General features: G+C 47.1%; 202 protein-coding genes (2 of these 202 only partly in view). 67 read left to right on the forward strand and 135 right to left on the reverse strand.

Translation table 11 applies throughout. The features are described 5' to 3' along the window. The 10 genes from MHI14_RS24665 to MHI14_RS24710 all read right to left on the reverse strand — a co-directional run. A protein-coding gene (locus tag MHI14_RS24665; protein ID WP_341131436.1) for a methyl-accepting chemotaxis protein crosses the window boundary here: on the reverse strand, positions 1–858 show its 5' portion. It extends 855 nt beyond the left edge of the window; 858 of the gene's 1,713 nt are visible here — the first part of the coding sequence; its start codon is at positions 856–858; its stop codon lies off the left edge, out of view. Between the two features lie 285 nt (positions 859–1,143). Next, positions 1,144–2,169 carry an MsnO8 family LLM class oxidoreductase gene (locus MHI14_RS24670; protein ID WP_445670353.1) on the reverse strand — a complete coding sequence of 342 codons (1,026 nt, stop codon included), beginning with the start codon at positions 2,167–2,169 and terminating at the stop codon, positions 1,144–1,146. 21 nt (positions 2,170–2,190) lie between these two features. Then, a complete protein-coding gene (locus tag MHI14_RS24675; RefSeq protein ID WP_249911553.1) occupies positions 2,191–3,606 on the reverse strand; it encodes a deoxyguanosinetriphosphate triphosphohydrolase family protein in 1,416 nt (471 codons plus the stop codon). A 749-nt stretch (positions 3,607–4,355) separates the two neighbouring features. Then, entirely contained in the window at positions 4,356–6,236 is a 1,881-nt protein-coding gene (gene htpG / locus MHI14_RS24680; RefSeq protein ID WP_341131437.1) for a molecular chaperone HtpG, read from the reverse strand. 1,346 nt (positions 6,237–7,582) lie between these two features. Continuing rightward, positions 7,583–8,482 (reverse strand): nickel transporter permease, encoded by a 900-nt coding sequence (gene nikC, locus MHI14_RS24685; RefSeq protein WP_253431493.1) that lies wholly within the window; start codon positions 8,480–8,482, stop codon positions 7,583–7,585. A 230-nt stretch (positions 8,483–8,712) separates the two neighbouring features. Then, entirely contained in the window at positions 8,713–9,717 is a 1,005-nt protein-coding gene (locus MHI14_RS24690; RefSeq protein WP_341131438.1) for an ABC transporter permease, read from the reverse strand. A gap of 176 nt (positions 9,718–9,893) precedes the next feature. Continuing rightward, positions 9,894–11,543, reverse strand: a complete 1,650-nt coding sequence (locus tag MHI14_RS24695) for an ABC transporter substrate-binding protein (RefSeq protein ID WP_341131439.1) — start codon at positions 11,541–11,543, stop codon at positions 9,894–9,896. Positions 11,544–12,466: 923 nt separating this feature from the next. After that, complete coding sequence (locus MHI14_RS24700; RefSeq protein WP_341131440.1) at positions 12,467–13,414, reverse strand: glycoside hydrolase family 25 protein; 948 nt, start codon at positions 13,412–13,414, stop codon at positions 12,467–12,469. A gap of 479 nt (positions 13,415–13,893) precedes the next feature. Further along, the gene (locus MHI14_RS24705; RefSeq protein WP_341131441.1) at positions 13,894–14,394 is read right to left on the reverse strand and encodes a phage holin family protein; all 501 of its coding nucleotides are present in this window, start codon (positions 14,392–14,394) and stop codon (positions 13,894–13,896) included. A 165-nt stretch (positions 14,395–14,559) separates the two neighbouring features. Further along, on the reverse strand, positions 14,560–14,754 hold the full coding sequence (locus MHI14_RS24710) for a hypothetical protein (RefSeq protein WP_341131442.1): 195 nt from the start codon (positions 14,752–14,754) through the stop codon (positions 14,560–14,562). Between the two features lie 166 nt (positions 14,755–14,920). Here MHI14_RS24710 and MHI14_RS24715 point away from each other — a divergent pair, with 166 nt between their 5' ends. Further along, on the forward strand, positions 14,921–15,625 hold the full coding sequence (locus MHI14_RS24715) for a stalk domain-containing protein (RefSeq protein WP_341131443.1): 705 nt from the start codon (positions 14,921–14,923) through the stop codon (positions 15,623–15,625). Between the two features lie 277 nt (positions 15,626–15,902). Here the strand turns inward: MHI14_RS24715 and MHI14_RS24720 are convergent, their stop codons facing one another. From MHI14_RS24720 to MHI14_RS24860, 29 genes are all read right to left on the reverse strand, one after another. Beyond that, the gene (locus MHI14_RS24720) at positions 15,903–16,364 is read right to left on the reverse strand and encodes a hypothetical protein (RefSeq protein ID WP_341131444.1); all 462 of its coding nucleotides are present in this window, start codon (positions 16,362–16,364) and stop codon (positions 15,903–15,905) included. Beyond that, positions 16,365–17,006 (reverse strand): hypothetical protein, encoded by a 642-nt coding sequence (locus MHI14_RS24725; protein ID WP_341131445.1) that lies wholly within the window; start codon positions 17,004–17,006, stop codon positions 16,365–16,367. It abuts the gene before it with no gap. After that, a complete protein-coding gene (locus tag MHI14_RS24730; RefSeq protein WP_105600700.1) occupies positions 17,007–17,645 on the reverse strand; it encodes a pyocin knob domain-containing protein in 639 nt (212 codons plus the stop codon). Further along, positions 17,646–18,191 carry a putative phage tail protein gene (locus MHI14_RS24735; RefSeq protein WP_341131446.1) on the reverse strand — a complete coding sequence of 182 codons (546 nt, stop codon included), beginning with the start codon at positions 18,189–18,191 and terminating at the stop codon, positions 17,646–17,648. It abuts the gene before it with no gap. Further along, positions 18,188–19,246 carry a baseplate J/gp47 family protein gene (locus tag MHI14_RS24740; protein WP_341131447.1) on the reverse strand — a complete coding sequence of 353 codons (1,059 nt, stop codon included), beginning with the start codon at positions 19,244–19,246 and terminating at the stop codon, positions 18,188–18,190. The genes MHI14_RS24735 and MHI14_RS24740 overlap by 4 nt, the downstream gene beginning before the upstream one ends. After that, positions 19,239–19,652 carry a DUF2634 domain-containing protein gene (locus tag MHI14_RS24745; RefSeq protein WP_341131448.1) on the reverse strand — a complete coding sequence of 138 codons (414 nt, stop codon included), beginning with the start codon at positions 19,650–19,652 and terminating at the stop codon, positions 19,239–19,241. Before MHI14_RS24745 ends, MHI14_RS24740 begins: the two co-directional genes overlap by 8 nt. Next, a complete protein-coding gene (locus tag MHI14_RS24750; RefSeq protein ID WP_341131449.1) occupies positions 19,649–19,906 on the reverse strand; it encodes a DUF2577 family protein in 258 nt (85 codons plus the stop codon). The genes MHI14_RS24745 and MHI14_RS24750 overlap by 4 nt, the downstream gene beginning before the upstream one ends. Positions 19,907–19,912: 6 nt before the next feature. Continuing rightward, positions 19,913–20,923, reverse strand: a complete 1,011-nt coding sequence (locus tag MHI14_RS24755; RefSeq protein ID WP_341131450.1) for an XkdQ/YqbQ family protein — start codon at positions 20,921–20,923, stop codon at positions 19,913–19,915. Positions 20,924–20,936: 13 nt separating this feature from the next. Further along, the gene (locus tag MHI14_RS24760) at positions 20,937–21,632 is read right to left on the reverse strand and encodes a LysM peptidoglycan-binding domain-containing protein (RefSeq protein WP_341131451.1); all 696 of its coding nucleotides are present in this window, start codon (positions 21,630–21,632) and stop codon (positions 20,937–20,939) included. Continuing rightward, on the reverse strand, positions 21,633–23,612 hold the full coding sequence (locus MHI14_RS24765) for a hypothetical protein (RefSeq protein ID WP_341131452.1): 1,980 nt from the start codon (positions 23,610–23,612) through the stop codon (positions 21,633–21,635). A gap of 210 nt (positions 23,613–23,822) precedes the next feature. Then, positions 23,823–24,245, reverse strand: a complete 423-nt coding sequence (locus MHI14_RS24770) for a phage tail assembly chaperone (protein ID WP_307414629.1) — start codon at positions 24,243–24,245, stop codon at positions 23,823–23,825. Positions 24,246–24,414: 169 nt separating this feature from the next. After that, complete coding sequence (locus MHI14_RS24775; RefSeq protein WP_017690162.1) at positions 24,415–24,873, reverse strand: phage tail tube protein; 459 nt, start codon at positions 24,871–24,873, stop codon at positions 24,415–24,417. A 1-nt stretch (position 24,874) separates the two neighbouring features. Then, the gene (locus tag MHI14_RS24780) at positions 24,875–26,191 is read right to left on the reverse strand and encodes a phage tail sheath family protein (protein WP_341131453.1); all 1,317 of its coding nucleotides are present in this window, start codon (positions 26,189–26,191) and stop codon (positions 24,875–24,877) included. After that, a complete protein-coding gene (locus MHI14_RS24785; RefSeq protein WP_341131454.1) occupies positions 26,191–26,400 on the reverse strand; it encodes a hypothetical protein in 210 nt (69 codons plus the stop codon). The genes MHI14_RS24780 and MHI14_RS24785 overlap by 1 nt, the downstream gene beginning before the upstream one ends. Before the next feature lie 123 nt (positions 26,401–26,523). Beyond that, positions 26,524–26,955 (reverse strand): phage tail terminator family protein, encoded by a 432-nt coding sequence (locus MHI14_RS24790; protein WP_341131455.1) that lies wholly within the window; start codon positions 26,953–26,955, stop codon positions 26,524–26,526. Between the two features lie 19 nt (positions 26,956–26,974). Continuing rightward, on the reverse strand, positions 26,975–28,276 hold the full coding sequence (locus MHI14_RS24795) for a tail fiber protein (protein WP_341131456.1): 1,302 nt from the start codon (positions 28,274–28,276) through the stop codon (positions 26,975–26,977). Then, entirely contained in the window at positions 28,276–28,866 is a 591-nt protein-coding gene (locus MHI14_RS24800; RefSeq protein WP_133386698.1) for a YmfQ family protein, read from the reverse strand. The genes MHI14_RS24795 and MHI14_RS24800 overlap by 1 nt, the downstream gene beginning before the upstream one ends. A 137-nt stretch (positions 28,867–29,003) precedes the next feature. Continuing rightward, positions 29,004–30,143, reverse strand: a complete 1,140-nt coding sequence (locus tag MHI14_RS24805) for a baseplate J/gp47 family protein (protein ID WP_341131457.1) — start codon at positions 30,141–30,143, stop codon at positions 29,004–29,006. Between the two features lie 4 nt (positions 30,144–30,147). Beyond that, positions 30,148–30,603, reverse strand: coding sequence for a DUF2634 domain-containing protein (locus MHI14_RS24810; protein ID WP_133386696.1), 456 nt, complete (start codon positions 30,601–30,603; stop codon positions 30,148–30,150). Beyond that, positions 30,596–31,006 (reverse strand): hypothetical protein, encoded by a 411-nt coding sequence (locus tag MHI14_RS24815; RefSeq protein ID WP_076331924.1) that lies wholly within the window; start codon positions 31,004–31,006, stop codon positions 30,596–30,598. The genes MHI14_RS24810 and MHI14_RS24815 overlap by 8 nt, the downstream gene beginning before the upstream one ends. Continuing rightward, the gene (locus MHI14_RS24820) at positions 30,999–31,985 is read right to left on the reverse strand and encodes an XkdQ/YqbQ family protein (RefSeq protein WP_133386695.1); all 987 of its coding nucleotides are present in this window, start codon (positions 31,983–31,985) and stop codon (positions 30,999–31,001) included. The genes MHI14_RS24815 and MHI14_RS24820 overlap by 8 nt, the downstream gene beginning before the upstream one ends. Next, positions 31,982–32,614 carry a LysM peptidoglycan-binding domain-containing protein gene (locus MHI14_RS24825; protein WP_091035116.1) on the reverse strand — a complete coding sequence of 211 codons (633 nt, stop codon included), beginning with the start codon at positions 32,612–32,614 and terminating at the stop codon, positions 31,982–31,984. Before MHI14_RS24825 ends, MHI14_RS24820 begins: the two co-directional genes overlap by 4 nt. Before the next feature lie 56 nt (positions 32,615–32,670). Then, positions 32,671–34,422, reverse strand: coding sequence for a hypothetical protein (locus tag MHI14_RS24830; RefSeq protein WP_133386694.1), 1,752 nt, complete (start codon positions 34,420–34,422; stop codon positions 32,671–32,673). A gap of 24 nt (positions 34,423–34,446) precedes the next feature. Further along, the gene (locus MHI14_RS24835) at positions 34,447–34,590 is read right to left on the reverse strand and encodes a hypothetical protein (protein WP_162842432.1); all 144 of its coding nucleotides are present in this window, start codon (positions 34,588–34,590) and stop codon (positions 34,447–34,449) included. 14 nt (positions 34,591–34,604) lie between these two features. Further along, positions 34,605–35,039, reverse strand: a complete 435-nt coding sequence (locus MHI14_RS24840; protein ID WP_017690174.1) for a phage tail assembly chaperone — start codon at positions 35,037–35,039, stop codon at positions 34,605–34,607. Positions 35,040–35,212: 173 nt separating this feature from the next. Continuing rightward, a complete protein-coding gene (locus tag MHI14_RS24845; protein WP_105600731.1) occupies positions 35,213–35,620 on the reverse strand; it encodes a phage tail tube protein in 408 nt (135 codons plus the stop codon). Positions 35,621–35,842: 222 nt separating this feature from the next. Then, positions 35,843–37,306, reverse strand: coding sequence for a phage tail sheath subtilisin-like domain-containing protein (locus MHI14_RS24850; RefSeq protein WP_341131458.1), 1,464 nt, complete (start codon positions 37,304–37,306; stop codon positions 35,843–35,845). After that, positions 37,306–37,506: a hypothetical protein gene (locus MHI14_RS24855; protein ID WP_017690177.1), complete on the reverse strand. Its 201-nt coding sequence runs from the start codon at positions 37,504–37,506 to the stop codon at positions 37,306–37,308. The genes MHI14_RS24850 and MHI14_RS24855 overlap by 1 nt, the downstream gene beginning before the upstream one ends. 391 nt (positions 37,507–37,897) lie before the next feature. Continuing rightward, positions 37,898–38,821, reverse strand: a complete 924-nt coding sequence (locus MHI14_RS24860) for a hypothetical protein (protein WP_341131459.1) — start codon at positions 38,819–38,821, stop codon at positions 37,898–37,900. Between the two features lie 437 nt (positions 38,822–39,258). Here MHI14_RS24860 and MHI14_RS24865 point away from each other — a divergent pair, with 437 nt between their 5' ends. Continuing rightward, positions 39,259–39,603 carry a YfjL-like protein gene (locus tag MHI14_RS24865; RefSeq protein WP_341131460.1) on the forward strand — a complete coding sequence of 115 codons (345 nt, stop codon included), beginning with the start codon at positions 39,259–39,261 and terminating at the stop codon, positions 39,601–39,603. Between the two features lie 4 nt (positions 39,604–39,607). On the opposite strand, the gene MHI14_RS24870 is transcribed toward MHI14_RS24865, so the two are convergent. Beyond that, positions 39,608–41,458 carry a DUF4127 family protein gene (locus MHI14_RS24870; protein ID WP_341131461.1) on the reverse strand — a complete coding sequence of 617 codons (1,851 nt, stop codon included), beginning with the start codon at positions 41,456–41,458 and terminating at the stop codon, positions 39,608–39,610. 537 nt (positions 41,459–41,995) lie between these two features. Here MHI14_RS24870 and MHI14_RS24875 point away from each other — a divergent pair. Beyond that, positions 41,996–42,478, forward strand: coding sequence for a hypothetical protein (locus tag MHI14_RS24875; protein ID WP_341131462.1), 483 nt, complete (start codon positions 41,996–41,998; stop codon positions 42,476–42,478). Between the two features lie 95 nt (positions 42,479–42,573). On the opposite strand, the gene MHI14_RS24880 is transcribed toward MHI14_RS24875, so the two are convergent. The 7 genes from MHI14_RS24880 to MHI14_RS24910 form a co-directional block, all read right to left on the reverse strand. Further along, positions 42,574–43,533 carry a hypothetical protein gene (locus tag MHI14_RS24880; protein ID WP_347399599.1) on the reverse strand — a complete coding sequence of 320 codons (960 nt, stop codon included), beginning with the start codon at positions 43,531–43,533 and terminating at the stop codon, positions 42,574–42,576. Between the two features lie 179 nt (positions 43,534–43,712). Then, positions 43,713–44,384 carry a VOC family protein gene (locus MHI14_RS24885; RefSeq protein ID WP_341131464.1) on the reverse strand — a complete coding sequence of 224 codons (672 nt, stop codon included), beginning with the start codon at positions 44,382–44,384 and terminating at the stop codon, positions 43,713–43,715. Beyond that, entirely contained in the window at positions 44,345–44,803 is a 459-nt protein-coding gene (locus MHI14_RS24890) for a VOC family protein (protein WP_249911575.1), read from the reverse strand. The genes MHI14_RS24885 and MHI14_RS24890 overlap by 40 nt, the downstream gene beginning before the upstream one ends. Positions 44,804–44,849: 46 nt before the next feature. Further along, on the reverse strand, positions 44,850–45,425 hold the full coding sequence (locus MHI14_RS24895) for an NADPH-dependent FMN reductase (protein ID WP_341131465.1): 576 nt from the start codon (positions 45,423–45,425) through the stop codon (positions 44,850–44,852). A 188-nt stretch (positions 45,426–45,613) separates the two neighbouring features. Beyond that, positions 45,614–46,348, reverse strand: a complete 735-nt coding sequence (locus MHI14_RS24900; RefSeq protein WP_133386684.1) for a response regulator — start codon at positions 46,346–46,348, stop codon at positions 45,614–45,616. A gap of 18 nt (positions 46,349–46,366) precedes the next feature. Beyond that, positions 46,367–48,091 (reverse strand): GAF domain-containing sensor histidine kinase, encoded by a 1,725-nt coding sequence (locus MHI14_RS24905; RefSeq protein WP_341131466.1) that lies wholly within the window; start codon positions 48,089–48,091, stop codon positions 46,367–46,369. Positions 48,092–48,133: 42 nt separating this feature from the next. Further along, positions 48,134–48,616 (reverse strand): ArpU family phage packaging/lysis transcriptional regulator, encoded by a 483-nt coding sequence (locus MHI14_RS24910; RefSeq protein WP_017690187.1) that lies wholly within the window; start codon positions 48,614–48,616, stop codon positions 48,134–48,136. A gap of 692 nt (positions 48,617–49,308) precedes the next feature. Between MHI14_RS24910 and MHI14_RS24915 the strand changes: the two genes are divergently transcribed. The 3 genes from MHI14_RS24915 to MHI14_RS24925 all read left to right on the forward strand — a co-directional run bounded on the left by MHI14_RS24915 (position 49,309) and on the right by MHI14_RS24925 (position 52,183). Beyond that, complete coding sequence (locus MHI14_RS24915; RefSeq protein ID WP_082219000.1) at positions 49,309–49,752, forward strand: helix-turn-helix domain-containing protein; 444 nt, start codon at positions 49,309–49,311, stop codon at positions 49,750–49,752. 42 nt (positions 49,753–49,794) lie between these two features. Beyond that, positions 49,795–50,211 (forward strand): ImmA/IrrE family metallo-endopeptidase, encoded by a 417-nt coding sequence (locus MHI14_RS24920; RefSeq protein ID WP_017690190.1) that lies wholly within the window; start codon positions 49,795–49,797, stop codon positions 50,209–50,211. A gap of 172 nt (positions 50,212–50,383) precedes the next feature. Then, the gene (locus tag MHI14_RS24925; protein ID WP_341131467.1) at positions 50,384–52,183 is read left to right on the forward strand and encodes a 5'-nucleotidase C-terminal domain-containing protein; all 1,800 of its coding nucleotides are present in this window, start codon (positions 50,384–50,386) and stop codon (positions 52,181–52,183) included. 597 nt (positions 52,184–52,780) lie between these two features. Here MHI14_RS24925 and MHI14_RS24930 read toward each other — a convergent pair. Both MHI14_RS24930 and MHI14_RS24935 read right to left on the reverse strand, forming a co-directional pair. Then, on the reverse strand, positions 52,781–54,562 hold the full coding sequence (locus MHI14_RS24930; RefSeq protein ID WP_341131468.1) for a proline--tRNA ligase: 1,782 nt from the start codon (positions 54,560–54,562) through the stop codon (positions 52,781–52,783). 368 nt (positions 54,563–54,930) lie between these two features. Beyond that, positions 54,931–56,877, reverse strand: a complete 1,947-nt coding sequence (locus MHI14_RS24935; protein ID WP_341131469.1) for an FAD-dependent oxidoreductase — start codon at positions 56,875–56,877, stop codon at positions 54,931–54,933. Positions 56,878–57,312: 435 nt separating this feature from the next. On the opposite strand from MHI14_RS24935, the gene MHI14_RS24940 reads away from it, so the two are divergent. Beyond that, on the forward strand, positions 57,313–57,984 hold the full coding sequence (locus tag MHI14_RS24940) for a 3'-5' exonuclease (protein ID WP_017690193.1): 672 nt from the start codon (positions 57,313–57,315) through the stop codon (positions 57,982–57,984). Between the two features lie 57 nt (positions 57,985–58,041). Here the strand turns inward: MHI14_RS24940 and MHI14_RS24945 are convergent, their stop codons facing one another. From MHI14_RS24945 to MHI14_RS24955, 3 genes are all read right to left on the reverse strand, one after another. Next, positions 58,042–59,043 (reverse strand): helix-turn-helix transcriptional regulator, encoded by a 1,002-nt coding sequence (locus MHI14_RS24945; RefSeq protein ID WP_341131470.1) that lies wholly within the window; start codon positions 59,041–59,043, stop codon positions 58,042–58,044. A gap of 121 nt (positions 59,044–59,164) precedes the next feature. Beyond that, complete coding sequence (locus MHI14_RS24950; RefSeq protein ID WP_091033957.1) at positions 59,165–59,869, reverse strand: hypothetical protein; 705 nt, start codon at positions 59,867–59,869, stop codon at positions 59,165–59,167. A 207-nt stretch (positions 59,870–60,076) separates the two neighbouring features. Further along, positions 60,077–60,244, reverse strand: a complete 168-nt coding sequence (locus tag MHI14_RS24955) for a hypothetical protein (RefSeq protein ID WP_017690196.1) — start codon at positions 60,242–60,244, stop codon at positions 60,077–60,079. 330 nt (positions 60,245–60,574) lie between these two features. Between MHI14_RS24955 and MHI14_RS24960 the strand changes: the two genes are divergently transcribed. From MHI14_RS24960 to queF, 6 genes are all read left to right on the forward strand, one after another. Further along, positions 60,575–61,030 (forward strand): hypothetical protein, encoded by a 456-nt coding sequence (locus MHI14_RS24960; protein WP_036611459.1) that lies wholly within the window; start codon positions 60,575–60,577, stop codon positions 61,028–61,030. Positions 61,031–61,048: 18 nt separating this feature from the next. Next, positions 61,049–61,753, forward strand: a complete 705-nt coding sequence (locus MHI14_RS24965) for an AIM24 family protein (protein WP_036668803.1) — start codon at positions 61,049–61,051, stop codon at positions 61,751–61,753. A 373-nt stretch (positions 61,754–62,126) separates the two neighbouring features. Continuing rightward, entirely contained in the window at positions 62,127–62,807 is a 681-nt protein-coding gene (queC, locus tag MHI14_RS24970) for a 7-cyano-7-deazaguanine synthase QueC (RefSeq protein WP_341131755.1), read from the forward strand. Then, entirely contained in the window at positions 62,804–63,295 is a 492-nt protein-coding gene (gene queD / locus MHI14_RS24975; protein ID WP_036611465.1) for a 6-carboxytetrahydropterin synthase QueD, read from the forward strand. The genes queC and queD overlap by 4 nt, the downstream gene beginning before the upstream one ends. Then, positions 63,288–64,061: a 7-carboxy-7-deazaguanine synthase QueE gene (queE, locus tag MHI14_RS24980; protein WP_341131471.1), complete on the forward strand. Its 774-nt coding sequence runs from the start codon at positions 63,288–63,290 to the stop codon at positions 64,059–64,061. Before queD ends, queE begins: the two co-directional genes overlap by 8 nt. 148 nt (positions 64,062–64,209) lie before the next feature. Next, the gene (gene queF, locus MHI14_RS24985) at positions 64,210–64,701 is read left to right on the forward strand and encodes a preQ(1) synthase (RefSeq protein ID WP_076209554.1); all 492 of its coding nucleotides are present in this window, start codon (positions 64,210–64,212) and stop codon (positions 64,699–64,701) included. A gap of 128 nt (positions 64,702–64,829) precedes the next feature. On the opposite strand, the gene MHI14_RS24990 is transcribed toward queF, so the two are convergent. Next, positions 64,830–65,042 carry a hypothetical protein gene (locus tag MHI14_RS24990; RefSeq protein ID WP_341131472.1) on the reverse strand — a complete coding sequence of 71 codons (213 nt, stop codon included), beginning with the start codon at positions 65,040–65,042 and terminating at the stop codon, positions 64,830–64,832. Between the two features lie 253 nt (positions 65,043–65,295). Here MHI14_RS24990 and MHI14_RS24995 point away from each other — a divergent pair, with 253 nt between their 5' ends. After that, a complete protein-coding gene (locus MHI14_RS24995; protein ID WP_176872761.1) occupies positions 65,296–66,570 on the forward strand; it encodes an MFS transporter in 1,275 nt (424 codons plus the stop codon). Positions 66,571–66,997: 427 nt separating this feature from the next. Here MHI14_RS24995 and MHI14_RS25000 read toward each other — a convergent pair whose 3' ends face one another. From MHI14_RS25000 to MHI14_RS25035, 8 genes are all read right to left on the reverse strand, one after another. Then, complete coding sequence (locus tag MHI14_RS25000) at positions 66,998–67,486, reverse strand: prolyl-tRNA synthetase associated domain-containing protein (RefSeq protein WP_341131473.1); 489 nt, start codon at positions 67,484–67,486, stop codon at positions 66,998–67,000. 58 nt (positions 67,487–67,544) lie between these two features. Then, entirely contained in the window at positions 67,545–68,390 is an 846-nt protein-coding gene (locus tag MHI14_RS25005; protein WP_091033971.1) for an EcsC family protein, read from the reverse strand. Between the two features lie 196 nt (positions 68,391–68,586). Then, positions 68,587–69,567 (reverse strand): glycoside hydrolase family 43 protein, encoded by a 981-nt coding sequence (locus MHI14_RS25010; protein WP_341131474.1) that lies wholly within the window; start codon positions 69,565–69,567, stop codon positions 68,587–68,589. A 1,326-nt stretch (positions 69,568–70,893) separates the two neighbouring features. After that, positions 70,894–72,309, reverse strand: coding sequence for an arabinan endo-1,5-alpha-L-arabinosidase (locus tag MHI14_RS25015; RefSeq protein WP_341131756.1), 1,416 nt, complete (start codon positions 72,307–72,309; stop codon positions 70,894–70,896). A 56-nt stretch (positions 72,310–72,365) separates the two neighbouring features. Beyond that, positions 72,366–73,208, reverse strand: a complete 843-nt coding sequence (locus MHI14_RS25020; RefSeq protein ID WP_036611483.1) for a carbohydrate ABC transporter permease — start codon at positions 73,206–73,208, stop codon at positions 72,366–72,368. Between the two features lie 26 nt (positions 73,209–73,234). Next, entirely contained in the window at positions 73,235–74,125 is an 891-nt protein-coding gene (locus MHI14_RS25025; RefSeq protein WP_036611613.1) for a carbohydrate ABC transporter permease, read from the reverse strand. A gap of 157 nt (positions 74,126–74,282) precedes the next feature. Beyond that, positions 74,283–75,623: an ABC transporter substrate-binding protein gene (locus MHI14_RS25030; protein WP_341131475.1), complete on the reverse strand. Its 1,341-nt coding sequence runs from the start codon at positions 75,621–75,623 to the stop codon at positions 74,283–74,285. Between the two features lie 132 nt (positions 75,624–75,755). Next, the gene (locus tag MHI14_RS25035) at positions 75,756–76,667 is read right to left on the reverse strand and encodes a glycoside hydrolase family 43 protein (RefSeq protein WP_053061664.1); all 912 of its coding nucleotides are present in this window, start codon (positions 76,665–76,667) and stop codon (positions 75,756–75,758) included. 397 nt (positions 76,668–77,064) lie between these two features. On the opposite strand from MHI14_RS25035, the gene MHI14_RS25040 reads away from it, so the two are divergent. The 4 genes from MHI14_RS25040 (at position 77,065) to MHI14_RS25055 (ending at position 80,341) form a co-directional block, all read left to right on the forward strand. After that, positions 77,065–77,982, forward strand: coding sequence for an ArsR/SmtB family transcription factor (locus MHI14_RS25040; RefSeq protein ID WP_091033990.1), 918 nt, complete (start codon positions 77,065–77,067; stop codon positions 77,980–77,982). Between the two features lie 267 nt (positions 77,983–78,249). After that, the gene (locus MHI14_RS25045) at positions 78,250–79,167 is read left to right on the forward strand and encodes a helix-turn-helix transcriptional regulator (protein ID WP_133386672.1); all 918 of its coding nucleotides are present in this window, start codon (positions 78,250–78,252) and stop codon (positions 79,165–79,167) included. 83 nt (positions 79,168–79,250) lie between these two features. Further along, positions 79,251–79,760 (forward strand): DinB family protein, encoded by a 510-nt coding sequence (locus MHI14_RS25050; protein ID WP_133386671.1) that lies wholly within the window; start codon positions 79,251–79,253, stop codon positions 79,758–79,760. An 11-nt stretch (positions 79,761–79,771) separates the two neighbouring features. Beyond that, complete coding sequence (locus MHI14_RS25055; protein ID WP_133386670.1) at positions 79,772–80,341, forward strand: YdeI/OmpD-associated family protein; 570 nt, start codon at positions 79,772–79,774, stop codon at positions 80,339–80,341. A 73-nt stretch (positions 80,342–80,414) separates the two neighbouring features. On the opposite strand, the gene MHI14_RS25060 is transcribed toward MHI14_RS25055, so the two are convergent. Continuing rightward, positions 80,415–81,278, reverse strand: a complete 864-nt coding sequence (locus MHI14_RS25060; protein WP_133386669.1) for a helix-turn-helix domain-containing protein — start codon at positions 81,276–81,278, stop codon at positions 80,415–80,417. 177 nt (positions 81,279–81,455) lie between these two features. Here MHI14_RS25060 and MHI14_RS25065 point away from each other — a divergent pair, with 177 nt between their 5' ends. Both MHI14_RS25065 and MHI14_RS25070 read left to right on the forward strand, forming a co-directional pair. Then, a complete protein-coding gene (locus MHI14_RS25065; RefSeq protein ID WP_341131476.1) occupies positions 81,456–82,970 on the forward strand; it encodes a glycoside hydrolase family 43 protein in 1,515 nt (504 codons plus the stop codon). 316 nt (positions 82,971–83,286) lie between these two features. After that, on the forward strand, positions 83,287–85,587 hold the full coding sequence (locus MHI14_RS25070) for a helix-turn-helix domain-containing protein (protein WP_249911592.1): 2,301 nt from the start codon (positions 83,287–83,289) through the stop codon (positions 85,585–85,587). A 204-nt stretch (positions 85,588–85,791) separates the two neighbouring features. Here the strand turns inward: MHI14_RS25070 and MHI14_RS25075 are convergent, their stop codons facing one another. The 8 genes from MHI14_RS25075 to MHI14_RS25110 form a co-directional block, all read right to left on the reverse strand. Then, positions 85,792–86,838: a glycoside hydrolase family 18 protein gene (locus MHI14_RS25075; protein ID WP_249911593.1), complete on the reverse strand. Its 1,047-nt coding sequence runs from the start codon at positions 86,836–86,838 to the stop codon at positions 85,792–85,794. 5 nt (positions 86,839–86,843) lie between these two features. After that, positions 86,844–89,477, reverse strand: a complete 2,634-nt coding sequence (locus MHI14_RS25080; protein WP_341131477.1) for a transglutaminase domain-containing protein — start codon at positions 89,475–89,477, stop codon at positions 86,844–86,846. 7 nt (positions 89,478–89,484) lie between these two features. After that, positions 89,485–90,507 (reverse strand): carbohydrate-binding family 9-like protein, encoded by a 1,023-nt coding sequence (locus MHI14_RS25085; protein WP_339312544.1) that lies wholly within the window; start codon positions 90,505–90,507, stop codon positions 89,485–89,487. Between the two features lie 63 nt (positions 90,508–90,570). Then, positions 90,571–91,857, reverse strand: coding sequence for an alpha-L-fucosidase (locus MHI14_RS25090; RefSeq protein ID WP_339312542.1), 1,287 nt, complete (start codon positions 91,855–91,857; stop codon positions 90,571–90,573). Positions 91,858–91,964: 107 nt separating this feature from the next. Continuing rightward, positions 91,965–93,560: an extracellular solute-binding protein gene (locus MHI14_RS25095; protein WP_091034022.1), complete on the reverse strand. Its 1,596-nt coding sequence runs from the start codon at positions 93,558–93,560 to the stop codon at positions 91,965–91,967. A 41-nt stretch (positions 93,561–93,601) separates the two neighbouring features. Beyond that, complete coding sequence (locus tag MHI14_RS25100; protein WP_036668765.1) at positions 93,602–94,510, reverse strand: carbohydrate ABC transporter permease; 909 nt, start codon at positions 94,508–94,510, stop codon at positions 93,602–93,604. Between the two features lie 15 nt (positions 94,511–94,525). Beyond that, the gene (locus tag MHI14_RS25105; RefSeq protein ID WP_133386662.1) at positions 94,526–95,497 is read right to left on the reverse strand and encodes an ABC transporter permease; all 972 of its coding nucleotides are present in this window, start codon (positions 95,495–95,497) and stop codon (positions 94,526–94,528) included. 784 nt (positions 95,498–96,281) lie between these two features. Then, positions 96,282–97,205, reverse strand: coding sequence for an S-layer homology domain-containing protein (locus MHI14_RS25110; RefSeq protein ID WP_133386661.1), 924 nt, complete (start codon positions 97,203–97,205; stop codon positions 96,282–96,284). A 361-nt stretch (positions 97,206–97,566) separates the two neighbouring features. On the opposite strand from MHI14_RS25110, the gene MHI14_RS25115 reads away from it, so the two are divergent. From MHI14_RS25115 to MHI14_RS25125, 3 genes are all read left to right on the forward strand, one after another. Continuing rightward, the gene (locus MHI14_RS25115) at positions 97,567–99,309 is read left to right on the forward strand and encodes an ABC transporter ATP-binding protein (protein WP_341131478.1); all 1,743 of its coding nucleotides are present in this window, start codon (positions 97,567–97,569) and stop codon (positions 99,307–99,309) included. Next, positions 99,302–101,119 (forward strand): ABC transporter ATP-binding protein, encoded by a 1,818-nt coding sequence (locus MHI14_RS25120; protein ID WP_341131479.1) that lies wholly within the window; start codon positions 99,302–99,304, stop codon positions 101,117–101,119. The genes MHI14_RS25115 and MHI14_RS25120 overlap by 8 nt, the downstream gene beginning before the upstream one ends. Positions 101,120–101,223: 104 nt before the next feature. Next, positions 101,224–101,724: a hypothetical protein gene (locus MHI14_RS25125; protein WP_341131480.1), complete on the forward strand. Its 501-nt coding sequence runs from the start codon at positions 101,224–101,226 to the stop codon at positions 101,722–101,724. Between the two features lie 34 nt (positions 101,725–101,758). Here MHI14_RS25125 and MHI14_RS25130 read toward each other — a convergent pair whose 3' ends face one another. Then, the gene (locus MHI14_RS25130) at positions 101,759–102,190 is read right to left on the reverse strand and encodes an Lrp/AsnC family transcriptional regulator (RefSeq protein ID WP_133386657.1); all 432 of its coding nucleotides are present in this window, start codon (positions 102,188–102,190) and stop codon (positions 101,759–101,761) included. 131 nt (positions 102,191–102,321) lie between these two features. Between MHI14_RS25130 and MHI14_RS25135 the strand changes: the two genes are divergently transcribed. Beyond that, complete coding sequence (locus MHI14_RS25135; RefSeq protein ID WP_341131481.1) at positions 102,322–103,074, forward strand: MBL fold metallo-hydrolase; 753 nt, start codon at positions 102,322–102,324, stop codon at positions 103,072–103,074. 517 nt (positions 103,075–103,591) lie between these two features. Here the strand turns inward: MHI14_RS25135 and arfA are convergent. Then, positions 103,592–105,097 (reverse strand): arabinosylfuranosidase ArfA, encoded by a 1,506-nt coding sequence (gene arfA, locus MHI14_RS25140; RefSeq protein ID WP_341131482.1) that lies wholly within the window; start codon positions 105,095–105,097, stop codon positions 103,592–103,594. Positions 105,098–105,279: 182 nt separating this feature from the next. On the opposite strand from arfA, the gene MHI14_RS25145 reads away from it, so the two are divergent. Then, entirely contained in the window at positions 105,280–106,185 is a 906-nt protein-coding gene (locus MHI14_RS25145) for an ArsR/SmtB family transcription factor (protein ID WP_036611621.1), read from the forward strand. 119 nt (positions 106,186–106,304) lie between these two features. Here MHI14_RS25145 and MHI14_RS25150 read toward each other — a convergent pair whose 3' ends face one another. From MHI14_RS25150 to MHI14_RS25170, 5 genes are all read right to left on the reverse strand, one after another. Beyond that, positions 106,305–107,099 (reverse strand): C40 family peptidase, encoded by a 795-nt coding sequence (locus tag MHI14_RS25150; RefSeq protein ID WP_133386655.1) that lies wholly within the window; start codon positions 107,097–107,099, stop codon positions 106,305–106,307. A 526-nt stretch (positions 107,100–107,625) separates the two neighbouring features. Next, the gene (locus tag MHI14_RS25155; RefSeq protein WP_341131483.1) at positions 107,626–110,901 is read right to left on the reverse strand and encodes a glycoside hydrolase family 48 protein; all 3,276 of its coding nucleotides are present in this window, start codon (positions 110,899–110,901) and stop codon (positions 107,626–107,628) included. A gap of 88 nt (positions 110,902–110,989) precedes the next feature. Next, on the reverse strand, positions 110,990–113,983 hold the full coding sequence (locus tag MHI14_RS25160) for a glycoside hydrolase family 9 protein (protein WP_445670378.1): 2,994 nt from the start codon (positions 113,981–113,983) through the stop codon (positions 110,990–110,992). 341 nt (positions 113,984–114,324) lie between these two features. Then, complete coding sequence (locus MHI14_RS25165; RefSeq protein WP_133386653.1) at positions 114,325–116,064, reverse strand: methyl-accepting chemotaxis protein; 1,740 nt, start codon at positions 116,062–116,064, stop codon at positions 114,325–114,327. 205 nt (positions 116,065–116,269) lie between these two features. Further along, positions 116,270–116,821: an undecaprenyl-diphosphatase gene (locus MHI14_RS25170; protein ID WP_341131484.1), complete on the reverse strand. Its 552-nt coding sequence runs from the start codon at positions 116,819–116,821 to the stop codon at positions 116,270–116,272. A gap of 185 nt (positions 116,822–117,006) precedes the next feature. Here MHI14_RS25170 and MHI14_RS25175 point away from each other — a divergent pair, with 185 nt between their 5' ends. After that, a complete protein-coding gene (locus MHI14_RS25175) occupies positions 117,007–117,999 on the forward strand; it encodes an LCP family protein (RefSeq protein ID WP_249911604.1) in 993 nt (330 codons plus the stop codon). Positions 118,000–118,138: 139 nt separating this feature from the next. Continuing rightward, positions 118,139–119,392, forward strand: a complete 1,254-nt coding sequence (locus MHI14_RS25180; protein WP_289391407.1) for an acyltransferase — start codon at positions 118,139–118,141, stop codon at positions 119,390–119,392. Between the two features lie 37 nt (positions 119,393–119,429). Here the strand turns inward: MHI14_RS25180 and MHI14_RS25185 are convergent, their stop codons facing one another. Further along, a complete protein-coding gene (locus MHI14_RS25185) occupies positions 119,430–120,167 on the reverse strand; it encodes a hypothetical protein (RefSeq protein WP_091034061.1) in 738 nt (245 codons plus the stop codon). Between the two features lie 219 nt (positions 120,168–120,386). Between MHI14_RS25185 and MHI14_RS25190 the strand changes: the two genes are divergently transcribed. Further along, positions 120,387–121,334, forward strand: coding sequence for a hypothetical protein (locus MHI14_RS25190; protein ID WP_341131485.1), 948 nt, complete (start codon positions 120,387–120,389; stop codon positions 121,332–121,334). A 54-nt stretch (positions 121,335–121,388) separates the two neighbouring features. Continuing rightward, positions 121,389–121,631 (forward strand): NHLP leader peptide family RiPP precursor, encoded by a 243-nt coding sequence (locus MHI14_RS25195; RefSeq protein WP_091015589.1) that lies wholly within the window; start codon positions 121,389–121,391, stop codon positions 121,629–121,631. 75 nt (positions 121,632–121,706) lie between these two features. On the opposite strand, the gene MHI14_RS25200 is transcribed toward MHI14_RS25195, so the two are convergent. Both MHI14_RS25200 and MHI14_RS25205 read right to left on the reverse strand, forming a co-directional pair. After that, the gene (locus MHI14_RS25200; RefSeq protein WP_100526916.1) at positions 121,707–123,605 is read right to left on the reverse strand and encodes a sensor histidine kinase; all 1,899 of its coding nucleotides are present in this window, start codon (positions 123,603–123,605) and stop codon (positions 121,707–121,709) included. Between the two features lie 153 nt (positions 123,606–123,758). Further along, a complete protein-coding gene (locus MHI14_RS25205) occupies positions 123,759–124,040 on the reverse strand; it encodes a hypothetical protein (protein WP_017690238.1) in 282 nt (93 codons plus the stop codon). 145 nt (positions 124,041–124,185) lie between these two features. Between MHI14_RS25205 and MHI14_RS25210 the strand changes: the two genes are divergently transcribed. From MHI14_RS25210 to MHI14_RS25220, 3 genes are all read left to right on the forward strand, one after another. Next, a complete protein-coding gene (locus tag MHI14_RS25210; protein ID WP_017690239.1) occupies positions 124,186–124,347 on the forward strand; it encodes a hypothetical protein in 162 nt (53 codons plus the stop codon). Between the two features lie 122 nt (positions 124,348–124,469). Continuing rightward, positions 124,470–124,841, forward strand: coding sequence for a hypothetical protein (locus MHI14_RS25215; protein WP_036611534.1), 372 nt, complete (start codon positions 124,470–124,472; stop codon positions 124,839–124,841). Positions 124,842–124,880: 39 nt separating this feature from the next. Beyond that, complete coding sequence (locus MHI14_RS25220; RefSeq protein WP_133386647.1) at positions 124,881–125,072, forward strand: hypothetical protein; 192 nt, start codon at positions 124,881–124,883, stop codon at positions 125,070–125,072. Positions 125,073–125,174: 102 nt separating this feature from the next. On the opposite strand, the gene MHI14_RS25225 is transcribed toward MHI14_RS25220, so the two are convergent. After that, positions 125,175–126,389, reverse strand: a complete 1,215-nt coding sequence (locus MHI14_RS25225; RefSeq protein ID WP_341131486.1) for an MFS transporter — start codon at positions 126,387–126,389, stop codon at positions 125,175–125,177. 254 nt (positions 126,390–126,643) lie between these two features. On the opposite strand from MHI14_RS25225, the gene MHI14_RS25230 reads away from it, so the two are divergent. The 3 genes from MHI14_RS25230 (at position 126,644) to MHI14_RS25240 (ending at position 129,032) form a co-directional block, all read left to right on the forward strand. Further along, positions 126,644–127,291 carry a peptidylprolyl isomerase gene (locus tag MHI14_RS25230; protein WP_091034076.1) on the forward strand — a complete coding sequence of 216 codons (648 nt, stop codon included), beginning with the start codon at positions 126,644–126,646 and terminating at the stop codon, positions 127,289–127,291. Positions 127,292–127,766: 475 nt separating this feature from the next. Next, positions 127,767–128,030 carry a YqkE family protein gene (locus MHI14_RS25235; protein WP_091034080.1) on the forward strand — a complete coding sequence of 88 codons (264 nt, stop codon included), beginning with the start codon at positions 127,767–127,769 and terminating at the stop codon, positions 128,028–128,030. A gap of 207 nt (positions 128,031–128,237) precedes the next feature. Continuing rightward, positions 128,238–129,032, forward strand: a complete 795-nt coding sequence (locus MHI14_RS25240; protein ID WP_036612094.1) for an SDR family oxidoreductase — start codon at positions 128,238–128,240, stop codon at positions 129,030–129,032. A 139-nt stretch (positions 129,033–129,171) separates the two neighbouring features. Here the strand turns inward: MHI14_RS25240 and MHI14_RS25245 are convergent, their stop codons facing one another. Beyond that, positions 129,172–129,933 carry a YwaF family protein gene (locus MHI14_RS25245; protein WP_341131487.1) on the reverse strand — a complete coding sequence of 254 codons (762 nt, stop codon included), beginning with the start codon at positions 129,931–129,933 and terminating at the stop codon, positions 129,172–129,174. 457 nt (positions 129,934–130,390) lie between these two features. On the opposite strand from MHI14_RS25245, the gene MHI14_RS25250 reads away from it, so the two are divergent. Continuing rightward, complete coding sequence (locus MHI14_RS25250) at positions 130,391–131,365, forward strand: ring-cleaving dioxygenase (RefSeq protein ID WP_339312524.1); 975 nt, start codon at positions 130,391–130,393, stop codon at positions 131,363–131,365. Between the two features lie 140 nt (positions 131,366–131,505). Here MHI14_RS25250 and MHI14_RS25255 read toward each other — a convergent pair whose 3' ends face one another. From MHI14_RS25255 to MHI14_RS25265, 3 genes are all read right to left on the reverse strand, one after another. Beyond that, positions 131,506–132,213, reverse strand: a complete 708-nt coding sequence (locus MHI14_RS25255) for a stalk domain-containing protein (protein ID WP_341131488.1) — start codon at positions 132,211–132,213, stop codon at positions 131,506–131,508. Between the two features lie 272 nt (positions 132,214–132,485). Further along, positions 132,486–133,331: a hypothetical protein gene (locus tag MHI14_RS25260; RefSeq protein ID WP_341131489.1), complete on the reverse strand. Its 846-nt coding sequence runs from the start codon at positions 133,329–133,331 to the stop codon at positions 132,486–132,488. 198 nt (positions 133,332–133,529) lie between these two features. Further along, positions 133,530–134,807: a methyl-accepting chemotaxis protein gene (locus MHI14_RS25265; RefSeq protein ID WP_100526909.1), complete on the reverse strand. Its 1,278-nt coding sequence runs from the start codon at positions 134,805–134,807 to the stop codon at positions 133,530–133,532. A gap of 334 nt (positions 134,808–135,141) precedes the next feature. Here MHI14_RS25265 and MHI14_RS25270 point away from each other — a divergent pair, with 334 nt between their 5' ends. After that, complete coding sequence (locus MHI14_RS25270; protein ID WP_341131490.1) at positions 135,142–136,575, forward strand: aspartate ammonia-lyase; 1,434 nt, start codon at positions 135,142–135,144, stop codon at positions 136,573–136,575. Between the two features lie 120 nt (positions 136,576–136,695). On the opposite strand, the gene rpoN is transcribed toward MHI14_RS25270, so the two are convergent. Beyond that, a complete protein-coding gene (gene rpoN / locus MHI14_RS25275; protein WP_091034094.1) occupies positions 136,696–138,000 on the reverse strand; it encodes an RNA polymerase factor sigma-54 in 1,305 nt (434 codons plus the stop codon). A gap of 127 nt (positions 138,001–138,127) precedes the next feature. Continuing rightward, positions 138,128–139,675, reverse strand: coding sequence for an L-glutamate gamma-semialdehyde dehydrogenase (pruA, locus tag MHI14_RS25280; protein WP_076251309.1), 1,548 nt, complete (start codon positions 139,673–139,675; stop codon positions 138,128–138,130). 447 nt (positions 139,676–140,122) lie between these two features. Between pruA and MHI14_RS25285 the strand changes: the two genes are divergently transcribed. After that, positions 140,123–141,046, forward strand: a complete 924-nt coding sequence (locus MHI14_RS25285; RefSeq protein WP_253431201.1) for a proline dehydrogenase family protein — start codon at positions 140,123–140,125, stop codon at positions 141,044–141,046. A gap of 228 nt (positions 141,047–141,274) precedes the next feature. Here the strand turns inward: MHI14_RS25285 and MHI14_RS25290 are convergent, their stop codons facing one another. Continuing rightward, positions 141,275–142,846, reverse strand: a complete 1,572-nt coding sequence (locus MHI14_RS25290) for a collagen-like protein (protein WP_206105810.1) — start codon at positions 142,844–142,846, stop codon at positions 141,275–141,277. A 451-nt stretch (positions 142,847–143,297) separates the two neighbouring features. Here MHI14_RS25290 and MHI14_RS25295 point away from each other — a divergent pair, with 451 nt between their 5' ends. Continuing rightward, on the forward strand, positions 143,298–145,013 hold the full coding sequence (locus MHI14_RS25295) for a sigma 54-interacting transcriptional regulator (RefSeq protein ID WP_341131491.1): 1,716 nt from the start codon (positions 143,298–143,300) through the stop codon (positions 145,011–145,013). A gap of 47 nt (positions 145,014–145,060) precedes the next feature. Here the strand turns inward: MHI14_RS25295 and MHI14_RS25300 are convergent, their stop codons facing one another. Further along, complete coding sequence (locus tag MHI14_RS25300) at positions 145,061–147,130, reverse strand: nSTAND1 domain-containing NTPase (protein WP_341131492.1); 2,070 nt, start codon at positions 147,128–147,130, stop codon at positions 145,061–145,063. 315 nt (positions 147,131–147,445) lie between these two features. Between MHI14_RS25300 and MHI14_RS25305 the strand changes: the two genes are divergently transcribed. Continuing rightward, positions 147,446–147,736, forward strand: a complete 291-nt coding sequence (locus MHI14_RS25305) for a hypothetical protein (RefSeq protein WP_124117151.1) — start codon at positions 147,446–147,448, stop codon at positions 147,734–147,736. A gap of 59 nt (positions 147,737–147,795) precedes the next feature. Here the strand turns inward: MHI14_RS25305 and MHI14_RS25310 are convergent, their stop codons facing one another. Beyond that, complete coding sequence (locus tag MHI14_RS25310) at positions 147,796–149,466, reverse strand: PucR family transcriptional regulator (RefSeq protein ID WP_133386640.1); 1,671 nt, start codon at positions 149,464–149,466, stop codon at positions 147,796–147,798. Between the two features lie 189 nt (positions 149,467–149,655). On the opposite strand from MHI14_RS25310, the gene ald reads away from it, so the two are divergent. Further along, positions 149,656–150,789 carry an alanine dehydrogenase gene (gene ald, locus MHI14_RS25315; protein ID WP_133386639.1) on the forward strand — a complete coding sequence of 378 codons (1,134 nt, stop codon included), beginning with the start codon at positions 149,656–149,658 and terminating at the stop codon, positions 150,787–150,789. A 167-nt stretch (positions 150,790–150,956) separates the two neighbouring features. Here the strand turns inward: ald and MHI14_RS25320 are convergent, their stop codons facing one another. Continuing rightward, positions 150,957–151,874: a PD-(D/E)XK nuclease family protein gene (locus MHI14_RS25320; protein WP_091034120.1), complete on the reverse strand. Its 918-nt coding sequence runs from the start codon at positions 151,872–151,874 to the stop codon at positions 150,957–150,959. Between the two features lie 513 nt (positions 151,875–152,387). Here MHI14_RS25320 and MHI14_RS25325 point away from each other — a divergent pair. Then, a complete protein-coding gene (locus tag MHI14_RS25325) occupies positions 152,388–153,071 on the forward strand; it encodes a serine/threonine protein kinase (RefSeq protein WP_133386638.1) in 684 nt (227 codons plus the stop codon). Between the two features lie 264 nt (positions 153,072–153,335). Here MHI14_RS25325 and MHI14_RS25330 read toward each other — a convergent pair whose 3' ends face one another. Continuing rightward, positions 153,336–154,232 carry an AraC family transcriptional regulator gene (locus MHI14_RS25330; RefSeq protein WP_341131493.1) on the reverse strand — a complete coding sequence of 299 codons (897 nt, stop codon included), beginning with the start codon at positions 154,230–154,232 and terminating at the stop codon, positions 153,336–153,338. Positions 154,233–154,361: 129 nt separating this feature from the next. On the opposite strand from MHI14_RS25330, the gene MHI14_RS25335 reads away from it, so the two are divergent. Beyond that, a complete protein-coding gene (locus MHI14_RS25335) occupies positions 154,362–155,249 on the forward strand; it encodes a sugar phosphate isomerase/epimerase family protein (RefSeq protein ID WP_289391380.1) in 888 nt (295 codons plus the stop codon). A 48-nt stretch (positions 155,250–155,297) separates the two neighbouring features. After that, positions 155,298–156,353, forward strand: a complete 1,056-nt coding sequence (locus MHI14_RS25340; RefSeq protein WP_133386636.1) for a Gfo/Idh/MocA family protein — start codon at positions 155,298–155,300, stop codon at positions 156,351–156,353. 310 nt (positions 156,354–156,663) lie between these two features. Here MHI14_RS25340 and MHI14_RS25345 read toward each other — a convergent pair whose 3' ends face one another. Beyond that, positions 156,664–157,983, reverse strand: coding sequence for a glycoside hydrolase family 125 protein (locus MHI14_RS25345; protein WP_341131494.1), 1,320 nt, complete (start codon positions 157,981–157,983; stop codon positions 156,664–156,666). Between the two features lie 345 nt (positions 157,984–158,328). On the opposite strand from MHI14_RS25345, the gene MHI14_RS25350 reads away from it, so the two are divergent. After that, positions 158,329–159,387, forward strand: coding sequence for a LacI family DNA-binding transcriptional regulator (locus MHI14_RS25350; protein ID WP_339312501.1), 1,059 nt, complete (start codon positions 158,329–158,331; stop codon positions 159,385–159,387). A gap of 237 nt (positions 159,388–159,624) precedes the next feature. Here MHI14_RS25350 and MHI14_RS25355 read toward each other — a convergent pair whose 3' ends face one another. From MHI14_RS25355 to MHI14_RS25365, 3 genes are all read right to left on the reverse strand, one after another. After that, the gene (locus MHI14_RS25355; RefSeq protein WP_341131495.1) at positions 159,625–161,238 is read right to left on the reverse strand and encodes a hypothetical protein; all 1,614 of its coding nucleotides are present in this window, start codon (positions 161,236–161,238) and stop codon (positions 159,625–159,627) included. Beyond that, entirely contained in the window at positions 161,216–161,866 is a 651-nt protein-coding gene (locus MHI14_RS25360; RefSeq protein ID WP_341131758.1) for an RNA polymerase sigma factor, read from the reverse strand. The genes MHI14_RS25355 and MHI14_RS25360 overlap by 23 nt, the downstream gene beginning before the upstream one ends. A gap of 68 nt (positions 161,867–161,934) precedes the next feature. Continuing rightward, on the reverse strand, positions 161,935–162,450 hold the full coding sequence (locus tag MHI14_RS25365; protein WP_341131496.1) for a mismatch-specific DNA-glycosylase: 516 nt from the start codon (positions 162,448–162,450) through the stop codon (positions 161,935–161,937). Between the two features lie 121 nt (positions 162,451–162,571). Between MHI14_RS25365 and MHI14_RS25370 the strand changes: the two genes are divergently transcribed. The 4 genes from MHI14_RS25370 to MHI14_RS25385 all read left to right on the forward strand — a co-directional run bounded on the left by MHI14_RS25370 (position 162,572) and on the right by MHI14_RS25385 (position 166,236). Continuing rightward, the gene (locus MHI14_RS25370; RefSeq protein ID WP_047841870.1) at positions 162,572–163,492 is read left to right on the forward strand and encodes an AEC family transporter; all 921 of its coding nucleotides are present in this window, start codon (positions 162,572–162,574) and stop codon (positions 163,490–163,492) included. Between the two features lie 305 nt (positions 163,493–163,797). Continuing rightward, the gene (locus MHI14_RS25375; RefSeq protein ID WP_341131497.1) at positions 163,798–164,865 is read left to right on the forward strand and encodes a WXG100 family type VII secretion target; all 1,068 of its coding nucleotides are present in this window, start codon (positions 163,798–163,800) and stop codon (positions 164,863–164,865) included. Between the two features lie 16 nt (positions 164,866–164,881). Beyond that, on the forward strand, positions 164,882–165,340 hold the full coding sequence (locus MHI14_RS25380; protein WP_091034151.1) for a hypothetical protein: 459 nt from the start codon (positions 164,882–164,884) through the stop codon (positions 165,338–165,340). Positions 165,341–165,399: 59 nt separating this feature from the next. Then, entirely contained in the window at positions 165,400–166,236 is an 837-nt protein-coding gene (locus MHI14_RS25385; RefSeq protein WP_341131498.1) for a hypothetical protein, read from the forward strand. A 124-nt stretch (positions 166,237–166,360) separates the two neighbouring features. Here the strand turns inward: MHI14_RS25385 and MHI14_RS25390 are convergent, their stop codons facing one another. Continuing rightward, positions 166,361–166,612: a hypothetical protein gene (locus tag MHI14_RS25390; RefSeq protein ID WP_047841868.1), complete on the reverse strand. Its 252-nt coding sequence runs from the start codon at positions 166,610–166,612 to the stop codon at positions 166,361–166,363. Positions 166,613–166,888: 276 nt separating this feature from the next. On the opposite strand from MHI14_RS25390, the gene MHI14_RS25395 reads away from it, so the two are divergent. Beyond that, entirely contained in the window at positions 166,889–167,281 is a 393-nt protein-coding gene (locus tag MHI14_RS25395; RefSeq protein ID WP_133386628.1) for a RidA family protein, read from the forward strand. Between the two features lie 133 nt (positions 167,282–167,414). Here the strand turns inward: MHI14_RS25395 and MHI14_RS25400 are convergent, their stop codons facing one another. From MHI14_RS25400 to MHI14_RS25410, 3 genes are all read right to left on the reverse strand, one after another. Continuing rightward, entirely contained in the window at positions 167,415–168,047 is a 633-nt protein-coding gene (locus MHI14_RS25400; protein ID WP_133386627.1) for a copper amine oxidase N-terminal domain-containing protein, read from the reverse strand. Positions 168,048–168,208: 161 nt separating this feature from the next. Then, positions 168,209–169,012 (reverse strand): nucleotidyltransferase domain-containing protein, encoded by an 804-nt coding sequence (locus MHI14_RS25405; protein ID WP_341131499.1) that lies wholly within the window; start codon positions 169,010–169,012, stop codon positions 168,209–168,211. A gap of 26 nt (positions 169,013–169,038) precedes the next feature. Beyond that, positions 169,039–170,532 carry a TROVE domain-containing protein gene (locus tag MHI14_RS25410; RefSeq protein ID WP_341131500.1) on the reverse strand — a complete coding sequence of 498 codons (1,494 nt, stop codon included), beginning with the start codon at positions 170,530–170,532 and terminating at the stop codon, positions 169,039–169,041. 371 nt (positions 170,533–170,903) lie between these two features. Here MHI14_RS25410 and MHI14_RS25415 point away from each other — a divergent pair, with 371 nt between their 5' ends. Both MHI14_RS25415 and MHI14_RS25420 read left to right on the forward strand, forming a co-directional pair. Continuing rightward, positions 170,904–172,259 carry a helix-turn-helix transcriptional regulator gene (locus MHI14_RS25415; RefSeq protein WP_133386625.1) on the forward strand — a complete coding sequence of 452 codons (1,356 nt, stop codon included), beginning with the start codon at positions 170,904–170,906 and terminating at the stop codon, positions 172,257–172,259. After that, positions 172,207–173,091, forward strand: a complete 885-nt coding sequence (locus MHI14_RS25420) for a WYL domain-containing protein (RefSeq protein WP_133386624.1) — start codon at positions 172,207–172,209, stop codon at positions 173,089–173,091. The genes MHI14_RS25415 and MHI14_RS25420 overlap by 53 nt, the downstream gene beginning before the upstream one ends. A gap of 120 nt (positions 173,092–173,211) precedes the next feature. Here the strand turns inward: MHI14_RS25420 and MHI14_RS25425 are convergent, their stop codons facing one another. The 6 genes from MHI14_RS25425 to MHI14_RS25450 form a co-directional block, all read right to left on the reverse strand. Beyond that, positions 173,212–173,715, reverse strand: coding sequence for a hypothetical protein (locus MHI14_RS25425; RefSeq protein WP_091034173.1), 504 nt, complete (start codon positions 173,713–173,715; stop codon positions 173,212–173,214). 179 nt (positions 173,716–173,894) lie between these two features. Then, positions 173,895–174,635 carry a hypothetical protein gene (locus MHI14_RS25430; RefSeq protein WP_133386623.1) on the reverse strand — a complete coding sequence of 247 codons (741 nt, stop codon included), beginning with the start codon at positions 174,633–174,635 and terminating at the stop codon, positions 173,895–173,897. After that, complete coding sequence (locus MHI14_RS25435; RefSeq protein ID WP_091034178.1) at positions 174,632–175,330, reverse strand: ABC transporter ATP-binding protein; 699 nt, start codon at positions 175,328–175,330, stop codon at positions 174,632–174,634. The genes MHI14_RS25430 and MHI14_RS25435 overlap by 4 nt, the downstream gene beginning before the upstream one ends. Beyond that, positions 175,323–175,709, reverse strand: coding sequence for a GntR family transcriptional regulator (locus tag MHI14_RS25440; RefSeq protein WP_036606428.1), 387 nt, complete (start codon positions 175,707–175,709; stop codon positions 175,323–175,325). Before MHI14_RS25440 ends, MHI14_RS25435 begins: the two co-directional genes overlap by 8 nt. A gap of 224 nt (positions 175,710–175,933) precedes the next feature. Continuing rightward, positions 175,934–176,800 carry an aldo/keto reductase gene (locus tag MHI14_RS25445; protein ID WP_091034181.1) on the reverse strand — a complete coding sequence of 289 codons (867 nt, stop codon included), beginning with the start codon at positions 176,798–176,800 and terminating at the stop codon, positions 175,934–175,936. A 39-nt stretch (positions 176,801–176,839) separates the two neighbouring features. Next, a complete protein-coding gene (locus MHI14_RS25450; RefSeq protein ID WP_341131501.1) occupies positions 176,840–177,397 on the reverse strand; it encodes an STM3941 family protein in 558 nt (185 codons plus the stop codon). Between the two features lie 522 nt (positions 177,398–177,919). Here MHI14_RS25450 and MHI14_RS25455 point away from each other — a divergent pair. Beyond that, positions 177,920–179,929: a S9 family peptidase gene (locus MHI14_RS25455; RefSeq protein ID WP_341131502.1), complete on the forward strand. Its 2,010-nt coding sequence runs from the start codon at positions 177,920–177,922 to the stop codon at positions 179,927–179,929. Positions 179,930–180,059: 130 nt separating this feature from the next. Here the strand turns inward: MHI14_RS25455 and MHI14_RS25460 are convergent, their stop codons facing one another. Then, positions 180,060–180,749, reverse strand: coding sequence for a stalk domain-containing protein (locus MHI14_RS25460; RefSeq protein ID WP_341131503.1), 690 nt, complete (start codon positions 180,747–180,749; stop codon positions 180,060–180,062). Positions 180,750–181,160: 411 nt separating this feature from the next. On the opposite strand from MHI14_RS25460, the gene MHI14_RS25465 reads away from it, so the two are divergent. Then, a complete protein-coding gene (locus MHI14_RS25465) occupies positions 181,161–182,354 on the forward strand; it encodes a MalY/PatB family protein (protein ID WP_341131504.1) in 1,194 nt (397 codons plus the stop codon). A 185-nt stretch (positions 182,355–182,539) separates the two neighbouring features. On the opposite strand, the gene MHI14_RS25470 is transcribed toward MHI14_RS25465, so the two are convergent. The 11 genes from MHI14_RS25470 to MHI14_RS25520 all read right to left on the reverse strand — a co-directional run bounded on the left by MHI14_RS25470 (position 182,540) and on the right by MHI14_RS25520 (position 194,470). After that, entirely contained in the window at positions 182,540–183,151 is a 612-nt protein-coding gene (locus MHI14_RS25470; protein ID WP_341131505.1) for an ABC transporter ATP-binding protein, read from the reverse strand. Then, positions 183,141–184,097, reverse strand: coding sequence for an ABC transporter ATP-binding protein (locus tag MHI14_RS25475; RefSeq protein WP_249911638.1), 957 nt, complete (start codon positions 184,095–184,097; stop codon positions 183,141–183,143). Before MHI14_RS25475 ends, MHI14_RS25470 begins: the two co-directional genes overlap by 11 nt. A gap of 2 nt (positions 184,098–184,099) precedes the next feature. Beyond that, positions 184,100–185,107, reverse strand: coding sequence for an ABC transporter permease (locus MHI14_RS25480; protein WP_341131506.1), 1,008 nt, complete (start codon positions 185,105–185,107; stop codon positions 184,100–184,102). Then, positions 185,104–186,099, reverse strand: a complete 996-nt coding sequence (locus MHI14_RS25485; protein WP_341131507.1) for an ABC transporter permease — start codon at positions 186,097–186,099, stop codon at positions 185,104–185,106. The genes MHI14_RS25480 and MHI14_RS25485 overlap by 4 nt, the downstream gene beginning before the upstream one ends. Before the next feature lie 42 nt (positions 186,100–186,141). Further along, the gene (locus MHI14_RS25490; protein ID WP_341131508.1) at positions 186,142–187,806 is read right to left on the reverse strand and encodes an ABC transporter substrate-binding protein; all 1,665 of its coding nucleotides are present in this window, start codon (positions 187,804–187,806) and stop codon (positions 186,142–186,144) included. 283 nt (positions 187,807–188,089) lie between these two features. Further along, entirely contained in the window at positions 188,090–188,629 is a 540-nt protein-coding gene (nikR, locus tag MHI14_RS25495; RefSeq protein WP_341131509.1) for a nickel-responsive transcriptional regulator NikR, read from the reverse strand. Between the two features lie 52 nt (positions 188,630–188,681). After that, complete coding sequence (locus tag MHI14_RS25500) at positions 188,682–189,695, reverse strand: alpha/beta hydrolase (RefSeq protein ID WP_341131510.1); 1,014 nt, start codon at positions 189,693–189,695, stop codon at positions 188,682–188,684. A 92-nt stretch (positions 189,696–189,787) separates the two neighbouring features. Further along, the gene (locus tag MHI14_RS25505) at positions 189,788–190,894 is read right to left on the reverse strand and encodes a hypothetical protein (RefSeq protein ID WP_341131511.1); all 1,107 of its coding nucleotides are present in this window, start codon (positions 190,892–190,894) and stop codon (positions 189,788–189,790) included. A 289-nt stretch (positions 190,895–191,183) separates the two neighbouring features. Further along, a complete protein-coding gene (locus tag MHI14_RS25510; protein WP_341131512.1) occupies positions 191,184–193,211 on the reverse strand; it encodes a hypothetical protein in 2,028 nt (675 codons plus the stop codon). Beyond that, a complete protein-coding gene (locus MHI14_RS25515; RefSeq protein WP_091034215.1) occupies positions 193,186–194,088 on the reverse strand; it encodes an ABC transporter ATP-binding protein in 903 nt (300 codons plus the stop codon). Before MHI14_RS25515 ends, MHI14_RS25510 begins: the two co-directional genes overlap by 26 nt. Further along, complete coding sequence (locus tag MHI14_RS25520) at positions 194,081–194,470, reverse strand: GntR family transcriptional regulator (protein ID WP_091034217.1); 390 nt, start codon at positions 194,468–194,470, stop codon at positions 194,081–194,083. The genes MHI14_RS25515 and MHI14_RS25520 overlap by 8 nt, the downstream gene beginning before the upstream one ends. A gap of 1,209 nt (positions 194,471–195,679) precedes the next feature. Here MHI14_RS25520 and MHI14_RS25525 point away from each other — a divergent pair. Continuing rightward, a complete protein-coding gene (locus MHI14_RS25525) occupies positions 195,680–196,585 on the forward strand; it encodes a futalosine hydrolase (RefSeq protein WP_445670354.1) in 906 nt (301 codons plus the stop codon). Continuing rightward, positions 196,582–197,424, forward strand: a complete 843-nt coding sequence (locus MHI14_RS25530) for a 1,4-dihydroxy-6-naphthoate synthase (protein ID WP_341131513.1) — start codon at positions 196,582–196,584, stop codon at positions 197,422–197,424. Before MHI14_RS25525 ends, MHI14_RS25530 begins: the two co-directional genes overlap by 4 nt. 822 nt (positions 197,425–198,246) lie before the next feature. Here MHI14_RS25530 and MHI14_RS25535 read toward each other — a convergent pair. Then, positions 198,247–198,870 (reverse strand): pyroglutamyl-peptidase I, encoded by a 624-nt coding sequence (locus MHI14_RS25535; protein ID WP_339312446.1) that lies wholly within the window; start codon positions 198,868–198,870, stop codon positions 198,247–198,249. A 21-nt stretch (positions 198,871–198,891) separates the two neighbouring features. Next, positions 198,892–199,893, reverse strand: coding sequence for a Gfo/Idh/MocA family protein (locus tag MHI14_RS25540; RefSeq protein ID WP_341131514.1), 1,002 nt, complete (start codon positions 199,891–199,893; stop codon positions 198,892–198,894). 487 nt (positions 199,894–200,380) lie between these two features. Here MHI14_RS25540 and MHI14_RS25545 point away from each other — a divergent pair, with 487 nt between their 5' ends. From MHI14_RS25545 to MHI14_RS25560, 4 genes are all read left to right on the forward strand, one after another. Then, positions 200,381–202,111 carry an AraC family transcriptional regulator gene (locus MHI14_RS25545; RefSeq protein ID WP_341131515.1) on the forward strand — a complete coding sequence of 577 codons (1,731 nt, stop codon included), beginning with the start codon at positions 200,381–200,383 and terminating at the stop codon, positions 202,109–202,111. A 99-nt stretch (positions 202,112–202,210) separates the two neighbouring features. Continuing rightward, positions 202,211–203,284: a FecCD family ABC transporter permease gene (locus tag MHI14_RS25550; RefSeq protein WP_341131516.1), complete on the forward strand. Its 1,074-nt coding sequence runs from the start codon at positions 202,211–202,213 to the stop codon at positions 203,282–203,284. A 2-nt stretch (positions 203,285–203,286) separates the two neighbouring features. Next, positions 203,287–204,303, forward strand: coding sequence for a FecCD family ABC transporter permease (locus MHI14_RS25555; protein WP_091034232.1), 1,017 nt, complete (start codon positions 203,287–203,289; stop codon positions 204,301–204,303). Positions 204,304–204,364: 61 nt separating this feature from the next. Continuing rightward, positions 204,365–205,312 (forward strand): iron-hydroxamate ABC transporter substrate-binding protein, encoded by a 948-nt coding sequence (locus MHI14_RS25560; RefSeq protein ID WP_289391343.1) that lies wholly within the window; start codon positions 204,365–204,367, stop codon positions 205,310–205,312. A gap of 171 nt (positions 205,313–205,483) precedes the next feature. On the opposite strand, the gene MHI14_RS25565 is transcribed toward MHI14_RS25560, so the two are convergent. From MHI14_RS25565 to MHI14_RS25580, 4 genes are all read right to left on the reverse strand, one after another. Then, on the reverse strand, positions 205,484–205,942 hold the full coding sequence (locus MHI14_RS25565) for a macro domain-containing protein (protein WP_341131517.1): 459 nt from the start codon (positions 205,940–205,942) through the stop codon (positions 205,484–205,486). 23 nt (positions 205,943–205,965) lie between these two features. Beyond that, positions 205,966–206,940, reverse strand: a complete 975-nt coding sequence (locus MHI14_RS25570) for a TIGR02452 family protein (protein ID WP_341131518.1) — start codon at positions 206,938–206,940, stop codon at positions 205,966–205,968. Continuing rightward, a complete protein-coding gene (locus MHI14_RS25575; RefSeq protein ID WP_289391340.1) occupies positions 206,933–207,418 on the reverse strand; it encodes an NADAR family protein in 486 nt (161 codons plus the stop codon). The genes MHI14_RS25570 and MHI14_RS25575 overlap by 8 nt, the downstream gene beginning before the upstream one ends. A 92-nt stretch (positions 207,419–207,510) precedes the next feature. Beyond that, positions 207,511–208,449, reverse strand: coding sequence for an NUDIX hydrolase (locus tag MHI14_RS25580; RefSeq protein ID WP_249911651.1), 939 nt, complete (start codon positions 208,447–208,449; stop codon positions 207,511–207,513). Between the two features lie 240 nt (positions 208,450–208,689). On the opposite strand from MHI14_RS25580, the gene MHI14_RS25585 reads away from it, so the two are divergent. From MHI14_RS25585 to MHI14_RS25595, 3 genes are all read left to right on the forward strand, one after another. Then, positions 208,690–209,124, forward strand: a complete 435-nt coding sequence (locus MHI14_RS25585) for a MarR family winged helix-turn-helix transcriptional regulator (protein WP_249911652.1) — start codon at positions 208,690–208,692, stop codon at positions 209,122–209,124. Positions 209,125–209,193: 69 nt separating this feature from the next. Continuing rightward, complete coding sequence (locus MHI14_RS25590; RefSeq protein WP_341131519.1) at positions 209,194–210,978, forward strand: ABC transporter ATP-binding protein; 1,785 nt, start codon at positions 209,194–209,196, stop codon at positions 210,976–210,978. Then, positions 210,962–212,803 (forward strand): ABC transporter ATP-binding protein, encoded by a 1,842-nt coding sequence (locus tag MHI14_RS25595; protein ID WP_341131760.1) that lies wholly within the window; start codon positions 210,962–210,964, stop codon positions 212,801–212,803. The genes MHI14_RS25590 and MHI14_RS25595 overlap by 17 nt, the downstream gene beginning before the upstream one ends. Before the next feature lie 677 nt (positions 212,804–213,480). Here the strand turns inward: MHI14_RS25595 and MHI14_RS25600 are convergent. Continuing rightward, a complete protein-coding gene (locus tag MHI14_RS25600) occupies positions 213,481–215,037 on the reverse strand; it encodes an ATP-binding protein (RefSeq protein ID WP_240768252.1) in 1,557 nt (518 codons plus the stop codon). Between the two features lie 274 nt (positions 215,038–215,311). Between MHI14_RS25600 and MHI14_RS25605 the strand changes: the two genes are divergently transcribed. Beyond that, positions 215,312–215,647: a hypothetical protein gene (locus tag MHI14_RS25605; RefSeq protein WP_105600891.1), complete on the forward strand. Its 336-nt coding sequence runs from the start codon at positions 215,312–215,314 to the stop codon at positions 215,645–215,647. Positions 215,648–215,924: 277 nt separating this feature from the next. On the opposite strand, the gene mglC is transcribed toward MHI14_RS25605, so the two are convergent. The 7 genes from mglC to MHI14_RS25640 all read right to left on the reverse strand — a co-directional run bounded on the left by mglC (position 215,925) and on the right by MHI14_RS25640 (position 225,715). Beyond that, entirely contained in the window at positions 215,925–216,944 is a 1,020-nt protein-coding gene (gene mglC / locus MHI14_RS25610; RefSeq protein ID WP_017690326.1) for a galactose/methyl galactoside ABC transporter permease MglC, read from the reverse strand. Between the two features lie 15 nt (positions 216,945–216,959). Next, positions 216,960–218,465, reverse strand: coding sequence for a sugar ABC transporter ATP-binding protein (locus MHI14_RS25615; RefSeq protein ID WP_341131520.1), 1,506 nt, complete (start codon positions 218,463–218,465; stop codon positions 216,960–216,962). A 74-nt stretch (positions 218,466–218,539) separates the two neighbouring features. After that, entirely contained in the window at positions 218,540–219,601 is a 1,062-nt protein-coding gene (locus MHI14_RS25620; protein WP_036672480.1) for a galactose ABC transporter substrate-binding protein, read from the reverse strand. A 162-nt stretch (positions 219,602–219,763) separates the two neighbouring features. Then, positions 219,764–220,939, reverse strand: coding sequence for a substrate-binding domain-containing protein (locus MHI14_RS25625; RefSeq protein WP_341131521.1), 1,176 nt, complete (start codon positions 220,937–220,939; stop codon positions 219,764–219,766). Next, entirely contained in the window at positions 220,917–222,743 is a 1,827-nt protein-coding gene (locus MHI14_RS25630) for a sensor histidine kinase (protein WP_341131522.1), read from the reverse strand. The genes MHI14_RS25625 and MHI14_RS25630 overlap by 23 nt, the downstream gene beginning before the upstream one ends. Continuing rightward, positions 222,740–224,473, reverse strand: coding sequence for a response regulator (locus tag MHI14_RS25635; protein WP_341131523.1), 1,734 nt, complete (start codon positions 224,471–224,473; stop codon positions 222,740–222,742). Before MHI14_RS25635 ends, MHI14_RS25630 begins: the two co-directional genes overlap by 4 nt. A 339-nt stretch (positions 224,474–224,812) precedes the next feature. Then, positions 224,813–225,715, reverse strand: coding sequence for a tyrosine-type recombinase/integrase (locus tag MHI14_RS25640; RefSeq protein WP_341131524.1), 903 nt, complete (start codon positions 225,713–225,715; stop codon positions 224,813–224,815). A 168-nt stretch (positions 225,716–225,883) separates the two neighbouring features. Here MHI14_RS25640 and MHI14_RS25645 point away from each other — a divergent pair, with 168 nt between their 5' ends. Further along, entirely contained in the window at positions 225,884–226,084 is a 201-nt protein-coding gene (locus tag MHI14_RS25645; RefSeq protein WP_017690333.1) for a cold-shock protein, read from the forward strand. 99 nt (positions 226,085–226,183) lie between these two features. Then, positions 226,184–226,456, forward strand: a complete 273-nt coding sequence (locus MHI14_RS25650) for an HU family DNA-binding protein (protein WP_036606368.1) — start codon at positions 226,184–226,186, stop codon at positions 226,454–226,456. 331 nt (positions 226,457–226,787) lie between these two features. On the opposite strand, the gene MHI14_RS25655 is transcribed toward MHI14_RS25650, so the two are convergent. Together MHI14_RS25655 and MHI14_RS25660 are read right to left on the reverse strand one after the other, a co-directional pair. Continuing rightward, entirely contained in the window at positions 226,788–227,432 is a 645-nt protein-coding gene (locus MHI14_RS25655; protein ID WP_289391331.1) for a Vat family streptogramin A O-acetyltransferase, read from the reverse strand. 35 nt (positions 227,433–227,467) lie between these two features. Then, a complete protein-coding gene (locus tag MHI14_RS25660) occupies positions 227,468–229,156 on the reverse strand; it encodes a methyl-accepting chemotaxis protein (RefSeq protein WP_341131525.1) in 1,689 nt (562 codons plus the stop codon). A gap of 305 nt (positions 229,157–229,461) precedes the next feature. Between MHI14_RS25660 and MHI14_RS25665 the strand changes: the two genes are divergently transcribed. Next, complete coding sequence (locus MHI14_RS25665; RefSeq protein WP_105600904.1) at positions 229,462–229,719, forward strand: zinc-binding dehydrogenase; 258 nt, start codon at positions 229,462–229,464, stop codon at positions 229,717–229,719. A gap of 92 nt (positions 229,720–229,811) precedes the next feature. Here MHI14_RS25665 and MHI14_RS25670 read toward each other — a convergent pair whose 3' ends face one another. Then, positions 229,812–230,686: the final stretch of a CotH kinase family protein gene (locus MHI14_RS25670; RefSeq protein ID WP_341131526.1), read on the reverse strand. Its footprint extends 1,126 nt past the window's final position; only the last 875 of its 2,001 coding nucleotides appear in the window; its start codon lies beyond the right edge, outside the window; the stop codon is at positions 229,812–229,814.

The following is a 230,686-nucleotide window of genomic DNA, read 5'->3' on the forward strand; positions in this document are numbered from 1 at the left end:
TTCTGAGGATATTGCCAGTTCCCCACTTTGCAGATTGACAGCTTCCGCAATTCGTCTGACGCTCAGAACCATGGAAGTCAGGTTACCTTTCATGTCATTCACCGCTTTGGCCAGAACACCGACTTCATCCTCATGTTTGGTATGTATGTCCTGAACATTCAATTGGCCTTCTGCAATCAGTTTCACCGCACTAATGACACGTAGCAGTGGTTTCACGACCTGTGAACGGATAATCGGAATGCTGATCGCTGTAATGACAATCATGACAAGAACACCGATAATGATGATTAACCTACCATCCTGCACCGATCTGATCGTTTGGGCCGCCGCAAGATTGGACTGTTCCTGATTATATTCCACGAGATAATCTAGATCGACTTGCATGGTGTCGAAGGAATCAGCACCTTTATCAGATACTTCCTTCGCCAGTTGTGTCTGACCCTCATCACTCAGCTTGATCGATTGCGTATTAATCTTGAGATATGCTTCCCATTTGTTCTTGAACGCAGTCCAGTGTTCGAGCTCATCCGCAGACTTCTCTTGCTGATCATAGATTTTAATCGCCTGCGTCGTTTCACGAATATACTTGGTACGCTCTTCTGACAAAAATGCCTTGTCTGTTTCATCCGCGTCAAAGTGACGATAACTCAGTGACAGGACATGCTCTGTGGTATAATTTAACCGATTAATTTGCTGGATTGATGGCATCCAATTGTTCGTAATTTCGTTAGTATTGGTTTCAATTGAATTCATCCGGGTGACAATCGTGACACTCAAAATAATTAAACAGAGGATTAACAAGTAGAACGCGATGCTGATACGCAGACCGATACTCTTGATCTTGAATCTGCTGAACATATGATTTCCCCCTTGACCTCTTCGGTCATCCCGAATTCAGGTGCTTTTGTCATTGTTTTCCCCTTCTTTTGACCTCTTGTCAAAAGAACTTATCTATATTATATCGATAGGAAAATAGACGTAAAGTATTATAACATTATTTTGTCATTAAGATGCTTGGTTTTGTAAAAGATTGTTGAATCTTGACAAAGTCCAAACCGAAGAGCTGCAGCATACGGTAAAGTCCCGATCTGCAGCTCTTCGGTTTGTTCGGATTTCAACGGCTAACATCCTAAAGTGATCAGCCTAGTTCAGTATTGCTGTCTTATGCTCAGCCAGCAATCGATATGAATCCAACCTGCGCTCATAATCTGGTCCTGCCGTAACCAGAAGCAACCTCTCCGTATCCAGCCTGTTACTCACCTGTTGCAATCGCGCCCATACCTGCTCAGCTGTACCTGCATAGTGCCGCACCGATTCATTATGATCAATAACGGCTGCATCATTCGTCTTAGAGACCGCGATACCACTTGAATTCGACTCGGTTGAATGTTCTTTCCCATCCAGCTTGCGCCTCTCCGCCATGTCACGACTCCAGTCCAAAGCATCCATCTCTGACTCGGCACACAATACGCTGACTGCCACCATAACTTCAGGCTCCTTCATCGTTGCACTAGGAATAAACCCTTCTCGGTATCGCCTTACAGCCTCTGTACCATCGGCATCACTCATGAATTGACCAAATACATATCCCATGCCAAACCGTGCCGCAAATTCTGCACTCTTCACGTTAGTTCCCAACATCCAGAGCGATAACGGGAGCTGGGGAATCGGACGAGCTGTCACGGGATGATCCTCGTACATGTAGCGGTCCTCGAGCAGTTCTGTGAGTGCTGCGAGCGATTCAGGCAGCTTGGACACATGGTGCAAGTAATTGCCACTGAGTGCCATCGTGGCATGAGGTCCACCGCCAGGAGCACGTCCAAGCCCAAGCTCAATACGCCCCGGATAGAGCGCAGCCAGCAGGCGGAACGACTCCGCAACCTTGAGTGGGCTATAGTGCGGCAACAAGACCGCACCAGAGCCAAGTTGGATCGTTGTTGTCCTTGCTCCGATGTGCGATAACAGTACTTCGGGAGAGGCCGATGCCAGTTCAGCCATATCATGATGCTCTGATGTCCAGTATCGGGCGTATCCCCAAGCCTCGGCATGTTGCGCAAGTGTCAGCGATTGTTGAAGTGCCTGTTCCGCTGTGGCATCGTTTAACCTTGGCACAAGGTCAAGTACGCCCAGACTGAACATCTCACTCATTCGCTTAGCCACGCGTCTCATCTCCCTTTATATCGGTTAATTTTAATCCAGATCGTAGATCGAACCCACCTTCAGACCGTAGAGTTCATTATATATTTTCTCGGCAAATGCATCCGTCATTCCTGCGATATAATCGATCACCATGTGTTCCCAAGTCCAGATCGGCTGGGCTTTGGCTTGATCCTTCTCATACCGCTGCAGCCAGTCAGATGGAATAATCGATTTGGACGTTTCCGGATCGAGGAATGCATCCCATAATCGCTTAATCATCCACTCACTGCGCTTCTGTAGACGCTGTACACGTAGGTCACGAATCATGGTCACCCAGGCAAAACTCTTGAGCACACTCACCGTACGCAGCATATCAAGGTCTTCAGCCCCTTCACGGACAAAAGTTACCTTCTTCCAGTCGCCGTCGTCAATAACGCCCAGGCTGCCTACAAAAAAGCTCACCCAATAGGCTTTCACTTCACGACGGGTACGCGAGTAATCATGCTCGCAGAACGGCATCTTCTCATTCCAGATGCGCAGGAACGAAGCGAGGACCTCTTCTACCTTTTGCCCAATCGCTTCTCGGGTCCATCCGTTCCAGAACAGATCCTCCAGCGTTGTAATTTTATCCACAATCAGTCGATTCACATGCGGATCTTGCAGGAAATGCTCATGTACTTCAATCTTGCCTGCTTTGATGCCATCCTCGAGGTCATGTGAGGAGTACGCAATATCGTCGCAAAGGTCCATCAGCTGTGCTTCCAGCGTCTTCTTGCCTGCCGGCACGTTCCAGCGATCACGGATCTCCCGAATATATTGCCACTCATGATGATACATGCCTTTTTTGCTCTCTGTCCCAGGGTACGGATATTTGTTTATCCCTAGTAATACCGCATCAGACAGATTCAGCCCGTCGATATCTTCACGTTTCTCCAAGTGCATAATGAGACGGAAGTTGTGCGCATTGCCTTCAAAATGCTCGTATTTTCGTTTTAACTCGGCACGGACTTCAGACTCCACCTTGGGAACTTTGACGCTGCGGCTTTTCTTCATGATTTTCTTAGCCTCGGTGTTGATGAGGTCATCCAGAATACCATCTAATACTTCTTCACCTTTATGTCCAAACGGCGGGTGACCGAAATCATGTGCGATTGCAGCGCACTCCACCACTTCTGAATCAATAATAAGGCCGGGGTTGTCCGCACGGTCCCAGTCTACCTCAGGAAAACGGCGAATCAAACTTCGGGCAGCCTCTCGTGCAATCTGTGCCACCTCTAGGGAATGGGTCAAGCGAGTACGATAATAATCACCCGTTCCTGCGCCAAACACCTGCGATTTGCCCTGTAACCGACGGAAGGTCGGTGAATGAATGAGTCTCGAATAGTCCCGTTCATACGCTGCACGAGATCCATCCAATTTGGTTAATTCAGGATATTGTCTATGTTCTCTCAGATCGTTCCATTGCATGGGGATCACTCCTAGCCGACTGTCTCTATTTTGAGTGATTATACACAACATCTGTGGTTTCGAAAAGCAAAACCTGTCTGCGATTGTCATCTCTTCTTACATCAACTTGTAATGAACAGTCATCTTCTCTTATTATACCCTGCCAGACTATCATCCGTGCATCTAAATGACAATGATTCATATTGAACTAATTATTCACATATGCTCGCTCCCATAGCAGAACAAACATAAGTACTAACTGTGCCATCAGATGGCCGTTCCGGTTACGGATCGTTCTTCTGATCGCTGTTGTCTCCAGGTTTTCTGAATTCCCTTTAAAAAGGAAGAAATTCGGGAATAGCGTATGCTTCCGATGCAGCTTTCTTACAGAAAGCTTTCAGGCGAACGCTTCGCTTCTTCAGAATCGATTCCGTCCCCTTCACTACTTTTGCTGTACTTAAAATACATAATGGTATTCACCAGTTATCTCGCTAAAATTGGAGTGAAGATCAAGATCAAGTTCAACTTATAATAATATCATCATTTGCTTCAATGATAGTCTGTCTCCCCCGCGCCCTCCCCGTTGTGGGTAAAAACAAAAAAACCGACAGGACTGAAACGCCCTGTCGGGGTGGAGATGGTGGGTGCAACGGTATTTTGTAGTTTCCAAGCCATATAAGCACTGCGCCTTGGACCCGGAAACTGCATGGAACATTCCATCACTTTTGATTAAGTGCACCGTTATTCCATCACTGCGATATTGCGGAAGTTTACACCATCACCTTACAGATATCGTTGGTGAATTCTACTGGATCTTGAATTGGCAATCCTTCGATCAGCAATGCCTGATGGTACAACAGGCTTGTGTAGAGGTTCAGTTTTTCCTGATCCTGCGCGAAAGCGTCTTTCAACGATTTGAAGACATCGTGATTCACGTTGATTTCCAACACTTTGTCAGCTTGTACGTTTTCGCTGTTTGGCATAGCTTTCAGAATTTTCTCCATTTCAATCGTCAATTCACCTTCAGTGGACAAACATACCGGGTGGCTTCTTAGACGTTTGGAAGCTTTAACGGCTTTTACTTTACCTGCCAATTGAGCTTGCATCGCTTCAAACAACTCTTTGTTGTCGTTGTCCTGAGCATCCGTTTCTTCTTTGTCCGCGCCATCTTCGATACCCAAGTCACCACTGGAGATGGATTTGAATTCTTTCTCCTTGTAGTTCGTGATCATCTTGATGGCGAACTCATCGATGTCATCGGTAAAGTACAGTACTTCGTACCCTTTCTCAAGAACACCCTCGATCTGTGGCAACTTTTCAATACGGCTAATGGACTCACCGGATGCATAGTAGATGTACTTCTGATCTTCCGGCATTCTGGAAACGTACTCGTCCAGGCTCACGAGTTTGCTCTCTTTGGAAGACGTGAACAACAGCAGATCCTGCAATGTATCCTTGTTCACACCATAGTCGCTGTATACACCATATTTCAATTGACGACCAAACGCTTGGTAGAACTTCTCGTAGTTCTCACGCTCGTCCTTCAATAGGCTTTGCAGTTGGCTCTTGATTTTGTTCTTAATGTTCTTCGCGATCAGGCTAAGCTGACGGTCATGTTGCAACATCTCACGGGAGATGTTCAGGGACAAGTCTTCCGAATCCACCATACCTTTAACAAATCCAAAGTAGTCTGGCAACAGATCCCCGCATTTATCCATGATCAATACACCGTTGGAGTATAACTCAAGGCCTTTTTCATACTCTTTCGTATAGTAGTCAAACGGCGTATTCTCCGGAATAAACAGGATTGCATTGTATACCACTGCGCCATCTGCGCTGATGTGCAGGTGTTTGAGCGGTTTGTCAAAACCGTAGCGTTTTTCCATATAGAAGTTATTGTAATCTTCTTCGGTCAGTTCGCTTTTATTTTTACGCCAGATCGGCACCATGCTGTTCACGGTTTGTTCTTCTTGGTATTCCTCGAATTCGTTCTCCGTGCCCTCTTTCGGACGTTGACCCGTTACATCCATCTTGATTGGGTAGCGAATGAAGTCGGAGTATTTCTTGATGATGGATCTCAGGCGGTACTCTTCCAAAAATTCGTCATACGAATCTTCTTCGGTATTTCCTTTGATCGTCAGGACGATCTCTGTACCTACAGAATCTTTCTCAGCTGGTGTGATCGTGTAACCATCCGCGCCTTCGGACTCCCATTTCCAAGCCTCGTCGCTGCCCAGCGTTTTACTTGTTACGGTCAGCTTGTCCGCCACCATAAATGCCGAGTAGAAACCAACCCCGAATTGTCCAATGATGTTGTGACCGTCTTTTGCTTCATTTTCTTTCTTGAACGCCAGGGAGCCACTCTTCGCGATAACCCCCAGGTTGTTCTCCAGCTCTTCCTGCGTCATCCCAATTCCGGTATCTGTCAGTGTGAGGGTGCGGTTTTCTTTGTCGATCGTGAGCTTGATGAAGTAGTCCTCTTTGTTGAAAACGAGCGAATCGTCCGTCAGTGCTCTGTAATAAATTTTATCAATGGCGTCACTGGAGTTGGAGATCAATTCTCTTAAAAAGATTTCTCTTTGGGTGTAAATGGAGTTGATCATCATATCCAGCAAACGTTTGGATTCTGCCTGGAATTCTTTCTTAGCCATGAGTGGTTGGACTCCTTTCAAATTTGGATATCGAATGATTTGATTGAAAATAGAAAGTAAATCCTTGAGTTTTTCATACAAAACTTATGGATGCCAGAAAATCATTTGAAGCTTAAACGCTTGATCATCAGATCCAATAGATTGGCTAATCTTCAAAAATGCATGACGTTCTGCAATATAGCCGTTCCGGTTACGAATCGTTTTTCGGATCGCTGTTATCCCCGTATTTCTTTGATTCCCTTTTTAAAAGGGAGAAATTCGGTGATAAAGGCGAACGCTCTGCTTCCTCCAAATCGATTTCGTCCCCTGCACTACTTTTGCATCTGATCAGGAACTTGTTTGAGGATTAGATCCTTCTATTTAAATGGATTCTGTTGATTAAGCAAACATTTAGCTTCTTCCGGTTCTGTTGCGCACCTTGGCTTCGCATGTACTACTCAGGTTCAATATATTTCCAAAAACAGAATCATTCCATATGTAGGCGTATAGTAAAAATATCATTTGTTAGCACTCTAATGATCGGAGTGCTAAACCCTTCCTTTTATATAACATATGGGAAAATTGGGTGTCAATACGCAGGCGGTTATTTTAACAAAAAGATCGAATAACCCTTCTACTTTTGCACATCACCAATCATTTTAACGTAATCCCGCAGGTAAAACAAAAGCCGACTCGAACCAGAGTTCGAACCGGCATGGTGAAGGATTATAATGTGTCTGTTGATATAGTAGATAGCGTTAAAACATATTTCATCTAATGTACCTTGGAGTATCCTCGACCTTACTGTGTCGAGACTGATGTATGGGTACGTTGGGATATTAGTATGTTGGTACCTTAATATTGTGGTTGCTTGAATGTCCTGAACAGCATGGTAGTTACGCGCTAACGAACCTCAGAGGCGTAAAATAGCCTTTTTAGGATGAATTTATTATCTAACGAATTGTAGACACGCTATTGCTCGCCTTTAGCCAACCTTTCGAGAATTTCCTCAGGCTTTTCACATAATATCGTGTGTGAAGTTCGTTAGATTGGGAAATTGTCTGGAAATCGTAAAATAAGGGCTCCCGGGTTCTTTAGAGTTGAAGGAGAAGTTAGCGTAACAGCTACAAATAGGATTATGTCTAAAAATTAGCACATGCGATTAGTTTTAGAGTTAGCGATGGCGCGTATGCTGCGTTACAGAAAAAGTTAGGGTTGCAGAGCTAGGGTTTCAAATCAAAGTTACAGCTTGAGTTCGAGCTTGGGTTATAGGTTACGGTTACGGTTACGGTTACGGTTACGGTTACGGTTTGATTTTGATTTTGAGTTTGAGCAGAAGTTAGTGTTACGGTTAGAGTTTGAGAATTCTACTTTTTCGCCATTTTCGGATCAAGGGTATCGCGTAGTCCATCGCCCATGAGGTTGAAGCCGAGAACGGTTAACATAATTGAAACGCCGGGGAAAATCAGCGTCCACGGGGCTTTTTGTATAAACTGACGGGAGTCCGACAGCATTTTGCCCCATTCCGGGTCGGGTGGTTGTGCACCCATACCTAGAAATCCGAGTGCAGCGGCCTCAATGATCGCCGTTCCAATTCCAAGTGTACCTTGCACGATCAGAGGAGTAAGGCTGTTGGGCAAGATGTGGCGAAACAAGATTCGCCCGTTGCCCGCTCCGAGTGTCCGTGCCGACGTAATGAATTCCTCCTGTCTCAAGCTGAGTACCCGTGAACGCACCAATCTTCCGTAGGTCGGGATGTTCACGATGGCGATGGCGAGCAGTGCATTTTGCAAAGACGGGCCCAATATCGCCACAATGGCGATGGCTAGTAAAATCCCCGGAAAGGCGAGCAAGATATCAAATAGACGCGAGATAAGCATGTCCGCCCATTTTCCATAAAATCCTGCAATTAAACCAAGCAACGTGCCCGCGATAATAGATCCAATGACGGAGAAAAAGCCCACCCACAAGGAAATACGCGCCCCGTGCAGCACTCTGGAAAACACGTCACGCCCCAGATCATCGGTACCAAACCAATGCTCTGCCGAAGGAGCCTGAAGCCGATCCACCAGCACCTGTTCCTTGTAATCGTAAGGTGCGATGTAGGGCGCAAGGAAGGCCAACAGGATAAAAAATACGATAATAATCAAGCCCGCAAGCGCAAGTCGATTTTTCCGAAATGTTCTCCACGCTTCCCGCCATGGACCGGATGTGCTCGCTGTTGCAGCGTCAATGGATGGTCCGGTATTGGTCGATAATTTGGCCATGCGGTGTCTCCTTTCTTGGATATGAATATAACAATAGATCAACAAACTCTATTACACTCAAGCACTACGATTGCAGTATCATCTTCTGATCGCTGTTATCCCCAGATTATATTGATCCACCTATTTAAAGGTGAAAATCCGGTGATAAATGCGCAGCCTATGCTTCCGATGTAGCTTTCTTTTAGAAAGCTTTTAGCTTCGCTTCTGCAGATTGGTTCTTTATTGAGTCCCTATTTATAACTAATACGAGGATCAAACACGGCGTAGAGCAAATCTACAATTAAGTTGATCACCACGAAAAAGAACGCCACGATCAGAATGCCACTCTGGATCACCGGATAGTCCCGCGAACTAATCGCTTCATATATATAACGTCCCACGCCAGGCCAAGCAAAGATCGTCTCGGTCAATACCGCACCCCCGAGCAACGATCCGGTCTGGATGCCGATAACCGTAAGTACTGGAATAAAAGCATTTTTAAGTGCATGTCCATATACAACAAAAAACGGCCCCAGTCCCTTCGCCTTTGCAGTACGAATGTAATCGGAACTCATCACTTCCAACATGCTGGAACGTGTCATTCTAGCAATAACGGCCATCGGGATCGTACCAAGCGCAATACTCGGGAGTAACAAATGTTTGGTTACGGTCCACAACTGATCCCAGCGTCCGGCAATCATCGTATCCAGCACATACAAGCCCGTAATGGCTTCCACCGGATCACGTGCATTCATTCGTCCAATGGAAGGCAGCCACTGCAACTTGTTCGCAAACAGCCATTGTTCCATCAGACCGAGCCAGAAGATCGGCATGGATACACCCACCAAAGCAATGACCATACAGCAATAATCAAACCAGGAGTTGTGCTTCCATGCACTGACAATACCGGCATTCACCCCAATAATGACAGCAAATAACATACTCGCCATCGTTAATTCAAGGGTTGCTGTCAGATAAGGCACAATTTCCTGGGCAATAGGCACCTTGGTGCGGATAGACGTTCCCAGGTCACCTTTGAGCAAATCGCCCAAGTAGGCGAAATATTGCTGGAACCAGGGTTTATCCAGACCGAGCTGGTCCCGAAGGGCCTGCTTGGATTGTTCAGTTGCCTTTTGCCCAAGTATGGTCTCGGCCGGGTCACCCGGAATGGCGTGGATGATGGAAAAGATAATCAGAGTCATGCCCAGCAGTACGGGCAGCAACACAAGCACACGTTTGACAATATAGCTGTTCAATCCTGTTCACCTGCCTTCGACATATCGAGCAAAATAAAAAGCGCCGGCAGACACGCATGCTTTTTGGATAGTTACGTCCGGATGTAGGTTCTGCCAAGCATTGCGTCTCACCAGCGCTTTGATAGAAAGAATGGTTAATGCGTTAGATGCATATTCAGATTCAACTTCCCTCTACGCTATTCGAAGTAGGCCCCGGCATAGGATTCACTACCCAGCGGAGATGGTACAAAACCTTTCAGGTTTGATTTACCCGCCAGAATTGGGGTGGTATGCACAAGTGGAATCCACGGTGCGTCTTCCTTGATAATTGCCTGCGCTTGTTTGTAAAGCTCGGCACGTTTCTCCTGATCTGTTTCTTTCTGCGCATCGGTCAGCAACACATGCAACTCTTCGTTGACATAGAAGCTGCGGTTATTGCCCGGAATGGCGTCTTTGTCGAGCAAGGTGTAGAGGAAGTTATCCGGGTCCCCGTTGTCACCCGTCCAGCCGAGCATGTAGATATCATCTTTTTCCCCGGCTTTGGCATCATCCAGATACGTCGCCCACTCGGGAGATTCAATGTTCGTCGTAACACCAATTTTCTCAAAATCAGCCTGGATTGCTTCCGCTACCTTCTTGCCATCAGGCATATACGGGCGGGATACCGGCATTGCATAGAAGGTTACCGGATCAGGCAATCCGTCAGGGAAGCCAGCTTCGGCCAGTAGAGCTTTTGCCTTTTCCAGATCATATGGGTAATCCTCAATGGTATCGTTGTATCCCCACAGCGTTGGCGGCATCGGGTTCACGGCAGGCTCAGCTTGTCCAGCAAAAAACGCATCAATAAGAGCCTGCTTGTTCACGGCATGATTGAGAGCTTGTCTGACTTTCACATTATCAAATGGTTTCTTCTTGAAGTTAAAGCCGATATACGCCACGTTGAACGGTGGACGCTCGATCTTCTGTAGCTCACTGTTGCCTTCAAGGATGGACAGATCGTCCGGGTTCAGGTCTTCCATGACATCAATCTCGCCGTTTTGCAGGGCATTGAAGCGAGCGGTATTATCCGGAATGGAACGCACGATCACCTTGTTCAGCTTTGGCAGTCCTTCTTTCCAATAATCCGCATTTTTCTCCAGGGTGATGGAGTCGTTACGTTTCCATTCTTTTAATACAAATGGGCCGGTGCCCACAGGCTCGCTCTTGAAGTTTTCTTTTTTCTCCTGAATCGCGGTTGGGCTGGCAATGCCAAATGGCGTCATCGCAATATTTTGCAGGAAAGGCGCTTGTGGTTGGTTCAATGTGAACTCCACCGTAGTCTCGTCCGTCGCCTTCACTTCCTTGATCACACGCCCGTCCTCTGGACCAAACATGGAATCGTAATAATCGAAGGAATCTCCCTCGAATTTATATTCACTCGCCGGATCGCCCCAGCGGTTGAAGTTGAACACAACAGCCTCGGCATTAAAATCAGTTCCATCATGAAATTTCACACCGGACTTCAGCTTAAACACATACTTGAGCCCATCTGCCGAAATCTCCCAGCTCTCTGCTAGTCCAGGAATGACCTCTGTTCCGCCTTCCTTGTAGTCCAGCAACGAATCAAACACCTGATGTCCAATCTTCAGCGACTCTCCATCGGTCACAATCGCCGGGTCGAGTGCGACGGAATCCCCGCCACGCCCCATAATCATCGTATCTTGCGCTTCCGTCACTTCGGCTGGCGGCTCGCTGCCTTCCGCGGGAGCAGGCGAATTCCCAGCCCCCTCATTGCTTGAGCAGCCTGACAACACCAAGACGGTGCTCAAAGCCAGAGTCAAAAAACCGGACATCCATTTCTTTCTCATTCGCATACGTACAACACCCTTCCCTGTCTCATAATGTGTGTGATGCTGGCATGAAAGATCTCCAATGTTGGCAATCGGTTTGGTGCTATGTATCATATAAAAGGCTTTAGATGCCTGCGATACCTGAATTAAAGTTCTGAGAAAAGTACGGCATGTATATGAAATGTAAAACTAGTATGGGACACGTATGGAATACAGGTAAATTTTAGATCGTGCACATTGAGCGAGGACATGGATTGATTACTTTTATAGAAAAAGAAAAAGGTTCAACAACGTATCTTGTGAGATGAATCTATGAAATTGATAAGATTGTTGCGTTTTATTTGAACTAAGGTCAATAAGCAACAGCGAGTGGGTATGGACTGGTAAGAGCAAGTTTACGTTGGTAGATTAAAGATACTGATAGGCATATGGATACTACGCTGCTGGCTACGCAATAAAGCTGTTCCTTGAGCGTGTCGTCTTGAGCATGGAATGTGGGAACCGGACTAGGTAGCGTTCGTTTGCAATACGGATGAAAGAAACTCAACATAGGCTAAGTTGTTTAGATGTGTAAGTTGTTTATTAGAGTGGTTTTCTCTTGCAGATTGGATGTGTAAAATGTATGAACGAGTCATCTTGAGATGTTGGATTGTACAACAGGGAGACATTACAATAACTTCATATGTTATGGTTTTGTCATGATGAGGAGGATTGTGTAAATAAACTGTGGTGAAAAACAATTTCGTGTAACTTACTTTACATCACATTAATCAATTAGACAAGAGATTTACAGACATAAGTCTTCAACTTTATTATATGAGTTAATATTACTTACACAAAACACAAAAAAGGAACACAGTTCGACAAAAAGCGTCTCGTGTCCCTTCTCCGTTCAATCCACATTCAGATAAAATCAACATTTTAATTTGCTAAGAATCAGCTCACTTTTTAAATAAACCTCTGCGATGCATCACGGTAATAAAACGGTAAAAATCATAACTCGCTCCATTATCGATGCTGAACAATGGATTTTTGGTGTCATATGCCAGTGCTGCATCCACAGCTGCTTTTGCCCATACTGGAACTTCCATTTGCTGACGCGCCTGCAGTTTATCAACCTGGGATCTGAGCGCATCAAACGCTGCTTTCTCTTCGGCTGTCATCGGTTCGCCCCCTTTCGGTGGTACGGTTGGTGGATTCGGATTACTTGGATTCGTTGGATTGGATGGCTCCGGTGGTTTCGGAGTGGCTGCTGCGTATCTTGCTCTGAGCTGTGCCGCTGTTCCCTCGAATTCATTCATATCCACGTTGCCACTAATGCCATTCACCTTGCCTGAATCCGTATACTGCCAGAACGTCCAACGCTTCCATGCCGGCTGGTCGTCCGGTACACGAGTGTTGCTGTAACGCGCGATCCACAGATCGTATGAGCTGAGTGATGTGTCAAAATTCCCGGCAAAAGAATTGCCCGTGTATATAATCGGTTTTACACCTGTGAGGCGTTGTAGTTCGGTTAAAAAAGCTTTGGCAACCGTATTCATCTGCGCTTTGCTCAGGTTGCCGGGGTTGTTCTCGTAGTCCATGACGGGTGGCAGCTGTAACGCTTTGGCGCCTCCAACTTTGTTAAGTGTATTGGCATAATGTACCGCTTCTGCCTTGGCACCATCGGTCGATGTCGCACGGAAGAAGTGATAGGTTCCGACCAGCATGCCCGCTGCCAGTGCGCCTGTTACATTTTTCTGATAATTGGGATCGGTATATGTCTGTCCCTCGGTTGCCTTGATGAACACAAATGTCATGCCACTTGCCTTCACTTTCGCCCAGTCAATATTGCCCTGATACCGGGAGACGTCAATGCCCTGTGTGTTGCCCGAACTTCTCGTTTGCATGTTTCTCACACCCTTTATGCGGCAAATTGCCGTTTGTATCAGCATTTTACATCATTCGATTCAAGCGTTCCCAGGTACAAGTATAGACAGATTAGAGCATTCTGATCTATACATTGCTGATTGGATGTCACTCTCTGGATTGATGCAAAATGCTCCTATAGTTAATGCGGTTGGATCAGGGGTTGCTTGTGTGCGTGTCCCTGATGTGTTGGAAATGAACTGAGCCTTGTTCACACGGACACTCCGATGACAGAATAACCTTCCAATCGCTGTTATCCCCGGATTTTTTTGATTCTCTTTATAAAGGGGAAAATCCGGGGGATAAAGGCGACCGCTTCGCTTTTTCAGGTTTTTTCTGTCCTCTCCGTTATTGTGTGAAAATGTTAAGTTCAATCTGTATAGATGTATATAGTTCAAAAAACTACACTTGCGATGATTCAGCAACGGTATAGTATAGAAGACACTAAAAATATTTCAAACTATTTAACGTTATCTTGAGTTTCAGAAGGTTCAACATCCTCTGTTTCTGGATTGGAAAAAGAATCTTTGCCCTTCGGGGAGAAGTTACCGGGGAGTTCCCCGGTTCCCCCTTTGCCCTTGAGCACTTCAATGGCTTGCCGAATCACTGGCGGAATAGGTGCGCCCAACTTGCCCCCGTTTTCGATAATCGACAACAACTCATTAGCGATATAAAAAAAGGCGACCGCATCCCTGAACAAATGTCCGTCTCCCAGAACACCGTCCACCAGATGAGCCACCGATACCATTGCGAATATAAATACCTTCCGCGCAATGCCGAACATGCCGACATTACTCTCTAACTTGCCACTCATACCCGCCGCCGCGATTCCAGTTAGGTAATCGAGGATGACGAATACGAGCAATACGCCGAGTACCCCTGACCAACCTCCGAAGAAGTAGGTTACTGAACTGCTCATGAGTGCAATTCCCCATTTCCATAGGGTGTCCCATCGTTCCATGGTTTCACCTCCTTTGTGATTCGTATAATCGTATTAGAAACAAAATTAAAAAAATTAGTGGATTACTTGTAGTCCTTAATACAAGTTCGTTTATTCCCTGAACAAGGGTCTGTCCATGTTAAATTGTTTTCACTAATCATTAAGATTTAGATTTAGATTTAAATTTCAATTAATAATATCGCCTTCTAAAATAGTAAATGTGAAGCGGTCAATTGCCACATCCATAACCGCCGAACCCGTCATTTCCATCGTGCCGACCGCCGCCGCAGATCCGGAAACGTCTGCGACAGCACGACCAAACACGAATACGGATATTTGGCGGTTAAAGGCCATGCGGTTAAATCCCCCTCGATTAAACATGGCCTTCCCTCCTTCATTTTTATGCCCTCGACCCATCCGGGAAAATCGATGTGATTTCATTTAGGCAAACATATTAAGTACCGTCTTTTGGGGAGAGGTGCTATAAACTATTTCCAGTGTTTACCGAAATAAAGTGTATACCCCATTTATAAAGGAGACTCACACTTTGAAAAAATCATTATTTAAAACAGTGGCCACTCTCGGTATTGGCATGATGATCGGATCAGCAACCCTTGCTGCAGCCGCCCCCTCTACGGTTAATGCCATATTGACCAAATTTTCATTCGTTGTTGATGGCAAGGAACAAAATTTGCAATCTGACACGCTGGTTTATAACGGAAAAACATACTTGCCTATTCGTGAAGTTGCAGAAATGACTGGTTACAAATTAATTTATGACAAAGAGCAAAAGAAAATTGAGTTTGAAACTAAAGGAGAATCGTTTTTGAACAACAATTCCTCCACTCCCCCTAGCACTACAAGCCAAACACAAAGCAAGATTTACAATGTAGGCGATGTTGTCAAAACACCTTATTTTGACATTAAAGTTACAGGTGTTAGATATGATAGTAGTTTCAATGACTCACCTGCAGGAGAAGGTGCTACATACGCGATTGTTGAATTCGATGTGTTAGTTAAAAAAGAACCAACAACATTTCCAAAATGGGCTTCCATCCATTTTATTGATATCTATACTTTAGATACTGGAGTCGAGTATATGGGTGGAACAACCGCTTCGGGAAATATTACTGTAAACGAGTGGTCAAGTGTATCTGTTGGTAAGTTAATTAAGCCAGGCGTAAAAGTTTCTGATGTTAAAATTTCTGATCCAATACTTCGCGACAGAAACTACTACACTGTGAAGTTCTAATAATCTCAGCGCCTTTTACTTAGCAAAAAAAGTTTGTGCACATAGAAGAACAACACCCCAGCTATAATTGTGGGGTGTTTGTAATTTTTGAGTACTCTTTCTGACCACTACAGAGGGCATAAAAATAGCGTACCATGTAGGCACGCTACCATATAAGTACGCTGGTTATCTCTATGTGATCCCCACGCTATATATCTCTTCATGTAGTGAGTATGCGGTATAAGCTTTCCCGGTTCACAACGTCACACCCTTTCCCGCTTGTTACTATCTCTCTAAGTTACCCGTAAGCTTCCCAGTCAAGAATATCCCCTGCAATTGCACTGCCATTTATGGGCAACAAAAATGCGCTATCAGTCACCGCTGCGTTCTGGCCTGTAGAAACACTGTCTCCCGGAAGTTCGTACACCCTATGAATAAACATTGTGCCGTTGTCTATGTTATTCAAAACAGATAGGTTGTAACTGTCTGCGTTTGCAGATGGAGGGCTTTTTTTACTGTCAAAATCATAAAAAACACCTACATTAGTAACGCCGTTCCTTGGCCTAACTGCTATTTTTTTAGGGCGGAAGTTTAATCCTGAAATAAGAATGTATCTGTAAGCAGAAATACCCCCGTTATCCCTTATAAAGTTACGTGACGCTGAGGTGAGTGTATATGAACCGGATTTGTAATTTACCATACCGTTAGTCGGCCCATCCAAATCGTAATTTTCCAAATCATAAAAATCTAAATCCGGCATTTAATCTACCTCCTGATAAACAACGTGCCAAAAAACTCCGTTGCTAATGCTGTTATACACATTAAGACTGTCGCCGGGATTCAAAAGAATATTAGCATTCGGAATAATCAATGCGTTTGTTATTTTGATTTCCTTGTCATTCCATAAATGAATCAGCCCGTCGCTTGGCGTACTTATCCTTGCGGTTGTTTTTACGACAGATCCGGTCATATTCCAAGCCCATATACTTTTTATCAAACGTTTTGTATTTTTAGTGGGTATCAATTGATTCGTCCATGACATGTTTGCGTATTGCGCTCTATTCGAAAAAAGTCTCCTTTGCACCAAGGTTTGATCGCTTTGTTCCATTGAAACGGTAATTGAAACCCCTGCCTTATCAGCAATCGCTACTAAAGAATCCCAGGAATCCAAAACCAAATCAGGGGCGCCGATGATGTATGTTTTGCCGGGGTTCATTACCTTAGAGGATATCAAGTAGGCCCCGGTGACTGTTCCGTTAACCCACAAGTGTACGGTTACATTTGTTGTATCGTGGTTAGCTATAACAATTGACTTTATCACAGTCGATTTTCCAGCGCCCGGCGTATGCAAAATTGTCGATGATGTGTTGATATTTCCACGTACTGCTGAAATTGCCGCCATCTATAACGCCCCCCATACGTTTGGTTGTGGTGTCATCAATTGCCACGCCGTCCAAGTAGAAGGATTAGCGCTTGCGTTTTGCGTTTTCCTAATATATTTCATCACTTGGGTATCTGTTCCGGTCGTGTAAGAAGTGACTTCCTGGATAATAGAATCTAATGATACAGATCGAACAACCCTTATTTCCCATGCCCTACTCACCAAAGGTGCATTCACTGCATTTTGACAACCATAAACGCCAGTTGCTTTCAAAGTGTTTAGGTCGTAATTAGCGGCAATTAAGGTTGGTTCTCCATTATCCTGTGTAAGCTTGTACTTCTGCCATGTCTTATCATCTGTGTACTTTTGAGCAGCTAATCTTGCATCATTTAACGCCTTTTCAGTTGGTGCAAACTCTTCAGATATTCCGTTTGTTTTGCTTGATAACTGCACTTTACCTTTTTGAGTCAGCGATGCGTCTGGAATGTCCATCTCGTTTACCGATTGGCGAAGTTCCTCAACTTCATCTCGTGTTGCAACACCCTCATCAACCTTCTCCCAGTTCTGATCCAGATACTTATCCAGATCAAAATAGGTCGTCGACGGCGAGGAACGGTCAATCTTATTCAACCCCAAATTTGGTGTTTTTGGTTCATTCATTTAAGCTCCGCCTCCTGCAAATTTATCCTGCCGGGTCTGTTCAATCTCATCCAGCGTCATGCTTTCGACCTCCGCAATCGTCAAATACCGCAGACGGTATTCCACGGTCATATGTGCCGGTTTGATATCCTCAATTGCTGCCTTCAGATCATCCAGATTGGGTGGCAAGCCCCATGTGTCGATGAAGCGGATTCGGATCAAGTATTCCTCAGGCGAAACGGATACATCAATCCCGCCGCTTTCGTAGGCCTGCGCCACGTTCTTGAGCATGGAGCCAGAGACTTTGCCGCTGCCGCGCATTTTGGAAATGATTACGGATCTTCGCTGGTCGTCTGGCTTGGCTTGATTCGTTGGAATCTGTAAATCCCGCTCATAACGTTCTAATGCCCAGGTCGCAGACTCCGGGTAGAATTGATCCAGCACACTTTCCAAACCCACCGTAATCTTGTCCAGCTCAACACCTTCGGTCTCTGTAAGAAGTTGCATCTCCAGCACATTTTCATACAACGGGGGCAAAAGAGTCATTAATACCTCTGCTTTACTCATGTCACCTTCACCGTCCCAAGAACGGCTACTGCGCCGGGGGCGATCTCCAGATTGGACATACCACCATTCACCAGCAGATCGCTATAGTCGATCACGGGCGGAATATCCAGAATGACATTGGCAATACGTGTCCAACGAACTAACGGATCGGCAAAAGCCAGTTCTTTCAGATACTCTGTAACTCCCGTTTCAATAAGCGTCTTCACGCCCTCGTAAGTTGAACCAGAAGCAAGCGTGACCTGCACCTCCACATCAATGGGTACTTCTTCCGCCCCCACCACCGTAACCACAGGTCCGATTGGAGCAGCACCTTCGCCCATTCCATCCTGGGTTGGATCGATATATTCCTGCACTGCCTCAATGACTGCCTCAGCAGGTGTTTGCATTTCATTATTCAGCAATGCGACTTTGACTGTACCGGGACCGTCCCACAGTGGAAAAGCCTTTGCTTTGCCCACACCGGAGTTTTCCCGTGCCCATAACTCATACTGATATTTGTTGGCACTCGTAACCGGACGGGAAACTTTGTCCTGATAACGGTCATATAAGGCTTGGTCTGTTTCCTCATCTTCTCCAGGAACCAGCAACTGTGTCAATTCGGCTGTGGTAAGACCAGCAATATAATCGATGGGCAGCAGTGCCCCCGTATATTCATTACCTTCCGCTCCCGCGACCTCACATTCCAACACATATTGCCCTGCCGCGATGCGTTCCACAACAACATACACCCGATCGCCCGTGGAAAAACGACTCTCTAAAGGAACCTCAACAGGCTTACCTTCGTTATCCCGAAAACTCCCAACCCAACGTGCCTTCGTGGCCGCTTTCCGACTAATGCCAGACCAAGCCACCGCGCGATCCAGGTACTCCCCAGAAGCTGTATCTGCAAACTTCAGGTTGGCGTTCACATCCAGCTCGATATACATCTGAGCCATTTCCACAGCCGCAGGCGCAAGCGCATCATAGATAATGCTGCCCTCACGTTTATCCACACCATCCGGTACCCTGTCCAGCATTCGGTTTAAAATAACTTCAAACGTCTGCTCTTCATACATTCATGTTCACCTCCGTCTCTTCCCTGAAGCTGCCAAAATCTGTTTCCACGGTAAAAGAAACCCGTACCCCGTCAGCCTCGTGGACAAAATCGAACTCGGTTACATCCGAAATGCGATCATCCGGAAGCAATGCTTCGCGAATCCAGCGTTCCAGTTCCGATTCAACCATGGATCTCCCGGCCATTCCTTCCCAGGACCATTCCATACCGTAATCCGAGGAATAGATTAGATGCTCGTAGCGGCGTGTAGACAACGCTTTATACACCGCCTGTTTTACCGCATCTTTTCCATCCAATTGCAACCTTCCAATTCGTTGTCCCGAAGCTTGAAATACATACGTAAGACTTGGAAGCACAGCAGATTCTTCCTGATCTTCTGCGCTAATCTGCGCACCCTGTGGAATCATGGATTCACCAGCCGATCCAGCACGACAAAGCTGTCTCCACCTTGAACACGTAATAACAAGACATGGTCCCCCACGGTCCAAGTTTTGTTCACTACGGATTCTGGTAGTACCAGGAAAGGTTCAGCCAATGCCAGCCGTTGTTCAACGGTAATCTCCAGAGGCTGAGTGTTTGTCACGCTTCCGTACATTACCTGAACGAGAGACTTGGCATCTACAGCGGCCACCGCCGCCTTTTTAATCACGTCCAGCATCATTTATCGTTACACCACCTTCAAATCCAGCGACATCGTATGCACGCCCCCCTGTACCTTATGCGTACATTCGTCTACCAGAAAATATTGATTAATCTTGAGTTCATCGATCTGGATGTTGACAAAACTGCCTGCCCTCACCTTGAAATCACCAAGCGCATCCACTTTCAACGTCTGCGTCTCGCGGTTACGGAGGGTCATCAGGGTTTTCAGCATGTCATCAATCTGACCTTCGTTCAGGCCATCATCCGCTTTTTGGTACAAAAAAAGCAGCCCCCATTGACGGATGCTGCCTGAATCCTGATGAACAAACGTTTCTCTTTTTCCCGTATCCTTGTTATCCCGGTACAGCTTGATCTTGTTATATGTTTGGTCATCAATAGACCTTGTATAGCTATAATCCGTGAGCAGACTGTTATCCCCAATAACAAAGCCGTAAGGCATCTCTTCCACATCCCGAAGCACAAGTTTGCCAAAATCATCGTAGAAGATGTAGTTTTTGCCGCCATAGATCAACGTTCGGTCGAGCGCCTCACAGATCATGTCAATCAGCTTTTTGTTATCAAATAACATGCGCGGAATAACATATTTCGGTTGGATCAGCTCGCCCACCTTCAACTGAAAGTCGGTAGCAATTCGTTTGATCACATCCGTAGCGGTTGCGTTAACGAACTTGTACGTCTGATTCGCGGTCAGATAACGAGTCTGGTCGTAGGCTTTGATTTTGACACTTTCGTCCTTGCCACTATCCACCGAGAAGATATATCCGTAAAATATGCCTACCTCGTTGCTAATATATTTCACGATATATCCATTCTCATATGTGAATTTCTTATTCTGGTACAGGCTGCCCTTGATCAACGTGAATTCCAGAGAGGAAGGCTTGCCAATACGGGAGGTTTTGTACGTAATATCGCCAGCAATTTCGCTAATGTCCCAAATGTTGCCCTGTTTGTCATCCAGTAATAACCGTTCCTTCATGTTGGCCAGCTTATCATCCAGCCTGATCTGCTCTTGCATATTCCCTCTCCTTTCACGGAAGCTTGATCACAAGTCCAATCGGCAGCTTCTTCAGTTGTGCATCTTTGATGCTATTCAGTTTCTGCAGCTCTTTCCAGCGAGATCCATCTCCCAGATGGACTTTGGCTACAGACCACAGGGAGTCTCCTGCTTTGAGTGTGACGGTCTTGGGCTGGATTTTTTCATTGGGCCGGGAGGCTTTGGTTTTTGTTTTCGAAGCAGCAGTATCCTTGCTGTCCTTGAGTGGCACTACTTTTTTGGCGGCATAAAAAATGAACTGCTTCAGCTTGATATCATACTGGATATCCCCCACCGTACCCGCTGTCTCCTTCCAGTCGAAGCTCTCAATGGAAACCGCCATATTAATGGTGTACCTTGCACTAGAAAAGAACAGTCTGACGGGTCTACCCGTCTGCATCCAGCGGATGATCTTTTTCACATATTCATAGGGATCACGGTAAAACTGCTTCTGAATTGCCGGATGTCTTGCATCGTAGTTCAGATGATACGGGCGGTAGTCTGCCGGAAAAATCCCGCTGAAACTGACTTCACGCAGCTTCGGCGACTTGATCACGTTAATTTCACCCAAAGCGCTAACGTTAAACGTACTACCGTCTCCCGAATCCGAAAACTCAATGCTCTCTGGTGTGACCGGGAAAAACATGTATTCAGAGCGGTTATTGAAGCTTAGTTGAATATAATATTCCACTTATCCATACACCCCCTGGGCACTGGAGACGATCTGACTGTTCAGTCCATCGGTGATTTTGCTGATGATGCTGTCCACATCATGTCCGCTGTTGATATCACCCGTGGTGACCTGAACGGTTGGCGTCAGACTGACAAATCGCTGAATCGCCTGCATCTCTGCAAGCTCACGCATCAGTTTCAGATCCTCGCTCGTCACATCCACTGTGCCATCCACGTCACCGATCTTGTCCACCTGTCCGATATTGTTGATTTTGTTGATATTATTCATGTTGCTGTTGGGAACAACGGTGGGAGCAGGTGCAGTTGGCATCGATGGCATGGAAGGTGTTTTGGGAGTTTCGGGTGTGAAGTCTTTGCCAAAATTACCGCCTGGTAGACCTTTATCCTTGGAATCCGCATTTGAGGTTGAAGAGAAACCAGAAAGTAAATCCTCCGCAACCTGCTGACCATCTTCAAAAGCTTTAGGATTGTATTCTCCGTTCATTTTGAAAAATGTCTTCACATCTTTGTCACTCGTAGGCTCCCAGGATTCCAGGCCTTTCTTCCACTCCTTTATTTGCTTGCCACCTAAATTAATATCTGACTCTTGAAACAAACCTATATTAAAGCCAAAAGTTTTGTTAACAAGTTTGATCAGACTGTTAAGTCCACCATTAATTCGTTCCATGGCATCTTCAATTACAGTTACGACGTTATAGAATATATCAAGTATGAAAATACCCATGTTTTTAAATAAATTCTGTATGGCATATACCGGATCTCTGAAAAAGTTAAAAATCGCCTCCCCCAGCGAAGCAAACAGATTCCACACCGTGGCCACTACTACTCGTACGATTTCTCCAAGCATCATAAATGAACCTATGATGACTCCCAAAATCTCCGTACCTGACATTCCCATCATGTTCAAAATTCCAATAACTGCTGCAATTGCAGCAATGGCGAGCAGGATTGGCCAATTTAGCAATAACCAGGCCGCAACGAGACTATAGACTTGTGCGATAACCAATGCCAGTACAACAATCGCCAATGCCATCAGGATTGGCTGAATGATATCCCAGTTCTGCTGAATCACGGCTGCAAGGTATAAAATACCGTTTACCAGCATCGTCAGCGCGTTTGCCGCAACCGTAAATGCATTACTAATCCACTCAATAATGACCGTGAACTCCCCATTTGCAAAGGCTTCATTTAATCGATCCAGTAAAGGTGTTAAGGCAACTAGGGCTGACTGTCCAATCTGACCGAGAACCCCATTAAACTGATTCACCAATGCATTCCATTTCTGCAACGGTGAATCCAGCATGGTATCAAACGCCTGTTGGGTATAGCCTTGTTTTTGTAGAATGATATCAAGCTTTTGTATAAAAGCATCCAGATTGGATGAATCAATACTTTGTTGCAGACCTGCTCCATTCAAAATCTCTTCTGGAATATTAAAAGAACTTGCCAGTTCACCGTTATCACCATTCATTGCGGCCACCAAAGCACCTGATGCATCCGAGATACTTTTCCCGTCTGGAGAAAGCATGCTTAACCGTTTAGTCATGTCTCTCAGCTGATCAACCTGGTCCGTATTTTGCGCATACGGGATGAGAGATAGTGCACCTTTCAAAGCGTCTGTAACATTCTGTCCGCTCTTGAAAGCTTCCGCGCGGTAGCGATTAAAAATCGTCTCCCCCTGAGCATCATCACCAGTAACCGCCATATATCTATGCTTCAAGTCCTCTTCCTGCGCAGCTGGTACGAGTACAGCTTGTCCTGCTGACTTGATCACGCTGATCCAGGCTCGCACTCGCTGGGCACCTTCTGTAAAGGCAGCATTTACCTTAGCCTGTTCTTCTGATACACCTTGAAGTAAGTTGCCTGCCAACTGAATTCGGCTCAGATTTCCAGGGTTGAATACCGAATTAATTACGGTAGGCAGGTTTTGAAATTGCTGAACCATATTATTTGACATGATATACAGTCTTGCAAACATGGCATACATTCATTTCTCCCTCCTTTCCTTTTTATTTCTTCCGGGCGCGGCTCTTGGACCGTTCTTTCTTCTCTTCCTCTACCCGGATGGAGATCATCGCATAGATGGCCGCTCGTTCTCGCATGGAGAAGGCCATTAGCTCATGCGGCAAAATGTTAAGTTCATGGAGAGCGTAATAAGCCAGATTGGCTTCGGAATCGCCCTCTTTAATTAGTTTTTTACGTCATCCACCAGTTCGTTCATGTCCTGATTGAAGCCGTTCAGCTTCTGAACCTGTTCACCCAGCGAAGCAAATTCCCCAGGCAACAGCATTTTCCGCAAAAGTGATTCCGCCCCCATCACGCCATATGACCGCTGGAGTTCTGCGTTTTTTAAATCGGGGTAAACCACACTTGCACTCATCAGACGAGCCATGTAATCATTCGCATCGATGTCGGGTGTGTAGACACCGTTCTTGCCCTTAATTTTGCGGGTAGCTGCCTTGCGGCATTCCTGGTTTTCGTCCTCGGTCATGCTGCGCAGTTTCCAGGCAACCGGCTCGCCTTTCTCATCTTTAAATCGGGGGGATACGATAAACTCCTCCGTTGTATCCATTGCTGCATTTTGGGCAAAAAACATACTCAATCCACTCATGTATTGTTCCTCCTCTAAAGTTAGGCTCCCCGCCGCAACAAGCGGCGAAGAGCAGTATTTTGACACGCCAAATAGCCCGTAACACAGGCAAGTTGAACAGGTTTCTTTCACAAACCCGCTATTGATTTATTCTCTTTAAATCTTAGAATACTAAGCTTTCCACGCCACATTACTTCGGCAGATTAAACGATACTGGCATATCAACATCTTCAAAGGTAAAGCTCACTTCTTCCTCCAACGCCTCGGCCTCGGTATCCAGGGATGCCATGATCACACTGTCGAGGTTGACGCCTTTGAGGGTCACGGTTTGTTTACCAATCGTAGAAGAAGGATCTTCGTTGGTCACTTCAATGTCGAAGTACGTGTCCACACCATTCTGCATGTACTGGAGCATCAGCTCGCGGAAACGGGAAGTGGTATAAAAGATTGTCATGGAACCCGAACCGGACCAACCGGTTGCTTTGTGCTGTACGCCGCGGCGACCTAAGGTTTTGACCTCTGCTTTTTGTTTCTCCACTGTTGCTTCCAGCGTCTTCACATAGAACATTTCTTCCGTCTGTCCGTTAATCGTTGCATATGCGCGGCCTTCCTGACCGGAGATTGTGTCGCTTGCTTTCAAAAATGCCATCTTAAACCACCTTCACTTTCATATATACTTTTTCAACGGAATCCACAGGTTGGACCTGAATCTCGATCAGAATACTGTCGATTTCATTGCCCGGAGCAACAGTGATATCTGTTTTGGAATCAAAATTTTGAATGGCCCCAATATCCTGAAGTTGCTTCAGATAAGTGACACATTGGGAACGGAACAGGCTGCGCCCATCTTCGTTGTTGTTCACTTTGCCGATGTAATAGGACTCAAAAATACGTTTCATATCATTAGCGATGCCATCGAGTACACGGACAACACGGTTTTTGGCAAAATGACGTGCCTTATCCGGTGTCACCGAACGGAACGTATTTACATCCTGCTCCACCACCGCGCGGTTGCTGCTCGCTGTAAACACAAACTCGCCATTACGCAATGCTGCTTCTGTCTCGGTATGTGTCAGTCGTCCGTTCACATCCACGGCGTCGTCATACGCACGGAACGTCAGGGATTCATTCAGATTAGCTCCCGCTGTTGCGCCGGCAGTCCATGCTACGGTTTGTTTCGGCGTAAGTACGGTGCCATCTGCGAGTACAACACCATTTTTGACACTGATAATGCCTTCATGGTCTGCAGCCGGATAATCGGACAGAACCAGTTGCACTTTCTTGCCCTCGGTATCACGCAAACGTTTGATGTAGGCTGTGTAGACTGACTTAAGTGTGGCATCGTCTGAGATCAGACCAACCGTGTTAAAATCCAGTACTTCCAGCTTGGTCAGGAAATCGGCATGCTCCTGGTTCGTTGCTGTACCATCCAAACCACCTGTTAGTGGAAGTGACGCTGTAGCTGTGAGTGCCCCTTCACCAGTAAATGTAACGTATGCGTTGGATTCCAGAGCTTCGATGGTAGACGCGGTTTGTTTGTCCACTTCTTTACCCGCAAGCAAAGTGGAGACATCCAATTGTTCCGGGTCATTAATATTGGTGGAGATTACAACAGCCAAATCGTTACCACGCACACCGCCGTGTTGGGCTGTGACTGTCAGTTTATCCAAGGTTGCCTTGGCTTTGGTACCTGCATTGAGTCGATAAAGGAGCAAGGTTTGTGCCCGTTTCAATGCCTCTCGGATGAGCAGCAGTTGAGGTGCTGTCCAGTCATAGCCCAATTTGGCTTGTACATTTTCACCTGCTTGTACAGTCAGGATTGTGCCTGCTTGTCCCCATGACAATGGAAGGGCCAAAGCCACCGTTCCTCGCTCTCCTACCGTACCCGGCAATGAGCCCTCTGATGCAAAATTCATATATACGCCAGGGCGTACCTTGTTTTGTGTCGTCCATGTTCCTCCAGCCATTATTGTGCCTCCCCATTCATGAATTGTTGGATGTGTTGCTGTGCTTCTTGTAAGGTGTATGTTTCTTGTTCCAGCAGAACCGCTGCCAAAATATCTTTCTCCATCCGGCTAAGTTGCCGGGATTCGGCGAACTGTGCTTTGCTGTATTCTTGGTTGTTTTTCTGTTGAGCTTCCGGATTTTTAGGATCCTGTTCTTTTTTCGTAAACATCGCCAATGCGCCTCCTATTCCTTTCATACTGATCCCCTCATTCGGTTAGTTAAGTTCAATAAAAAAAAGCTATACTGACCACTCCAAGGACAGGATAACTATCGTTACATTGAACTCATATCGTTATTCTCTTGTAGCTTTAAGTGCGGTAGGTCGCTGTTCCAGTTGTTGCATGATAGCGGCGGACTCCGACACTTTGGTGGTTCGCATGGTATAGTACACCAGCATACGCGGAGTATCATTATCCGTCTCCCAACGCATTTCCGTTGCGCGATAGGGGGTACCCTCCACGTCGATGGTTTCCAATGCTTCGAACAACTCGTCCGGTAGGGTTACGGGGATGTTATCTGTTTCGAGCCAACGGATTTCAAAAGCGTGAGATTGCACGAAGCGATCGCTGCGTTCCCGGGTAAGTTGCGCGGATAGTAAGCGGTAGGTCATGCCTATAGTGTCCGGGACGGGGCTGGTGATGCTATTAGTAGGATGGATCTGGATGTTAGGGAAATGTTGTGTAAGCGTGTTTGCGATGGCTGTAGTCAGTTGGTTTGTGGTCATGATTCACCTCCATAACAGTTTAACTTATTGCTATCCATTCATGGACTGTTACTCCACCGTTGTAATAACTTCCTCTCCTTAAAATATTTGGACTAAGACTGAAACCTCCGTTGAAAAGTTGATTAGTGACATTAATTGATATGCCTAAATCAGAATAACTAATAGTACTTCCATTAGCGAACATCGCCATATTTCCTGTCCCAAATCCTGAACCTGAACCATCTGAATACTCAGATGTAGTAAGTGATATTCTTAAGATCACTATACTAGGCTTAAAAGAGAGATTATTTATTGTCATCTGACCACTATATGTTAAAGAGAAATTTGCAGAGCCACTCGCATACTTTTTACCTATCTCGATCCCCTTTATTTTTTCTGCAATTTGAACGAAAGTATCGCTGCCTGACGCTGCTACTCCCTTGCCAGTAATGGCGGCGGCGATTAAACTTTTCCCGCTACTGACAGATTGAAAAAGCGTATCGTAATCCGTTTGTGTAGGCATTCGAATCAAAGTAGGTGTAAACTCAGTATCTTTCACAGTAGAGATCGGACCTGTATCAAACGTATGCACCCCCGCTTGTCCCAATCTAAAAATAATACCTCTAGCTCCCATATTAGAATGCGTTTGTTTGAAATAATATTTATTGCTCGTAGGGTGAATATAGCAGTTATGGCCCATTAGGAAAAAGCCTGCAGTTCCTGAAGAGATAGTCCCCCATGAACTAACAGTAAGAGGTCCTGAAATATCCCCTCCTGTGCGCGGTAGACTAGCATTCTTCGCATTCGTCTCAGCCGCAACCCTCGCATCCCTAACTGCCTTCTCTGTAGCAGCCAGCTCTTCACGGCTGCCATCAACTGCGTTGGACAGTTGGACGATACCCTTATCTGTTAAGGATGCATCATTAATAACGATTTCTCCGAGTTTTTGATCGGTGTATACTTTTACCTCTTCAATATCATCCCTTGTAGGTACTTTATTCCACGGACCCCATCCGACATAGTAGTTCCTTTGAAAAACTTGTAGGTTACTCGGTTCAAAGGTTGTTAAAGTTTGGACCACACCAGCATGTTTTTCTATCGTCAAATGAAAGGCTACTCCTACTGGAGAATTAGCTAAAGTTCCTACTGTGGCATTCGTTGGGCAATAATATTCCCCTTCTGTAATATAGCTATTAAGATCAGATTCCGCAGGTATAAGGATGGATTCACGTGTTGCAACGCCTGCGTCAATCTTTTCAAAAATCCCGTTAATACTCTCCCGAGTCACATTCTCATTCCCCAAGGGGAGAGGTAATTTTAGTCGATCTGTTTCTTTTGGCATTACGCCCACACCTCCAGTTCATTCCACGTCAAGGACGCGGCGTCGAGTTCGTCCCATGTCATCTGTTTGTCGTCCAGATCATCCCAGACCAGATAACGATATTTATATTCCACGGTCATATGGGCCGGTTTCAATTCTTCAATTGCACGTTTGAGATCATCGATATTGGGCGGGATGCCCATCGTATCCACAAAGCTCACCGTAAAACTCCATGCTTCCGGCTGAAAAGTTACATCCACTTTGCCCCCTGCATACGCCTCAGCCACATTCGCAACCAGTCTTCCCGAAAATTTCCCGGCACCACGCAGCTTCGACTCCACCACCGCACGCCTTTGTTCCACAGGTTTGAGACGATCAGTCTCAATACCTAGCTCCTGCTCCCAGAAGTCCAGCCCCCACGTCGCTGTACGGACAAAAAACTGCTCCAATGTCTCATCCAGCGCCTGATACAGCAGATCCATCTCGGTGCCTTTAGCCTGCATATCGGCTTGCATGACACGCGAAGTCTCGTAATACCTTGGCAAATACGAGAACAACTCCCGCCCTTTCTCACTCGTCAGTCCAACATCTACAGTAGAAGGAGCACTCATGCCCTGTCCCCTCCCTTCCTTGCAAATCAATATGGAGTGTCTCGCTCACCAGTTCCAATCCGGATCCGCTTACTTCTCCCGATCTTCTTAAGTCTCCGCACTCCCCAATTACATCCTGATCAACCGTCTGCCCAACACTACTCATTCACATCCACCGCCCCCAGCACGGCCACCTGACTCGCGGTCATCTCGATATTCTGGTCGCTCACACCGTTCACGGTAAGCTCCGAATAGTCGATAATAGGCGGAATGTCCAGCAGGATCGCGGCAATGCGAGTGTAACGAACGAGTGGATCAGCAAAAGCCAACTGTTTCAGATACGCGGTCACCCCGCGTTCGATCAATGCTCGTACATCGGCCAACGTCGCATCACTTGCCAACGTCAGCTTCACCCGAATGTTCATCGGTACTTCCTCAGCTGGCATCACGGACACCACTGGCCCCGCCGGTGCCACGCCTTCACCCTGTCCATCTTGCGTTGGGTCAACGTACTTCTGCACCGCTGCCACCAGATCGGTACCCGCAGCACGTTTGTCTGTGTCTAACAGATACAATCCCACCGTGCCCGGCCCCTGCCATAACGGAATAACACGCGTTGCACCAACACCTGGCACTTCACTGGCCCACTGTACATATTGTGCTTTGTTGCCACTGGTTCCTTGGTTGCGCACTTTGGCATAAAAGCGTTCCAACAGCGCCGTATCGGCCTCAACATCCGCACCGCCTTTAATCACATTAACGTTCGTGACAGAGGTCACGCCACCTACAGGTGTAGACAACACAGTTACCGTGCCCGCAGGCACATTGCTCTCTTTTCCGGCAACAAGCGCTCGCACACCTACCACCCCGGAGCCCTCAGCATCCAGTTCCACACGTCCTACCGTCTCATATTCGAGCGAAGCTTCAGCAGATACTTCATCCGCGAGCGTAGCCACGACCGTTCCAGCAGGCACCACTTTCCCCGGCGTACCCATGAATCTCACAGCACCCTGCGCCGCCACCGCAGCCCGCCGCGTGATGCCGTGCTCTCCTGCCCGCAGATCCAGCTCTTCCGAACGAAAATTCGGATCACTGCTCGCAGCCGTACTCGCAAAGCCGCGCCGCAATAATTCCTGCGCCCACAAAGCCGCTTCAGACAGCATAAACGCAACCGGAGCCTCCGCATCCCACAGAAACGATCCTTCCGACTTATCCAGATCCGCGGGCAGACGATCCAGCATGCGCTGCATAATCTGTTCCTCCGTCTGGTCCTCCAAATAACGCGGAATTTCAGCCATCCCGTCAGATCACCTCACTTTCCAGAATAAACATCTCTTCCTGTACACTCGCCACCCGGCACGAGAACATGCACTGCTCCCGATTCCAATCAAACGTGAACTGGTCTACCGAATCCGTGCGTGGATCAGTCAGCAACGTCTCCGTTACCATCCGGGTAATCTCACTTTCCATCACACCCCGACTGTCACCCTGCCCCACCAGATCCTCCAGCTCCGAACCATAGTTTCGGGAGTAAATCACATGTCTGTACCGCGGCGTCTTCACGGCCTTAATGCACCACTGCACCCAGGCTTCATGCCCACCAGCGGAAGCTACTTTGCCACTTGGGGTCAGTACAAAATCTCCTGCATCGTAATCAAATCGCCAGCTCCGTCCAAAGCGTACCTCTTCCGAAGCCGCCCCCGACAGATCCTCCTCATCTCCCCATACCACCCCCGTTTCCGGGAACAAACTAGGCATGCGCACTCACCACCTTACACAACACCACAATGTCGTTGCCGCCATTCACCCGCATCGCCAGTACGCGATCTCCCGCTTTTAATCCTTTACCAAGAGACCACACCGCTTCTTCCACTTCCTCTTCTTGCAAAAGAAACCGTCCCGTGCCCGTCGTTCCGCCGTTTGCCACGTCAGAGATACCGGAAATCGCGCCAGCAGCCTCGCGCTCCGGCAGTCCAAGCGTGCCCGGCAGCTCGGCCACGAGATAATCTTGCACTTCGTGCTTGAAATCATCCAACTTCACGCCGGATGAGGTCATCGTACCCAGTACCGCGCCCAGCCCGCTCACGGCCTGACGAGAATGTGTACTCATCGCGCCCCGCATGACGTCGGCAAAATGCCCATACGGATCATCTTTATTCAAGGTAATACCTCCTTTTCACCATCTCAGCTGTACCCAGTTCCAACGTCATCGTTCCAGGCCCAGCGGACAGATCACGGCTGACCGACATGACGATTAGCTTCAGTCCTTTCAACAACACTGCGTCCCCGGCGCGAATCGTATTGATATCCGGTGCCGATATCGTAAAGGTCTCCTGAATACCCGTCAGATGACTTTTCGCCAGTTTTTTCGCCGCGGTTGTCGATTTCACCTGATCGTCCTCTACCAGCTTTTGCAATGTGCCCAGTTCTTCCACACCATTCTGCTCAATTGCAAGCACTTTGGAAGGAACTTCTTTGCCACTCGGTGACTCCGACGCTGCCATCACTTTAACTTTGGTAACCGCCCCTTCGAGCGTACGCATCTGGGTCAGATCAATTAGTCGATCAAGTTCATACACCTTTGCATTACTTCCGACCTTGAAGAGCTGCAGCCCACCAGGTGTCATCCGTGGATGGTACATGTCCCCGCCGGACTTCGCCGTTTCTTTCAGATCAGCAAACATCATCGAAAAGATCGTCTGTGAGCGATACACGGCTTTTCCCAGCTTTGTCTTGGTTTCCGGCAGCGTAGCATATGGAATCTTCCACTCTTTGGCGTAGGTTTTGAGTCGTTGCGTAGCGGTCTGATCCTTCGGCAACAGGAACTCGTCCTCTGATTTTTCCAGATAAATCATTCGGTCGTACACCGTGAGAGACAGCCGCTTGGTGCCGCTATTTGAACTCTCCACCTCCCAGATGACCGCAGGATGCAGCAAGTGAACCATGGATTTTTCGCCAAAAGGAACCCCGCTAATCCGCACTGCCATGCCCGGTGAGATCGAAGGCAGACCGGAAGATGCAGACACCGCCAGTCGGATGTTGGCCTGATAAGCAATCTGGTCGAGCGAGTCCTTCAGTGTAATCGTCTCCACCAGCTTGGTGATGTCATATTTGTCGTCGACAATGACCTTGTAGGTCATGGCATCACCAGCTTTTGTCCGGGCTTGATCCGGTTCGGATCACTCCCGATGATCTTTGCGTTAAGCTTGTAGATCTCGTTCCATTTGGAACTGCTGCCCAGCTCCAGCTTTGCTATTTTGGACAGGGAGTCACCAGATTTGACAGTGTAGGTCTTGCTAGTTTTTTTCAAATCGGTACGAGAACCTGACTTGCTCCCGGATGCCGCAGAGCCCACCTTTTCCACCTTGGAATCCCGCCATGTGCGTAGGGTCAGGTCGAAATAAATATCCCCTGTCTCCCCCCCACGAAAGCTCGAATTAAGCGAAACAATAAAAACAGGCACGTTCACGCCCGTCTCTGAAATGATGAGGCGCAGCGGCTTTTTGGAGATCAGAAAGGTGTTCAGCACATTCATCGCCACACGTGGATCTAGAAAAGATTTTTCATCCATGCAATAGGACGGATCAAATCTTTTGGGAAAAAAAGAAGAGAAGGTGATCTCCTTCACCTTCTCCCCTTGTGCAAAATCAAACTCGCCATGCTCCAACATATTGACCGTTTCATATCCCTTAGACCTGGAAATATTAACTTCTTCAGGGTTCACTGGGAATTGAAATGGAGTGTTGCCGTCCTTCAACGTAAATGACATTTTGTTAGGACCAACTTTATCTTCAAGTACTGACATATCTGTGGCCTCCTTTCTGCTTAGGCCATAATTGTTTTGCGGTTTTGCATCGCACGGCGGAACTCGTTAGAGATCCGTTGCCCCACCTGGTGAGAAACTGCGTCATAATCAATGGCGTTCTCACGCACCGTCACCTGTACTGTACCTGGCGCGATATTCACTGCAATCTGATTGGTAGTTTCGGTTTTGAAATCCTTCAAGTATCCGGACAGACTGCTCATCTGGTCTTCAGATATCTGTACCGTCATCGTGGACGATTTCCCATTCGTCTGCGCACCGTTACCAAGCGCCATCGCTTGGCTCTGCATCATGCTTGTTCCCATGAATCCAGCAGATGTAGGCTGACCGACTTTGCTGTTCATATAAGCCGTTGGGCCTGTCATGGTCAGTGCCGGTGGCATATAGGCAGGTGCCATCTGCGTGCCTGTTGCAACTGGAGAAGGTGCAGCCACCGTTGCTGCCGAGACCATCTTTTCTTCTTTTTTAGAACCAAATCCAAAGAAGCCGGATATGCCATCGGTGATTTTTTTTGTTTTCTCAGAGACATAATCGGCTGCACCCGACAAAGCATCCCCTACACCCTCGGTAGCACTAGACATAAAGTTTCCAATATCCTTCGCTTTGTCTCCAATCCAGCCGCCTGCTGCACTTCCGGCCCAACCACCTACTGCACCACCAACCCATGTTCCGATGCCAGGCAAAAGAACGCTACCGATGGCGCTACCAATCGCAGTACCTGCTGTGCCGCCAATCATGGAACCCACCGCTCGGCCGCGCTCTTCCGGGGGTGCTGTCGCTACATTCGCCACATCAGCAAGCATGCTGATGGGTCCAAGCAACCTTTTTGCCCCTTTGGCAAAGCCACTACTTAAATTATCAATCAATCCATTACCAGCCAGCATGTCGGTTAAAGATCCCAATCCACCATCCGCAAATCCTAATCTACCGCTTCCTCGTATTCTTCTACCGCCTCCCCTGTTACGGTTGCGATTGGCCGGAGGAGTTGGAGTATCAGGTACAGGATTGGGTACTGGTGATGGGCCCCGGTTCGAACGATTACTAGACCTTCTACCGCTACGGTAATTTCGTCTTCCACGATCTGATCCACCACCATCCGCATTCGGTGAACGAACCCTGCGGTTTTTGCCCATCTTTCCACCTGTGCAACAGCAGCATTTGGATGCTGGACTTCTGGTTGGATCTGGTGCAGGACTTTCTTCTTTTTTCTTTTTGAACAAATTTATAAATTTACCAACTTTATCAATGATGTTATCAATTGCATCGTTAATATTGTTAATGATTTCAGCTACACCAGAAACTTTTTCCCAAAAGCCTTTTGTTTCTTCTTCCTTCGTAGCATTAGTGATATTTTTATTGTTTTGAATCACGACAGCCATAGTCGGACCCGAAGCTCCTCCTTTACCCATCGCAACTTCGATCTTCTGCCGAACCTCAAGAGATACTGTTCCCGAAGCCGTAACCATCTGGTCCCTGAATCTATTCAGTTTAACCCATGCGCGATCCAGTGCCGGACTCAGCTTATCAATCAACCCAATCGTTGGTGTGATTCGCAGCCTGCTGATTCGCACAGCCATACTATAAATATGCTCTAACCTGCGTCCAGTCGTTCTCAGTTCATTATTCACCTTGATCAGACTCTGATAACGAACTCTACCCAGACGTTCCGTGGAACGCTGAATCTGATCCAGATAACGAAGGGTTGTCCGCATTTCCGCATTGGATTTGGATAAACCTACAATCATTTCTGCCATTTTTTCACCTCCTGCCCTATATTGTTATCGATTCATTTGCGAGGTTATTGCTGCCATCTCTTCTTCCGAGAACGCAATCAACAGCGAGCGCTCCCCGCGTGGCAAAGACCAGAACTCTCCGGGCCGGAGATGATGACGCACCCACATGTGATACAGGAACGTGGTCATCCCGCCGGAGTGAATCAGTTTTTTAGGTCTTCAATCTCCACACCAAAGCCGGACAGCTCCAGCACTTTATCACCTACGGCATCCAATTCACCAGCCAGCAACATACGACGTACTGCCTGTTCGCCACCGGACAACTTCATGCGGCCGGTAATGCGTGTGTCACCCCAGCCGGACAATTCAAGGCTGCGGACTTTCAATTTCACCGTTGCTTCGGAAATGAGCAGCGCGTTAAATGTTTCGGTATCCACCTTTTCCTCGGTGCGGCCTTTGGTCGTTTTTCGAATCGTACAGCGTTCGCGAATGTGATCCACTTTGGAAGACGTCAGTCCACGCAAGGTCAACAGCAGATCCAGACGCTGAATGCGCACATTCTCCTCTGGCAAACGTTCTGCAGCTTCAAACAACTGATCCAAAATCTGTTCTTCGGACATATTTTCATTCATACTCATTGGGCGTTATCTCCTTCTTGTTCACTAATGGGTTCATCTATGCCAAATTCCAAGCCTGTAGAGACAACAAAGAGACCGAGATCATCTCGGCCTGCATTGGTGTTCATACTATATGAAGTAACTATGCAATCACGCTTGAGCAAACTAGTCCAATCATGTGCCTATTTCAAAGCTTAGTTCGCCACAATCGGATTCAGCAACTCAAATCCTTCAAATGTAAAGCCCGTTTCCTCCGGTACTTCCTCACCCGCTGTCCAGTTGGCAAGCTGGATTTTGTCCACCATGCAACCTTTCAGCAGAACACTCTCGTGTCCATACGATTCAGGATCGTTCAGTTTCGAAATGATCTCGAATTTGGTGAAGCCGCGCAGGATCATATCGGAAGTGACTTTGTAGCCCGTCATCGTGCCTGTTCCTTTTTTCGCGCCATTTTTGTGTACTTTCCAGTCGTTACCAACCAGATTCAGCTCACGCTTTTCAATCTCCACACTCGCTTCCAACTTGTTAATGTTTGTCTGCCACACACCATCGATATGCAACTGACCATGGGTACCGAGAATTACTCTTGACGCATCCAACATATATTTTCCTCCTTGGGTTCGTTGAACTAATAAATATTACACGGTATAACTCCGCAGTCAGAACAATCTTCCGATCGCTGTTATCCCCAGATTTTTTTGATTCCTTTTCAAAAAGGGAAAATCCGGTGATAAAGGCGAGCGCTTCGCTTCTTCAGATTTTTTCTGCCCTCTCCGTTATCGTGTAAACCATCAGTTCAACATATAGTAATTATTCTAGAAACCTTATTGCACGTAAAATGTACCAAACAACTGCTCCATTACATCCGTCAGCTTCACATTCCATTGCAGGAATACCTGATCTGCTTCCGGTTTGAGAACTGGTGCCGAACCGTAATACGCCGGGTCAAGAATGACATCATAACCGTCAGCTTCAATAACATTACTCTGTGCGAGCAGCGCCAAATAGGCCTTCATGGCACTAATCAGTGCCTGACGACCCTCTTCGGTATTGTTCACTTTACCGATATACGTATCTTCCGCGGAACGTTGCAGATCCGTGTTAATCGCGTCCAGTACACGAATGGAACGGATTTTTTTCCACGCATTATTCTGTCCAGCGGCCGGAGTTACCAGTGTATTTACACCGCGAAGTGCTTTCACCTGACGACCATCATGGAAGAAAATAAATACGCCATTCTGTACCGCCTGCTCCTGCTCTGCACGCGTCCAGCGACGTGTCACATCATCGAACGGAGTAGCTGCATAGGTTGTGGATTGGTTCAGACGTTGTCCGGCGATCAATCCTGCAACATAGGCGGACGTTTCTGCCGAGCTGTAGAATGCATCTCCAAGGCGTACGCCTGTACCGACATTAATCACACCTTCATGGTTGAGCGCAAGCGAACGTGCTGCCGCTTTTTGTGCTGCTGTAGCAGAGGTATCGTCCGCTGCGGAACCGCCAAATACAGCCACCACCGGTTTACCTTCACTACGCACACGTTTCACCCATGCCGCAAAACTCGCAAGCAGAGGTGCATCTGCCGCCTGATCCAAAGCCAAGACGTCGAATTGCTCCCCTTCCAGCGCACCCTGTACTGCAATGTACTCCGCATTGGTCAGGTCATCGTTGCCACTTACGCCGCCTTTGAATGCCGCACCCGCAACGGTAGCAACCACGCCAGTACCATCGCCAATCGCCTGAGCCGTTACCCAGACATTTTGTTCATCCGCGTTAATCTCTTTTGCCAGAGAAGCTGCTGTAATATCCGCTGTCAGGAGCGCATACAACATCCGGTTGCCTTCGAAGAGACGCACTTCATGTTTCGTATTATCAATCACACCTGGCTGGATGGTGACGTAGAATCCATTTGCACGATCTCCCGGATACTTCGAATCCAGTTGCAGCACATTGGCATCACTGCTGTCCTTCAAAGTAAGCGTGGCTGCTTTGGCCGCAGCACTTGCTACCCGATAAGCGAGCAGCTTCTTCGGTCCACCCAACAGGGCAAGCTTCAAGGACGTATAAGCCGTACCGTTGTCCAGCACATTCGCCGCATAAATACGTTCAATCGCTGCTTCGCTCCCTACCTCAACAAAAGTTCCTACCGGTCCCCAGTTGGCCTTAATTGGCACAACGACCGTTCCCCGCGTACCTGCTTGAATGGCCGAAGATGCTGCCGCCTGAAAATTCATATATAATCCCGGAAGGACCGGACGATTCGTTTGCTCCCAAGTTCCACCTGCCATTATCCCTTCACCTTCGCTTTCATAAATTGGTTAATTCGTTCTTGCGTTTCTTCAATGGAAAACGTCTCTTGCGCCGCTTCGTACAGCGCACCGTACAGCACCTCTGCCTTAACGGCAAAGAGGGCTTCTGCATGATTCATCAGTTCTGCCCGTGTATACCGCGGGGCTGTCTGTTTGCTTTTTTTCACTGAGCTTGCCATTGCCATCTCACCTCATTTGTTGGACTTCTAATTCGTGAATCGATGATCTTTAAGCTTGATCTATTAATTTTTGATCCTATGAATATGAAGCTATAATATTGAAGCTACATCTATCATTTCAAAGCTATAATCTGGAACCACTCTTAAAAGTGCATGTTCAAAAAGATCCGTTTTCAGTACCGAGAAGATGGGATGAAGTTAGAAATGGAGTAGCAGAGCGTAGGGAAAACTACGTGAGCAACTACATGTTTCCGAAGGAAACAATCATCGTAAGCATATGCTTTTTCGGCTGAATTCCATATTCGATGCTGATGATGCCGTTAGGCATCCTTTGTAATCAAAAGCGGGCTTTTTGAACAACCTCTAATAGAAGGTTCCTCTCGACTAACGTTTACTCCATACCTTTACTATGGTGAATCTCACGAATCAAAGGTACATTCGTACCCGGACGACGAATCCGCTGTTGCAACGTCAGGCGAATCTGTCCGTTCAGATACGCATCGGTTTGCAGATCTGCCGTTACCTCATCCACCGTCACATACCGTGTATTATTTTTGTGCTCTTCCCCACCCGTTTCAGTTACGGCAAGACGAGCTTGGACCGCAAGTTGCTCTACCAACCGGGTAACAGTCTGGCGTGTTAGCACCGAATGATCGGTGAGCACATGTCCAATCCACTGTTGTCGAACCTCCAATGCTGAGGTGCCCGCCACAGACGTGCTGCATCCGGCCATTCGCCATAACACAGACGGCATCTCATATCCTCCGGGCCAGGCATCCCCATATACCGACCAGTTCGAGCCAAGCTCTTGCTTTGTCCAGTCTTGAAGCGCAGCTAACCACGCGTCGCCTGTTTCAGCGAGGACAGCTCCCAAGCCTTCGGGAACATACACCCCGAACCGCAGACTGCGTGTAAACTTTCCAGACCCGGCATCCACCCGATCACTATCTGAAGAACCCAGATAGATGCAAGTGAAGGCCTCATCTGCTTCATCCATCAGTCTTACCTGGTGCAACCCATCAATTAGAAGGGCTGACCAAGCTTCCACTTGTTCAGCGCCGCCATCTTCCGGACGAGCGTATGGTGAGATTTTGATGATCCGTCGATACCCCGCCCAAGCTGACTTCGGCACCTCTTCGGCAAACGCAACCACGGCACAAGGCCCGGCCAACACCTCGCCTGACGCAGGTGCATCCAGCACACGACCGTCCCACTCTGGTACAAGTACCGCGAGCTTCTGTTTCAGCGTTTTTTTAATGAGCGTACTCATTTTACTGATACTCACGGCAGTGCTAATTTCATTTCTCATAGACACATTCATTTCGCCCCCTTTGGCTGCAAGTTTGAGATCTGCCCACACCGTGCAGCGACAATGCAGCAGCTGCAGTAGACTCCCCCTTTTAACTCAGAGTCTGTGTTCCGACCGAACCAGTACCGGGACTACATTCACCGCATCAAAAAGACCGGCCACCTGGCCGGTCTGTACATTAGCGTATGTGCTTTCGGTGCGTCCCTTGTTATTGATCCGATAATACAATCTTACACCCTTTTATTCCTAGCGCGGATGGTGTTCCGTACGACTTCGGTGCGATTAAGGGAGTCGTTCGGGTGGAAAAAAGACGATTCTGCAATCATCATTTAAAAAAATAACTAACCGAGCGTTAAGTTCAATAAATTGATAAATTTATCCAAATATATTAATATTTTATTATCAAATTCATTGTCGCTTACGTAAAAGAAGGAGAAATACCTATGAGTAAAACATTCAAGATCACTTCACTTGTCATCTTAGCATTTATACTCGGAATATCCTGCTGGGCTTACTTCGGACTGCTTGGTAATCCGCTCAAGAAAAATGATGCTGAACAACAGGTAACCACTTACCTGATTGAACAGAAAGGTTATTCACCCGAACAGCTTATCGAAGTACAAGGTACTTACTCCTCAAAAAGTTCTGAAGCACCTTACGGTGCCTCAGTAACATTCGCGGATGAACTCGAAGCGAATTATCAATATATCATTTTTAACAATGGAGAGATTAAGCAGTACAGTCATACCAGTGATTATCCTAAACATGAGGAGCCCATGGTGAGATAACCGTTTAGTTCAGCGTAACTTGCGGATTCAACGTAATCTCAAATGCACGGCCCCAGATGAAATCAGGATTCGCATATTCCAGCAGCGCACTAGCATACGTCGCATAGGACAATTCGTCATTACAGATCTGTTTAATCGCCGCATTGCCTGTCTGGAAGGCTGTTTTATTCGCAAGTGCCGTGGTATAAGTCTGCATCAAATCACGGAGCAATGTTTGCAAATGGGCATAGTCTTCCTCTGAGTTGAACAGCAACATATTTTGATCCGAAAGGGTAGCCACGTTGGTATACAGCGCATGGGCTCGGGAATACGTACGGATGTCCGCAATCGCTACCGCTTTGTAATAATAATCCTTCAGGAAACGCTTAAACAACAGCGAGCCATGCGCATTCATTGCATCTCGCAACTTATGCTCAAGCTTCTCTGTTGTAATTAACGCGTACCTCGACTGTCCCATGCCTACGGCAATACCGATCTTGTTGCCCGGTGTATTCCAAGCACTGTATCCCAGAACCCGCCCGGTATACGGACTGTTTAGCAACGCTTCAGCAACATCAACATTGGCTGGTCCTTTACCCACAAAATCAATCAATACCGAAGGCAGACCTTGCTCACTATTTAGCGTCAATTGCTCCAACGCAGCTTGCACCTGATCCAGAGCGGTAATGGCAATAATCTCGATGTCGATGCCCGTGTTCTCTCCGGAATTACCCGGGTGACCCTTCGTCATACGATCCAGTTCGGAGGTCATGTCAAACGGGACAACTTGATCGGCTGCTACAGCCACTAGCTGTTCATTTTCCAAGCCAGCACCCACATCCGTCACCACCTCAGGTTCAGGATATGCCGAATCCGCTACAAGCACACCACCTACAATATCCACATGACGAACCACATTCTCGTGTACATCCATGTATTCATACGTGTTAATGATGGTATTGCCGTGAGGACCAAAATATTTCACTGCGTAACGTGTCCTCGCCCCACCTCGGAACAACTGGTTAGCCATGCGAGCGACCAAAGCGTGCCCCAGACCATCTGCATCCGGCAGGATGATCGCACGATCCGGATTTTGTCCATTGGTTCCACCCAGCCATTCATTGATCCGCGCTTCTACATAGTTGATTTCATTGATCTGAACACCCTGCGTGTTGGCATCGTCGACGCCAACCGCGAGGAAATCGATATAACCTGTGCGAGCCAGCTGATCCAGAATGTACAGATTTGTTTTGAATTTATGTTGTCTTGTGTTGTAATACTGTTCTTTATCAAAATAGGTCGTTGTCCCATATTCCGCCCCATCGGGGGACAGGTTATATCCTTGAATAATATCCTCAAACTCAGTGTATGTCTGACGAGGCTGCTGCATCAACGCACGGGACTCATTATATGCATCGAGCGCCAAGCCATCTGCAAACGAGGTTGTAGCCAAACGCATGATGGTGTCCATTACAAATACGGGTTTGCGTGGATATTTCTGCTTGATCACGCGGATCACATCCAGCAAACGCGTGGTTTCTTCATCGTATTCCGGATAGACGTCTCCACCATCTCCGCGGAGCTGACGACTGCCAATCAGACCGCCATAGGCGAGCATATCGGATGAGATAATGAATCCGTCGACCTTGGCAGCATGTTTCAGAATAAAGTCGTGAATCTTGGACGGTTTGCCATAAACCGGCGTGGAGGTGCCGAGCAGCGTTGTGCCATCTACGGTTTTCTCCGAGTCCAGACGATTCTTAATATCACTCAGGTTCGGTGTAACGATATGGATACCGGCTGCTTTCCCTTGCACAATCACATCATCCAGATTCGCTGGACGATCATCCAGTGGAACATACAATACTGTTTTCATATCACGTAGCCTCCTGTTATCTATATAAGTTGAACTACAGAATATTTACACTTGCCACTTCGATGACAGAACAACCTTCCGATCGCTGTTATCCCCGGATTTTCTTGATCCACTTATATAAAGGTAGAAATCCGTGGATAAAGGCGCACGCTCCACTTCTTCAGGTTATTTCTGTCCTCTTCGTTCTCGTGTAAATCGTTAGTTCAACTTATATATCTAGTCTTTAATACCCGATCAGGGCAAGGATGCAATCACCGAATTAAAAAACCGGCCCCATGGCCGGTCTGTACTTTAGCGTATGAGCTGTCAGTGTGTCTTCCTTGCTGCTGATCCGATAATACCATTTTACCGCCTTTCCCCACTTGCGCTGATGGTAATCGGGATGAATTACGCATGAATGTGGTCGTCTTTATGGCGGTTAAATGCCGATTTCTCGCGTGAAACTCCTATCGATAACCCAACCAAACCCATCCTGATGATGTTTATATGACATAAGTAGCTTTCAAATCCTACGAACAATAAAGGATGGATATGACCATGAAGAAAAGGTATTTCTTCTATCTTTGGATTGCTGTCACCAGTTATATGGCGGGCCCCGCTATGTATGCGTTGGGAATGTACATCTTATATCAGGAAACAGATGTTATAACAACATCTCTCATTGGATGGACTGGGGCAACATTCTTATCCGTTGGTATCCTGTTTATCCTGATCACAGTCATCATGCTACGAGTGTTCAACATCTATTATTTCTGGCTGCAAACCCTGCTCTTCGAGTTGTTTTTCCTTGTCCTCGTCTATATGACCACTGTTCTTCTTGGGGCTGGCAACAGGGGACTGCCCAAGCTGTCCTTTCTATTTACACCCGAAGGCATCTCCTTATGGATGTTCTGGGGGAGTATTGCACTTATGAGTTCCTGGGGAATATGGGCAGCGCGTCAGCCCGTACGAAAATCACCATACATGCTGGTGTCCAGAGTCATGCTGATCCTTTTTATCCTTGAAATTTGGCCCCGTTAAAAAGGTGCAGGCTGCCCACAATTCGGTAAACCCAGAATAATGCCTACAAGGGGTGTCCTTCATGACGGACACCCCTTTTGAAATGAATGTTTATCTCACGCGATGATATAACGAAAATTCTCCCATGTTTCCGGTACGGGCTCCCCGTTCTTGGCATGATGATAGAAGCTGAACGGGAATTTGAATATATGACCTCCGTTCCAGTCACGGGAACGTCTGTCGGTGAGCCAATATTCCAGCTCATGAGGGAGCGCCACTGATCGTTCCGCTCGTTCCAGTGGCAGCAGGTCTACGGGTGATTGCAATGTCGGCATCGCCTGTTCAATATCCACATCTCGGCTTAAGCGTAGTGCCTTCACCATGGTAAGGAAAGGCGGAATGCCTTTGTGGAATAATGCCGGATAACCCAATTCATATAATATATTAAGCGCATGTCCGTAGGTGAGCATATGACCAATCAGGTCATGATGCGCTTCCGCGTGATATATGGTCTGGAACGCACCAAGCTCATCCAGAATCAGGCGTGACAACTGAACTGGATCTTCAATCTCGGGGAAACCATCGCTTTTTTCTGGCTTCAGACTGCGAATTTCTTTCAGCGTTGTGTTCATCCAGGATCTTCCCGGGATAGTTTGATTGAATGAATCAATCAGTTCAACCAGCCGACCAATATCCTCCGCAGTGCCCCATCCATCCAGTTCGCGAATAGCTTTCAGACTGATTGCCCCGTAGATGGCCTGGTGTCCAACCCAGTGCAGCTCTCCAATCGTTCGATCCAATGCGTCCGTAATACGCGCTTCGGCATCTTCCCTAGGCATCATCTCACCAATCGGAGAGGTCTGACCAGGGCTGATTCCATGCTGGCGAAGCATGGCTTTTGCTTCGGCGGTAACACTGCCGGCGGCAAGGGCAGTGAGACGATTTTCCCGTACCCAAAAATATGCCGCAATTGCACCCGCCCCATAATGGGCGTGCCACAGATCTCCTGTACGTTCCCGACTGGAAACGATAATCGATAGTCCCTCTTCCAACAAACGTCGATCCAAGCTTGCCACCACCCTTCATCATATGTAAGTCCATCAGAGAAACTATATAAGTTGAACTAAGATCTGTCCTCTCCGTTATCGTGTAAATTTAGTTCAACTTATATATCCTAATTAATAAATAAAGCGTTTACTTCTATAACATGATGGAAATGCTCCACATATGCCCGTTTTGCCCCGGAATGCAAAGTTTAGCCAATTCGAAGCTTGCCCACGCCATGAATGGATACTTCCAGCGGATAGATCTCTGCTTTTTGCGTAGAGAAAAACCACGTCCGATCCTTCTTCACCACAATAAATAAACCATGTACATCTCCTACAGGAGCAAAGGTATCATTAACCTCACCCCAGCGCGTGAGTCCAATCTGCTGAAGCTCATTCACCGTAGACAGAACATCCTCCGTCACCAGTCCAACTTCACACACCTGTAATATATCTTGAGTCGAGAAGTCATGGTCACTCTCGTTCTGAATACGATGATGAGCAATCAGCTCGATAATATTGCCTGCCGGATCTTCAAAATAGAGAGAATGAGAGTCCCAATTATCAGAGTATGTCTCATCCCGATGTTCTTCCCTACTTAAAACAACACAAGATGCAGCCCACTGCTTTGCTTCCTTGAACCGATTCGTTGGAATCAACCAGGCCACATGATAAAAGGGCTCATGATCTGTTTCACACGGTTTGAAAATCATCTTTGTCCTTCCAACCTGCAGGTTGAAGGCCTGATCTGTCGCATTGGACACTTTCATTCCCAACGTATCGCGATAAAAATGCTTGAGGTCCTCCAGCCGTGTTGTATATAACTGTAATTCTTCGATCATCATACGGTCTTCTCCTGCATCTCCTCCCACTGACTCCACGGCACCATGCCTAGCTCAGGCTTCGCTTCATCCGGGAGCATGGCGATGAATTCAAGCGAATGACCATCCGGATCGGTAAAATACACAGATACCGCAGGCATCCAGCCGAAGACGTACAGTTCACCGATATCATCATCCAGGAAGTTGCTTGTCTTGATTCCTTTGTTCTCCAAGTGAGCCACTGCATGTTTCATATCCTCCAGAGATACATGAAAAGCAAAGTGCTGACGTTTCACCTCGGAAGGTTCCTTTTGCCACAATCCAAGCATGGCATTGCCTTTTCCACCAATCCAGTAGAAGGAGTTTCCACGTTCTTTCTGCCCGTAGGCATGAGGTAAACCCAGGACCGTTTCATAGAAATGATGGGATCTCTCCAGATCCGTCACGTTTAGATGTGTTTCAAATATGCCTGTAATCATAATGCTCAACCTCTTTTCCTTTTCCCAATTTCATCTTCGTTTGTCCTCAACTCATGATTGAATTTCGCGCATTCGTTAACGTCAAGGCCAGACTTAAAAACGATCCAATAACCCGCTGCACCCGTTCCTCTATATCCTGACTGCCTTCGTACTCTTCGTATCCGTCAAATGTTGCTTCGAATCGTCTACGCTGCGCACCACCAATGGAAATCCACTCTTGGGCATTGATACCATGCAGATTCCGGACAATCGCTTGCAGTTGTAAAAGGGAACTTACCCCCACCGCTCCGCCAGAGGAGCTGATGGACAGGACAGGCTTGCCGCTAAAATGAGCCTGGCTCAGGTGATCCAGTGCATTTTTGAGCACACCGCTAATACTGCCGTGATACTCTGGTGTAGACAGGATGATGGCATCTGCCGCGAGCATACGCGTGTTCAGGTCTGCCAGATGTTCGTGATCCGCCTGCTTTTCATCTGGTGCGTAGAATGGGAGCGGTGTTTGATACAGATCAAACAGGCTGGCTTGATGTCCCTGACCCCGAATAATCTCCACCGCATACTCTCCCAGACGTGTACTGGTTGCATTGTTCCGATTGCTGCCTGCCAAAATAACAATATTCATTCATGTCACTCTCCTTGGTTTTTTAATAATTTTAACTCTCATGTTTCAACCGATCTGTTATTTCTACTCTTATCTTACCTTTCTTTTGCATCCAAATCGTCAGCAGATAGACTTAACTTGAAATACCAAAAAACTCAACCTTTAGGTTGAGTTTATACGACTTAAGTATGAACACATGTCGGAATTGGTCAGACGACCCAGCCATTTCTTACAGCATGAAGAGCCGCTTGTGTCCGATCCGCCAGTCCGAGTTTGTCCAGCAGATGACTGACATGTGTTTTGACCGTTTTTTCGGTGATGACCAATTGAACTGCAATTTCCTTGTTGCTCAATCCTTGAGCAATCAGCCCCAATACCTCTTGTTCACGGCGAGTAAGCATATCCGGACCACCAAAGGATGTTTCATTTGATTTTCCAACCTGCTTCAGCTCTTGAATTTGACTGTCTGCTGACTGATCTGTCGGTATATGCTGTGGTTGCTGTTCATTTATAGACCAATCGGATGAAGCCATCACATGCATCAATTGACCTGCTGCGGCGGGATGCAATTCTACCTGACCTGCATGCACATTGCGAATGGCCACAGCCAGATCCTCCGGTTCAATATCCTTGAGTAGATATCCTTTCACCCCTGCGCGCACAGCAGGAACGACATGATCCTGATCCGAAAACGATGTGAGCACAATAATTCGCGTTCCTGGCATTAATGCACGCAGCCGTCTGGCTGTTTCGATTCCGTCCATGACCGGCATATGCAGATCCATTAATACCACGTCAGGTTTTAACAATTCCGCCTGCGCCAGAGCTTCCTGCCCGTTCGATGCTTCACCAACAACTTCCATGTCTTGCTGTGTGGTCAAAAAAACGTGCAACCCTCGTCTCACCATCGCATGATCATCTGCGAGCAATATCGTAATCGGCATCTCTTCTTCCCCCTGACTTTATACAGATTCGAACGGAAGTGGAATGACTGCCGTTACTGTTGTTCCCTTGCGAGGAGAACTCACTATTTCTAAGCTGCCCCCGAGCGATTGGGCCCGTTCCTTCATAATGGACAGGCCAAGCGAGCTTCCAGACGACACTTTTGGCCTGTTCGCACCACCTTTTCCCTGATCTGTGACGGTGAACACCACTTCATGATCACTTAACTTGAGGGTGACCTCAGCAGAAGAAACATCAGCGTGTTTCCGTACATTATTCAGCGCTTCCTGTCCGATTCGCCACAATGCTTCTTCTATATTACGCGGTAAAGACCGCGTTCCCGTGCGATTCATCACCACTTGAAGCCCCTGGCTGGTGCCGTATTCCTGTAGCGCATGGAGCAGCCCTGCTTCCAGTCCCGCGGGACGGAGCTGCATAATCAATGCGCGCATTTCCTTGAGAGCCTCCTGAGACAAAGCCCGAATATCCTTCATCGCTTCCGCTGCCGGGTGCAGCTGCTCGGAGCCGGATAACATACTTTCCGCGCCTTTAGCCGTTAACGACAGTGAAAATAAAATCTGATTAACCGAATCATGCAGATCGCGAGCCAACCGGTTCCTCTCTTCGAGTCGTGCCAGTTCGCGGCGATTCTCCGCCAGCTTCAGACTCTCCCATGAGGCAGCAATATGTTCAGCCACTGCCTCCAGCACTTCACGGTCCGCCTGCGCAGGACCTGATGTTCCTATTCCGATCACCAGAATCCCCGTTTCCCCTGGCGTATGGTATGGAAGGGGAGCAGCAATTCCCGAGGCAATGGAATTCATAGTCTCGTCAGGCTTGCACAAGGTAAATATCTCAGCGATCTCTGTCCCAGACAAAGATGTTACACGATGACTATTGATTATATGGTTAATGTGGCTCGTCACTTCTGAAGATAACGGAGTACTTGATAACGTTCGAACCTTATCATCTGCATAGGCTGCCTGCAAAACGAACATTCCGTTTTTCTGCTGAATAATTGTAGCAAAAGGCCAATCATAATGCTGCCCAAGCAGCTGTACAACTTTTAAAGAAAAAGTATCAGAATTGCTGCATTCGTTCACTGCAAGACCCAAGGCCGTGCTGAACTCCCCCAGCTTGGCATACAGATCAGCCCGTCGCTGCTCCGCACGATACAATCTCATCCGTTCTATCGCACTACCAATCTGGTATGCCACGCCCTGTAACAGTGCCAGTTCACTGTCGCTGAAATGTTCCTTGGCTGGCGCAGCCACGTTGAGCAGGCCGAGCATCTTCTCACCTGATCTTAACGGGACGGTTGCATGGTGGGTAATATCATGGGTATCTCCCCATTGGAATTCAACGGCATCCTCCAGCCGTTTACAGTTAATGATGTTGACCGCATGATTGAGTTGACCATCCTTAAAGCGGTTCACACACCAGCAGGTACCCGTTCGCATGGGCTCTTTATCTTTACGCAGTAATGCCGGGGGCAGATTGTAATCCGAAACACAGGTATAGTCTCCACGTTCATTAATCAGAAACATCCAGCCTGCCGTTAATCCGGTCAACTCCAGTAATTTGCCGACCACGGTATCCAGCATTAAGTTCAGATCATTGGACGTATTGAGCGTTTCCGCGATTGTCTTCAACGTGATCATTTCCTGCATTCCGACTTCTTCCGACATCGCAGACTTCTCTCCTTTGGCTGTGCCAACTGTGGTTTGTTCAACTATTGTAACCAATCCACCCTGGATATTAAAGGATCAACTTCTTCAATCGCTCACTCAGCCCAGCTTCTGTCGCTCTTTGCGGGACACAGACAAAGGCTCCATATTAATCAGACCTCGATCTGACAGAGCCAGCGCCATTTTGTAGAAAGCACGTGTACGAATCTTCGTATACGTATCCTTGCTGACAGGCGGATCAAACACATGGTTATACACTTTATAGTCAAACACATCATCGTCTTTCAGATATCGTTCACAGACGAGTACACGTTCCTTTTCACTCAGCCGGGATACAACAAAATCAATCGTATCGCAGTATGCCTGACGTGCGCGCTGCACGTCCACATTGTAGATCGCCGTTCTCGCCGTGGAATCACCCGTCACATTGGTTGCACCGTGGAAACGCTCGGCATAACTTGCCGTCACCATAACCTCTCGTTCTTCAAATGCTATGGTTTTATAGATTCGGTATTTTTCCAGTGCAGCTTCAACAGCTGTTTGCGTTTTGCGTCGGTCCAATTCAGGCAGCATCAATTCCATATTTATCTTCCTCCTTTAGTATTCTTCATATCACTCACTCTATCGTTCACGTCATGTTGTTTTGCAATCGTTCTTTGCACGATGGCAAAACGCTCTTATTCATAGAGTTGTCCAGTTTTCCAAAAAAGTAACGACATTTTTTTAATTTCCCCCTGTTGCCTTTTGGAATCACTCCAAACTGCTATAATCCGGGGAATTCAACTTTTTAAAGAGTCACTTCTAAAATCCAACCTGTGTCATTGTTACATTTTGTTCGTATAGTGTTCGTATTTCTATTTGAGGATACCACTTTCTGGAGATCGGAGTAAACCTTCATTTTGGTTCGTTTTGACGATAAAATAAAACCTTCGCTCTCATTTCCTATGCCTTTTGGCATAATTGTTTCATATCTCTTTACCTAATGGTATATATACGTTATAGTACTGTTTAATTAATGAACTTCCGTATAAGTCATTTGATTTTTATAAGTTAAGATGTGGATTAGATATGCACGTTAACGGAGAGGACAGAAAGAACCTGAAGAAGCGAAGCGTTCGCCTTTATCACCGAAATTCCACCTATGAAGATATACATTCAGGAAATTCGGGGATAACAGCGATCGGAAGGTTGTTCTGTCATCGGAGTGATCTGTGCAGCACGAGCTCTCTTAATTTATAACTCAAGCACTTGTACGAATCGAAGGAGTTGGCATAATTGTGGAGCACGCTTTTGGTCCTTATATGAAACAACTGCGCGAGCAACAGGGATACAGCATCAATCAGCTCGCCGAAGCAGCCGGAATAAGCAACTCACAGATTTCACGTATTGAGAATGGGGTCCGGGGTGTGCCGAAACCAGCGACCATCCGCAAGATTTCAGATGCACTCTCGGTGCCCTATACAGAGATGATGAAACAGGCAGGTTATATTGAACCAGGGAGTGCTGCTGAACTTCAGGACGTACCGGAGTGGGCTACATACAAAGACCGTCGTGATTTCAAAAAGATGCTGGAAGATGATGATGATCTGATGTTTGACGGCATTCCACTCGATGAAGAGGACAAGAAACGAATCAAGGATGTGCTGACAGGTCTGTTCTGGGAAGCCAAACAGATGAACAAACGCAAAAAGACAGACGAATCGGACAATCGCCCATGAGGCAAGACCCACTGAATTTAATGAGGCAGCAGGTGAGATCATATGGATGACATCGTAACAAAGCTGATTCGAAAACACCGGACCAACTGCCCTTTCAGCATTGCCCGCGCGGTTGGAATACAGATTCGTTTCACCAATTTGGGGAAGTCCACCAAGGGACTCTACTTTCGCAAGCTCCGGCGCAGGTTTATCGTCATACACAATGATTTGCCGCCGGAATGGCAACGGTTCGTGTGCGCCCATGAGCTTGGACACGACCGGCTTCATAAAGGGATTAATCGATTCTTTCTGGAGGAACATTCCTATTTTGCTCCAGGCAAGCTGGAAAGACAGGCCAATCGTTTCGCCATTCAATTGCTAACCTCAGGAGTGATGCCTGAACCGGATGAATCTTTGGAGAAATTTTGTTTACGTACCGGACTGCCGCGTGAAGCGCAGCATTTTTTTTACACACTTTAAGAACATACGTTCTTTCCGAAGATTATATTTTCCAACAGCAGATTTACATGTCACTTTCAGGTTACGTATTTTTACGTAATTCGCGAGATTTCCTAATAATAGTCTGTTAAAATACTACGTGAGCTATGTAAACGCTCAAGTAGATTATTATTTGGGGAGGTTTCGGATTCATATGAAAATCTGGAAGAATTACGTTTCACTTCTGCTAACGGTCTGTTTGCTGTTTGGCAGTGTAGGTATTGCCGCAGCTGCAACGGATACCACTCCGGGCACAGGTAAACACATTACCATTCTACATACGAATGATACGCATGCCCGTGCAGTTGAATCTTCACCTGCTATGGGTTTTGCCAAAGTAGCTGGAATCGCTGACAAATATCGTAGCGAAAACCCTAACACACTCTTGCTCGATGCTGGAGATGCTGTGCATGGTACAACATTTGCCACTCTTGTGAATGGTGAGAGCATCGTGAAAGTCATGAATGAAATGGGATACCAAGCCATCGTACCGGGTAACCACGAATTCAACTACGGTTCGGATCGTCTGATCGAACTGGCAGACATGATGAACTTCCCCATGCTGAGTGCCAATGTGAAGAAAAAAGACGGAACACGTCTCTTCGATCCTTACCTCATTAAAGAGGTGGATGGCGTGAAAATTGGTATCATCGCTTTGACTACACCGGAAACGTTGTACAAAACGAACCCAAAAAACGTAGAAGGTCTTGATATTACAGATCCATCTGCGGAAGCCAAAGTTCTGGTGAACGAAATCCGCAGCAAAGTAGATGTTGTTGTGGTATTGGGACACCTTGGTCAAGATGCGTCCAGCACGGATACTAGCTTTAAAGTTGTTAAAGAAGTTCCTGGCATCGATGTATTCATCGATGGTCACAGCCACACTGTACTGCAAGATGGCCTTGTATCCGATAATGGAACATTGATTGCAAGTGCAGGAGAATACACTAACTACGTAGGTGTCATCGATCTGTGGGTAGACGGTGGTAAAGTAACGAAAAAACAAGCAACATTAATTGATGAAACTGAAGCAAAAGACATCAAACCGAATGAGAAAGTCGCGACTCTCGTGAACTCCATTCAAAAAGAACAAGAACCTATTTTGAAAGAAGAAGTAGCCAATACAGCTATTCTGCTGGATGGTAAACGTGAACAGGTACGTGCAGGAGAAACTAACCTGGGTGACCTGCTTGCAGATGCCATTCGTGATGTCAGCAAAGCCGATATCGCATTGACTAACGGTGGTGGTATCCGTGCTTCCATCGAAAAAGGGATCGTAACCAAAGGTGATATCATCACAGTGCTTCCTTTTGGTAATCAAGTGGTAACCCTTGAAGTGAAAGGGTCCGATATTCTGGCAGCCCTTGAAGTCGGTGTAGCTTCCTACCCTGAACCAAGCGGTGGATTCCCGCAAGTATCTGGTATCAAGTTCAAAATTGACACTTCCGCTGCAGAAGGTAGCCGTGTACATTCCGTAACCGTGGGTGATAAAGCCCTTGATCCGGAAGCAACGTATACACTGGCAACCAATGATTTCACAGCTGTTGGTGGTGACGAATACACCATGTTTGCCAAATATCCAACTACGGGTATGTATGGCGCGCTGGACGAAGCATTGATCAATTACATGCAGAAGCTTGGCGCTGTAGACATCAAAACAGATGGTCGGATCAGTGAAGCGAAAAAACCTGCAGTAGAGCCGGAAACTCCGGTAACAGAAACACCAGCTCCAACCAAGCCAAAACCAGAAACACCAAAACCGGAAAAACCGTCTAAACCAACACCAAGTAAACCAGCTCCAGCCAAACTGCATGTTGTGAAATCCGGAGATTCCCTGTATTCTATCTCCAAACAATACGGTACAACTTGGCAGGCATTGCAAAAGCTGAACAATATCAAAAATCCACACTGGATTTATCCAGGTCAACAATTGAAATTGCCTGCAGCTTCTTAAGCTCAGCAAAGCAAAGTGCATATAGGAATGACCGCTTATAGTGCATCAGCATACGGATCTATCTTGTCACAACAAAAAGGGTGTCCCTCAGGCCAGATTACTGGTTAAGGGGACACCCTTTGTATCTCCGTTCTTAAACATCAATCCACATCAGATACTTGAACATTTCCTGTGGACATATCCTGCTAATCCTGACAATCATCTGAGGCAAAAATAAATCCCAGCCAGGCCTTTACGGACCTACTTTATCATGTGCCTTCGACACCGAACTATATAAAAACTCACCGGAATTACCGTGTTCATGCGGTTATTGTACATTTAATTTCGACATCTCTATCTTCTCAACATTGCATACTTGCACATAAATCCGCCTGCGTATGATCATCTTCAATTCCTTAATCATAAAATCATTTGTATACTAAATACATATGTCCAAATATAGTTATTTCGTATGATATCACTCATAAAATCCTGCCAAATTGCATGCCTATAGCCCTCTTTTTCATGCTCTCATTGGAATTTCAGCAATCAAAATCATCTACCGCATCATATTCGGTACTATTATATAAACTCATATAATTAGAAAATCCCCTGAATTTAGGAAGTGAGTTGTTCCTTCACATAAAGCACAGCCTCCTGTGCCGTCAACCCGATTCGTTTCGATTCACCTGATGCTGCAAGTGCGTGTGATCCCAGTTCGACCTGTCCTTCTGCTGCTCCTCGGCCAATAACGATCTGCACAGGCAATCCGATCAGCTCTGCATCCTTGAATTTCACACCCGGACGTTCATCCCGGTCATCAACCAATACGGTGAAACCGCCATCGATCAATTGTTTTTCCAGCTCGAGGGTGAGCTGACGCTGCTGCTCATCCTTCCAGCTTACTGTAATCAGATGCACATCATAAGGCGCAACAGCGGCAGGCCATCTTATGCCATCATCTCCTGCATACTGCTCAGCTATTGCGGCCATCAGGCGGGATACGCCAATGCCGTAACATCCCATGACTGGCGCACACTGCCGACCATTACGATCCAGGAATGAAGCGCCCATGGCATCACTATATTTTGTTCCCAATTTGAAAATGTGTCCAACCTCAATACCTTTGGTAAACACAAGCGGTGATCCACATGTTGGACAAGCATCCCCTTCAGCGGCAAAGCGAATTCGTTCTACTCGCTCCAATGCAAAATCAATGCCTGGGCGTACGCCGGAAACATGCACATCCACTTCATTGGCTCCTGTAATTGCACTCTTCATCACTGCCACGTCAGCGTCCACTACCATCGGCAGATTTAGTCCAATCGGACCCAGGAATCCTACCTTCAGATTTGGATGTGCCGCAATGGCTGCATCGTCTGCAAGGATGAGTTCCTCTGCCCCCAACACCTGCTTTAATGCGATGTCATTCAATTCATGATCTCCACGCACAAGCGCAGCGACGAGCTGACCATCCGCCACATAAAGCAGCGTTTTGATCATATGTTCAGCCCCTTCGCCCACAAAGGAACTTAACTCTGCGATCGTACGAACGCCAGGTGTGGAGATGCGTACTACATTTTCCGCTCCTGAATGTTCATCCGTTTGAATTGAGTCTGAACTCGCAAAGTCGGCTGGAACTTCCAAGCTTCCTTCTTTTTTCTCAATATATCCAGAAGTCTGATAACCCGCTTTCTCCAGATTTGCAGCATATCCACAATGTTTGCAGGTTACAATTGTGTCCTCACCCACATCAGCAAGAGCCATGAACTCGTGTGTTTCCCCTTGACCGCCAATCGTTCCAGCGTCCGCTTCAACACGGATATAGTCCAGACCACAACGCTCCAGAATGCGACTATACGCTGTGTTCATCGCCTGATAAGTACGATCAAGCTCTTCCCAGTCCGAAGCAAAAGAGTACGCATCCTTCATGATGAACTCACGTCCACGCAGCAATCCAAATCGAGGACGGCGTTCATCCCGGAACTTGGTTCCGATCTGGTACAGGGTGAATGGCAGCTTACGATACGAACTCACCTCGTCCCGCGCTAAAGCGGTTACGACTTCCTCATGTGTTGGTCCAAGAGCAAATTCCCGTGCATGACGATCCTTCAGACGCATCAATTCGGGACCATACTGTGTGTATCTTCCGGATTCTTCCCACAACTCCGCAGGCTGCATAATCGGCAGCAACACTTCCTGACATCCCGCACGATCCATCTCTTCACGAACGATCCGTTCAACATTTAACAATATACGCCGTCCAAGGGGCAGGTAACTGTAAATTCCCGCAGCCAGTTGGCGAATCATACCGGAACGCAGTAACCAGCGATGTCCCGCCGCATCTGCCTCCGCTGGCGCTTCACGTAAGGTTGGGACAAGCATTTCACTTTGACGCATCATAACACACTCCTAATCTTCCTTTTTGTTATCAAATACGGCGCATAAACAGCAAAAAGACACATCCGTCAAGGGACGAATGTGTCGTGGTACCACCCTTATTTAACTGCAAATTAATCCGTTCGCAACCTATGCGATCTGTAACATGCAGTCCTACGGGGCATAACGGGCCCTGCCGGCGGAGGTTGCAACCCTGTATGGGCATTCTCTTCCGCAGCTCGCGAGGTAGGAATTTATGAAGCAGCTACAGGAACCTTGCACCACACTGTTCCCTCTCTGTTGAAGCTGGCTTGCACAATCATGTCCTCGTTATAACGCTGTTATCATTTTTGACCACATTAGTTCATTTACAAGTAATTGTCAACCAATTAGTCGTATACAACTCCAGAATAATACTCCACTACATCACGAATGAGCATAAACGCATCCCCATTGGTAAGATTGTTCTTGTCAGCAATGCCAGCAAGCGTGTCGGCACTTATAAACTTTTGCGTTTGTAATTGAGCAAGTGCCTGTTCAAGTGAAGTTTCTGTTTCTGAAGATCCCATTGCCAGACATAACATATACGCAGCCTGATCCAACGTTAAAGGTGGGGTTACGGCATTCTCCATATTTGCTAGAGCTTGGTCGGCACTCCCTGTGTAGGCTTCTGGAAACATCGCTTGCATTCTTTTCAATTTACTTAAAAATCGTTCTGGATTCATTCCTTTATCCAGTTCCCAACCATCGTTATTATAATTGCCTGAAGTCATATACATACTCGCTGCAGCCAATAATCCCTTGTAATCCTTATGCTCCATGTAATCAGGCTGCTCGAAACGATGTACTTTCAGATCCATACCCTGATTCTCCAGCATCTTACGTAGTTCAGATGCTCGCTCTTCTGAAGTTGAGAGTTCGCGGAAGGACTCCTTATGGATATATGCCAGCTTGACCGCTGCCCCTGCTGCTTCTCCCTCTGCCATTCCCAGTGGGACAACTCTTGCACTACCGTGTGGGATTGTATCATAACTTGCTGCACGTCCAACGACGAGCAAACCATCAACCTTTAGTGGTACGAGCGAGCGAAAGGGTACACCATATTGAATTGGACTTAACATAATTGTGCCGGGATTTCCAACACTTGTGCTCTGAATATCAATATCGTATGAGCCGTATCCGATGGCATCCCAATGATCACGATTTTCCATGACATCAGCTAATGTTAATCGGTACTCGCCATAGATATGACGTGACTCCCTCACGTAAAGTTCGTTCGCTGTTCCAGCATATTCTAGCCCTGCAAATTCATCATAATTTTTCTTCAGAAAATCAACAATTAGTGGGGCTTCTTTACGCCCGATTTTCAGACCTTTTTTCACAGATATCGGATCTAACGGATCTACCCCAAAGATTTGCATCGTATTAATCAAGATTGTATCATCATTTTGTCTTCCGATATTCAGACTGCGAATCTTAATATATTGTGGATTGGAGGATTCATATTTTCTAGCATCACCGTACCCCCAAGCACTCATCTTATCAACCCCGGTTCCCTCTCTTTCCCTAAACTTTTGCCATACCTCATCAGTAACACCGCTTAGCTTGAATACAAGCGTAGAGACCATTTTGGATTTACCATCTCCAATATCTTGTCTACCTATGGAGTATGGAACTCCTGCAGCGGCTGCAATATCCGCATCTTGCGTTGCATCAATGATGGAGCGGGTTGAGATCTGAACAGTTGTTCCATCTTCTTTAGTTATGCTCATACCCGTTATTGTCGTTTGATCTCCCGTAGATTGTTCAGTAAGTGGAACTAATTCCTTAGCATTCATCAACAGGTCAATATTAGGTTCAGAACGAACCATCCGATAGAAAATGTTAGCCGCTGTATTGGTATCAAATGAACTACCCTCGATCTGGTCAAACCATTCCTGAAAAATGCCTTTGTTCAAAAAGTCAGGCTGCCGTAAACTACTCAATAACTGCGGTTGTTCAGGGGAATAATTTAGATCCAGCGTATTAAGGCCTCCCTCGGTCAACAATCCTCCCAACATGTTGCGATCTCTTGCTTCCACCAGCAATACACGCATCCCATTACGAGCAGCTGATAAGGCAGCGGTAATACCTTCCGGATCCGTTCCAGCTACAATAACGTTATAGGAATCTTTCAGGTTTAGTGTAGATTGCACGTCCTCCAAAGGCTGCCATACATAATTATTATTAAATTTATAATTCTTGTTCCAAATATAGAATGCACCATATGCAGCGCTCATTAAAACAATAAACACACTAGCTGTAATTGCTGTTATTTTCAATTTTCTACTAATCAAAGAAACAAACCTCCATATGTACTTTAAATTCAATAATACTAACTCGTGAAGTAGTTTTCCTATGTTATACCAACAACCGACTAACTTTTTCTCCTTTCCTACATGAGTATGCCATAAATAATAAAAAACTCCCCAACACTTCAAACGGTGTTAGGAAGTTTTGATAATAAGACGGAAAGTTCTACTTTTATGTTGCCATAGATACAAACAAAATATAGGAAAGTCCCTAACTTTCCTCATTATAACGACCACTTTTTGTGAAGTAAAGACTTACCAAAACCGGAAATGCATCAGAAAGATCATTAAACACTCAGACTGTCCGTTCATCCTGACTACAATGAATTCTATAGCGATGGCTGACATGGCAGCACGTTCCCTGTAATATAGAGAAATAGAAAGCTATCACAGGTATTAATTGATAAAGGAGCTTGTCCTATGCCATATATCATATATGATCTTGAATTCACGGTAAGCCGCAATACTCGCTATTCTTCTGAAATTATTGATATCGGTGCCGTCAAAGTTACGGAAAGTGCGGATGGATTGGTCGTAACGGATACGTTCCATACGTATGTTCGTCCTTCCAATAAGTCTGTTCTGTCCACTGACACAATTCAATTTACAGGTATCACACAGAAAGATATTGATGCAGCGCCTCTTTTTCCGGCAGCATTGAACCAATTCATTGCCTGGATGGGAAGTGACCCCTATTACATGTGTTCCTGGGGACCCGATGACCGCAGCAAACTGATCTCTCATTGTCGCACCCATCAACTTGATGTGGCCTGGATCACCAATCATAACGATCTCCAGCAACAATGGTCCCGCACCGTTCGTAAAGAAGGTAAGTTCCGTCAACTCGGACTCGCTCAGGCTCTTGAAATCTGCGGAATTGAATTTGATGGTACCCAGCACCGTGCTTTGGATGATGCCATCAATACAGCCAAGGTGTTTATGCATCAATTTGACCGTTTCACTCTGGAAAATAACTGTGCAGCCGATGATGAGGGCATTACTTCCAAGGTTGTCTATTCCAGCTCCACAGAAGATGAAGAAAAAGAATCTCCATTTGGCAATCTGGCAAGCCTTTTCAAAACCAAAGAGTAACCGTCCACAGCACAGTACTTAATCGTGTCTTGGCTTAGGATGGATGGCATTCTAATCTCAACTTTTATTGTACATTTGTTGCCAATAGTTTAGGCGTTCTTTCATCTTGATGCGGCAGATCTCAGGTTCGAGAATTTCCGCATCAGGTCCATATTTAGATATCCATACGAGAAATTCGTCAACATCACTTAATATGGCTTCAAATAACAGGCTACCTTCCGGTTCAATGGTTAGGATGGGTCGCATAAAAAATTGCTCCTGCATCACACGTTCCACAGCATGGGGTGCAAATCGAATTTTGAACGCAGTCCACTCCGTACTTCCCTCGTATGCCCAAGGAATGCGGAAGTGTGATTGCATCAGATAATCCTCTTTGCGAAACGTGCGTGGCAATATCCGTATCCTTTGCAGCCGGCTCACCTGAAATATTCGAAGTTTCTCCGACAGGTGACAATACCCTAACAGCTCAAATCTGTATTCACGAGGGATAAGACAGTAAGGATCTATACGTACGATCCCTTTTTTACCTTGAGACAGATACTCCCCTTCAATGGTGTTCTGTGAAATGCCAGCCTGAAGCAGGGTAATCATGGATTGATTCTGCGAATCGTTGTTTTCATTTTGCCATGCGGGCAATCCCGCTTTGAACAATCCACTAATTTGCTCCGACCATTCCACTCGTTCTGTTTTGTTTTTCTGACTCGAAGCAACCACTTTCTCATAAGCGCTCTCAAAAGCAGGTTTCAGCAAAGGACGAATATTCTCCATAACTTCAGCAAGATGCATGAAAGCTTGGGCTTCTTCATCAGACCAATTTAGCGGATACATGGCAAATTGGCTGATAAACATGTACCCTTGTCCGTGTCCCATATTGGCGATCGGGATATGCATTGCACTGAGGGCCTCCATGTCGCGGTATATCGTCCTTTCCGTCGTCTCGCATCGCTGGGCGAGCTCACGTGCCAGTATGCCCGGCTTGGCCTGCACCAGTGTGATAATGCGCATTAATCGGATTAGTCGGTCTGTCATTTTGCCGGACCCTCCACGATGTTGTTTCAATAAATTTGATACAACTCCATCCATTGTTTAATATGATATTGATACATACATTCGACCTTCTCCTAAACTTCACCTTCAAATATGTAGACTCTCTCTATACCGTTACCATCTGAAATCAACCCTATTCCCCTAATATCTTTTTTTCACGATCATGATATCCTGTTGTAAAGGTGATCCCGTAGTGATAACGCAGCTTTTCAACGATCTCGGCTTCTGCGTAATAGTCCAGATCTTGCTTCCGCGCAGCTTCAATTAACAACGCATCAGCATGGCGACGCAACATATTACTTCCCTCCTGAACCCGGCCTCTTTCGTAGGCGCGCAGGGCTTGTTTGATCAGGGGCACGGTTTCACTTAATTTGATCGTCTTCTCCACCTTGGGATCTTCCGGTTGGCGCAACATGCCCAGATGACTGGTGTACTGAATATACAACTGTTCTCTTCGTAACAATACACGTTGACTTTGCTTCAACTTCCTTGTGCTCCAGTAGGCTGAACATACGGCAGCTTTTCCTGATACACGGGGTCCCATGACGAATTCAAGCAAAATTTGTTTACTTTCTCCCTTGTACATATCCCCAAGCCTCAATAACCAGCCAATATCCGTTTCTTTGGAACGACATCCATAGATGCCTTTTAGCTGCACTCCATATTCCGGTTTGAGCAAAAGTTCCAAATCTCTTGATACAATTTTGGGTGCTATTTTCCTAAGTCTTTTGGCAGGGGCACCGTTACGCCACTCTACCATCATATATACGGGGTCGGCTCCCCCTGTCGGTATGGCCTCTTTATTCCACGAATAAGATACTTCAAAGACTGAGTTCACTGGTAGTCTCTCCCCCGATTTATATGTATTATCTTCTAAGTTATCAGGGTGAATGGACACTATATTGTCACGGAACACATGTTCTCATTAAATTTTTCCAATATATTAGTTTTATATCCCTAAATCCGTCTCAATACGACAATAAACGACGAAAAAGCCTGGCACTAGGCCAAGCTTATCAATCACTTATCTATGACAAGTCCCAAATTAAACAGTAGGATGATCGATTCCCATTTTGTGTAAATATTGTACACCATCTGCTTCGTTTACCGGTGCATAGGTGACACTGTCAATGACCAGCTTACGCCCTACTGGCTCTCCATTCACAGTGATCATGATTGTTTTGGTTGATGTGTTCTGATCTGTTGTGTACATATGTTTCTACTCCTTCATGTTCACGATCTTATATTCAATCGGATATATTGGTATCGTTCATTAAATTGCGCATTTGTGAATAGCATGCACCCGGAACTGAAGTAAAAGATCTGTAAAACGGTCCGGTGTGCTTGCCTATCGTTCTATTACCCCACAGATTTGTAAGTTAAACAGCCCTGTTCCTAAATAATTTTAAATATTTCGGGTAATAAAACGATATCATCTTGAACCCATCGTCCCGGTTTTGACGTATAATGTAAGAGCCGTATTTCAACAATAGACGACGAATTCGGCGATTGATCTATCTAACCGAAGAAAGAGGTGTTAACGATGCCAAAATCCATTCAGGGTTATTTCATTCGGGTGTTATTCACCACATGCATTCTATTTACCGTTTCGATCGCTTCAACAGTAAGTGCAGCCAGTGCCAATATTTTTACGGATATATACAGCGGATGGGAGCGAGTCTCCGAACTTCCCGGAGAAGTGAACGCTCTGCAGGAAAGTTATAAGCAAACGATGGAGCAACTAAATCAAACGTCCGCTCAGTTGGGACAAGCCCAGGCCAATGTCGAAGCATTTAAGACCCAGAACGAACAACTGCTGGCTCAGAACCAGAAACTCACTGAAATGGTAAGTAAATTACAGGACGACCAGAATGCCAAAGCAGCTACCACCAAACGAATTCAGACGACGATCATCACTGTCGTTTCTCTCATATTGGGTTACTTTGTTCTGATTCGTGTGATGCGCTGGGGAATGCGTCGCCGTTCGGGCCGAGTATAAAAGAACAGGAGCAACTGCATGAACATACACCTGAACAATGCTGAAGCAGGCGGAGCAGGACAAGTCGTCACATTTTCACTCATTAAAGATGACCGCCTTCATATTTTGCATCCGCAGCAAATTGTGGCCTTCCGCGGTCCAAGTGGGAGTCGCAATGATAAATTCATGAATATCACGGGCATATATCGCAAAAAAAAGCTGATTAAATCCGAAATCACCGGACCTTGCCAATTTGTGGCTGCCCTGCCTCCCGGATTCACGATGAAGGAAGTGGAGCTCACGGAGGACAGTGATCTGCTCTATGACTTCCGCCACCTGTTCTTCTACTCTGATGGTGTAACCATGCATACCAAAATTCAGAAAATCAAAAACATGCTGATCACCCGTGATGCAGTGAAAATGAAATTTTCCGGCAAAGGCAAAATCGGATTGCTCACTCAAGGCCAGGTCTGCCAACAGGAACTTCACCCAACAGCGCCGCTTTATGTGGATGCTGGCAGCATTATTGCCTATCCCGAAAATGCACATCTGGAACTCACCGTATATGGTAACAACCTTGCCAGTCAGCATATGAATTATCATTGGAAGATGACAGGACATGGATCTGTACTCTTTCAGGCTGGACGTGAGAATCACCGCTTGGAACAGGATCTTAACGATGAGGGACTGTTCAAACGAATTTTGAAAGAAGTGATTCCTTTTGGCAATGTATTGATCAAATAAGCTGTTAGTTGATGAAACAGACAGACTAGTTGCCACTATGCTCCAGTGGGGTGGTCACCACGCGGTTTCATGTTATAATGGTTCAGACAATTAAAGAAGAAAATCCATGCCTGTGGCATGGGAGAGGTTCGCGAACTCCCTCTATAAGACTTGACCATGTGATGGTCAGTATAAGTCTTGCGTACACGTTGCGGTCACTATGCAATCAGGTACGTAAAAAACTAAGGACACTTACTCTTACCTGCTTTTTTGAAGCGGTTATCGAGAAAGTGTGTTTTTTTATGGATGCCAGTTCATGAACTTCTCTGTTCTTCCGACACTCTATGCCTATGTGCATGGTTTGATCTCAAGAAGATAGAGAGGTTTTTTTATGTTGAACGAAGAAAAAGCAGTCGTTGTATTCAGCGGTGGTCAGGATAGTACCACGTGTCTGTTCTGGGCAAAACAACAGTTTGCCGAAGTCGAGGTTGTTACATTTGATTACGGTCAGCGCCACAAGTTGGAGATTGAATGTGCAGCCGAGATCGCTCGTGATCTGGGGGTACAGCAAACGGTACTCGATATGAGCCTGTTAAATCAGCTTGCCCCCAATGCGCTCACTCGCACGGATGTGGAGATTACGCATGAAGAAGGCGAACTGCCGAGTACATTTGTTGATGGACGAAATCTGCTGTTCCTCAGTTTTGCGGCCATTATGGCCAAGCAAAAAGGAGCACGTCACCTGGTTACAGGTGTATGTGAGACGGATTTCAGCGGATACCCGGATTGCCGGGATTCATTTGTGAAATCGATGAATGTGACACTTAATCTGTCGATGGACTACCCATTTGTCATTCATACCCCACTCATGTGGCTGGACAAAGCCCAAACGTGGAAGATGGCCGATGATCTCGGTGCTTTTGATTATGTACGCGAGCGTACCCTGACCTGTTATAACGGCGTGATCGGCGATGGATGCGGAGAATGCCCTGCCTGCAAACTGCGCAAAGCCGGACTGGATCGTTATGTACAGCAACGTGCTGCTGCTGAATCTGCGGGAGTGGATGTACGATGAGAGAGCCGGGAACATTCCGTATTGTAGAGCATCTGCAACGCATCGGAGAAGATATTCTACCCACCCAGCTGCGCTATCACCGCAAACGTGTGCTTGTAAGCAAAGAATTCACCTTTGACGCAGCACATCACCTGCATTGTTATGAAGGCAAGTGCAAAAACCTGCACGGTCATACGTATAAAGTTATTTTTGGCATCAGCGGTTATCCGGGTGAAACCGGGCTGACAGTTGATTTTGGACATATCAAAGATATATGGAAAACTCAGATTGAGGGCTATCTGGATCATCAGTACCTCAACGAGACACTTCCTTTAATGAATACAACAGCTGAAAATATGGTCGTTTGGCTGTTCGAACAGATGGAACATGCGCTCCAGACGGAGCCCTATGCCGGGCTGACCGATGGTGGGCGTACGGAGTTTGTCCGACTCTTCGAGACACCCACCAGTTACGCGGAAGCGAGACGGGAGTGGATGATTGATGAGTAGTATTGTAGAACAGAGACAGTCGCGCGAACGCAACCAAGAGGCGCGTATCCCTGTGATGGAGATTTTTGGTCCGACGGTTCAAGGCGAAGGCATGGTCATCGGGCAAAAAACGATGTTTGTTCGCACCGCGGGCTGCGATTATCGCTGCTCCTGGTGCGACTCGGCCTTTACCTGGGACGGCAGTGGCAAGGACCAGATTCGGATGATTACGCCAGAGGATGTATGGGAAGAATTGCGCCGCGTTGGCGGCACGCGTTTCTCCCATGTCACCATCTCTGGCGGTAATCCCGCCCTGCTCGCTTCGCTGGGCGGGTTGGTTGCCCTGCTGCGGGAGAACGGCATCCGCACTGCGGTGGAGACGCAGGGCTCCCGCTGGCAGCCTTGGCTGGCGGACATTGACGAAGTCACTGTCTCGCCCAAGCCACCCAGCTCCGGCATGGACACCGATTGGGCCGTGCTGGATGATCTGATCGAACGGCTGGCCGCTGGCTCGGTAGAAAGAAGCTATAGTCTGAAGATCGTGATCTTCGATGAGACAGACTTGGACTATGCCCGCCGTGTGCATGCACGTTATCCGGGCACGGATCTATTTTTACAAACCGGGAACCCGGATGTGACTTCCGCCGATACGCCAGATCTGGCGTCCTCGCTGCTCGCTCGTTATGAGTGGCTGATTGACCAAGTCAGTGCCTCCGATGACCTGAATGATGTTCGTGTGCTTCCACAGCTTCATACGCTGGTATGGGGTAACAAACGCGGCGTCTGATGGACAGTATGTGTGGAATGGGCGGCATGATGTAAGGATGAGGGCGAAAGGTCCTCAGACAATGAAGAGAATTAAACAGGCAAATGGCCTATTCATATATACCGCGAGGCTTTGGGCTTTGGCGGAAACAAGGAGCGTTTAATAACCGATGAGACAACCTGATGAGATGCAAGATGTGACGTTGCTGGGCAACCAGAACGTTAAATATACGTTTGAATATGATCCGGGCATCCTGGAGAGCTTTGATAACAAACATCCGTACCGCGATTATTTTGTGAAATTCAACTGCCCAGAGTTCACCAGCCTGTGCCCGATTACGGGTCAGCCGGACTTTGCAACGATCTATATCAGCTATATTCCTGATATCAAAATGGTCGAAAGCAAATCACTCAAGCTGTACCTGTTCAGCTTCCGCAACCATGGTGATTTCCACGAGGATTGTGTGAATATCATCATGAACGACCTGATCAAGCTGATGGACCCACGCTACATTGAAGTATGGGGCAAATTCACACCGCGCGGCGGCATTTCCATTGACCCGTATACGAACTATGGTAAGCCAGGAACGAAGTACGAGCAGATGGCCGAGCACCGCATGATGAATCATGATATGTATCCGGAGACGATTGATAATCGTTAATGGATTCCGAAAATAAAAGCAAAAGCCGAACTCTTCCATCTGAAGAAGTTCGGCTTTTGTTTTTTTACAGTTTATACGATTTTTATACGAAGTTCAGCTTTCTTCTAAATCCTCGATTCAACTGACGTTCAAGTGGCTTGATCGTCCTTTAGTTCTCTGACTTTTTTGACGTAATGTCTCAACATCAAAACACCAATCGATTGAAAAATGATAAAGATGACGATAGCAGCAGATAGAGATTTCGGTGCAACATAGATAGCCTGAAACGTTACGACAGCCATATATAAAATGGTCATTACCAGCTCGCGTTTGGCGGATTCATAAGGTGATAAGGATTTCATATCCATCCCTCCTCTATCCTTTTTACACACAAATATGGATTTTCTTACATTAGATGCTAAAGTAATACGTTTCTTTTGTAAATGTAATGCTATAAATAAACACCTCAGAAATAGAGTTGAATTCATCAACGTTTTCCTTTGTTCCCCTTGTCGGTCCAATCAATCTATCCTATTATGTAACAATATGCTTACACGCATAGAATATAACATCAGGCGCTGATCCCTCGTGACCGCGACCAAAGGAGAATTGTACATGTCTACACAAACCTCATTAACCAAGGACGCCACAGCGCGTTCGAAAAACCCACCCGGATTGGATGCCCAAAGCACCGTATACCGGATACTCATTGCAATCAGTCTGGTTCATCTGTTCAATGATTCAATCCAGTCGGTCATTCCCGCCATTTTTCCGATTCTGAAAGACTCTATGCATCTCACGTATACTCAAATCGGATGGATCTCATTTGCTATCAACTTTACCGCTTCCATTATGCAGCCTGTCGTAGGCTGGTTTGCTGATAAAAAACCGACGCCGTCCATTCTGCCCATTGGCATGGGTTTTACATTTACCGGCATGTTGCTGTTGGCCTTCGCCGACAGTTATATGGCTGTCCTGATTTCCGTTATCTTTGTCGGTCTGGGTTCCGCTGCTTTCCATCCGGAAGGTTCGCGTGTATCACACATGGCTGCCGGTCAACGCCGTGGACTGGCACAGTCCATCTTCCAGGTTGGTGGTAACGCTGGGCAATCCCTTGCCCCATTGCTTACACGCTGGATCTTTATCCCGTTTGGACTGTTCGGTGCCATTGGATTTACAGGCATTGCTGCCATGGGAATTGCAGTTCAGATCTACATCGCCCGTTGGTATGGACGTATGCTGCAATCGGGAGGATATCTGCGTAGACAGGCTGCTGCTCGTCGTGCACCCAATCCTGCTTTGCGCAAGAAGATTACTGCCGCCATTACGATATTAATCTTGCTTGTTTTTGTTCGTTCTTGGTATATCGCTTCCATCGGCAGCTTCTATGCGTTTAATCTGAAAGATACTTTTGGATTGTCAACAGAGGACGCGCAGATCTATATCTTCTTGTTCCTGGCTGCTGGAGCACTTGGTACGTTCTTCGGAGGCCCACTGGCAGATCGATTCGGCAAACGTAACCTGATCTTCCTGTCCATGGCTGGAGCTGCTCCGCTGGCTCTGTTGTTACCCTATGCGAATCTGTTCTGGACAGGTGTACTGCTTACCATTATTGGTTTTATCATGTTATCCAGCTTCTCAGTTACGGTTGTGTACGCACAAATGCTGATTCCAGGCAAAATCGGAACAGTTTCCGGTCTAATTACTGGTCTGGCATTTGGTATGGGAGGCCTGGGCGCACTCGTGCTGGGCAATTGGATTGATGTTTTCGGTGTATCACCCGTAATGCAGATGTGCAGCTTCCTGCCCCTGCTTGGGATCTTCACGTTCTTGCTTCCATCCGATAAATTGCTGAATATCTGGGCAAAAGAAAACGGTAGTGAAGAGTAAAAAATACATCAACAGGTGTCCACTTTTTATTTATTCTATATTGGATCCAATCCTTACGTGGCAGCATCGCCCTTATAAGACGTTATCTTGCGCTAACGAACCTGACAGCTTTTATTTGAACGAATACTACCGGTTTCGAAATCTAAAGGATCTGAGCAGCGCTATTCCCGAGAAAAAGGCCAAAAACCTTGGAATGTGCGTTTAAATGTAGAAATAACGTGTCTGAGATTCTTTAGAAATCGGGATTATTGAAGTATCGCCAAATAACGTCTGCTGAGTTTGTTAGATTTCACTTTAGTCACCTGCATTTACAGTATGAATAAAAAGTTCAACCATAACAAAAAGGTTCCCGCCATCTCTGTATATACAGAACGGCAGGAACCTTTTTTTGTTATATATGTTTTTCTCGTATTTAGCTTCAAACGTATTATTCAACGTCACACATGATAAAGCTGCTGCCATGAGCTGTAATCAGTTCCTTCACATCTTCAAATTCAAGAAATACCGTCGCCGTATTTTCCATCGGATGAATTCCGATTTTCTGACCGACTAGATCCTTGTCAAAAACTACGGTCACGTTTTTCTGTATGTTATTAAACACTCCCATTGGATTTACATGGCCCTTTTCCAATCTGAGGAATTCCAACAAATCCTTTTCACTGGCAAAACTTAATTTGCGGCTAGGTATCTTTTCGCTTAAACTTCTCAAATCAACGGACTTCGTCCCAGCAATCGTCACCAGATAATAGTTGCGCTTCTTGTCATCACGCAGAAACAGATTTTTAACGATACGTTCTGTATGCGGAATCTGATAAGAGAATATTTCCTCCATCGTGTATACTGCGGGATGTTCAATACTTTCGTAAACGATATTATTGCTATCTAAAAGATCATAGAAACCCTGTTTGTTTAACATAACAAATTCATCTCTTTCAATATAAATATTCTTTTATAATACTACTTATTCTGTAACCTTACTTCAAACGCTGAAGGATCAGCCGTTTTTTGTACAGCATTTTACCTGCTTCGGCTACATCTCGAATTGTATTTTTGTTGCTCACGGAACCAAAGACCATGCCGGCAATAGGCACGAGTTGGAACAGTTTCTTCCAACCAAAGGATTCACTGTAGGAGTTAAACACTTCCCGCCAGCCCTGCATCTGCGATACCACTTCAATGGGCTTGTCCGGATCGTCGTATGCTGCCAGTTCTTCAATAATCGCTTTCTTGCCTACAATATCAGCGGAAGAGAATTGCAGACATTTGACAATAAAGATGCGCTCCAGCGGTTCATCCGGATCATACCCGTAACATAGTGCCATTTCCTGCAGTACCTTCAAGGAAAGCCCCATAACCATCGGAATATCTGCTGCAATGGTTACAATGCCACCAAAACCTGTAGCTGCTCCCTGAGCCGCGGCAAACTTCGTTCGACTCTCGGTAATGTTATCGGCCACCTGATCAAGCACTTGAAGTGGCAGATTCTCTACACTATGAATTTTGGCTGTGCCCTCAGCTTCAGCATCCTGTTCCAGACGATAGGTCGTATCCATCATGGAATAACCGGACCTCTCGGCTTCCTCTTGCAGCAGCTTGGCTACTTTTTTCTTTTGTACGAGGAACTTGCCTCCATTCTGCACATACTGACCCACATCGTTCAGGGAATCTCCGATCTTCTGTTTCAGTGCTTTAGGCATCACTTTATCCAACATCGCAAAGGGCAAACGCCCGATTTTATCCCAAATAAATAAGTCTTTCTGTTGTTTCTCCCATTTCAAAATCTGTTCAAGTTCCTTGTCCAACGTCTCGCGTGAATCCATATGTGATCCTCCTAATAGGTTCTGCATCGTAATCTGTATCTTTCTCATACGCAGAAATCATCGTTGTGGTTGCTTTGTTTTGTGTCCAGGACACATATGTTCAGACTACTCTATCTTATCGTTCACATACAGAAGAGCCCTTAATCAGCATCACTCGCTAACTAAGGGCTCTCGTATTTAAGGTTTCACTTACCTCTTATTTTGCTTCAGCTACTGCTTTTCCATCTGGAACTGGAACACCGAAATCAGGTGTGCCATCTTCACGCCAATGAATTACTTGAGCACGGGCATGGCGGTTCGGATCATACAAGGGATCACCCTCGATGTCTTTGTAATTACGGGCATGATAAATCAGAATATCGGTCTTGCCATCCGGTGACACCGTAAAGCTGTTATGGCCCGGACCGTATTGACCGTTCGCTTCACAAGTCTGGAATACCGGCTCGGGTGATTTCACCCAGCTGGCCGGATCAAGCAAGTCGGCATTTTCATCTGCGGTGAGCAGACCCATACAATAATTGTAATCGGTCGCGCTTGCCGAGTAGCCGATAAATAACCGTCCATTCCGATGCATCACAGCTGCTCCTTCATTAACTTTAAAGCCGATGATTTCCCAATCATACTCCGGTGTAGAGATCATGACCTGTTCGCCGCGTAGCGTCCACGGGTTTTCCATTTCGGAAATGTACAGGTTCGAGTTGCCCACAATATCAGGATCTTTCTGTGCCCAGACCAGATAGCGGATACCCTTATGTTCAAAGGTCGTTGCATCCAGTGCGAATGATTCCCACCGGGTGTAAATCTGCCCTTTCTCTACCCACTCTCCTTCGAGTGGATTCGCGGAATCGTTCTCTAGAACATACATCCGATGATCGAACAGTCCTTCGTTGGTCTCACTGGTGTGAGCCGCAGCGTAATGTATGTACCATTTGCCATCGATAAAATGAATCTCCGGTGCCCAGATGTTGGCACTCATTGGCCCTGTGTCACGCTTGGTCCAAGCTGTTACTGGCTTGGCATCTCTTAACTCTTCCAAAGTCTCTGCTCGCCGGATCTCAATCCGATCAAAGGCTGGTACAGAAGCGGAGAAGTAATAGTAACCATCTGTATGACGGTACACCCAAGGATCAGCGCGCTGCTCCAGGATGGGATTAGTAAATTTAATGGAATCAGTCATGGGAATGCTCCCCTTTCAAATGTTGTTTGGCTCGAAGTTTGGAGATGTAACCCAATTGCGCAAAAAACGAAAACCTTTTTGGGGTGGTGCACAGCGGACGTTCGGGGGTGGTAGGGCCTTGGTGCTCTCTTGTCCTCCGATTTCTTTTCCACCGCTTCTGGCGGTTGAAATCGGATGCCAAACTCACTCCTGCGGCTCCTTCCTCCCCCTCACTGCTTGTGCACCATCGGAGCAGCAGCTCGCTTTTACCGCGCTCGCTGGGTTACAATCTCACTTCGAGCCTTTTTGTTGGCTCGGTCTTATGGGGTTGACCGCTTCGCAGGGTCAACTCTCCCCATGTAATGCAGGGCTGGCCGCAGAGCTATTGGCCGGCTTGTCATGCACAGCGGACGTTCGGGGGTGGTAGGGCCTTGGTGCTCTCTTGTCCTCCGATTTCTCTTTCCACCGCTCCTGGCGGTTGAAATCGGATGCCAAACTCGCTCCTGCGGCTCCTTCCTCCCCCTTACTGCTTGTGCACCATCGGAGCAGTTGCTCGCTTTTACCGCGCTCGCTGAGTTACAACCTCACTTCGAGCCTTTTTGTTGGCTCGGTCTTATGGGGTTGACCGCTTCGCAGGGTCAACTCTCCCCATGTAATGCAGGGCTGGCCACAGAGCTATTGGCCGGCTTGCATGCACAGCGGACGTTCGGGGGTGGTAGGGCCTTGGTGCTCTCTTGTCCTCCGATTTCTCTTCCCACCGCTCCTGGCGGTTGAAATCGGATGCCAAACTCACTCCTGCGGCTCCTTCCTCCCCCTCACTGCTTGTGCACCATCGGAGCGGTTGCTCGCTTTTACCGCGCTCGCTGAGTTACAACCTCACTTCGAGCCTTTTTGTTCGCTCGGTCTTATGGGATTGACCACTTCGCAGGGTCAACTCTCCCCATATTTAGAGCATGATTGGCCTCAGACATAGGCCAGCACAGATGAATCTTAAGTGTTTATCTGCGTTAGCGCACCTTAATAGGACAGCTTGCATGCACAACGGACGTTCGGGGGTGGTAGGGCCTTGGTGCTCTCTTGTCCTCCGATTTCTCTTTCCACCGCTCTTGGCGGTTGAAATCGGATGCCAAACTCACTCCTGCGGCTCCTTCCTCCCCCTCACTGCTTGTGCACCATCGGAGCGGTTGCTCGCTTTTACCGCGCTCGCTGAGTTACAACCTCACTTCGAGCCTTGAATGTAGCTCGGTAAATATAGTGTGGACCGCTTTGCCCTGAGCCGACTCTCCCAACCAAGTGCACGGCTGGCCTATAATCTTGTGGCCAGCTGTGCAACCTCTGGGTCGACCCTTATTCCTCCACAGCGCTGATCTGCTTGCCCCAGACCGCCACGCCGTGGTCATCGAGCCCTGTCACCACCAGCGCAGGTTGGCTTCGCTCCCAGTCCCAGGACGGGAGCAGCTTCAGCTCTTCCGTGGAAGCTCCGCCCCATGGGCTTTCTTTCCACTTTAGTGTCAGTGTTTGTTTGTCATCAAACGTCCAGGTTCCTGAACCTTTTTCGCTTTGGATTTTTCCTTTGTCCGTTAAGGTATAAGGCACGGCTTGAATCTGCCCGTCCACGGACGGATCAATTGCCATGCCTTCCCACTCCCCGGCAATCATGGACTTCGGAACATCCTGTGCTGTTTCACCAGCGTAACGTTCAGGTGAAACCACAGGCCAGCCATCCTTCGTCCATAACATTTTGCGTACATGCAGATATGGCCAGTTTTTATCCGTCTCACCCCGCGCATGATGCACGATGTAATAATCGTCTCCGTCCTTCAACACGGAGTTATGTCCAGGCGCAACCCAGCCCTCGCCTTCTGTGAAGCGATAACCGCCGAGAATTTTGGTGCCGATCTCATATTGCGGCAGATGATCCGTATCCAGCATGTTATTGCCGTTTATGTCCGTGTATGGTCCTGTGATTGAATCAGCACGCGCAACCCGCACGTTATAATCTTCGAACAAGGAATCATATGAGACGAACAGATAATACTTTTTGAACTCCGGGTTATACACAATGTAAGGACCTTCCACTGCGCCCTCTTCAGTTGCACGATCCCGTGCAGCAATGCGAGTACCATAGCCCTCGTCCTTGAATTTCCCGGTGTCGGGATCAAGTGGCGCAATGTAGATGCCGTCAAAGAATGAACCATATACCATCCACGAATTGCCCTCAGCATCCACAATCGGATTGGCATCAATGGCATTTAATTTGTCTTGTTCATTCGCAGAAGTTTTCACAACCAGTCCTTCATCTGTCCAAGGACCTTCGGGAGATGAGGATGTCTGAAGACCAATAGCCGACTGGGTACTGCCAAAAGAAGAAGCCGAATAATACATCCGATAGGTATCACCAGCCTGAATCACATCCGGTGCCCACAGATTGACCGCACCTGTCCAGTCCAGCGCTTCTTGCGGAATCCCGGGCAGAGCCTGACCTACCCATGTCCAGTGGATCAGATCATCTGATTTGCGTACCATGACGCCGGGTTTCGCTTCTCCTGCTACACGAACGTCTGTGGAATAGACATAGTATCCCTGATCGGTTTTGATAATGGCTGGATCATGCGCATTGTTCACCGTCCAGCGTGATTCATCATCCAGTATGGATGTGTCATACAGCTGAGTATATTGAGGAGCTTCAGGAAAGACGGGACGGGACACCGTTTCTCCTGCTCCGGAACAACCCGTAGCTCCAATAACCATCAATAACAACATGGAAGCAACCACTCCTTTTCCTGAATTCGACCACCGTCGGAATTTCTTCCGCTGGTTCATCCCTTCACTCCTGAAATAGCAACCGACTCAATAATCTGTTTCTGGAAGATCAGGAAGATGATTAATACAGGTAACAGAGCCACAATCGACGCCGCCATAATAAGTGGGTAATCGGTTTGAATTGCATACGTGGCATTAAAGTTTGCTATAACGAGCTGTAACGTCTGCTTCTCCGGTGAATTCAGATAGATAATCGGTGCCAGATAATCATTCCAGATGCCCATGAACCAGAGAATCAACTGTGCAGCAATCGCCGGTTTGATGAGTGGAAACGTAATACTGGAGTACAGCCGGAAGTAGGAACTTCCATCGATTTTGGCCGCCTCAATAATCGCATCAGGTACACTAAGCAGGTATTGGCGCAGGAAGAAGATCATGATTACGTTACCGAACAGGCCAGGAACAATCAGTGGTAACAGCGTATCCACCCAGCCCAGCTTCGCAAACATGATGAATTGCGGGATCATGACTGTTGGATAAGGAATCATCATGGATGCCAGCAATGCGAGAAACAGTTTGTTTTTGTGTGGGAATCTTAATTTGGCAAAAGCAAAGGCTGCGATACTGGACGTAAACGTACCCACCACCGTTACACTCACCGCAACGATGAGGCTGTTTTTGATCCCGCTGAGCAGCGGACCTGCTTCCCAGATTTCTTTATACTTTCCAAATTGGAATACTTCAGGTATCCATACAGGCGGAAGCGCGAACACATCTTGCTTCTCCTTCAATGACGTGGACAACATCCAGATCAGTGGTGCAATCATTGCAATTGCCCCAATCGCAAGTACGATAAAAATGATCGAGTTTGTTAATTTCCTCTTTTGACTGTAAGACATCTCCGGTTCACTCCTTTCCTTGACAATCAATCCCCATCATAGGCTGATTTTTCGTTCATTTTGAATTGCACCAGGGTAATGACAAAAATGAAAATACCAAGAATCATGGCCATCGCTGAGGCATAACCCATCTGCAAGTTACTGAAGGCTTTCTGCCAGATGTAGAAAACGATCGATGCCGAAGAATATTCAGGACCACCCGTAGGTGTCATAATGTTCATCTCGGTGAAGATTTGGGAACCGCCAATGATATTTGTAACAATGAGGAAAAAGGTAACTGGCTTCACCATAGGCCAGGTGATATTGCGGAAGATCTGGAACCCATTGGCTCCATCCAGTTCAGCCGCTTCGTAGTATGTACGTGATACACTTTGCAGTGCCGCCAAGTACAATAACATCGTGTATCCGAGACCTTTCCACACCGTCATAATAATCAGAGCGGGTTTGACCGTGTCTTTGTTCGCGAGCCAGTTAGGACCTTTAATCCCAAACAGATCAAGGAACTGGTTCACTAGACCATAATCCCCGTTGTACGCCCAGTTCCACATAATGGACACCGCAGCGAGGGAAGAAATGACTGGAATGTAATAGATCACACGGAATGTCGTTGTGCCGGGAATTTTACGATTCAGACCCATGGCCAGCAACAATGCGAGCAACAATCCAATCGGAATACCAAGCATCAGGAAAAATGTATTAAACATCGCTTTGTAGAAGAGGTCATCCGTGAGCAAATCCTTGAAGTTGGCCAAACCGATAAAGTTCATCTGTCCCAGTCCGTCCCAATCCGTAAAGGAACCATAAAGGGAGTAGAGGAACGGGAACATGACAAAGATCAGCAATCCAAGAATCGGAGGTAAAATAAACAGATATCCGTACAGCATCTCTTTGCGATACAAACTCGATTTCGTAATCACGGCGTTCACCCCTGTTTCTAGTATCAGCATGTGGCATTCTTCGATTGAACCTTGCCGATCAACGAATGCCACATGCCCGTATGGAATCCAATAAGTTCCAATACGAATGATGCCAGCAGCATGATTGCAGGCTGCCGGCATCACCCTTTCCTATCTACTATTTCTGAGATTTCTTTTCTTGTTCAACCGCTTTGTCGAGCAGTTTTTGCATTTTCGGTTGTTGCTGCTTCACATAGTCTGCGGCTGTAATCTTGCCATCCAATACCGGCTGGATGTCTGTGAAGAACAGGTCATACCATTCCGCATTGTACGTGTAGTTACCTGGCAGAGCCCGGCCGTAATCCTCAACGATATCAATGAATTCCTGTTTGTTGGCTGGTTTCGTGGATGTATCTTTGGCCCACTCGTCTGCCATATCAAGCAAGTTCGGAATTTGTACCTTGGCATCTACCAGTTGCTGCATGCCTTCCTTCGAAGCCGTAAGGTAGTTCACCAATGCTGCTGCTTCTTCTGGATGTTTTGTCTTCGCCGATACTCCGATTCCCAGAGATCCGATCCACGTTGCCGACTTGCCAGTAGATCCCGCAGGGAATGGCAGCAAATCATAATCGAAAGGTAATTTCTCAAATGTACTCATATCCCATGGCCCTACAGGGAAGAAAGCCATTTCACCTTTCATCCAGCGTTGATACGTATCCAATGTTTGCGCTTCCTCAATGGAAGGTGTGATTTTGTATTTGTTTTGCATATCCGCGAAGAATTGCAGTGCTTCCGCGAATTTTGGATCATCAATCGTTACCTTAGTTTTGGTCTCATCCAACCAATCCCCACCGTTGCTCCATACAAAGGATTGCAGTGCCCACTGTACGTTGAATCCGGTACCGTACACATCCGGTTTACCGTCCCCATTGGTATCTTTGGTCGCTTGCTGGTTCACCTTGATGAACTCTTCCCATGTGTATGGTTTATCCTTGTCAGGGAATGGAATGCCCTCTTTTTCAAACAACGTTTTGTTGTAGCCCAGTGCAAATGGCCCCAGATCCTTCGGCATACCATAGATGTCACCTTGACCTGCCATTTGGCCGTCATAACGATACAGGTCCACGCCGTATTTCCAGATATTATCGAGATCCACATCCGGATTGTTTTCAATATACGAAGTGAGGTTCATCAGCACATTGCTGTTCACATACGCTTTCACGTCACCCGGATTGATATAAAATACGTCAGGCAAGCTGTTGCCTGTAATTGCCGCTCTCAGCTTGGTTGCATATTGATCCGCAGCCGTTACGATAATTTTGACTTTCACACCCGGATGATCTTCTTCGAATTTCTTGACCACCGCTTGGTATGCTTTCTGCTCGTCTGTACCGCCGCGGAACATAAATGTTAACTCCTTGTCCCCACTTGCACTGCTGCTTCCTCCGCATCCCGCAAGTACCAGCGCACTTACCAGCATAAGAAGCATAAATGTGACCCAACTCTTTTTCTTTACCATCTGAACCCCTCCTGATCTGGACTTGTAACCGTATTCAATTGGATAAAATAAGATTTCTGTTGTTAAATTTATCAAATCCAGATCACTTTAGTCAACACTTTTATAAAACATTTTATATTTATATAAAACAAATCAGTATTTCGGCCACCCATTCGAGTCCCAAAGCAAGTCATTAATCAGCAATTTCGGATTGCCATTATCCTCTGCATCATAGGCATGTCTTGCGATGACATTACCGTTGTACACGTCCTGACCACCTGGACCTTTCCATTTCACATTGCCTGTATCCAATATCGTTCCGCCACCATTCAGCATATTAACTCCGTTTTTGTCCACATAAGGGCCTGTTATACTGGTCGAACGTCCATAGACCATTTTGTAGGTACTGTTCACCCCTTGGCAGCAAGAATCGATGGAAGCAAACAGGTAATAGTAGCCGCCACGATATACAATACTTGGTCCTTCAATAGCCCCTCCGTTATTCGGGCGCGCAGCAATGGAAGTTATACTTCCCGTCGGTTTCATCGTATTTTTGTCCAGCTTGACAATCTTCAGACCGCTCCAGAAAGAACCGAAGGCCAGCCATGGATTGCCTGAAGCATCAATGACCAGATTCGGATCAATGGCATTATAATTATTGGCGGTCGTGGTTTGAAGTACCAATCCTTCGTCCTTCCATTGCCCTGCACCGATACTGTTCGCAGACGCAAGACCAATCGCAGACCTATTGGAACCAAAGGTGGAGATCGAGTAATAGAGCCATACTTTTCCGTTATACTGCTCTACATCCGGTGCCCATACATCCAATCCGCTTTGTCCCGGAACGGCAGAAGCCCACCAGGATGGCTTACTTAAGAAGATTTGTGGAACACGATACCAGGATGATCCATTATCGGATTTCAATACTTGAATGCCCGGGCCGGTTGAAAAGGTGTACCAGGAACTGCCCTCTTTGATAATCGAAGGGTCATGAACAGCGGTATCTCCGGTCAGATTCCAGAACGCCGCCAAAGCTTTTGACTGACCTGCCAGCAGTAATACCATCACAAGTAATGCCGGTAACGCCAACCGTTTCCACTTAAACCTCTTCACATTGCTTAACTTTTCCAAACCGAACTCCACCTTTCCTGATCAAATGGTTAATTAGGTTCATGAAGTAATGAATCAATTTAGGTATAATAGGATTATAAAAGCGGTTACATTACATTTCAATGGTATATTTCAAATATATGTGAACTGATTAACACTTATTTTAACCGGAATAGTGAACAAAATATAGATTATATTTTCGTATTTGCGCTATACACAAGGGTTTTGGCTTCTATTTCTCCACCCTTCCCTTCCATGAGGGAATGATTTATAATTATCTGAAATAAAACATATAAATGTGCAAATGTCTGTGTCGAAGACTTTGTTCAGAACGGGGAAAGGAAATCCACCTATGATTTATATTAAAGATCTGATGTCGGGTGTGAATATCTTCAAAGCGCTCAGTTCGGAAATCCGGATTCAGATCATCGAGCTGCTGGCCAAGAACCAAAGCCTTAATCTCAATGATCTCGCAACCAAGCTAGGACTGAGCAATGGTGCCATCACAATGCATATCAAGAAGCTTGAAGAGAGCGGATTGATCGAGATCAACACCGCCGTTGGCAAACATGGAATTCAGAAGATATGTTATCTCAATGAGGAAAAATTGATGGTTGATCTGCGTTCACAGGAGATTAACAATCGTTATGAGGTGGAAATTCAGGTCGGTCATTACAGCGATTATCAGGCTGCACCTACATGTGGTCTCGCTACCCGGGACAGCATTGTTGGAGAGTTCGACGATCCGCGTTACTTTGCTGATCCACTGCGAATTGATGCGGAGATGATCTGGCTGGCTGAAGGTTATCTGGAATATCGGATTCCCAACTATCTCAAGCCTAATCAGTCGTTTAGCGAAATTCAGTTGTCGATGGAACTGGGATCGGAGGCCCCTGGCTTTTGTGACAATTACCCTTCGGATATTTATTTCTACATTAACGGTATTGAGATTGGCTGCTGGACTAGTCCGGGGGATTTTGGCAATACACGCGGTACCTTCAACCCGGAATGGTGGCCTCCGCACTTGAATCAGTACGGCATGCTGAAGCTGATCCGGATTACACAGGAAGGCAGCTATATCGACGGATGCCGCATCTCGGACGTGACGTTGGACCAGATTGGGCTGGATTACAAAAGCGATATTCACTTCCGCATTGCGGTTACGGACGAACCTTTGAACAAACGGGGCTTAACGATCTTTGGTAAAAACTTTGGTAACTATGGACAGAATCTGCTCGCTCGGGTTCTCTATAACGTGCAAGAAGAGTAGAGCCGGCTCTGACTATTCACTCGATATGAAGTTCGACCGATCTGCTAACGTAACTGTTCAACACAACAACAGCAACAACAATGTGTCTTCAAAAGGGTGCTATCCAGCACTCTTTTTTTCATCTCGCCTTATTCAACCAAGTTGAAACAAACATACTGGATGATATGACTTCCTATAGACCCTTTGTGATCCTCCATGTTGTTCACCATGTCGTGATATAATAATGGCCTGTAATGACAAAAATGGAATAACGGGCGGGGATACCTTTTGAAATTGGAGCGATTAATCTCAATCATATATAAACTGCTGAACCACGAAGTATTGTCTGCTTCCACCTTGGCGGAAGAGTTTCAGGTGTCCCCAAGAACGATCTATCGGGATATTGATGTAATCTGTGCCGCCGGCTTCCCGGTCGTCTCCCATCAGGGACTCAAAGGCGGCTACGGCATGATGGACGGATACAAGATGGATAAAAGCTTGCTCGGTTCTTATGATGTGGATTCCCTGATAACTGTCCTGAGCAGTCTATCCACAGTATTCGAAGATGCACGTGCACAAGGCACGATTGAACGTCTGCAAACGATTGGACCGGAGCATCAAACCCCAAGTCTATCGGTGGATCTGGAGACACGCCGAACAGAACCTGATGCCCTTCCTCATCTGCGTAAAGGTATTACGGATCATCAGGTTGTCCGTTTTGACTACATCAATACAAAAAATGAACATACCCCCCGCCATCTGGAACCGGTAAGACTTCATTTTAAATATCGTAATTGGTATGTTTATGGATTTTGCCAGACACGGCAGGATTATCGCGAGTTCCGACTGTCCCGGATGATGAACGTGCAACTGACATCGGAACACTTCCAACCCCACCTTGAGCTTCTCCAAGAGACGGTTGTGTCAGATCCGTCATGGCAAGATCAGGTTAGTGATGTGGTATTTCGGGTGAACCCGGAAGCGCTCGCGGAAGCCATGGATCATTTTCAACAGGCAGATAAGCAATTTCACGAGGATGGAAGTATGACGATGCGGATCCAGGTTCATCAACCGTTACAAGCCAGATGGCTCTGGTCGTTTCTGCTTAGTTTGGGAAGTGGTGCTGAGGTGCTTGAACCGATTGAATTACGAGGCATCCTGAAAGAACAACTTCAAAACGCACTTAAGCTCTATGAAGAAGTATGACACGCTGTTGTCATACTTCTTTTTTTATAATCATCTCAGTAAGTTAACCCAATCTATCGCGAAATTAAAGGAGACGATTATCAATGAATCATCCGGAGCAAATGTATAATTACCACGCATGGGCCACTCAAACAATCCTGGGCAGAATCAAGGAACTGCCCTCTTCCGTACTGAGTCAGGAAGTGAACAGTTCGTTTCCAACCATTGCTCACGCACTCAGCCATATCTACGCCGTAGATAAAATGTGGTACGAGGTATTGAATGGCACCGGTATGCCCGAGGCACTGCAAGCATGTATACCACTAAATAGTGAAATTCACGGTTCTGTGGATGAGTACATCAAACGTTTTACCGACCTGTCGGCACAATACAGTGAGTGGTTACGAGGCCAAGCGGATCTGGAGCAAACCATTCTACTCGATAATCCATTTGCCGGCGTTCGCGAAACCAGCTTATCGGAAATCGTATTCCATGCTGTTAACCACGGCACCTATCATCGAGGCAATGTTTCTACCATGCTGCGTCAATTAGGGCATGCCTCCATCATGAATGACTATTCACTCTTTTGGTATCAGGAACCGGCTCAAGTATAGTTGACAATCGGATGGAACATGTACATTGTATCCCCGTGACGTCGAGAAATGAATTGAGAAATTGGTTGCAGACGCATGGAAAAGTCGAGAAATCTTGCTGGGTAATGATAAGCATGAAACCCGTGCCAAATACCCTGCTGTATTTGGACGTGGTTGAGGAGTCGCTGTGTTTTGGCTGGATCGATGGAGTCAAAAAGAAAATATCCGAGACTCAATTAGCACAGAGATTATCTCCTAGGAGTAAACGTAGCTCATGGACTGAATTGAACAAGGAACGTGTCCGTCGACTTGAAAAGTTGGGCTTCATGCATGACGAGGGTAGAGAGGTTCTTCCTGTTATGAAGCCAAATGCTTTCACTATTGATGGTGTGATCGAACAAAGGCTGAAAGAAGACCATCAGGTTTATGCAAATTTCATGGCCTTCCCTACCCTGTATCAAAACGTTCGGATCGATACGATCCAAAGTGTTAAGAATCAGCCAGCATTATTCCAGAGCAGACTGGATAAGTTCATAACCAACACAAAGGAAAATAAAATGTACGGTCAGTGGCATGACAACGGACGGCTATTGGACTATTGAATTTTTCCCGAGACAGCAGACAGGACCTCCATATGAGGAGGCCCTGTTTTGGTGTCTTATATTCGGTCAGATATTAATGAGTCTGCCTGTATGTTTTGGGAGACTTGCCAAAAGCTTTCTTAAACTGACGGGTGAAATAATTACTGTCGTTAAATCCACATTCATACGAAATTTCCGTGATGGACATATTCCCGTTTTTCAACAAATGACACGCCTTCTCCAAACGCAACTTTTGCAGATAAGAGATCGGGGTCATCTGATAATAGGATCGAAAAATCCGATTCAGATGCCTTATTGAGATATTCGACTTCCCCGCAATATCCTCTAGCGACAATGGCTCCAGATAATGATCTTCGATAAATGAAATGGCATTTGCCAGATGCATCAGATTATTACCTTCGATCCCCTTCTCCTGCGTATCATATTGCCTCGACAAATAAACAACCATCTCCGTAAGACGTGAGATCAACATCGTCTGATACCCTTGCTGTTTACTCTGATACTCCTCAATCATGAACGATATCAGCGATTCTACATACTCCAGACTGGAAATGGATAACGCCAATTTACTCGGAAAGGAGTTAATATTACGATAAAACGGTTCCAAAACAAACAGCGCCTGGAAGCCGTTAGATTTTCTCAGATCAGGCCCAGCCGAAGCAAGCATTTCGGGACTGAACATAATGTTACAGATCCTAAAATCATGAGGGTCTTTATACGCATGATGGGTGTCGCCATTAATCACAAATGCGTTCCCTTTTTTAATAAAAAATTCCTCGGTGTTCACCACATGGGTTGCATGACCACTCAGAACAATGACAAGTTCCGTAAAGTCCACATGATTATGAAGTTCCATGTCTTGGTCGTGTCCACCATACTGAATGAAAAATGGAAACTGCTGATCCGAAGTAAACCATCTCAAATATGCATTACTCAAAAGCATTCCCCTCCGCAAACCATGTTGGGTTGAATGTCTATATCATGCTATTCGAGGACCGAAAAATCAAGGTTGGAAATGATTAAAGACGATATAATTCCCTTTGTAGCAAGGATACATTTCATACGTTCACGTTCAGATCCATATTAAACTCTCGAAATGAATAGGAGCATAATGATGAAATATACCAATCCGGTGATTCCGGGGTTTTATCCAGATCCGAGTATCTGCCGTGTAGATGAAGACTATTATCTGGTATCCAGTACCTTTGAATATTTCCCCGGTGTACCCATCTTCCACAGCAAAGACCTTGTGAACTGGCGACAGATCGGCCATGTCCTCACAACAACTGAGCAACTCCCTTTAGCAAACGCAGGCAGTTCTGGCGGTATTTTTGCCCCAACACTCCGGTACCATGATGGTTGGTTCTATATGACAACAACCAATGTCAGCGGCGGCGGAAATTTTTATGTACGTAGTGCCCAGCCCGAGGGACCATGGTCTGCTCCGATTTTTGTTGATCAGGGCGGCATTGATCCCTCTTTTCTCTTCGATGAAGATGGACATGTGTATTTTCAAACGGCCTGTAACGGCGATGAAGGTGAGGGCATCTATCAATGCGAGATAGACATCACGACTGGAGCCAGACTAACCGATAGCCGATTGATCTGGACTGGAACCGGAGGAGCAGCCCCCGAAGCTCCCCACATGTATAAAATAAACGGCCTCTACTATCTGATGATCGCCGAAGGTGGAACCGAGTATGGTCATATGGAGACCATTGCTCGGAGCACAGAGCCATACGGTCCATTTGATCCGTGTCCTCATAATCCGATTCTGTCCAATCGGAGCATGAAATCCAGCATTCACGCAACCGGTCATGCAGACCTTGTCCAGATCCAGGATGGAAGCTGGTGGGCCGTATCTCTTGGCATTCGTCCAGCAGGTTACCCCATGCGGCACCATCTGGGACGCGAAACGTTCCTGGCACCTGTCACTTGGATGGACACCGGTTGGCCGATGATCGGTGTGGACGGACATATTGAGCAGGAGATGACTGGGCCTTTGTTGGCTGAGCACCCTTGGTCACCTCAGGCTATTCGGGATGATTTTGACGAACCATCATTAGGAATGAACTGGATCTTCTTACGTAATCCAGTTCCGGGTAGTTGGACGCTCACTGAAAATCCCGGGCAGCTCATCCTCCGAGGTCATTCGGTTTCACTCGATGATGGACAAAATCCAGCCTTTGTCGGGCGTCGATTGAGCCATTTCTTATGCAATATGGCAACCGAGCTACGTTATGAGCCAAATGCGAGCGGTGAGGAAGCCGGATTAACCTTATTTATGAATGATAAATATCATTACGATTTGGTTGTAACACAAGTTGATGGGCAGAAGAAAATCATACTACGGCGAACCGTCGGCTCTCTGCGAACCGAGCAGGTGTTTGACTGTGACACGGGGCCGGTTGTATTACAAATCAAGGCTGACCGTAATCACTTCACGTTCCTCTACCAGCAAGGTTCATCCGATGCCATCGAAGTGGGTTCAGGGGAAACACATCTGTTATCTACCGAAGTAGCAAGTGGTTTCACAGGTGTGATGATCGCCATGTACGCTTATGCTCCATCGGGGGAGTGTACGCCTGCAAGTTACGATTGGTTTGACTATGAACCTCTGGACGAATAATCGTTTTAACTCCTATATTCAGTAATAGAAAAATATAATATATGATAAGCTAAAATTATCCCCTTAAAGTAGATACTCTTTGAAAAGCCTTGTGTGGTAGCATAAGGAAATGAGTGAACTTTGAGGGGATTTTGCTATAGCTATATCTTTATTACGGATTGCACTGGAATTTATAAAAGAACCATTGCTTTATTAGAGAAGTTCTCCTAGTATTTTTAGAAGGAACACCCCAGCAGTTCCCATCTTGGCAATACCTTCACTGCCCATATGAGAGCGCTATCGCTGCAGCACGAAAGAAAAACGGGAGGTTGCAGATATGAAATGGAATCACTTCAAGTCCAAGCTTCTGTTTAAGTACACCCTATCCTATATCTCCATTTTCCTTATCCCTCTTGTTATTTTAACCATCATTATTTATCACAACGCTGTGGACACGCTCCGTTCAGAGATCGAGCAGACCAATGTCAATCAGCTCACTCAAGCCAAAACTGTCATTGATGATCGCATGAAGGAACTACAAGACATCGCTTTTCGCATCGCCTACGATGAGCAGTTAACGCGGTATTGGACCCACCATCCGTACTATAGCCGGGAATCAATAAACGCATTGGTCAAATACAAAGCTACCAGTTCCATTATCGATGAGTTATTCCTGTTCTTCCGCGGAGATGATAACATCTATTCTTCTCAAGGTTCTGAGAACCTGGATGTATTCACTGGCCGCTACAAATTTACTACGTGGAACAAAACAGACATGATCCGGGATTTGAATAACGTACAGTCCCCCACGATACGTCCAGCGGAGCAGGTCGTCCAAGGAACCAGAATACCCAATTCCATGCTGGCCTACCTTGTACCGATTGCACCTAACAATACGCCCGCCCATGGAACCGTCATGTACCTGATTCATGAGTCCAATCTGACGGGCCTAATTGATTCCATCCTCAGCGACTATCACGGGATGACTTATATTTTCGATAATTTCGGGCAAGTACTGGCAGCCAATTACAAGGGAGAAATCATATCTGAACAGGAAGTTAACGCTCTGTTTGCTCTTGAACCCGGAACGCACAGCATCTCCTTAAATCAAGAACCACATTCGGTTGTATCCGTTAAATCGGATGCGGGTTGGACTTATGTAACCGCTATGCCGAGCAACCAATTTTTTAGCCGAATCGTTCATATTCGCACCTTTGTTGTTCTCGTTTTCTCCTTCATGGTGGTGATGGGCACGTTCCTCGCCATTATGTTGGCCCGAAGACAGTACCATCCGATTTCAGACTTAATGGAGTTCATTCGGTTGAAAAATGATCCTGATCCATCCTCCACCACCAACGAGCTGGAATGGATCAAGAAAACACTGCATGATTATAGTCAGCGTGTAGATCTTCAGGAGCCCTATGCTCGCAATCATATTTTGCTCATGTTGCTGAAGCACGGTCACACCGGAGATTTCCCCTCTGAGTTTACGGATAAGCTTGGTATACGCTTCAACCGATCCTATTATTTTGTCATGATCATGGGCTGGGAAATGCATGCTTTTCCTAACGGTGATAACCCCGAGCAACCTACTGTCATGCAGCTGATGAACGATGTGGAGCTGCCGGAGTTGTCTGCATATGCTTACGGCGTGGAGCTGCCACAAGCAGACCAATTGGCCCTTATCGTGGGATTCGATGCCGAAATAGAGCATGAAGGTAGACTGAATGCCCGTATGGAGCCTATTGTTGAAAAACTGCAATGGATGGTGACAGAACACACCGGGGTCGCGCCCGCAATTGGGATAGGCAATCGGTACATTTATCCGAAACAGCTGAATCAGTCCTACATTGAGGCCTCGACCGCTCTGGAAGCATCGATGCTGCATGGACAGGGCAGCAGTACATACTTTAACAACCTTTCCGGTTCCGATGTACAGGATTCTTCCTTCTGGGTTCCTAAGGATGTGTTATTAAAGCTGGTTCAGAGCTTAAAACAAGGCAGCTATGATGTGGCGGTTCAGATGGTGTCAACTGCGTTGAATACCCTGAAATCCGAAATGCCGTCTGTACCGCTGCTGCGTTGCATCTGCTTTGATATTCTGAATACAATGCTCAAAACCGCTTCGGAGCTTGGAATTCATCATGTGGTTGATCAACTTCCAAGGATCACTTCCTACGACTCGTTGGAGGATTTGGAGAAAAAACTGACAGGTCTTGCCGCCGAAATCTGCGCCCATGTCGAGGCAAAGAGTGAGACGGAAGAAAGCTCCCTGATGGATGAAATTGTTGCTTATATCGATGCCAATTTCTCTGATTATGATCTCAGTCTGGGTACGATTTCATCGAAATTCACGATCTCTTCATCCTATTTCAGTCGTTCTTTCAAAGAAAAGATCGGCATGAACTTTACCCAATATATCTGGCAGAAACGGATGGATGAGGTCATTCGACTACTGCTGCATACTACCGATCCGTTAAAAGATATCATCACGCGTGTCGGTTACCTGGATACACCAAACTTCATCCGCAAATTCAAAAAAGAGACGGGTTATACCCCAGGGCAATACCGTAAAATGCACCGTCCCAACGGCTCCGCCGATTCCCCTGATGATGATGACGAGGAATGTATTGGATAAAGGGATACATTGTCTCTGTGAATGGTTACATCTCAAAACAGTAAACAATGTATATGAGAGCGAATAACCGTGCCTGATTCATTAGACCAAAATAACGCAAACAAGGGGCCGTCCTATACGCCATGCTCATGACGTATAGGACGGCCCCTTCGTATGTTTTTAGTCCGTAGACATAATCGATCCGTCGGCTTCGACGTGCTTATCCTATTTCCCAGCTGGAAGAACCTTCAGCCCTTGATGTACTGCACCCAGCAAACGGTGAGTTGGATCACAGCCGTACTCCCAGAACATGATCCCGGCCAGACCTTGATCCTTTACGTAATCACATTTGCATTGGATCGATTCTTCATCATCATACGATATTAAGCTGGACCCATTAAACAGAAACGGTGCACAGGCTTCTTCATCCCAATAACGAGTGTAACCATTCTTGTTAATGTACTTCGCTTCCAGCTCGGCAAATGATGGTCCATATCCGCCTGTACTACCGGCCATTTGATGGAGCCCGTAGTTTCGGTCAGGAACCTCAGTCCAGATCCGGGAATAGAACGCAGCTCCGATCACAATTTTCTCCTTCGGAACGCCTGCGCGAATAAACAGGTTCACGGAAGCATCCGTACTGATTCGAAACAGATCTCCGGTTGGCGTGTACAGATTCGTATGATGTCCGGTCAGGACTTGAAAACCGCCACGCATATCATAGGTCATCAACTGCACGTAGTCCAGGTACTGCTGCACCTTAGCCATCTCTGTACCATCAACGTAGTATTGATCAGCCCCTGCCGCAATGGTGAGCAGATAATGACGGCCATCCTCTTCTCCCTTGGCACTCAGTGCCTCCCGCATCGTCTTGAGAAGTAAAGTGAAATTCCGTTTATCATCAGGACTGGATGCGATACCTGCTTCACCATAACAAGGATACTCCCAGTCCAGATCAATCCCGTCAAATGGATATTCCTCCAGCACCCGGACCGCAGATGCAGCCATGCTGTCCCTCCCCGCCTGGGTTGAGGCGGCTTCGGAAAAACCGCCTGCGCTCCATCCGCCTACAGACAACAGCACTGTAAGATTCGGATGCTCCCGCTTGATGTGCTGGATCACATGGCCGTTTTTTAAATGCTCGGTGGTGATTGCATCATTCTTGACATGTCCGAAGGCTACGTTCAGATGTGTTAACTTCAAGAAGTCCTCATGTGTCATGTCGGGGAGAACTGAATCAACAGCATAACCGGCAGCAATATATTTGGTCACTCTCTTCACTCCGATCTGTTCGATGATTTAGATATCGCAGCAGCAATCTGCAAGGCTTCCTTCCCGGTACCAATCTTGTACCCGGAAGCCAAATAACGAACTTGATGCTGAGTATCTAGCACAAACAGATGTGGATAACCCGCTTCATAAGCCGCAAGCTTCGAATTGAAGCCGGACAAGGAAGCATAACTGGAATCTCGTACAAAAACCGTGCGTACAGGCAGTTTTGGATAACCAGCAGGGTCAAAGGCAGCGTTCCATTCCATATCTCCGATCATGAGTACGATGGGTATACCCAGCTTATCCAGCGGCTCTGCCAGCTCGCACAGTTCACGAATCAGATGTTTGGTCGGTTCCCGCTCCGGTTCAATCCAGGCAGCAATGGCACCCTCCGATCCCAGAAGTTCCTCCAGTTCTACCTCTGAACCATCCAGACGGGTCAGTATACTTCCTGGTGCCAGTTTACCCAGTACAGGAATATCAACCTCATTCTCGCGATAAGACAATACAACATCAGTTGTATCTCCGGCGTTCACGGTAAAGTAAACGAATCGTACTTTTGCCGTTCCATCTTTCAGACGAATGCCTGTCGTTAAGCGATAAGCTCCTGCCTCAACCTCATATGTCTCACTATAGACATCCGTACTGCCATAAGGATAAATCAACGTCTTGTAGACGCCATCTTCCAGACGGGCAAACGTAAAGTTCTCGAAATAGGATGCTTCAGGTGTATCCTGCGAAGCTTTTATATCCCTATGAAGTTGGAGCATTCCCCAGCTTGTGCTCTTCTGAGTTTGAGGTAAGGCGAGACTAAACACTGCATCCTCCCAGCCTCTGTCACTTAGATACTGTGGTTTCTGTGCGCTCGGATGTAATCGGGCCGGAATACCCAAACTGCGACATACAGCCACAAACAAAATATCCAGCGACTGAGAGTCTCCCTTCATTAGACTAAACGTCCCTATCGGATTCCCTTTACCTTTTAGATTAGGAAGATCTTCATAGTATTCGTATTCCTGTTCCAGCATTCGGGCAAGTGTCGCAGGATTTTCCCTGAACGTCACTACCTCCTCTGCCGAAAAGGCATTCTGGAATACACCTCGATAAGGGACCAGCATCTCATAGGAGATCCGCGGACACAGGATGTATCTCACAAACGTATCTTCCGCCCATGATCCTTGCTGCGAGAGTGCACCAATCAGATGATCGTCCAGCGTCTGGCGAAGGGTATCAATTAAATCTTTTTCATTCATCGACTCCAGCAACCGGAGCGGCCATTCACCGTATGAATTGGAACGTTCCTCTAGGAAAGCTGCAATTTCACGACTGTTCCCCCTTGCCTGCTGGAGAACATCCCACACACGTACCGAGGGCAGTCCAACCTTTTTAGCCAGCGAGACAGCTTCCTCCTCACTCAGGAACGTGTCCTCATACTCGCTCCGGGTCTGCGCTCCTTCCTCCAGCCGACGATTGTGAATCTGGATCTTCTCTTCCGGTAACACAATCACAGCCTCTCCCTCCCTTTCCGGAGGAGGAACTATATCGAAATCTACAATCCCTGTAGGCTGCTCTGATGAGTTCAGCACAAGCTCTATAACCTTGTTTTCCTGAGCCTTGAATAGGATCTCACTCCACTTGCCGCCGCTAACCGCACGAATCAAAAGGTCGCCACAGCCTGTCTTAAAGGTCGCTTCCCCTTGTGCATCCGTCCTAATCTCGGCAATTGGATAAAATTCAGCCGTATTGTACAGCTCAAAACGGACGCTCGCGCCGGGTACGGGCTCTCCCTGTTCATTTTTCACCTTCACATAGATGTTGCGTGTTGGCGCATAGTTCTCAAGCAGATTAATCTCCGTAAATCCCTTTTCGGAGAGCGTAATATCCTCTGGGCCGGGATAGTCGGCATAGATTCTCGTATTAATCAACATGGCCCTCCGGGCTGGCGGACTGAACCACCCTTGGTTCAGACGGACTTCCGGCTCGCATGCACCGATGTAATACCATTGACCATCTGCCCAGGCTTCTACCCAAGCATGGTTACTGTCACAGTGAGCCCAGCGCGGTGTGTAGACCTGACGGGCAGGTATACCGATGCTGCGAAGAGCGGCCACCGCCAGCGTGGATTCTTCGCCGCATCGACCACGAGCATTGCGGATCATCGTCAGCGGTGATATCGTACGCAGATCGCTGCCTATATAGGTCGCTTTTTCATGACACCAGTAATTGGTCTCCAAAATGGCATCTGCCATGGATAAGTTCGTAGTCCGCTCGGCTAATTCGTCATACAATAAGCCGCGGTAATCTTCAATATTTTCCGTATTTATGCGATAAGGCAGTACAAAATGAAGGAACAAATGATCAGGAACGCGTTCTCCCCAAGGCACACGTTTACGGGTGTCCAATGCCCGGCGCACATGACTCAAGAACAAGTCCCCGTTATAATCAGCCATGTCGTTTACCGGCATATAGGCATAGACATACTTCAATGCCCACGTCTCTTCTTGCGTTAGCTCCTGCTGAAAAATATGAAACAACTCCGATTTGCGAGCCTCTGCAAAACGTACCTTCTCCTGGAACTTCTGCTCGATCCTCTCCAATGACTGTGCATCAAGGGAAAATACCAAGGTTTGGCTGGTCATTGCGTTCTCACTCCTTCCACAGCTTTCCGTCTTCCCGAATACAGATCAAGGCCGTTCCGTCCAAAGACGGCGCAGTAATCTGGAACAGGCTGCGAGTCGTTTCAATAACAGGCTCACAGCTCCACGATTCCTTACCCATAAGCAACTTCACATCTTGGGTAAATTCACCATGCTTTTCATAATAATTACGTTCACGGTAATAAAGCTTGCGAAGCTCCCATTTGATTCGTTCGTCTTCAGGCAATTCAAATGACTGATCCGTTCCGTCATCCGAGAATACAACATAACCCCATAACTCCGGGTAATGCATGTTGATAATGCCCATAGGTGACCACACCCAGTTGTCCTCGGGATAAGGTTTACCCGTCTCTGGATTCAATACCTTGCGGTACTCATCGTCTTGCACTTCCGTCTGCCACTCCACACGCGAGAAGTTGACACGCCAGAACTCACCCGGCGCAGGTGGACGGTTTCCTTCGGCACATTCCTTTAGACTGGCCCAGGGAATCGCGACTTCCACGCACCATTTCCGGTTCTCTGCACCAGGTCTGTTCAGTTCCCCATCGATATATACGGCTGTCTTGAGACCGCTAATATCCCAACCGTTAACCGGAGGCCCACCATCCCGATACGGCTTCACTAATAACAGGTCCCATACCGTATTGAGCGCATTGATCTCGAACTCATAATATTGATGGGAATCCCCGTCGGGATCGATAAAAATCTCGAAGTCATTGTCATAAAAAATAACGGAATCACGCTCAGTCAAGGTAGCCCATATCTGATCTTCAATCAGCTCGGCAGCAAAATAGAAATAGTCGTCATCCCACAGCATTTTTACCCGCGTCTGTTTCTCAGGCTTTGGACGAAGATCACCTTCGATATCAACGAAATCATCTGTCCAATGGGCCGCATCCCAAAATGCCTTATCCACACGACCGTCTAACACCAACGGTTCCTGCGCACGCCTGCATATATAATGTTTGGGAGCAAACGCAATCCTGGGTTCTGGCACTCCACTTCTGTTCATGTCACTCTCTCCAATTCGTAAGGGAGGGCATGCATCTACCAGCACACGCCCTCCCCGTAATGGTTAGTTATGGGTGACAACGGCTCCAGAGCCGCCGTACATTTCCAGCTCCTCATTGAATTCGAGCTTAAGAACGGTCACTTGTTCATGCGTGTCCTCCGGGGTCATCTTGATCCACGTTGTCCCCGGGATATTGAACCAAGGCACGCCCCCATGAATCTCATGATTAAGCTCTTTGCCCGAATGCAGCACGGTAATTTTCTTGATCGGATTGCAGAGCCCCTTGATGCACACACTCTCTTTTGGATCGTCATACACAAACAGGTACAGCGTCTTTCGATCCTCGGATACGGTGCTTCCCCCCAGATAATAGCGAGGCATAATGCCTTCACCCGTTCCGAAGACGGCCTCTTCATGGGTTCGGATCCATGCTCCCAGTCCAAGCAGAATATCCTCCTGCCTCTGATCGATGGTGCCATCTTCACGCGGACCGATATCCAGCAACATATTACCACCCATGGAAATGCAGTCGCAGAACATTCGAATGATCTGATTCAGGGATTTATATTTATGATCGGTTGGCACATAACCCCATGATGTGTTAATCGTGGTGCAGAATTCCCAAGGTCCCTCGGGTCTTGTGATCGGAATGCCCTGCTCAGGCGTTTTGTAATCCCCATAACCTTGAAGGCGGGAGTTGATGATGATATCCGGGTTAAAAGTTTGCAGATAATGCTTGAACTCAGGCAGATTCCACTGCTCGGCACTCCGTTCCCAGTCCCCATCAAACCACAGCAGATCCACCTTTCCGTAATTTGTTAAAATCTCTCCCAGTTGATGGTTATTAAATTGCAGGAACTTCTGCCACTTTGCCTGATCCTGAACGCCGTCCACAGGACTTGAATGCCGGTTGACACTACTGAGATCCTCCGGTACTTTTCCACCTTCATACACGCTAGGATAATCCGGATGTGACCAGTCAATGAGCGAGAAATACATCCCCAGATGAATGCCCTTTTCCCGAATCGCTTCCGCATATTCCTTCACAATGTCACGATTCGCTGGTGTCTGTTTGACAACATTGAGATCACTATATTGCGTATCCCATAACGCCACGCCATCATGATGCTTCGTTGTCAATACGGCATACCGGGCACCAGACTTCTCAATCAAGTCCGCCCACTTCTCAGCATTAAATTCCGATGCCGTAAAACCATCCAACTGTTTCATATACTCTTCATAGGATATCCTGCCATTATAGAAGGACCAGGATTCCGCAATCCCGTCCACCGCATAGATGCCATAGTGGATGAATATCCCCAGTTTGGCTTCTTCAAACCATTTCTGCATAACGCTCCACACCTCCCCCGAGAATTCTTATATGCGAAAAATTTAATGCAGCTAACATTATTGAAGCTAACTGCTGTCTTTTTGCATGGGATGTATCTCGATAGGCTTTATTGCCCCGAATTCCAGCGGTCATATGCCCCCTGATACAGTTCGATGATACGGTCACTGCCCATTTTCTTCATCTGTGCAATGTACTTATCCCAGTTCTCAAGTGGTTCCTGGCCGGTCACAAACTTCGCTTCCATCTGTTTAACGTACGTATCCAGATCAGACAATAGAGCGGTTGCTTCGCTTTGCTCTTCATTCGTCAAATAAACGTTAGGAAATGGTGCTTTTCCGATAGGTACCAACTTCTCTTGATTCTGCTGGTCAATCCACTCATCAAATTCGGTGCGTAGACCCTTAGCTACATCCGGATCATTAATACCCGGTGTCAAAATACCAAAGTTCGGCGTAATTTTACCCCGGTATTCCTCGCGATCACCGCCGCCAGGAACAGGGAGCCACTCTTTAACGTGATTTTCCTTGTCTTTGAATTTCCACAGCACACCTTCCGGACCTTGATTGAACAGTGTCGCACCTTCATAGCTGTATAAGTAATCGATCCATCGCATTGTCGCCTCGGGTGACGGGTTGCTGCTTGTAATAGCAAAGGTACCGCGAGCCGACATGCCCGGATGTTTGCCGTATACCGGAGAGTCTGCCACATCGCTCTTCACGGGTGTCATCAGCGGATGATCCGTGCTAGGTTCACCACCAAGCGTGAAGTATGGATGGTAATCGTTAAACAGTGCAAGTTTGTTGCTTTCACCTTTTGCTTTTTTCTGATCACCTGTTTGAGAGAAGGTCTCATGATCCAGCAAGTCTTCCTTCCACAAGCGGTTCATGAATGTAAGATAACCTTTGTAACCTTCTTCTTGATAAGGATAGTGAACTTTACCGTCCTTATCGGAATAGATGCCTTCGTTGTACATTCCCCAGAAGCCGAAGAAAAACATGCGAAGATCATCCAGTTTCACAGAAGTAAGCGGAATTTCATCTTGCTGGCCATTGCCATTAGGATCTTCTTCTTTTACACGCTTGAGATAGGTATACAATTCTTCCGTAGTCTTGGGCTCTTCTACGTTAAGTGCCTTCAAGAATTCCCCGTTGTACCACATTGGGCCTCTATACCATACGGCCGCTTTATCAATGAATGGGAGTGCATACATATGCCCATCAGGTGTTGTAAATGATTTGCGGACATCCGGGTTCTCATCGAGTATCTTTTTGATATTTGGGGCGTAACCTTCGTCAATGTATTTTTCCAACGGGATCAGGATGCCCTGGCTGCCATAAGTCACCTGTTCGGCAGGCTTGAGGTCCGCAGCATAGAACATATCCGGTAAGTCCCCACTCGCGAAAACCAGATTTTTTTTCGTTTCAAAGCTATCGATCGGTGAGAGCTGGTATTCCAGCTTGATGCCCGACAGTTTCTCCATTTCTTGCAGCACAGGCATGGTGCTCCAGTCGGCTACGCCCGCATCCTGGGACATGACCTTCAACGTTAGCGTTTTGTCTACAATGGGGAAACCTTCCTTTTTGACTCCTTCAACTTTCGAGGTCGTGCTTCCGTCTTCATTGGTTGAACCACAAGCTGCAAGCAATGTTGCGAATAAGGTGAGACAGAGTGTAATGGATGAAGCCTTGCGAAGCTTTTTCATAACAACAACTCCCCTTGTTTAATGTGGTATATGGATTAAGATCATCCCTTAACGGAACCGATCATAACACCCTGTACAAAGTAACGCTGGAGGAATGGATACACCGCAATGACTGGTAGGGTGGCAACAATAATGACAGCATATTTGACCAGTGCAGCGATCTCCGCTTTGGTATTCATCGCCGTTGCTGAAGACGTATCGATAGCGCCACCTCCTTGAGCCGCCATTTCCTGAAGCACCAGAATCTGGCGTAGAAAGAGCTGCAGTGGGTACTTGGAGGAATCATTCAGATAGATCATGGCACTGAAATAACTGTTCCAGTGTCCAACTCCATAGAAGAGCGCCATCACTGCAATGATTGGCATGGAAAGCGGGAGCACAATCTTGATGAATAACCGGGTGTTGGTACACCCATCAATATGCGCCGCTTCCTGTAACTCCTTGGGAATGGTTGATTGGAAGAACGTCCGGCATACGATAATATTCCAGATGGATGCAGCCCCGGGCAGAATAAGTGCCCACATGCTGTTCACCATACCAAGATCCTTGACCAGCAGGTAACTTGGGACAAGCCCTCCGCCAAAGAACATCGTTACCATAAACATCGCCATGAAGAATCCACGTCCCACAAAGTCCGAGCGGCTGAGCGCATAGGCTGCCGGTAGTGTAACAATCAGGTTAACGATGGTGCCTACAACGGTATAGATAATCGTATTTTTGTACCCAATCCAGATGTTGGTGTTCTCAAACACCCGGGCGTAACCTTCAAACGTAATCCCTTTTGGAAGCAGCCACATCTCACCGGAGGCTACATATTTGGGATCACTGATTGAAGCACTGATGATGTATAACAGCGGATACAGCACAATGACGAGCGCTACCGTCAGATAGATGTAATTGCACAATAAAAACAATTTATCACTTCTGCTTTCTTTCACAGCGGATGACATGTGTATTCCCTCCTTTTACCACAGGCTGTTTTCACTGGTGCGGCGTGCAATCTGATTCACGGTAATAAGTAGAATCGCATTAACTACGGAGTTGAACAATCCCACCGCCGTAGAGAAACTGTACTGCGCATCGACCAGACCGGACCGATAGACAAATGTTGAGATGACATCAGACGAGCCCATGTTCAGCGGATTTTGCAGCAGCAGGATTTTCTCGAATCCGACGCCCAGAATACTGCCCATATTCAGAATTAACAAGATGGTGATCGTAGGAATAATCGCTGGTATGTTAATATGCAAAATCCGTTTGAACCGGCTCGCACCATCCACCACAGCCGCTTCATGCAGTTGCGGGTCCACACCCGATAGAGCGGCAAGGTATATAATGGTGCCCCAGCCTGCACTTTGCCAGACTCCTGAAAGTACATACACTGTCTTGAACCACGCAGGGTCTGTCAGGAATTGAGGTGACTGAAATCCAAGGGCCTGTACCAAATTGACAATCATGCCTGACGAGGGTGATAAAAAGGTAATGATCATACCCGACATCACCACGACCGAAATGAAATGTGGTGCATACGTGACGGTCTGCACAGTACGCTTGAAGAAGGAATCCTTCACTTCATTGAACGCTAACGCCAGAATAATCGGCAGTGGAAAACCTATAGCCAGCTCATACAAGCTGATGCTAAGGGTATTCCATAGTAAATCCCAGAAATAATACGAATTGAAGAAACGGATGAAATGATCGAATCCGACCCATGGGCTTCCTGTGACACCAAGCGTTGGGATAAAGTTTTTAAATGCAATTTGTATGCCGTACATCGGACCATAATGGAATATCAGAAAGTATAAAAAGGCTGGCGCAATAAACAGATACAACTCCCAGTTCCGAATCGTCCTTCTCCATAATTTATTTTTCTTACTGCTCGGATTGGTGTATACCGATAAGTTTTGCGATAAGGCGGACTTCCCATCTGGTTGCATCAGTTGTTTCCTCCTTTTTTGGTAACGCTTACATACCGAGTTTATGGTTCATTGCCTAATCCGTAAATATGCCATTTCAGTCTTCACTTCTAAAATCACGGAATATACTGTTACAACAGGGGTTTACACTTTTGTTGCCAGCTTGTCATTGTCATTTCGGGGTTGTAAAACATGTAGAATTTGACCTATTTCCCTCCTGTAGTTGTCATTGAGAGTTTCATCACATGAACTTGAAAGATGTCTGATCCAAACTTAGGTTAGAAAACAGACCTTAAAGTCAAAACCCACATATACGCATTGGACACGGTGTTGATGTCTACAAGCATCATACTTTAATGTAATATTATCTGCCATATATCTTTCGCACATTACAAACCTGTAATGGCTTGCCTTTATTCTATATTTCCCCTCCCTCTTTCGTATATATGTTGTTTTTATCTTTGCCTTCAGGATACATAAACGCTTATAAACACTGGAAATATGAAGTCATATATGTAGATTTTGCACAAGGTGTGGAATCTGAAAACAGTAGATATTTCGGAAAAGACCATTTAAAAAAAGCCATTCCGCTAACACGAACTGGCTTTACAACCTAAGCAGATATCCAATTTCATTCATAAAAAATGACATAATTAATCACACTACATGTAATATAAATGATCATATAAACCTATGTACAGTTTCAACTCAAATAAAAAAACCACTCTCCATACATGTATGGAGAGTGGTTTTGAAGATACACATCCGTTTTAACCATGTTCAGTTCATAGGGGTTGCAGTGAATTTACTTACCAGAAGGTTGAGCTTCTGCTGTATACCCTGTTGGAATATCCGTTTCTGCAGTCACATTTGTGATAACCATCGGATACATCATGTCTGGATCAGGTTGAATAATGGAATAGAGCACGATCGCGCGTCCATCCTTCTCCAATTTCACATCATCAATCTTCAATCCATAACCAGGGTGTGGCATTTCAGCAGTGAGTTTAACTTTGGTTGTTTTGTCATCAACCTTCGTTGTTGTCACTTCAGGTACGATCGCTTGTTGGCCTTCACCTGGATTGGTTGGAGCTGGCTCTGCTGAGCCGCCATTGCCGTGTTTATCCACAAATTCGAGTGCATTGAAGATCATGCTTGCAGCCTCCATACGGGTAAGCGACTGATCTGGACGGAAGTTACCGTCCTTATCCAGTTCAATGATGTTCATGTTCAGCAAGTTCTGGACTGCAGATATGGCGTCCTTACCGATTTTATTTTCGTCCTTAACAAGATTATACTTCATAATAACCGGATAATTCCCGGTTGTGTTAATGCCTTCATGCAGCAAAATAACAAATTGCTCGCGTGTCATCTTGCCTTGGGGATTCAATTCTACCGGAATGGACAATCCGTTTTGCGTAGCCGCTTGAACAGCGTCAGCATACCATGTGTCTGGACTAATTTTATCTTGAGCGGAAGACGCAGCATATGCATTTTTCAGACCAAATGCATTTACAATCAGTTGAACACCCTGTGGCTCGGACAATGCGAGATCTGGACGGAACAGATCCGCTGTTACTCCGCTAACAATGCCTTTTGATTTCAATGAATCCACAATCGACTTCTGACCTTCATCCTTCACATCTGTGAAAGCAAATACCGATGCACCTCCTGCTGTCAAAGAAACGCAGAGCGCAAGTGTTGCAGCCAAACCTTTTTTATGTTTCATTTCCTGGCACCTCCATATGATTAGTAAAGCCTATTTTTCACCTCTTCATTCCTACAGACGGCATACCCATGAAAAATGTTTCAGTAATTTCGACATCTGGTGAATACAACACGGGAACACGGCATAGAGCTCCTTTCCGACGCCGCTAATCCGATCACCTGCTTTTTGCTAACTGGCTTCGTTGACATCCCATCGGATTAGCGCAAAAATAAGAATAGAGAAATCTATCGGATGACGGATAAACAACGAACTAGATCGCATACAGTAAGAGGGCACGACGCGCTAATAACAGGTGTCGGCCCTTTTCTTGACTTCACCTGCCTGAACTGACTTCACCTATAACAAAAGGAGAACAACGCTTATGTCCAAGAAAGGATTACTTCGCGGTTATGTTGTGTCGAACTGGCCTGTTTATCTGGTTGCTGTTCTTCTGATTATTGCCTCCAATGTCGGGCAAGCATCCTTGCCCCGCATACTCGGCAGTTTCACGGATCAGTTGATGCAGAACACGCTTCAGATGCAGACGGTCGTAAGGTACAGCCTGTCCCTTTTGGCTATTGCCATCGGGTATAATCTGCTGTTCGGTACCGGGCAATTCATGATTATGAAGCTCGGTCGACGCTTCGAATTCATGACGCGTGAGCGTATATTCAGTAAGTTTTCCGAACTTAGCGAACATTATTTCTCCAAACAGGGGAACGGAAAGCTGCTCAGTTATGTCATGAATGACGTTACTTCCGTTCGTGAAGCGATCTCCAATGGTGTGACACTCATGACCAATGCCACCTTCCTGCTGTTGTCCTGCATTGTCATGATGCTGCTTAGCGGGATTCCGTTGACGCTCATTCTAATCAGTGTTGTCCCTTTGCTGGCGATTCCATTTCTGGTCGTGTTTTTTGGTCCGCGGATTCGCAAGCGCTCTCGCGACGTGCAGGAAGCTCTTGCTACCATGACGGAATCGGCGGAAGAGCAACTGGGTGGCATTCGCGTAACCAAGACGTTTGCCATCGAAGACAGTGCTCGTGCACGCTTTGGAACTACCGTCGATGCAATCAAGAGCAAGCAGCTTCGACTGGTTCGTCTGTCTTCCTTGTTTCAAGCCTTGCTACCACTGCTGGGAGCCATCTCATTGGTCGTTTCTCTGCTTGTTGGAGGTATTATGACCATGCAGAATTCTATTACACTCGGGAGTTTTGTCGCCTTAACCTTATATCTGCGCATTATCATGGGACCGCTTCAACAGATCGGCAATGTTATTAATACCGTTCAGCGCTCAGGCGCATCACTGGAGCGGGTGAATGACCTGCTCAGCGAAGTAGCGGATGTACGTGAACTTCCTGAAGCCACAGCGCTCCAAACCGTACAAGATATCACCATGGAGAATCTAACCTTCTCCTATCCTGGCAGTTCATCTCCTGCTCTCAAAAACATTCAACTCAATATCCGTGCCGGGCGAACGGTCGGTATTGTAGGCAAGACCGGCTCAGGTAAAAGTACCCTCGTCAAGCTATTGCTGCGTACATATGAACCACCTGAAGGAACAATTCGCATCAATGGTACCGATATTCGTCAGCTGTCGCTGGAAAGTCTAAGGTCGCGCATCGCCTATGTCCCTCAGGATGGATTCCTGTTTAGTACCACCATCCGGGATAACATCGCATTTAGCGACCGGGAAGTATCGCTGGATACAGTGGAACATAGTGCACGGCAAGCCATGATCTATGACAATATTGTCCGTTTTCCCGATCGCTTCGATACACTGCTTGGCGAACGTGGACTCACCTTGTCTGGTGGACAGCGTCAGCGAACGAGCCTTGCAAGAGGACTGATCAAACAAGCACAGTTACTTATTCTGGATGACAGTATGAGCGCGGTTGATGCTGTCACCGAGAGTGGTATTCTGCGTAGTTTGCGCGAAATCGGCAAGGGCAAAACCACATTGATTATCTCTCATCGCATCAGCGCGGTCCGTCATGCGGACGATATTATCGTGCTGGATGAAGGGCGAGTCGCTGAGCAGGGAACACATGCGCAGCTGATGGCTGCCAAGGGGTTATATGCGGCCACCTACCGTTTGCAGGAGGAGGGATTACATCATGTCTAATGCTAACCCTGAACTTCACCCAGATGCAGAGGCCGATCAGAGTAAACGAACTTCGTTTAAAGCGATGATGGCATACGCCAAACCGCATAAATGGGCTTTTGCCGGTATCTTCTTCTGTTCACTGCTTGGCATATCGGCAGATTTGTTACAACCCTATCTGGTGAAGATCGCCATCGATGATCATCTGGCCGTGGGCCAGACCAGTGTGGGCTTTCTCGTTCAGCTCGCAGCCATCTTTCTTGGGCTGGCTGTCATCAGTTTTATTTTTACCTATATCCAGAATAATCTGTTGCAGCATGTAGGACAGAACATTGTATCCCGGATCAGAAAGGACTTGTTCAAGCATATCTCCAAGATGTCGATGTCCTTCTTTGACCGTTTTCATATCGGCAGTCTGGTTACAAACGTATCCAGTGATACGGAGACCATCAGCAGCTTTTTCACTCAAGTACTGCTCAGTCTGATTCGGGATGGTATGATGCTGGTGCTCATTATCGTCTTTATGTTCCAACTTGATCCTGTGCTGGCGACATACTCCCTGATCGTTCTGCCTGTCATTGCGGTGGTTGCGGTATTATTCCGTAGTCGACTGCGGAAAGCTTATCAAAATGCCCGTACCCGGCTTTCCCGTTTGATCGCATTTACGGCGGAGAACTTGTCCGGCATGTTCCTGATTCAGGCTTTTCACCAGGAAGAAGAACAGAAGAAACGTTTCTCGGAACAGAATGCGCTTCATCTGAAAGCCAACATTGCTCAAGCCCGCTCCAATGTCATCTTCAACCGGACGTTTGATATCCTTGGCAATGCGGCACTGGTCATGATGGTCTGGCTTGGAGGTCGCGCCGTACTGGGAGAGTCCCTGCAAGTCGGGGTATTGTATGCGTTTATCAGCTATATCCGCCAGTTCTTTCAACCGATTAACCAGATTACGATGCAATGGAATACATTCCAGTCCACGACCGTATCGATGGATCGCATCTGGAACATTCTGAATACGCGGCCTGAAGTTGCTGATCCCAAACCCGGAATGGCCTCCTCGCTTGAACCACAAAATGTGATGGGCCAGATTGATTTTAATGATGTGTCTTTTGGTTATCGGGCAGACCGGCCCTTGATCCAACAGATGAACCTGCACCTCTATCCGGGTGAAATGGTAGGTATCGTAGGAACAACAGGCGCTGGCAAAAGTACACTGATCTCCCTGCTCAATCGCTTCTATGATGTAGACAAGGGCAGTATCGAGATTGATGGTACCGATATTCGGCATCTGCCGCAGGCTAAGCTTCATCGGATCGTGGGTCTGATTCAACAGGAACCCTTCCTGTTCTCCGGTTCCATTATTGATAATGTGAGGATGTTTCGTGAGGATATTACGCGAGAGCATGCGATTGAGGCCTGCCGGTTTGTCGGGGCACATACGATGATTTCACGTTTACCACAAGGATATGATACGCATCTATCCGAACGCGGAAGCGGACTGTCCGCCGGGGAGCGGCAATTGATTTCATTTGCCCGGATCGTGGTGTTCCAACCCCGAGTGCTCATCCTGGATGAGGCAACCGCCAATCTGGACTCACACACGGAACAGCTTGTGCAGCAGGCGCTGGAATCGGTATCCCAGGGACGCACCACCATTGTCATTGCCCATCGTCTGTCCACGGTGATGCATGCTGATCGAATTCTGGTGATGGAGAATGGTGAGATTGTGGAGGAAGGCCCGCACCAGGAACTAATCGCAGCCAAAGGCGTGTATGCCGACTTGTACACCCATGCGCGTGATGCAGGTAAAAATTCAGCTATATCAGGGTAATGAACCTGAGTTATAGTAAATACAGAACGTTGAACATGCCGCTCTGCTCATGCAGGCGGCACGTTTGGCATATCGATCAGCATTGTTCATTAGGAGGAGCATCTATGCAACAACCTGAAACATCCAAGCGTGATCATCAGCAGATTCGTTACCGACGCAGCACAGCTTTGTGGAAAGGAAGTTTATGCTTCCTGTTCCTTCTCTTGTGCGTGAGCTTATTATGGATCATCGTGGACGGACAAGCGGAAAGACTGGAGACCATATACTATTCCATCGCTGCCGTGCTGGGTATGTGGTTGATCGGACCGCTATTCTTCATGTTTGTCTCACGACTAACCAGAACCCCTGCCGTATTGTTATCCTGGGATGAGGATGCGTTGAGCACAGGCAAACGGAAGATTGCTTGGAGCCAAATTCGCAAAGTTGAACTCGCCTCACCTGCCCGCAGCAAGTGGCTCCTGTCTGCTTCTCCCATGTTTGTCCTGTACTTAAAAGACGGCACACGCTCTCATATTCAGACAGATCATCTGCTGAGCAAAAAAGAGTTGAACCAGGCGGTGACCTTGCTTCAGGAGACTTTGCAGCAACAGAAGCAGGATTGTTGAGTACCGGGATGGATGAGGGCAAGTTCCCCACATATCACTGTGATTTCTCAACACCTATGGACAGACTGACTTTGTAATTGCCGTAAGGTAGCAATGCTTCAAGCAGTTGGCCAAGCTGCTCTGTGGTGCCAGTCTGCACTCTCATCAGATAACAGCCTTCTCCGCTGACGCGATGGACTTCAACGATGTCCTTACGATCAGCAATGAATGTACGAAAGGGGGCATGTCTGTCGCCGGAGTTCAAGAAAACCGTGACAAATGCCTGTAGGCCGAGGCCCAGGCGTTCCGGGTTCCATTTTACCGTATACCCTTCAATCACGCCCAGATCTTGCAGCTTGCGGACTCTTGCACCAACTGCCTGTCCCGTAAGATGAACCTCTTCACCGATCTCTTTGTGAGAACGTTTGGCATCTTGAATCAGAATCTGCAAAATACGTATATCTGTGTCATCTACCATTTCATTCATCTTACTTCAGCAATCCTTTCACGGTGAAATTAGCGTGGCCTAATTCCATTCATCATGTTATGTACGCCGTTAAACGGGTTGTATACCATATAGGGTAATACTATTAAACAACTCGAAGGAGTGCAAATATAATGAAAATTCAATTGATTCGCAATGCTACACTGTGGCTGGAATACGGAGGGCTGAACATTCTCGTTGATCCGATGTTGATGGACGCCGAAGTCATGCCTGCATTCCCGAACACACCCAATGAGTTACGTAATCCAAGAGTGAGCTTGCCCGAAACCGAAACGGATTATCTGAATCCGGATCTGTTGATTGTGACACACACCCATCTGGATCACTGGGATGAAGCCGCGGCGAAACAACTTGGCAAAGACATTCCCTTGATCTGCCAGCCTGGGGACGAGAACGTATTTCTGGAGGCTGGATTCACCAATGTAACAGCTGTAGATGAAAAACATGAGCATCACTCTGTCCGATTCGCCCGTACATCCGGGCATCATGGCACAGGTGAAATCGGCGAACGTATGGGCAAGGTGTCCGGCTTCGTACTTGAAGCAGATGGAGAACCTGTCACCTATATCGCTGGAGATACGATCTGGTGTGAAGAACCTGCTGAGGCCATCCGCCAATATGCCCCAGAAGTCATTGTTGTAAATGCCGGAGGTGCACGCTTCGTGGAGGGTGATCCCATTACGATGGACGGGCCTGACGTTGTCGCCGTGAAGCGCCATGCGCCGTCTGCTCATGTCATCGCTGTGCACATGGATGCGATTAACCATTGTGTGATGTCTCGTACGGATCTTGCGACTTATCTGGCATCCGAGCAGTTGGATGGTCAGGTGCTCATTCCACGTGACGGCGAAAGTTTTGAGTTTTGAAGCGGAAGCTACGCTGAATCAAAGCTGAGAAATAACCTTTTCACACAGGTGGGTGGATTGTAACGAACTCAGCACACGCTATTAGTCTGTTTTTGGATACTCTAATATTCTAACGAATCCTAGACACGTTATTTCCGCTCTGGGCTTGCTTTTCCCGAGATTTATCCATCTTTTTGCCAGGATAACGTGTCTCCGATTCGTTAAATTTCTAATATATCGATAATCGGCACAATAAGGTGTCCTAGGTTCGTTAGCGCGTATGACAGGACTGTGCACTTCATTTTCAACACACCCATTACCTAACTTATATGCTACCTTGTCTGCCACATCATCACTCATGTCCCCCACTCCTTACCTTTTCCTATAAAATATAACGAAAAAAGCTGGATGCGATTAACTCGCACCCAGCTTTTTTTGGCTTCAAGGAACACGCTGATCCTCTGAGCCGCTGAATTCCTTCTCGGGCATCATGCCTGCCATTGCTCTCTCACGTGTCCCATCCCTTTATGCTAATCCCCTACTGAACTTTCAAACGGATTACGTTCCATGATGCTTTCGCCAAGCTCGCCGTAATCAGGGTATCAGATACAACTGCACCCCCGCGATTATGAGGAACAACACGATTCGGTTGTGCTGCCGTATTAGATGCTTTGAGATCATCACTCTCCAGCACGATATGCTCGATCACGGTACACTTCCCGAAGCTGCGCAGATCCACTTCGAGCGGAAGGGATTCTTCCAGATGACGGTTGACTGCGAATACAGTCACTTCACCCTGCTCTTCGTTATGAACCGCAATAGCTTCCAAATAAGGAACATCTGTGATTTGTTTTGTATCGTATTTTGGAGACTGGATCAATGGCACCAATGCTGTTCCACGCCCGAAGAGGGACGTATGCATGAATGGATAGAAGATTGTCTGTCTCCATGAACCACCACCCGTATCTGTCATGATCGGCGCAATTACGTTAACGAGTTGTGCCAGACATGCCATTTTAACCCGATCCGCATGTTTGAGCATACTGATCAACATACATCCAACAAGCAGTGCATCCTCATGATTGTAGATATCCTCAAGCTGTGGCGGAGCAATCTGCCATGGGTCCATCTTCGAATCATTTTCATTGGAGTGATACCATACATTCCACTCATCAAAGGACAGATACATCGTCTTTTTGCTGCGTTTCTTCGCTTTGATATAATCACAAGTTGCCTTCACGGTATCGATAAAACGATCCATTTCAAGCGAGCGTGCCAGGAACGTTGGCGTATCTTGCTCTTGATTGCCGTAGTATTGATGCAAGGACAGATACTCCACGTGATCATACGTATGATCCAGCACCGTTGCTTCCCATTCCGGGAATGATGGCATATTCAGGTTTGAACTTCCACAGGCTACCAGTTCAATCGACGGGTCCGTCCACTTCATGACTTTTGCCGCTTCAACGGCTGCACGTCCATACTCTTCTGCCGTTTTGTGACCGATTTGCCAAGGGCCATCCATCTCGTTGCCCAGACACCATGTTTTGATCGCATGTGGCTGCTTGTATCCATGCTTGATGCGAAGATCACTATAATACGAACCTTCCGGATGGTTGCTGTACTCTACAATATTTCGTGCTGCATCGGCGCCCCGTGTTCCCAGATTAACGGCCATCATGACTTCAGAATTAGCCTGTTTCGCCCAGTCCACGAATTCATTGAAGCCAAATTCATTGGTCTCAATCGTTCTCCAGGCCAGTTCCAGTCTGCGTTTGCGTTCTGACACAGGTCCAACCGAATCTTCCCAATTGTAACCGGATACAAAATTACCTCCAGGATAACGTACAATCGGTACATTTAACTCCTTGACCATCTCCAGCACATCCGTGCGGAAACCCTGTTCGTTCGCTGATGGATGCCCCGGCTCGTAAATCCCGCCATAGACGGCACGTCCCAGATGCTCAATAAATGATCCGTACAAGCGCTTATCCACTACACCAATAGTAAAATCTTTATCTACCGTCATTTTTGCTTTTTCCATAATGAATTTCAACTCCTTAAGATTAATATAAAAATTAATTGATATTCTATGGATCAACGTTCATATTTATATTAAAATCGATTATAGCCTTAATTTCAACCTGAATTTTGCAAAATGTTATTCTTTTTACTGAATTTATGTTTAACTTAATTCTATACAGATAAAATGGAGGAACAACTGTGATCAGAGCAAATACCGATGCCGAATGGCTCCCCCTATATGAAGCACTTGCCAGTGAAGTCCGTCTACAGATCATCCGCCTTGTTGCAGAGACTCCGATGAATGTGAAGGATCTTGCTGCTTCACTGGGTCTGAGTAGTGCCATCGTGACCATGCATGTCCGCAAACTTCAAGATGTGGGCATTATTCAGTCCAAAATGATACGCAAAGACGGCGGCACACATAAAATGAACAGCCTTGCTGTAGACTGGATTGGCATCTCCATGCCGCAGGAAAGTGGTACAGCCCGCAAGCTGCACGAGGTTTCCGTCCCTGTGGGACACTACACCCACTTTGACGTCTATCCGACATGTGGTCTGGCTACGTCCAATCATGTTATCGGACAGTATGATGACCCTCGTTATTTTCTCGACCCTGAGCGGATGCATGCCCATATTTTATGGTTTGGCCGTGGGTTTGTGGAGTACAAAATTCCAAACTATATCTTATCCGGACAGCAGATCAATGCCATTGAATTGGCCCTCGAGATCGGGTCAGAAGCACCTTCGGTTAATCCGAATTGGCCCTCGGATATTACATTTATGCTTAATGGCATCCGATTAGGGGAATGGACAAGCCCCGGAGATTCAGGCAACGGACGTGGTATGTTCACCCCGGAATGGTGGAGTGACAGTGTCAATCAGTACGGCATGCTCAAGGTACTGCGAATTACCAATGAGGGTACGTTTATTGATGGACAACATCTATCCGACATTACACTCGCAGATATCCCGGTTGAACGCAACCAGTGGACCCTTCGTCTTTCGGTGGAAGAAGATGCTCAGCATGTAGGCGGGCTTACCTTATATGGTGAGGGATTCGGCAACTACAATCAGGATATCCTGTTCCGACTGTACTATCACGATTGAGTTCTTCAAAATAATAAATACACAAAAACACCTCCCACTCGCCTGTCAAAGGCAGAATGGAAGGTGTTTTATATGCATATGAACATGTGCGGAATATCTAGTAAGGTTCTTGTTCTAACCTACAGCGCACTGCCACCAAACAGGAAGCGATACTCCCAGTGTTTGCCGGAGATATCACTAGTTGTTACACCACCGCCAGCGTTGGAATAGGTGTGTAATACCTTGCCGTCGCCAAGGTAAATCCCTGTATGAGTAATCGTTGCAGTAGATTTATTCACGCCCGAATACGATGATGCAGAGCTACCTTTATACGACATGAAATACATCAGATCTCCGCGTTTCAGGTTTTTCCAGTTCGTCTGAACTGTACCCTTGGCTTTTACATAGGCTCCCTGTTTGCGGGAATCCGCTGGAAGCTTGATGCCAAGTGCATCAATGAAGGCCTGGCGTACAAAGCTGGAACAGTCAAAAGTAGCTGTGCTGTTACGACTGGCTCCGAACTCATAAGGAGTTCCCAAATATTTCATTCCCGCTGCAATCACTTTTTCTACAGATGCATTGCCAGTCACCGATGTACCACTATTCGAACTCGATCCGCTTGTGCCGCCACTAATCGCTTGTGTGTATTTGGATGAAGAAGATATGTAGCCTGTCCGGTTAGCAGAATCCTTAATCTTATACCAATCCGAACCGGATTGCTGAAGCACCGTTACCGTTTCCCCTTTAGCGACCAAGCGAACAATCTTCGCAGAAGAAGAAGGTGTTGTGCGTAGGTTTACGCCCCAAATTACTTTTACTTGTGAATTGTTAACAGCAGCTGCCGATACCTGTGCCGTTAGTGCTCCTGTCGTCAGACTTCCCATCAGCATCGTTGCTGTGACACTTGCCGTAATAATCGTTTTCTTCCAGTTCATGATGTCGAGTTCCCCCTGATATTACAGAATTTTAACCTGGCTTGGTTCTCCCGGGCTTGCCCCATTGTAAACGGGCTATCCATAACGTTCATCAGTCAAAAGTCCTGTATTGATGCAGGCGAACTTGAGTACTAAGTATCAGGGTTTGTCCATAATCTGCTGGAAAAATTCACTGCTGATCCCTTCTTTTTGAAAGGTTAAATTATTGTAACTATTTGATGTGCTTGATTTTTCCGCGATACAAGAGCTAGGTCGTTTCTCATTCAGGGCATATGCCATATGACCTATATTTTAATGTTTAAAATCGCAAATATGGTAAACATTACTATGATTCATTTGCCGATTACCGTTCCCCGAATTCACATTTTTGCCTCCAGCCTCAATACGGATCGATTTATCAGCAGTGTCCGTTGAATATTTCGTATTCCATTTTTGCTTTTGCATAAAAAAAGAAAAGCCAGGGATTTCTCCCCGGCTTAACCTGTATGATGAGTAACATCACTCTACAATTGGTCGATCAACTCATTTAAGGTTCAATTCCCCATACCTTGGCGCCATCCTGATAAGCTGTCACTTTTGTCCAGGCACTGAAGGCCGTTTGGGTGGAATCAAAGGAATAATCATTGGTTTGATCAAAATTCGTCCAGTTGTTTTTCGAGAAACGTCCCTGGATGATGCCGGTTTCGGCACCTGCGGCCAAACTGCCGGCACCCGCTTTGAATTCAATCTCCAGATACGTATCTGCCGTGCCCTTGGCCGGATCTATCGAAACAAAATGCCCTTCCACCTTACCACTGCCAATCTGTGCATAATCACACCAGAAACTCAGATCAGCGGCACTATCCTTCGTGAAATAATACCGGACCTTCACTTTGCTCAAGTCCACCGCAGTTGTACCTGTATTCTTCACATTAAATTGTGGAGTAATCGCATTGACCGAAGTTCCTGAACTACCATTACGGTATTGTACTTCAAGCGTTCCCGTTGTGACTGGAGGTGCTAATGGAGTCAACACCAATACATTTGAATTCGTCTGACCACTCGTATTAATGGCTACGACTCTATAATTATAAGCTGTACCATTAACCGCTGTAGCATCGGTATACGTCAGTGCAGTCAAACCTGTTGCCAGATCAGCATATGCCCCGCTGCCTACCGAACGTTGTACCTTATAACTTGATGCTCCAGTTGATGCAGTCCATGTCAGTACCGCCTGGGCATCGCCAGCCGTTCCAGTAAGGTTGAATACGCCTGGCACAACGGTACCTGCGAGTGGTGTTGCAGATGCCTGTGTCGACGGTGCAGACTCCCCTACGGCATTCACCGCAGTGACCACATAATAATACGTTGTGCCGTTGGTCAAGCCTGTATCCGTGAATGTTGATCCTGTGACCCCTGTTGCTACAGACGTATAAGGACCACCATTCACCTCTGCACGTTTCACGGTATACGAGGCTGCACCAGCGGCTGCGTTCCAATTCAGAACCACTTGCTCACTTCCTCCAGTTGCTGTTACGCCAGCAGGAGCAGCGGGTACTTCCACTTCCGGACTATCGGAATCTCCGAGGAGACGATCATACTCGCCGTAGGCTGTAGCCATATCCACTTGTGACCAGAACCGGTGATACGTAAAGGTAGGTGCACCGTTTTCCCACTGCTTCGTGGTCGGATTATATGACGTTTTGTACAGATTATCCAGGTAAGCCCACGCCGGATCTTGCTTGATGGCCGGACGCAGATCGGAGTATCCAATGTATACGCCATTGCCGCCTTTTGCCGGATCGGAAGGTACACCTGCTGTACCAGGAATCGTGTTGCCTTGACCAAAGGTTCCAGACCAGTTCGCCGGGATATAGATCTCTTTGGCAAAGAAGCGGAAGTAGTCTTTACGCTCTTCTTCCGTAACAATCCCCACACCATCATTGTAATCCCAAGCTGTATCCAGCAGAGCCTCGGCCAAATCCTTGGCTTCTTGGCCTTCCGCGCTAAGTGTGCCGTTCTCTGCCTGTGTTCCCGCTGCGAAGAAGGTCAGAGCTTTAACGTAACTTCCCAGAACTCCTGTGTCCTGCACTGGATCTTTGGTCGTTACACGGAAGTTCGGATTTTCCGTAAACGAACTGAATCCGTTCCACTTGTCCGGTTGACCCTGCCATTCCTGACCACCCGGAATCCAGAACTCTCCGGGAGCCGGCGTTGTCGCTACCTGAACATTAGTCCCACCCAAAATGCGCTGTCCAGCCGCATTCAGATAATAACCTTGCGCATCCGTCACCGGACGCTCACCTACAAATACATAATCCTTACTCCAGTCGATCCACTTCGTGATTACTTTTTTGGCCATCTGGAAGTTCTCAGAGGTCAAATCACCGCTCTCCGCAAGAATATAGTACATCTCGGCTACACGCTCCAGCGGCCATGCCTGGAATCCAAACCAGGTGTTGGAATCCGGATCACGATATACAGGTGCCTCCTGATAAGCCATGTCATAGAATGTACTTACGCCTGCCGGATAGGCTTTGTATGAACCATCCAGACTGTTCGTTGCTCCCCCGCCGATAGCTCCTTCATGGGATTGTAGCCATGTGTAGAATTCCAACTGACGTTTCAGCGTAGCATTCCAATCTGCCTTCGCTGTTGCTGATTTCGGAATCAAGCCGCCAGCCGGATCAGACAAAGCATACGCTGCAACCGGGTTTTGATAAGCCTGATGGGTATGGCTCGCTCCAATGCGCCAAGCCCAATCCCCACCTTGACCCAAGCCACCGCCCCAAGACGTATACCAAGCCATGAGATACATGTTGGAATCCTTGCCTGTACCCGGAGTCGGTGTACCGCTCTTTGCACTTCCAATTTTCTGGAAGTATTTATCATACATACCATAGCGCAGATAGTCCCCCATCTTCTTCGCTTTATCCAGATATTCCGGATTGTTGTATCCCATCTCCTTTGCCCAATACAGCACCTGTACAGCACGCGCATCGGCATCCGTTGCGTTTGTGTAACGCCATTGTGCTGACGGTACCTGATTTTCCTTTGTGAACAAGCTCATGAAACCTTCATTTGCCTTACCAAAAGATTTATCATCCTGGGATGGATGCGGAATGGCTTCCCACACAGACTCCTGCTCCCCACGTTGGAACGTATTCACATAGGTAGCCGTATGTGATGGATTCAACAGGTTTCCATATCCATACCAGTCATCCACATCGACCAGCCAGTGCATGAGATAGGTCTGATTGTCACCATAGGTCGCCTTAAGTTCGGCATCAATCGGGTCTTTACCCGCTGCATATTGACCATTAAGTTGCGATGGATATTGATCTGGGAAAGGTTTTTCCGCAGCATACGTAGCAGGGCTGTTTGGGTTGTATGAACTCATCGTAGGCTGCTCTTCCTTGCCGTCACCTTCGTTGACCGGGATAATGTATTTCTCCATACTGTCCCAAGCTGCTTCCAATTGGGACCAATCTCCCGTGTAGTGACCATACATGGTTTCCAACCACAGCCAGTAACTGTATGCCTCGGACGTCGTCATATGACCATAATCCGGGGCCTCACTGAGCAGGGTCTCAATGGAATGATACGGTAGACCCTCTGGCGAAAAATATCCGTTCGCCGGATCTTTCAACTGATCATACAATTGCAAAAATCGGGCTTCATTAATGCTGTCTGCCTGAATCTCGATGGCCTGATCTGCGGCATGTGCTGTTTGCGGCCCTGCCCAGAGTCCGGTGTATCCGGTCAACATGACGGTTCCCGCCAGCATCGCTGTTAAACTTTTTTTCGCAGCTGATTTCAACATTAATATATACCTCCCTGGAATAGTGGAAATTGAATATAAACGCTGTTGGTCTGCCCATGCTGCTCTTCGGCCAATGATCTTGAGCTAGTTACGGCTCCAAGCCCCATACTTTGGTGTTTCCCTGATACCCGGTTACCTTGTTCCATGCGGCAAAAGCCGTCTTGGAAGCATCATAGGAATAATCATTACTTTGATCGAAATTGCTCCAGTTATTTTTGGAAAAGCGTGCTTGAATCACGCCGGTCTCTGCTCCAGCGGCCAAACTGCCTGCTCCCGACTTGAAGCTAATCTCCAGATACGTATCTGCGGTACCCTTTGCCGGACTCACTGCGACAAATGTACCTTCAACATTGGCCGTGCCCATCTCGGCATAATCACACCAGAAGGTCATTTGATCCGCACCATCCTTGGTGAAATAATATCGGATCTTCACGGTACTGAGATCAATCGCTTGTGTTCCGGTATTCTTCACGTTGAACTGCGGAGTCACCGCATTACTTGAATTCCCGGACCCTCCGCTGCGGTACTGCACTTCGAGTGTACCGGTCGTCACCGGAGGTGCAGAAGGCGTCAGTGCCAGGACATTGGACAGTGTCTGTCCGTTCGCATTCACGGCTGCAATCCGGTAATTGTACGTGGTGCCATTCAGCGCTGTTGTATCGGTGTAAGTCAACACGGACAATCCGGTTGCCACATCTGCATAAGTCCCGCCTGCCACCGAACGTTGTACCTTATAGCTAGTAGCGCCCGAGGCTGCTGTCCAAGTCAGGACCGACTGCGCATTACCAGCTGTCCCACTTAAAGTCAGTGCTCCCGGCACCGTCGAAGCTGCTTGCGGGGTAGCCGACACCTGCACAGAACCCGATGATTCCCCTGCTGAATTCACAGCAGACACTACATAATAATAAGCCGTCCCGTTGGTCAGCCCCGTGTTTGTGTAGGTCAATCCATTAACCCCTGTTGCAACAGTTGTATATGGTCCTCCACTCACCTCGGAGCGCTTCACCGTATACGATTCAGCCCCGGATACAGCGGCCCAAGTCAGGTTAACCTGACTACTTCCCGCTACAGCCTGCACGCCAGCAGGTGCACTTGGAACCGTGACTGGTGTAACACCAGGCTCCTGTCCATACACCTTTACCCCTGCATCATAGACTGGAAGGTATATGCTCTTCACAGGAGTGCCTGTGGTCAGCGTCTGGAACGAATGATCATTACTTGCATTCCATGCACCCTGTGGGCCTGTAATGCGGAACTGTACTTCTTTACGATAATTTCCTTCCCCACCTGGATAGATCTTGGTATTACCGAAGTTCGCCGTAATGGCATAGATATGCTGGGCTGCATTCACCACAACGGGTTGGGATACCGTCGCCCCCTCTGTATAGGAGGTTGTCACTTGCACGTCCGATACCGTACGTCCGGCAGCATACACTTCACTCAAATCCAGGAAATACTTAAAAGACAGTTGATCTCCCATTCGGGCAGGCCAAGCGGAACGATTATTAAGCTGTGCTCTGATTTCCGTATAATTGGCACCTGATGATTTGATCGCAGCCTCCACAAAGAACTCATCTCCCTTCACCTCAGGTGCAGGGAAGTTCGCAAGGGGCTGATGATTCTGACCAAATAGCAAATTCATCTTTGCCAGTGCGCCGGTAAAACCAGCATTGTAATCGGTTGCGACCTCATTACTCACGTAATCCCCGATATCATCGGTATATCCATCCGATGCATCCGGGCCACCGACCATGGCACCATACAGAATGTGGCGATGGTTAGCCGGGATATCTTCGTTATTCAGCCATGAACCGTGAGCGGTCCGATGATGCGGATGTTGAGGTGCATTTTGCCCATATCCGACCACATAACTGCTCTGACGTGGATTATCGCCCAGAATATAATTCATCTGTGAAACAGCAAAATCCTGATATCTTGACTTTTTCACAGGATCACTGACCCAGTCGGAGTATACAAAAGAAATAAAGGATGCATTCGCTGCATATCGGAGCGAGCCCCACTGATCCAGCCACGCCAGACCTCCTGGCGTATACTTGACTCGTGTCCCATTGACTCCAACCGTCCAATAATCCAGATTGCGCTCAGTCGACTGAATAAATCTCGTCGACTCCGGCATGTTCAAACTGGACGTAATACGGGCAAGCAGGATCTGGGCACCATAATGTTTACTGTCCCAACCTTGTGTCCAGGTATACGGCCAATTGGCTGAGCCTCCGCTAGAAGACCACCGGTCCGTAGCTGCAATGGCTTTGGACAAGTAAGCGCTATCATTAGTGGCTAAATAAAGCCACGCTCCGCCCCATGCCAGCTCGTCTTCGTATCCTGTCCACGAATTATAGAACGCTGCAGCATCAGTGATACAATCGGTGTATTCCCCCCGATATGTATCTGCGAAGTTATACAACTCTTTCGCATGTTGGAGCAGTCTTGCCGAATATGCCGGATCATCATCTGCAAATACAATCGATGACGCTGCCAGTGCTGCAGCCGTTTCTGCCGCCAGATCACTGCCCGGGCATGAAGCATCGATCTTGAACGAAGGACGGTTCATCTGCATGACTTCTGCGGGTCCCCACCAGGCATGGTCGGTATTGCCTGCCCCCACTTGTCCCCATAATTCATTTGGTTTCGTATGCGCTTTCATAAAATAGTCGGTCGCCCATCGGATATTATCCTTGATCTCCTCCAGTTGTCCGGCCTGTTCATATCCGTCGCCGTATTCCACGACAGACCAGGCGAGCATCGTTGCGGAAGCAGCCATCGGAAAACCAAACTTCACATGATCTCCGGCATCATACCATCCTCCGGTCAGATCAACGCCTACATCAGCCCCATCCTGCATGCCCGAATTACCACGCCATTCGACCCGATTACTCGCTGGCAACGTGCCCGAACGCTGTGCCTCATAGAAGTAAATGGCCTTTTGCAGTGCTTCAGCATAGTTCTGATTTCCGACGGCCGCATCCGCCTTAGGAATTCCTGTGCCCATCGATAAACTTCCTGCCAGTAGTCCTGCCGATAACGCGATCATAGCGACTCGTCTCCACCAGCTCCCCTTCATGTTCAACTATTCATCTCCTCTTCATCAATATTCCGTATGCATTACTCTGGACTGCAAGTTTATATCGCTCCTCCCCATGGTGTATTTCAGTGTAAGTTCCACCATTAATTACCATTATAGCCGTTTGTTTCACTAGCTATATAAGCGTTGGTGACTTCTGAAATAACATTGTTGTGACCTGCTCTGCGTCATGCGACAAAAAAAGCTGTTTCTCTAACACATATACGCGTTAGAGAAACAGCTTCTCGCCCTTGCTATCATCAACAGTATAAATCGAATGGCATTCTGACCATCCTGTCAGTATGTTTCTGTACACCTTAGGTGTCAGAACATCTCATTGGTTACACTTTGAACTTGTTAATCTGCTCCTGCAGTTCTTCGGCCATTTTGGATAATGAACCTGCGGATGATGCAATCTCTTCCATCGAAGCCAACTGCTGCTGAGTTGCGGCAGATACATTATGAACCCCGCCCGCTGCCTCTCCAGCAATGTTGGAGATTTGACTTACATATCCTACAACCTCAGTTGTACTCGCCGACATTTCCTCTGAACCAGCGGATACTTCTTGAATTTCACCCGCTACTTTGTTGACCGCATCCGAGATCTGCTCGAACGCTTGTCCTGCCGCAGTAACCATCTCGATTCCTGCTTCTGTCTCACTGCTGTTCACTTTGACTGCCTGAACAGCATGATCCGTATCTTTCTGAATCAATTGAACGAGATCCGTAATTCTTTGCGCAGAAGTAGAAGATTCCTCAGCCAACTTACGCACTTCTCCCGCAACTACGGCGAAACCACGTCCATGCTCTCCTGCTCGTGCGGCTTCAATGGCTGCATTCAGTGCAAGCAGATTGGTCTGCCGGGCAATGTTGTTGATTACCTCGGTAATGGTTCCAATCTCTGCTGAACGTTCCCCCAGCCCTGTAACCAATTCAGTAAGCGAAGCAATGGAATTTCGAACAGAACCCATCTGTTCAACCGCTTGTTGAATAATCATATTTCCTTCGGAAGATTGATTCGCCGCATCTACAGCAGATACGGATACACTCTGAGCAAGCTCGGCAATCTGCTCTGATCCGAGAGCCATCTCATTCATCGCCTGTGAAGAACGCTTCACAATATCAACTTGATCAGACGTACCTACAGCCAGTTCTTCGACCGTTTGGGAGATCTGTTCCGAGGCTTGAGTATTTTGCTCTGCACTTGCAAGAAGCTCCTCCGATGAAGCGGCTACCTGTTCGGAAGTCATCGATACCGATTCAATCATGGAGCGCAAATTGCCACTCATAGTATTGAAGGAAGCTGCCAGTGTACCCAATTCATCCTTGTTCTTAAGCACAATCGTCTCACCCGTCAGATCACCGTTGGCAATGGCCATGGCTGCTTCATTCATCTTTTTGATTGGACGTGAGATGATGCTTGCAATGAAGAAGGCAATAAATACAGCTGCCAGGAATGCAAAAATCGTCACTGCCAAAATCACATTAAATGTATTCTCCGCTAACACAACAGACCCATTCGTTGCCGCTTCCGACCCTTCATTACCCATGGTAATTAACTTGGCGAGTGTATCGTTGGCTGTATACCACAATGGATAAGCCTCGGTATGAAGTTTGCTTGCTCCCGCATAATCGTTTTTCAGACCCAATTCGATGAATGCAGGCATTTTTTCCAGATAGGTATCATAGTTCTTACTAAAATCCTCATTATATAGCTTAAGTGCTGCTTCATTGCCTGCAATGTACGTTTGCAGTTGTACTCGTTCATCTTCAATCTTGGTGAGAAGCAGCTGCAAAGCTTCATTTAGCTTGGCCGTTTCGTCTTCATCCTGTTCTACAATGACGGCCAGTGCGAGTCGTTCTACATCTGATACATCACCATTCATCATGCCCAGCAGGCTTACACTAGGCATCCATGTTTGATCCACTTCATTCGCCTTGCTCGACATATTATGGATTTGGACTAATGCATAGACACTTACAAAAACCAGCATAGCCACAACTACAAGAAAACCAGTTAGTAACTTGCCTCGAATCGTTAACTTCAATATCCCCAACTTATTCCCCCGCGTGTCTTCCATGTGTCCCACTCCTCAAAATAATACATATTTATAGTATATCGTCACCTATCGTCATGAATTGTAGATGTTAGAATTCATTTTCTATAAATTTCGCTTAACTTCGAATATAACGCAAAAGAAGTCTCCCATCTTTGGCAGAACCAGAGAAAGAGACTTCTTTATTGAACAAAACTATTACGATTTCGCTCCATATTACGTGCAGAAGCTAACGAAAAACACGTCGGTGTATGTTAATGAAAAAGTCGGGAATCGACTTGGTATAATTGCGGGTTATAATCAGAACCACACTAAGCAGACTTCCGAGAATGAATCCTCCCAGAATATCTCCTGGATAATGCACACCAACATATACACGCGATACCCCTGTCAACACAGCCAGTAACAACATCCATGACCCGAAGCGACGTCCAATAAAGAATGAAGCAGCCGCTAGAGCAAATACAAAGGAAGCATGTTTACTTGGAAAGGAAGGGTCAGGTACATGGGGAACCAGTTGATGCACTGGCCCTTCTACAAAAGGCCTTGGATGACCCACTGCTGGTGATATCCCCCATTTGGTTAGAACTAAAGCTACAATGGAAGCTACACAAGCATAAAAAACAATTCGCTGTTTCGACGGATCGCCGAGAAACCATACGATAACGAGCAGTGCGATCATGACCCAAACCGCATACTCGGATGATGTGATCATAAACCAGTCCAGAAACGGTATTTGGTCTGCAAACTGATTAATCCAATTAAATAGTGATTGATTCATAACTGGCTTTTAATACCCCCATTACACAAAACAAAGATTATTTTTTACATAATAAATATACACTAACTATTTGTCAAACAATCCTCACATTGACCGAAGTTACGAAATCAAAGAGGACATTTTGCTTTCTTTTTGTTAAACTAGTTTGGGTTACATATCAGTTCAATCATAGAAAGGTGAAGATTATGCTTAAAAAATGGTTATGGGGTACAGCCCTGACCCTGGCACTTGCGATTACAGGTGTCGTTGTATATTACGGATATTCGATTGTTCATTTTGCCAATAGCATCTCCACGGCTTCCGGGACTTCAAACTCGTCCTCTTCCGGCACAGACAGCGATTCAGACACACCAACGACAACGATTCCCAGATGGGAGGGCCAGGAACGGGTGAACATTTTGCTCCTTGGCGGAGACTCAAGAGGCGACGATGCAGGACGCTCGGACTCGGTCATGGTCGCTTCCATTGATCCGGTCACGAAGAAAGCCCATCTATTCTCCGTACTGCGAGATACCTATGTAGCCATTCCAGGGCATGGCAAAAGCAGACTTAATGCAGCCTTTTCCTACGGGGGTGCGGAGCTGACCAAACAAACCGTCAGTGATCTGCTCGGTATTCCCATTCAGCATTATGTCTACACAGACTTTACAGGTTTCATGGCACTTGTTGATGCGGTAGGCGGCATTGAAATCGACGTAGAGAAAGACATGTATTACACCAGTAAAGCAGATAAACATATGTACGACATTGACTTGAAAAAAGGATTGCAGCATATGGACGGCAAAACCGCCCTGCAATATGTTCGGTTCCGACATGATGCCACCTCGGATTTTACCCGTACCGAACGGCAGCGGATCTTCATGACCGAGCTGGCCAAGAAAATGCAGAGCACCACGTCGCTCTTCAAAATCCCGGATATCCTGGAAGCCATCGCTCCCTATATTGAGACAGACCTCAGTCCAACCCAGATGTTAAAACTCGCATCACTTGGCTTCGATATCCATGTGAACGATATCGATCAGCAGCAGATTCCACCGAACAAACTCCTCACCAATGAACTGGTCGGCTCAGCTCAGGTGCTGGGTGTTGATGTAACCAAACTCCAGTCCTACATTCAGAAACTGTTTGAAGAAGATGCCGCGTCCTCAGAGACTCCATCATCAGAGGAACAGAACTAAAATAAGCATCAGATATATCAACAAAAAAGACGGCCATAGCCGTCTTTTTTAGTACCTATTTTCTCCATTTAATGCAGCCTTAATGTTTAACGGGTACCCTTATATGATGAACTCCGGTTCCTGGAGGGAGGATTACAATGTGAAAAAACCGCGAATAGCGGAATGGACCGAACTGCGGGGCATTGCCTTTCTGGCAATCGTCATGCAGCATAGTATCGCTGAGTATATCTATCGCGCTGATATTGAACAACCGGATTCCATTATGCTGACCATGATTTATCATCTGACCCGATTTGGTACGCCAACGTTTGTATTTCTATCGGGTGTAATGTTGTTTTACCATCATCGTAACACCAAACCGGAATATCCTCGCTTCATTCGAAAGCGATTTGGCGATATCTATATGCCGTTTGTCGTATGGACACTGATCTATTGGCTCGCAGTCCGTATTTTCACCCCCGCGTTCTGGCGTGCAGGCATACCCGATTTTTGCAGTCTGATTCGTGAACTGTTTGTCCCGCAGACGGGATATCATCTCTGGTTTGTCATTATGGTGTTTCAGTTCTATATTCTGTTCCCCCTTTTTTTGGCGGGAGCGAAAGCCATTCAGAGACGTATCCAGAACACCTCACGTTTCACGCCCATGCAAGTCATTGTGGCACTCATTGTCTTGGCAGCTGCATTCTACGGCCTGCTTATGAAATGGTCCTACTATAATATGGGGAGCTGGACAGAATCCATGTCTGAGCCATGGTCAACGTTGCTGCAATATCGCTCCTATTCATGGGTGATGTACTGGTTCTACTTTTTACTGGGTGCCGTATGTGCCTGGTCAGTGGATAGCTGGAGGAGTTGGACCACCAAGGTGCTGCCATGGACGATCTGTCTGTTTATAGGGATGTATATATGGCTTGGTTACGATGTGCTGCGTGGGTCCGGGGATGTTGTTAATCTGAATATCTCCACCTATCTGAAACCAACCACATTCCTGATCATTATGGCTCAGATGTTTATGATGTATGGTTTCCTTGTACTGATGCGAGGCAAAGATACACGGTTTCAGCGCCTGTTATCCTGGATTGGCCGCTATTCATTTGGTGGATATCTGGTTCATGCACTGGTAATTTACGCTATCGCTTATGTAACCAGACCGCTTCAACTCAGTGGATGGCATCTGCCTGTAACGTTGCTATCGTTCCTTGTAACGGTTGTTATGGCTCTTGCAATCAGTTGGGCGCTGTCCAAGCTTCCTGGCTCACGTTTCACGGTAGGGTTAATGCGCAAACCACGTTCAACCTCCCATTCATCAGCTGCTGTGGACAAAAGAATTACACCTGAGCGAACTCCGTCACCCGGCCACACTCGCAGCCCGGGAACGAGTGAGCCGTTTTGAAATAAAGAAGAGCGTCCCCTTATGGAGACGCTCTTCTTTATTTCACTTCACTCGAAGTTGATCGTCCAGGAACAGGTTCCTGGGGACCCGGGGCTGGATGCACATTGCCCTTCTGATTCACAAATCTCTTCAGATCACCCGTTAATTGTTCCTTCAGCTTGTCCACCAGCTGCGTTTCACTAATGCCTTTTGCCTGAGCAATCTCAGCCAGTGATTTCCCTCCCTGAAGCTGCGCGTGCAGTTGAGCAGGGGTGACTCCAATAAAACGGGCAATTTCGCCTTTATCTACCATGGAACGTTTGCCATGGTGGGCAAATTCACGCCGCAAGTCACGCAGCGGGGTATTAATGACCTTTTTCAACTTGGTATCCATGTCCGCCTTTGTAGCTGCTGCTTGTTCCTTGGTGAGGCACCCCTCATCGACAGCTTGATCCAGACGTTGCGTTAATGTAGGCTTCAACTTCTGCAATAACTGCTCCTCACTAAGTCCTTTACGCTCTTTCGCAATCTGGGACAACGTCTTGCCAAGTTCCATCTGTTCTTTCAGATCCCGAAGTCCAATCCCAAGCAAGTCTGCCGTCTCACCAATCATAAACAGACCGTGTCCTGCCTGCATGCATGGCTTTGCTGGTTTGCCGGAGGAAGAAACTTTTGACGCATCGTCATGTTCCTCAGCCCGAACGGTTGAATCAGCAAATGCCACATGTCCTGTTGCTGCTGTTATAACTACGGCTGCCAATCCGGCTGCCATCCATGTTTTCCATTTCAAATTCATTTTTCTGCCGCCTTTCCGATGTCGAAATCCTGTGCCTTCCTAGTTTGAGCCTAAAATCCACTTTTTTATGCCATAAAATACAAAAAGTCATCATTTTTCTCACAATTGATCACAAAAAATCCTATTTTTTTCAGTTTATTTCCGCTATACTAAGTGTAACTTCATGATCTAGTCGAACAGTCCTTAATCACCTTATCGCAGGAAGGACGATATGTAACGATGCGAAGAGATTGGTTAGATCCGTTTAGCACCGATCTGGAGGTCGTGTTTGCTTCAGCGGAACAACTCGTACGGGAATATCCCGAACCCTTGTCAGGACATGCATTAGAGCAGCTTCGTTCGGTTAATCCGCTGTTACGAGATTCGGGACACAGCTACATCGGGTACATCATTCCACTTTGGATGCAACAATCAGATAAACTACCCCCAGAGAAAGCACACCAATTAAGTACAGCCTGTCTCATTCACATGTTATATTTTCTGAATCAGGACGACGTGATGGATGAACAACCGGAGAATGCCACATTGAAGTTATCCCTGGGTAATCTATATTACATGGATGCTCTTCAATCTTACTCGGTATTATTCAATCCTTCCTCCACGTTCTGGGTCTATTTCAGACAATATGTAGTGGATTGGGCCGTGAGTGTTACGGGTGAGCATTCCATTGATTATTTCCAACAGAATCCCTTGTTGATTGCGCAAAAGGCTGCCCCTCTCCTCATTGGAGCTACTGGTGCACTGCTTCTGCTGAATCAGTCCGACCGGATAATCCCGGTGTGTTCTGCCATCAACATCACACTCATGACACTCCAGATGACCGATGACTTCACAGACACGCAACAAGATGCTGTGCATGGAAACTACAACAGCTACCTCTCCCACATATCCGCAGCACTGAATCACAACTATCCAGTTCATCCTCTAAGCGAACGTATACATGACAATGTATATAATACACAACTCATGAACTCTTACGTAGACATTGCTTATCGCTATAATCGTACACTGACATCGTCTAACTTAGGAATATCGCATCTCGAGGCGTTTAATTCTTATTTATGCAGCACTTTAGTACAAGCAGTTCAGGACATTACACAACGGAAGAAACGGCTCCTCCAAGGCGGGTTTCATCACTGGATTAGCGAGCAACAGTTAGGATTCTGAGCATAAGGACTAAGCTGATTCAGTTTAATTTTAAATATGAAGGGAATGTTGACGATGATGGTATCAGAGAAAACGTTGCATGAGGATATTATTGAAAAGGCTTGGACTGACGAGCACTTCAGACAACAATTGCACTCCAATCCGAAGCAGGCGCTTCGTGAAGCTTTCGGTATCGTAATCCCGGAGCACATTCAGGTGCGTACCGTTGAGGAGCAGCAGAATGACTATGTGCTTGTCATACCTCCCAATCCTTCCAAAGTAAATTATGATGTGAATTGCGGACCTTGGAGAAGTTAAACCGGGTGAGTTATTGGTAATTTAAGAAATTAGGGGTAGGAACAAAAAAAGCCGCTGTATCCTTCTGCGAGTTCGTCAATCGACGAACTCGGCAAAAGATACAACCGCTTCTGTTCCTACCCCTTTGGTGCTTGTAAAGCTGATCTGTCCTTGCATCGCTTCAACAATTCGGAATGTCACCATCATGCCCAGGCCTGTGCCTTTGATTTTATTGGAGAAATAAGGCTCGCCCAACCGGGAGAGTGCTTCCTCGTCCATTCCTTCTCCGTTATCCCTGACATGTACCTTAATCATTCCATCCTGCTTGTACGCCCAGATATCAATCTGGCCTTGTCCCTGCAGAGCTTCAATACTGTTCTTGATAATATTGATAAAAGCCTGCTTAAACTTCGAGGAATTGCCTCGAATATATAGATCTGGCGGAATGTCGGTAGTGATTTTACCACCTTCCAGATTAGCCATCGGTACAAGAATGCCTTCAATATGATTGAATTCATCCGAGATATTGAGCGAGATAATATGGTCAAACTCAGGTTTGGCAAAGGTAAGAAAATCCGTTATGATGCCCGAAGCCCGATCAAGTTCTTCCAGTGCAATTCGCACATACCCCTTATTTTTGTTGTCTTCCTGTTCCGTCATAAGTTGCAGGAACCCTCTTGTCACCTGAAGTGGATTACGTACTTCATGGGCAACAGAAGCAGCCAGTTCGCTAATAATCTCCATCTTTTCGGATCGCTGCAACTCATTGTTGAACAACTCCAGTTCCTTGGAATACTCTAGCACTTTAGTATGTTTTTCAGCAAAACGACTTCCGAGAATGGCAATCAACGAGATCACAAATGCAACCATGGACCATTTCCACCATAACAGATGATACGTCCCACTCCGCTGATAATACCACAACAGTTCAGCCACACTGATCAAGGCAAATGTACCAAATCCCGTTGCAAGCAGCATAGCTTCCCGATTTCGTTGCAGCGCTTTGGCGATGGTACCAACCAACAGGATTGTCAGCAGAATGACCAGCACAATGCCAACCACACGCTGTACAAGCAGATTGTAGAGGATCTCCCATTGCCCACCTGAAGTAACATAGATAAATAGAGAGAACACAGCGATAACTGAATATATGAATAGTATTTTTCGCAGTTTGGTGAAGATTCCATGCAGTCCTGGCCCGATAATCTGTTCAAAAAAATAACATAGCGCTGGCATACCCAGCAGCATCGCCAGATCAAAGACTACGGAATACAGGTCACCATATACCTGATAGAACGTATACAAAAATTGCGAGTACGTGATGATCATCGTGCCGATGGAACCCATCACGATGCATAGCGAGATCCATAATCCCTTATGGAATTTGCCAAGGAAGAACGTACAACTCAGCATCGTAATCGCTGTGAAAACAAAGGTCGCGCCCAAAATTACATCAATAAGTCCGTTATGAATATATTTCTCCTGTAACGCGGCATAAGGTCCAACCTGAACAGTACCTTGTATCCCCAGACGGCCTTTTTCATTTTGCGACCATACATAGAGCGTATCACCTGAATTTTCGCTGGATAAGGGCAGCAACACAGCATTATTATCATAATTGTAATGGTAGTTCTCGTAGACCTTTCGGTCTTCCAGATAAACAACAATATGATTGCCTTTAATGTTCTCAAATCGAATGGCTGAACTTTCCTCACTCAACTCAGGAATGGTCAGGCGCGTCCATAAGGAATTCGATCGATCCGTATTGCTATACTCTAACTTATCACTGCCCTGCTTTTCCCATATCTCGTCTGCTCCCTTAACCTCACTGATGAACCCTTGATCGTCAACGTTCCCCCATTTTACTTCCCATCCTGTAATGGATACAGGTTGCTGAACCGCTCCTGTAGTTGCAAAGACTATCCCATGTGGCATGCCTAGAATAATCAATACACTCATCCATAAGATGACGATAGCTTTGGGCACATTTTTCATTCACAGCACCTCAAAGTTCTAATTTTCCCTATCTTAAATTCTCTCATTTATCATTCGCCACCGTTTGTCACGTCACCTTCTTGAGATAAAATGAAATTTCACATTTAAGTCGATTTATAGTCTTATTTCCATTTTATTGTTAAAGTTACCCGATTAATCACGCAAGTCTTCGAACTGGTTCACTATCATTTCCCGTTCTTTCTGTTCAACTTGACTGCGAAATTCAAGCCACTGCTCTGTCTCCTCATCATCATAGATGGTCCATATGTCTGAGAAAAGGAAATCCCGTAACTGTACAACTTGCCCGGACCATATACCGCCTACCCAAAACAAACCATCCGGACGACGGATGACGGTACGGGAGAACCCGGGTGTGGACGCCTTTTGTCCGATACGGATGCGTGTGATCATATTGCCCAGTGTGAACCAGTCCACATGAAATTCCTCCCTTACATATTCAAGCTTCATCATAACATAGGCAAAACAGGAAAAGCTGTAAAAACGGTGGCTGCGATTCAATCCTTTGTTCCGGGTGTAATGGTTTCTCAAAGCAAACAAACACGCTAAGGAGATGATTACAATGAATGAGCCACATCGTACGGTTGAGGTGGAACATAAGGATGTTCAGCATAAATCGGATTCAAGTATGGTCGCTTCCACATTTATTAAATATGCCGCATATATCATTATCTTTTTCGGATTCTTATACTTCTTGGTTAAATATGTATTCCCCAAATTCTAAGGCATTCATATCGTAGTGAACACCCGGAGATAATAACCTGTGCAAGATTACAACACTAGCGCTTTGGGTAACTACGGGGTAAGAAGCATTTGGGCAACCGACAACGAAAGGAAGTGTTACTCATGTCTGACAAACCAATTAGTAACGAAGAGAGCGACCGCTATTATGACCGTTATCAGAGGTCCCGCGATATTCCGCCAGAGACGGAAGTCCCGGAAGGCGATATGGATACGTTTGATGAAGTTTCCGGCAGACGGATTGTAACGGAAGATTCGGATCTGGCACCCGTAGCCGCAACTGCTGTGGACGAGCCGGAATTGGATTCACGTTTGGCTGAGACACCGCTGGAATCTGTACCGGATGCAGATCTTCTGCAACCGAACAGTCCGGTTGATCCTGCTGCACCCGATCCGGATGCGCTACATGGTACCGATCTGCTTAATGGCGCTGGTGCGGATGCCAAACCGGAGAACGACATTCCACCACGCCATTAACGGCTGTTATGACATCCTGAATGAGGAGGTGCATACACGATGAAGGAAGATCGCCAAAAGAAGGTGCATGAACCGGATAATCTCGTGACCGAACGGGATATTGACCCGGACTTCGGACTGTTCACTGAGGACTCCTTCCCCGAAGCACTTGAGGATGAGGACCAACGTGATGCGGTCGAGCATGCCATTCCCAAAGAGAAGGCTTCTCGTAAGCCCTCTTCAGAAGACTAACTTATATAGATCCGTAGTAGACTTAAAAAAGATGACGTCTGTAATTGCACAGCGTCATCTTTTTTGTTACCTGTAAGTTCACTTACTCTTAGTGATTTAGCATCATCGCTTAGCGGAAACCTTACTTGTCACGGGCAGTTTGTGATCCAATCCTGACCACTTGGCTACAATCGCAGTGATGATCAATGCCACTCCATTAATAATAAATATCCAGCGTATCGGCAGCCAGCCACCGAGAACCCCACCAATGATCGGTCCCGCCATCGTCCCGATCTGGGCAGCGGACTGATTCAGACTAAAGGCCCTTCCCCTGAAACTTGATGCGGTAGCCTGCACAATCATGGCGTTAATTGCCGGAAATACAGCCGCAAAGAATAAACCATACACAAATCTTAAAATGCCGAATGCGATATAACCTGTTGTAAAGAACTGCAGAAGATTCCCTACAGCCCCACCAACCAGTCCAATGATCAGCACTTTACCGTATCCAATCCTTGAACCAATCTTGCCCCACCGCGGCGCCATAATAACTGTTGCTACCCCCACCGCTGAGAAAATAATACCCGAGCTGAGTGAGGCACGATCCGGCTGAACGCCCATCTCCATCACATAGACCGTCAATAGTGGCTCCAGAATCATGACAGAGAATGTACATATGCCCATCATGCCAAGCACCGTCATAAACAAACGATTTGCTCTCGCTTCACGAATGTCATCCATGACGTGGGAACGAGCTTTGTTCCGGTTGAAGTTCTCTTCTTTTACCCAGAAGGTTGCGATGATTGCTGAGACTAACACAACAATAGCCGAAAACAAAAATGCATTCCGGTTGCCATAATAATGACTCACCAGGCCACCAATTAACGGTCCGATAATACCACCAGTGGCTCCTGCAGTGGACATAATACCAAGTGCATAACCAGTCTTCTCTTCAGGTGTATTCGTACCTACCAGAGCAATCGCAGCTGGAACAAACCCTGCAAGCAGACCCTGAAACAATCGAACAACAATCAGCGAATACGGGTCCTGCACGAAATAATTGATTAAATACAAGACGGCAAGGCTGTATCCCGACCGGATCAGCATCGGCTTGCGTCCGTATTTATCAGCCAGTGATCCCCAGAACGGAGACACGAGTGCACTCGCCAGAAACGTAATGCCAAATGCCAGTCCTGACCATAACTCCAGGTGATCACGAACCCCCAAGTCAGCACTTAGAAACAGGGGCAGAAATGGAATCGAGATCGAATAGGCGGTGCTGCAAAAAAATACACCAATCCACAATATGACCAGATTGCGCTTCCACGAGAAGTTCATATACCCGCACGCCCTTTCCGTTACTGAGCCGGGACTGCCGTGTATTGGAGCGGACGGAACAGACCCGTACGTCCCGATGCGGAAGCATTTTCCTTATTTTACACCCATCATTCCACGAAGGCCATCCCTTGTTCACCACAAACACATGTATTACATTGCCATCCTGTCCACAAAAACGGTATGATAGTTGGGTAAATATCCAAATATGATTTGGAGAAAATATATAATGCAGAGATGCAAGGAGGAACGTTTTCATGTCTTTACGGTGGAAAAAAAACACAGTGGTCTCGCTGGTAATCGCGATGCTGCTTATCGTCATTAGTGGTTGTGGACGCCCTTCGAGTGGCGCTACAGAAACACCAGCTCCAGTTGAACCAACGGGTCCCAATCCGGTAGCTACCATTGAAATGGCAGATGGACAGAAGATCGTCATTGAGCTATATCCGGAGATTGCGCCCAATACGGTGAACAATTTTATTTCACTAGCGAATCAGGGTTTCTATGATGGCACAATCTTTCACCGTGTTATTCCAGGTTTCATGATTCAGGGCGGAGATCCAGACGGTAATGGTCGAGGTGGCCCAGGGTACGCCATTAAGGGTGAATTTACATCCAACGGTCACAAAAATCACCTGAATCATACCCGCGGAGTCATTTCCATGGCACGCGGAGATAATTTGGATTCGGCTGGTTCTCAGTTCTTCATCATGTTAGCTGACGCGGATCATTTGGATAACGCCTATGCTTCCTTCGGTAAAGTAACGGAAGGCATAGAAACTGTGGATAACATTGCAGCTCAGGAAATAGGTGAAGGTGACAAACCCGTTAAGGATCAAGTTATGAAAAAAGTTACGGTAGACACCCACGGTCTGGAGTATCCAGAACCGGTAAAAATGCCTTAATTAACATCCTTGCCAAACGGATGATAATCCCTGGTTATGACTTGTTAATAAACTCTAAACAAACAAAAGCTCTGTCCTGTGCGAATGTCGCAAGGCAGAGCTTTATTTAATGATAGCGGTTACATATATGACTTTATAAAAAATGACCTCTTCCGGCATCATCCTCAATACATCCATCCCATCAAACGTAACCAGCCGATAATCGCAATCCATAACGGGCAGCTAAAGGCAACGCCCCATGCAAGCCCTTTCAGTAAACCACGGTTTACTTCCACGAACAACGACTCCTTTCTCCAGGGAATAGTCGCAGTATCGGTAATATTATATGATTTTATACCCGATTTCATTCGTCACGCAACCCTCGTTTTCCTGCTTTTGTTCCGCAGTTTCATGGAATGCATTACGGGAACCTGATATACTATGACTACTGTACGACAAATGGAACCTGATTCATGTTTGGAAAGGAGATTTTCCTATGGCAAAATCCAAAAAACGCCCCCCTGCTCCTAAAGCAACAGTAGCACAGGATAAACCCACAACACTGAAAGATCTACTGAGCAGTGATGTGCTGGAGAAACTGAAAGCTCAGGCGGATGAGGCAAAGGCTGCCGAGGCGGCACTTAAAGAGCAGGAACGTCAGCAGGCAGAAGAAGCTCGCCAAGCGGAGCAGAAGCGCCGGGATAACGACTTCGAATATTTGCTTAATAACAGCGCTATGGACTGGAAGAAACATAAGTAAGCCGGGCATGACCTGAGGGTGTCTCCTACCATTCACATGCCAAAATAATATTACAGCAGACAGATCATGAAGATGATCTGTTCAAAGAACAGGACCGCATCGCGGTCCTGTTCTTTTTGATATATACACATATGATTCACGCGTCTTGAGCCGGGTATGTTAGAAGTAGAGCGTACAACGATAATCTAACTCATGGAGGGATCAGAGATGACAGAACAACGTTTGGAAGGCAAAGTTGCGATTGTAACTGGAGGTGGATCGGGTATTGGTCAGGCTACCGCTATTCGTTTCGCAGAGCATGGAGCCAAAGTATACATGCTGGATCGTACACCCGAAAATGCGGAGGAAACCAAGCAGACGATTGAAAAGGCTGGCGGAGAAGCGTATGTGATCGAGTGTGATATCTCCAAACCGGACAATGTGCAAAAGGCGATCAATCAGGCTGCGGCTGAAGCGGGTAAACTGGATATCATATTTGCGAATGCCGGCATTAACGGAACGATGGCTCCGATTGAAACGATGGAAATCGAGGACTGGGATCAGACGATGGAGATCAATATGCGCGGAACCTTCGCAACCGTCAAATATGCCATCCCCCATCTGAAAGAACATGGTGGCAGCATCATTATCACTAGTTCCATCAACGGTAACCGGGTCTTCTCAGGAATCGGATTCTCTGCATACGCTTCCAGCAAAGCGGGACAAACTGCGTTCACCAAGATGGCTGCACTGGAGCTGGCTCGTTATAAGATCCGTGTTAACGCCGTTTGCCCAGGAGCCATCGATACCAACATTGATGATAACACCTACCCGTCGGATGATCTGAAAGAAGTACAGATTCCTGTTGAATTCCCTGAGGGTCATGAACACCCGCTCAAGGGCGAACCTGGAACATCGAAGCAAGTGGCAAACCTCGTTCTGTTCCTCGCTTCCGATGAAGCCTCTCATGTTACAGGTACACGAATCTATGTGGATGGTGCGGAATCTCTCCTCCGTGGATAAACATATAAATATAAGTTGAACCGATTCAGGGACAACGCCAAATATCCCGCAAGCGATCTGATCTGGTCAGATTACTTTCGGGATGTTTTATTTATAAGAAGTTTATAATCTGGCGCAGTTGCAACTATAAGGATTATCACTACACCGCGGAGCTTTTATCTTTTTTCACACGATGCTTCAACCGATCTGGAATGGCAAAGAGCAAAATGTACATCAGCGAGAACAAAACTAGCGCAAGTATCTCTTCCCCAAGGATGTACATGGGATACGGACCTAACATATCAAGCACCGAGGGTGTACTCGGCTTGTGTCTCAAAAACATATAATTCGCGTCCAGCAAAACATCTACAACGTATACGATTAGTGCTGCCACATTCACAAATATCATCGAACCTGCTACAGATCTCCAGCTAGGTCGCAGCTGTTCCACCCAGGTCATGTATAGTAAAGCCAGAATGATACAAGCATGAGCAACGAAAAATTGAATGAATCGAAAATGTGCATAACCATAACCCAGATTAGGAGTCAGGATCGCCATAAGGGCTCCAGCAATGCCTGCAAACAGCAGTGCAGAATGTAACAGTCGACTGCGTGTCAGTAGCAACAACGCCGATAATAGCAGAGACAGACTGCATAATTCGAGTGGCAGTGACGTTTGCAGGCTCCATATCTCTCCATACACATACCAGAGTTGCAGCACAATTTCGCAGGCAAACATGATACAGGCCAGAACAATCCGCACTATGCGGCGTGCCCTCTCTGACCATGATCGAAGATGGTGTCGAAGCAAAAACAGCAGTACAATCAATACTGTAATTACGCTAATTGAAACGATATGTGAAGTGGAGAACAGAATAAACGGCTCTGCGTCATAAGGGTCCAGCCATGGTGGATACGCCATGCATCTCTTCTCTCCTTTGCAAGGATCTTACCAACATTATCTCTCTTTAATGTTAACTTTTTCATTTTGCCATTGAATGAAAATACTGTCCAGTTGGAATTCTAAATAAGCATTGTAATTTAAATATCTTTATGTTAAGATAAATTCAGAACCAAAACAAACGAAAAGTTAGTAACTTTCTTAATCGAAATTATAAAAATACAGCACTCAACAAATGTTCAACTAAACATTTACATGATAACGGAGAGGACAGAAAAAACCTGAAGAAGCGAAGCGTTCGCCTAAAAGCTTTCTGAAAGAAAGCTACATCGGAAGCATATGCTTTCCCCGGATTTCCCCTTTCAAAAAAGGAATCAAAAAATCTGGGGATAACAGCGATCGGAAGGTTGTTCTGTCATCGTAGTATCAGTGTAAATAATCCTTAGTTGAACGTATAACCTAACTAGGAGGAATTATTATGCAAATCAAAGGACTTCACCACGTATCAGCTCTAACAGCACATGCCGATCAGAACTATCGTTTCTACACCAACATCATGGGTCTGCGCCTCATTAAAAAAACGGTCAACCAGGACGACGTGTCCGTCTACCATCTCTTCTATGGCGATGAGAAAGGCAATCCGGGTACCGAACTTACCTTCTTCGAGATTCCGATGGCCGGACAGACTCGTGAAGGGGTGAACAGCATATCTGGAACGTCACTGCGCGTTCCAAGTGATGCGGCACTTACGTACTGGCAGCAACGTTTTGACGAATTCGAAGTCCCACATGGAGAGATTGTTGAACGGGGTGGCCGTGCCACGCTCTCGTTCACAGACTTTGAAGGACAACGTCTGATTCTGGTCTCCGATGAAAACAATACAGGTGTCGCTGGTGGTAAACCATGGGATCAGAGCCCTGTGCCTGCCGAGTATGGCATTGTAGGTCTTGGCCCTATCCATCTTACGGTAAAAGATGCTTCCCTTACCGCTCCGGTTCTTACCGAACTGCTCGGTTTCAGAGCTAAAGGAAGTTACCCTGCCTTTACTCCAGGTCAACCTGACGTACTCGTTTTTGAATCCGGCGAAGGTGGTAGCGGCTCAGAGGTGCATGTTGAGGAACGGAATGACCTTGCCCAAGAGCGTCCTGGACGTGGCAGCGTACACCATGTTGCGTTCCGTGTGGATAACGAAGAAGAACTCAAACAATGGGTGGAACGGGTTCATAACTTTAAATTCCCTAACTCAGGGTTTGTAGATCGCTTCTATTTCCGCTCCCTGTATTTCCGTGAAGCAAATGGTATTCTGTTCGAACTTGCAACCGATGGTCCGGGATTTGATACAGACGAAGAATTGGAGCATCTGGGTGAATCACTGGCGCTGCCTCCGTTTCTAGAAGGACGCCGCGCTGAGATTGAAGCGAACCTGAAACCACTGGATACCATGATCCGCTAATATTCGTAACAAAACGAAAATAAAAACGATGTTCATCAGGCAACTCTGAATACGTTCAGGAATTGCCTAGTGAATCATCGTTTTTTATGTTTATGCTTGCCTTGCCACGTCTGTAAGGTGGCAAACTTGCAGATTGTGTTTTACTTCGTCAGATACGATGTTGTGAGCGGTACAAACAGAGCCGAACCCGGATCTTCAGATACAATCTCGACATAGACAGCGTCTGTACCTTTAACATCCACATCCAGACTCATCATACCGCTTTCTGGAGTGATATTGAACTTTTTGAGTGTCGCGAGATCCTGATCATAGATATGAATCTCCTGATTTCCTGTTAGCGCGGCAAGTTCCAAGTGCAGAGAAGAATACTTTTTACCCGTATTAATCTGGATATCATCCCCCTGTTTCGTAGGATCATTATGCAGATAAACATCCTTGTAATCCTTGCCTTTATATGTGGTATCCTTAGGATCTTTGGTGTGCCAAGCAGTAGATCCCAGTACGGATGTTCCAAGTGCACTCAGCGTTACTTTTCCGTTGGTTACGGGCGCAGATCCATTCGTTCCGCCAATCAGGACGGATGAAGTTGCACTGTCATACGTGATCTCTGTCCCAAGCAATGATCCCACAGCACGCACAGGCAAATAAGTTGTTCCGTTGTAAGTGATAGGCAACACTGTTTTACCATTGGCATCTTTGGCTGTCACCGTGGCACCATCCATTTTTAGCGTAATCTTGCTGTTTAGATAGGCTTTAATCTGCTCCAACCCTGTTGCTGCAAGCGCACCAGTACCGATCCCAAGCGTTAATGTGCCTACCATCAGACCCAGTACAACCTTTTTCTTCATCAAAATCCCTCCTGAACGTTAAAATGATTTGTCCTTTATACATTTAAACGACTAAAGTGATAATGTCAATTGTTTACTGCATTTTTAGTACAAAGTTCCTATCTGTAGGCAGCACAAAACGAGGCTGTATGTCCCGATTTTTTTCAGCCTCGCCCTGTTTCCCACTGTCCGCAAAGATAGAAAGGAAGATATTCTTATCAGATGCTCACTAACCCCCACACTTTGAGAACTACTTCCAATCCCCGCTGCACTACGATTTCAACAGAATGATATCAATCAAAAGATTCATAATATTCTTCTTCATACACTTCCATGCTGTACTTCAAATCTACAGCCTTCCACTCGCCATCTTGATACTCATAAGCAAATGTCAGATCACCAGCATATAAAGCTGCACCATAAGATCCTGCTGCTGATACGACAAGTTGGCCATCCTCCACACTGTAATAGGTTACTCCACCGAATCCCAACTCTTCGTTATATACGCCGCCACTCGTATCTCCCTCGATCCGTAAAGGTTCTGCTTGGACGCCATCAACGGCGACATCAACATCCACACGGTCTGATCTAACCGTAACTTTCGACTTCACATGCTGTTTTGCAATCTCATCCAGAGATTGCATCTTCATCTCTTCCAGCGTTACCGGATCAATGATACGTGCTTGTCCCAAATAAATACCTGTTCCATGACCTTCCGTGTACAAAACGATAATTTCTTTCTGGCCGTCTCCATTCAGGTCCAGCTCGTGCACTTCGGGTTTGTAAGACCCGCCTTCTCCCTGCCAATCACTAAATTCTCTTGTCTTGCCGTCCACTTCCAAAATCATTCCGTTGTATATATATCCTGAACCCTCAACTTTCATAGGGTATAATCTGACGTTCTCATTCTCTGGAGCTACCGAAACGTATTCCTCATTCACAGGAATGGATTCCTGTGTTGTCTTCGCTGTGTCATGCAGTTTATCTATATTGGAAGCCTCGACCTCTGCGGTCTGGCTGGATTGATCATCTATATTAAGCTGTTTTTGCGATTCATTCATGGTTCTGGCAGCCGAAGTTGTACTAATCGTAGCTACCGCCAAAATAATCATCAGCAGGATACCTGTCCAAGTTTTCAATATACTGGGCTCCTTTATCTGTTGTGATAATCCTATTATATCTTCATTTATCGCCTGCAAGTTGCGAATTTGTTAATCTTTCATAAAATAATCTTTACAAATTTCCGTTTTCACGAAAGAACGTTCGGCTTTAACCAGAATAAGCAAATTATCATGCCAAAACTGTTCTCCAAAAACAAAAAAAATCCCGAACACAGCTTAAGGCTGCATTCGGAATGCTTTGGTTTTGTCCAATAACCGATCGGTTAATTGTCTCAGTTCTTCCGCCGAGGATGAAATCTCCTCCATGATGGCTGTCTCTTCGTGTGCGGCATCCATAATTCGTCTCGCCTCATCCGAGAACGATCCGGCTTTCCCCTGGATCTTCTTCACATGACCGTGCGTTTGTTCCACGCGACCAGTCTGTTCTGCAATCTTGGAACCGATATCATGCGCACCCTTCATAAATACTTCCACCGTTCCTGTCAGTTCATGCAACGTCTGATCCACAGAGACGGTCCGCTCCGATTCATTAACCACGAGACCATGCTGCTCATGAGACAGTTGGGCTGTCTCCCTGATCCGCTGCTGCACACGACTAATCAACTCATTAATACGGTGTACCGATTCCTTACTTTCGTCTGCCAGCTTGCGGATCTGCTGCGCCACGACTGCAAAACCAGAACCTTCTTCGCCAGCTCGTGCAGCCTCAATGGATGCATTCAAGGCAAGTAACCCTGTTTCCTCAGCAATGTTTTTGACAGATTGGGTAATTACCTCGATATCGGAGGCTTCCTTCTCCAACAACAGCATAATGTCGCGAGAACGATTGTGCGACTCGGCCAGTTCGTCCATCCCTTTCATCAACGATGAGAAAGTCTGTTTTGTATGATCCACCGATCGTTCCATCTGACCGGACATCTCTGTCATGTCCATGGACTGGCTATGCATACGCTGGAAATCGTTCAGCATCTCATCCGCAGTGATTAGAGATTGATGGGAAGTGACCTTCTGCTCTTCTACGCCTACCGCAATATGATCCACCGCATCCGACATCATCTCGATCTGTTCGGCTGCCTGGGTAATCGCTTCACTCAGAGACTGTGCGTTCTGTGAGGTCGTTCTTGTACTGTCTGCAATATCATTTACAATGCTTCGAAGGTTAGAAACCATTGCGCGAAAAGCATCATATAATACTGTAAGTTCATCCTGCGTGCGTCGCTGCGGAATTTCGGTTGTCAGATCACCCGCTGAAACCTGCTGTGCAGCCCGGGACAGGTGAACGATTGGACGAGTCAGCCAGCGTGAGGCAAACCATCCCAGAATCCCGTTCCAGCATACTCCCATGATCAGGATAATCGATATGTATACCCAATTCGGAATATCTAACGTAACCCAGTCTTTGACAAAAAATATAAAAAAGCCGCTAGTTCCGTAGGTAATAATCGAAATCAGTACCAGACCTGCGACAGTCTTTGCTCCTAAAGTCCATTTCATGTGCACACCCCGTAGTCCTTTTTTCCTATTTTACCAATCAAGTACCAAATTTCATGTGATATACATCACTGAAAACGTTCTATTTCCCCCATACTTGCCGTTCATGCATGACTTCTCTACCATAAAGCGCATAATGTATAAGACAAGCTTGGCTCCCCCTCCCCTTCTTATAAATTGAATAATATTCCATTTAATATCCCTAATTTTATTTATTATCGGCACGAGAGGCCAAATGATTTAGATTGGCATCCATTTTGCTTAAATGATATACTGAGTGCGCTTCAGCAACGCTGGAGCCGAACTATTTTTATTGATGCCACTGGAGGCGAACGAGATGTCTACTATGTCCACACGGACGGAGAAAGATTTTATCGGTGAAAAAGAAATCCCGGCTTATGCTTATTACGGAATTCAGACGGTACGGGCCGTGGAAAACTTCCCGATTACCGGCGTTCCGGTACACCGGGAGCTGATCACGGCTCTGGCTGCGGTGAAGAAGGCAGCAGCGATTACCAACATGGAGTTGAAGATGCTGCCGAGCAAGATTGGCGATGTGATCGTCATGGCGGCTGAAGAAATGATGAAAGGCCATCATCTGGATCATTTTATTGTAGACTCCATTCAGGGCGGTGCAGGCACCTCCATGAATATGAATATGAATGAAATTTTGGCCAACCGCGGGCTGGAACTGTTAACCAAAAGCAAGGGAGACTACTTCCATTGCAATCCCAATAATCATGTAAACATGTCCCAGTCTACTAATGACGTGGTACCTACAGCACTGCGTATTGCGGCGTACCAACTGTCGGAGACGTTACTCGCTACCATGAAAAGACTGCAGGAGGCGTTCCATAAAAAAGAAGTGGAATTCAACGATGTAGTTAAGGTTGGCCGTACCCATCTTCAGGATGCCGTGCCTATTCGCCTTGGACAAGAATTCGGTGCTTATGCCCGCGTCATCGGACGGGATATCGAGCGTCTTGAATTCGCCAATCGCCGCTTGCTTACCATTAACATGGGTGCAACTGCGGTAGGTACAGGACTCAATGCCAAACCCGAATATATCGTCAAGGTTACAGAGCACCTGTCAGCTGTTACCGGACTACCACTACAAACAGCTGAGGATCTCGTGGATGCAACGCAGAACACAGATGCCTATCTGGAACTTTCAGCGGCGCTGAAGGTATGTGCGGTTAGCCTTTCCAAAATCTGTAATGACATTCGCTTGATGGCTTCAGGCCCGCGTGCAGGATTCAATGAATTGCGCCTGCCACCGCGTCAGCCAGGTTCGTCCATTATGCCGGGCAAAGTCAACCCCGTTATGGCGGAAGTCATTAACCAGGTATCCTTCCAGGTGATGGGGAACGACCATACGATCTGTATGGCTTGTGAAGCTGGTCAATTCGAGCTGAATGTCATGGGCCCAGTTATTGCGTTCAACTTGCTGCAATCGCTGAAAATTATGAATAACGGCATCGATGTTTTCACGCGTTATGCAGTGGAAGAGATGGAAGCTAACCGTGAGCGCTGCGAATTAATCATGAACCAAAGTTTCAGTATGGTTACGGCGTTGAACCCGCACTTAGGTTATAATGTGGCAGCTTCCATCGTGAAGGAAGCGCTCAAGACTGGACTTTCCTTGCAAGAGATTATTTTGGAACGCGGATTGCTGACACCGGAAGAACTTGAAGAGATTCTTCATCCGGAACAGATGACTACACCAGGGATTGCCGGAGAACACTTCCTGCGTAATATGGAACGTTTGTAGGTGATCAGGAAAACTGGTGCAGCAACCTAAACACGAATGATTAACAACAACCCCCGCAGACCGTTCATCCGGTTTGTGGGGGTTCTTGTATACAGAGAAGATAAGACGCCAGCTATTCGATTAAGCCCATCGTTTCCGCTCAAGGGAAGGCAGAATCTGAAGTTCCTCCCTGTACTTGGCAACCGTTCTGCGGGAGATAACAATCCCTTCCTCAGCGAGCAGTGTGGCCAAATGACTATCCGAGTATGGACGCTGAGTCTGTTCCATGCGAATGATTTCTTTTAATCTGCGTTTCACCGCTGATGCTGATGTTTTATCCCCTGACGTTGTACTGATTCCGGAGTCAAAAAAAGCCCTGAGTTCATATACACCATGTGGGGTCTCAATGTATTTACCGTTCACCGCACGACTTACCGTTGATTCATGCATGCCAATCTTCTCTGCAATAACAGCCAAATTAAGTGGTTTTAACGCGGATGGGCCTTTGACCAAAAAGTGCTTCTGCTCTTCCATCACGGCTCCCAGCACACGCACTAAAGTCCTGCGCCGCAGGTGTACACTCCGAATGATAGCCCTTGCCTCTGCCGCGCGGGTTGCCCAGATCTCGTCAGGCACCTCTTCCCTGATCCAGCGGATGCACGCTTCATTCATCGATACATGAGGGTTACCTGCCGCATGCAGGCTAAAATGGACCTCACCGTTACGAAACCCAACAATGGCATCCGGAATAATGTAATGTGGTCGTTCCGTACATCCGATGGATCGGCAGGGCTTAGGGTCGAGACGTGTAATATAGTCGTAGGCAACCTGAGCGTCCCGTGAAGTCATGCCTAATCGACTCCCTGTTCTCCCTGGGTGAAAAGGAACCAGTGATTCCAATCCCGCTTCCACCATCCGCTCCGCATTCAGCGCTGCTGATGGATCACGTCTAATCTGGAGCAACAGACATTCTTGCAGATTCCGCGCCCCTATACCAGCAGGGTCCAGCGATTGGAGAAGCTCCAGTCCCGCTGCAATCTTGCTCATCGGAAGCTGAAGAACTGCTTGCACCTCTGCCAGTTCCACCGTCAGATAACCATCATCATTGACGCATCCTGCCAAATACACAGCCATATTTTCCAATTCGTCTGGAAGTGTCATCACTCGAATTTGCGCAATTAGCAATTGTTCCAATGTAGGTTCTGCACCTTTAGCCTGAAGCAACGGATCATAGGAATCATACCTGCGCTGATCTATTCGCCTTGGAATCCGTGCGAGGGGCGCAGCTTGTTCTTCCAGTTCAAGTACTGGATTTTCCTCCGCCGCATCCAGCAAGTAACGGGTCAGATCCTGACCAGACATGGTTAGCAAATGAAAGGATTGTTTCATCTCCGGCGTGATGGACAGCCGAATACGTTGTTCCTGTACCAACTGAACACCTAACATCCGTTTCCCTCCTTATGCCTTCGGCAATAAGCATCTGTGTTTCTTATCCGAACAAAAGGATTTGCAGGGATAATAGCATATTATTCAAGCGAATGTAAGAAGTTTTTAATCAGATCATGGTTTCTGTCTAGTATTTCTCGGATACCAGCTTCGCCTGTGTAAACAGCAGCAGATAGTCTCTTCCACCTGCCTTGGAATCCGTGCCTGACATGTTAAATCCGCCAAATGGATGTGTGCCTACCAGTGCTCCGGTACATTTCCGATTGAAATACAGATTACCCGCAAAGTATTCGCGTCTTGCCTGTTCCAGATGTTCACGATTACGTGAGATCACCGCGCCGGTCAAACCATAGTCTGTATTATTGGCGATATCCAAAGCGTCCTGGAAAGATTCTGCTTTGATGAACGCAAGCACAGGTCCAAAAATCTCATCTTGAGCAATCCGGGCTTTCGGATCAACATCGGCAATTATGGTTGGTTCAATGAAATAACCTTCAACGTTCCCTGTACCGCCACCGTGTACAAGACGCCCCTCACCCTTGCCGATTTCAATATATTCCGTGATCTTTGCATATGCCTTGTCATCGATAACCGGCCCAACCTGACTGCCAACTTCAAGTGGACTGCCCATCGTCAGTTTCTGTGTCCGTTCAATCACTTTTTGCAATACTTCATCATATACATCCTTATGAATAATGGCGCGGGAACACGCCGAACATTTCTGTCCTGAGAAACCAAATGCCGAAGCGGTAATGGACTCTGCCGCGAGTTCCAGATCACTGTCACTGTCTACAACGATGGAATCCTTGCCGCCCATCTCTGCAATAACCCGTTTGATCCACTTCTGACCTGGAGCTGTTCGTGCTGCACGTTCATTAATTCTCAGTCCTACATCTCTGGAACCGGTGAAACTGATAAATCTGGTGAGCGCATGATCCACGAGATAATCGCCCACTTCACTGCCTGGTCCTGGTAAAAAGTTCACGACGCCATCCGGCAGACCAACTTCTGCGAGCAGCTCCATAAACTTGGCGGCAATCACCGGAGTTGTGCTGGCGGGCTTTAATACCACCGTGTTGCCAGATACCAGTGCAGCAGAGGTCATGCCTGCCATAATCGCCAGCGGGAAGTTCCAAGGGGGAATGACAACGCCCACGCCCAGCGGTATATAACTCAGTTCATTATCTTCCCCTGCAATCCGCACGAGGGGCTGCGGTTCACTCAGTCGCTGCATATCCCGTGCATAGAATTCCATAAAATCAATGGCTTCCGCTGTATCCGCATCCGCTTCAGGCCAGGTCTTGCCAGCTTCATAAACCATCCATGCGGAGAACTCATGCTTGCGACGACGCATAATGGCAGCTGCTTTGTATAGATAACGAGCCCGCTCATTCGGGTCGGTATGTTTCCATGTGTGGAATGTCTCCGCCGCTGTCTGAATAGCCTTTTCGGCCAATTCCTGATCTGCCTGATGGATCGTTCCGACAACTTGATTCTTGGCTGCGGGGTTCACGGAAGTTAACGTGCGGCTGCTTGTTATTTTTTGCCCACCAATAATGATCGGGTATTCCTGCCCAAGTTCAGCTTCTACCTGACGAAGTGCGTCTTCAAATGCTTCCTGGTTCGCCTGGACTGCAAAAGGTGTGAATGGTTCGTTAACAAAAGGGATATTCATCAATGATTCCTCCTTCAGGATGTGGGGTTCGCTGGCTGCTCGCCTGAATTATTTTGTATGTTACTCATCACCAAATATATGTAGCAAAATCCGTGCCAACTCCGGTTGGGATTGAAATATTTTTCTCGTTAAATTCAACTACTGAAAATTTACACGGGCCACTCCGATGACAGAACAACCTTCCGATCGCTGTTATCTCCAGATTTTTCGAATCCTTTTTATAGAGGGAAAATCCGGGGATAAAGGCGAAGCGTATGCTTTCGATGCAGCTTTCTTTCAGAAAGCTTTTAGCTCCGCTTCTTCAGGTTCTTTCTGTCCTCTCCGTTTTGTGTAAATGTTTAGTTCAATTTAAATAGAAAATTTCCATGAAAAATAGTAGACCATCGCCAAATCTGGCACGTTTCTTGCTTGAATTAAGGATGCACAATGCTGAAGGAGGAAACGAAAATGAGTGTGGGAACGGAAATATATCGCAAAACCTTATTGACCGTGGCAGGCAACAAAGCTGTAGAGAACCTGTCCATCAAATACGGCAAAAAGCTCGCAGGGAAGTTTATTGCAGGAAACACCTTGGAAGAAGCTCTCGAAGAGATCCGCATACTCAATAACAAAGGCATTATGGCTACGCTCGATCATCTGGGCGAAGGCATCACCCGCCTGAGTGAAGCAGCATTGTACAGGGATGAGTATGTACGACTGGTAGAAGGCATTGCACGTGAAGGGGCAGACTCCAACGTCTCGCTGAAACCAACCCAGATGGGCCTCGCCCTGGACCCCGAAGAGGGCTATCGAAATATCCGTACCGTTGCCGCACAAGCTAAATTGCATGATTTATTTGTCCGAATTGATATGGAGGATAGTCCATTTACTCAAGCGACGCTGGATATAGTTCGAAGACTGCACTCGGAAGGACTGCACAATACTGGCACAGTCTTACAAGCCTACCTGCATCGCACGGAAGAAGATACGCGTGATATGATTCGGGAAGGCATCCGGCTTCGTCTGGTTAAAGGCGCATACAAAGAACCAGGATCAGTCGCCTATCAGAATACTTCTGAAGTCATTCATCAATTCAAAACGATGATTCGTAATCACCTCGATCAGGGTGTATACACTGCGGTTGCCTCGCATGATGATCACATCATTAACTGGACGAAACAATACGCCAAAGACCGTGGAATTTCGCCGGATGCCTTTGAATTTCAAATGTTATATGGTCTGCGTATGAGCGAACAGGAACGTCTCGCCAAAGAAGGCTATCGCATTCGCTGTTACGTACCTTATGGCACCATGTGGTATCCGTACTATACCCGCCGTTTGGCCGAAAAGCCGGCTAATCTCTGGATGGTTGTTAAAAACATGTTCCGTTAGTTATTTTCCAGCTGGATCAATATATATATGAAAAAAGACAAAAGAAAACCATGTTGCCTCTTTCTTTCTGGGCACATGGTTTTTTCTGTACAAACACTTTACCAGAGCATCCAACTTTCCTTTTCTCCGGTTCTTCTCTTAATGTCTAAAAAATTAGCATCCCCAATTTTAAATGTCTATTTTTTTGGACACACCCATTTATTAATCAAAATTACAAGCTCGAAAAGGCTAACTGCTTAACTGTTGAATAAGAATAGAAGCATTAGCATTGGTCTGTGTTCCACCTGCTAGTGTTTGCAGACCAACAGCTGATGCGCTGGAATGATTCCGCAATGTCAGCACATCACCGGGAGCAGCCGTAATAATGACCATGCCTGGATTCGGTTGAGTGCCAGCTCCTGAACCATAGACACTGCCACCTACAGGGGCTCCGTTTTGATAAAGGGTGAATTGGTTTGCCTGCACACCTGCAACGTTGAAAAACACCGCATAGTCCCCGGCATTACCAATAATAATCGCAGCGGTATTGGCCGTGTGAGTAATACCGGTAAGATTTGCGTTGCTGTCGAAGATTACATCCGCTTCAATAGCTACAGTTTGAGCTGATGTATTAAAAATATAAGCGTACGAGGACAACCCTTGCCCTGCTGTACCGGTTGCTCCAGTGACACCTGTCGTTCCGGTTACTCCGGTGACGCCTGTTGTTCCGGTAACCCCAGTGCTTCCTGTTACTCCCGTAACGCCTGTGGATCCTGTTACTCCAGTAGCTCCAGTGCTTCCGGTTGCTCCCGTAACGCCCGTGCCTCCTGTTACTCCGGTAGCCCCAGTACTTCCCGTTGCTCCTGTAACGCCAGTGGCTCCTGTTATTCCGGTAGCCCCTGTGCCTCCTGTTACTCCTGTAACTCCTGTTACTCCTGTAACTCCAGTGGCTCCTGTTACTCCCGTAACCCCCGTGGCGCCTGTTATTCCGGTGGCCCCTGTGCCTCCTGTAACTCCTGTAACGCCAGTGGCTCCTGTTACTCCCGTAACCCCCGTGGCGCCTGTCACTCCAGTAGCTCCGGTGCCCCCTGTTACCCCCGTAATGCCAGTAGCTCCTGTTACTCCGGTAGTCCCTGTGCCTCCTGTTACTCCTGTAACGCCCGTGGCTCCTGTTACTCCAGTAGCTCCGGTGCTTCCCGTTGCTCCCGTAACGCCCGTGGCCCCTGTGCCTCCTGTTACTCCTGTAACTCCAGTAGCTCCGGTGCTTCCCGTTGCTCCCGTAACGCCCGTGGCTCCTGTTACTCCGTTGGCCCCGGTGCTTCCTGTTACTCCCGTAACGCCCGTGGCTCCTGTCACTCCGGTGGCACCGGTGCTTCCCGTGATGCCCGTGATGCCCGTCGCTCCTGTCACTCCAGTAACTCCTGTGACGCCCGTGGCCCCTGTCACACCCGTTGTGCTCAGCGTTTCTCCCAACAACTCCTGGGATACCAATCGGTGAGCCGCGACTAATTCGCCTTCGCCATCTTTACCCCATACGGATATTTGTGCTTCTGGAGCAGCCGTGTCTGAGGTTGAAAATACAAACTCAAAAGCATCAAAATTCCCATTATAAACTTTGGTGATGACCTGATTAGGTGATACATTGAGCAGTTCTTCTACATATAATGTTCTGACTCCATTAAGGTAATAGCCCCGAAGAAGCACCGTGAACATTTCTGTCGCATTCCGGTTATCGATTTTGACCGTAACGGATTGAGTTGGTCGGATCCCCGCTATCCCTGAAATATTATTCTCAATGGGCCCAGTTGATAGAATGGCCATTTCATCACCCTCCTTTGATTCTTCTTCATGCGGATTGCCTTCATATAGCATTATTCAGAAGTTTCTTAGTGGTGTGGACAATTCATGTACTATATGAATAATCACTTCAACTGCCGTGTAGCAGATTGAGAGATAACAGTTTTAATCAAATAACTCGAATGTCAATTTAAATAACTCAACCCTCACCTAGATTATTGAATGGCCCATACGAATTAGCATTAATTCCTTTTAATAATAATAAAAGGTAATTCAAGAAATGAAAATCCAACATTTATCTCTTCTGTGCCGACAACATGTATGCTTCATGTCAAAAAATATATACACACCTCATTTGGAAAGTTATAATGTGGGTAACCATCATTCTCCAGTCATTTCATAAGCAAATCACTTGTAAGTAACTTGTGTAAAAGAAGTTGTTTCCAAAAGTTATGTTCTAATTGAGGTGATACCGATGAAACATTTACTTCCAGAATTAATGTATTTATTGCGTACGGATATGGATGTTCTGGATACAGACCTCTCCACACTTACCATTCCGTCATCAACATCGTTGGTAGATGCCTTCTCCTTATTCGACACATCTTCTTATCTATTCATTCAGGATGATGGACCCCTATTGGGATATATCGCCGTATCCGATGTTTTGCATGCCATGATGCATGCACATCGCCTAATAGAAGCTTATTTTGAGACCACACTGGAGACAGCGGGTTCAGCTCTGACATTAATTAATGAAGATGCCAAGGTGGCCTACTGGACAACTGGCGCGGAGCATGTTTTTTCGATCAGCAAAAAAGACATCATCGGACAACCCGCAGCGGACTTTTTTCCTCCAGATCGGCTACAATCTCTCAAGACGTTGTATACCGGTGAAACGGTCTACCGCAAACAGCATCAGCCAAGGCCCGACTTGTTCGCCCTGATTAATGCTCGTCCTGTCCAACTGGATGGACATATTGTGGGTGCAGTTGCTGCTGAAGTGGATATAACAACCGAAATCCGATTACATCAGGAACTATTACATATGACTTCCAAAGTCCAGCATCTGGAGAAAGCCGTTGCTCGGCTACGTCCCGAATTAGATCCATTCGCCAGAATCAAGGGCAGCAGCTTAGTCATCAAGCAGTGCTTGGAGACCATTCGCAAGATCAGTACCACCTCAGCAACCGTACTTATCCTCGGAGAGAGCGGCACAGGCAAGGAGTTATTCGCCAAAGCCATTCATGATCTTCGTGAATTGCAGACTGCACCGTTCATCGCTATTAACTGTGGGGCAATCCCTGCTTCCTTGTTTGAAAGTGAGTTATTCGGTTATGAGAAAGGCGCTTTCTCCGGAGCTGATCCCAAAGGCAAAAAGGGCAAGATTGAGCTTGCCGAAGGGGGGACTCTTTTTCTGGATGAGATCGGTGAGATGCCATTGGAATTACAAGTGAAACTGCTTCGGGTGTTGCAGGAGAAGAGTTACTTTCCTGTGGGGGGAACGCGAATGAAACAGGCCGACTGCCGGATTATCGCTGCGACCAATCAGAATCTATTAAGTATGATTACCCGCAATCAATTCCGGGAAGATCTCTACTATCGGCTGAATGTCATTAACCTTGTCATCCCTCCTTTGCGTATGCGCAAGGAAGATATATATGAATTAACCCAGACGTTCCTTCAAGAATTCTCGTTGCTCTATAACCGTCATATTGAGTTGGTTCCACCTGAAGTGTTCAAGTTGCTGTTCCAATATGATTGGCCAGGCAATGTACGTGAATTACGAAATGTGATCGAACGCCTGACCATTCTGACGACAGATGGTGAGGTGAAGCAGGAATACCTGCCTGATACCCTCACTTCCCTCACCATGCAAGAACAGTCCGAAGTTCAACTGACATCCGGAATTCATTCATATGCCAACATCGAAAATCAGCAACGTCAGGATTCGGCGGGAGCAGAACCAGAACAAGAACCTCGAACGGTTGCAAATGTGGACGAATTAGATACCTCGGATGATTCCGAACTTATCTCCGGTGTTACCTACCAGCAAAAATTGGACACCTATGAGGCGCAACTTCTAATTCAATATCTGAAAGCAGCAGGTGGCAACAAACGAACACTCGCCAAGCAACTTGGTATCTCCCGGGCAACGCTCTATAATCGCATGAAGAGGCTTGGTCTATGACCAGCCTCTTCTTGTCTTTATTATCAGTATGATGAATGAATAGAACCCTACAAAATCCGCGCCAAGCGAGTCAGCGCTGTTCTGAGATGGCGATAAAATGTCGCCCGACTCATGGAACACGTCTGGGCTGCGGCAGTTGGATTGCCAGCATGCGTCCAGTAGGCCGCGTATAACAGCATCTGATCCTGTGGAGATAGGCCATGTACTCTGCCTTCCAACAGATCCATGACATACAGCTGTAACTGGATTCCATCCTTTACTCCTCTAACCCTGCCAGCATATTCATGCAATTCTCCCGGGGAACGAAGATCCCCCAACATCTTGCGAACATCCTGTTCAGTCCAGATTACACCATCCACTTCCGTTGTTTCCGGCTGTATACGATCCTCTGTTGGTTCCGGAGCAAGAAGAGACATGACCCACTCTCCGAATTGCCCATTACGCAAATCCAAATCAAGTACGTCCGCCTGGTCCTCAAATCTGTCGCAGACACGAGTGCGGGTTCTTCGCATCCGGAATCCAATACTCTGCAAAAATAGTTTCAGGTGAGGGTTCGTTGCAACGAGCATCGCTCGCGCACCATCATCCAGTAGAGACAGCCGGTCCAGTGCCATGTATCCCACCAGTTCTTCTCGTGTATAACCAGGCACATCATCTCTTGCCGCAGCTAGCAAAGCTAAGTGAGTATCACTCTGATCCGGGTCATTTTCAAGTTCCTGTGGTGTGAAGCATTCATGCATCTCATTTGGAAAATATTTTAGTAACAACTCACTACTCTCCCTATGTACAAGGATGGTAATGAACATGGCAATTGTCTCCCCAAGCTTGTCACGCATTAATACAATTCCTTCGGGATAACGGTGTGCCAGTTCATCCAGGAAGGGGCCATAGGATACCGCCTGCCATGGTTCCACGCTGTATTCGCACCATTGCTGTAACAGGCTGTGCAGAACGGGCAGATCCTCGCTTCTCATCGTTTCGAGAGGTGAGAACAAGGAATCACGGGACACATCCGCGTACTTGCGGTATTGAAGCATGGATTCCTGACACAGCAACAGCATCTTCCTAGCGATCTGGCGACGCTCACGCGGCCCCGCCTGTTCATGCAGCGGTTTCAGTAACTTCACGATCTTGATACGCATGGTCTGCAACCGATGAGGCTCACGTTGGCGAAAATCTCGTAGTAGATGTACTCTGGCCATATCATGCAGGGCAAGACCATCCGGGCCGGAACGGATAAACGACATCTGTCTCAGCATGTGGTACTCTTCTTTTGTCACGGTCATATCCAGTACTGATGATAATAATTCCTGATTGGCTGTCTCAAGCAGTGTTAGTACCTCCACCACAGGATGCAGCCGGGGTGTCGTAAGTTCCAATAATAATCGAGCACTGATCATATGTGACAGTTCAGCCCATTCGGACTGCGGAAGATTCCTCCTCTGATCCGCAGCTTCTACAGCAAGGGCCAGCCCCAGCGGATGCCCATCGGTCATTCTCGTAATGGTACCTGCCATCCCCTGATTCAGAAAGCCTGCCACCGTGATGTATTCCGTAATCTCATCAATTGTGAAATGTTGAAGCCGCATCTGTATAAACCTCTGATGTAATCGGGGATGTGTCCGCCAGGTGGACGCCAGTTCCGGGCGTGATGCAAGAATGACAAGTATCCCTCTTAACGGAAGTTTGGATACAAAGACTTCCATGAACCAGCTTTCTAACAGAGCAAGCTCTTCATAATTATCCACTGCCAGAACCAATCTCTTCTCGATTGATGTGTCTCTCAGCAGACTCAATGGTCGCGGGGATCCTTCACTATCCATTGTTTCCAAGCCTAATGTAGAGGACAAATAATCCATAAAAACGGAAGGAGTCGCCCCACATGATCGACCATCCATCCAGATTGCCGTCGCACCTCGATCCCGAGAGACAGATAACATCTCTGAAAGCAAGGAAGATTTACCAATGCCTCCCATGCCCGTAATTGAAAATATGGTTAATGGGGCTTCCGGATGATTGAACCACCGCTCCAGTGTCGTCAGTTCCTTGGTTCGACCAATGAAACGTTTGCCATCCTCAAGATATTTGTCGTATTGAGCCTCACTACTGTTTCCCATATATGTCCTCCGTACTAGATACTGGTACTTTTAATATACTTTTTTTCCTCACAAAATTGAGACTATATTGAGACGCGCAATTGCATGTGAAGTGATAGAATCTTGTTAAAAGCCAATTTATAGGAAATATTCAAAACAGCGGACATGGAAACGTTTAACACGGTATATAGACGCCTCCACGCTTCTTCTCAACGTAATGAATCATTCCGCCGATCAAGCACAGCCAACATGCATATGAGCATTTACTGATCTCGAATTCATGCTTCCCTTTCATACCCTACTACCAGCCCGATATTCCAGGAAAGGCGGATTTGTGTGAGAATAAACCTCGATATCTGTAATCTGAGCGGACAACTTGGAATCAATCCCAAACGACTTAATGAATGGCTGCACCAAAGTGGCATTTCAATGGAGGACAATGAAGCAGAACAGGAAGGACGTCCCGACCGGTCGTCACCCCCGTATCGGCTGGCTGCTCCTTCTTCATTATCACTGGCACCTTCCTCCGGTCAAACGAAGCTTTATCGGGGCCGACGCTCCACTTCCACTCTGCAACGCCTGCCTGCTTCATTACGACATACCCGGCGGATTAGTAAAAACTGCTAGACTGTGCTCAAGGTAGTGTAAGATCGATGCACAGTCTGTCTTGCATCCCTTTCACCTCATCAAGAGGATTGCCACTGTCCATTCTCAATCATCGCGTGCGCGAGCAGCGCCATCTCCAGACAGATTCTTCTCCCTTGATCCATGTAACCTGGACCCATCAGTTCTTCCAGCTTCTCCAGTCTGTTGTACAACGTTTGCCGATGAATAAATAACTGGGCGGCCGCATCCCGCTTGGAACCAAAGTTCTGCAGGTAAGCATCTAACGTCTCTACCAATCGCAGGTGATGCGTTTGGTCATGTTCAATCAACATACCCAGGTGATCCTGGACAAAGGGTTGCAGGAAGGATTGGGGCAATGCCTTTAACATTTGATATATACCCATACGTTCGTAAAAGTGAACATGTTCCATCGGATCTACCGATCTCGAAACTTCGATCACCTGATAGGCCTCCTGAAGGCTCTCCGGCAGGCTGGTCAAACGGTTGCGTAACTTGCCAAATCCCACATGAATCATAACCTGCTTCAAGTTACGACTGGCAAACCGTTTCACGTCCTGGGCAATCCCTTCCAGCAATCGCAGCAGTTGATGACGTGCAGCAGCCGATATCGCTTCCTTCGCACAGCACAGATATACCTGATTGTTCTTCAGCATAATCAGGCTAGGCAGATTGTTCTTCTTGAGCAGGGAACGCAGCAGGACAAGAACATCCTGATGATTCGCTTCCATTCGCTCCCGGCCTGTACCCTTTAATCGATGCTCAATCTCGATGACCCCTCCTGCAAACCAGTACTGTCCCTTTACCAGCAAACGAAGCCCCATTCGGGTCTGAGCCTGTTCCTCCTGATGGATGTTGCCATTCATCAGATCCTGGATCAGTTCATTCTGATTGCGGACCATCTTCTCCTCAAGAAACTGGGAACGAAGCGTGAGCGCTGCCGCCGCCTTCGCCGTATAATCGAGCAACAGCTTGAGATATTCCACTGGAGCTGCGGGATGCACAATCATGCCTACAGCCGAAAATACCTGGCCGAAACAGACGACCGGATGACACAGCAGAGCTTTCTCTTCCTCCATGTGGAACCATAATTCAGTATCTGAATCATTCAAATCCAGATGTTCTACCTCCTGCTCATACCAGGTATAGATGGCCTGTTCCATCTCAGGAACAAGTTCGGGCACAAAACTGCCCGGCTCCATGGACGAAATGTACACCACCGGTTTGGCAGCGTACTCATGCAGCAGGTTCAGCACAGCAGACATATCTGTACTCTGTAAAGTTCGTTGCTGAAGCTGACGCGAGTAAGCTTCCAGACTTTTCAGCAGCTGGTGCTGATGATTAATGAGCAGAGAGTGAATATCCTGTGTTATCTCGACAAAACGGACCGGTTGCTCAAATACGATCAGCGGAAACTGGTGTCTGTCCGCCAGTTCAATCAGTTCTTCCGGGATTCCGTATATGCTGGTACCAAACTCCACACATAGCCCCGCTGCCTCACTGCCAATGAGCTGGAGCAGATACTCTTCACGCCCTTCTTCCGATTGAAGCCACAGTCCAGTGGATAAAATAAGATCATGGGGGCTTACAAATGGAGATACATTCGTAATCTCGAGCACATGAACCCAGCCAACCTGACGGTTCACTCCATCCTTCCCTGCCGCTAGTCGTGCTCGGCCAAATACCGGACGTGCAAGGATATCTTTGATCGTAAACACACGGTCATTTCGCAATGGCGATCCCTCTTCGTGTTATTTTTTCTTACATTATAATCCATGGACAAATGTCCTGAACAGTCTTTTTCGACAATATGTTGAGTTCAATTCCTAAAGATTAGACATCAAGTAAGGTGCAAAACGATTATCCAAGTCATAAACTTGTAGTATAAGCTAACAACCAATAAATGGACGAGGTGCATGGTGATGAGAATCGGAATTCCCAAAGAAATCAAGAACAATGAGAATCGTGTAGCAATGACTCCGGCCGGGGCTGCTGATTTCATCAGAGCCGGTCACCAGGTACTGATTGAACAAGGCGCGGGGATCGGCAGTGGATTCACGGATCATGAATATCAAACTGCGGGCGCCGAGATTCGGATTGATGCCAAGTCAGTGTGGGCCGAGGCCGATATGATCATCAAGGTGAAAGAACCGCTTGCCAGTGAATATGGATATTTTCGTCCGGGACTGATTCTGTTCACCTACCTGCACCTCGCAGCGGAACCGGAGCTTGCCAAAGCCCTTATTGCAAGTCGGGTAACGGCCATTGCGTATGAGACGTTGGAGGTCAACAGTGCTCTGCCCCTGCTAACCCCTATGAGTGAAGTTGCAGGCCGCATGGCCTCCCAGATCGGAGCACAGTTACTGGAGAAGACCGAAGGTGGCAAGGGCATTCTGTTGTCCGGTGTACCAGGCGTCAGTCGGGGGAAAGTGGTCATTATCGGTGGCGGAACGGTGGGAACAAATGCAGCCAAAATTGCTATTGGTCTTGGCGCCGATGTGACCATCCTTGATCTGAATTTGAATCGTCTGCGCCAGTTGGATGATATCTTTGGCAATCAGATCCACACACTGGTATCCAGCCCGTCCAACATTGCAACAGCTGTTGCGGCGGCAGATCTGTTGATCTGTGCGGTGCTGATTCCGGGCGCCAAGGCGCCAACGCTTGTCAGCGAGCAAGTGGTTAAGACGATGGCACCGGGCTCGGTCATTGTGGATGTGGCGATTGATCAGGGCGGGATCGTTGAGACCATTGATCATATCACAACACACGATGAACCGACCTATGTGAAACATGGCGTCGTCCATTACGCGGTGGCGAACATGCCGGGCGCCGTGCCGCGTACGTCTACGGTGGCGCTGACCAACGCCACCATGCCTTATGCGCTGCAGCTGGCGAACCACGGTGCAGCCGCCGCGATTCGCGGCAGTTCGTCCATTCGCAGCGCGGTTAACGCGCTGAATGGACATATCACGTATGAGGCGGTTGCCCGTGATCTCGGGCATGCCTATGTGCCTGCGGGTCAGGCGCTGGAGAATACCGCCGCTGTCCAGTAATCTGGATATGATCGTTCCACCCGGCGCCTTGTCGCCAGGCCTGTGGAACGCAATAGAAGCGCAAGTCGGGCAGATGATGTTCCCGGCTTGCGCTTCTTGATTTTTTTCACATATAGGATAGCTTGTTGGTTGGTATAAGGCCTTTTGGTTCCTCCGGTTTTGGTGTTTCAGACTGCTCGCTCACTGCACACTTCGCGGAAGTTGCAATCCCGGCAGGACCGGTGCGATGGCATCGCTGTGAAGTAGGTGACGTCCTTGGGACGGTTATAATACTCATCCTCCACACAGGATCGCATCTCCTCAATGTAACGACCCACGTTCTCCTCCACCTTCCGGATATCCTCTTCTGTTGCTGTAAACTCTCGGTGTTTCCCGGTTAACAAGTACTCCACTCGCAGCTCAATCTGCTCCAAAGGAATTCGGTAGTGTTCTCTCACATAGGATGCGTACAGCATTAGCTGATCCGAGAAGTCATCTTCCTTGCCCGTCTTCCAGTCCACAATGACAATGTTGCCGTTACTGCGCCGATACAACAAGTCCATCTTCACATAAACGCGCGTATCGTGCAGCATCATGGTATCCCATTTCTCAATCTCCAGAATGTCCGTACTTGCCCGGGACAAGTCCTCCCACGTAAGCGTCTGGTACAGGTTACCGACACAGGCCGAAGCCCGTTCCTTAATCGTGGCAATCCGGTCATTCAACGTATCATCCCCGTAATAGATCTCGGACAGCATCGTGCGATTCTTGGGGTTAAGTCGCCACTGATCCGCGTCCATTGATTCCACATACGCCTGATTCAGCAGCTTGCGTATCGTCTGTTCCAGAAAGTGTTCACGCGGTTTGTCTTTGCCCTCTTCCCTGCTGCGTACCGCCGACTCACACATCCGATGCGCGAGGTCCCCGAAGACAAGATACAGATTGCTGAGCTGCTTCAGACGGTACAGACGAACCTGCATCTCATCAGCAGAGTCTGCCTTCCAGCCGTTATGGGCACCGTAATAATGATAATAATATTTGCGCAGGCACTCATCGAACATACTCGCCCGCGACTGCGAATAAGACCACTGCGGGTATTGTGCCATAAGTAATCTGCCTTTCTGTATGCCGGATCTGTATGAGATCCCTTAATGCTCACAGTATAAAGCCCGGGCAACCTTGCCGCAAGCGCGCTTCCGTTATTTTCTTCTGACGCAACCGTTTCCGATTCGATCCGTATCGTTTATATAGTAACATCACCAAAAGATGAAATTGCGGAGCAGAACGCTTAATATACTTTATAGAGGGCAGCGAATCCGGGACCTGGATGCTAGTACGGGTCTAGCCCGGGGCCAGTGCGGGCCCGGCGCTAACGAATCTCACACACCTTATCACATGGATCATGAGGTTTTACGGAATCTAACGAACCCCAGACACGCTAATTAGTCTTATTTCGATTGTAGAACGTGTTTATTGCAAGCAAATGAGCCAAAAGCGTGTCTCTGATTCGTTACATTTTCAGATCTGCCGATTTTCGTGAAATAAGACTTACTCCGTTCGTTAGAAAATGATTATATGAAAAAAATTGTACAGGCATATCCTAAAAGGAGGCACCACCCATGAATCGACCGGATTGGTTCCAGGCGGAAGAAGCATTACAACAGATCCAAGTCATCGGAAGCGACCGGAATGAGCTCGTGAACATCATCGGCGATGTAGAAGGATTAAAATGCATTGGCACAGGTACAGACGCGGCTGTATTTACGTATGACGGCTTGCCGCAGTATGCCTTCAAGATGTACTCGGATCATGCCTTGGACAAACTCGAAAATGAAAAGCAGGTGTACGAACAGCTCAAAGGCCTGCCATACTTTCCTACCTATTACGGCAGTGGCCTGAACGTGCTCGTGATCAGTTTTGAACCCGGGGATACCTTGCTGGAATGTTTGGAAAAAGGAATCCCTGTCCCCGAGCAGGTGATGCTCGATGTGGACGCAGCGCGAGAAGCCGTTCGCAGCCGCGGGCTGAACCCTCGCGACATTCATCTAAAAAATGTAATTCTTCAGAACGGACGCGGGAAAGTGATTGACGTATCCGAGTATATTCAGGACGGCAATGACAATCGCTGGGAGCACCTTGTCTGGGCCTATCACAACATCTATCCACGGATCAAAGGAACGCCCATATCCCCACGCATGCTGCAAACGATCAAATGGGGATACAATCAGTTCGATCATGCCAACGTCAAAATGGACGACCTCGCCAAGAAAGCCAATCGTCTGTTCTCCAGATTTATGAAATGAGCACGTTGTACACATAGATAATTGTCTTAATATTATTGAATCAAAACCACCCGGATTACAGCCTTGAAGAGGCCTTTATCCGGGTTATTCTTTGTATATGTGCCTATGCGCATGATTATTGTTACGGTAATCACTGCTGTGTGTGCTCCACTTCTACTTCTACTTCTACTTCTACTTCTGCTCACAATTTCGACTGCGAGTTACTTAGGGTTACAACCATCTTTATAGACATTTTATTGGAGACTACTGCTAAACTGGTCGCGCTCAATCTTCTTTTCTCCCCCGCCCCTGCGAGGGGGTCATGCCCTTGTACTGTTTGTATAACTTTGTAAAATAGTTGGCGTTGTCGCAGCCAACTCTGGCGGCGATCTCTGTAATGGTCAGACTACTGCCTTGCAGCAGTTGCTCTGCCTCACTCATCCTGCACCCGTTCACGTATTCCACAAAGGTACGTCCGGTCAGCTTTTTGAACATTTTGCAGAAGTGATACGCATTCAATCCCACATGACTTGCCGCTTCCGTAACAGACATCTTACCTGTGGGGTCCGCTTCAATCTGTGCAATCAACTGTTTGAAACGTTCGCGGTTGGGAAAATACGATCCGACCGATTTATCCGGTAGCTGCTGCGGCATAAAGGTTCGCGCAAGCAGGGTGAACAAGGCATGCAGCTTGGATTTCACCACGAGCTGATAAGCCGGGGGCTGTAACGCCATTTCCTCTACGGCTTCATTCAGCAAAGAATAATAGCCTACGCAGGCTGTGTTTTCCTCTGCCGGTTTGACCGGAAATCTCACTCTTCCTTCCAAATACGGCGCGACATATTGCTCATGCACAGGATCATGAGTGAAATCATGGAACAGTGCACGGTTCACTACAACGGAATCATAATGCACATCCCCCTCATCCAGAGCATATCCAACATGCAATGTGCCTCCCGGAATGATAATGACCTCACCTGCTCGAACCACATAAGGTTTGCTATCAATATGAAAAAGCGCACTTCCCTTGCGCATGATAATCAGTTCAAAATGTTCATGCCAATGCAAATACAGAATGCATTCTTCAGCTTTCATATCTGAACACCGATTTTGGAACAGCTGAAATGGATGTGATTTATGGTCAATTCGGGTATTTTCGTGAAGCGCTTTCAGATCCAGCACGACTTCTTCCCCCTCTTCACAAGATCCGACTAATATTACACAAGATTGTGTAGAGCCATCCCATTAATGCACGGCTATAATGAGTGTGTCACGAAGTACTATAAGCCAATATTGGAGTGAATTACAACCATGAATAAATCATTACGCATCGGTACCCTTGTAGGCGGGCAGGACGCCGTCCGCGTTATCCCGCAGATCATGCAACACGGCTTCGAATCATTTAACCTCACCTTCTGGCAAACGACAGGCGATCTGGATCTAGCCGAGACAGCCAAACGTGTCCGTGAAATCGTGGACGAACAGGGCATTGTTATTTCAGCGGTGAGTGTGTTTGGTAACCCGCTAACTGGAGCCGGAGACAACGCCGATACACTGGCAAGTTGGGAGCGAGTGATCGATAATGCACAGCTCTTCGGTGCAGATATCGTCTCCGGGTTCACTGGAAGATTGACCGATCAACCCATTAACGAGTCCATCCCCCGGTTCAAGGAAGTATTTGGTGAACTGGCACGCCGGGCAGCAGACCGGGGTGTACGCATTGCTTTTGAAAACTGTGATATGGGTGGCACCTGGCAGACAGGCGACTGGAACATTGCCCATAACCCGACGGCCTGGGAGATGATGTTTGATGCTGTTCCAGATGAAAATGTCGGGCTGGAGTGGGAGCCTTGCCATCAAATGTCCAGCCTGATCGATCCTATTCCACAGCTACGCAAATGGGCTCATAAAGTCTTCCACGTACATGGCAAAGATGCCACGATTGCCTGGGATATTGTCAAGGAATACGGCGTACACGGTCCACGGGAATTTGTCTGGCACCGCACACCCGGCTTCGGGGATAACAACTGGGCAGACATTATCACCATTCTGCGTCAGAACGGTTATCAGGGCACGATTGATATTGAAGGCTGGCATGATCCCGTCTACAAAGACGAACTCGAAATGACCGGACAGGTGCATGCATTGCGATATTTGAAACAATGCCGCGGCGGCGATTTTGTGCCTAATCCGGTATAGGAAACCATGCGAGCTGTATAACACAATCCATACGAAGGAGATGAGAACATGACTCATCCTTATCGGGTAATTATCGCTGGCTGCGGTGCTATGGCAAACACGTGGGCGGACTATGCCTTGCAAAGGCCGGATACAGAAATCGTCGGACTGGTCGATCTGTATGAACAGACAGCCATTACTTTTGCTACAAGACATGGCCTCACCTGCCCTACGTTCACCGATATCCGTGAAGGCATTCAAGCGACTGGCGCGAATATCGTATTCGATGTCACGATTCCGGCGAGTCATTACGGCATTGCCATGACAGCCTTGAAGGAAGGATGTCATGTATTTGGCGAGAAACCACTAGCAGAGTCCTTCTCCGAATGCACAGACATTGTGCAAACCGCTCGCAGCACAGGACACATTCAAGCCGTCATGCAAAATCGCCGGTTCGATCCGCGTATCCGCGCCTACCAGCACCTCATTTCCGGCGGGGCTATAGGGCAGGTAGGTTACGCAGGAGCCGACTTCTTCCTCGGGCCACACTTCGGCGGATTCCGGGATATGATGGATAGTCCGCTGCTGCTCGATATGGCGATACATACGTTTGATCAGGCACGGTATATTCTCGGAGCCAACCCGGTATCGGTGTACTGCCATGAGTTCAATCCTCCAGGTTCCTGGTATCAGGGCAATGCGATGGCGTTATGTATATTTGAGATGTCTGACGGGTCCGTATTCAACTATCGCGGATCCTGGTGCGCAGAAGGTGTACCCACATCATGGGAAGCAAGCTGGCGCGTAATCGGTGAAAAAGGAACCGCCATCTGGGATGGTCATGATGACATCTATGCTGAAGTAGTTGCTGCGCAAAGCCTGGATGCTGACGGCAAACCATCCTTTTTCCAGCCAAGTGAGCGGATTGAAGCGGAACTGCCTGTCATGGACAAAACAGGTCATCACGGCTGTCTCGAAGACATGTTCGCTGCACTGGAATCCGGACGATTACCTGAGACCGATTGCAGCGATAACCAGTTCAGCATGGCTATGGTCCTCGCATCCTTGGAAAGCGCACGCACAGGCCAGAAAGTCTTCATCGCTGACCTGCTGAAAAACACATAGCGCAGCACCTGTGTATCTCATCATAAACAAAGCCCAAACTGCAAAGTTCAGCAGTTTGGGCTTTCTTGTTTTTTTTACCTACTCTCCTATTCTAAAAATGATGTCGTTCAAAAACAGTCGCGCTCGATAGTAAAAGTAGTGCAGGGAACGAAATCGATTCTGAAGAAGCAAAGCGTTCGCCTTTATCACCGGATTTCGACTTTACAAAAGGCGATCAAGAAATCCGGGGATAACAGCGATCAAAAGAACGATTCGTAACCGGAACGGCCACTTCACGAGCAGCAAGAACTCTTTTTTTATAATGTATCTTTTATAGAATTCCTTTTTTCATTGCCTTATACACCAGTTGCGAGAACAGGCTGTTGGACCAGGCGAACCATGGTCTGGTGAACGTGTTGGGATCATCGGCGTGGAAGCCTTCATGCATATATCCGGTACCCGCATCCGTACTTTCCAGCAATGCAATCATCGCCAGTATTTCCTCGTCATTGTCTGCGGTTAAGCCCTGCATGGATAACGCCATGTGCCAGATGTATCCCGGAGGGGTGTGGGGGCTACCTATTCCTTTGGCTACCTTCCCTTCATAATAGAATGGATTTTCCTTACTCAAAATGAATCGCCGTGTGTTCTGATACACCTTGTCTTCAATCGAAGCATACTCCATATACGGAATGGACATCAGTCCAGGCGTGCCCGCATCATCAATCAGACAAAAGTTACCGTAACCGTCCGTCTCATAGGCATAAATCTGTCCATACTCTGGATGACGATAAGTACCGTACAGGGAGATACCGTGTCGTATTTCTTCTTCCAAACGAGCCATCCGGCTTACCAGTTGTTCATCCCTGAACACCCACTTCGCGATCTCCCCCATCTGACGCAAGGTTACCGCAGCGAACATGTTCGCCGGAATATTATAATGAAAATCACAGGCATCATCACTCGGACGAAATCCGGACCAGATCATCCCCGTGTAATTTACGGGCATACCCAATCCTTCATTACGCAGCGTATCATGGGCTGGACAATTTCGACGCATGAACCGGTAAGGTGATTGCTCTGTGTGATGCTGTTCTGTCTCCCATAGGTGTACGATATTCTCCATCACTTTCTTGAAGCGCTCATCGAATATATCCGTAAGTTCCGTCTCCCGCCAATATGTATAAGCCAGCTTCATGGAGAAACAAAGGGAATCCAGCTCAAACTTCCGTTCCCATACCCAAGGTGACATCTCCGTCTCATCATTAGCATCCCAATGCCATCCATTCGCCGTTTCATTGAATGCATTGGCATAGATATCCTTATCAGCGTAGAACGTATGACGTTTGATCAGGCCTCCAATGATACGCTGCAACTTCTCATCATTCTTCGCAAGTGGAACATAGTGCATGACCTGCTCTACGGAATCCCTTAACCACATGGCGGGAATATCCCCTGTAATTACAAAGGTTGTTCCATCATCGAGCAGCTTTGTAGTCGTTTCCAGCGTATTGGGAAAACAATTGCGAAATTGAGCCAGCAACCTCGGTCGATGTTGCAAACGCTCGTCCGCCTCAGTCAGAATATCCTGCACAGCTTGCGGTAATTCCAGATGCGGCATAGGGATTTTCGGTAATCTGAACTGTTCCATGGATGTTGTCTCCTTTGAATTGAGGTTTTATGTATAAGTTGACAAAAGATTATTTACACTGGCACTACGATGACAGAACAACTCTCCAATCGCTGTTATCCCCAGATTTTTTCGATCCCCTTTCTCAAGGGGAAATCCGGTGATAAAGGCGCACGCTTCGCTTTGTCAATTTTTTTCTGTCCTCTCCGTTATCGTGTAAATGATTAGTTCAACTTATATAGATTGGTTTAGATTGACTATATGATCCTAACACTATTGTTATTTTTGTTATGATAAATTATAATAACATTATTATTTGTAAGTGTACTGTGTCAGAAGATGATCGTCAAATGAAGGAGTAATGATATGTCACGCAAAGTATCCATTCAGACGCTGGCTGACCAGCTCGGATTATCCAAATATGCCGTCTCCCGCGCACTCAGTGGCAAGACGGGTGTCAGTGAAGCGACACGCGCACGGGTACTGGAACTCGCTCGCGCTTTAGGATATCGCCAAAGTACTCCGGGTACTAACAATATTCCTGCTGCAAACCATGCAGATCCGTCCGATCCACCGTTTGCTCTCATATGCATGAATCAGCTCAACCGCGGTGAACCTCACTACTGGCAACGTGTTCTGTCTGGCATGATCTCCGCCTGTAATGAGCGTGGTTGGCATCATGCCATCGTATCTCCCTCACTCGGAGTGACGGACGAGAACACCTCTCCCGAAAAAGCTATTGCTCCTCACTTGGACTGGGAACGTTGTGCCGGGATTATTGTCATGGGGGCTTTCCCGCATACGGTTCTGCAACGACTCTCTCAGACGGGTCGGCCTATTATTTTGGTAGATCATCAGGAACCCCTGCTGAATTGTGATACGATCAGCCATGATAATCTGGAAGCTGGCATCACTGTGGCTAGATATCTAATGTCTATGAATTGCCGACGGATCGGCCTCATCACAGATGATGGTCGTGCTGCCAGCTTCGCGCAGCGGAAGATCGGGATTGAGTTGGCCTTGAACCATTTTCATGTGGATACCAGTCATACGACCAGCTTCAGGGAATGGAACATCCCATATGAGAATGGGGAATGGGTTAACCAATTGGCTGCCACCATTCAAAACATGCCAGATGATGAACGTCCCGATGCCTGGATCGGTGTTAATGATGATATCGCCTTGCAGTGGATGTACAAATTACAGGAGATGGGCATCTCCACACCTAAAGATTGCCTTGTCATCGGTATCGACAATGTACACTCTGCCGTTACGTCTTCCCCGCCTCTGACCACAGTTAATCTGTGTAAAGAGGAACTCGGACAGCGTGCCGTAGAGGCTTTGCAACGCCGGATCGAACGCCCGGGGACGCCAAAAGAAACGGTTATGTTATCGACTACGTTGATTCCAAGGGAATCGGCATAATTCGGAAAGGGTAACCGCTCTTTTTTGAAGATGCATTCGTTAGGTACTTGCTGTCCCCGTAAGTCTGGTGCAAACGAAAGAGGCCCCGCATACCATTATGCAGGGCCTTTTCGTATATTAGGCTTATATGCTTATATGTCTATACATCCACACTTAAATCTGTTGATCCATCCTTATACATCCATTCGAAGCGTTCATTTACTTCATGGCTGTTGATTAAAATAGATGTACTAATCGTTATTTCAGCCAAGGTAGACTATTGTACGATGGAAGGTCCACTTCCCAATTCACATCACGATACTCTCTATTGACTACTGTTCTTTTCAAAGTGAATTTTGTACCCTTTTCTTCGTTAAACCCCCGAATTTTTAATTGCAGATCATCTTCAACGTATTCACCGTTATTATTAGGTTGATCCGGATAACCGTTCACTTCAACAGGATACTCTTTTCCATCCGAATCTACTGCAACCCAGCGATCACCCATGAAAGCATTTCGGAACGTCCCACTCCCCTTCAGAACTAGTGAATACCCTTCCTTTACATCAATCTTCGGAGGATCATACGATTCCATCAGTGGCTCGTACTCAAAATCATAGAATAATATTTTATCTCCAAGCTGTTCAAATTGTGCAAAAGTATAAAAATTCGTGTCCTTACGCCTCTTATTCAGATCAACTTCCACTGATTTCTCTTCTTTCACCGGCAGGGTGTAACCATCCAGAACAAAGCGAATGTTCTTCGCATCTACCGTTACCAACGCAGGGTCCCATGTCTCTGACAACTTCAACGGCCCACCGTTCCTTAAGTCACTCTGATCTTGGAGCTGGAACTTGGCTTGACGGGCATCTGGTCTTATTCCATTGAAAATTCGATATTCATTTGTTTCAGGAATCTCAAGATGGTAGATGATACTCATATAGCTCGCCCAATTCTCATCAACTTTGGCACGAAGTTCATCATCCAGACTCACATTCAGGTCAAGCCGGGTTCCGTTTGGCGTGCGTACAAGCTGTGTCATATCAAGCTTTAGTCCTTCTGGCGTCGTATATGTGTTATCCATAGAATTTTCAACAGCCAATGATTTGGCTTTGGTCATATCGATCTTGAATTTGAAGCTCCAATCCACCGTAACATCTCTATCTTCGTAGGATTTCTTCTCGTAATCATAATATCTGCCCACATTTAAATTACGCAGTTCACCCCGCACGACCACTTGATCCGGAATTTCATCATGAAACTGGAATAACAATCGTTCAGTTAGAGGGCCCTTTGTTCTTGCATCTCTTGCAAGAGTGGCAACCTGTCGCCCCTCTTCATCAGTAACATGAATTCTCCCCAACTCAGGCAGAAACCGTGATACCCCTAATCCATCAGGTGTTGTTTGTTGCATGGTCATTACCATATGAGATCGGTCTACAAGCACGTCTTCAATTTTAAGCGTGTAGCCCTGGTCATTGATATTGATATCCGGATTAACCACAAGTCCAAGAGGTTTAAGACGTTTATAATCATCCGCAAAATAGGAATATTTCAATGCTTCAGGCACAGGTATGTTAGGCAATGGCAGACGATCCACAGCATTTACCGCGGGTTGTGCTGGCTCTGCTGTTCGTTCGAAAGCAAACCAGGCCCCTCCGGCAAAGATCACAACTGCCGCTGCAGCGATACACGTCCGGCGCATCCAATGCGCTCTCTTGGATTTTTTCATGAATGGATGCTCGTCTTCTCCACTTTCCATGGACACCCCATCCAGCTTCCGCATGACCTTAAGCGTAAAATCCGCATCCGGCTCCTCACGGTACAGGTGCTCCTCCCACAACCGATTTTCATCCTTTGAAATAGGCTTCATACGTAGCTAAACCTCCTTTGCGTTCCATTTGCTTCCTCAGCGTTTTTTTCCCGCGATAAAGGGCGTTACGCACTTTGGTTGAACTCATGCCTGTAATATCTGCAATCTCTTCATAGCTCAACTCGTTTGTGTACTTCAGTAATAACACCAGGCGATACGATTCCGGTAACTGTTCGAGCTGTCGATATATTTCACGCTGCATCTCTTTATGCAGCACACGTTTTTCCGGTGTTTCATTACTGACAGGTTCGATCCCCTGATCGACCGGAGACATGACGGGTTTCTTTTCCCGTATAAAATCCCGCATCCGATTTACCGCAATGGTGTACACCCACGACGAGAAACGACTTCCCTCCCGCCGCGATGGGAGATAACGATAGATGCGAATAAACGTATCCTGAGCGAGATCCTGTGCATCCGGATGACTCGCGCCCATTCCGCGCATGATGCCGTAGACTTTATTTTTATATCGATCCACAAGCACAGAGAACAACTGCTTATCCCCTGCAACAATGCGCTGAATAAGCTCCTCCTCCGGTATCTGTTGAGTCATGTAATCCCCCTTCTCTACAGCTTCCATGCATGGTTCTGTACTATATAGACGGAAGCCGTTCCCGAAACCTCTCACTTTATCCAAAAAAAAGAATTCTCCCTCATCGGCAAAGCCGACTGGGTGAACTCTGCTTACTTTGCCTCTTAATCTTCCCTGTTCTTCTCCGCAACAAAATCAGCAAGCTGTGAATAGATCGCCACAATCTCATCCATCGACATGCGCACGAGTCCACTGGACGACGGAGCGACGAACTCCTGAATTTCCTTGACGACCGGGTCATCCTGGAATCCCCATTGTACTTTGGTACGCTCGCTGTACTGGGTGTACACGCCTTTTCCGACAAAACAGGCGATGTCCGGTCGGTATTTCTCCAGCTTTTGCCGTAAAATTTGTCGTCCTTCCGCGTACTCTTCCTTCGTAATATCCTCCATACCTCTGGTGGGACGGGCCACAATATTCGTGAATCCATATCCCAGCTTCAGCAACTCTCCATCCTCCTGCGCATCATATAAACGCGGGGTTAATCCCGACCGTTCAAGGATGCGCCAGAACCGGTTTCCTTTGTAAGCATAATGATGACCCGTCTCTCCAGACGTAATGCTCGGATTGAAACCAATAAACAATATCGATAAACCAACATCCAGATGATCTGGAATCATGACGCAACCCCTCCTGATGTTTTTTAGCCAATTCACACATTCGGTTGTGTATAAAATGATATAATGAGCAAAGCATTTTCGAAATCGGATTGAAATTTTCATGAAAAAGGAAGCTGAACTAATGATTGCAGACATCATGCTTGAAGTCGTCCTGCCCGTCTTTCTCCTGATCGCCGTCGGGTCCTGGATGCAAAAGGTGTTCAAGCTGGACTTGTACACCCTCGCCAAAATCAATTTCTATTGTATTACCCCCGCAGCCGTCTTTATGAGTATGTATCACTCGGATATGTCCGGGGAACTGCTCGGGACTGTGACACTCTTTTACGCAATATATGTATTGATTCTCTATATTGTAGGTTCTGTAGTTGCACGCTCGCTTCGGATGAATAAAGGCATGAAAGCTGCCTTCAACAACAGTATTATGCTGGATAACGCAGGCAACTATGGACTGCCCATCAATGCACTGGTATTCCGCGGCGATCCACTCGCCTCTTCCATTCAGGCGCTGGTCATGTCTTTGCAGGCATTACTGACATTCACCTATGGCGTGTTGTCCATTCAGGGCGCGAAGCTCAAAGGTAATTACCGTGCCGTGATTATTGGATTTCTTAAAATGCCCGTTCCGTATGCGCTCTTGCTGGGGATTCTGTTTCACATGTGGAAGGTTCCCTTGCCTACGTTCCTGTCCATGCCGCTGACCTATGCGCAGCAAAGTATGGTTGCCGTGGCGCTGTTGACACTCGGAGCACAGATTGTAAAATATCCAATCCGGCTGTACCGTCTTGATGTGTATATTAGCACATTTTTGCGTCTCCTGATTGGCCCGGCTATCGGGATTTCAATTGTGCTACTGCTTGGATTGGAAGGTATCGCTGCACAGGCACTCATTATCGCTTCGGGTATGCCGACCGGTGTCAATGCATCCATTCTCGCGGAAGAATACGATAACGAACCCGATTTTGCAGCCCAGACGGTACTGATCTCAACGTTGCTTAATATAATCACGATTACGGCACTGATCTCTTATGCCAAAACGTTCTAGTTGAGGAATGTCCATAAGTACATTCTCCTTGAAGACCAAACTAAAATTTACAAGTCCACGCCCCCTATAGGGGGTTGTGGGCTTCTTTGTTTATACTCTTCGTCCCATTTGCAGGAACAAAGTCTTACGAAAAGCACTAATTTAACCCAACCAAAGGACTGTTTTGCGCGTCAATTCCTTATTATCCGTTGCGAATAAACGTTTCGACCTTTAAAATTAGTGGGTAAATATTTCACAGCGTTTCATTTTTGATATATACATAATCTGTAGAAATTCTTAATTTTATCTTCCACGAGGTGAATGTCGTGACCAGGATTATTGTACCGCCTGAGCAGCTTCAGGCAATCTCCAAGCAATTTGCTCAAGCTTCGGAACATAGTCGTAGCATGATTAACAATTTAAGCAGACATATAAGTACATTACAAAGCCAGTGGTCGGGAATCACACAGGAGCGTTTCTTTCAGAACTTTCAGGTGGCACATCGGCAAATGGAAAGATTCTCTAGCTCAGTCTCTGCGATTGGCACGGAACTACATACCATCGCAACTCGTTTCTCACAAGCGGATCAATCTCAGGGGCATGGTGTACAGACCAGTACAAGCCAATCCACTTCTGGGAAAGATGTAAAAACGACGCTATCAGATATATATGATCAAGGAAGTAAGTCCTGGAATATAATTAATGCGATTCATGGGAATGTAGGCCTGATTGGAACAGGATTATATTCTGCTTTGGCTACGTCCATGGTACTCTCCAAAACGGTTCATTTCAAAGTAGATCCCCGGAACTCTAGCCGTGCCAAAGTCCATAATGCCCCGTGGGTGAAGGGAAAGGGGAATTCCTTTCTGAGTAACATGGCACGTAAACTGGATAAACAATTCCGCAACCCCGGTCTGGTTATGAAAGGATTAAAGGGCTTTGATCGACTTGCAGGTAAATTAAAAGTAGGTGATATCGGGCTTGGTTTCAACAAAGCCAACAGCTTCGGTCAATGGACCCGCAATGTTATTGCCGGTGTGAATAAAGGTCAATACGGTATGAAAATTTCCAAAATCCCTACAATGATAAGCAAAAAACTGTTCCCTATCAACGTAGGACTTAATGTTTGGGATGAAGGGGTTAAAACGGTCTCCAAGTATAAGGAAGGAACATTAACCAAAACGGATCTCGCCGTGTCCACATCGAATATCGTGATCAAATCTGCCTCTGCAGGAGCCGGGGCTATTGTTGGCGGGACCCTATTATCGTTCGCCGGGCCTGCGGGAACAGCAGTTGGAGCTTATGTAGGCGGAGCTATAGGTAGTTATGCCGGAAAACATATAGCCTCAGCGGCTGAAAAAGGGATTAGATGGGTTAGTAAACTCTTCAAATAATACTTAGGAGGTATCCATGCAGTTCGTTACATACCAACGCAAATATGCAATACGTCATACGCTGATATCTGCTCTTTTTATCATAGCTGGACTTGTCTTGACTGGTGATGTTATCTATGGTGACAATAGCGTTCTGCAAACCTTGTACTTTACTAGTGCGGCATTCTTAAGCTTTTGGTTTGTGGGACGTCTGTTTATCTGGAACATCACGAGAATATTTGGAACAAACATTTTATTTTCCTTCGATCTGTCTGGCATTAAGACAAATGCAGGAAAACAGTTATCTTGGAAGGATATACGTACCATTGATTTCGTAGCACCAGGACTAAACAAATGGATCCAGCCTACTCCATCCTATTACTTATTCAAAATGGTTGATGGAAAAAGCTATAAAATATATACGTATAGTCTTCTGAAACATCAGGAAAGCGACATTCTTAAAGTACTTCGAAAAACTTGGAATGAGCACAAATGACCTTTTAAAAAAAGTAACCTTTATCTAACAATCTACATAGAAAGTAGGCGGTTAAGCTCATGAATAAACCACTTGTTACCTTATCCATTGAAGAATTCGGATTTGCGCTGGCCACACTTGGCGCAGAGGACATTGCAGCCGGTCTCCTAAAACCGATGTATGGCGAGTTATCTGAACAACACTGGGAACTCGTTCTAAGGGCTGCCTCTCACGGTCTTTTATCCAAAGGGCTGATCTTGCATATGGAAGATACCGAGATAGAGATCGAGCCGGAGTTTTTGAAGATGCTTATGCATTTTGCCCAAAGCCGCAGCATGATTAGAGCGTACTCAGACAGCCTTGAACAAGAAAAGGTATTAACTATTCACAAAAGTACAGATAACAACGATACATACCTCTATCATTTGGCAGTGGATCAACGTGTGCATTTGTTCACCTGGACAGAACCTGAAGAATGGGAAGAGGAACTGTTCCGATTTTACATAGGGCAACACAAACCATTCATTGATCAACCTACTCAGTTCACGATAACGGAGGAACAATGGAATGTCTTGACGAACGAGGAAAACCGTATTTTGTTAGATAGATTCATTGACGATTGGGAGCTACCTCTAGAAACACGCGAGTTATTGAAGGTATGGCATAACTCTTTTGAAGCTTCTGGTCGTAGTGTGGATAACCTCAGTATCATCAATTATGCCGAAGATGTAATTCCTCTGCCTGATCATGCTCTCCTGCTGCTTCATACCGAACAAGGTATCTGGAGCATGACTAACAGAGATTCCACCAGCGAAAATAATTCTAACATCGAGATTGACCAGCATACCAATTCCTCCTTTCGTAGACAATTGCGAGAATGGATCGATCGCTTCGCGGTTCCTGTCTCCCATACTTAAATGTGCACCACACGCAAAAAAAGTCCAAGAGCCACCACCTTTGGTCTCTTGGACTTCTTCCATTATTTAACCCATGAACTCTCAGCTGCCTGCTCAGCTACTTGTCATGCAGCCTGCCATAGGACTATGATTCAAACGTCGTTCGTTCCGGGAACTTGCCGCCTTCCCTGAATAAACATCGTACCAGTCGCTGCGCGGCTCGATTAAAGAAAAAACTCGGACTTACCCCATCCACCTGGACAGGTTCCAGTTCCCTCACACTTTCCTTGATCTTATTCATCTCAATGAGCCCCATCTTTCGCTCATTCGGTCCGAAGCGATAAATAACCTTCTCATCGTCCTCCGTCTGTTTCACCAGCAGAATCACAGATGCCATACAGGTTACCCCCTATCGTTACGTTATGAGATTCCATTAATCACTTGCCTACTATAATTATTACCCAGATTCTAGTGGAAGGATATAGGACTTAAGTTAGTTATACCTAAATTAAATATCCTGATATAAAGATTCTCTGGAATGAGTCGTTAGGCTCACAAACACCGTGTTTACACTATCCTAATGGATAGTCACTGTCATGTAAGTGCGTACTGCCCAAGTCGTTTTTCTCCGTTTATACTAACCTTATCTTGAATTTCCAAAGGAGAGAAATATATGTCTTCAGCTCAAATATATAGCCACGGTGTACCCTGGGAAGAAGCATTTAGCGTTGCTCAGGGATACAGCATTAACGGTATGATCTACATTGCAGGACAATTTTCGCATGATATGCAGGGGACGTTTATTGGTGTCGATGATATTGAAGCACAGGTTCGCCAGACATTAGATAACTTGGACCGCGTGCTCGCAGGATTTAACGTGACCAAGTCGAACATTGCTGAACTGGAGATTTTTTTGGTTCACCCGCAGGAGCATCTTGAGCCATGTGTTGCCGTGTATAAAGAGTACATTGGTACTCATCGTCCGGCTGTTACGATGGTTGGCACATCCGGACTCGCCTTTCCTCATCAACTGATTGAGATTCGCGCCGTGGCTCATACCAACTGATCCAGGTCATGTCAAAAGTTACAGCACCACGCACACAGGCATGATAAGGAACTTGCTTTAACGAAGTTCATGCGCCACATAAAGAAGCAGGTTGGGATTAGGTCCCAACCTGCTTTTTTATAATCTCTTAATCTTATTCTTTCACCTTCACCGTCAGCGTATTACCGGATGAAGTGAGGGATGCCCCAAGCCCTTCTACCAAAACTCTGAGGGGAATGTACGTCGTTCCCTTAATTTCTTTGGGTGCTGCCTGTAGGGTGACCTCTTTCCCGTTAACCTTCACCTTTTTACTGCCCAAGGTAAAGATTAGCTTGTACTTATCTTTGGTAATGGTAATGGTTTGAGTCTTACTGTCCCAATACGTTTTGGCTTTCAACGCTTTGGCCATCTCACGCAGGGGTACGAGATTTGTATTATTCATTACAATTGGAGATTCAGTGAAAATAACCTTGGAACCATTCACCTTCACCTGAACAGAAGAGGTGATATATTCCGGTTTAGGAGCAGCTTTCTTTTTGCTTGCCGTTGAAGACTTGTTACTTTTCTTGGTACTTCCTGAACTGGATGAACTTGAAGAAGAAGATTTGGAACTCGAAGAGGAACCTCCGTTGTGATAGTGATATTCCCCTTGTTTCAGCCCCCATTTTGCACAGTTGGTACGACAGGTGTGCCCTCCACTCGAATCTGTTCTTCCCGGGTGAGCAGACGCAACGGTAGCAAAAATCATGAAAATGGCAAGCAAACTGCTTATTACTTTGATACGCATACGGATAACCTCCAGCAATTAGTTTGGCCAGAGTATCATACCATAATTACCCATACAATATAGGTGAATAACAATAATTATTTTCATATAACAATTTACAAACGCGGGTCTACTCGCTCTGACTCCAGCGAAAGCGTCGCCAGCACGCAACTTTCTTTCTCTTACCCCCCTTCACCCCACACCTCTTGCAATGCAAAACGGAAAATCCGGTCCAATTCTTCAAATTTAATAATCTGTTCATTCTCCATCTGTCCGGCCAGTTGTTCAAAATGCTCGATCTTCTCCGCCAAAAAAGTCTGAATTGCGGGCAACTGCGGCTCCAGATCCAGTTCCTCGCCTGCCTTTTTCCGGCGCAGCAATTCATGAATCTCCGTATATAGCGGTGTAGTCGCAGGTACAAGTTCTTGCACCAACTCTTCGAATGCCATCGGTGGCATTGCATCATAACGTTCGATCCAGCCACAAGCGAGTAATGGACGAAGAACATAGAAATACTTTTTAATCTTGACCCGCTCACCTTGTAAATAATCGCGGAAGTTCCCCTTTGCCATATTCAGATAATGATACATGCAGGACTTGGGCGAGAAGGTCAACGGTGAAAGTGCACGGATATGCTGTGCCACGTTATACTGTTCATCATACTGAATGGGGGATTGCAGCCACTCCAAAAGTGGTGGATTGGATTTGCGAAACAGCTTCAACGCCTTGCGCAGATCCCAACCATTAATGTCGAGCTGGTCACTGATTGGGCGTTCGATCACATCCCTTTTATCCTCAATCGACAAGTACCATTCCAGCGGTCTCACATATAGAAAACGCACATCATAATCGCTGTCCTGAGAAGGAAACCCCCACGCCCGGCTGCCTGATTCACAGGCATAGATGATCCGTACCTGCTCGTCCTGTTCAATCTGCTTCAGCTGTTGTCTAATCGTATCTCTCATTTCTTCATGAACGTAGGTCATGGTCAGCCGCCTCCAAATTCCCTCAATTAAATCTCTATCTCTCTAACCCGGTTCGCGAGTGTATCATATCCTGCCACAGTCTCGGCAATATACGTCAATACCGTTTCACTCCAACCGTAGATGTAAAAGGTTTTGCCATCCCGTGGCGGTACCATTGCCTGCCGATAAGGTGCTATATCCACAATAAATGCCTTCAACTCCGGATTCATCATCCGGCGATATCGCTCAAGCTCGGCATATAACGGGCTGCCTTCATTCTGCTGTTCATCGGTGATCATAATGATCTGATCCACTTTTTCTCCGATATCCCGAAGTTCCCGCACTGGTCGACCCGTGTCTGTTCCACCTTGTGCGCGAATACGGTGAGCTTGGGAAAGAATGCTCTCATCCATCTTGGGACGAGCATCCTCAACCATATGATCGAATAACCAGAACAGTGCGTTACCTCGTGTTTGTTTATAAAGCGCCAGTGCCAGCACCGAACCAATCCGCAAATAATTCCCTTGCATGGAACCGGAGCGATCCAGGAAAATAGCCGTTTTTCCTGGCAGTGTTGGCAGGTTGCCAATGGATAGCTCCACCGCTTGCCTCAAAGCATCCCGCAACTCTTCTCTCGCAATCATTTCATACGCACTGGCGAATCGGAAAGGCAAGATGCGCGACTTGCGCAGGGCTTCTGCATCCGTTAGACGACCTGTTACGTAATCGATATTTTTCGATTTTTCAAAAACACCTGCCCGATCCATTGCATTCAGATGGCGCAGCAACGCAAAGGTCGGCATCTGTGACATTAACGCCTCCCACACCGTACGTGTAGGTTGCATAATCGAGGTGACCACCGAATACGGCAGTTTACCTTTCTCGATCAGATGCATCCGACTTGCCGGGTTTGGGGTAGCTTTCAGCTTTTCCAGCGCCTGCAACTGCGGAAGTTCCGTAAGATCCACCTCATGCCCGCGCAAATAACGGAATAAGGCTTGCTGCTTCAGATCTATCGGCTTGGGATGTGCTGTAGCGATCATATCGCCCAGACTATATCCACGCCCGCGTCCGTTGTATTTGATCGCCCAGTATTCACTGATCCCGTTCAAAAAGAGACTCACCTGACGCTTTACCGCTCGTCCGCCCTGCCCCCGACCCAATCCTCTCAGAATGGTCAGAAAATCAGCCAAATCAGCCGGTGTCTGTACGACCTTGGAGAACACCTTTGCAAACTGATCCGCGTCTACTTTGGACAGCAGTGCCAGCCCGTATAGAGGCTGTAACCTCATCAACCCTTCATTACGAGCATAGACCAGCGCCCGCGCCATAAACCCCGCATCGACCTCAGCCATCTCCTGATGACTGACCATCGCATCGTCCATCAGTTGCTGGGTATCTGCATAGAACGTATTGTTCAATGTATTGGTCATCAACATCTGTATATATTGTTCCTCCACCAATCGCTCATAGGCTCCATAACCCCCATGATTACGTGTCGTTGGCTGAGGTTGATTAAATAATTGTTTCGCTCTGCTCATCACTCATGACCTCCCGGTGTGAGTCTATTTACTGATATTCCTTAATAAAATGATCCGAGGAAAAAGGTGGGAAGGTATATTACCCGCTCTACCGCTGAGCTACACCGCCATGAACGGCGGCGATTGGATTCGAACCAACGACCTGGTCGATTAACAGTCGAAGTAACCCTCCCTGGCGCCTCGGAACCTTGATCCACAGTGCTTGTTGCTGCCCCGCTTCACATCCTCATTATGCCTTACACATCTGCACGCGAACATGGCGAAAGTATGACGACGACTCAATTTCTGAAATGGAGTGAATCTTCATAAGTTTAAAATGAAACCTGCCACTCTTCCTGCTACAATGAAGGGATAACAAGGAGTGAATGTGCATGGCAAGAGAGAGTTTTGACAAAGAAATTCAGTTCTTACGCATGTTATCCCTGACAAGTGGTGCATATACCCGCAAACAGTATGCCGAGCGGCTTGGCATATCCGTACATACCTTTGATAAAACCAATCGCAGGTTAAAAGAAATCATGCAGAGCGTCACTGACCAGCATTCAGGTGCCGAAGCAAGCCTTGAAATGGCTGATCTCGTCCGCTTCCAGTACGGAGAATCCGCGGAACCTATGCTGCTCTTCCTCTTCCGCGCCAAGTCGATGAAAGAGACTGAAGTTCAGCGTCTTTCCGTCCTTTTGCATACCCTACAAGATACAGCACTAACCGCGATGGAACTGCTGGACGCCTGCTGTGCTGATCTGCCGGAAGATCTGGCGTTACCTGACGAGAAAACCATTCGTTCCGATCTAAAATATCTGGAAGAGGTTGGGGTTATTCGAAAAGAGCCGGGTGGCAGACCGTATCGATATGCTTTACAACAAGATGTCCTTACCGAATTAACCGTGGAGGAACAGCTGGAGTTGTATGATTTTGTGGATATGATGGCGAATACCCAAGTTCCTTCCGTACAGGGGTACTTATTGCGGGACAGTTTGAAGAAAGCCATTACGGTAAGTTTTCCGCAAGAAGAAGCTACCGAACCCTATATCTATAAGTATCACTATTATTCTCGTATCCTGGACGAAGCTCATCTCTACACGCTGCTTAGTGCGATTCGTCAGCGCAAACGTGTGCAGTTCCTATACTATTCACCGAAAAAACCATCCAGCTACAGTTCACAGAATACGAATCCACGCTTTGAACGTGAAGCAGGTGGTCGCTCCAACCGGATCGTACCCCTTGAAGTGGTCTATGACCATCAGTATGGTCGTTGGTATGTAATTGGATATCAGGGCCGCCGTGGCTTTGTGAAATTCCGCATGGAAGGCATAACCCAATTGGAGGAACAAGATTCAGTAGAAGAGGAATACATGCTTGAACTGAAGCAACAGTGGACCGACATTAGTCGCTACAGTTGGCTCGTGGATACGGGGAATACCGTGACGGTTCAAGCACGCTTTTTCCACCCGGAGCGTGGTCAGCGCAACTTCATTCTGGATCGGGTTCGTCTGCAAGGTCAATGGGGCAAGATTATACCCGAAACGGACCATACCTTTCTCTACGAAATCCAGGTCAACGGTACCACTGAGATCAAACCGTGGTTACGGAGTTTTGGCTCAAGCTGCGAAATAATCGCACCTCAGAGACTACGCCAGGAGATGATCAAGGAATGGAAGGAGATTGCGGAATATTATGAACCTGTTCGAGAAGATGTTCAACTATCAGATGATGACGCGATTGAATGAAACCGGACTATTCACCTGGACCTCACAGGAACGGGCCTGGCTTCGCATGATGCTGAATCATCCTGCTGCGAGAGAAGCACTGAGCGCTGTAACATTGGATAAAATGTACAACATGCTGAATGGTGAGCAGGACCTGAACCTTCAAGATTACCTGACCGAAAAAGCCAAAAGCGAAGAAAACAGTGTCTCTCACCCACTACTTCGACAGTTAAGGCTAATCATACTGCATCATCAGGGATTTCGAATGACAGGCCGCGTCCGCAATGGACGCACAAGCCATGATGAATTTGGTTTTCCGTATAAACTGGAGTATTCCATGGTCAAAAAAGAATGGTATGTGCTCTGGTACGCGCCTCGCTTCGACAAGCTCATGTCCACCAAGCTGCACAGCATCGTTACCGTGGAAGCCCAACCCGTTGAGCCGGATACCGCTTCTGGTTACACTGCCCGAATTGCTGCGATAACAGAGAAGCGTAAAACGACCATCACCATCGAGGTACTGCCCGAGTTCAATCAGGAACTGTCCCGAATCCTCTATGCCTTCTCCTGCTTTGAGAAACAGGTCGAGTACCTGGAAGCCGAGCAGACATATCGGATCGAGCTGACCGTTCCGCGCAATGAGATGGATTACGTCTTATCCAAAATGCGTTTTCTCGGCAAACGGGTTCGAATCGCTGACCACACAGTGCTGCGGGAGCGAATGTCCGAAACAGCTGCCAAGGCATTGGCCCGTTATGCGGAAAAAGATCCTGATATGCATCCCAAACACTCCAATGAAGTTCAGCACCGCCAACGTGAGGAAGGCTCCCTTGCGAAAGCCGATGGTCATTGATTTGGTCCCATACACGAAAAAAAGGTCTGGATAATCTCATCCAAACCTTTTTTTGCTATACCTGTTTGTTCGTGAAAATATAATAAAACTAGCAGCGGAAAGCAACTCTACTTGTTCCACTTACGTTGCTCCACCACTGCTGGCAGCCGAGTTCCGTCTTTTGTTAATCGCGTGCACGCCCATGACCACTGCAATTAATTCATACGTGTCCAGTTGTTCCGACTGGTTATCTAATACAAATGCCCCTGAACTAAACCAGCCACTGGTGCGACGGAAACTGGCCACGATGCGGCCACCACTGCCACTTATATCATATTCCTGCGAAAATGCTGGAGCAGACACATCATACGTACCGCGTGATCCTGCGTCATATTCATACTTTTTACTAAAAAAACTGAATCTCGCCCGCAACACACCCAGATGTCTCCCATCTGCTGCAGTGATGTCCCAACGATTCGTTAACATGCGAAATTTGCCGCTGCAGACCAATCCCGAGTTATCTGATACATCGAGCGAAGAACCAAAGACACTTTTCAAATCCAGATGCCCTGCCTGTTCCTGATTTGGATTCATAATCTCGGTGTAACCCGCGTTAAAAAAGTTATCCCGGAAGTATAGTTCCATAACGCTTCCTCCTTTCGCTTACATATCCTTTTGTTCTCTTTAACCTAATCTCGCATCGAGCACACAATATATCTATATATACGTATAATTAATGGTAGTGGATTCAAAAAGTGGATTATTACTGGATGTAAAAAACGAGCAACCTTGGTTGCTCGCATCATGTTCAAGTTATCCTGTCATCAGACTTCAACTTTTTTGTTGTTCAGATAAATGGTAGCCCACACCAAGATGACCGCCACAATGACTTCAAATACAATGCTTCCCCACATGCCGTCCGACCATAATACACCATTGGCTGTGATTGCAATACCTGTACTTTCTTCCGTATACCGGAACATCTCATTTGGACTGAAGCGTCCAGTCGTAATAATATTCTCCAACCAGCCAATCAGATTAACGAGGACAAAGAATGCAACGATTCCGATCCATGGTCCTGTTCTCCAGCGGAAGCTGCCTGCAATCGAGATCGAAAGGAAGATAATGACGGTCATGAATACCATAACCCATGCGCTAAACAGCAACAAACTAATATAATCCGAAACATGCAGACCCGAAAGATCAATATTGCTAGCCATGTTCATTCTGAGCTTCATTGAGATATAGATGTAGGCATGAGTCGTAAAAATAATGACTAACCCCAACCCGCAAAGTAGTCCAAAGATCAAAGGAGACAACACATGTGATAGGCCCGTTACGGGTAACAGACGGCGATTATAAGAGCGGATATTGGACGTGTATGTTTTAATCATTTTCACATAAATAGCCACACCAACTCCAACATAACCCATAATGCCAAGCACAATCCCTGTGACCTCAGACACGAAAAGGGAAAGCCCCACTTGGGCGATAATCAAAATAACTAGCCCAGCCAGCAGTGTATTCCAGTTCCTTCTAAAGTCATACTTCAATAATGTCATCATTCCGCATAGACCTCCTTGAACATCTCATCCACACTTTTCCCATATTTCAGACGGAGCGTTTCTACTTCTTCCCGCATCACCAGCTCGCCCTCGCGAATAAAGACAACTTCATCAAAAATCCGTTCGATATCATTCACAAGATGCGTGGAGATGATCAGACTGCTGTCTTCATCATAGAACTTGACGATCGCATCCAGAATCTTGCCTCGCGCAACCGGATCTACTCCCCCAATCGGTTCATCCAGCAAATACAGACGAGCCTTACGAGAAAGTGCCAGTGTTAGTTGTAGTCGTTCATTCATACCTTTCGACAGATGCCGTACCCGGTCACTCTCGACAAGGTTCATGAAGTCCAGCATCTCCCGCGCCTTCTCCTCATCAAAATCAGCATAGAAATCGCGATAGTACGCAATTGCATCCCGCACTCTCATCCACTTTTCGGTTAATGGACGATCCGGCATAAATGAAACCAGTGACTTCGTCTCCAGCCCAACGGGCTTACCTGTGACTTGAATCGTTCCACTGCTAGGATGCAGCAAACCTGCAACCAGCTTCATGAGCGTACTTTTGCCACTGCCGTTGCTACCCAGCAGACCTACGATTCGGCCAGGAGCAATATCCAATGTGATATTACTGAGCGCTTTCTTATTGCCATATGTCTTATTGATCTGGTTCAGTTCAAGGATGTTACTCATGTGTTGTTCCTCCCTTTCCTTCCGCAACGGCATCGGCTACGATGGATAAGATATCCTGCTCTTCGATCCCCAGTTCCTGCATTCCGGTCAGAAAGCGTTCCAATAATTCACCGGCCATCTCTTTTTTGATCGTCATAATCTTCCGCTCCTCACTGGTCACATATCTGCCCAAGCCCCGTTTGGTTTCGACCACTTCTTCCCGCTCAAGCTCCTGAAATGTCCGTTGTACTGTATTGGGATTGATCTGTAATTCAGCCGCCAGTTCACGAACCGAAGGAATTTTGTCACCTGCCTGAAGTGTCCCGGTTACAATCTGTCTTTTGATATACTGCATGATCTGCAGATAGATTGGTAAATTGTTATCAAATTCTATAGTCACAAAGCTCTCGCTCCTCTCTGTACTGGTGTGTTAGTTACATAGTACACTAGTGAAATAGTGTTGTAAAGCCCATTTGTTATAAATATATAATCGCTCAGTTGATGAGCAAGCTTTGGTTATCGAAATACATACAAAAAAAGAGCAGATCGTGAAGATCTGCTCTGCATAACTCATTAATCGTATTGTCATCTCATTCATATGCTTATCCGATAAAGTAGAACCAGCTACACGATATCTAAAGGTACCTTACCTTTAGGCGCAGGGAATGCCTCATCCAAACGGGTGAGTTCCTCTGGTGTCAAAACGATATTCACTGCTGCTGCATTGTCTGCCACATGATTCAGCTGTACCGCCTTGGGAATCGCCATCACATCTCCGTCCCTGATCACCCAGGCTAATGCGATCTGCGAAGTTGTAACTCCTCGATCCTGCGCAATCTTCTGAATGACTGGATGCTCCAACAATTCACTGCGAAGTCTGCCCCCCTGAGCCAGTGGACAATACGCCATTACAGGAACGCTACGTTCCCGCATCCACGGGAGCAAATCATGTTCAATACCACGCGAAACTGCATGGTAAAGCACCTGATTCACCATGCACTGAGAACCCTCTGGCAAACACCATAATTCCTGCATATCCCTTGTATCCAAGTTTGAGACACCCCAACGCAGGATTTTACCGGATTGCTTCAATTGTTCCAAGGCCTGGACAGTCTCTTCGAGCGGTATTCCTCCGCGCCAATGAAGCAAATACAGATCCAAGCGATCTGTACCAAGACGCGTCAGACTACGCTCACAGGCTGTAATCATCTGCTTGCGATCTGCGTGATGGGGATATACTTTGGATACGAGAAAAACGTCATCACGCAGGCCTGAGATGGCCTTTCCCGTAACGACTTCTGCCCCACCTTCTGCATACATCTCCGCCGTATCAATCACGGTCATTCCCAGTTCAATACCGGAACGTAGTGCCCGTACTTCTTCTTCCTGGCTGGATTGCTTCTCTCCCATGTACCATGTGCCTTGTCCTATCGCAGGCAGGGCAGTTCCATCTGGAAGCAGAACCGTGCGTGTCTGATCAGCATGCAACATCTATATTCCTCCATTCTGAAGACTCGATGGATATTGACTCTAACGACGATTATACGAACCATAAATCATGTTATCACTCACATGTCTCCAGTGGCTCATCATCATGATATACAACTGATCCAGTGGCATTGTGAGGCTACTTTGGGCAACGCTGATGGTCGCATCGACCATATTGCTGTTGACCGTCATCAATTTGCGTTTCATCCCGTTCTGGCGATCCAGAAAGGCTTTTTCGTCCCGCAATTTGACCCCAATCATTTTCTGTCCCATCAATTCATACATAAAAATATTCTCAACGTCTCTCCAGGCCACTGCCCCTCCTGCGGTATAAGAAGATGCATCCACAAACCCATCCTCATCGATCACAAAAGAAGGTTCCTTCTTAATCATCTTTACCAAACTGTAGCAGAAACATAGCCCAAAAAACAAAATGGATAGAAGTCCAATCACATCCGAGAGGATGGAATCATTCGTAACTGAAGAACGATCAAAAATCAAAAAAAATCCGGCTGCCACAAAAAGTGCTGCCCCTGCCGTAAGCCACGCCATTCGTTTCCGGTTTGGATATTCTACATGCTGTTCATAGGATGTGCTCAACGTGACGTTCCTCCTTCATTACGACTGAATCATACAAGTTCTATATAAACGAATGGTTATGAACCAAATACCTGAATGTTGAACAGGAATTGCATTGTACATTAAACCAAATTCACCAATGTTAAACATTGAATTAAGACTATTTTTCATCATTTCTGCGCTTATTCAACATTAGGATTCGTCATCCTTCGAGCAAATCCTTTTAACACACCTATATGAATTGAACAAAGAATGTTTGCACTGACCACTCCGATGACAGAACAACCTTCCGATCGCTGTTATCCCCAGATTTTTCGATTCCACTTTTTCAAAGTGAAAATCCGGGGATAAAGGCGAACGCTCCGCTTCTTCAGGTTATTTCTGTCCTCTACGTTACGTGCAAAAATTTAATTCAATTAATATACATTGTTAAATGTCTTACCCTCCTTCATTACACTTATTGTCCTGTCCCTAGCTTTCCGTTAATATAAATGGAAAGGTTAGGAAATTAGCCAATTCTAATTCATGGTGGGAGGACAAACAATGATGAGTCAGCGCGGCATAACATCGGAAGATCTTTATCAGATTACATGGGTTAATGATCCAACTCCGTCCCCTCAAGGCGGACAACTGGTATATGTAAGCCGGAAAACGAATGAAGCACGTGACGGTTATTGTTCTCACCTAAGGCTGCTTCATCTGGGGAGTCAAAAGGACAGGCCCTTTACATCTGGTGAGAAGGATCATTCCCCTGCCTGGTCGCCCGATGGGTCTCAGCTTGCCTTTTTAAGAGAGGTTGATGGGAAATCTCAAGTGTGGATTATCGCATCAGATGGCGGAGAAGCCCAGCAAATCAGTCACCTGAAACATGGCGTCAGTTCCCTGCTCTGGTCACCGGATGGTCATACTTTACTTGTGAAATCATCCGTGGATATGAGCGGAGATGAAGAATCAGAACATACAAATCCTATAGACGATAAACCCAAACTGCTGCAAGAACATGTCGTAGACCGAATTCGCATGAAATCAGATGCCAGTGGATTATGGAACGGTCGACGTTCCCACCTCTTCGCTCTCACACCGATCGATTTGGAAGCAATTCCTGTAACTACAGGTCATTATGACGTTGGTGACTATGCCTGGTCACCGGATGGAATATCCATCGCTTGGATTGCGCAGATGCCTGAAGAAGGCGAGGACCATAATGATTACACCCTGACTAATCATGTGTACTTTGCCAAGGCAGACGGATCGGATGTGCAGCAGTTAACCCCGGAAGGATATACGTTCAGCCGACTGGCCTTTGCACCGGATGGACAATCCATTGCACTGCTCGCCAGTGACCGTTCCTATGGAAATGCCACACTTGTGAAGCTGTACACCCTTAAAGTATCAGGTGGTGAACTCGTATGTCTGAGCACGGATTGGGACGTACAGCTGAATCACAGCATTGTTGGCGACATGCGATCAAATCTGACAACTACGGGGCCAGTATTCAGCAGGGATGGTTCTTCAATCTTCTGTCTGGCGACCATCCATGGTAGTGTACGCATCGCCAAATTCGCACGAGACGGCAGCAGTGCTGACTATATATTGCCTGACGAACGGGAGATTTATCAGTTTGCAGAGTTGGACAACGGGCGAATCGTTGCTGCTGTAGCCGATACACAAAATCCTGGTGATCTCTATATGTATGAACAACCGGAAGATCCCGGGGTAGAACCGATTCAACTCACCCGCAGCAATCCACAGCTTGAGGATGAGATCCACCTTAGTACACCGGAAACCTTCTGGTTTAATTCCTCAGATGGCCTGCGGCTGCAAGGATGGATCATGAAACCTCACGGCATGGTCGACGGGGTCAAAATCCCGACCATTCTGGAGATTCATGGCGGCCCGCACATGATGTATGGTTTTACATTTATGCACGAATTCCAGATTCTCGCCGCACAAGGCTACGCTGTTGTGTATATCAATCCACGCGGTGGCCTCGGATACGGGCAGCAGTTTGTAGACGCCTGTCGGGGAGATTATGGCGGTGGAGATTATCGCGATCTCATGGAGAGCGTGGATTATGCCCTATCCCAATATGAGTTTATCGATGAATCCAGATTGGGCGTAACCGGGGGCAGTTATGGTGGCTTCATGACCAACTGGATTGTTGGACACACGGACCGCTTTAAGGCCGCTGTTACCCAGCGTTCCATCTCCAACTGGCTATCGTTCTATGGTGTCAGTGACATTGGCTATTTCTTCACAGAAGATCAAATTGGTGGTAACGCGTGGGATGACACGGAAAAACTGTGGAAACATTCCCCGCTCGCTTATGTCGGCAACGTCAGTACTCCGCTGCTCATTTTGCATGGCGAACAGGATCTGCGGTGTCCGATTGAGCAGGCCGAGCAATTATACATTGCGTTGAAACGACGCAAACAGACCACTCGTCTTGTTCGTTTCCCAGGTGCCAACCACGAGTTGTCCCGTGGAGGTCATCCCCACTTAAGAGTACGTCGTCTGGAGCATATTGCCGGTTGGTTTAACGAGTACTTGTAACGGACTAATATTTAGAATATTAATTCAGAGTATAGAACCAGATATGGATTCAACCCTAAAAGCCGTCCAATGAAATCTGTTATGATTTCAACGGACGGCTTTTGCTGTTCACCTTTTATAGAAGGAAAGATTACTCTTCGCCCCACACTACGGTGATTTCATTCAGATCCTTGTTGGTTGCAGACACCGAACCTGTGATCGTTACGGCATATTTGCCATCTTCACGACCCACGATGCTGAAGTCGTCTGCCTGGATATCCTGAGTGTTCTGACTCAGATTTTTGGTCTGGTAGTAGTCTTTGTAGGATTTTCCAACGGTTAGCAACGTTTCTTTGGTTGTGTAGGTGAGAACAACTTTTTTGTTTCCATCCATTATGTTCTCAATGAGACTTGTTGCCTTCGCATCCTTAGGTAATGGGAAATCTGCTGGCAGATACTTGGACTTTACGCCTACCGCCTGTGTGTTTGTACCTGTTGAGGGCGATGTCGATTCGCTGTTGCCTGTGGATGTTGATCCACCAGAGGAGCTTGAAGAGCCGATGCTTACTTTATTGTTTTGGGAATCATACTTCACTTCGGTCTTCAACGCATCTGCAATCGAACGAACGGGGAGATATGTACTGCCTTGATATGTAATTGGCGCAAGTTTTTTGCCCTGGTCACCTGTCGGTGTAAATTTCTGTCCGTTCACTTCGATGGCGAGCCCATGGTTTAGATAAGCTTTGATCGTCTCCAGTTGTGTACCTGCATATACACCTGCCGATCCGGTTAACACCATGCCAAACACACCCGCAGCAATCAACCACTTTTTGCTTTTCATCCCTAAACGCCTCCTGAGTTCAAATGTCAGCCTTATGCATAATACGATTCAAGACGATCGCTCGATGTACGCGAAAGACTCATGTAGTTATGCTCATCATGTATGGGCACGAGCTTATTCGGATAACAGCCCGTTGTTCCACCAAATGTTAGCAATATAATAGCATCTGACAAGAGGTTGTAAATAATATATGAACAAAACAGGACCAAGGGCGTACAAAAATAGTCTTTGTCGTATTCCCGCTGTACTCTCGCTCGTTAAGTTGTTCTTATATGAATAAAGTCCTGAATTCCGGACCATACATATGAAGCTAATCATACACGCACAACAGTTGCGAAATTAACCAATGTATTAGATAATTATTTGTCGATTTGTGGTCGAAGGAACGGAACTCAAGGGGGATTAAATACGATGAATAACAATAACAGTACATTTGACCAGCCTATTAACCGGATCTCTACCGGATCAGAAAAATGGGATGCGCTTGAGGATATCTTCGGCGCTGCTGATGCGCTTCCGATGTGGGTGGCCGATATGGATTTTGCTGCTCCACCATCCGTCATTCAGGCCCTGCAAACACGGATGGAGCACGGGATTTTTGGTTATACAGTACGGACTGAAGCGTATCATGCAGCTGTTGCAGACTGGATGGAACGGCGCCACAACTGGAAAATTAACGATGACTGGATCGTATTCACTCCAGGTATTGTGCCCGCACTCAGCATTGCTGTACAACGATTCACTCAGCCGGGAGATGCAGTGGTCATCCAAACTCCGGTGTATGCGCCCTTCTATGAAGTAGTACGTGGTCAAGGTCGTGAACTGATCACCAATCCTTTAGTAGAGAATAACGGTCATTACACGATGGATCTGGAACAACTGGAATCCAGCTTGCAGACCGGTCGGGTCAAAATGCTGATTCTGTGCAGTCCTCATAATCCGGTTGGACGGGTATGGACTCGTGAGGAGCTTGAAGGACTTACGTCACTGTGTCTGCAATACAACGTACTGATGGTTTCAGATGAAATCCATGCCGATCTTGTTCATCAGCGCGGAACTCATACACCTCTGACCCTGATCTCGGACGCCGTCTCTGATCTAAGCATCATCTGTACAGCTCCAAGCAAAACGTTCAACATTCCTGGCCTCTGCACATCCAACATCATCATCCCCAATGCCAAGTTACGGGAATCGTTCGCGCAGGGTGTAAAAACGATGGGACTTGCCAATATCAGCACACTGGGGGCTGTTGCAACCGAAGCTGCATACAACGGAGCCGAGGAATGGCTGGATGAGTGCATTGCCTATATCCGTGGAAATATGGAATATGTACAGCAATATGTTGCGGAACATATGCCTCAGATTAAAATGCATCTGCCCGAAGCAACCTATCTGTTGTGGATGGATTTCCGGGAACTGAATATCCCACATGCACAACTATGCAACATGCTTCTTCATGAAGCAGGGCTGGCTTTCAATGACGGGAGTTTCTTTGGAACAGAGGGTACAGGGTTCATGCGTATTAATGTAGCCTGTCCACGTTCCACGGTTGAAGAGGCGATGCGCAGGTTATCTGCGTTGCTAAGCAATTTATCGGGCAAATAAGCTGTCAGTTACATCAATGTACGTTGCGAACAGAACGTGTACGGTTCGTTAAATGGCGAATATTTGTCAAAAGAGAAGAGGGGTGCCCCATACTCAAGTCCATGACTCACATTCATGGTCAATGACTTCACAAGGGGCACCCCTTTTGTATTCGATCATTTTATTTATTCAAAACATAATTAAAATTACAGTGAAATCGATATCGGCATCGGAGTAATTCTGTCGCACAGCCTGTCCAACAAATCCCGATCATGGCTTATGATCAATAGCCCCAGATTACGCTGGCGAGCCACTTCCATCACGGTATGCCAGATCTGTGCCTGAGTGATTGCATCCAGCATCGTTGTCATTTCATCTGCGATCACATAACGTGTCGATGTGCCAAGTGCTCGCGCCACACAGAATCGTTGCAGTTCTCCACCGGATAATTCACCCGGTCTGCGGTCCAGCCAATTCTGCTGAATACCCAAAGCTTCGAGCAGTTGTTCATCCTGCACAGCCGCCTCCTGAAGTACACGACGCATCCGCCAGCGTGGATTCACGGCTTTCTCCGGGTGCTGGAACACCAGCTGAACCGGACATACTCCTGTACGTGGGAGTGGTTTCCCATCCAAAAGGACTTGCCCTGCCACAGGTTCGGCATATCCTGCAAGAATGCGACCAAGGCTTGTTTTCCCACAGCCACTTGGTCCCCACAAGCCAACCACTTCTCCCTGTTGCACATGCATGTTCATCTGTTGGAACACCCACGAGTTCGGATCATAACGGTAACTCACATCCCGTGCTTCAAGTGACATGGAAACACCTCACTTCTCCGCCCCGTACCTTACGAAGCTCTGGACGTTCACCGATACATACAGCGGTTGCTGCACTACATCGGGGAGCAAATGAACATCCTGTCGTGATCTCTTGACCTGCCAACGGCTGAGAGCCCGGAAGTGGCTGAAATCCATTCTGTGGCAACGCATTCCAGAGTGCTTTTGTATATGGATGACGCAGACGTTCTCCATTCCCTTTAAAATCATCTACCTGCGCCGTCTCTACATTGGTCCCCGCGTAAAATACAGCGATGCGATCCGCTGCTGTCAGGGCAGTCGTGATATCATGAGTAATCCACAGAATGCCTACGCCTTCATTAGCAAGCTCGCGAAACTGCTTCATCGTCTCGGCCAGCACTTCGGGATGAATGCCTGGTGTCGGCTCATCTGCAATGATCAGCTTAGGCTGACCTGAGGTCGCTGTAGCCATCAACACCCGCCTTGCCATACCTCCGGACAACTCAAACGGGTATTTCCCGGCTGTTCCTTGAGGAAGATGATAACGATCCGTCAGCTCCTGCTCCGTCTTTGTCACATGGGATCGAGTCATCAATCTGCGCTTCCTTCCCGAATTTCGGGTTACAGGCTGAACTTGTCTCCCCACCTTCATCAACGGGTCCAAATAACTGACGGATTGTGGAATCAACATCAGCTCCTCACCACGCAGATGAAGCTGCCGCTCTGGAGTCAAAGGCTTGCCTTTATAGCTAATTCTACCTTCCAACCTGGCATTGGCAGGCAGGATGCCCATAATGGCCTGCGCCAGCACACTTTTACCCGATCCACTTGCACCTACAACAGCCACGATCTCACCCTCGTTTATGGAAAGATCCAGATTCTGAATGACATCAATCTGTTCGTGTCCAAACCAACCATTAGCACGCCGAAATGACACCGACACTCCCTCAATATCAAGCAGAGCCATATTTACCTCACCTCCCTTGAACTACCTGTTCCCGTCATTGTCTTCAGACTGTTGCCCAATACATCAAACGCACGAACAACCAGCAACAGTGCCAGTCCCGGGAAAAAGGCAAGCCACCACATGCCAGCAGATAAATATCTCATCGACTCTGATAAAATAATTCCAATTGCCGGTTGTTGCGGGGACAACCCCAGCCCCAGAAACGTAATGGCTGCCTCATGCAGAATCGCATGGGGAAAGATTAGCAGTACGCCCACGAACAGTTGCGGGACCAGATGTGGCAGCATATGCTGCACCGCAATTTGTAACCGCGATTGACCTAACTTATGTGAAATCTGAATGTATTCTGCGGATTTCAGTTGTATCATCTCCGCTCTTACAATCCGGGCCAGATTCGGCCAGTGAGTCAGCGCAATCGCTGCCGCCACTCCTGCCAAACCTCCACCAAATACAAAGGCCAGCATAACCAGCGATACCAGATGAGGTACACTCAGGAACAGGTCGATAATCCATGAGATCACCCGGTCAGCAGTCTTGCTTGAAGCGGCTGCCAAACCCAATAACATTGCGATCATTCCACCACCACATGCAGCAAGTAATCCCACTTGAATGCTGGTTGCCAATCCTTTTAACGTGCGCATGAACATATCTCTTCCGAGCCAGTCTGTGCCAAATGGATGCGCCCAGGTTGGAGCCAAATTCCGATCCATTAGTGAAGTCAGCGTAGAACCAGCCGGAAGCAGCCTGCCCGTCAACCACACAACGGCAATCCAGATCACCGCGAGGCTTCCCCAGATCACCGCTCTTTGACGAGGATTTCGGAAATGTTGATTGCTGGCAGCCGTATAATCTTTTCTCGTTTGGCGTGTTGTTCCTGTTCCTTTTCCAGTCTCAGCTTGTAGTAACCCCGGATTAATGCTGTACCTTGCCTCTTGAGTCGCAGTTTTCACTTTCTGTATTTTGGCTGTTTCTGTCGTCTGCTCAGAGGAGCGTTCTACCGTCTGCTTCATGACATCAGCTCCTCCTTCATCCGTGGATCGATCAAGCGATACAGAATGTCTGCAACCATATTACCTGTAAAAACAAAAATTGCACTGCACATCACAAGTCCAAGCAGCAGTGGAACATCACCGCGTAACCCAGCCTGAACCGTTGCCTGACCCAGCCCGGGATATGAAAATACCTGTTCTGCAAGCACAGCCCCACCGAACAGTTCACTGAACGAAGCAAACTGTAGCGTTATCGCTGGTAAAACAACATGTCTGAACCCATGTCGACGGAACAGCTGAAATCCACGCTCACCCCGCGCTCTTGCAAACAGAATATAATCTGACTCCAGCACATCCGTAAGCTTCTGCCGGGTATGCAAAGCGATGGAAGCTACACCGGTCAAACTGAGGGTCAACGCTGGCAGAATCATATGAATAGCCCGATCTCCCCAGGTCACCTGATCAGCCGACATGCCTGCGGGTACTCCAAGGCCAACCGGAAGCCATCCGAGCCACACCCCAAATACCATCAGCAGCAACAGCGCAATCCAGAATACCGGCGTGGAGGCCAGCGTATAACAATACCAGCAGATCAGGCGATCCAGCTTCGAATCCCGTCTCATGGCAGCAACTACACCAAGAGTGAAACCAATGATGCCGGATAACATCCAAGCTACAGCCATAAGTGCGACAGAATTCATGAACCGTTCCTGAATAATATCCGCTACAGGCTGTCTGTAGATCATCGAAGTTCCCAGATCTCCCTGAATCAGCGCTTGTCCCCAAGTCAGCAATCGTTCCATGGGAGATTCATTCAATCCCCAACGTTCTTCGATTAAACTGCGCTGTTCGGCACTTACCCTGATCATGTCTCCACCAATATAAGCTTCGATCGGGTCCACAGGAGAGAATTGCATTAATATAAAAGACAACACACTGACCCCAACCAACAGAGATACAAGTCGCAACAATTTAAAACCAACAAATCTGGCCCATCCATTCATGCCTGTCATCCAATCTCTCCCCAATTCAGGCTAAAGCTACTGCTAGGTTTCCTATTTCTTGTTCGTGCTGTTATCCCAGGACCATTCCTCAAGATTGGTTGTCACCGGCCAGCCGTGACCATGAGGATGGATCTGCTGCTCACCAATGTTCAGTCCATTCCTAACCAGATACAGATGATCTATATTTACGAGCCATGCCCATGGCGCATCCCCCTGATAACTGAAACCTGTTGTTCCATCCCATTCCGCTTTTTGCCAGAACGGCAATGCCTCTTCTTCACTGGTGGCCTGAAGGGCCTTCTCCATCCAAGAATCCACGACTGGATTACTGTACAGTCCTACATTGTAATATCCGTCTCCCTTGTGAGTACTGCTATAGAGGTTATACGTCTCCAATGGATCATGACTGCCCCAACCAAATAATACGGCATTGGAGTAGGCCATCTTTTTTGTCTCTTCACGGCTTTTGCCTTCAACATTGATCTTAATTCCCGCCTGGGCAACCATATCCGCAGTAGCTAACGCCAGGGATTGTCTTGTTAAATCACCTGCAAAATAAAGCAGACTGAACTCGGCCTTAACGCCGTTTTTCTCAACGATACCATCCCCATCTGCATCCACCCAGCCACCAGTCGCCAGAATGCGCTTTGCTTCTTCGAGATTGGCATCCGTAAATACAGCTTCTGCGTTGCTCCAAGGCAGATCATCACTGACGGAATAAGCTGGACGACCGTACCCTTCCAGTACACCCTCAACCAAAGCTTTACGATCAATCACAACGTTCACCGCTTGGCGAATCGCCAGATCGGATGTCACATCATTCCCTGCGGGAAGACCATCGCCCGACTTGGCACCAGCAGGCTGCATGGGGAACATGATGCCCCGGTTATCTACGGTTTTCACGGCCTCTAAGCTCATGCCATTCACCTGTTGTTTGCTAAACGCTGCCGGGATAGCAGCGATATCCACCGTACCTGCCTGTGCAGCGGCGTAGGCTGCATCTTCATCCAGATAGAGGAAGGTGAGTTTGTGGAATGCAGACTTGTTACCGTAATATTCTTCATTGGCTTCCACGATGGCCTGTTGTCCTTTGTCCCACTGAACCAGCTTGTACGGTCCCGAACCGACCGGATGTTCCCCATAATCGGCACCATAGGCATGTTCAGGCACAATACCAAGTGTCGTCAGCAGACTGATGAATGTAGACTGCGGCGACTTCAGTGTAAATACGACCATACTATCATCAGGTGCCTTCACATCAGCCATATTCGTCAAATCAATCACAGACCCACTCTGAGCAGCCGTATCAAACGTAAATTTCACATCCTCAGCCGTTAGAGGCTCCCCATCCGAAAATTTCACATCATCCCGAAGTGTAACCGTCCAGGTCAGCCCATCTTCACTAACGGAGTATGCCGTAGCCAGATCGTTAACCAGTTGTAGATTGGCATCCCGCTTCAGCAAGGTACTCTGAAAAAGTGGTGACCCATATTGCCCCCATCCGGTTGTCGGATCAAACCCGCCTTCCGGCTCGGTGCCAACGGCTAACACCAATTCGTCTTTGGTTGAGGTTGTTCCTGACTGTCCATTCTCTGCTGATGAAACTGTTGGCGCAGCCCCCTGTGCACAACCCGATAAACCAATGGAACATACAAGCAGGATCCCTAATCCTGTTCTAACTTTTCGTTTTCCCCATCTCCATGAAAATCTGCCCATTCTGGTCGTTCCCCCTCTGAAAATGTGCTGCACTCCCTTTTTTCGTGTTACTTTTTAGAGAAATTGTAGCACAAAACACAAATTATATGTCAACAAAGTTCACTTCATAATCCATATTTTTTCATATTTCAGAATTAATAATTGAAAAGTTATATAACCAAGCATTTATAGCGCTCTATAAAGTCAGGTATTATAACAAACAAAAAACAGACGGTTGGCATCTAACCAATAGTCTGTTTTTTTGATTTGCTATATTCTCATAGAAATTACACTCGTATTTGTCTTACTCCGTAGAGCGATGATGATGATGGCTGTGACCATGCTGACCCGCACTGTGATTGTGATCCAGACTTTGATCCGGATTGCCATCCTGACCGCTACTCTGAGCATGAGCCAGTTTGTTGAGTTCATCTACATAAGTCACAGACAGCTCCGCATACAAAACACCTTTTTGTACCTGGATCTGTTGATGCAGATGACGCAATCGTCCCAAGTTACCTCTTACCGCAATAACCTCCAGGCATTGGTTATGGTTCAGGTGCACGTGCATATTGGAAATGATGTCATGATGCGCCTCGTGCTGCAGCTCCATCAAACGAATGGGAATATCACTAATATGGTGATCGTAGACCATCACAATGGTGCCAGCCACATCCTGGTCGGATTGTAATGCAGAAGGTTGCAGTAATGTTTTACGAACAAGATCACGGAAAGCCTCAGATCGGTTTTTGTATCCCTGTTCCTCAATATACTGGTCAAACTGCTCAATCAGAGGTGTAGGAAACGCCACCCCGAACCGGGTCAAATCTTCTTTATCTGCCATACTTCTCCTCCTGCGCCCTCATTTGCTTCGAGTGTACCACAGACTTGTCTGCTCATCGACTATACTGTTGCATGAATCGTACTGCTGAATGTATCGCCTGTTGTCCAGCGTCACTCTCCAGATCAAATTGATAATCATGTTCCAGCTTCTCTGATGAGTTCGAGAAAAACAAGGTTTCCACCTCAACATCAAGGCGCTTCAATACTTGTGCCAGCTCAATCGATTGACTGGTCAACGGGTCATCATTGCCTGAGGTAATAAATGCAGGCGGGTACTCTGCTGTGGCCTGAAGCACGGTCGACATTTCATATAGTCGTGGATAGTCTTCGAATGTTTTGACTCCGGTATATGACCAGAGAAATGTCCGTATGAGTGGAAAGCCTGTATTGGCTACTGTGCTTAAATTGTATGGACCACAGAATAGAAGAACCCCACGCAACTCTTCTGGCTGAGCGGCTGGTGTTATGTTCATCAGCTTGGCGAGAGAAGAATTTGTCACCACTGCCGCAGTCTGACTTGCAATCTGGGCACCTGCCGAATTGCCTGCGAGAAATATGTTTTCCGGGTCACCCTGATACTCACTGACATGGTTTTTCACGTAAGTCAAAGCCTGATTCGTCTGGATCACGGGAATGGGATATTTCGTATCCGGTGCGAGCGCATAATTCATACTGACCACAACGTAACCCTGCTTGGCTAATTGAACGGCATAATCTGCGATATCCTTTTTGTCACCCAAGACCCATCCACCGCCATGAACCCACAACACAACAGGCAAAGGTTCCGATGTTACGGAAGGATAATAGATATCCAGCGTACTGTCATTACGCCCTCCGTCTGCATAGGGTACATCCGCAACACGAATTATCCCATCCGAGAGCATAGTGTCCTTGCTATTTGTGTCTGGATTAGTAGTTTCAATTAATGATTTTAATAATAATACCGTTATTTTGGGTGTCCATTGTGTACCAATCCCGATAAAAACTATGATCAAAATTAGTACCATGCTGGGAATCCAGTACCGTTTACGTTTAAACCCTCTTGCCCCCGTACGTTTCGTTTCCAACTTGGACTGCAATAACTTCACCTCGTTCCATCATCATCGAAGCGTCTTTACGTCTAAAGTTGTGTACGTTGCGGAGAGGACCGGGTTTCCTCTTATTTGGGTCTTTTGGCAATTTCCTGTCTGACTTTCACATATGTATTGGATACTTTTTGCTCCAGTGTATGAATATTTTGTTTCGAGCCTGCCCACTTCTCCGCTGCAGAAGCCAATGTGTTCAATGAGCTGAGTACACGCGACGTTTGGCTTTGCTTTGTACTCTGTTTGAACTGTTGTAGAGCGTTGGAATATCGTTCTTTTGCCAGACTTGCCTGTTTTTTAGCCGTTTGAATCTGTTTCTTCGCGGAGTCAGCCCCTGCTAGCATAGCTCGTAAACGTTTTATTTCAGCGCTCTTCCGTTTACGTGCTTCAGCAAGTTCCTTTTTCTTGATCCGGATGTCTTCTCTGGCAAGCTTCACAACGGGTCTCAATGTGTCGGCCTGCGTACGGATCGCTGCACTCCATTCCTTATTTTTGATGGCTTTGGCTGCATCCAACTGTCTATTGACTGAACTATAGAGGGCGAATAGCGGTTCATATCGGGCTTGTGTTTGCTTTACCTTTTCAGCTAGAGCTGCGACCTTCGCATCATCGATTTGTCTTATTTCTACCCTTAATCGCTCCAATTCCGCGGTATTGGCTGCATGAAGTGTCTTTATTTTTTGTTCCCAAACCTGCTCTTGTGTCTTCCAGTTCCCCACTTTATCGTACGCTTGCTTCAACGTTAACTTGGTTTGTGCGTCGGCTTTGTTCAAAACGGAATCCCAGGCTTTCTGCGCTGTTACGCCAAGATCTATGCCCGCTGCCCCGGCTGTTGAAGCAAAATAAATCGTGCCTGCGCTGAACAGAATCACAAGCCCTATAAGCAGGCGTGATCTGAAAATAAGATGAGCGAACGATGACAATTGACCACGCAGGACGTTACTTTGTTCCATCATGTGACTATAGCTAGCTGCTATTGGGGGAGGGAACAGAATGTCACTCGTCTCCATTAAAGCTATATCTTCTGTAGCTATGTCTTCGATATGCTGTCGACCCTTCTTTTCTTCCAATAGGCCGTGATGTTCTATGAAGTTATGTGAGTTTGTTCGTTCCAATAGGGAAGAACAACACTCCATTGCCTCCTGTTCATTTATCGTTTCCTTCCACGCTTCTGTTTGCATGCGTCTCTAACACCCTTTCTTCTAAAATATTTAGCAGAATAGCCAACGAAATCAGCGAACGACAAAAAAGCACCCGCAAGTCAGGCATTTGCCTGCTCTTACGGGTGCTTCCCTCATAAGCCGTTCCATATGAGATTCGATTGAACGAGTCGCTCGAACCTTTCCTTTTTCTAATATATTCCATTCGTTGTATCTGGTCAAGTCGTACTAGTTTAACTGGTCTAATATCAACCCTTCAAACAACGGGAGAACCCTTCCCGCATTTAATCAACAACGTATACAGCTCAACTTATTGATTGACCAAAATAGCTTTCATTGCCTCGGTCAGATCCTCTTCTTTTAACATCATATAGATGTTCTCGCCACGAATTACATTCAACTTGATCTGATAAACGGTATCTTTCTCTGTTAGATAACCAGACCGTTGACGTTTGAGCAAATCGCTAATGATTTCTTTGTTTTGGGTTGCGACTTGCTTCTTGATGCTTTGATTCCCATCGATATATTCAGGCTGCGGAGTCGCCCACTGAAATGAACCCGGACTGTTGATCTCCTGCTTCGCAAACTGTGCGGAGACAATCTCGTCTGCCTGGACAAGCAACTGGTCGTATAATTTGTTCTCCTTCAGCCAAGCCAACACCCGATCATAGCTAGGTTTGATCTCAAAATTCCACATCTCCCTAGGTTGAAATGGATCTTTCGAAGTAGAGTCCTGATTCATCTCCACGTAAGCAAACGACTGCCATGAAGAGCGCTGTTCTTCATAGGTCTGATCCAAAATGTCCTGTTTCAACAATGCTTTGAATTCACGGACTTGCTCCGGATTGCTAATATACACCTTTCGGTATGAACTAATGGCAGAGCGAATGCCAAAACTTAATGCATCCTCTTCCAGCTTATACGTTTCAAAGGCAACTCTTTTGTAATCCTGGGACTGTTTCAGAGCCATTAATTCCTGATGAAATTCGGCTTCTGGAATATAATATTTACGTTTCATCACTTTGCCGTTATCCAGCTTGTAGTTAATAAATACATACTCATCGTTACGCATACCTGGATTGATTGGGTCATTCAGTATAGGAAGATCGGAATCCACAATTTTTTGATGAAGAGCGATAACTGCCCCCATGTATTCCGGATCATTAGAATAGAGGTGAGCATCGTCCTTTTTCTGAGTGACACCGTTACTGTAGGTATAACTCTCCCCACCAAGCTTGATGCTGTTCACCTTGCTCATTTCAGGCACTCGAGCGGCGTATCCATTCCAGTCGGCAATAGGTACGTACAGTATCAGACCAGCGATGATACCATATAGAATCAGCTTGGGTAGCAGCCTGCTGCTCCAGATCAGCCATGTTTTGCGAATAATCATCTCGGCAACGATATAACCTACAATTCCACCAAGAATATATCCGAATATTCCCCATCCAGCTGATCCTCTTGGAGCAATAATCGTGAAGTAAGCTCCGCCAATCAGAACCAACGTAAACATTAAACCAAATCGGAATATAGGTTTTACAAGAGTAAACGTAACTGCTTGCGTAGCAGATTCAACCTGTCTTCTCGCATAGAGCACATAACTCAGAGGAACAAACAGGATTGCGAATATCGAATAGATTATAAGTTCTCCATTAGTGATAGGAGCATAACTGATTGAAGCCATGCGAAGAACAAGTGACATTTCTTCCGCATTACGTCCCAATTCATCGTACGGATATCCAAGCAAATAATGCTGGAGATGAAGTGACATAATGAACCATACGACAACAGGTAACAAGAGGAGCGCGTATACGGTAAGCCCCTGCAACACAGATTGCCCGATGCACATGCCAACCGCCACAGTAAGCATGAACATAAATAGCGAGTAGATGCTCATACTCAAGCCCCACATCCAGATCGTACTGCCATCAAACAGAAAAGCAGGTTGATCCAGTACTGCCCATACCCAGCCGGTAATCGCAGTTGTAATCCAGATTGGAATCAGGATCATGGCAAATCCAGTCAACAGATTCACCGTTAATAGATGTTTACGACGTAACGGCAAACTATGGAACAGATCCGAAGGTGCACCAGATTGAATGTACCGAAAAAGAAAGATTCCAGCCGCTACGGGCAGTGTGATGGCGAACAAAATCTGCACTTCACCATTGGCCTGAAACAAACTTGTAATCTGTTGTGGCACGTCCCTGTACTCGGTAGCGATATATAGCGGAAGTGAGAACAACAATGTGATGAGATATAAAATGCCTATCCATCCATGCTGTCTGAAATTTTGGATCAGGATGCCCCGGTTACAGAACAATCGGTTGAATATCATACCCTGCGTCCTCCATTTCATAAATAAAGATTTCTTCGAGCGTCAAAGGCAGTACATCCAGCAGATACGGGTCATGTATACGGAATTGATCGGTTACCTGTTGTCGGTTGCCTTTGACAATGTACAGGGATACACTTCCCCGTTTCTCTTCATGCAAAATATCAATCTGCTCATCCATGGCTTTCGCATGGTCCGGGTGGCGGAAAGCGACCTGGATTTTATGCGTATCGGCCTTCAGATCATCGAGATCCTTCTCTACAATAATTCGGCCTTTGTGCATAATCGCCACATGGTCACACAGATCTTCGATCTCACGTAAATTGTGAGACGAGATAACAATAGTTACTTGACGCTCAGCTGCTTCCTGGAACAGCAGGTTTTTGATCTGCTGGCGCATGACCGGGTCGAGGCCGTCAATCGGCTCATCCATCAGCAGCACTTCAGGCATACAGCTAAGTCCCAGCCATACGGCTGCCTGACGACGCATGCCTTTGGACATACGATGCAGCTTGCGTTTTACATCCAGTTTGAACACGGTAGCCAGTTGCTTGAACCGCTCCTCATTCCAGCGCGGGTAGACAGAACGATAAAATGCAGCCATCTGAGTTATTGAAGATTGCGGAAAAAAGTACGGCGAATCGGCCATAAAAATTGTGCGGCCTTTGAGATCCATATTTTCATAAATCTCAGTACCCTCGATACGAACAGTCCCGCTGTCCTGACGGTAAATGCCAGCCATCATTTTGAGCAGCGAAGTCTTGCCTGCCCCGTTGGAACCGAGCAAACCATAGATCGACCCCTTATGTATGTTCATCGTTACGCCATCCACTGCCTTTTCCTGTTCAAACGCTTTGACGACTTGATTCAGCTCAATCATGAGGCTCCTCCTTCTCTATACGGGCCATCGCTTCCTCAAACAAAAGCGTCATATCCGCTTTGGTCAAACCGGAATACGAAGCTTCTGCAATCAACTTCACCAGAGACTCTCTGATCTCATCTCTCATGGCTTCATTCGGATGTTCCACAGACGATGATACGAAGCTCCCTTTTCCCTTCAAAGAATAAATGTAACCTTCACGTTCAAGCTCGCGATACGCTTTCTGAATCGTATTTGGATTTACGGTCAGCTGCGTGGATAACGCACGAACGGAAGGAAGCTGCTCGTCGGGCTTTAGAATACCGTATACGATCATTTCTTTGACTTTGTCCACTAGTTGCTCGTAGATCGCCTTACGGCTGCGTACATCTAATTCGAACATCCCGCACCTCCTTTCTGTAAATGTGTGAAATACCCTATGGGTTTAAATGACTGTATCTGAGGTGTATGTGTAGTTATCTGGGTGTAAAAAAGGCGTTACCTAAGCTGTACAGCTGTACCTATTCAACTCTTAGGTGTATTAACTGTACTACTATTATTAATACAGTGAAATCAAATTGTCAACCGTTGACTTTGACTTCTTGTTTTATTGGGAGTACGTTAATAAAGATAGGTTATATGGTTTAAATGACATATCAAACTATTGGAAGCAAGTTCATTTCTACTTAAGACGCGGCACGATCAGGGTGAAGTTCACATGAGGTGAGGCAAAACGGCTATCTGAAGCGATGTGGCTAGATGTGGCTACTCGAAGTGATACGGCTACCCAAAACTTTGCTTGACCGCTTTTGACAGAATTACGTGCAAAGGTTGTTCAGGTCTTTCCCCTTCCGTTATGATGGAGATGAAATATTTTTCAATAATCACTGTATCTTTGTTACTTTTGTGCGCGTTTAATCTGATTGGTTGTTCGTTCTGTTATGCGTTATATATGTTGTCTTACGTTATAGATCTATTGTCTGTACATTAGTTGGCTGTTTAGCAGGTAGCTATATTAGAGTTAGCGAGACTATGTACTTGCTTTAAATTCGGGTTTGCATAAATTGAGCTACTATTCAGTGATCGTGTGTAGACTGGGTCCGTTATTCGTTTGACTTGTTGGTTTAAAAAATCCGAAGGTCGATATATGATTCGCGTTAATTGAGTCGGGGCAGTCTTCAGCCTTTTTAATCGTTTATCTGTTCGTTTGGAGTGCCAACTCGTGCTGTCCGCACTGAGCATACATATTGCATATTTGTCTTTCAAAGGGTGGACAAGGACATGAGAAATCACCCTGAAATTGATATTCTACATATAGATAATTTTTAATTTTATATCTGAAAACATCTATATATAGTGTTTCATTTTCCTGGATGGATGTAGTATCTTTTTAGAAAAAGTGTCCACTCTTTGAAAGACAAAATGAAGGTAAATGTCCTTTTGTAGTGGACAAATATATGCCCGAATTCCATTTATATAAGCTGAACTATACATTTACACGAAAATATAGAAGTAAGTAATAACCCTAAGAAGTGTAACTAGAAGCTTGCTGTAAGAAAGATACTATGGAGGCATATGTTACACTTCTAATACCTCATAAGGAGAATCCGAGATGAATGAACATAGACAGGATGAAGATCTGAATAATAAACCAAACGCATTATTCGAAAATAGTGGACACCACAGGGATTTAACCGGGGAAATAAACACTTCAGATATAAGTCCGGTCCAAGCAAATTCATCACAACGTGTGTTAATTGTAACCGCGGTTGATGCGGAGAAAGATGCGGTCCTCCGCGGTTTGGGAGATACGGCCGCGGAACGATTTGACGTCATTGCTGCGGGCGTTGGCCCAGCCTCGGCCGCAGCAGGAACAGCCGCTACATTGGCATATGCCGTAGCGGCTGCAAGCACAAGGGCTTTGGCGCAAGGTTCTACTGCGCCAAGCCCATCCGATGTGGCACAGGCATCTGCCACATCTTCAAGGCCGGGGCCCCTTGCCGGAGCCGGATCTTCACCAGCCTACATGCTGGTGATCAGTGCCGGCATCGGCGGCGGGTTCCCCGGCCGGGCAGACGTCGGCTCCCTCGTGGTAGCCGACGCCATGGTTGCTGCCGATCTGGGCTCGCAGACGCCAGATGGCTTCCTTAGTGTGGACGAGCTCGGATTCGGCTCGTCCATTGTGGCGGCGGACGCGGAGCTTGCCGCTCGCCTGCGCCATGAGCTGCAGCGGGCCGGGCTCGCTGTCAGCGGAGGCACTGCGGTCACCGTTTCCACGGCGACCGGAACAGCGGAGACGGCCGCGGAGCTATTGCGCCGCGTGCCGGATGCCGCCGCCGAAGGCATGGAAGGCTTCGGCGTGGCAACAGCTGCCCAGCAGTTCGGCGTGCCAGCACTCGAACTGCGGGCCATATCTAACGCGGTCGGTCCACGCGACCGCGACGCTTGGCGCATCAAGGATGCCCTCGATGCGCTTCAGGCTGCAAGTTCCATTTTACGGGAGGTTATTACATCATGAAAATTGCATTTTCCCCTTGTCCAAATGATACATTTATCTTTCACGCGTGGGTGCACGGATTGATCCCGGGCGCACCTGAGCTGGATGTCCGTTATGCTGATATTGATATTACCAATGGTCTGGCGGCAAATCCCGATGGACCTGACACACCTGAAGTGATGAAAATATCTTATGCAGCACTGCCATACGTGTTGTCTGACTATGCTCTGCTTCCTGCTGGAGGCGCACTTGGCAGAGGTTGTGGTCCTTTGGTTCTGACCGCAAATGGTACGACCGATCCAGCCTATCTGTCTGGACGACGAGTTGCTGTGCCAAGTGAACGCTCGACAGCATATCTATTATTCCGTCTGTGGGCAGCGCAAAATGTTCCCGGCGGTGTAGGCGAGATTGTAGTAATGCCATTCGACCAGATCATGCCTGCTGTGCGAGACGGCAAGATTGATGCCGGACTTGTCATCCATGAAGCACGTTTCACGTACCAGAACTATGATCTCAAACTGATGACGGATCTCGGGAACTGGTGGGAAAGCGACACAGGCCTTCCGATCCCGCTTGGAGCGATCATCGCACGTCGCAACATGGATGCTCATGCCCTCGCCGGATGGGCACGCGCCTCCGTTGAATATGCATGGGCGCACCCGGATGAGTCGAGAGCATACGTTATGGAACATGCCCAAGAAATGGACCCTGACGTAGCTGCACAGCATATCGGACTGTACGTTAATGAGTTCAGCGCCAACCTGGGTGATGATGGTTACGATGCAATCACTGCACTGCTTGGCCGCGCCATGAAAGAAGGACTCGTTCCTGAGTTCGACCTTGATCTGTTGCGAATCTAACTTTGATTTAATTTGAGTTAGTTTCTCTTCGCTCTATATCTAAAGAACACAGCACATCTTTTTTAGCCGAATAACGTGGTATGAGAATTCTAAAGAATCCCAGACACTCTATTTAGCTAAAATTCGTTCATATCACCGACAAACACGCCTAATGCCACACAATAACGCTTCTACGATTCGTTAGAAATTGGTGAGTGCGGATTTCCAGTGAATAGCGTGCGCTCGGTTCGTTAGAGTCCTGTACAGGGTACATTCGGGGAGACAAACTTTTTAGCTAGCCAGGATGATGGTCGTGTTCTAACTTCTTGTTTTTTAAGGGTTTGGTTACTTCGGGTTAATAAAGGTTGTATTCAGAAAGCTCATGAATCGGAGTCTGTTCTTTAACTCCCCCGTACCTATTTAGCTGAATCTCTACTTCCAGCAAGATTTGTAAAAGCCTTACTGGGTTTCGAGTTTGCGTTTTCGGGTTTCGGATTTGCGGTTTGCGGTTTTAAAGTCTGATTTTTAACTAGGCCACTAACCATGTTGGACTACACATGATATTGAAAGAGCTGTCCCTTAACGTCAGACTTATGACAACGTTAAGGGACAGCTCTTTTTTTTATTTATTCAACTTCATATCTATACTCATATCTATCACTCTACTCAACCCAAGATCGAAGCAGAAAGAAACCCTTGCAACTCCACGCTCTCCACGTCATCTTGAACCCTACTGTACTCCATCATCCCACCCCACAGCTCTCCCTTTCACAACTGCGGTCTACGAATCCGACCATCGCCTACGATCTGCTGCAACCGCAGCCGAACACTCGCAACCTTCCCCTACGAATCAGCCACAACCGTGCGGATCATAATCCGTAGCGCATCCAACATCATGGGAATAGGCAGCGAAGGAACGGAAGGCTGCAACACAGCCATCTCTGTAGAGGCGGGAAAGTGTACAAATCCGGCACGGATCGGAAGTTGCCCTACTCGAATGTGATCCAGCACCCGGTACATTGTGTTGTTGCAGATATATGTACCTGCTGTATTGGACACGGCAGCGGGAATACCTGCTGCGGACATGTCATTCACCATGGCACGTATGGGCAACGTGGAGAACAAACCGTCCGGGCTGCCATCTGCAATGGGCTCGTCCACAGGACGCTGCCCCTGGTTATCTGCGTAGGAGCCAGGCGGAATATCTTTGACATTCACGGCGATCCGCTCCGGTGTGATGGACGTTCTGCCCTTGGCCAGCCCACAGGCGATGACAACATCTGGCCGATAGGCTTCCATCTCTGCGATCAGCAGGTCTGCACATTCATCGAAGTGCACGGGCAACAGTACTGTTTTTAGCTCAGCACCCTCGATCACTTCGTTTGCAAGAGCCTCCATTAACACCCCCGTCGGATTCACCGCATCCCCGCCAAAAGGTTCAAACCCGGATATCAGAATCTTCACCATCACATGTCAGCTCCTGTCTGTTTACTCCGATTTGTAACGCAAACCCCACTGGCCCCGAATGGTGTCCATCAGCTTCATAATTTCCAGAGATTCGTCCAGTTTAATGGTATTGCTCTCCGTGCGGTCTTCTAGGATACAGCGCCCCGCTTCTTCTGCCTCAAAAGCATAACCAATGCACGTTCGATCATCCGTGAACTTCTCCGGCTCATCCTGACCATTCACATGCAGATAGGCTTCTTTGCCCGCCAGGAATAAAGGTAGACGAATCTTGCCTTCCGTACCGTATATGACGGCTTCATTGCTGAGGTTCAGACGAATGGCAGCACTCAGTGATGCAGAACGTCCCTCGGAATAGGACAACAACACGGAAAACTGCTCGTCCACACCCGTTTCACCGATATTGGCCGTACTCCATACATGCTGGGGCTGTTCGCCAAAGATCATCGAAGCAAAAGAAATCGGGTACACTCCTGCATCCAGCAATGCGCCCCCACCCAGATCCGGATTAAGCAACCTTCCTTCCGGCTCCCAGCCAACACGGAATCCAAAGTCTGCCTGGAGCAAACGTACTTCACCGATTCGTCCTTCTGCAATCCATGCTCTGGCTTGAGCGATTGGTGGCAAAAAGCGTGTCCACATCCCTTCCATCAGGAAAAGGTTGCGCTCCCGTGCCGTCTCCACCAGTTGCTCCAACTGACGCGCATTCATCGTAAACGGCTTTTCACAGAGCACCGCTTTACCTGCCTCCAGACAAGCCATTACATTCTCCTTATGCACAGGATGAGGTGTGGCCACATAGATAATATCTACCTCAGGATCTTGCAGCATCTCTTCATAAGAACCGTAAGCGCGTGCAAAACCATATTCAGCTGCAAACTTCTCCGCACTTCCCGCTGTCCGTGAACCTACCGCTGCTTTCTCTGCGTTCCCGGCATGCTCCAAATCCTTTGCAAACTGGGATGCAATCCATCCCGTGCCCATAATGCCCCAGCGTACCTTGTCCCGTCCCACTACTTCTGTCATATTAAAGCCTCCCTACTGCAATTTGAGTTGAAAAGGTTCATGATTCAGATCAGGCCAACATGTTATCCCCTTTATTTTACCAAAAAGAAACGCTTACGTCAGAAAACGATTTCGATTATGTGCTTTCAATAGAATTCAAGCTCATCAGGGCCTCGAACATATCTGTGTACATTTCAATTCTCCAGTAGATTTGCTAAGATTATCAGCAGACTAGGGCCAAGAAGTCTTGTCCCTAAACATACTTGTAACTAGCGACAATCTGGTTAAACTATCGATCACATCTGATAACGGGATCATACCCGTGTGCTATTCATAAAACATCTGACTATACTGCAAACGCGCTTTTGACAAGGCTGCCAGTAATCATAATATCATGCGAAACGCATCAATAGACGTTCAAGAAAGACCTTCAGGTCCAAGAAAATATGGTAAGTTCCAGATTCAATCATTACCTAACTGTTCAAAAGAGAGGAGGTCGCATAGCACCATGACTACCATTCCCGGTACCACCCACAGCGGCATGAATCCACACATGTTACATCAGCAGACAAGTCCCAATGTAGAAAAGGAATCCTCAACCCGGGCAGGCCTGGATGCCTTCCTGAATGATACCCTGATTGAACTTCGTCAGGCAGAACATATAATAACCCGTGGGAAATGGCGCTGGTCCACAACTGAGCTAGCTCATCATACCTTCATATACATGCACAAATTCACAGGCCAACTGATCATGAATGAGACCGAATCCCACGTGGTTCGCAAATCAGCTTGTCTGTGCACACCAGGAACTGCAATTGAACTGATCGGAGATGAAGACCATGATATTGAACTGTATATCATTCACTTTGATCTGTATCGGGCTACGGAGAAGACAAAAGCCAGACGAATCTACGAACGTGAGCTCAGTTCACCTGTTACAGGCTGGATTCAGGGCCCATTTTACGGTATACAGCGCATTGCCGCACAGCTTACACAATTAACCAACGAAGGTTTGGAAACAGGCCTGAAGGCACAGCTCCTCCTGACAGAACTGTTACATATACTCTGGCCTCAAGAAGACCAGACTGACGTAGTGGCTGGACAGGATGAACCCGAACAGTGGCTCAGGTCCACCCTGCAATACATGCGCGAAAACTACATGCACGAGATCAAGCTGGAAAAGTTGGCTGAACTGGCTGAAATGCATCCATCTTATTACTCACAGCTATTCAAGAGCCGCATGCAGAAGAATCCGATTGAATACATCACTCATCTGCGTATGAACCGGGCCAAGGAATTGCTGCTCACTTCCGATCTGCGTATCCGTGATGTGGCTCGTGAAGTGGGTTACCGTGACGAATTCTATTTCAGCAGACGTTTCCGGAACCATGCTGGTTATGCGCCAACTTCCTATTCGAAGCAGGTCCACCGGAATATCGTGTCGCTCTCCTATCCATACACGGATCACCTGATGACACTTGGCATCACGCCATGTGCAGCTCAGATTCAGGGCCACCTGCCTCATATGCCCAAATCGTTGGCGCTACCCTTCCACGCTTATGAACCGTGGGAACAGGGACGTCAGGCATTCCTGGATGTAAATCCTGAATTGATTCTGACCAAGGATAATGCAGCAGCAAAAGCCATGGAGCACATTGGCGATGTCGCCCCCATCATCACGATTCCCTGGAACCAGACAGACGTATTTGGTCATCTGCATCAGATTGCATCCATTGTGGATCGTACCCAAGCAGCGACAGATTGGCTGGATCGACATGAACGCAAGGCAGAGCGTGCACGCAAAAAAATCAAGGAATTCGTCGGGGACATCACCGTTGCCGTTGGCACGTTAACGCCTAAAGGTCCACGGATGTACAGCCATCGCAACTTCGGACATGTCTTTTATCGAACCTTGCAATTGGCCGCTCCTCAGCGGATTCAGACCGAACTGGCTGGCAAATCTCCCGGCGTTGGATTCAACTGGCTGCCCTTCACACCAGGGGAATGGGAAGGACTGGAGGCAGATGTGCTAGTACTGGCGATTAATTCTATGCATGAAAAGGCAACACTGTTGAAAGAGATGGCTTCGAATCCACTGTGGAACAGCCATCCTGCGGTAAAAAACGGACGTGTACATCTCATCGACTGGAACTCATGGGTCGTATATGCTCCATATTCCATCAACATCCAGCTCGATGAAGCGCTCTCTATGTTGACGAACAAACCTTCACTTTTGTAATCTAAAAAATGTCCATCTCCAGAATCTTAATTTATGCCATGTACGGGCCTGAATTAAGATTCTATAATGATCACTAATTGATAATGATAATCAATAACAATGAAATGCGTTGTTGGTACCAAAGGAGTGACCCGTATTCAACATCCGGGACTGCCACATCGTCCGTCTAATTCAAAAAAATCTGCAGTGACCGTTGGGCTGACGTTTTTGTCTGGCATAGCCATACTGCTGCTAAGTATGTTTGTCGCAATCTCTTTAGGTGCCAAAGGGTTAACGCTGGAAACCGTATGGGCTGCCATATTTCAGTACAACCCAGCTTTGACACCACATCAGATTATTCATGAACTGCGGCTGCCTCGTGTCCTTGCCGCGGTTATTATCGGTGCTGCCTTTGCCGTTGCAGGAGCTTTAATGCAAGGTATTACGCGTAATCCGCTGGCAGACACGGGCATTCTGGGCATCAATGCTGGAGCCACTTTTGTCGTAGCACTGAGCTTTGCCTTTTGGCCCGGACTGCCGTACGGCTGGATTATGTTTTTATCATTCCTGGGGGCTGTTCTCGGCACACTGCTTATCTTCCTGCTTGGAATGGCAGCACCTGGTGGTCTGAATTCCATCAGACTGACCGTTGCCGGAGCCGTTATTGCAGCCATGTTAACCTCGCTCAGCACAGGAGTTGCCATTTATTTTGACCTGAGTCAGGATCTGGCCTTCTGGTATGCGGGAGGTTTTGGCGGAATAGAATGGCGGCATCTCAAGCTGATTCTTCCCGTGCTGCTCGCCACACTAGTACTGATCATGCCACTCGCCCGGCGTGTATCGCTTATGTCACTCGGTGAAGAAGTGGCGATTAATCTCGGGATCAACCTGCGCTGGACGAGGTTTCTTGCCCTCGCAGCGGTTGTTGTGCTGGCTGGTGTGTCCGTGTCGGCAGTAGGCTCGATTGGATTTGTCGGACTTGTCATCCCCCATATCTCACGCAAACTGGTGGGTGTGGATTATCGACTCATCATTCCGATGTCTTCTCTGCTTGGAGCGATATTACTGGTGCTCGCCGATCTGGGATCACGCATCGTGAACCCGCCCGAGGAACTCGCGGTAGGCATTATGGTCGCTTTTGTCGGTGTACCGTTCTTCCTCTATCTGGCCCGTAAAGAAAGGAGGGCCTTGTAGCGATGAATTTTAATACACCCTCACGAGGTAAACGTTCGATAGTTGTCAGTATCACGCTGCTCTGCATCGCCATTGCCGTTATTGTGATCAGCCTGAACACGGGAACCATTCGTCTCTCCCCAGTGGCTGTGTTACAGACTTTGTTTGGTAATGGCAGTTCGGATGATCAGATTGTACTGTTTGATTACCGACTTCCTCGCATCCTTGTAACTGTACTGGCCGGAGCAGGACTTGGTATTGCTGGAGCAGCCCTGCAAGGGATTACCCGCAATCCACTGGCGGACCCGGGTATTCTGGGATTACATGCGGGGGCAGCATTTGGACTAATGGTGTTTGTTAGTCTCTCCTTTACAATGGATGGCTCTGTAGCCTTGTTAATTCCGTTGTTTGCTTTTGCAGGCAGTGTTGCCGCCGCTCTGATCATCATGCTGCTGTCCTATGATCGGCACAACGGCGTATCACCCATTAAGCTGATTCTGGTGGGAATCGCGGTAGCGGCCGGGTTCCATGCGTTGACACTCTACCTATCCCTGCGTCTGGATGAAGACACCTATTCGTTTGCCGCTCGCTGGTTGGCAGGTAGCGTCTGGGGCCGGGATTGGATTCATGTGCAAGCATTGCTTCCTTGGGTGGTGTTATGTATCTCGTACATCTGGAGTCGATCCAAAACGCTCGATGCCTTCAATCTTGGAGATGCTGCCGCAACCAGTATCGGGACACCTGTCCGATCCCAGCGTATTATTTTGCTGCTCTGCGCCGTGGCCTTGTCTGCCGTTAGTGTATCGATGGCTGGCGGGATCGGCTTTATCGGTCTGGCAGCGCCACATCTGGCGCGCAGGCTTGTCGGTCCGATGCATCGGCATCTGATCCCTGCTGCCGGACTCATCGGTATGGTTATTCTGGTGACCGCCGATACGATCGGGCGAACGATCTTTCAGCCTAACGCCATTCCGGCAGGCGTGGTGGTTGCTGCGATTGGTGCACCTTACTTTTTGTACCTTTTAGTACGAAGCAAGTGATCTTTTTTTTCAAAAAACAATAAAGACATCCAAGAGATGTTCAAGGAGAATGTGACTACCCATGTTAAAGAAAAATCTTATGCTTGTCATGAGTATCTGTCTGGTGCTTGTGCTCGCAGCCTGTGGAACGGCCAATAATTCATCATCTGCTTCTGACGGATCGTCCACGGATACTTCAAGCAAAAATCAGGACAACAGTGCAAGTTCAGGAGAGCCACGTATTGCCTCCATGTCGATCCATCTGACCAATGATCTGCTGTCTCTCGGTATTACTCCAGTTGGTTCCGTTATCGGTGGCGAAGCCAAAGGCTTCCTGTCCCATGTTGCTGATCAACTTCAAAATACAACGCCACTTGGTCCGGTTAAAGACCCGGATATGGAAGCTTTGCTTGCCCTGAAACCCGATGTGATCTATCTGGACGAAGAATTCTCCGGTGGTGATATTGCCAAATTCGAAAAAATTGCTCCGGTGCATGTCTTCAATCTGGATGACGGTACATGGCGCGATCATCTGAAAGACATTGGCAAACTCGTGAATCGCGAGAAGGAAGCCGATCAATACATTCAGGACTACGCGACCGAAACGGAAGAAGTGAAATCTCTGATTCAAGACACGATTGGTGATGGAACAGTAATGGCGATCCGTGTTACTGCCAAGGAATTACGTGTGTTCAGTACACGCCGTCCCATGGGTCCCATTTTGTATGAGGATCTCGGTCTGACTCCTGCCAAAGGGATTACAGATATCGATTCGACTAAACCGTATCAAGTCGTCTCCCGTGAAATATTGCCGGACTATGATGCAGATGCAATCTTTGTGGTTGTGAATTCGGATGATGAAGCCCAGACCATGTTTAAGGAGCTGCAAAATAATCCGATCTGGCAAGGTCTGAAAGCAGTCAAAGCCGGTCACGTCTACCCGATTGGAGCACAACCTTGGCTCGATTACTCATCGATCGGTAATAAAATGGCCATGGATGAAGCCAAAGAAATGTTCTCCAAAAAATAAAGTGTCCGATACATCTGATACCTATCATCTATAAAAAACAATAAAAAACCTCACTTTGAATTGGAACAGCGTAGGTATGAATGATACTTACGGTGTATTCCCCTCAAAGCTGAGGTTTTTTGCGTTGGATCTGCCAGCAAGCTGCAGTCCATCCTCTTCCACCAGGTGCGCTCATAGTGTACAGATAATGATCTCAACATCCGTATCGGCAAAAGTTTCCTGGATAATCGGACTGACTTTCTCCCATTTCAGTCTGTCCAACCCGCATCCTATTCGGGGCATCGCCAGTTTCGTAATACCATCCTTCACACACACGTCTCGCATGGATTCTACCGCATTAGTCAACGATTGATACGTCGGCTTATTGGAGAACTTGGCCTTGGTGACCAGATTCAGCGTCCGTCCTACCGGATAACATCGTCCAATCTCAAGTGGCTCTTGTCCCGCCTGTTCTTGAAGATCCTCCAAACCGAATCGCTGGCGAAACTGTACTGCAATGCCCTTGCCCATCCTTGCATCAGCTGATATGCAGTGCGCAAGCGTGTACTCATCCCCCAGTTCAAATAAATCCTGTTCTCTCTCATGAAACTGCATCGCATTCATCTCCTTTTGTCCTGCTTCCTTCTTCAAGCTACATCCTTTGTTCTACTTAATTAGCCCTCTGCCAAAAAACGTTGAAATGCCTTTAAAGTTCTCTGACCTGCGGATCGATCATATACCGCAAATACAATTCGTTCAAAGGAGTCCTTAAATCCCTCTCCAACTAACACATCATGAAAATACTTCGCCACCACTGCCGGTTCATTACGAAATACGCCGCAACCGTACGCGCCCAGAACAATCGTACGGTGACCGCTGGAAACAGCCACATCCAGAATATAACGAATACGTTCCTTCATCACGGACTCAATCTGTAGATCATCCGCTTCTCCACGCTCTTTCACCACACCCGCATTCACCGCTGGCGCAGTAATGAATGATGATACATAATATTTGTCCAGCAATCGGTCTTCGTCATCCCGGATCACCGGAACATCCGGTGAATAGATCATATAATTCGAATAGAGACCCGATCGCTGTTTGCGATTGTAATCGTACATTTCATCCATTTGGGCGATGCACGGGTATAGTCCTGTCGCTCGGGCCAGACTCTCTTCCTGTGCCTGACTTCCGCCTAGGAAACCGCCGCCAGGATTTTTCGCCGATGCAAAGTTCAGACAGACCACATCTTCTCTTCCTTCAGCTACCGTCAAACGTAAAGCAGCTCCAAGTGTAGTCTCGCCAGTAACTTCAATGCGACCCGGTGCAGCCTCAACTCCAGCGGATGGGGCCGTGGGTTGAATTCCAACGTAAGCTTCTGTACGAAGCTTTTCTCTGAGCGCGGACAATTCTGCTGGACGGTATAACACCGAATTTCGGATGGCTTGCTGCACATCGGTACCTATCTCAACCTTGCGATCATACCCATTTACGTATTTCCCTTCATCCAAAATAGCCAACGTCTGCTGTGCGATATTAGCCCGAATAGTACGTGGATTGGAGCCGGCAATACCACTTGATCTATCGAGTTTACTGTTGTTGCTGTATCGCCCACTGCTATTGTTTATATCCTGTTGTTGATCACTCATCTGAATCACATCCTATATCTTCTCTTAGACGGGTCAAAATCTCACCCAGCCAGTTGGTTCCCCGCCATGTTCTTCTATTACGAATATGCGGGTCTTCCTCCGCCAGTCCCACACCCCAGATGCGATCATCCGGGCTTGCTTCCACTAGGGTCGTTCCACGAGTAGCACGCAACGCGGTTAGCAGTTCTTCGTTTTGTGTAAATTTGGCCAAATTACCCTCGTAAACGATGCGCTGGCACTCAGCTTCCCATAAAGTCTGGTCGAAGCCTGCAACCTGTCTGCCTAGCTTTTTTTGTACCGAAGCAGAGCTTGCCTTCAGAATCTTGTCTGCGATGGTATGATCGCCAAACAGCAGCGCTTTCTGGTGCATCATGTATTGCTCCGCACTCGTGTAGTGAATCCCGTTCACGGTAAAATCCGCCGGGTGCCACTGTGAGAACGGAGATGCAGTCCGCCAGAAAAACGTAAACTTTTCCATCCATATCCCCTCTTTACATGCTCCTCATGTATGCAATCATCCCGCAAACATCTTGAATGACTTCATTCGATTTCAGTGATGCACACCATCTTCTATAAGTTCTGTCTCTCTGGATTCAATCTGTATAAGCGTGATGGTCGATGACCGGCACTGCTCGCATACTCTCCTGTCTCAATGACCCAATCGGCGATTTTGCGCCGGAAAGCGGCAGCCAGCAGTTTTTTGCCACTGATGATCTCATGTACTTTCTGAAGTGCAGTCAGCGTAAACGTCTCCGGCATCAGATTAAATGCAATATCCGTGTACTCGATCTTGGATCGCAGACGTTCAAGCGCATAATGAATGATCTTGGCATGATCAAATGCAATCCCCTGAACCTCCCCCAACGTCAAACGATGGCTCCGTACTTTTCCTTCTATTGTTTCTTTCGTCTCAACAATTGCCGATAACTCTTCTGTTCCATTGGTCAAAATCAACTGCAGCCTGCGTTCTGTCACACGTCCACGCTCATGGATATGGCGTTTCTCTTCCAGAAGTCGCTGTTCCACCCGAAACCAATTGGCCTCACTGGCATCATCGCCAGCCTGAAGCTCCAACTCGCTGCTATCCACCAGCGCCATATAGGAACAGCTGATGACCCGTGTACGCGGATCTCGCTCCACATCTCCCCAGGTGTACAGTTGCTCCAGATAAATATCATCCAGCCCCGTCTCCGTCAACAATTCCCGCCGAGCAGCATCTTCCAATGATTCCTGCATGGAGACAAATCCACCCGGTAACGCCCACTGTCCCAGATAGGGATGGCCACCCCGCCGGATCAGCAGTAACTGGAGTTCGGGTTCCGCGAGCTTGCGATAGTTCTCCTGAGCCTCACTGCGTATCGTAAAGACCAACATGTCCACGGTGACGGAAGGACGTTCGTAATCACCAGCATTATACGTTTCCAGAAACTGTTGTTCACTGATATGTATCTGATCCTGATGCTCCCGGTAATCGGGTGCTTTTCCTCCAAAGGAACCTTCGTAAGTCATAATATACAAACTCCATTCTGTTATTAACAATATGTTATTAACAATTAGATAATATCAATTTATCACATCATTTTATCTTAGGTCAATATTTCCAGTCCAAAATAAATGATCTGTATTCACTTGACGATATGTCAAATCAAACTTAAGATTTAGTTAGTCGACTAACTAAATGTGCGTATTCAAAAAGTCTGGTATTCAGTATCGAGAAGATGGAATGAAGGTAGAAATGGAGTAGATGATATGAACCCAGTCCAAAACGATCGGTTAATGGGACAGCTATCCGAACTCGTGAAACTAAAACGTTACAAGGTTCATGAGAAACTTGTGAACCACCCCGAGTTATATCCGGGGCAGCCCCCTTTGTTGTTCCAGCTTGAACGGGAAGATGGCCAATCCCAGAAAAATCTGGCCGAACAACTTCAGCGCAGTCCCGCTACGGTGACCGTCATGCTTAAGCGCATGGAAACATCCGGTTATGTGAGACGCGAAGCAGACCCGAAGGATCTGCGCAGTCTGCGGGTCTATCTGACGGATCAGGGGCGCTCCGCGTTACAAGAATTGAGAGAAGTGATTCAGGAGTTGGAACAGCAGGCCCAGAAAGATTTTACACCGGAAGAATCCAGGATCATGTCTCTGCTTGCACAGCGTATGCTCCAAAACCTGCGTGAATCCTGAGTTGATGCAGACTGGCAACATCGCACCAATTGATTCACTTAAGCAATGAAAACTGAGGTGATTTCCTAATTGTGGACGTTAAAACGATTCTTGACCCCGTATAAGTCGGCGGCGATCATCGCCCCGCTGCTCATGGTACTTGAGGTAACCATGGACCTGCTCCAGCCCAAGCTGATGTCCAGCATCGTGGATGATGGTGTGCTTGCAGGGAACCTCCCCCATATCGTGACTACAGGTCTGATCATGCTACTTGTTGCGTTAATCGGCTGGGTTGGCGGCGCAGGCTGTACACTCTATTCAAGCAAAGCTGCAGTTGGATACGGCACAGATCTGCGTCAGGAGCTGTTCGACCATATCCAGACCTTCTCTTTCCGTAATCTGGATACATTTCAGGAAGGATCTCTGATCACTCGTCTGACCAGTGACATTACGCAGATGCAGACCTTTGTACAGATGCTGCTGCGGATGTTTATCCGTTCGCCGATGCTGATCATCGGTAGTATCATCATGGCGTTTACGATCAGTGTGAAGCTGGCACTCATTCTTATTCTGACTGTACCCGTACTGTTTATTATTTTATTTATTCTGATAAAAGCATCCTATCCGCTGTTCGCCAGTGTGCAGAGCAAGCTTGATCAGGTCAACGCTGTGCTTCAGGAGAATCTTGCCGGCATTCGTGTCGTCAAGGCGTTTGCACGTACACGTCTGGAGAAAAAACGGTTCAAGCAATCCAACGAAGATTACACTACAACCGCCGTCAAAGCCTGGCGTATTGTAACGCTGAATGCACCCGTGCTCAGCCTGATGCTGAACGCTACCATTGTAGCGGTGCTGTGGTTTGGAGGTTTCCAGGTAGTGGGAGGCGATATTGCTGCCGGAGATCTGATTGCTTTTATCAACTATGTCACGGTTGTACTCTCTTCCCTCACGTCGATCGGCATGATGATGATGAGTTTCTCCCGCGCCAAGGTATCTGCTGCCCGGATCAACGAGGTGTTACATACACAGCCGGATATCCAATCGGGAACCGACAACTCCGGGAATGTACAGTCAACCCCGTCTGCCCGTGATCAGAATTCATACCAAACGTCTTCCCTTTCCTCACGCACAGACGGTCAAGTGGAGTTCAGAGACGTATCTTTCCGTTATGACGGAGACCATGCACTTACCGGCATTAACCTGATAGCTCGTCCAGGTGAGAAAGTGGCCTTGATCGGTTCAACAGGTTCAGGCAAAACCTCGCTGGTGCAGCTGATTCCCCGTCTATACGATGCTTCGCAGGGTGAAGTGCTCGTGAATGGAGTGAACGTTCGCAACTGGGATCTTCAGGATCTTCGCAGCTGTGTATCCATTGTGCTACAGGAATCCATCCTCTTCAGCGGCAGCATCCGGGATAACATTTGCTTCGGCAGGCCCGGTGCAACGGATGCTGAATTGCGTGCTGCGGCACAAGCTGCGGCAGCGGATGATTTTATTATGAAACTGAAAGACGGGTATGACACGGAACTGGGTCAGCGCGGGGTCAATCTGTCCGGTGGGCAGAAACAGCGTATTTCCATTGCACGCGCCCTGCTTATGCGACCGGAAGTGCTGATTCTGGATGATAGCACCAGTGCTGTGGATCTGCGTACGGAAGCGAGTATTCAGAAGGCTTTGCAGACCTTGATGAAAGACAGCACGACCTTTTTGATTGCACAGCGGATCTCTTCCGTGAAGGATGCGGACTGTATATATGTCATTGATGAAGGACAGATCGTTGCCAGGGGCACACATGATGACCTTATGGCTCATTCATCACACTACCAAGCGATCTATTATTCGCAGCAACGGAAGGAGGATGTTCAATTTGGCTAAACCTGCATCTTCCTCCATTCAACAAACCGTCGTGCCTCCGATAGGAAGACCCGGACCAGCGGGCAGAGGACCTGTTCCCAAAGTCAGGGCCAAAAATGCACGCCACGCCCTCATCCGGGTATGGTCATACATGGGACGTCATCGCAAAGGAGTCATTGCTGCATTAGTGCTGACGGCTCTTGGAACACTGCTTAATCTGGCAGGACCTTACCTTCTCGGCCGTGCCGTTAACGAACATATTGTGCCCAAAGTAACAGCGGGTTTGCTGAAGGAATGTCTCCTCTTGCTGAGTGTTTATGTCCTTGGCTCACTGCTGATGTGGGCGCAATCCTATGTCATGATTGGGGTGTCCCAACTGACCGTTAAAGATCTGCGACATGCGTTGTTCTCCCGACTACAAGAGCTGCCTGTCAGCTTTTTTGATAAAAATCAAAGCGGGGATCTGATGAGCCGGGCCACCAATGATGTCGATAACGTATCTACAACGCTGAATCAAAGCGTGACCCAATTGATGTCCAGTGCCATCCTGCTCGTTGGCTCCTTGTCGATCATGTTTGCACTGGATGTTCGGCTTACCCTGCTCAGTCTGATAACTGTACCGTTGATCACCATCGCCACTCGCCTGATCGCTTCGAGAACACGTAAACACTTCACCGCCCAGCAGAAGTTACTCGGTGAACTTAATGGATATGCTCAGGAGACCATTGCTGGACAAAAAGTCGTAGCGGCTTATAACCGTCAGGATCAAGCACATCAGCATTTTCAGAACCTGAATGAGAAACTGCGTACATCCAGCACACAGGCCCAGACCGTTTCGGGTTTGGTTGGACCTACGATGAACGTGATGAACAATATCGGGTTTGCCATACTGGCTTCTGTAGGTGGATGGATGGCTTATCATGATCTGACATCCATCGGACTAATCGTCAGCTTTCTCGCTTACTCCCGCCAGATTGAGCGGCCGCTCAACGATCTGGCCAATCAGTACAATTTGATTCAGGCTGCAATCGCAGGTGCTGAACGTGTGTTCCACATCATGGATACACCTGGCGAATACGTGGAGGAACAGAAGAAACAACTGGATCAGATTCAAGGCAAAGTTGTATTTGAAGACGTCTCCTTCGGGTACAGTGCGGAGCGAGACATTCTCAAGAAGGTTAGTTTTACTGCAAAACCTGGGGAGATGATTGCACTTGTTGGACCCACCGGCGCAGGCAAAACAACCATTATCAACCTGTTACCCCGTTTCTACGAGATCACAGGCGGACGGATTACCATCGATGGATGTGACATCTCTGAACTGGAGAAGGATCAACTCCGTCGACAACTCGGCATTGTACTTCAGGATGCATACCTGTTCTCGGGTACCATTCGCGAAAATCTCGCCTACGGCAAGCCGGACGCAACGGATGAACAGATCAGACAAGCGGCTGAGCTGGCGAATGCACATTCGTTCATCCGCAAACTGCCACAGGGCTACGATACCCCCATCATTTCCGGGGGAAGCAACCTGAGTCAGGGACAACGACAACTGCTGACCATTGCCCGGGCAATTCTGGCTGATCCGGCCATTCTTATTCTGGATGAAGCAACGAGCAGCATTGATACGCGTACAGAGATGAAGATCCAGGAAGCGATGCGCACATTAATGAAAGACCGGACCAGCTTTGTCATCGCCCACAGACTGAGCACGATTCGTGAAGCCGATCAGATTCTCGTCATTGATGATGGACAGATTGCTGAACGGGGAAGCCATGACGAGTTGATGCAGCAACAAGGATTCTACTATCAGTTACATCAGGGACAGCTCAATAAGTCGAACTAAAGCGTGTCTGCAAAGCTACTCCATGCCGAAGCGGACCTTAGCGCTTACGGAGCAAACAAGTGCGCTCTATCCTGAATGTGGGGAGAACATTTCCTTCTTGTGCGAGTAAACAATCAGGACGCCGTAAAAGCGGAGTTTCTCTATTCCAAATGAAAAGCTCTGCTCCGTGCCGGGCGGAATTGGAGGACATCGTCCAGCTCGCGGTTGGAGCAGAGCAAGAGCGTAAGCTAACGAATCTGAGGCGTCTTATTCAAGCTTTTAAAGCTCCCTCAGAAATCTAAAGAACCTGAGAGACGTTATAATCAAACAAACAACCCTTTTCAGCGTTTTTTTCATGAGATTTGGGAAATAACGTGTCTGAAGTTTCTTACAAATTAAAGTGAGGACCTGAAGGCCAAATAAGACGTCCTATGTTCCTTAGATAGTCGACTACCCATTCGCCAGGATCAGCCACGCTTGAACTTCAGACTTTTATACGCTGACCTCCATCATCATATCGCTTACTTGAAATTGCAGACACACTCTTATATAGCAAAAATGATCTGAACCGATGTGGAATCCACACATTAGTTAATCGAAATATTAAACGCCGCACGGGGTTCTTCAGGACCCATGCGGCGTTTTTTTGATTTTATTTAATGACTATTTAATTGCTATCTCTGGGTCAGTTATACGATTTACGTCTCCATGGGCAGATGAAGCGTGAAGGTGGAACCAACCCCCATTTCGCTATGGACGGTAATTTTACCATTGTGATCCTGAACGATTTTCTGGCAAAGTGCAAGTCCAAGTCCCGTACCTTCTTCTTTGGTTGTATAAAAGGGATTAAAGATTGTGGATAGCGAATTTTCCGGAATGCCGCTTCCTGTATCTGTAATTGAAATGAGTACTGCATCTCCTTCCTGCAACAAATCCATATGAACCTCACCAGGGTCTGTCATTGCTTCAAAAGCGTTACGAATCAGATTGATCAATACCTGCACAATCTTATCCCGATCCATGTTGATCACGACTGGCTCATTAATCATTTCAAGCGTAATTCGATGCCCACGGGATGCCGCATCTGACTCGGTCAAAGACATTACCCGCTCAAGGCAGTGGCCCAATTGTTCCGGCTTCATGTGATTGGCATGTGGTTTGGAAAACTGCAAAAATTCAGCCGTCAGATCGGTCACTCTTGTCACCTCACCCATAATCACTTCATACCATGGCGCGATATTAAACGCTTGTCCCCGGGACAGCTGCAGGAATCCCCGGATTGCGGTAAGCGGGTTCCGAATTTCGTGAGCCATACCCGCGGCCAGTTCACCAACGGCCCTTAGTCTTTCGGAACGAAATACTTCTTCTTCATTTTTCAGCCACTTGCTGCGCTGTTGTTGAAGCAGCCTATCCTCGGCTACCGTCATAAAGTGCTGCAACGAATCCGACATCTCCGGGTACAGAGAGATGCTGTAGCTTACCTGGAATCCTTGAAGCTGCACGGATAACAGTGACGACATTCGTTCTTCCACATCCTGTATCTCCGGCAAAACGACCGCAAATCGGTCTCCTGCATACCGGGATATGCCATAGGCTTCGGTGAAATGATTGCTGATCATCTGACCTGTACCTGTGATTACCGTACACCAAGGATCTTCTGAATCTTTTTTAAAGCCGCTAAAGTTATTGACGTTCAAAAGGACAAGCAAAAAAGACCGTTGCTCTTCTACTGTCTTATGTAACACCTCCATGTAACCTTCGTAATTCAACAGTCCGGTAAGCGGATCATGCAAGGTCAGGAACCGATTTTTTTCCCGAAGCCTGCGCTTCTCGACCTCACTGTTGATTAAGGTATGATACAAAAAAATGATAACAACCGAGGTTAACAGATCAAATAACGAAACCAGCAAAGCATATGTATCTACAGGCACATACGAAAGCCGAATCACCGTATATTGCAGCATAAGCAGCAACGAAATCGGCAAGGTCTGCGCCAACCGTGGTTTGTCCTGGATCATTGAAATAATGAGCATATAATACAGCATGTTACACCAGTTGAGTTCACTGAAATAGTGGAATATCCCGAGAAAAATCCACTGAAACTTTCGCAGCACAGGATATCGTCTCTCCCCATAAATACTTGCTACCAATAATGTCGCCGAAAGTGACATTATTGCCATATGAGGGGTAAGCCTGAGAACATAAGAGGACAGAATGACAAGCAGACAACCTAGCGGGAATATCACCATTTTCATCGTGTAACTAAGCAAACAGCCTCGCCCCCTTTGACATAAAACTCACATCAAACAACTTATGTACATGTATTATATCGATTATGATTAGCTGATGTTGTCGATTAGTGGAGGCTCGTCAAATTCGCATGAATGTATAAATTATGAAGGCAATAGGACATATGATGTAATTGTAATCAACAAAAGTGAAACAATTCCTCTTCGCATAGATCATTATTGTGGTACAATACATTAATGGATTAATTTAGGATAAATACTTAGTTATGGAGGATATCACATGACAACACAACGAAAACCACTGGGCTTCGGAACGCTATCTCTGCTTGTACTGACGATGGGCCTTGCCTTTAACTTTCCATGGGGCAAAGCAAATTTTATGTTCAGTCATTATCTTTTTAACTTAATAAACATACCGATTTATAGCAACGGAACTCAAGGACTTCACATTCCTTTTGTAGTAGCAGCCCTCTTCTGGATTCCAGCCTTCTTGATTGCCAAAAAATATCGTGCGCATTTTGGTACCAGTGTATCTTATAACGTCGCCGGATTTATGTTGCTCTTATGCATCATTGGACCAGTTATCCCCGTTATCGATTGGATGGTCAATGGTTAAACAATTAAAGCCAGCTCTCTATATCCCGAGGGCTGGCTTCTTTGCTGCTTTTCCATATAAGATGAACAAATTATTTACACGATAACGTAGAGCTCAGAAATAACCTGAAGAAGCGGAGCTAAAAGCTTTCTGAAAGAAAGCTACATCGGAAGCATACACCTCGCCTTTATCCCCGGATTTTCACTTCTTTAGAAGGGAATCAAAAAATCCGGGGATAACAGCGATCGGAGGATGGTACTGCACTCGGAGTACAACAGTGTAACCTTTCACGTTAATCTTATTTCTTCGCCATATACTTACGGATATCAAAAGCCACCGCAGCAACAATGATCAATCCTTTGATAATCAACTGCCAGTATGGACTTACACCGATAAATGTCAGACCATAGTTAATGACCCCGAAGATCAGCACCCCAGCCATAACACCAGGCACCGTACCAATACCACCCGCCGTTGATACACCACCGACTACACACGCGGCTATGGCATCCAGCTCATACATGTTACCGTAATTGTTCGTCGCTCCACCTGTTCGAGCCGCTTCAAGCACACCACCCAGACCATACAGTGCACCCGCAATGGCATACAGGGCAACCAGGTTGCGTGCTACATGAATCCCGGATACATGCGCCGCCTGAATGTTGCCACCGATGGCGTACATGTTTTTGCCGAGCCGGGTTTTGTTAAAGATTACCCAGCAGATTAACGCTACCGCAATGGCAATCAGGACGATATATGGAATGGAGTAACCGCCGCCCAGATCAATGTATCCAGAACCAATAACGGTGAAATCGGGTCTCAATCCTCCGATCGGCTGTGACTGGTTGGGTTCCGTATCAAAATAAATGGAGTTCAGTCCGTACACAGCAACCATCGTACCCAGCGTTGCGATAAAAGGAGGCACATGTAATTTGGCGACAATGAGTCCATTTACCAATCCCACGAATAGACCCGCGGTAATCCCGACAAGGATCGGCAGACCCACCCATAAGTGGGGCAGATCGGGGAAGAAGCGGTTTGCATACTCGTCAATTTGCAGCATCGATGCCGATACAACCGCCGTCAGACCAACCACCCGTCCAGCGGACAGATCGACCCCGCCCGTGACAAGGATAAAGGCTGCACCAAGCGCAATAATGGCCCGTGTGGAGGACTGCTGTAAGATGTCCCGCAGTGTGGAGAAGGCCAGAAAATTCGGATCAGCAATCGCAATACCAATAATGAGCAGGATCAATACGATAAAGATGGCGCGTTGTGTTACATATTGTTTCACTTGATTGATCATCTGTGTGTTCATCTGTTTCCCTCCTGACTAAGCCATCCGCTGCTGCGCGGCCAGCCTCATAATATCCTGCTCTGTTGCATCTGCTCCGTCCACGATTCCGGTGAGACGCCCTTCGCTCATCACCATAATGCGATCCGACATCCCCAGCAGTTCGGGCATCTCCGAGCTAATCATGATAATGCTTTTGCCCTGACGAGCCAGTTCCGTAATAATGGTGTAAATCTCGAACTTGGCCCCTACATCGATTCCACGTGTCGGTTCATCCAGCAGCAGAATCTCCGGGTCGGTCAGCAACCAGCGGGCCAGCAGAACCTTCTGTTGATTACCGCCAGATAGGTTGCGAATCAGCGTGTTAACTGAAGGCGTTTTGGTTCTGAACTTCTGCGTCTGTTCCCGTGCCTCTTCCCGGCCCTTCTTCTCGTCCAGCAAGCCCACGCGATTTCGATAGCGCCCCAGACTGGCAATGATCGTGTTCTCATACACCGACAACACTGGGAATATCCCTGTAACCCTTCGTTCCTCCGTGAGCAACGCAATATTATGACGCTTCGCTGCTGCGGGGGAGTTAATCTTCACCTTGCGCCCATGAATCGAAATCGTACCTGAAGCGAGTCCGCGCAGTCCGAACAAGGACTCAATCAGTTCTGTCCGCTGTGCTCCAACCAAGCCGCCAATGCCAAGCACTTCACCTTTTCGCAGCTCAAAGGATACATCACAAAACGATTTGGACTGGTTTGATGTCAGCCCCTCGGCTTTTAATATCACTTCACCGGGTACGTTCGTCCGTTCCGGGAAACGTTCGTCCAGATCACGACCCACCATGCGCGTAATAATCAGATCTGTCGTTAGATCCGCAGCATCCCAAGTCCCGACAACAAAGCCATCACGCATGATTGTCACTTCATCCGAGATCGTCAGGATCTCCTCCATCTTGTGTGAAATATAGATAATGGATACGCCGCGACTACGCAGTTCATTAATAATGGCAAAGAGCTGATCCACTTCCTTGCCTGTCAGGGAAGAAGTTGGCTCATCCATGACGATGACTTTGGATTGAAAAGAGACCGCCTTGGCAATCTCCATGGATTGAATCTTGGAGACAGACAGTGTTCCCGCCTGAGCCTTCGGATCAATATCCAGGTTCAAGTCCTTGAACAGGGCCAGCGTATCGGTATACATCCGTTTCTCGTCCACCAGTATTCCCCTCATCGGAAAACGACCCAGCCAGATATTCTCCATCACCGGACGATGCGGGACCGGATTCAGCTCCTGATGAATCATGGATATCCCTTGCTGAAGTGCCGCTTTGGAATTCGGAATATCCACATCCTTTCCTTCGATGCGTATCGTTCCTTCATCCGGGTGATACATCCCGAACAGACATTTCATAAGTGTGGATTTGCCCGCTCCATTCTCTCCCATCAAGGCGTGAACCGTCCCCGGCTTCACTTTCAATGTGACCTGACTTAGTGCCTGCACACCCGGAAATGCTTTGGAAACTCCATTCATCTCCAGCAGGTAAGGTGACTCCATCTTGGTTCCTCCCTTCCATATGACCGGCAAAAAAGGGACGCTACCCGAATGTCGGACGTCCCTGTCTCGTGCTGTTATTGGGCGTCGGCAATGTTGTCTTTTGTAATCTTTTTGTATGCAATCCAGACGTATTTACCATCTGTAATGTCGTATTTGGTATTTTCCTTCGTTGGTGTCTCACCTTTGGCAAGTACGGAAGCCAGTGCCACCGTGGCTGCACCCTGATTCTTGGCATCATTAAGCACCGTGCCGAGCATCGTGCCGTCCTGTAGAGCCTGGATGGCTGGCGCTGTTGCATCCACACCTACAACCGGCATCGATTTGCCATCCTTGAAGTATCCGGCTGCTTTTAATGCCTCAATGGCTCCCAAGGCCATGTCATCATTGTTCGCAAGAACGGCTTCAATCTTGTCGCCATGGGAAGCCAGGAACGCCTGCATTTTCTCCTGACCCTTCACGCGGTCCCACATCGCCGTGTCTTCCGCCAGTGCTTCCACTTCGATACCGGCATCCTGGATCGCCTGAACCGAATATTTGGTCCGAAGCTCTGCATCCTGGTGACCCGGTTCCCCTTTCAGCATGACGTATTGCAGTTTGCCATCGCCGTTTTTGTCCGCTTCCGGATGTGCTTTCCAGTAATCCACAATCAACTGCCCAGAGATTGTACCGGACTCCTCCGCTTTGGCTCCTACATAGTACACCTTATCCCACTTGTTCATATCTTCAGCCACTGGCTCACGGTTGAGGAATACCACTGGAATGTTCGCTGCCTTGGCCTTGTCAATAATGACACCTGCCGCCGTCCGGTCCACCGGGTTCACGGCCATTGCATTGTATTTCTTGGACACAAACAGATCCACTTTCTCATTCTGGGTCGGCTGTGCATTCTGGCTGTCCACGATATCCAGAGTCGCAATACCTTCCGCTGCTGCGGTCATTGCATTACGTACACCCGTCATGAATGTATCATCGAATTTGTAGATGGCGACACCAATCTTGGGCGTTTCCGTACCGGCTGCTGTCTGGCCTCCTGTATCTGTTCCCGTACTTCCACCTGCACTGTCTCCGCCACTGCTACACCCTGCCGCCACAACCATACATGCCGTAATCAACAGTGTCATCCATGTTTTCTTCATATCCTAATGACCTCCCCCAAGTTCATTCGGCTTCACCGATGTCTTTATTATGAAAGGGTTTACATTAAATTCGAATACAATATCTTCACCTGTTCTATCGAAATCTTCCTCAAGTTAACAAACACTTTAATTTCTTCATTCAGCATTCGTTCCGGCACTCGTTCATTGTACAAAAGGAAACAATAGCTTCTGGTTATCCATCCAGAACATATTGTCTGTACTAACCAGCTTGGTCTCAAGTAACACTCTCGCTTGCACCTGTTGATTGTTCAGCCGCGCAACGGCTTGATTTAATCCCAGATAACCTGCACTGTATCCATTCTGGACGATGAGATGATCAAAGACCCCTTCTTGCAATTGCTCCAGTTGCTGTTGTTCACTGCCAAATCCAACAATCCTTACCTTGTCCGCAGATTTGCGTCGATTCAGTTCATCGGCTGCCCCTAGAGAAGCGGGTTCCTGAAGAGTAATGAAGCCATCCACCTCCTGCTGGTCCAGCAATTGCTTCGCAGTCTGCCAACATCCATCCCGTGTATTACATATTGATTTGGGTTCCACTTGAATATCAGGATACTGTTCCAAGGCTTCCATAACCCCATGCTCTCTCTGAATCAGACCAGAATTAAGAGGGTCCGGGCCCAATAAGGCAACATGCCCTTTCCCTTCCAACAGCTCCGCCATGGCCTGCCCTGCCTGCCGTCCAGCCTCCACATTATCAATGGAGATGACGCTGGTGATGCCTTTCACGGGAAATTCATCGTTAAGCACAATAACAGGAACAATGGTTCCAATGGAATTCGTTGTCTGTGCCTCCTGAATGATGTCACTAAGTGCCTTCTCACTTAGGGGATCAACCAATAGAGCTGATGCCCTCTGCTTCAGAGCCGATACGGCGGCCTCCACTTGAGCCTGCTCTCGCGCACTGCGAGACAACCTTTGGCTGTTGATATTTGCCTGTTTGACCTGCATCTGACTTCCAGTAGAGTCCAGAATGGCAGGCGTGTACACATCACCATCGGAAGGGTATGCTTCCACGGTAATCAGTTCCGCTCCGTTCTCTTTGGCAGCCGCTTCGGCGCCGAGCCGGATAGCTTCCGCAAGTTCCCCTGTCCCAGCTGGCGTAATCAGCGCGATACGTGGTTCTACTGCCATAGCATCGGGACTCGATAAGCCACAGGCGCTGCACATGAGCAGACAGCAGCAGCTTGCAGCTGTCAGGGTTACTAACCGACGTTGCCGAATTCCAGGGAAGCTCGCAGCAACCTTTTTCCAAAAAGTACGAATATTCAATCCTTTAACTCTATGGTCATCGTGCCTATTCACTTGGTTGTCTGCCATCAGGCTCGTCCTCCTTCTGCTGCGATTGAATGGGGATCCGAAGCCAGACCGTGGTGCCTTCTTCCAGCTCACTTGCAAATTCAAGTCCGAACCCCTCCCCATAATAGAGCCGGATTCGGTCATGGACGTTGCGTACCGCTACGCCGGAGCCTGCACCGCTTTTGACCACAGGAAGACCACTTAGTAATCCCGACATCTGTTCTTCCGTCATGCCGACCCCATTATCTGTAATGCGAAACACCAGCTTGTTGTCCTCACGATAAACATCGATCTCAATACGTCCTTCGTCCATGTGGTACTCGATGCCATGAACAATGGCGTTCTCAATCAGGGGTTGGAGCACTAGCTTTAATGTCAGGCATTCCAGGAGCGTCTCATCTGCATGGATGGTAAAGTTGAATTTGCGCTTAAACCTCATCTGTTGAATCGTCAAATAATGCTGCGCATGCTCCAGCTCTTCCCTGATCGTGATAATCGTTTTACCTTGACTTAGACTGATGCGGAACAGGCGGGAAAGAGACGTGATCATCGTGATCACTTCCTCATTACGGCTCATACCTACCATGCGAACCACGGAATTCAGCGTATTGTACAAAAAATGCGGATTGATCTGGGCCTGCAAGGCTTCCAGCTCCAGACGCCGCTTCTGTTCCTGTTCGTGGATAATCTCATCCATCAGGGTCCTGATTTTATTAACCATCAGGTTGAAGCGACGAGATAGTCGTTCAACCTCCAGCGGCCCTTCAATAGGCAACTCCACGTTGAAATCCCCGCGCTCTACGGCCTTCATCTTACGTTCCATTCGCCGAATCGGACGAGTCAGACTGGAGGATAAGAACAGCGAGACGAGAATGACCAGCACCAGTACAACGATCAATACACGAATGAGATATCCGTTCACTTCCTGACGAGTCGTCATAATCTCATCCAGATAAGCAACACCGACGATTTTCCACCCGATATTGGCAACGGACTTCACGGTATTCAGCCTTTTCTGTCCATCTGCTTCATCTTCGTAACTGCCGGAAGCGACCAAAGCCTGTTCGATATTCTCGCTTTTGAGTCCCATATACATCAATTGCTGCTGCGGATGGTACACGATATTGCCCGCACTCTCATCGATGATATACACGTATCCTCGTTGCCCCAGACTGACCCGACGGCTCAGTTCATCCATCTGTTTGAAATTGATATCGACCAGCAAAATAACCTGCCGTTCCTGACCATTTTGCCGTATCGTTATGCCTTTGCTCATGGAAACGACCCATTTATATGGGCCTGTGTACATGTTCTGAATATGAGGTAACGAGAAACTCAAGTGATCCGGCACACGAAGCGCAGACTGAAACCACCCTTGCTGTGTCACATGGGCACTCGGTTTTAATTTGGCTGTAGGTCGGTTCTTGAGCAATTTCCCCGTGGAATCAAGCAGAGTAATCGAGATGATATCTTCACGACTGCTGAGCAGTGTGTCGAGCTGTTTGTCCACCAGTTCCCCTTCCCATGTCCCGTCACGCAGCATGTGTTCCTCAATGGCACGGTACAGATGAGACATACTGCGGACGTAATCCTCCAGGTTATAACTGACCTGATCCACAATCTGCCTCGTCGTCAGTTCGGCACTTCGCTCGGCAGCCTGGGTGAACTTGTCATGCAGAAGCATCGCCATGATGGTCAGCACCAGAACAATGAAGACAGAGAAGGACCACGTAATAATAAACCGGATACTGCTGACTCTGGACGAACGCAGACGAGAGCGTAATTGAAGTCCGGTAGACTTCACCCATCTCGAAAAGAACTTCATCGGATCGAACCTTCATTTGCCGCCTGGGAAGCCTGTTTACGATATTCTTTGGGCGAGACGCCAATATGTTTTTTGAAACAAAAACTGAAGTAATTGGGTTCAGCAAAGCCAACCTGCTCCGCAATCTCAAATGACTTCAGCTCTGTCGAGCGAAGCAGTTCACGCGCTGCCTCCATTCGAATCTGCATCAGGTACTGCAGGAAGGTAAGTTGCACTTCTTTTTTGAAAATGCCACAAAAATAACCTGAACTGATATGCAGATGTCCGCACACCTTCTGAATGGACAGGTCCGGGTCGGCATAATGCTCTTTGGTGAAGACTAATGCCTGCTCAACAATATCCTTGTATACATGCTGGCGACCGCTGGCAATGCGATGTTGTACGAGTAGACAGACCTCCCGTACCTTCTTCTGTGCCTCAGTAAGACCCGGCAGTCGGAACAAATCCGCATATAACTGGAACCCTGCACCAAAGATGTCTTCCATTTCTTCCCCTGATGCCTGTGCGGCCTTCCATACTGTTGTTAATACTTCAATCAGATAGAGCTGAATATCACTTCGCCCGTGCTCCACGGTAATTTCCCGGAAAATGATCGCAAGTGCTTCCTCCAGCTCTGCCTGCGTACCCGCCTTCAGACAACGTGTTAGTGTCTGCTGCTTCAACTCGTCGAACCGTAGTTTGCCCGCTGTCTGTCGCTCCACGTCCGCGATGTATATGATTGAATCCGTCCCGGGCACAAGCCGATAATCCAATGCCAGCAGGGCATCTTCATAGGCATGATTCACATCCGCGAGTGTATCCACAATCTGACCAGATCCCACCGTAGCCGGGATACGTAAATAGTGGTTGATACTGCGCATCACATTTTCCAATGCCTTCTGTTGCCGCTTCGCTCCATCTGTACCGCCCGAGCGATCCACATAGAGCAGGACAATCGTCTCCTGATGCATAAAGGCATGACCAGCCCCATGCTCCGCCCAGACTTCTGCGGCAATGTTAAGTGCAGCAAAGCGTTTCAATTCAGCATCCTCAGATTGACGCAAGGAACCTCCGGGAACAAATATCTCAGACTGATCCGCTACCTCGGATGTTGTTTTGTTATGTCGCTGTGGAAGCTCGTTGAATACTCCCTCAGTTTTCTGCTTCTGCACATCCCCATCCATGTGCAGCGTCAATACGGACACCCCATAGCGTTCTCCTGTCAGATCCAATCCGCATTGTTTGGCTTTGCTATGAATATATGTCGAAGATTTCTGCCGATGGAGCAAGGTCGCCATCAGATCTGCCTGCAGTAAGGGCAAGCTGGTATGATAGTGCTCACGCAGTTGCTGTACATCTTCACGCTCGGCTACTTCAGCCGCCATCTGGGCGCGCAGTCTTGTGAGCAATTCGGTGAGGTGTCCTGCCGAGAACGGCTTCAGCAGATATTCATCCACACTTAACGAGATGGCTTGCCTCGCATAATCAAATTCATCATATCCAGTCAAAATGACCACCTTCACGAGTGGATTACGCTTCCTCAATCTTTGTGCGAGTTCCAGACCATTCATGAATGGCATGCTGATATCCGTCACCACAATGTCCGGCTCTACCCGCTCCGCCATCTCCAATGCTTCCCGCCCATTCTCAGCCAAACCGACAATCCGCAGATCGAGCGCTTCCCAATCGACCTCTACAACAAGTCCCTCACGCACATCTTCTTCATCATCCACCAGCAGTACCCGGTACACGTTTGGATTCCTCCCTTTTATGACGGGCCTTATGCCCTAGCAACGAATAATATATGTAGCATTGTGAATCATTTGATTTCTTATTGCCCACCGAATTAAAGCAAAACGCAAAGGGATCATGTTGATCTGTTCCAAGGTTGCCATCATAATATACAATATTATCAGGGATATGTAATCGCTTTCTTTATTGGAGGTAAGGCAACCCTGTCGGGCACTGCCTAAGTGAAATGTGTAAGATAGTATATGAATGCTAAGGGTAGGTTAAAGTAATACAAACACGGGAAATTTCGAAGTACTTCTAATAAGAGGTGTTTTGATTCTGACTATAATTCAGAGTCATCATTCTTGTTCTCTACGATGATTCGAACTTAATGCTTTAAAATAAATCATTGTTGTATCTGGGTTGGTGTGTCCCATTATCTCGGCCAAGCGGTGCAGTGGCGTATGCTCAGCCATGGCGTAACCAAAACGATGACGCAGGTCGTGTGAACTCAGTCCTTCCAGCCCTGCTGCTATCATTACTTTTTTAATCAGGTGGCGCAATGCTCTCTCCGTTAAACGATCGTTTGTCTTCTCTGAAGGGAAAAGGTAAGCAGTATCGGTAGCTAGATCAGATAAGTACTGATTCAACATTACAATACACTGCATCTTCAAAGGGATCATACGTTGCACGTTGCGTTTATCGGCTCTAACTGTCAGGTGACCGCTTCGTCTACCTAGTTCGATATCATGAGGCTTGAGGTTGCATACCTCCATCGTTCGCAAGCCTGTGTGAAACATAAGGGTCAAGATGGTCTGATCACGAAGGGAATTACCGTTCTCCACTGCCGCGAGGAATGCCTGCTCTTCTTCGGATGTCATTCGGCGTGGACTGACTTTGTCTTCCGGAATGAATTTTAATGGTTTGGAAGGGTCATGACTAAGCCTGGATTCCAAGACAGCCCATTTGAAAAAACGCTTCAGCGTAATCAACCTCCGGTTAATGGTGGCTGGCTTCAATAACATAACTTTGTGTGCATCTTCGCGATAGTTGACTAAAGTGGATGTATCTACGTCTTCGATTCGCAATGTCATTTCTTCGCTAAGCATGGTGCTTTCCTTGTACCATTCGATAAAGTGCTTCAGATCACTTGCATATTCCTTCACGGTTTTGGGATGCAATTCATCCTCATTGGTAAGCATATGAATGAATTCTTCTATCGTCGGTTCCCGCTGCACCGATATGCCTGATGACTGATTCATTAGAAAATACCTCCAAATCTTGACTTATATTAGCGGACATGGTATTATAATATTAATCGATACATTAGCGGACATCAAGTTCGTGGTTTAAATGCACCAGGTGAGTGTCAATTTTAAATTATACTCGTCATAATGATCGGCTAAAAACTTATTTTTTGGAGGAATCACATGCAAACAGGTACAGTGAAATGGTTCAACGCGGATAAAGGATTCGGCTTTATCGAAACTGAAGAAGGAACAGACGTATTCGTTCATTTCAGTGCAATTCAAGGTGAAGGTTACAAATCTTTGGACGAAGGTCAACGCGTTCAATTTGAAGTAACTCAAGGTAACCGTGGACCACAAGCTGAGAACGTTACTAAACTTTAATTATATGAAAGCTGCCTTATTAATAAGGCAGCTTTTTATTTACTCATATGTGTCACAGCAAAGTTTCCACATCCCAAGAATGAAAGCGAGGTATTCCCCATGGATAAAGAACAATTGATCACAGAAGTAGCCAAGGCTGGCGGTTTCTCCAAGAAGAATGCTGAAAAGGCTGTAACCGTTGTATTGGACTCAATTCTCGAAGCTCTCAAAGAAGGTAAAGAAGTTCAACTGGTTGGATTTGGGAAATTTGAAGTACAGAAACGTGAGGCAAGAACGGGAAGAAGCCGGAAAACAGGCAAAGAAATTCAATTACCTGCAGGTAAAGTTCCTGTATTCACAGCAGGCTTAAGCATGAAAGAAGCTTTAAATTAAACCACGTAACAACTTATTGAAAAGAGGTTTTTATTCAAACACACAATGATAATATGGATTTAAATGTCGTGTTTACTACCGTTGATGATATCATTAACTTTTATTCAGGCAAACAGACAAACCCGGATCACGCAGAAGCTCATACTCATTTAAAACCCCCATCAGTACAGTCTGATTGCAACCTACGACCACCCACCCGCTAAATTAACATTTCATCTTGGACAACAAGAGGCCCTGATCCGCTCAAAACGGTCCAGGGCCTGATTTGCTTGGAAGCCGGCTCCTTCAGGAACCAGCTTTTTTTGTCTTCTATGCACAATGCACAACCATCCTATTCGTTGTTCAGAAGTTCGCGCAAGATCTGTAGATCATATGTAGAGACAAGACGTTCCAAATGTGTATCCAGCCATTCCTCATCCTGATCCCACCACTTCAATTCCAGCAGCAGTGCAATCGTCTCTTTGTCAAAACGCTTTTTAACAGTCTTGGCTGGATTACCACCAACAATCGTATAGGGTTCAATGTCCTTAACAACGGTTGAATTGGAGGCAACGATTGCCCCGTCTCCAATCGTGATACCAGGCATGATCGTCACATTTTGTCCAAGCCATACATCGTTCCCCAGTACCGTGTCACCCTTATATGGAAGTTGTTCCAGTGTAGGTGTCACACGCTCCCATCCTCCACCAAAAATGTTGAACGGATATGTGGTCATGCCCTCCATCCGATGATTCGCGCCATTCATAATGAATGTCACACCTTCCGCAATTGCACAGAACTTGCCAATGACCAGGCGATCACCAATAAAGTCATAATGATGCTGTATCCGGTCATAGAATTGCTCTGGCGGATTTGTGTTATCGCTATAATACGTATAATCACCAATGTCCACGTTGGAACGCGGCGGCAGGTTTTGAATGTAACATACCGTACGGATATTCTCATTTGGGAAAAGTTTTGTTTTATCAGGGGCCATATTGTAGTCCCTCCTTTTCCCTATTGTAACAGATATTAAATCTTAAACGGACTAAGTGAGGTCTGGAGCTCTGTCGACACAGCGGACAAAATAGCCGCAGATGCCTTGATCTGCTCTACCGACTGGAGCTGTTCATGAACAGATCTGGCAGCCTGCTGTGAATTGGTACTGGCCGTCTGCGCATGGCGAGCGATCTCATGCACAGAAGCCACAATCTGCTCCACACCTGCGGACATCTCTTCACTCGTCGCAGCCATGTCCTCAATCTCTGTAGCAATACGCAGGTTTGTATCCCGGATCAGGCTGAAGTTTTGCTCCGTTTCCCGGGTCAAGCGCAGTCCTTCCTGTACTTCGTCCTTCACTCTCGACATGGCCGATAGCGATTGCTGCATATCTTGTTCCATGGCTTCGACGAGTTCTTCAATTCGATCTGAAGATTCTCCAGCTTGTTCAGCCAGTTTACGAACCTCGGTAGATACCACGGCAAATCCTCTGCCATGCTCCCCAGCTCTTGCCGCTTCAATGGATGCATTGAGGGCGAGCAGATTCGTTTGATTCGCAATCTCATGAATGGTGGTAACCATCTGACTAATCTGTGCCGACTTCCCTTCCAGCATACGAATGACTTCATCCGTTGTGGTAACGGAAGATTCAATCGTAGACATCTGCTGAACGGTAAGTTGCACCGCTTCACCTCCGGTTTCTGCCTGTTTACGTGAATACAAAGCAGCGTCCGAGATGCTGGAGGCCTTGTCCGCCATACTTTGTACGCCTATGGCCACTTCTTCCATGGCCTGCAGATTTTCTTCCGTACTAATTGTCTGACTCTCGGCTCCTTGTGCGACTTGTTCAACAGAGGATGCAATCTGCGCGGATTCTTTGGCCGTTTGATCCGCAATCTTCAGTAGCAGCCCGGTCGAATGCTCTGCTTTCTCCGCAGCCTGAAGGCCACCCTGAATGATGACCTGCAGATTACTTCTCATCTCATTGTATCCCGTTCCCAGCATGCCAATCTCGTCTTGGACGTTGTCCACAACTGGCTGTGTGAAATCGCCCGTACCCGCACGCTTAATCGCCACGGATACCCGTTCGATCCTCACTCTCACCCTGCGAACGTACAACAGGATCAGGGTAATCGCGACCAACATCGCGAGCAGGAATACGATCAGGAACGTCTTGAGGAACGAAGAGATAATCACATCAATTAACGATTGAGAAGCCCCTACATAGAAAATCCCGATAATCTCTCCGGACGCGTTCTTAATTGGTTCATAGGCCGTCTGATATTTCTGACCTACAACCACGGCTTCACCGAAATATTTTTCCCCTTGCTGCAAAACGGTCTGAGCGACCTCTGCCGATACCTTCGTGCCGACAGCGCGCTCCCCGTCCGCCATAACATTCGTAGCAACACGTTCGTCACCTCGGAAGATCGTTACCGTGTCCCCGGATGCTTGTCCAATCTCATCCACCAGTTCGAAGTTGCCTTCCAGCGCGGTATCTCCCTTGAATAATTGTCCATCCTTAATGGCCCAATCTCCTGGATGCTTATATGTAATGATACGATTCGCCATCTCCAAATCTCGCTTTGCCTTCTCTGTAGCAAATGTCGTGATCCCCTGCTTCATCTCCAGGATTACACTTACCGCCACGGCTGAAGAGAAGACGATAAATATACTGATAACGATCAAACTGATTTTGGTACCGATGCTCATGCTTCGCATGTGTGTGAGCCACCCTTTTCCCTATGTAATTGTGGGGATATCCAAGCCAATTTCGATTCCGTTTCGAATATCACTATAGTCTTATCGGTAGGAGTGTTCACAATATTTATAATATTTCAGTGACATTTATCACAGTAATCGAAATTAAAAATCAAAGTTTTTCCTCTTTCTCCGTAATTATGTGAGAATGATCTGCTGTCTGGTAATTTAAACAATCTAGAAAGAGAAATTGGATATGTCTAAATTCATATAGAGGTAGTACTAAAAATATTTCCGCTCATTTATGTTGCCAACCACATATTTAAGTGCCTGGGGGCAAACTGGTATCGTTAACTCAACTGCCTTCTGCCGAAAAAGCAGCGCAGTATAGCGTTACAGCCAAGTTTAATTCCAAATTCCCGACATCAGAGGACCTGTACACGATTGCTCAGCTAATCGCTAACGGTTCCCTCCGTTCAGAGATTGATTCCATCTTCCCTTTAAGTGAAGCGAATCAAGCGCATGCCAAAAGTGAGGCCAGACATGGACGAGGCCGGATTTTGCTGGATGTTCGCTCCGTCTAACCTGAAAAGCAGAACAAAAAGGGATTCGATCTGACCATCGAATCCCTTTTCTCGTTCTCCATACAACAACGTTGATCTGCAGGAGATATTTCTTATTTGGATGTAAGGCTTACTTGTGCAGCGGTTTGATCCCAGTCCACGGTAAGTCCCAGTCCTTCTGAGATGAAGCGTACAGGCACGAGTGTGCGACTGTTTTGAATGATCGCTGGTGCATCAATTTCGAGTGTCTCTCCATTTACGGTTGCCGTGCTGCTTCCGATCTTGAGCACAAGGGTCTGGTCATTCAGAACCGCTGTTACCGTCTTCGCCGTTTTGTCCCAAGTCACTTCTGCACCCATCGCTTCGAGGATTGCGTTCACAGGCACCATCACTCGGCCACTTTGCTGCAGCGGGTCCTGATCCGGGAATGTGATCGATTTACCATCGAGTGTTACGGTAATGGTTTTGTCGTTTGTTCCGGATGAGGTATTCGAACCTGTCTCTTCCGAAGTCTCAGGCAGCGGTGTTACTTCACGTCCAAGTTGCTCTTGCAGGTTCACAAGACGGTTCAGTGCAAATGTCGTCAGTGACCCGGCTGCCATGGAGCCCATGCCTCCGCCCCCACCGCCAAAGTTACCACTAGGGCGTGTCTGCGTATTATCTGTACCCGTTGTTGCATCTGTTGTACCATTTCCAGTTGCAGCACCCGGCTGAGTTGGAGGTGTTGTTCCATCTGGAGGTGTCATTCCTTCGAAACCTTCAGGCGGCGTCATACCTTCCATACCCTCAGGTGGGGTCATGCCTTCAAATCCTTCTGGTGGTGTACCGCCCATACCACCTGCTGCATCTGCATTTGTAGAATAAGCAATGTTGGATTCAAATTGTTCTGTCGTATAAAATTTCGTAGGATCTGCTTCTACATAAGGACGAATCTCATTGGCAAGGCCAGTAATACGATCCTGAATGCCTTCCATATAGTCCGTCAGTT

Source organism: Paenibacillus sp. FSL K6-2393 (genome assembly GCF_038002545.1).
GTDB lineage: Bacteria > Bacillota > Bacilli > Paenibacillales > Paenibacillaceae > Paenibacillus.

Coding starts and splice junctions, on each gene's coding strand:
- MHI14_RS25115 (WP_341131478.1), top strand. CDS start 97,567: ATGTCCAAGAAAGGATTACTTCGCGGTTATGTTGTGTCGAACTGGCCT.
- MHI14_RS24740 (WP_341131447.1), bottom strand. CDS start 19,246: ATGTATGAAGAGCAGACGTTTGAAGTTATTTTAAACCGAATGCTGGAC.
- MHI14_RS25120 (WP_341131479.1), top strand. CDS start 99,302: ATGTCTAATGCTAACCCTGAACTTCACCCAGATGCAGAGGCCGATCAG.
- MHI14_RS25415 (WP_133386625.1), top strand. CDS start 170,904: ATGGCAAGAGAGAGTTTTGACAAAGAAATTCAGTTCTTACGCATGTTA.
- MHI14_RS25200 (WP_100526916.1), bottom strand. CDS start 123,605: ATGAAAAATGTGCCCAAAGCTATCGTCATCTTATGGATGAGTGTATTG.
- MHI14_RS25235 (WP_091034080.1), top strand. CDS start 127,767: ATGGCAAAATCCAAAAAACGCCCCCCTGCTCCTAAAGCAACAGTAGCA.
- MHI14_RS25380 (WP_091034151.1), top strand. CDS start 164,882: ATGCAGTTCGTTACATACCAACGCAAATATGCAATACGTCATACGCTG.
- nikR (WP_341131509.1), bottom strand. CDS start 188,629: ATGGCAGATAAAGAAGATTTGACCCGGTTCGGGGTGGCGTTTCCTACA.
- MHI14_RS25365 (WP_341131496.1), bottom strand. CDS start 162,450: ATGATTCCAGATCATCTGGATGTTGGTTTATCGATATTGTTTATTGGT.
- MHI14_RS24700 (WP_341131440.1), bottom strand. CDS start 13,414: ATGCAAACGAGAAGTTCGGGCAACACACAGGGCATTGACGTCTCCCGG.
- MHI14_RS24775 (WP_017690162.1), bottom strand. CDS start 24,873: ATGGCATTTTTGAAAGCAAGCGACACAATCTCCGGTCAGGAAGGCCGC.
- MHI14_RS25625 (WP_341131521.1), bottom strand. CDS start 220,939: ATGGCAGACAACCAAGTGAATAGGCACGATGACCATAGAGTTAAAGGA.
- MHI14_RS25085 (WP_339312544.1), bottom strand. CDS start 90,507: ATGAACAGAAGTGGAGTGCCAGAACCCAGGATTGCGTTTGCTCCCAAA.
- MHI14_RS24870 (WP_341131461.1), bottom strand. CDS start 41,458: ATGAAAACAGTATTGTATGTTCCACTGGATGATCGTCCAGCGAATCTG.
- MHI14_RS24830 (WP_133386694.1), bottom strand. CDS start 34,422: ATGGCAGAAATGATTGTAGGTTTATCCAAATCCAATGCGGAAATGCGG.
- MHI14_RS24800 (WP_133386698.1), bottom strand. CDS start 28,866: ATGAGTGCTCCTTCTACTGTAGATGTTGGACTGACGAGTGAGAAAGGG.
- MHI14_RS25210 (WP_017690239.1), top strand. CDS start 124,186: ATGAATGAGCCACATCGTACGGTTGAGGTGGAACATAAGGATGTTCAG.
- MHI14_RS25585 (WP_249911652.1), top strand. CDS start 208,690: ATGAACCCAGTCCAAAACGATCGGTTAATGGGACAGCTATCCGAACTC.
- MHI14_RS25270 (WP_341131490.1), top strand. CDS start 135,142: ATGTCTACTATGTCCACACGGACGGAGAAAGATTTTATCGGTGAAAAA.
- MHI14_RS24785 (WP_341131454.1), bottom strand. CDS start 26,400: ATGTTTACGAAAAAAGAACAGGATCCTAAAAATCCGGAAGCTCAACAG.
- MHI14_RS24930 (WP_341131468.1), bottom strand. CDS start 54,562: ATGCGTCAAAGTGAAATGCTTGTCCCAACCTTACGTGAAGCGCCAGCG.
- MHI14_RS25420 (WP_133386624.1), top strand. CDS start 172,207: ATGAACCTGTTCGAGAAGATGTTCAACTATCAGATGATGACGCGATTG.
- MHI14_RS24730 (WP_105600700.1), bottom strand. CDS start 17,645: ATGAATGAACCAAAAACACCAAATTTGGGGTTGAATAAGATTGACCGT.
- MHI14_RS25050 (WP_133386671.1), top strand. CDS start 79,251: ATGAATCATCCGGAGCAAATGTATAATTACCACGCATGGGCCACTCAA.
- MHI14_RS25520 (WP_091034217.1), bottom strand. CDS start 194,470: ATGTTCGAATTAGATGTACGCAGCCGTAAGGCGATCTACGAGCAACTA.
- MHI14_RS24795 (WP_341131456.1), bottom strand. CDS start 28,276: ATGCCAAAAGAAACAGATCGACTAAAATTACCTCTCCCCTTGGGGAAT.
- MHI14_RS25055 (WP_133386670.1), top strand. CDS start 79,772: ATGGAACATGTACATTGTATCCCCGTGACGTCGAGAAATGAATTGAGA.
- MHI14_RS25100 (WP_036668765.1), bottom strand. CDS start 94,510: ATGTCATCCGCTGTGAAAGAAAGCAGAAGTGATAAATTGTTTTTATTG.
- MHI14_RS25600 (WP_240768252.1), bottom strand. CDS start 215,037: ATGAAAATGGTGATATTCCCGCTAGGTTGTCTGCTTGTCATTCTGTCC.
- mglC (WP_017690326.1), bottom strand. CDS start 216,944: ATGAACACACAGATGATCAATCAAGTGAAACAATATGTAACACAACGC.
- MHI14_RS25265 (WP_100526909.1), bottom strand. CDS start 134,807: ATGAAATGGACTTTAGGAGCAAAGACTGTCGCAGGTCTGGTACTGATT.
- MHI14_RS25355 (WP_341131495.1), bottom strand. CDS start 161,238: ATGAAGCCTATTTCAAAGGATGAAAATCGGTTGTGGGAGGAGCACCTG.
- MHI14_RS25540 (WP_341131514.1), bottom strand. CDS start 199,893: ATGACAGAAGTAGTGGGACGGGACAAGGTACGCTGGGGCATTATGGGC.
- MHI14_RS25510 (WP_341131512.1), bottom strand. CDS start 193,211: ATGATATTCAACCGATTGTTCTGTAACCGGGGCATCCTGATCCAAAAT.
- MHI14_RS25525 (WP_445670354.1), top strand. CDS start 195,680: ATGAATGAACATAGACAGGATGAAGATCTGAATAATAAACCAAACGCA.
- MHI14_RS25445 (WP_091034181.1), bottom strand. CDS start 176,800: ATGTTGCATGCTGATCAGACACGCACGGTTCTGCTTCCAGATGGAACT.
- queE (WP_341131471.1), top strand. CDS start 63,288: ATGAGTAGTATTGTAGAACAGAGACAGTCGCGCGAACGCAACCAAGAG.
- MHI14_RS25155 (WP_341131483.1), bottom strand. CDS start 110,901: ATGTTGAAATCAGCTGCGAAAAAAAGTTTAACAGCGATGCTGGCGGGA.
- MHI14_RS25230 (WP_091034076.1), top strand. CDS start 126,644: ATGTCTTTACGGTGGAAAAAAAACACAGTGGTCTCGCTGGTAATCGCG.
- MHI14_RS24705 (WP_341131441.1), bottom strand. CDS start 14,394: ATGGAACGATGGGACACCCTATGGAAATGGGGAATTGCACTCATGAGC.
- MHI14_RS25460 (WP_341131503.1), bottom strand. CDS start 180,749: ATGAAAAGCAAAAAGTGGTTGATTGCTGCGGGTGTGTTTGGCATGGTG.
- MHI14_RS24995 (WP_176872761.1), top strand. CDS start 65,296: ATGTCTACACAAACCTCATTAACCAAGGACGCCACAGCGCGTTCGAAA.
- MHI14_RS25300 (WP_341131492.1), bottom strand. CDS start 147,130: ATGGGAAACAGTAGTGAGGCTCAATACGACAAATATCTTGAGGATGGC.
- MHI14_RS25295 (WP_341131491.1), top strand. CDS start 143,298: ATGAAACATTTACTTCCAGAATTAATGTATTTATTGCGTACGGATATG.
- MHI14_RS25070 (WP_249911592.1), top strand. CDS start 83,287: ATGAAATGGAATCACTTCAAGTCCAAGCTTCTGTTTAAGTACACCCTA.
- queF (WP_076209554.1), top strand. CDS start 64,210: ATGAGACAACCTGATGAGATGCAAGATGTGACGTTGCTGGGCAACCAG.
- nikC (WP_253431493.1), bottom strand. CDS start 8,482: ATGGCCAAATTATCGACCAATACCGGACCATCCATTGACGCTGCAACA.
- MHI14_RS24890 (WP_249911575.1), bottom strand. CDS start 44,803: ATGATTACAGGCATATTTGAAACACATCTAAACGTGACGGATCTGGAG.
- MHI14_RS25595 (WP_341131760.1), top strand. CDS start 210,962: ATGTTCAATTTGGCTAAACCTGCATCTTCCTCCATTCAACAAACCGTC.
- MHI14_RS25535 (WP_339312446.1), bottom strand. CDS start 198,870: ATGGTGAAGATTCTGATATCCGGGTTTGAACCTTTTGGCGGGGATGCG.
- MHI14_RS25165 (WP_133386653.1), bottom strand. CDS start 116,064: ATGGAAGACACGCGGGGGAATAAGTTGGGGATATTGAAGTTAACGATT.
- MHI14_RS24695 (WP_341131439.1), bottom strand. CDS start 11,543: ATGAGAAAGAAATGGATGTCCGGTTTTTTGACTCTGGCTTTGAGCACC.
- MHI14_RS25125 (WP_341131480.1), top strand. CDS start 101,224: ATGCAACAACCTGAAACATCCAAGCGTGATCATCAGCAGATTCGTTAC.
- MHI14_RS25480 (WP_341131506.1), bottom strand. CDS start 185,107: ATGAAGCAGACGGTAGAACGCTCCTCTGAGCAGACGACAGAAACAGCC.
- MHI14_RS25645 (WP_017690333.1), top strand. CDS start 225,884: ATGCAAACAGGTACAGTGAAATGGTTCAACGCGGATAAAGGATTCGGC.
- MHI14_RS25325 (WP_133386638.1), top strand. CDS start 152,388: ATGAATCGACCGGATTGGTTCCAGGCGGAAGAAGCATTACAACAGATC.
- queD (WP_036611465.1), top strand. CDS start 62,804: ATGAGAGAGCCGGGAACATTCCGTATTGTAGAGCATCTGCAACGCATC.
- MHI14_RS25220 (WP_133386647.1), top strand. CDS start 124,881: ATGAAGGAAGATCGCCAAAAGAAGGTGCATGAACCGGATAATCTCGTG.
- MHI14_RS24825 (WP_091035116.1), bottom strand. CDS start 32,614: ATGTCATTTACGTTGAAGGACGGCAACACTCCATTTCAATTCCCAGTG.
- MHI14_RS24875 (WP_341131462.1), top strand. CDS start 41,996: ATGAAGAAAAGGTATTTCTTCTATCTTTGGATTGCTGTCACCAGTTAT.
- MHI14_RS25515 (WP_091034215.1), bottom strand. CDS start 194,088: ATGATTGAGCTGAATCAAGTCGTCAAAGCGTTTGAACAGGAAAAGGCA.
- MHI14_RS25090 (WP_339312542.1), bottom strand. CDS start 91,857: ATGCAGAAATGGTTTGAAGAAGCCAAACTGGGGATATTCATCCACTAT.
- MHI14_RS25135 (WP_341131481.1), top strand. CDS start 102,322: ATGAAAATTCAATTGATTCGCAATGCTACACTGTGGCTGGAATACGGA.
- MHI14_RS25245 (WP_341131487.1), bottom strand. CDS start 129,933: ATGGCGTATCCACCATGGCTGGACCCTTATGACGCAGAGCCGTTTATT.
- MHI14_RS25290 (WP_206105810.1), bottom strand. CDS start 142,846: ATGGCCATTCTATCAACTGGGCCCATTGAGAATAATATTTCAGGGATA.
- MHI14_RS24725 (WP_341131445.1), bottom strand. CDS start 17,006: ATGGCGGCAATTTCAGCAGTACGTGGAAATATCAACACATCATCGACA.
- MHI14_RS25560 (WP_289391343.1), top strand. CDS start 204,365: ATGTTAAAGAAAAATCTTATGCTTGTCATGAGTATCTGTCTGGTGCTT.
- MHI14_RS25385 (WP_341131498.1), top strand. CDS start 165,400: ATGAATAAACCACTTGTTACCTTATCCATTGAAGAATTCGGATTTGCG.
- MHI14_RS25160 (WP_445670378.1), bottom strand. CDS start 113,983: ATGAAGGGGAGCTGGTGGAGACGAGTCGCTATGATCGCGTTATCGGCA.
- MHI14_RS25370 (WP_047841870.1), top strand. CDS start 162,572: ATGATTGCAGACATCATGCTTGAAGTCGTCCTGCCCGTCTTTCTCCTG.
- MHI14_RS24670 (WP_445670353.1), bottom strand. CDS start 2,169: ATGAGACGCGTGGCTAAGCGAATGAGTGAGATGTTCAGTCTGGGCGTA.
- MHI14_RS25080 (WP_341131477.1), bottom strand. CDS start 89,477: ATGACCAGCCAAACCTTGGTATTTTCCCTTGATGCACAGTCATTGGAG.
- MHI14_RS25340 (WP_133386636.1), top strand. CDS start 155,298: ATGACTCATCCTTATCGGGTAATTATCGCTGGCTGCGGTGCTATGGCA.
- MHI14_RS25485 (WP_341131507.1), bottom strand. CDS start 186,099: ATGACAGGCATGAATGGATGGGCCAGATTTGTTGGTTTTAAATTGTTG.
- MHI14_RS24855 (WP_017690177.1), bottom strand. CDS start 37,506: ATGGCAAGCTCAGTGAAAAAAAGCAAACAGACAGCCCCGCGGTATACA.
- MHI14_RS25475 (WP_249911638.1), bottom strand. CDS start 184,097: ATGGCTCTGCTTGATATTGAGGGAGTGTCGGTGTCATTTCGGCGTGCT.
- MHI14_RS24940 (WP_017690193.1), top strand. CDS start 57,313: ATGCCATATATCATATATGATCTTGAATTCACGGTAAGCCGCAATACT.
- MHI14_RS25320 (WP_091034120.1), bottom strand. CDS start 151,874: ATGGCACAATACCCGCAGTGGTCTTATTCGCAGTCGCGGGCGAGTATG.
- rpoN (WP_091034094.1), bottom strand. CDS start 138,000: ATGTTAGGTGTTCAGTTGGTACAGGAACAACGTATTCGGCTGTCCATC.
- MHI14_RS25580 (WP_249911651.1), bottom strand. CDS start 208,449: ATGACTTACGAAGGTTCCTTTGGAGGAAAAGCACCCGATTACCGGGAG.
- MHI14_RS24805 (WP_341131457.1), bottom strand. CDS start 30,143: ATGGCTGAAATTCCGCGTTATTTGGAGGACCAGACGGAGGAACAGATT.
- MHI14_RS25105 (WP_133386662.1), bottom strand. CDS start 95,497: ATGCAACCAGATGGGAAGTCCGCCTTATCGCAAAACTTATCGGTATAC.
- MHI14_RS25095 (WP_091034022.1), bottom strand. CDS start 93,560: ATGAAAAAGCTTCGCAAGGCTTCATCCATTACACTCTGTCTCACCTTA.
- MHI14_RS25530 (WP_341131513.1), top strand. CDS start 196,582: ATGAAAATTGCATTTTCCCCTTGTCCAAATGATACATTTATCTTTCAC.
- MHI14_RS24790 (WP_341131455.1), bottom strand. CDS start 26,955: ATGACCACAAACCAACTGACTACAGCCATCGCAAACACGCTTACACAA.
- MHI14_RS24845 (WP_105600731.1), bottom strand. CDS start 35,620: ATGTTGGATGCGTCAAGAGTAATTCTCGGTACCCATGGTCAGTTGCAT.
- MHI14_RS25005 (WP_091033971.1), bottom strand. CDS start 68,390: ATGGATTCACGCGAGACGTTGGACAAGGAACTTGAACAGATTTTGAAA.
- MHI14_RS24900 (WP_133386684.1), bottom strand. CDS start 46,348: ATGCCGATTACGATATTGCTCGCAGATGATCATGCGATGGTGAGACGA.
- MHI14_RS25225 (WP_341131486.1), bottom strand. CDS start 126,389: ATGAACTTCTCGTGGAAGCGCAATCTGGTCATATTGTGGATTGGTGTA.
- MHI14_RS25175 (WP_249911604.1), top strand. CDS start 117,007: ATGCTTAAAAAATGGTTATGGGGTACAGCCCTGACCCTGGCACTTGCG.
- MHI14_RS24990 (WP_341131472.1), bottom strand. CDS start 65,042: ATGAAATCCTTATCACCTTATGAATCCGCCAAACGCGAGCTGGTAATG.
- MHI14_RS25150 (WP_133386655.1), bottom strand. CDS start 107,099: ATGAACTGGAAGAAAACGATTATTACGGCAAGTGTCACAGCAACGATG.
- MHI14_RS25605 (WP_105600891.1), top strand. CDS start 215,312: ATGACAACACAACGAAAACCACTGGGCTTCGGAACGCTATCTCTGCTT.
- MHI14_RS25620 (WP_036672480.1), bottom strand. CDS start 219,601: ATGAAGAAAACATGGATGACACTGTTGATTACGGCATGTATGGTTGTG.
- MHI14_RS24820 (WP_133386695.1), bottom strand. CDS start 31,985: ATGACCTACAAGGTCATTGTCGACGACAAATATGACATCACCAAGCTG.
- MHI14_RS24720 (WP_341131444.1), bottom strand. CDS start 16,364: ATGCCGGATTTAGATTTTTATGATTTGGAAAATTACGATTTGGATGGG.
- MHI14_RS25350 (WP_339312501.1), top strand. CDS start 158,329: ATGTCACGCAAAGTATCCATTCAGACGCTGGCTGACCAGCTCGGATTA.
- MHI14_RS25190 (WP_341131485.1), top strand. CDS start 120,387: ATGCGAAGAGATTGGTTAGATCCGTTTAGCACCGATCTGGAGGTCGTG.
- MHI14_RS24965 (WP_036668803.1), top strand. CDS start 61,049: ATGAACATACACCTGAACAATGCTGAAGCAGGCGGAGCAGGACAAGTC.
- MHI14_RS25400 (WP_133386627.1), bottom strand. CDS start 168,047: ATGCGTATCAAAGTAATAAGCAGTTTGCTTGCCATTTTCATGATTTTT.
- MHI14_RS25660 (WP_341131525.1), bottom strand. CDS start 229,156: ATGCGAAGCATGAGCATCGGTACCAAAATCAGTTTGATCGTTATCAGT.
- MHI14_RS25615 (WP_341131520.1), bottom strand. CDS start 218,465: ATGGAGTCACCTTACCTGCTGGAGATGAATGGAGTTTCCAAAGCATTT.
- MHI14_RS24865 (WP_341131460.1), top strand. CDS start 39,259: ATGAGTAAAACATTCAAGATCACTTCACTTGTCATCTTAGCATTTATA.
- MHI14_RS25630 (WP_341131522.1), bottom strand. CDS start 222,743: ATGAAGTTCTTTTCGAGATGGGTGAAGTCTACCGGACTTCAATTACGC.
- MHI14_RS24750 (WP_341131449.1), bottom strand. CDS start 19,906: ATGATGCTGGACGTGATTAAAAAGGCGGCGGTGGCCGCTGTAGATGCC.
- MHI14_RS25020 (WP_036611483.1), bottom strand. CDS start 73,208: ATGTCTTACAGTCAAAAGAGGAAATTAACAAACTCGATCATTTTTATC.
- ald (WP_133386639.1), top strand. CDS start 149,656: ATGAGAATCGGAATTCCCAAAGAAATCAAGAACAATGAGAATCGTGTA.
- MHI14_RS25285 (WP_253431201.1), top strand. CDS start 140,123: ATGAGTGTGGGAACGGAAATATATCGCAAAACCTTATTGACCGTGGCA.
- MHI14_RS25170 (WP_341131484.1), bottom strand. CDS start 116,821: ATGAATCAATCACTATTTAATTGGATTAATCAGTTTGCAGACCAAATA.
- MHI14_RS24755 (WP_341131450.1), bottom strand. CDS start 20,923: ATGCAAGAGCAGATCAGGCTGGATGATAAGCTGGCCAACATGAAGGAA.
- arfA (WP_341131482.1), bottom strand. CDS start 105,097: ATGGAAAAAGCAAAAATGACGGTAGATAAAGATTTTACTATTGGTGTA.
- MHI14_RS24960 (WP_036611459.1), top strand. CDS start 60,575: ATGCCAAAATCCATTCAGGGTTATTTCATTCGGGTGTTATTCACCACA.
- MHI14_RS24925 (WP_341131467.1), top strand. CDS start 50,384: ATGAAAATCTGGAAGAATTACGTTTCACTTCTGCTAACGGTCTGTTTG.
- MHI14_RS25470 (WP_341131505.1), bottom strand. CDS start 183,151: ATGTCACTTGAAGCACGGGATGTGAGTTACCGTTATGATCCGAACTCG.
- MHI14_RS24910 (WP_017690187.1), bottom strand. CDS start 48,616: ATGGAATTGATGCTGCCTGAATTGGACCGACGCAAAACGCAAACAGCT.
- MHI14_RS24955 (WP_017690196.1), bottom strand. CDS start 60,244: ATGTACACAACAGATCAGAACACATCAACCAAAACAATCATGATCACT.
- MHI14_RS24745 (WP_341131448.1), bottom strand. CDS start 19,652: ATGATTCCACAGGGTGCGCAGATTAGCGCAGAAGATCAGGAAGAATCT.
- MHI14_RS25335 (WP_289391380.1), top strand. CDS start 154,362: ATGAATAAATCATTACGCATCGGTACCCTTGTAGGCGGGCAGGACGCC.
- MHI14_RS25550 (WP_341131516.1), top strand. CDS start 202,211: ATGAAATGCGTTGTTGGTACCAAAGGAGTGACCCGTATTCAACATCCG.
- MHI14_RS25455 (WP_341131502.1), top strand. CDS start 177,920: ATGATGAGTCAGCGCGGCATAACATCGGAAGATCTTTATCAGATTACA.
- MHI14_RS25490 (WP_341131508.1), bottom strand. CDS start 187,806: ATGGGCAGATTTTCATGGAGATGGGGAAAACGAAAAGTTAGAACAGGA.
- MHI14_RS25185 (WP_091034061.1), bottom strand. CDS start 120,167: ATGAATTTGAAATGGAAAACATGGATGGCAGCCGGATTGGCAGCCGTA.
- MHI14_RS25405 (WP_341131499.1), bottom strand. CDS start 169,012: ATGACCTACGTTCATGAAGAAATGAGAGATACGATTAGACAACAGCTG.
- MHI14_RS25570 (WP_341131518.1), bottom strand. CDS start 206,940: ATGAGTGATCAACAACAGGATATAAACAATAGCAGTGGGCGATACAGC.
- MHI14_RS24895 (WP_341131465.1), bottom strand. CDS start 45,425: ATGAATATTGTTATTTTGGCAGGCAGCAATCGGAACAATGCAACCAGT.
- MHI14_RS25250 (WP_339312524.1), top strand. CDS start 130,391: ATGCAAATCAAAGGACTTCACCACGTATCAGCTCTAACAGCACATGCC.
- MHI14_RS25555 (WP_091034232.1), top strand. CDS start 203,287: ATGAATTTTAATACACCCTCACGAGGTAAACGTTCGATAGTTGTCAGT.
- MHI14_RS25040 (WP_091033990.1), top strand. CDS start 77,065: ATGATTTATATTAAAGATCTGATGTCGGGTGTGAATATCTTCAAAGCG.
- MHI14_RS24765 (WP_341131452.1), bottom strand. CDS start 23,612: ATGTTTGCAAGACTGTATATCATGTCAAATAATATGGTTCAGCAATTT.
- MHI14_RS25010 (WP_341131474.1), bottom strand. CDS start 69,567: ATGACTGATTCCATTAAATTTACTAATCCCATCCTGGAGCAGCGCGCT.
- MHI14_RS24675 (WP_249911553.1), bottom strand. CDS start 3,606: ATGCAATGGAACGATCTGAGAGAACATAGACAATATCCTGAATTAACC.
- MHI14_RS25110 (WP_133386661.1), bottom strand. CDS start 97,205: ATGAAACATAAAAAAGGTTTGGCTGCAACACTTGCGCTCTGCGTTTCT.
- MHI14_RS24810 (WP_133386696.1), bottom strand. CDS start 30,603: ATGCCTAGTTTGTTCCCGGAAACGGGGGTGGTATGGGGAGATGAGGAG.
- MHI14_RS24835 (WP_162842432.1), bottom strand. CDS start 34,590: ATGACCACGTTCCTGTATCACATGTGGGTGCGTCATCATCTCCGGCCC.
- MHI14_RS25130 (WP_133386657.1), bottom strand. CDS start 102,190: ATGAATGAAATGGTAGATGACACAGATATACGTATTTTGCAGATTCTG.
- MHI14_RS25545 (WP_341131515.1), top strand. CDS start 200,381: ATGACTACCATTCCCGGTACCACCCACAGCGGCATGAATCCACACATG.
- MHI14_RS25410 (WP_341131500.1), bottom strand. CDS start 170,532: ATGAGCAGAGCGAAACAATTATTTAATCAACCTCAGCCAACGACACGT.
- MHI14_RS25430 (WP_133386623.1), bottom strand. CDS start 174,635: ATGATGACATTATTGAAGTATGACTTTAGAAGGAACTGGAATACACTG.
- htpG (WP_341131437.1), bottom strand. CDS start 6,236: ATGGCTAAGAAAGAATTCCAGGCAGAATCCAAACGTTTGCTGGATATG.
- MHI14_RS24840 (WP_017690174.1), bottom strand. CDS start 35,039: ATGAGTATGAATGAAAATATGTCCGAAGAACAGATTTTGGATCAGTTG.
- MHI14_RS25655 (WP_289391331.1), bottom strand. CDS start 227,432: ATGGCCCCTGATAAAACAAAACTTTTCCCAAATGAGAATATCCGTACG.
- pruA (WP_076251309.1), bottom strand. CDS start 139,675: ATGAATATCCCTTTTGTTAACGAACCATTCACACCTTTTGCAGTCCAG.
- MHI14_RS25505 (WP_341131511.1), bottom strand. CDS start 190,894: ATGCAAACAGAAGCGTGGAAGGAAACGATAAATGAACAGGAGGCAATG.
- MHI14_RS25255 (WP_341131488.1), bottom strand. CDS start 132,213: ATGAAGAAAAAGGTTGTACTGGGTCTGATGGTAGGCACATTAACGCTT.
- MHI14_RS25575 (WP_289391340.1), bottom strand. CDS start 207,418: ATGGAAAAGTTTACGTTTTTCTGGCGGACTGCATCTCCGTTCTCACAG.
- MHI14_RS25215 (WP_036611534.1), top strand. CDS start 124,470: ATGTCTGACAAACCAATTAGTAACGAAGAGAGCGACCGCTATTATGAC.
- MHI14_RS25650 (WP_036606368.1), top strand. CDS start 226,184: ATGGATAAAGAACAATTGATCACAGAAGTAGCCAAGGCTGGCGGTTTC.
- MHI14_RS25240 (WP_036612094.1), top strand. CDS start 128,238: ATGACAGAACAACGTTTGGAAGGCAAAGTTGCGATTGTAACTGGAGGT.
- MHI14_RS25395 (WP_133386628.1), top strand. CDS start 166,889: ATGTCTTCAGCTCAAATATATAGCCACGGTGTACCCTGGGAAGAAGCA.
- MHI14_RS25425 (WP_091034173.1), bottom strand. CDS start 173,715: ATGGAACTATACTTCCGGGATAACTTTTTTAACGCGGGTTACACCGAG.
- MHI14_RS24850 (WP_341131458.1), bottom strand. CDS start 37,306: ATGGCAGGTGGAACTTGGGAGCAAACGAATCGTCCGGTCCTTCCGGGA.
- MHI14_RS25640 (WP_341131524.1), bottom strand. CDS start 225,715: ATGAATCAGTCATCAGGCATATCGGTGCAGCGGGAACCGACGATAGAA.
- MHI14_RS25465 (WP_341131504.1), top strand. CDS start 181,161: ATGAATAACAATAACAGTACATTTGACCAGCCTATTAACCGGATCTCT.
- MHI14_RS24920 (WP_017690190.1), top strand. CDS start 49,795: ATGGATGACATCGTAACAAAGCTGATTCGAAAACACCGGACCAACTGC.
- MHI14_RS25390 (WP_047841868.1), bottom strand. CDS start 166,612: ATGGCATCTGTGATTCTGCTGGTGAAACAGACGGAGGACGATGAGAAG.
- MHI14_RS25195 (WP_091015589.1), top strand. CDS start 121,389: ATGATGGTATCAGAGAAAACGTTGCATGAGGATATTATTGAAAAGGCT.
- MHI14_RS25035 (WP_053061664.1), bottom strand. CDS start 76,667: ATGGTATTACTGCTGGCAGGTCAGTCAAAAGCTTTGGCGGCGTTCTGG.
- MHI14_RS24780 (WP_341131453.1), bottom strand. CDS start 26,191: ATGGCTGGAGGAACATGGACGACACAAAACAAGGTACGCCCTGGCGTA.
- MHI14_RS24770 (WP_307414629.1), bottom strand. CDS start 24,245: ATGAGTGGATTGAGTATGTTTTTTGCCCAAAATGCAGCAATGGATACA.
- MHI14_RS24710 (WP_341131442.1), bottom strand. CDS start 14,754: ATGTTTAATCGAGGGGGATTTAACCGCATGGCCTTTAACCGCCAAATA.
- MHI14_RS25030 (WP_341131475.1), bottom strand. CDS start 75,623: ATGGTAAAGAAAAAGAGTTGGGTCACATTTATGCTTCTTATGCTGGTA.
- MHI14_RS25435 (WP_091034178.1), bottom strand. CDS start 175,330: ATGAGTAACATCCTTGAACTGAACCAGATCAATAAGACATATGGCAAT.
- MHI14_RS25345 (WP_341131494.1), bottom strand. CDS start 157,983: ATGGAACAGTTCAGATTACCGAAAATCCCTATGCCGCATCTGGAATTA.
- MHI14_RS25065 (WP_341131476.1), top strand. CDS start 81,456: ATGAAATATACCAATCCGGTGATTCCGGGGTTTTATCCAGATCCGAGT.
- MHI14_RS24735 (WP_341131446.1), bottom strand. CDS start 18,191: ATGAGTAAAGCAGAGGTATTAATGACTCTTTTGCCCCCGTTGTATGAA.
- MHI14_RS25015 (WP_341131756.1), bottom strand. CDS start 72,309: ATGTTGTTATTGATGGTTATTGGAGCTACGGGTTGTTCCGGAGCAGGA.
- MHI14_RS25000 (WP_341131473.1), bottom strand. CDS start 67,486: ATGTTAAACAAACAGGGTTTCTATGATCTTTTAGATAGCAATAATATC.